The organism is Streptomyces sp. NPDC002574 (genome assembly GCF_042889545.1).
Lineage (GTDB): Bacteria > Actinomycetota > Actinomycetes > Streptomycetales > Streptomycetaceae > Actinacidiphila.
The window spans coordinates 1-226,117 of sequence record NZ_JBIARB010000007.1 but is presented as its reverse complement, the minus strand read 5'-3'; the positions used below and the strand labels follow the sequence as shown (position 1 = coordinate 226,117).

Sequence of the window (226,117 nt, the reverse complement as noted above, 5' to 3'; positions counted from 1 at the left end):
AGGAGAGCTTGGTGTTCTCCAGGAGCGGGGTGTCCACCCAGCACAGGTAGCCCTTGACACCCTCGTCGATGGTGGTGAAGCGGCAGCTGCTGGGGCTCTTGGTCACCTTGGCGCCCGCGGGCACGCCGACCGTGAAGCCGAGCGGCTCACCGCCCGAGCGCAGCGCGCTGATCCAGGCGGGGCCGTCGTTGCGGAACCCGATGTCCGCCGTCACCGTGTCGCCCACCCCGCCCCGGGCGGTGGCGCCGGTCAGCACGAGGTCGTAGGTGTTGTGGCTGGGCAGGTCCAGCTCGGTGTAGCGCGAGTAGTCACCGGCCGGGGCGCCCGGGACCTCCTTGAGGGTCAGCGGCGCGCCGGTGCCGGGCGTGTAGTCGTCCCCCGTCAGCAGGGCCTTCGCCTTCTGCGCGCTGACCGCGGAGAAGCCGTAGCCGAGGACGTCGCCGAGCGCGAAGCCGGCCGTCTTCACCTTCAGCGGCCCGGCCAGGGTGTAGGCCGTGCCGGGCTTGTAGACGCCGTCGAAGGTGCAGATCGCGTCCGTGCCCTGGTGCAGCAGCGACCCGTCGGTGGTCTGCTTGTAGGCGCAGTTGCCGAAGCTCTCGGGGAAGCTGAGCCCGCGTGAGCCGTGGAAGCGCAGCACGGCGCCGTCGGCGGACATCCCGCCGGCGTTGCGGAACCCGACCGGGGCGTCGTAGGTGTCGCCCGCGGCGAAGCCCTTGGGCTCGCTCAGGTTGTGGCCCAGGAGTTCGGGGCCGCCGACGAGCACGTCGATGGTGAGCGGCGTGAAGTCGACGCCCTCGCCCTCACCGGTGACCTTGATGGAGCCGAAGTCACCGGCCTCGCTCTGGCTGTTGAGGTCCAGCCGGATGCCGCCGAGGCGGTTGTTCAGCTCGCCGGCGTTGATGGTGTTGCCCTCGCAGACGGCGGTCAGACCGCTCGCGGCGCAGGGCAGCTTGACGGCCGCGACACCGGCGAGGGCCGTGGCGTCGATCCTGATCTTGTACTCGCCCTCGTGGACGACGGGGATCACGCCGTCGTCGCCCGGCTCGTCGTCGCCGGGCGCCGCGAGGCGCAGGGTGACCTGCGGCTCGCTCGGGTCGTCGTTGTCGCCCTGGAGCGAGAGATCGACGCGGTTCGCGCCGGTGATGCTGACCGGCAGCGGGGCGCCGTCGGCGGCGACGGCGGGCGCGGCGGCTCCGAACCCGGCGGCCAGGACAGCGACCGCCGCGAGCGCGCGCGCTGCCCGGGGGACGGAACTGCGGACGGAACGTCTCATCAACGCTTCCTTGTCGGGTCTCGGTGTCTGTCGCGTGCGCCGTCCTGGGCACACGTCCTTCAGACCTGCCGGAAACCGGCTTCGTTGTACATGGGCACGTCACAGAAACATCACAGGTCGCGGTGCGATTGCCGTGACCCGTGACCCGTGACCCGTGACCCGTGACCCGTGACCCCTGACCCGTGATCCGCGACCGGAGCAGGGAAAGCGGAAGGGCCCCACATCGTGGAGCCCCTTCGTGCCGGCCTGCCGGTGCGTCAGCGGATCACGAAGTCCGCGGTGGCGGGCGTCCCGCTCGTGCCGGTCCCGTGGCGGTCGACGGACCAGACCTCCGGCGTGCAGGGCCCGTTGCAGGGCGGCTGCCGGCCGAGCGTGCCGGTCCCGCCGTTGATCCTCTGCGGACCGGAGAAGCCGCAGGAGCCGCTGAACTCACAGTTGCAGCCGCTGAGCCTGCGGTTCTGGTCCGCGGCGGCGGGCTTCACGTCCACGACGAACGCGCCGGGACGCGGGCCGCCCAGCCTGGTGAGGGCGAGCCGCGGCGGGTTCGGGCGGGTCGTCCGGACCGGGGTCTCCCGGTCGACGGCAATGGTGGTGGAGGGCGCGCCCTCACGGCCGTCGCCGTCGAGCGAAGCGCCCCCGGCACGCGCACGAACGCGCGCCGGGGCGAGTGACGACGCCCTACGCCGGCGCCGCCAGCAGCGGGCGCGCCCGCTCCCGCAGCTCCGCGACCCGCGGCTCGTTGCCGTACGGCTCCAGCCGGTGCAGCAGGTCCCGCACGTACTCGGTGGTACGGGCCGAGGAGATCCGCCCGGCGACCTCGACCGCCTTGACGCCGGCCGCGCAGGCCGCGTCCAGGTTGCCGGACTCCAGCTCCGCGACGGCCGAGACGACCAGCCGCAGCCCGTGCGAGCGCACGAACTCCTCGGTGGGCCGGGCGAGCGCCGTCTCCGTGAACCGCCGCACCTGGCCGGGCACCTTGAGGTCGCGGTAGCACTCTGCGGCGTCCGCTGCGAGCCGGTCGTAGGAGTAGAAGCCGAGCCAGGCCGGGTCCGCGTCGCCGTCGCGGGCGCGGTCGAGCCAGGACTCGGCGGCGGCCAGCGCGGCCGCGCAGGCGTGGCTCTCCCCGGCCTTGGCGTGGGCGCGGGCCTCGACCAGGTGGAAGAACGACATCGTGCGCGCCGTGGCCAGCCCGCGGTTGCGTTCCAGGGCCGCCTGGGCGAGGTCGACACCCTCGTCGGCGAAGCCGCGGTAGGTGGCCTGCAGCGACATGGACGCCAGGACGTAGCCCCCGAGGGGGACGTCGGCCGCGGCGCGGGCGAGCCGCAGCGCCTGGATGTAGTACCGCTGCGCGGCCTCCTGCTGCCCGGTGTCGAAGGCCATCCACCCCGCCAGCCGGGTGAGTTCGGCGGTGGCGCCGAACAGCGACCGGCCGACGTCGTCGGAGTACGAGCCGAGCAGCAGCGGCGCCGCCTCGACCCGCAGGCACTCCGAGACCATGCCCGAACGCCAGTCGCCGCCCCCGTACTTGGAGTCCCAGCGGCGCGCGTCCTCCGCGGCCTCGCGGAGTTTGCCGACGTCGGAGTGGCCGACGTGGTGCATGCCCGGGGCCGGGTCCTCGCGGGCGACGCGGGCGTCGGCCGGGGTTATCAGCCAGCGGGAGGCGGGCGTGACGTACGCGCTGACCGCGAACGACCCGGCCAGGCTCTGCCAGATGCCGCCGCCGCCCGGGCCGCGCCGGCCGGGGTCGAGCTTCCACAGGTCGGTCGCGGACTTCACCGCCTCCCCGATGTCGCGCGGGAAGGCGAGGCCCACCTCGGGCGCGGGGTCGGCGTCGGCCAGGCCGATCTCGTGCAGCGGCACGGGACGGCCGAGCTTGCTGCCGATGGCGGCCGCGATGAGGTGCGGGGCGGCGCCCTGCGGGACCATGCCCTTGGCCACCCAGCGGGCGACCGAGGTCTTGTCGTACCGCAGGGTCAAACCGCGTTGGGCGCCCAGGTCGTTGACCCGGCGGGCGAGTCCCGCGTTGCTGATGCCGGCCAGGGCGAGAAGGGTGCCGAGTTTCTCGTTGGGCCCTCGGGGTTCTTTGGTCATGACCACTACCACCTCTCGCCGTAAGCGCGAGGGCCGTGTACGCCTGCCACGCCTGTCACACCCTCTCGACGCACCACAACGGCTGCCCCGGCGTCTCTTGTGGAGACGAGCGGGGACCGCCGCCGCCCGAGGGCATGCGCCGGACCCCGAGCCGCCGGGACCTTCGCTTCTCGGGTGAACCCAGGGTAGTTCTCCGCATCCCGACCGTTAAGAGCTGTTGTCCCGGATGGCGAGATTCCTGCCCTGAATGCGGCCTCGCGACTCCTGCTGGTGGCGCGTGCTACCGGCGTATGCGGCCGTGCGCCCATCCGCGCGCTCTGTGCCGATTCGTACGGTGGCGCTTCCATGGTGCCGTGGGTCGGCCCGCGGCTCTCATTTGCGGCTATGGGGGGCAGCAGCGGGCCAGGGGGCTCCGCCACCACAATCCCCGCGGGTGGCGGACCGGTCCGGGGGGCGTGCCACGCCTCCCGGACCGCGCCGCCCACATGGCGCACAACGGACGAATGCGGGCCGGTGGGACATTGGCCTGAAAATGACGTTTCAAGTCCGTCGATGCACGCGAAGTGCCTTTGATCAGCGGGGAGTTGGGTCTAAACGGCCCCTCGCCGGACCGTGCGTCGCACGGGGCCCGGCGCTCGACCATGCCCTCATGCGCCTCCTTTCGCGCCGCTCCGTGGCAGCATGTTCCCCGGACGGAGCGGCAGTTCGGCCTGCCGCGGGGGCCAGTTGTCCACGAAGAGGCCCCCCTGGTCCACAACCTGTGGAGGCGGGCGATGCGGTGGCTGGTGGGCTGGAGCAACGCCGCAGTGGGCCAGGTCCCCGGGGCGCGCGGCCGCACGCTGCTTCCGGTGGGCGCCCAACTCCTGTGGAGTGACCCCGATCCGCTGTGGGCCGTGGGCGACTGGCGCGCCGACGAGGTGCGCCTGGTGCACGCCGAGAACGGCTCCGTCGCCCGGCTGGCCGTGCTGGGCCGTTGCGCCGCCTCCGACGCCGACCTGCGGGTCGGGCTCTTCGCGGCGCGCGGCGGCGCGCTGCGCCATCTGACGACCTGGGCCGGCAGCTACACGTGTGTCCTGCAGATAGGGCGCCGGATCACCGTGCTCGGCGATCTCGCCGGCGCCCGGCCGGTGTTCCACACGCGGTGGGCGCGCGGCACCGCGTACGCCACGGCCGCGCTTCCGCTGGCCGACCTGACCGAGGCCGCGCTCGACGTGACGTACCTGGCGGCACTGCTCGCCTGCCCGGACTCCCCCGAGGCGCTGGGCGACGGCACGCCGTACGCGGGCGTGCGCCGGGTGCCGCCGGGGCACGCGCTGATCCTGCGGGAGGCGGTGCCCGAGGTGAGCGGTTACGAGCCGACGGCCTCGCTGGCGGTGGCCGGGACTCCCGCCGCCCATGTGCCGCCGGAGCGCGCGATCGCCGGTGTACGGGACGCCCTGGTGGACGCGGTGCGCGCCCGGCTGACGCAGCCCCGCTTCGTACCGGAGCCCGGGGAGGAACCGGCGCCCGGCGTGGGCTCCGACCTGTCCGGCGGCAGCGCCTCCTCCACGCTCGCCCTGCTGGCGGCGGGACTGCCCGGTATGCCCGGCACACCGCTGGGGCACGGCGCGGCGGCCGGCCAGCGGCTGCTCGCGGTGACCTTCAACGACCTCACCGCGGGCGGCGGTCCGGCCCGCGAGGCCGAACTGGAGCGGGCCCGCGCCCTGGCCGCCGACCCGCGCCTGCACCATGTGGTCGTGCCCGGTGGCGCGCGGGCGCTGCCCTACGCCGACCTCGAGGCCGTCCCCCTGACCGACGAGCCCGGGCCCTCCCTGGTGGCCGCCGGACGGCACCGGCTGCGCCTCGCGGCGGGCGGCGCCGACCACCTCGTCGGGCACGGCGCCCGCCAGGTGCTGGACGCGCACCCGGCGCGCCTGGCCGACCTGCTGCTGGACCGGCGCCGCCGCAGCCTGCTGAGACCCGTCACGGCCCTCGCCCGCGCCGACGGGCCCGCGGGCCGCTCGGTGTTCGTACCGTTCACTGTCTACCGCGCGGCACGGCGGCTGGCCCGCACGAGTTATCAACAGGGTGTGCAGAACGCGGCCGCGCAACTGATGGCGCGCCGCTTCGACGAGCACGCCGGCCCCCTCCAGGCCTCCCTGGCGGCGCTCGCCTGGTGCCGTCCGGGCCCGGCGGCACGCTGGCTCACCGGCGAGGCGCTGGCTGAAGTATCGGTTCGCCTGCAGGAGGCGGCGGCCCGTCCCCGTACCGCGGTCGAACGCCCCGGTGAGCGCCGCGCGCAGGCCGCGCTCGCCCGGCACGCCGCCGACCACCGCGTCTTCGAGCAGGCCGCGGAGGTGCGCAGCCAGCGGATCCACGCCCCCTTTCTCGACAACCAGGTCGTCCGCGCCTGCCGCGCGCTCCCCGAGACCCTGCGCGTCCAGCCCGGTGCCCGCGCCACGGTGCTGCGCTCGGTCCTGGAGGGCGCGGGCATCCGCGACCTCCCCCCGGGCTGGGGCGCCAACTCCCAGGTCTCCGCGGCCGCCGCCGCCCGCACCGGCCTGCGCGCCTCCGTCGACGGCCTCCTCGACCTCTTCGACGCCCCGCTGCTCGCGGACGCCGGCCTCGTCGAGGCGCGTGTCGTCCGCGCCGCCCTGCGCGCGGCCGCCGGCGGGGAACCCGTCGCCACCGACGGCCTCGCCGAACTGGTCGCCACCGAGGTGTGGTTGCGACGCCTCCTCGCCCGCCGCGGCTCCTGCTGGACCGGCACCGACGCCCCCGCGCAGCGCGCCGTGGCGGGCGGCGTGCACCGCCTCACGATCTGAGCCCGGCCTCGGCCTCGCGGCGTCCGGCTACCGGCCGGGAAGCGACCGGGGGAGCCCGAACGAGGGCAGCACGCTGTTCTCGAACCGGGTCATGGCACAGACCCGTCCACCGGCGAGGGTGAGCACGATGAGGCCGGTTCCGTGGCGGGCGCCGTCAGGGGCGCGCAGGTACGCCCCGAACGCCGGCTGGCCGTTGGCCCGCGTCGGGACGAGCTCGAACCTGCGGCTCGCGCCGAAGAGGCGGCTCATGAAGCCGATCACGACCTCCCGGCCCTCGTACTCGAACGGCATCGGTGGCATCGACATGAAGACGTCGTCCGTCAACAGGCCTACCAGGGCGTCGAGATCGGCGTCCTCGTACGCCTGGACGAACCTCGCCACGATGGCGTCCTCGGCCGGTGAGCCGCAGGCGGCGGCCGCCTCACGGCCGGCCGACGCCGACCGCCGGCGCTCCAGGCCGACACGGGCTCGCTTCAGCGCGCTGTTGACCGAGTCGACGGTCGAGTCCAGCATCCCCGCGACCTCGTTCGCGTGGAATCCGAGGACGTCACGCAGGATGAGGACGGCGATCTGGCGCGGTGGGAGCACCTGCAGGGCGGTCACGAAGGCCAAGGAGACGGATTCGGTCCGCTCGTAGCGGGCCTCGGGGCCCAGTGGCACGTCGCCGACGCCCCCCAACAGGCTGTCGGGAAACGGCTCGAGCCAAACGACCTCGCCGAGCCGGGTGGGGCGCGGCTGCTCGACGTGGGGCACGTCCCACTCCTTGGGAGGCCGTCGGCTCGCCGCACGGCGCGCGTTGAGACATCGGTTGGTGGCGATGCGGTAGAGCCAGGTGCGCAGGGAGGCACGCTCCTCGAACCCGGCGAGGCCCTGCCAGGCCGCCAGCAGGGTGTCCTGGAGTACCTCTTCGGCATCCTGGAAGGAACCGAGCATCCGGTAGCAGTGCACCTGCAGCTCCCGGTGGTACGGCTCGGTCAGTTCGCGGAACGCGTCGCCGTCCCCGGCCCGCGCCTTCGCGATCAGTTCTGCTGTCACGACCCTCACCGTCACGCCACCCTCTTCCCGCTCGTTGTCGCCCGCCCACCGGGATACGGACACCGGCGGGCCCGCGAACTGGGCGGCCGGCGGGCGCCCGTTTTCCGGGCGGCGCGGTGTCTGCATCGTCGTCGGATTCACCCGGGCACAGAGGGGAACCAGAAAATGATCCTGCAGGACAAGGTCGCGGTGGTCTACGGAGCCGGCGGCGCGATCGGCGGCGCCGTCGCACGGGCCTTCGCGGACGAGGGGGCCAGGGTCTTCCTCACCGGACGCCTCCAGGCACCCGTCGACGTCGTCGCGAAGGACATCGTCACCTCCGGCGGATCCGCCGAGGCGGCCGAGGTCGACGCCCTCGACGAGCAGGCCGTGGACAGGCACCTGAGGTCCGTGATCGGCACGGCGGGCCGCGTCGACATCTCCTTCAACGCGGTCGGCATTCCGGACACGGGGATTCTGGGTGTACCCCTGACCGAGATGGACGCCGCGCTTTTCGCCCTTCCGATCACCGCCTACACCACGTCGTACTTCCTGACCGCACGCCTGGCGGCACGGCACATGATCCCGAACGCGTCGGGGGTGATCATGACCGTCACCGCACTTCCGGCGCGAATGGGCTCCCCGTTGAACGGGGGATACGGTCCGGCGCAGGCCGCGAAGGAGGCGCTCACGCGCGACCTGTCGTACGAACTCGCCCCTCAGGGCATTCGCGTGGTCGGCCTGAGGCCCCACGGCATCCCCGAGACCGGCACGATGGCGGAGGTCTTCGACGTCAAGGCCAAAGGCGTCATGACGTGGGAGCAGTTCCAGGGCCACTTGGCGGGCGGCACCCACCCGCGGCGGGTCATGACGCTCGAAGAGGTGGCCGGCACGGCAGCCTTCATGGCGTCCGACAAGGCGAGCGGGATGACGGGGACCATCGTCAACCTGACCATGGGCGGCCTGGACGACTAGCGTCTTCGGTGCAAGGGCGCACCGCATGACACCTCGTGACGCCGAGGCGGGCCCTGCACACGGGATATGACGCAACGTCACACGCGGGAGCGACCCCTGGCGCCCGCCATGACCACCCCGCTTTGGCGTCGCAGGAGGAATCCGGGAAACTCTCCTCATGCGCATCCCTTCCGTCACGGCGGTCGTCCTCGCCGGGCTGGCGGCCCTGGTGGCCCTCGGCCCGGTCGCGTACGCCACCAAGGAGAGCGGTGACGGGAAGGGCACGGTCGCCGTCTACGACGAGGCACTGGGTGCGGTCCGGGGCGACAAGGCCACGGTGTGCACCTTCCACATACGCGGCGAGGGCTTCGGGCCTGGGCAGGCGGTCAACTGGTCCGTGGGCCGCGCCAAGGGCGGCCCGGCGATGAACGGCACCTTTGTGACGGGGGACGAGGGGACGGGCAGTTCGGCCCGCATTGTGCTCGCCAACGGCGGCTACCGGCTGACATGGCTGGGAGACGGCGCGAAGCCGCGCAGCTTCACGGTGGCGTGTGCGGCGATGACGCAGACGCCCGCACCGGCGGCGCCGGCCTCGCCGGTGCCCTCGTACACCCCGGTGCCCGCCGCTTCGACGGCCGTGGTGCTGCCGGGCCAGGGGCCGTTGTCTGCGGCCTCGGGCACCTTGGGGGAGGCGTCGGGGACGGCGGGCGCGGTCGGGGCGGCGCTGGCCGCGGCCGCCCTGTGCGGGACCGGGGCCGCGGCGGTGCTGCTGCGCAGGCGGCGCCCGGCGCGCAGGGTCAGCCGGCACCGCAGGGCGGCGGGCTGAGACCGCCGGAGGCGGGGCTGTCGGTGCCGTGCCCGACAATGGTGGAGCCGTAGGACACCGAGGAGCACCACAGGACGGACGGGCACGATGGCGGTATGGGACGACGTGGTCGGCCAGGACCGGGTGACGGAGCAGCTTGCCGCCGCCGCGCGTGACGCCGACGCCTTTGTGACGGCCGCCGCCGCGGGCACCGCCTTGCCGTCCGCGTCGAAGATGACCCACGCCTGGCTGTTCACGGGCCCGCCCGGCGCGGGCCGCGACACGGCGGCACGCGCCTTCGCCGCCGCGCTGCAGTGCGTGAGCCCGGACCGGGCCCTGGGCGGCGCTCCGGGCTGCGGCTTCTGCGACGGGTGCCACACCACGCTGATCGGCACCCATGCCGACGTCGAGGTGGTGCGCACCGATCTGCTCTCCATCGGCGTCAAGGACACCCGTGACCTCGTCCGCCGCTCCATCCTGTCCCCGGCGTCCGGCCGCTGGCAGGTCATCGTCCTGGAGGACGCCGACCGCCTGACCGAGGGCGCCGGCAATGTGCTGCTGAAGGCCGTCGAGGAGCCCGCGCCGCGCACGGTGTGGCTGCTGTGCGCGCCCTCCATCGAGGACGTCCTGCCGACGATCCGCTCCCGCTGCCGTCACCTGGTGCTGCGCACCCCGCCCGTCCAGGCGGTCGCCGATGCGCTCGTACGCCGTGACGGCATCGACCCGCAGGTCGCCGAGGCCGTCGCCCGCGCCACCCAGGGCCACATGGACCGGGCGCGCCGGCTGGCCACCGACGAGCAGGCCAGGGCGCGGCGGGCGGCCGTGCTGAAGCTGCCGCTGCGCGTGGACGACGTCGGCGGCTGCCTCAAGGCCGCGCAGGAACTCGTGGACGCGGCGACGGAGGACGCCAAGCAGCTGTCGGAGGAGCTCGACGGCAAGGAGACCGAGGAGTTGCGCACCGCGCTCGGCGCCTCCGCGGGGGCGGGCAGCCGTATGCCGCGCGGCACGGCGGGCGTGATGAAGGACCTCGCCGATCGCCAGAAGCGCCGCTCCACCCGGACCCAGCGCGACACCCTCGACCTCGCCCTCACCGACCTGGCGGGCTTCTACCGGGACGTGCTGGCGGTGCAGGTCGGCACGTCCGTGGCCATCGCGAACCTCGAGGCGCGGGACGCCGTGGAGCGCATCGCGTCCGGCTCCCGCCCGGAGAACTCGCTGCGCCGCATCGAGGCCGTCCTGGCCTGCCGCGACGCGCTCGACCGGAACGTGGCGCCGCTGCTGGCGGTCGAGGCGATGACGCTGGCGCTGCGGGCCGGCTGACCGCACCGCCGTCGCGGACGCCCTCCCAGGGCCGCCGACCTGCTCATTTGTGCGGCGGACGGGTGATCGTTTGCGTTCCGCCGCGTCGTCGCCCGGTGCCGCGCGGGCCCTTGCCCCAGGCTGGCGTCCGGTGCCCCCGCTCCCTGTCCCCGCGGGGGTGAGCGAAGCGAGCGGGGGCGCGCCCCTGCCTCCGGCGTGGGTGCCCGTCCGCGCCCGGAGGGCTGTGGGGGACCTGCGCGAGGTGGTGTGCCGTACGTGCCCATGGTGGCCGAGGTCGTCCTTCTGTACGCGTTGCCGGCGCTGGCCGGCGCCGCCGCACTGCTGCTCGCCCGTTCGGCGCTGCGGCACTGGTGGGAGCAGCGCGCGGGCCGCGTCTACGAGCTGCCCGTCGCCTACGGCGGCGCGGCGCTGCGGGCGGGCGGGGCGGTCCTGGCCCTCGGTGCCGCGTTCCTGACGGCGGCCTTCCCGCCGCTCGCGGGCCTCGCGCCGGACGGGGCCCGGGACGTGGTCGTCGCGGCGGCCCCGGCGCCGCCCGCACCCGAGGACGTCCGGCCCGGGCAGCCCCCGGAGCCGGAGGAGGACGACGCCCCGCCGCGCACCCTGGGACATCCCTCCGGCGGCACGCTGGAGGAACTGGAGGACGGCACGCGCGTCTGGCTGCCGCCGCAGTACGACTTCCCGAACTCCGCCGGGCTGTACTTCCCCCTGGTCGTCGCCCACCTCGACCCCGCCGACCCGGACCTGTTCGCCGGGTTCGCCGCCCAGTCGCTGCGCGGCCTCGCCGATCCCGTCGTCGTCGTGCTGCCCGCCCGCTGCGGCGGCGGGGCGGTGGAGCTGCCGGACGCGGTGGGCCGGCTCTACCGCGTCCTGCCGGGCCGGACCGCCCGCGCGGTGCTCGGCGTGGGCCAGGACGCGGCGTGCGTGGTGCGCGGGCAGTTGGGGCACCCCTCCCGGTACGCGGCCGCGATCGGCGTCTCCGGCGCCTACGAACCGGATGGCCCCCAGGACCTGGAGAGCGGCCCCGCCCGTTCCCCCTCACGGCCGTACGGCGGCGACGCGTACCCGGACCGCGCCGCGGCGCGCCCGCAGCTGCTGCTCGCCGTCCCCTCGGGCGAGGAGAGCGCCCGCAGCTCCGCCCTCGCCCTGCGGGACCGGATGCGCGGGGTGCCCGCCGAAGTGCGGGTACTGGACAACATCACCCCCCGGCGCAGGCTCTTCGCGCTGGTCGCGGGATACGTCACCGAGAAGCTGGACGGGCCCGGACGGCCGTGACCGTATTCGGACTCTGTCGCGGAATCACCCGTATGAGGGCTGTGGATAACGGTTCGCCCGCGGCCGTGCGGATACGCTCGCAAATACCACCACGAGGAACCGAGGCTCTGATGGACACCCCGCGCCTGCTCCGTACTTCCGGCACCGTCCTCGCGGTCGCCGGGTTCCTGTTGTCCGCCTGTACGACCGGGGGGACGAGCCATTCCTCCGCGGCCACGTCGGCCGCGGAATCGCTCAGTGCCCTGCCCGCGGACATCCCGCAGGATCTACGGCCGTACTACGAGCAGAAGATCAGCTGGCAGGCGTGCAAGGACATGCCCGGCATGCAGTGCGGCACGATGAAGGCGCCGCTCGACTACAAGCATCCTTCGGGCGGCACGGACCTCAACCTGGCCGTCGCCCGCAAGAAGGCCGCGGGTCCCAGCAAGCGCCTCGGCTCCCTGCTGGTCAACCCGGGCGGCCCCGGCGGCTCGGCCATCGACTACCTGCAGTACGCCGCCTTCGGCTACCCCTCGGCCGTCACCGCGCGGTACGACATGGCCGCCATGGACCCGCGGGGCGTCGCCCGCAGCGAGCCGATCGTGTGCCTGCCCGACAAGCAGATGGACACCTACTCGGCCACCGACGTCACCCCCGACAACAAGGGCGAGGTCGACAAGCTCGTCGCCGCGGACAAGACCTTCGCCAACGGCTGCAAGCAGCGCTCCGGCAAGCTGCTGGAACACGTGACCACCGTCGACGCCGCCCGCGACATGGACATCTTCCGCTCGCTGCTCGGCGACGCGAAGCTGAACTACGTCGGCAAGTCCTACGGCACCTTCCTCGGCGCCACCTACGCCGGCCTGTTCCCCCAGCGCGTCGGCCGATTCGTCCTGGACGGTGCCATCGACCCGTCCGTCTCCGCCCTGGAGAGCAGCCGCGCCCAGGCCGGCGGGTTCGAGGTCGCCTTCGACGCCTTCGCCAAGGACTGCATCGGCCGGCACGACTGCCCGCTCGGCACCAAGAGCACCGCCGACGCCGGCCGACGCCTGGACGCCGTCTTCCGCTCCCTGGACGCCAAGCCGCTGCCCACCGGCTCCAGCCGCAAGCTGACCGAGGCGCTCGGCACCACCGGCGTGATCTCCGCGATGTACGACGAGAGCATGTGGCCCACCCTGCGCACCGGGCTCGCCAAGGCCGCCAAGGGTGACGGCAGCGTTCTGCTCCGCCTGTCCGACTCGTACTACGAGCGCGACAACCAGGGCCACTACTCGAACCTCATGTACGCCAACGCCGCGGTGAACTGCACCGATCTCCCGCCGGCCCTCACCGGCCCGCCCGCCGCCGATCAGGCGGTCTCCACCTTCCGCGAGGCCTCCTCGCACTTCGGCGACAACCTCGCGTGGTCCAGCCTCATCTGCGCCTACTGGCCCGTCCACCCCACCGGCCACCCCCAGCGCATCGAGGCCCGCGGCGCCGCCCCCATCCTCGTGGTCGGCACCACCCGCGACCCCGCGACCCCCTACGGCTGGGCGAAGTCCCTCGCCGAGCAGCTCGACTCCGGCGTCCTGCTGACCTACAAGGGCGACGGCCACACCGCCTACGCCCGCGGCAACGACTGCATCGACAAGGCCGTCAACACCTACCTCCTCAAGGGCACCCCGCCCGCCGCCGGCAAGACCTGCTGACCGGGCCCACCGGGAGGCCCCGACCCTGGTCAGGGCCTCCCTCAGAACTGTGTAGACTTGTGCCCGCTGCCGATGCGAAGCTGTCTCGGCAGCTTGCCGCCTTAGCTCAGTTGGCCAGAGCAACGCACTCGTAATGCGTAGGTCTCGGGTTCGAATCCCGAAGGCGGCTCCATCTTGAAGGGCCCAGGTCACATTCGTGACCTGGGCCCTTGTGTTTGCGTAGACAATCCCGGCGATGGGGCGCCCCTTCCGCGGCTCCCATGGCGCCACCACTGGACCCCGGCTGCGCGACCCGATGGCTTCCCGGCCCCCGCCCACGACGCGGAACGTGCCGAAGTCGACGTGGGGTCCAGGCCGGCGCGGTGCCGGGCGCTCGGCGCGGTCAGCCCCGGCCGGCGGGTCGGGGTCACCTCGGCACGGCTCGCCCCGGCCTCGCATCGGGGTGGATCCCCAGCCGTGCGACGCGGTCGCGGGGCGCCAGGACAGGGGTCTGTCCCCGGTTCGAAGGGACCGGGCCGGGTGGTGTCCTGCAGGCATCACCCGTCGCCGCGAGGAGCTCCGATGACATCCCTGTCCGTGGCGGACCTCAAGCCCGGCAGGAGAGACGACCGCGCCGAGCCGGTCGTCCGCAACGCGAGTATCCGCAGCGGTATCCCGAGAAAGGCCGAACGGCCATGACCAGCCCGATACCCGTCCTCTTCATCCACGGCCTGTGGCTGCACAGCGCGTCCTGGCAGCCGTGGATCGACCTGTTCGGCAACGAGGGCTACGCCCCGTCCGCGCCCGGCTGGCCCGGCGACCCCGACACCGTGGAGGAGGCACGGCAGAACCCCGAGAGCATCGCCGACCACGGCATCGACGACGTCGTCGAGCACTACGCGTCGATCATCCGCGGCCTGGAGACGCCGCCGATCCTCATCGGGCACTCCTTCGGCGGCATGATCGCCCAGAAGCTGCTCGGCCAGGACCTGGCCGCGGCCGCGGTGGCGATCGACGCGGCTCAGATCAAGGGGGTCCTGCCGCTGCCGCTGTCGGCGCTGCGGTCGACGCTGCCGGTGTTCAAGAACCCGGCGAACAAGCATCGCGCCGTGTCCCTGACCGCCGAGCAGTTCCGCTTCGCGTTCGGCAACGCCGTGAGCGAGGAGGAGTCGGACGCGCTGTTCGAGCAGTGGACCATTCCCGCGCCGGGCAAGCCGCTGTTCGAGGCCGCCGCGGCGAACTTCAATCCCCATTCGCCGGCCAAGGTCGACACCGAGAACTCCGGGCGCGGTCCGCTGCTGCTGATGTCCGGTGGCAAGGACCACACCGTCCCGGAGACCGTCACCCGCGCCACGCTCAAGCAGTACCGGCACTCCGAGGCGGTCACCGAGTTCATGACGTTCCCCGACCGCGGGCACTCGCTGACCATCGACGGCGGCTGGCGCGAGGTCGCGGACGAGGCACTGGCGTGGCTGCGGCGGCAGAGCCTGGGGACCGCGCGGTGACCGCTCCTTCGTTCGACCTCGGCCTGGCGGGGCAGCGAGCGGTGGTCACCGGCGCCGGTCGGGGCATCGGCCTGGCGATCACCGAGGGCCTGCTGGCGGCCGGGGCCCGAGTAGTCGCCGGGACCAGGAACCGGACGGAGGCACTCGACGGCCTGATCGAGCAGGGGGCCGAACTCACCGTCGTGGAGGTCGACCTGGCCACTCCCGAGGGCCCGGGCACGCTCGTTGCCGCCGCGGTCGAGTTGTACGGCGGGGTCGATGTCCTGGTGAACAACGTCGGCGCGGTACGGCCGCGCGTCGACGGCTTCCTTGCCACGACCGACGCCGACTGGGACTGGACGTTCGCGGTCAACCTCATGGCCGCGGTACGAACCACCCGCAGCGCGCTGCCGCACCTCATCGACACCGGGGACGGCCGGATCGTCACGGTCTCCTCCGTCAACGCCCGGCTTCCCGATCCGCTGGTCATCGACTACGGCGCCGCCAAGGCCGCTCTGTCCAGCTTCTGCAAGGCGCTGTCCAAGCAGGTGGGTCCCCAGGGCGTACGCGTCAACTCGGTGAGCCCGGGCCCGGTCGAGACACAGCTGTGGCGAGGCGCGGAGGGGGTGGCCGCGGCCGTTGGCGCCGGCCTGGGCATCGATCCGCGCACCGTCGCCGACACCGCCGCGGCCGAGGCGGTCACCGGGCGCTTCACCCTGCCCTCCGAAGTGGCCGACCTGGTCGTGTTCCTGGCCGGCCGGCGTTCGGGCAACGTCACCGGTGCCGATTTCCTCATCGACGGCGGCATGACCGACGCCCTCTGATCCCGGGGCAGTGCCGCCGGACACCCCGGCTCACCGTCACCCACCATCGATCTTGGAGCCCGAGTGAGATTCCACCTGCCCGGAAACCGCCGCCTGCTCGGCGTGGCCCTCGCCATGGCCGTCGCCCTGGGAGTGACCACGATCACCGCGACCGTGGCTCCCGCATCGGCGTCGTCCGCCGGCGAGCGGATGCCCACGGGGTTCAGCGAGCACAAGACACGCGTCGCCGGCATCGGCCTGCACTACGTCATCGGCGGCCGCGGACCGACGCTGCTGCTCGTCCACGGCTACCCGCAGACCTGGTACGAGTGGCACGACATCATGCCGGTCCTCGCCGAGCACTACACGGTCATCGCCCCCGATCTGCCCGGTGCCGGACAGAGCGACGCCCCGCCCTCCGGCTACGACAAGAAGACGATGGCCGCCGAACTGCACGCGCTGCTGATGTCGCTCGGCAGGGGCGGTGACGTGCGGATCGTCGGCCACGACATCGGCACGATGGTCGCCTACTCCTACGCCGCCCAATACCCGGCCACCGTCAAGAAGCTGGTCCTCAGTGAGGCGCCGATCCTGGACCTGGGCATCTACACGATCCCCTCGCTGACCGAACACGGCCCGGGTGTCTGGAACTTCGGGTTCTTCAACCTGACCGACGGGCTGCCGGAGAACATGATCAAGGGTCGCGAGGTCGCGTGGACCGCCGGCTTCATCGGCGGGTTCGAAGGCGTCCCGGGCGCGGTGAGCCCAGCCGACATCCGGGTGTTCGCCCACTACTTGCGTGACCCCGCCCACTTGGCGGCGAGCCTGGACTGGTTCCGCGTGTTCCCGCAGGACATCCGCGACAACGCGCAGTTCCGGAAGACCCCTCTCCCGATGCCCGTGCTCGCCATCGGCGCCTCGGGCAGCCTCGGCGACGCCGAGGGCGAGCAGGTCGCGTCGTACGCCTCCGACGTCACCGGGGTGACCGTCCCGGACTCCGGTCACTGGATCTACGAAGAACACCCCGAGGAGCTGACCGCCATGCTGCTCGGCTTCCTCGGCCGGCCCTGAAGCGCCCTGCTTCTGGAGGAGCGATCATGATCAAGAGCTTCCCCGCCTTCGAGCCCACGCCCGACCGCGAGCCGTTCTGGTTCCTCGGCGGGCGGGCCAGGATCCTGCTCCCGGGCCCCGCGACCGGCAACGCGCTGAGCCTGATGGAGTTCTCGGACCCGATAGGCCACGCGCCGCCGCACCACGTGCACGAGAACGAGGAAGAGCTCTGGTTCGTCCTCGACGGCGAGGTGTCGTTCTTCGTCGGTGACGAGCGCCACGACCTGATCGCCGGGCAGGTCGCCCACGGCCCGCGCGGCGTGCCGCACAGCTACCTGGTCCGCTCCGAGGGCGCGCGGATCGCCGTCGTCTTCAGCCCGGCCTGCATCGAGGAGTGGTTCAGGGCCAACGGGACCCCGGTCGGCGAGGCCGGGGACCTCCCGCCGGCCTTCGACCTGGCGGCCGTCGTGGGCTCGGCCGCGGCTTTCAGCCTGCGCGTCACCGGGCCGCCGCCGACGCTGTGATGTTCCACCGGACACCGCCGACCGAAGGAAGTTGACATGACGTACACCAAGCCCGTGCCGTCCGGACGCGCGGCCCTGCTGCGGCGCAAGAGCGTAGTGGTCCCCGCGATGGTGGCCGCGGCCCTGCTCGCCATTCCAGCGAGCTCGGAGGCCGTGCCGAACTCCTCCGCCCCGGCGCCCGCCGCCGCCGCGCACGCGGCCAGACCGACGATCGTCCTGGTGCACGGCGCCTTCGCCGACTCCTCCAGTTGGAACGGAGTGGTGGACCGGCTGGAGCGCGAGGGCTACTCCGTCGTCGGCCTGGCGAACCCGCTGCGCGACCTGGCCGGCGACGCGGCCTACGTGTCCAGCGTCCTCGACACCATCCCCGGCCCGGTCGTCCTGGTCGGCCACTCCTACGGAGGCGCGGTCATCACCGACGCCGCCGCGGGCCACGCCAACGTCAAGGCCCTGGTCTACATCGCGGCCTTCGCGCCCGATCAGGGCGAGAGCAGCCTGGGGATCACGAGTGAGTACCCGGGCAGCCGGCTGCCGTCGTCCCTCGTGGTGCGGCCGTTCCCCGGCGGCGGCCAGGACGCGTACATCGACCCCGCCGCCTTCAAGAAGGTCTTCGCGGCGGATGTGCCGACCGGTGAGGCCCGCCTGATGGCGGCGGGGCAACGTCCGGTCGCGCTCGCCGCGTTGGCCGCACCCAGCAGCGCACCGGCCTGGCGGACCATCCCGTCGTGGTACCTGGTCGCCGGCGCCGATCAGGCCATCCCGCCGGCCGCCGAGCGGGCCATGGCCCAGCGCGCCCATTCCCACACCGTGACCGTACCGGGCGCGTCGCACGCGGTGTCGGTCTCCCACCCCAAGGCCGTCGCGGACCTGGTCGTGGCGGCCGCCCGGGCCACCTCCTGACCGGTGACCACCGATCGGCGGACCACGCGGCGACGCGTGGTCCCGCCGTCCGCGCTCGGAAGGTCCGTCGCCGGGAAGGTCCGTCGCCGGGAGGGGGCGTCGCCGGGAGGGGGCGTCGGCCGACCGCGTCAACCGACCGAAGGAGGCCTCGGCGAGGACCGGTCGCCGTGGTGGGTCAGCGCGGCGGCCAGCTGATTGCGGGAGGCGATACCCAGCTTGGGGAACATGCGGTACAGGTGCGAGCTGACCGTCCGGTGCGACAGGAACAGACGCTGTCCTATCTCGCGGTTGGACAACCCCTGCGCGGCAAGCTCGGCGATCTGGGTTTCCTGCGGCGAGAGCAGCTCGCGCGGGTTCGACGTCGGCTGCCAGCCGCGTTCGCCCGTCGCACGGAGCTCCTGGTCGGCAAGGCGCGCCCACGTGCGGGCACCCACGGTGTCGAACGTGGCCCTCGCCGCCCGCAGCGGTTCGCGGGACTCGACGACGCGTCGCTGCCGGCGCAACCACGAGCCGTGAGCCAGCTCGATACGGGCGCGATGCCACGGCAGTTGGGAACCCGCGCCGTCCAGGGCGGCCTGGAAGAGCGGCTCGGCCGACGCGCGGTCGGCCAGCACCGCCCTCGAGTACTCCAGGGCGATGGCCGACCCGGTGGAGGGCGTGGCACCCACGATCCGTTCCATGGAGGTCAGTACGGATCTCGCCTCGGCCCGGCGATTGGTGCGGACGGCGGCGTCCGCCAAGTAGCTGAGCGTCCACACCTGCTGCATCCGCTGGAAGGCGGGGTCGGTGGGCACGAACACGCGGCGGAGCTCGCCGTACGCCTGCTCGTGACGGTTCGCGCCCAACTCCGCGATGCCCCGGGCGAGCTGCACGCCGGCCAGCAGGGACGACGCGGCGTTCGGGGTCCGCAGCGCCACGTGCTCGGCTTCCGCGAGCAGGTCGTGGCGCGGGTCCGGGCCCCCGCCCACCGCACCGATCAGCGCCACCGCGATGCGTGCGGTGGCGGCCCACAGCGACTGACCCGTCTCGTCCGCGAGTCGCATGGCCTCGTCCGCCGAGCGGGCCGCGTCGAAGAGCCCGAGGTAGGCCTCGGCCCACGCCCGTATCGCGAGTGCCTCGGCCAGCAGACTCATGCGGCCCTGCGCACGGAGCTCCTGGACGGGTGTGGACAGGAAGGTGACGGCATGGCGGAAATCGCCCGTGCAGAACGCCGCGATGCCCAGCAGGCCGGCCAGATCCGGGCGCCCGTCGGCGTCCGCCGGCCACCGCGCGAGCTGCTCGGCGACCATCGCGCTCTGCTCGTGGGACCCGGAGAGCGCGTGGATGGCCAGCAGCCGCGGGTCGCGGGCCGGCAGGTTCACCTGCTGGGCGGTCCGGACGATCTCGTGCCGCACCGCAGGACCGGGATCGCGCCACCACACCCTCCGGGCCGCACCGACCAGCAGCTGCATGGCGAGGTCGACGTCCTGTTCGCCGATGGCGTGCTGTGCCAGGCCCACCAAGTGGCGCACTTCCGCGGGCTCACCCGTGGAGCCGTCGTGGAAGACGCCCTCGAGCCACGCCAGCCGCGACCGGTCCCGGCGCCGCAGCGTCATCCCCGTGACCTGAGCCTTGATCTGCTCGACGTAGCTGAACCGGCCGAGTTGGTAACCCAGTTCCGCGGTACTGAGCAGACGCGCGGCCTGTGACTGCGGGTCCGGGCTCAGCGCGGCCGCGCGCTCGAGCCATGCGGCGGCCGAGGCGACCGCGCCACGGCGCTGGGCGTTGACGGCCGCCCGTTCCAACTCGGCCGCGATCTGTTCGTCACGTCCTGGCACCGAGGAGGCCCGGTGCCATACCGCGCGGTCCGGATGACCGGCCAGGACGTGCGCGAGTGCCGCGTGCGCCTGACGGCGTACGGCCAGCGGCATGCCCTGCCGAAGGGCCGAACCGACCAGCGGGTGGGCGATGCGGTACCGCTCGCCGACCACGGTCAGGAGCCCGTGGTCGAAGGCGGGCTGCGCCGTCGCGAGGTCGACCGGCGAACCGAAGAGGATCCCCGCGGCCGCGAGGACGTCGTCGAGGTCGTCACCGTCGTCCACCGCGGCGACGGTCAGCACTGCGCCCACGGCTCCGTCGAGCTGCCCGGCACGCGTGGCGAACGCCCGTTCCAGACGTGTGGTCATGGGCAGGTCCTCGTCGAACTCGGTCCACGCGTACCGCCCCGACCCCAGCGCGCCGGCGAACTCGAGCAGGGCGAGCGGATTGCCGCGGGCCTGCCGCAGCACACGATCGCGAACGGCCGAGGACAGCTGCGGCGCCCGCGTGTCCAGCAGCTCCGCCGATGCGGCGTCGTCGATGCCGTTCAGTTCCGTCCACTCGATCGTGTGGGCATCGGTGAACGACAGGGACTCGGGTCGCGACGTGCACAGCACGATCACCCGCTCACTGGCGATCCGGCGGCTGACAAAGGCCAGCACGTCGATCGACGGCTGGTCCATCCAGTGGAGATCGTCGAGGCTCACGAGGACCGGCCGTCGTCCCGCCGCGTCGACGAGCAGCTCCAGAACGGCCAGGGACGTGAAGAACGGTTCCACCTCGACCGAATCGCTCATGGCGAAGCAGACGAGGAGCGCGTCGCGCTGCTGGGCCGGCAGCCGGTCGACCCGGGGCAGCAGGGGACGCAGCAGCTGATGGAGGGCGGCGAACGGGAGGTGCGTCTCCGACTGACTGCCCCGCGCGGTGAGCACTGTGAACCCGGCGGACCTCGCGTGCTCCACGACCTCCGCCTGCAGCGCGCTCTTGCCCACCCCGGGCTCTCCGAACAGCCCGATCGCGAGCCCTCCGGAACCGACCGTTTCCAGGCGTCCGAACAGGGATCGCAGCTCGTCGTCGCGCCCGACGAGACGCCGGTCGTTGGTCGTGCTCACGGAATCGATCATCCGGTCGACAGCGGCGCCTGTCCACCTGCGACCGGATCGTGGGCTCGGGCACGCGACCGATGCGATGGAGCGGTTCACGTCCCCAGAGGCCCTGGCCGGAACTAGCCGGTCGTTGAGGGACCGCCTTCGCATCCTGTGCGGTCGAGTGCGGCGGCGATGTGCCTCCGCGAGGTGATGCCGAGCTTGCGGAACACCTTGTTCAGATGGAACTCGACCGTCGAGGTCGTGATGAACAGCTGGGACGCGATCTCGGCGTTGGTGAGCCCCGAAGCGGCCAGCAGCGCCACGTGCCGCTCCTGGGGCGTGAGGTCGAACGTGGTCTCGGGGACGCGTCTGCGTGCTGTCTCCCCTGTCGCGAGCAGCTCGATCCGGGCTCGTTCGGCGAACAGGGACGCGCCCCAGGCGTCGAAGGACTCGTACGCGGCCCGTAGATGGGTCCTGGCCTCGGACCGGCGTTTGCGTCGACGGAGCCACTCGCCGAACAGCAGCCGCGACCGGGCGAGCTCCGCGGCCAGGGGCGCACGGCCCAGGAGGTCGATCGACTCCCGATACCACTTCTCGGCATCGGCACCCTCGTCCATCAGGGCCCTGCATCGGGCCAGCAGCCCCAGTGCCCACGGTGTTCCGGCAAGCTGCGCGCGGTGTTCGAGCCGCTTGAGCGCACGGCCCGCCGTGCGCCGGTCGCCCGCGCGGACGGCGGCCTCGACGAGGAGCGGCAGCACGAGATTGCCCTGCGACGGGACGTCTTCCTCGTAGACGGGCAGCGCGTGGCGCAGCGCCTCGTCGTAGCGGCCCATGCCCAGATCGAGAACGCAGAGGGCGTGGAGCGCCAGCTGGCGCAGCATGCCCAGTCCGTACGTCGTGGCGGCGGCGTCCATCGTCGCGACCACCGCGCGGACATCGCTCTCCCTGCCCATCCACGCGTACAGCAGGGCCCTGTTGAGATCTCCCTGAGTCGTCAGTCCGATAGCCGTGGCGTAGTCGTCGGCCTCGGCGAAGAGCGCGTCGGCCGCGGTCAGCCGTCCGTTCCATATCTCGGTGTACGCCAAGACCGACAGGGACAGGCTGAGGCCGTACAGCGCTCCCTGGCTGCGGCACGCGGCCGCGAGCCGGCCGACGATCTCGACGAAGGCCTCGATGTCCCACACGTCGTCCGCCGCGAGTCCCACGATGACGCTGAACGGGCTGGCCGCGTCGTGGAGTTCGGTCGCCGCACGGAGTTCGGCCAAGGCGGCCCGGATCGTCGGCACGCTGCTCTCGTAACCGTAGGCCGTACGGAGAGCCAGGCCTCTGACCAACCCGTCCGGGCTCCACGCCGGGGCCTCCTGGTCGGGCGAGGCGGCGACCGCGGCCTTGGCCACGTCCGCCAGGGTCGTGCGGTGGATCGGGTCCCGGGCGATGACGGCGGCGTGCATGGCCTCGTAGAGCAGCTCCCATGTCATACGGGGATCCGCGTCGCCGAGCTCGGCCAGGGCGTCGAGCATCATGGCCGGGACGCGGTCGTTGCGGGTGTGGAAAAGCTCTGCCGAGGCACGGATCCGGAGCGCACGGGCGCGGTCGGAGGGCTGGTGGAGGGCGGGTACGGCGAGGTCGAGCAGGGGGTGCACCGCGGCGTGGTCTCCGGAGGCCAGGTGGGCCCCGGCCGCGGCGAGGTAGCGCTCGGCCCGTTTGGCCGGATCGGTGGTGAGTTCGGCGGCTTTGGACAGGAACAACGCCTGGGCGGAATAGCCACCTCTGGCCCGGGCCCAGTCGGAGGCGGCGTCCAGGTCCGCGGCCGCCGCGTCGTCGGCGCCGAGGACCGCCTCGGCTCGGTGCCAGGCGCGCCGGTCGGGAACACGGTCCGGGTCGCTGGCCGTCTCGAGGGCGGCGTGGATCCGGCGCCGGTCGTCCCCGGAGGCCGCCGCGTAGACCGAGGACCGGATGAGCGGATGCCGGAACCCGATGCCGGCCGTCTGGTCCAGGATTCCGGCCTCGACGGCCGCGGACGCGGCCTTGGCGGGCAGGCCCAGCACCCCCGCCGCATGCCAGACCGCCGCCATGTCGTCGGTCGGCGCCGCGGCGATGAGGAGGAGCAGCGTCCGGGTGTCCGTCGGCAGCGCGGCCACGGACTGCCGGAAATGCTCCTCCAGCAGCGCGTTCACCGGCAGCGGCTCGGGCAGCGGCGCGACCCCCGCCAGCTGCTCGGCGCCCAGATGCGCGGCCAGTTCGACGAGCGCCAGCGGATTTCCCCCGGTGCCGGCCACGATCCGGTCCGCGACCGCCTGGTCCAGGTGCCCGGCAACGGCGAGGGCCAGCAGCTCACGGGCATCGGCGGCGGGCAGCCCGCCGACACGCAGGGAAGGCAGGGCAGCGAACAGACCGCGGTCGCCGAGGTCGTCCCTGGCCGCGAAGATCAGGCCCAGTGAGTCGGCGTGGAGCCGCCGGGCGACGAAGGCCAGCGTCCCGGCCGACTCCGGATCGAGCCAGTGGACGTCGTCGATCAGGCACAGCATCGGCAGCTCCGACGCCGCGGCGGACAGCAGGGTCAAGGTCGCCAGACCGACGAGGTGCCGGTCCGAGTGCGATGCGTCGGTCAGGCCGAACGCCGCGTTCAACGCGTCCTGTTGCCTGGTGGGAAGCCGGTCGATGTGGTGGAGGTGCGGCCGCAGGAGCCGGTGCAGCGCGCCGTAGCCGTGGAGCTGCTCGGCTTCGACGCCCACCAGTCTCGTCAGCCTGACATCGGTGGCTTGGGCCGCGGCGTGTTCCAGCAGCCGCGTCTTGCCGATCCCGGCCTCGCCCACGAGCACCAGGGCGCCGCTGAGTCCCTCCCGCACCGCTTCGAGCAGTTCGCCGATCGCTTCTCGTTCGGCGAAGCGGCCCACCATCGGCCGCGTCGTCCCGTAACGAGCTCCGCGCCACACCATGGGAATCCCCCGTCATCGAGCCCCTGACGTGAGAAGACGCTAGGCGTGCGGGGGTGACGCAATCGAGCGTCACATGACGGTGGTTCGCGGCGGACCGGGGGCTTCCGCCGAAGCGCGATACCCGCGGTGACCGGCGATACGGACGGGGTGAGCGTCAGGGCCCCTCGGCGGGCGGGCGGCGTGGTGGCCGGCCGCGGTGCCGAGGGGCCCTGCGTGCAGCGGTGGTTCAGTGATCGCGCGCGGCGATCGCCGCTGCGGGTGTCAGGCCGTGGCGACGGTGACGTCGGCCGCGTTCACGTACACGTAGCGGTGGTTGAACTGCACCGTGTAGTACTGCTTCGCGCCGGTGACGACGCCCTGGCGGCTCGGGAAGAAGTCCTGGCCGTTGACCGGGGGCTGGTCCGCCACGTAGGCCTGGCCCACCGGGATGCCGTAGTTGGGCGCCGCGAGCGGGTTCTGCGCGTCGGGGCCCCAGCCGGCCGGGACCTCGGACGGGTCGGGGAAGGCCGTGCCGTAGACCGGCGCGGTCGTGGTGCCGGCCGCGGTGAGGATCTTCACGCCCGTGGTCGGGATGGTGTTCGCGCCCTGGGGGTTGTCGATCCAGCCCTTCTGGCCGTCGAACCAGATGGCCGTCCAGTCACCCTGCTGGTCGGCGACGACGAACTGCTGGCCGGCCTGGACCGTGGTGCTCCAGTCGCTGACGTCGTCGGTGCCGCTCGTCGCGGTCGGGTGCACGTTCGCGTCCAGGATGAGCGGGGAGTCCTCGCTGGGGCCCTGGTGGACGAAGAGCGAGCTCGCCGGGACCGTCTTCGGGGTGCACACGGGGGTGCTGCCCGTCGGGTCGTCGGCCGGGCAGACGGTGAAGGTCTGCAGGTTCTTGGTGAAGGTGGGCGCGATGGTCACCACGCTGCCGACCGGGCCGACACCGCTGGTCCCGTCGTCGAACGGGGCGCCGATCTTCTTCATGAAGCGGGTCCAGTCCCACTCGTTGCCCTGGTCCCAGTGCATGCCGGCCAGGTCGGCGGTCTTGCCGCCGGGCACGTTGTCGTGGGCCAGGATGTGCTGGCGGTCCAGGGGGATGCCGTACCGGTCGGCCAGGTACTTCACCAGCTTGGCCGTCTGCTGGTAGGCGACGTCGGTGTACCACTGCGCGCCGAAGGCGGAGAAGCCCTCGTGCTCGATCTGGATCGCGTGCAGGTTGCTGTCGTAGTTGTTGTCACCGAAGGCGACGTCCTTGTCCGACACCATCTGGGTGACCGCGCCGTCCGAGGACCGCATCACGTAGTGCGCGGCGGCCGCGTTCGGCCCCTGGAAGGTCTGGATGGTCGAGTCGTAGGAGCCCTCGGTGGTGTGCAGGACGATCTGCGTGATCTTGATGCCGTTGGCGGGCCGGTTGGAGACCTGGACACCCGTCGACGACGCCTGGACGAACTGGCAGTCCATCGACTTGGGGCACTCGGCCGGCGTGTTCGGACCGGCCTTGGCCAGCTTGAGTTTGTCCAGCTGCCCGGTGGCCGGGGTGGCGGACGGGTCGGCCTGGACGGTGACCCGCTGACCGTCCGACGTCGTCTGGCGGACGCCGCCGCGGATCGAGGCGAAGACGTCCGAGACGAAGGACTGCGCGGCCTTCTCGTTCGGCATCTGGCTGTACTTGGCGACCGCTCCGGCCCAGTCGGAGGCGTTGTCCGGGGTCTGGCCGGTCAACTGCTTCTGGTACGACGCCAGCAGGGCGGCGCCGCCGCGGAGGTTGTCCCGCCGGTTGTGGCGCAGGTCGTCGGCGGGGATGCCGGTGAGCTTCGCGGCGGTGAGGAGGGTGTGCAGCTCGGGGTGCTTGGTCGCCGAGGTGAGGTCCGAGGTGCCGGGTATGCCCGAGGCGCCCTTCCGCAGCATCTCCGGCGTGGCGTCGGTGAGGTTCATGAATCCCCACCCGGCGTTGTTGCTGTAGCCGGAGTGGGACTGGAGCCCGGACTCCTGGCGGGCCACGCCGAGGAGCACGGAGACCGGCACGTGGTACTCGGCGGCGGCCGCCTCGAAGTCCGCCTGGGTGGCCGACTGGTGCTGGGCCGGGGCGGACTGACCCGCCAGGGCGGTCGAGGGCAGGAGCGTGAAGGCACCCACGGCCAGAGCTCCGCCGGCGACGACGGCCGGAAGCACGCGCTTCCTAGTTCGCTTGTGCAAGGCATTCCTTCCGATACTGCTTCTACTGCTGTGTGATGCGCAGCACGCACGGCGCGGGACCGGCAGGTGTCCGATCCGTGATCCCCTGCCACGTACGGTCACGCCCGCGGTGTCGGCGCGGCCGACCGGGCGGAGTCCGCCCGGATGCGGGTGCACCGGCGTGGACGGGGGAGGTGCGCACCGGAGTTCTGTTGTGCCCGCCGAACCCGACATCGATGTCATGACGACCCGTCGACGTCGATCGATCAGCGGCATGCCGAGCATTCAATCACACGCTTCGTTGGTACTGACATCGATTCCTCGATGTGGACCGCGAGGCCGCGGCCACCCCGTACGGACCGGGTGTGAGTTCGGTAACTCGCCGGGATTCCCAGCCTTTTGATCCCGGAATCCAGCGCTCCGTCAAGCTACCGGCTGGTCACAACGTTTCACAACATCTCCAGATGTTGTCGTGCCCGGGTGAAGCGGAGGCGTCCGGCGGGTGCCCCGGACGGGACGCCGACAGGACCCCGCCCGGAGGGTCGAGCGGGCGAGCGGATAAGAAGACCGGATGACCCGGATACCGTGCCGGCGGCGCTGATGCCGTCCCTCGATGCCGCCCAGTGGGCGGTGGCCCTGCTCGCGCTCTTCCTCGTCGGGTACTCCAAGACCGGGGTGTCCGGGGCGGGGACGGTGGGGGTCGCGCTGTTCGCGCTCGTGCTGCCGGCGAAGCTGTCGACCGGGGTGCTGCTGCCGCTGCTGCTGGTCGGCGACGTGGTGGCGGTGGCGTCGTACCGGCGGCACGCCGACTGGAGCCGGCTGGTGCGGTTGTTCCCGTGGGTGGTCGTGGGCGTACTGCTGGGGGCGGCGGTGGTGCGCCGGGTGGACGACGCGCGGATGCGGGAGCTGATCGGCGCGCTGCTCCTGCTGATGCTCGCGGTGCACTGGTGGAGCCGGCGCCGCGGCCCGGACGACCGGGTGGTGCACCACCGGGCCGTCGCGGCGGGGGCCGGGGTGCTGGCCGGGTTCGCGACGATGACGGCGAACGCGGCGGGACCGATCATGGCGCTGTACTTCCTGGCCGTCGGGCTGCCGATGCTGGGGTTCCTCGGCACCAGCGCCTGGTTCTTCCTGCTGCTCAACGCCTTCAAGGTGCCGTTCAGTGTCGGCCTCGGCCTGATCACGCCGGACACGCTGGCCTTCGGAGCGCTCACCGCGCCCGCCGTCCTCGCCGGGGCCGCGGCCGGCCGCGCGACGATCAGCCGGATCAGCCCGAAGGTCTTCGAACGCGTCACGGTCGTGCTCACCCTGCTGGCGGCCGTGCGCCTGGTCACGCTCTGACACCCGGGTGGCCTCGCGCCGTACGCGCTGTCCCTCCGCTGACACATGGCCTTCCCCCGTCCGTACTCGTTGTCACGGCAACGGCCGGTCGCACGCCGCACGAGCGGGCGCGTCCGGGACACCAGACGAGAGAAGGCGCGCATGAACGTCAGTGCACACATCGAGGCCGTCTACGCGGAGGTCTGCCGGCGCAACGCCGGCGAGCCCGAGTTCCACCAGGCGGTGGGGGAGGTGCTGCACTCGCTGGCGCCGGCACTTCAGGCGCACCCGGAGTACCTGGAGGCACGGATCGCGGAGCGGGTGTGCGAGCCGGAACGGCAGGTGATCTTCCGGGTGCCGTGGGTGGACGACGAGGGCCGGCCGCAGGTCAACCGGGGCTTCCGGGTGGAGTTCAGCAGCGCCCTCGGGCCGTACAAGGGGGGCTTGCGCTTCCACCCCAGCGTCAACCTGGGCATTGTGAAGTTCCTGGGCTTCGAGCAGATCTTCAAGAACGCGCTCACGGGCCTGGCGATCGGCGGTGGCAAGGGCGGTTCGGACTTCGACCCCAAGGGCCGCTCCGAGGGCGAGATCATGCGCTTCTGCCAGTCGTTCATGACCGAGCTCTACCGTCACCTGGGCGAGCACACCGACGTCCCCGCCGGGGACATCGGCGTCGGCGGGCGGGAGATCGGCTACCTCTTCGGCCAGTACAAGCGGATCACCAACCGCTTCGAGGCCGGCGTCCTGACCGGCAAGGGCATCGGCTGGGGCGGTTCGCAGGCGCGCACCGAGGCCACCGGGTACGGTGCGGTGTTCTTCGCCAAGGAGATGCTGGCGACCCGCGGCGAGGGCTTCGAGGGCCGCAAGGTCGTCGTCTCCGGTTCGGGCAACGTCGCGGTGTACGCGATCGAGAAGGTGCGCTCACTCGGCGGCATGGTGGTGGCCTGCTCCGACTCCTCGGGCTACGTCGTCGACGAGGACGGCATCGACCTGGAGTTGCTGAAGGGCATCAAGGAGGTGCGCCGCGGCCGGCTCTCCTCGTACGCGGAGGCGAAGCCGAAGGCGCGCTGGTCGGAGCGCGGTTCGGTCTTCGAGGTGCCCTGCGACGTGGCCCTGCCGTGCGCGACGCAGAACGAACTGGCCGGGCAGGACGCCGGCACGCTGGTCAAGAACGGGGTCGTGGCCGTCGCCGAGGGCGCGAACATGCCGTGCACGCCCGAGGCGATCGAGACCTTCCGCGAGGCGGGGGTGCTCTTCGGCCCCGGCAAGGCCGCCAACGCCGGCGGTGTGGCCACCTCCGCGCTGGAGATGCAGCAGAACGCCTCCCGTGACGTGTGGACCTTCGCGCAGACCGAGGCCCGGCTCGCCTCGGTCATGCAGTCCGTGCACGCCGAGTGCCGTGCCACCGCCGAGACGTACGGCGGCAGCGGGGACGACTACGTGCTGGGCGCCAACATCGAGGGCTTCCTGCGGGTGGCCGAGGCGATGACCGCGCAGGGCGTCGTCTGACGATGGGCCGGAACACGAAGGCCCGCCGTCGTGGCGGGCCTTCGCGTGCGTGCGGGGCCGGGACTCAGGAGGCGCCCATCTCCCGGGCGAAGGAGCCGGGGTCGGTGTCGTGGCCGCGGACGGCCGGGTGGAAGTGCCACTCGCCCGAGCCGGCCCGGACGAACTCGCCGAGTGCCGCGGCGGTGGAGCCCGCGACCTCGGAGAAGTCGGACGCCGCGAGGTCGGCGTAGCCCTCGACGACCCGCACGCGGGTGCCCGCGACGTCGCCGAAGGTGATCCGGCCGTCGCGCTGCTGGATGGCTATGCCGACGACGACGCGGCCGAACGCCGGGGACAGCCGGTCGAATTCGAGGGTCATGACCTCGTCGTCGCCCAGGCCCTTGCCGTTCTTGCTGTCGCGGTTGAGCGTGATCGTGCCGTCCGGCGAGCGGCTGTCGAAGTGCACGAGGTACGCCGGATCGCCGTGCGGGGACGTGGCGAGGTAGGTGGCGGCGACGATGTCGAGGTCGTGGGCGGGGGTGCCGAGCGGGCTGGGGTCCCATTTGAGGCGGACCTCGACCTTGCTGACGCCCTTGTTGAGGGTGCTCACTGCTGTTCCTCCGTCGGTACGGGTGAATCGGCGGGCGGGGACGCCGAGTTCGAGTCTCCGACGGAACGCCCCCCGTTCACAAGATCACCAGGTCGGGGGCGCGGGCACGGCGGCGAGTTCAGGCCGTCGTCAGAGAAAGTGACGAGTCGTCAGGAGGTGGCCGCGGTCTGCGCGCGGGTCAGGCCGCCGCGAGGGACTGCTCGGCCCAGATGGTCTTTCCGGTGGGGGCGTGGCGGGTGCCCCAGCGGTCGGTGAGCTGGGCGACCAGCAGCAGACCCCGGCCGCCCTCGTCGGACAGCCGGGCCCGCCGCATGTGCGGGGTGGTGCCGCTGCCGTCGGAGACCTCGCAGATCAGGGAGCGGCGGTCGCGGATCAGCCGCAGCTGGATGGGCGGCCCGCCGTACCGGATGGCGTTGGTGACCAGCTCGCTCACGACCAGTTCGGTGGTGAACGCCAGCTCGTCCAGTCCCCACGAGGCCAGCCGTTCGCCCACCCGCTGCCGGGCCTCCGCGACGAAGACGGGGTCGCTCGGCAGGTCCCAGGAGGCGACGTGGTTCGCGTCCAGGGCCCGGGTCCGGGCCACCAGCAGGGCGATGTCGTCGATCCGCCGTTCACCGATCGCCTCGCCGCCGCGCATCGCCGCCAGGACCCGGTCGCACAGGTCCTCCAGGGAACCGGCGGGGGCGGCGAGCGCCCGGCGCAGCTGCTCCAGGCGCTGGTCGACGTCGCGGCCGCGGGAGGTCAGCAGGCCGTTGGTGAACAGGGCGAGCACCCCGCCCTCGGGAACGGTGATCTCGGCGGCCTCGAACGGCAGGCTGCCGAGCCCCAGCGGTGGCCCGGCGGGCAGGTCGACCACGGTCACGGTGCCGTCCAGGAGCGCCAGCAGCGGGGCGGGGTGGCCGGCGCGGGCGAGGGAGCACACCCGGGAGACCGGGTCGTAGACCGCGTACAGGCAGGTGGCGCCCACGTCGCCGGGGATGTCGGCCGTCGCCTCGCGGGCCTCGGCGTTCACCGGGCACTCCTCGGTCTCCCGCTCGTACGCCGCGTGGGTCACGATGTCGTCCAGGTGGGTGAGCAGCTCCTCCGGCGGCAGGTCGATGTCGGCGAGGGTGCGCACGGCCGTCCGCAGCCCGCTCATGGTCGCCGAGGCCCCGATGCCGTGCCCGACGACGTCGCCCACGACCAGGCCCACCCGCGCGCCGGGCAGCGGGATCACGTCGAACCAGTCGCCGCCCGCCTCGCCGCCGGCCGGCAGGTAGCGGGCGGCGGCCTCCACGGCGCTGAGCCGGGGCGGGCCCTGCGGGAGCAGGCTGTGCTGCAGTGCGAGGGCGATGCCGCGCTCGCGGGCGTAGCGCCGGGCGTTGTCCACGTAGACCGCGGCCCGGGTGACCAGGTCGTCGGTGATCGCCAGGTGGCTCGCGCGGAACCGTTCCGGGCTGCCGCCGTGGCGGACCAGGGTGACCGCGCCGAGCGTGGCGCCCCGGGCCCTTACCGGCGCCGCGATGAGCGAGTGCGCCCCGTACTTGCGGACCAGTGCGGCGCGCGGCGGGTCCTGCTCCAGCCACTCGGTGATCTCGGGGTCCGCGAAGGAGCGCATCACGGGCCGGCCGGTGACCATGCACTCGGTGATGGGCGAGGTGACGGGGTGGAGGTGCATGCCGCCGGGCGAGAGCACCGTCTCGGGGACGGACCGGTGCGCCGCCCGGCGCAGCGCGACCGGACCCGACAGCACGGCCGGGGGCTGCTCGCCCCGGAACACCTCGTCCAGCAGGTCGACGCTGACGAAGTCGGCGAGCCGGGGCACGATGACCTCCGCCAGCTCCTGCGCCGTGCCCTGCACCTCCAGGCTCGCCCCGATCCGGGTCCTGGCCTCGGCGAGCAGCGCCAGCAGTTCCCGGGACTCGGTCTCCTGGGTGTGGTCGAAGGCGACCAGGCCCACCGCGCGCACCCGTCCGCCGACGTCCTTCAGCGGGTAGATGTCCACACCCCACACGTGCGCCTTGGTCTCGCCGGGCACCCGCGACGCGTAGTGCTCCATGTAGTCGGCCACGCCGGTCGCGGCCACCTTCCGGATGCGCTGCTCGTTCTCCTCGAAGGCCGGACCGTGCAGGAACTCGGTCAGCCGCAGCCCGCGCAGCTCCGCCTCGGCACGGCCGGTGGCCCGTTCCAGGCCCTGGTTGACGCGCAGCACCCGGGCGTCGTTGTCGAAGACCATCAGGGCGTCGGGGTTCTGCTCGAACATCCACCGCATGAGGGTGGCGTCCGCGTACGGGCCGAGGTCCGGGGGTGCCTGCTCCGGCTCGTCCTCGGGCAGGGCCAGGAACAGGAAGCCCGCCCAGTGCTCGCCGTCCAGCAGCGGCACGACGCGGGCCCGGCCGTCCGCGGGCAGAGCGGTACCCCCGCCGACGAGATCGTCCAGAGGTGCGCCGACCGCCTCCCGCGGTGTGTATCCGAACAGGCGCTGGGCCCCGGCGCTCCAGGACGTCACGCGGCCGTCGACGTCCGTCACGGCGATGGCGGCCGACGCGTCGAGGCGCGAGCCCGCCGGTCCGGGGGGAAGCGGGCCCGCCGGCGTACCGGGTCTGTCCATGGCGTATACCTGGCCCTCTGCCGCATAAGCGGGCACTGTCCACCATTGCCCGTGGGCGGTGCGATGGCAAGGCGAGCGGAACGATCTTCGTCCCCGAGGCAACCGAACAGGTGCCCCACCCGGTTGGGCGGGTGTGAGGCCGGAATCAGGGACAGGAATGCGATGGCGAGGACAGCACGGTGAGGGACGCGGGGCCGGACTTCGAGGAGTTCGTCACCGCGCGCGGGCCGAGGCTGCTCCGGGTCGCCTGGCTGCTGACGGGGGACGCGCACCTCGCGGAGGACCTGCTGCAGACGGTGCTGGCGAAGGTCTGGCCCAAATGGCGCGGGATAGCCGGCGAGAACCCCGAGGCGTACGTGCGCAAGGCGCTGGTCAACACGCATTCGTCGTGGTGGCAGCGGCGCTGGCGGGGCGAGGTGCCGCACGGCGAGGTGCCGGCCGGGGCGTCGGTGAGGGACGCTTTCGCCTCCGTCGACCTGGAGCAGTCGCTGGCGGCGGTCGTACGGCGGCTGCCGCCGCGGCAGCGGGCCGTGGTGGTCCTGCGCTACTTCGAGGACCTGAGCGTGGAGGAGACCGCCGCGGTGCTGGGCTGCCGGCCCGGCACGGTCAAGAGCCAGGCGGCCAAGGCGCTGAGCATGCTGCGCACGGAACTGGCGGCGGTGCCCGGCCTGAGGGAAGGGGGTGAGCGGCATGCGCAACGGGACTTCGCGTGATCGCGAGCAGGAACCGGGCGGCGAGGACGAGTGGGAGCTGAGTGTGCTCCTGGAGCGGACCGTGCCGCAGCCCCTCGCCCCCACCGACCGGATGGCCCAGGTCAGGCGCCGGGTCCAGCGGCGCAGGCGGCGCCGGATGGCGGCGCTGTCCACGGCCGCGGTGGCGGCCGTCGGCGTCGGGGTGCTCACGGTGACGGGCCTGACCGGGAGCGGTGCCGGCCCGCACCGGCAGACGGTCGCGACGCCCGCCGCCGCGGGGACCGCGACGTCCACGTCCGCGGCCACGCTCCCGCCCACGTCCTCATCGATGCCGTCGGCCGGCACCGGCACCGGCGAGGACGCGTACACGACCGTCCGGCTCACGGACCTGTACGGGCTGACGCTCCGGCTGCCGCGCGGCTGGAAGGGCTTCACCACCCTCGACAAGGACGCGATGATGATCGGCTTCGTGTCGCAGCAGCCCATGCAGCAGCAGTCCTCCTGCAAGACCACCCTCGACCTGGGGTACTCGGCCTGCCCGCCGGTCGGGAAATTGGGCAAGGGCGCGGCGCTCATCTACGTGCACAAGCTGATGTACACGAAGGAGGACGGCAAGACCGGCTTCGACGTCCTGGAACCGAGCGCGCCCAGCAAGGGCTGCCAGGTCCTCGACGGCGACGCCGAGATGCAGGCGTGGGGCGGAATCCCCACGAAGAAGGACCGGCCGCTGATGCTCAACGTCAGCGTCTGCCTGCGCGAGCCGTCGCAGGACACCATCACGGCGGTCCGCGTGGCCTTCGAGACCGCGCGGTTCCCGCAGGGCTGATCGCCTCGGCCGTCCGGCCCTTCACTCCCCCCACCTCGTTCACCCCGAAAGGCCTTGCCATGCCCAACCGCGTGCCGCGCGGCGGTGCCCGCTCCGCGATATCCCTGCTCGCCGCTGTCGCGGCCGTCGCCGCCGGAGCGGGACTGCTCGCCGGCTGCGGGACGCCGACCACCGCGGTCTCGCCGGCCGCGCTGCCCGTCGCGGCCTCCGCCAAGCCCGACGCGCCGTCCGCGAGCCCGACGCCCACGCCGGTCGACACCACCCTGCCGGGTCTCGGCCCGCGCACCCTGGCGGCCCTCCCGGCCGGCGCCCGCCAGGTCGTCGTGGTGACCGGCGCTGGCAAGAACTCCTCCGTCTCCCATGTCGTGGTCCACGAACGCCGGGCCGACGGCAGCTGGAGCGACGGCCCCACCTGGTCCGGCCACAACGCCCGCGACGGCTGGACCACCCACCACCGCGTCGGCGACCTGCGCTCCCCCGCGGGCGTCTACGGACTCACCGACGCGGGCGGCCTGCTCCCCGACCCGGGCAGCAGGCTGCCCTACGACCACTCGACGGGCTTCTTCATCTCCGGCACCGGCTTCAAGGGCGAGTCGCTGGCCGGTTCGTTCGACTACGTGGTCGCCATCAACTACAACCGGCAGCCCGGCACCACACCCCGCGACTGGACCCGCCCCCTGGGCGCCTCCCGCGGCGGCGGCATCTGGTTCCACGTCGACCACGGCGGCCCGACCCAGGCCTGTGTGAGCCTGCCCCGTCCCGACATGCGCGAACTGCTGCGCACCCTGGACCCGGCCCTGCACCCCGTCGTCGTCATGGGCGACACCGGCTGGCTCAGCCGCTGAGCCGCGCCGCGTGCCCGGCCTCGTCCTCCCGGACGGGGCTCGGGCCGGACGTCCGCACGTCCCACCGCGTGTCCGGGGCCGGCTCCCTGCCCAGCGTCCCCGCCGCCAGCGCCGCCTCGATCCGGGCCCGCACCTCCGCCTCGTCCGCCGGCTCCGCCGCGAACAGCACCCGCAGCCGCACGCCCCCGTCCTCCCCGGGCGACACCGCCGTGTGATGCGCCGCCAGCGGGCACGGCCCCTCGTGCTCCCAGTCACCGCACAACGCCACGGTGATCGCGCCCCCGGGCGCCCTCTCGTCCCCACCGGGCCCCAGAACCACGACCGCCTCATGGGCGAATGCCTTGCGCACGGGCCCAGTATGGGCCGCGGGCGTCCCCCGCGTCGGAGCGCCCCGGCATCTGCCCCTCCCCGCAAGTGCCTTCCCGGTGCTACGGTTGAAACGAGCACGGCTGTGCGCCCCTTGGTGGCGCCGGTGCTTCTCCCGTAGGACCGCCCCACCGCGTGACCGCCTGTCGACGGCGTCCGCGTACGCGTTCCCGCTCGCGTTCTCTCCGGGCCGACCGGCCCCTTCTGCTTCCGCGCCTGTCGCGGCGGTTCATGCCGCCGTGTGCGCGATCCCTTCCACGTGAGGAATCCACATGACCACATCCATCACCACCCCATCTCCCCGGGCTTCCGCGGCGGCTCCGTCCGACGGCGAACGGCAGACCCCCGTCGCCGGGGTCCTCGACATCGACGGGGGGCGGGGGTTCCTGCGCGTCGGCGGCTACGCGCAGGGGCCGCACGACCTGGCCGTGCCGCCGGAGCGGATCAGGCGGTACGGGCTGCGCAAGGGCGACGCCGTCGAGGGGGCCGCCGCCGGGAGCGGGCGGGGGCGGGCGCTCGTGCGGGTCGACCGGGTCGGCGGGCTGCCGGCCGAGGCGGCGCGCGGGCGGCGGCACTTCGCGGACCTGACGCCGCTGCACCCCTCGGAGCGGCTGCGCCTGGAGTCGCCCAAGGGCGGCCTGGCGACACGGGTCCTGGACCTGCTGGCGCCCGTCGGCAAGGGGCAGCGCGGGCTGATCGTGGCGCCGCCGAAGACGGGGAAGACCATGCTGCTGCGCGCCGTCGCGGACGCGGTCGCCGACAACCACCCGGAGTGCCACCTGATGGTGGTGCTGCTGGACGAGCGGCCCGAGGAGGTCACCGAGACGCGGCGGTCGGTGCGGGGCGAGGTGATCGCCTCGACCTTCGACCGCACTCCTCGGCAGCACATCGCGGTGGCGGAGCTGGCGGTCGAGCGGGCCAAGCGGCTGGTCGAGAGCGGCCGGGACGTCGTGGTCCTGCTGGATTCGGTGACCCGGCTGTGCCGGGCGCACAACAACGCCGCGTCGTCGGGCGGCCGGACCCTGAGCGGTGGCGTGGACGCCGCCGCGCTGACCGGTCCCAAGCGGCTGTTCGGGGCGGCGCGGGCGGCCGAGGAAGGGGGCTCGCTGACGATCCTGGCGACGGCGCTGGTCGAGACCGGATCGCGGGCGGACGACTACTTCTTCGAGGAGCTGAAGGGCACCGGCAACATGGAGCTGCGTCTGGACCGCGCCCTGGCCGACCGGCGGGTCTTCCCGGCGGTCGACGTCCACCCCTCCGGGACCCGGCGCGAGGAACTGCTCCTCTCCCCGGCCGAGTTGGCCGCCTCCCACGGGCTGCGGCGCGCGTTGCGCGGCGGCACCGGTTCCTTCGAGACGCTCCTCGCACGGCTGCGGGAGACGCCCGACAACGCCGCGTTCCTGCGGCAGATCCGCGGCACGGTGCCGGCGGCCTGACGGCGGCGCATCATGGTGCGGTGACCGAACCCCGACGTGTGGAAGCGCGGCGCGCCGCCGGGACGCGGACGGCGCCGCCGGGCCTCGTCTGGTACGCCTCGTACGGCTCCAACACCCACATGACACGCCTGAACAGCTATCTGGCGGGCGGTTCCCCGCCCGGGGGCGGCCGGGAGTACCCGGGCTGCCGGGACGCGCGGCCGCCGTTGCGGTCGCTGCCGCTGGAGCTGCCGGGGCGGCTGTACTTCGCGACGCGGTCGCCCGTGTGGTCGGGCGGCCGGGCCTTCTACGACGACGGCGCGCCGGACGGCGTGGTCCGGGCGCGGGCCCATCTGGTGTCGGCCGGTCAGTTCGCCGACATCGCGGCGCAGGAGATGTACCGCGCGCCGGGACGGGACCTGGACCTGGCGCCGGTGCTGGAGACCGGCCGGGCACACCTCGGCGACGGACGGTACGAGACGCTGCTGTACCCGGGTGAGGTGGACGGGCACCCGGTGCTCACGTTCACCGCGCCCTGGTCGCGGCGGGACGTCGCGCCCGTGCGGCCGTCGGGACCCTATCTGCGGCACATCGCCGAGGGGCTCTTCGAGTCCGGGGCGTGGGACCTGCCCGGGATCGCGGTCTACCTCGCGGAATGCACGGGCGGCGCATGGACGGCCGGGGAGATCGAGGCGCTGCTGCGACGGTGACGAGGGGCGGGGCAGGGCGGGGCCGATGGATTCCGCCGGCGCGCACGGTCCTAACCGGTGAACGCCCGCCGCAGGAGGTCGCCCATGGTCCAGCCCGTGCCCAGGTCCGACGACGGACCGCCCGTCCTCGTGCTGCCCGCGACGGTGGCCCGGGAGGCGGTCCCGGGCCTGTGCGAGCAGTTGCGGTGCCTGCTCGCGGTACCTGCGGGCACCGCCGCGGCCGCCGGGCCCGCCACGGTGATCTGCGACGTGAGCGGCCTCACCGCCGACCCGGACATGGCGCTGATCGACGCGCTGGCCCGGCTGCAGCTCACCGCCCGCCGTCAGGGCGCCCGTGTCGTCCTGCGCGGTGCCGGGCGCCCGTTGCGGCAGCTGATCGCCCTGGTGGGGCTCGCCGGGACGCTAGGGCCGGCCGGCCTCCAGATGCGCGGGCAGACCGAAGAGCGGGAAGAGCCGCTGGGTGTCGAGGAAGGAGTTGAGCCCGGTGATACGGCCCTGTGAGATCTCGAGGACCTGCAGGGCCCACGGCTCGTGCCCGCCGTCCGCGCTCGGCCGGTACTGGGCGAAGCCGGGCATGCCGTTGGCCGCGACGGGCAGCAGCCGCGAGCCGCGGCAGCCGATGCCGTGCCCGGCCATCCAGGCCCTGATCTCCGCCGGACCGAGCAGCCACAGCTCGTAGGGCGGCATGGACAGCGTGGCGTCCTCGTGCAGCAGCGAGGTCAGGGCGTCCAGGTCGTAGGACTCGAAGGCGGCCACATAACGGGCGAGCAGCGCGCGCTGCTCCTCGTCGAGGGGTGCGGCCGGGTCGCCCGCGGCGGGCGCGGCCGTGGCGAGGGTGGCGCGGGCGCGCTGGAGGGCGCTGTTGACGGAGGCGACGGTGGTGTCGAGCAGTTCGGCGACCTCGGCGGCCTTCCAGGCCAGCACCTCGCGCAGGATGAGCACGGCCCGCTGCCGCGGGGCGAGGTGCTGCAGCGCGGCGACGAAGGCCAGCCGTACGGACTCGCGCCGGTCGGCGAGGTCGGCCGGGTCGCCGTTCTCCGGCAGGACGCGCCCGTCGGGGGCCGGCGAGATCCAGGCGGCGTCCGGGAGCGCGCCGGGCAGCGGCCCCTCGGCGCTGCCGGGGGAGGCCAGGTCCATCGGCCGGGCCCGGCGCCCGGTGCCGCCGAGGGCGTCCAGGCACACGTTGGTGGCGATGCGGTACAGCCACGACCGCAGACTGGAGCGGCCCTCGAAGCGGTCGTACGCGCGCCAGGCCCGGACCATCGTCTCCTGGACGGCGTCCTCGGCCTCGAAGAGGGAGCCGAGCATGCGGTAGCAGTAGCCGGTCAGCTCGGTGCGGTGGCGCTCCAGCTCCGTCGCCACGTCCGGTGGTGCAGCAAGGTCGCTCATGGGGCTTCTCCGCCTTCCGTCGGTCCGGGAACGCCCACGAGTCCACTTCAGCACACCCCACTGACAGTGGTCCCCGGCTTCGCGGATCCCGCCCCCGACCCGCCCGATCCGGCCCCGTCCCGCCGTGGCCGGCCCCGTCCCGCCGTGGCCCGCTCAGCCCGCGGCGGCGTCCGGGACATCGGGGACGTCGGGGAGTTCCTGCTCCGCCCAGATGAGCTTGCCGTCGCCGGTGTAGCGGGTGCCCCAGCGCCGGGTGAGCTGGGCGACCAGGAACAGGCCGCGGCCGGACTCGTCGGTGGTGCGGGCGTGGCGCAGCCGCGGCACGGTGTTGCTGCCGTCGTAGACCTCGCAGATCAGCACCGCGTGCCGGATGAGCCGCAGGCGGACCGGCCCGGACGCGTGCCGGATGGCGTTGGTGACCAGTTCGCTCACCACCAGTTCGGTGGTCGGCGCCGCCTCCCCCAGCCCCCAGGCGGCGAGCTGACGGACCGCCAGTCCGCGGGCGCAGCTGACCACTTCGGGGTCGCAGGGCAGGTCCCAGGTGGCCACCTGGTCGGGCCCGAGGGTCAGCGTACGGGCGAGGAGCAGGGCGACGTCGTCCTCGGGCGGACCGGTGAGCAGCGAGCCGGTGATGGACGCGCACAGGTCCTCCAGCGGCAGTCCTGGCCGGTCGAGGGCGTGGGCGAGCTTGTCGAGGCCGATGTCGGGGTCCTCGCCGAAGGCCTTGAAGAGCCCGTTGGTGTACAGCGCGAGGACGGTGCCCTCCGGCAGGCTCAGCTCCGCCGACTCGAAGGGCATCGCGCCCAGGCCCAGGGGCGGCCCGGGGGGCAGTTCGGGGAAGGTGACCGTGCCGTCGGGCGTCATCATCGCCGGCGGCGGGTGGCCGGCGCGGGCCGCCGTCAGCCGGGCGGTCACCGGGTCGTAGACGGCGTACAGGCAGGTCGCGCCGAGCACGGCGGTGGCCACCGCGTCGTCGCTGTCCTGCTCGGTGAGCCGGATGACCAGGTCGTCCAGGTGGGCCAGGAGCTCCTCGGGCGGCAGGTCCATGTCGGCGAGGGTGTGCACGGCCGTGCGCAGCCGCCCCATGGTCGCCGCGGCGGTGAGGCCGTGCCCGACCACGTCCCCCACGACGAGCGCCACCCGCGCCCCGGAGAGCGGGATGACGTCGAACCAGTCACCCCCGACGCCGTCCTGGACGTCGGTGGGCAGATAGCGGGAGGCGACCTCCACGGCGGTGCCGCCGGTGAGCGTGTGGGGCAGCAGACTGCGCTGCAGCGCGAGGGCGGCCTCGTGTTCGCGGGTCCAGCGGCGGGCGTTGTCCACGCACACCGATGCGCGCGCCGCCAGTTCCTCGGCCAGCAGCAGGTCGTCCCGCTCGAAGGGGTCGGGCCGCCCGGCGCGGAAGAAGGCGACCACGCCCAGGACGTTGCCGCGCGCCCGCAGCGGCACCCACATCGCCGTGCCCATCCCGTACTCGCGGATCTTGGCGAGCCGGGCCGCGTCCGCGGTCAGCCAGGTCGCGCGGTCCACGTCGAAGTCGCGGCGCAGCAGGGACCGGGACTCGGTCATGCAGCGCACGTACGGCGAGTCCTCCGGCGCCCGGATCGGCTCCCCGATCCGGGCCACGGCCTCCGGGACGCCCTTGCGCACCGAGCTCAGCCCGGCGCGGCGCAGGGCGGTGGCCCGCAGCGAGCGGCCGCGCGGCGGCTCGTCGCCGCGCAGTACGCCCTCCAGCAGGTCGACGGTGACGAAGTCGGCGAGCCGGGGCACCGCCACGTCGGCCAGTTCCTGCGCGGTCTGGCGGATGTCGAGGGTGGTGCCGACGCAGGCACCCGCCAGATTGAGCAGGGCGAGGCGCTCGCGGGCCTTCCAGCGGCCGGTGACGTCCATGGCCATGTAGCAGACGCCCATCACGCGGCCGTCGGCGTCCTCCAGGCGGAAGAAGGAGGTCGAGTACGCGTGCTCCTGGTGGGGCGCGGCCAGGGTCCAGCCCCGGTACTCGAAGTCGATCACCGGCCGGCCGGTGTCCAGCACGTTCCGCATGACCTTCTCGAGGGCCGCGGTGTCGATGCCGGGCAGGGCGTCCTCCATGCGGCCGCCGATGCGCTGCTCGCCGGGGACGCCGCTGAAGCGCTCCAGCGTCTCGTTCATCCACACGTAGCGCAGTTCCGGGGTGAGGACGGCCATGCCGAGCGGCGAGCGGGTCAGGAAGGCCTCCAGGACGGTGCCGCTGACCGCCCACGAGGGGCTGCGGGCCAGGTCGATGCCGGACAGCAGCCAGCGTTCGCGGCCGTCGGAGTCGGACAGCGCGGAGACCCGTACGCCCAGTTCCAGCCGCCGTCCGTCGCGGTGGCGGGCGGCCACCAGACCGCCCCAGGCGTCGCGGATCCGGCACTGGTCGGCGATCTCCGTGGCACCGTCGGCGTGCTGCGGGGAAGCGAGCAGCGTCTCGGCCGGGCGGCCCATCACCTCGGCCGCGGACCAGCCCAGCAGGCGTTCCGCCGCGGGCGTCCAGGCGACCACCGTGCCGTCGGCGTCGATCACCATGGACGCGGCGAACCCCATGTCGAACGGCGCCATCGCCGGGTCCGGCGCACCTTCCTTCGGGGTGACCATCACGGTGCCCCATTTCTGCGGGAACGTGACTTTCATGCTAGGTCTTCGCGGCGGGCGGGGCCTGCCGGGGGCGCCCCCGGCAGGCCCCGGACCCGGGCGGCGCGAGCCGGTGCGCCGCGGCGAGCGTACGCAGGGGTGGTCGGGGAGCGGAGACCGGGCGGGCGGGGTGACGTAGGCCGAGTGGTCGCCGTGCCCGTCGCTCACCCGGACGACGTAATGATCACGCATGGCGTTGACGGCCGCCGTGCAGCGCCAGGGGTTCGCATCCCACTGATTCCAGCCGGGCGCAAGTCCCCATCACTCTTACGGATGAAGCAGGTGGACGCCCGCGTGGCGCGCCCGGCGGCGGCGCGGACGCGTGGGATGGGCGGCGTCGGCCTGATCCTTGCGTCCGCGCGCGGGGGCGGGGCGGCCTTCGGCGGCCGGCTCGCCGCGACCGGATCTTCGGGCCCGCGGGTCCCTGGGCCGGTGCCGCCGGGCCGCGGCCGGCTGCCCGGGCGGCTCCCTCGCGGCCCGTCGCCCGTCCACCGGGCCGCCGTCGCCGCAGGCACGCGACCTGCGGAAGTACAGGTCACGGGGGGATTGCGGCCGCCCACCGGGCGCGCCCGGGCCGCCCGCGCCGGTCCGGCCCCGGGTTCCTTCCGGCCGGTACGGCGGCGCCGCCGGATCCCTCGCCCGGCGGGGCCGGTGGCCGGGTGTGGCGTGATCGCTGCGGAGGGTTTGCGTACGCGCTTCCGAGCCGGTATCGATACGTCAACCGGCATGTGTCATAGGCATCATGACGGGGCATCGGCCACGATCGGAAGTGGCTATGCTACTTGCGGCTCAGCGTGTTGTAGCAATTACGCCTGGTCACGGCACTTGTGGTGATGTGTCCGGCGCTTGCGCACCGCCTATGCCGAATCCGTGCTCGTGCTCGTGCTGTCGTCCCTGTCAAGCGATCACCTGAGGATGCTGATGGTTCGTGCTGGATCGTCCCCCGGAGACCGCCGGCCTGCCGCCACGTCCGCGTGGTTATTGCCGGCCGTCATAGTCGCGGCGGTCACGGCCGTCGCCGTATGGACCGTCCCGGCGGGGGCGAGGGAGGCGGTCTTCTGGTGCGGTGTGACCGCCACCGTCGCCGTCGCCGTGCTGGCGGTCGAAGTCGCCCGCCGTGGAGCCCTCAATGAGGAGCTGCGCGAGCAAGCCGCGCGGCAGTACGCCGAATTGCAGTACCGGCTCTCCCAGCAGGAGGCCGAGACACTGCGGCTGGCCCGCGAGCAGGTGCCCGCGGCGATGGCCCGCCTGCAGCGCGGCGACTTCATGGAGGACGTGCTCAAGGACATCGAGACCCGGCCCGAGGGTCTCACCCCCGAATTCCTGGGCGCGCACCAGGCGCTGATCCGCGCCACGCTCGGAGCGGTCTCCGCGGAGGAGGACATCCGCGAGTCCTCGCAGCGCGCGTTCGTCAACATCGCCCGCCGCGTGCAGGCCATCGTCCACCAGCAGGCCAGCGACCTGCGGAACATGGAGGACCGGCACGGGCAGAGCCCCGAGGTCTTCGGCGACCTGCTCAAGCTCGACCACGGCACCGCGCTGATCGGCCGTCTCGCGGACAGCATCGCGGTCCTCGGCGGTGCCCGTCCCGGCCGCCAGTGGAGCAAGGCCGTACCGCTGTTCAGCGTGCTGCGCGGAGCCATGTCGCGGATCATCGACTACCAGCGCGTCGAGCTGCACTCGGTCTCCGAGGTGGCGATCATCGGCCCCGCCGTGGAACCGCTGATCCACGCGGCCGCGGAGCTGCTGGACAACGCCACCCGCTACTCCCCGCCCCAGACCCGGGTGCACGTGACCGCGGTCGAGGTGCAGTCCGGTATCGCGATCGAGATCGAGGACGGCGGCGTCAGCCTCAGTGAGGAGGCCCGGCAGCGGGCCGAGCAGATGCTCGCCGAGGCCCAGGCGGGCATCGACCTCAACGGCCTGGGCGAGACCCCGCGGCTCGGCCTCGCGGTCGTCGGCCGGCTCTCGAAGGCGTACGGCTTCCAGGTCTCCCTGCGGACGTCGGCGTACGGCGGTGTCCGCGCGGTGCTGGTGGTACCGCAGGACCTGATCACGACGATGACCAACGCGACGGGGCTGGCCCACGGCATCGGTGCCGCGTCCGGTCCGCGTCCGGTGCCGGCCCCACGCCCCGGGAGTTCGAGGACCGTTCCGGAGACCCGCCCGGCCACCGGTCCCCGCCGGTCGGAGACGGTCGAGACCGGAACCGTGTCGGCCGAGATGGCGGACGAGATCCCCGTGGTGCACGAGCGCACCGTGAACGGACTGCCGCAACGCCGTCGGCGTGCAACTCCCCCGGCTCCGGGCGCTCGCACAGGGTCCGAGTCCTCCGCCGGTTCCGTCACCGCTTCCCATGCCAAGCCGTCGGCCGATGAGCCGGTGCAGCCGGGCATGTGGCTGGCCGCCTTCCAGAGCGGCGTGTCCGGCGAGACGCCGCCTGCCGCTCCCGTCAAGAGTGACGAGTCGTTAGATAAGGGTGAGTAGCCGTGATTCAGCAGCGGGCCAACATGGACTGGATGCTCAAGGACCTGGCGACCAGCGTTCCGCAGACCCGCCATGTGGTGGTTCTCTCGGCGGACGGCTTGCGCATGGCCCAGTGGGGGGCGGACACGGACACGGCCGACCGGCTCGCCGCCGCCTGCGCGGGACTGCAGAGCCTGGCGGCGGCCGTCGCCACGGAGTTCCCGCACGGTGACGGGCGCATGCGCCTGGTCGTCATCGAGATGTCGGGCGGCTTCTTCTACCTGATGGCGGCCGGGGCGGGGGCGTATCTCGCGGTGCTGGCGGACGAGGGCGTCGACGCGGGGCTGATGGGGCAGCGCATGCGTGACCTCGTCGCCCGCATCGGCGAGCACCTCAGCAGCCCTCCGCGTAGTGACGGGCAGGCAGGATGAGCGAAGCGGACCAGGGATGGGAGGAAGGAAGTCCCGAGCGGCTCTACGTGATCACCCGGGGCCGCAGCGGGACGTCCGGCGGTTCCGCCCTCGACCTGGTCACGCTCGTCCGGTCGCGGACCGGGCCACCACCGGGGATGCCCCCCGAGCAGGCGGCGATCGTGCGGCTGTGCAGCTCGCCGCTCTCGGTCGCGGAGATCTCCGCCTACCTGGGCCTGCCGGTGAGTGTGGTCACGGTGCTCCTGCTCGACCTCCTGGCCGAGAAGCGGGTCGAGGCGCGTTCGCCGATCCCCCCCGCGCAACTTCCCGATGTCGCTCTTATCGAGGCGGTGATACATGGACTTGAGAAGCTCTGACCCGCAGGTGGTCCCGGGACCGCGAAGCGAGGACGTACTCCCGGAATCCGCCGCCGCCGCGGTCAAGATAGTGATCGTCGGGGGCTTCGGGGTCGGCAAGACGACCCTGGTCGGCTCGGTCAGCGAGATCCGTCCGCTGACCACCGAGGAGACCATGACCCAGGCGGGTGTCGGCGTGGACGACATCGCCGGGGTCGAACGCAAGACGGCGACCACCGTCGCGATGGACTTCGGCCGGATCAGCATCAACCGGGAACTGGTGCTCTACCTCTTCGGCACACCGGGCCAGCAGCGTTTCTGGTTCCTGTGGAACGGCCTGTTCGAGGGGGCACTGGGCGCGGTGGTGCTGGTGGACACCCGCCGGCTGGAGGTCAGCTTCGACGTGATCGGGCGGCTGGAGGAGCGCGGAGTGCCCTTCGTCGTCGCGATCAACACGTTCCCCGAGGCGCCCCGCCATCCGGTCGACGACCTGCGGGCCGCGCTCGACCTGCCCGCGCACGTACCGATCGTCGACTGCGACGCCCGCAAGCGGGAGTCCAGCCGCGATGTCCTGATGACCTTGATGCGATACCTGCACTCCCTTGCCGTCACCACAGGGGCATCGTGACCGCTCGACACCCGGAATGCCCGGCCTCCGCTTCTGCCGCAGCCGGCCTTCCCGACCCGCGCGCCGAGGCGCTCGTGGTGGTGGGTTCTCACGGAATGGCTGAGGCGCCAGGGGATCGTCTCATTCTGTGACCCGCGCACGGCGGGCGCACGGGCGAATGCGCCCGTGCGCCCGCCGTGCGCTTGTCCGTGCTCGGTGCGTCCATGTCCCCTGGTCGTGACCGGCTCATGCGCCCGGCGCACAGGAAGCGCACGCCCCGCGCAAGGAGGGGGTGCGCCAACTGCCGTTCGCATGGCGAGATTTCGCGCCTTGACGGGGTGGCGATATGCCGGGGTAATGGTCGCTGAAACTGATCCACTCGTACTCCGCTCGGCCACGTGCCGTGCGGATTTTCGTGGTGGTCAGTGCGCGGACAACTGAGAGGTGATCGTCAGTGGGGCCTGACCTGGTAGTTCCACCGATCTACTCTCCCCTCAAGCCGGCGATCCACCCGCACCACGCGGCGATCGACGCACGGGCGGCGGCCTGGGCGGAGCAGTTCCGGATCGGCTCCGACGAACTGCGCGGCCGGCTGGTGAAACACGACATCGGGACCTTCGCCGCACGCGTCCTGCCCGAGGGCAGGGAGGAAGTCGTGGCCATCGCCGCGGACTTCATCATCTGGCTCTTCGGCGTGGACGACGGCTACTGCGAGGAGGGCGAACTCGGCACCCGTCCCGGCGAACTCATGGGAGCGCTCTCCCGGCTGCTCCGCATCGCCCAGAACCCCGAAGTCCCCATGCTGGCGGAGGACCCGCTGGCACAGGGGCTGCGCGACCTCCGGTACCGGATGGACCTGTACGGCACGCCGGGGCAGGTCGCCCGCTGGATCGACGCCCTGCGGGAGTACTTCTCCTCGGTCGTCTGGGAGGCGTCGTTCCGGAGCGCGGGAACCGTGCCCGACCTCAACGACTACACCCTGATGCGGATCTACGACGGCGCAACGTCCGTCATGATGCCGCTCCTGGAAATGGGGCAGGGCTACGAACTCCAGCCGCACGAGCGTGACCTCACGGCCGTACGGGCGGCGGCGGAGATGGCGTACTTCATCATCTGCTGGGACAACGACGTCTTCTCGCACCACAAGGAGGCGCGGGCCGGCGGCTTCTACCTCAACGCCGTCCGCGTGCTGGAAGTCGAGCACGACATCCCGCGGGACCAGGCGTTGGGCATGGCCATCGCCCAGCGCGACCGCGTGATGAATCTCTTCCTGCGCACCTCCGAGTACCTCCAGACCTACGGCAGCCCGCAACTGCGCCAATTCCTCGACAGCCTGGGTCACTTCATCCGGGGGGCCGAGGACTGGGGTGTCAGCTCGATCCGTTACACCACACCCGATGATCCGGCGAACCTCCCCTCGACCTTCCGTGACACCCCGAGCGACGACAGCCCGGAGCCCCTGGACATCCCCGCGATCTCCTGGTGGTGGGACGTGCTGCCGGACCAGGACGAGTCCCGTCCGTCACAGGGAGTCGCACAGACATCCCTCGACTCCTTCCTACACCCGATTGCACAGCGCACGGCGTAGGTTCCACAAGAGAAGAGGAGTTCTCGGGGTGAACGCCGAATTGCGCTCTGTCCCGCGCGCCCCGGGGCGACACCGAGGGCGATAGCACAGAAGCTTGTGGCCCGCCGGGTGTCCGTCAGGCCCTCTTAGGATCTGCGCATGGAGCTGACATTCGTGGATGTACGGCCCGGTGATCCGGACATGACGGCAGAAGTGGGTCCACTCATACGGACGTTGAGGCCCGCTCTGACCGCCGACGGTTTCGCCGCCTTCGCCGGTGAGGCGCATACGCAGGGGCTGGTCTTCACCGCCGCACGCGACAACCTGGGGCGGTACCTCGCCGTCGCGACGCACCGTGTGCTCGCCACCAGCCGGGGCCGCACTCTCTTCGTGGACGACCTGGTGACCGCCCTCGACGCGCGCCGGGCCGGCGTGGGCGCCCGGCTGCTGGAGGAACTGGAGATCAGAGCCCGGAAGGTGGGCTGCGAACGCGTCGAGCTGGACTCGGGCGTGACCAACCACGGTGCGCACCGCTTCTACCACACGTGCCGGATGGCGATCACGGCCCTCCACTTCGCCCGCGACCTGTCCTGAACGTGCCCCGGGCCGTCCCGTGCGCCACGGGACGGCCCCGGGCGCCCCGGCGGGCCGATACGGTGGCGCGAGGAGTCGGCCGGCGAGCGCGGGGCCGGGAGGCGATGATGGCGCAGCAGGCGCGCGCGGTGCAGACCCGTCGCAGGATCGTGGAGGCGGCGGCCGGGGTCTTCGACGAGTACGGCTACGAGCGGGCCGCGGTCTCGGAGATCCTGCGGCGCGCGGAGGTCACCAAGGGCGCGCTGTACTTCCACTTCACGTCGAAGGAAGCGCTGGCACAGGCGGTCATGGACGAGCAGACCGCGCCTGCGGTGCCGCCGGTCCGGGACTCACCGCTGCAGACCCTCATCGACGTCACGCAGCACCTGGCGTACCTGCTGCGCACGGACTCCCTCGTGCGGGCCGGCGCCCGGCTGGCCGTCGAGGGCGTCTTCTACGGCGGTCCGCACCCGTGGGGGGAGTGGGTGGTGATCGCCGGCGGCCTGCTGGCGGAGGCCAAGGAACGCGGCGAGGTGCTGCCGCACGTGGTTCCCGAGGAGAGCGCGGAGGTCGTCGTCGCGGCCTTCACCGGGGTGCAGCTGGTCTCCGAGGCGAGCACCGGGCGGGCCGATCTCGCCGAGCGCGTGGCCCGGATGTGGCAGCACTTCCTGCCCTCGATCGCGCCGCCCGCCACGGTCGGCCGGATGCGCGCCGAGGGCGGCGCCGACCGGGCCGGGCCGGGCTGAGAGCGCGGGGCGGCCGCGCGTCCGCGCCGGGTCAGGCGCGGGCCTCCAGGAGCCAGCCGCGGGTGCGGTCCGGGGCCTGGGGGGCGACGGCCTCGATGGAGGCCTTGAGGTCGGCGAGGGTCTGGCCGGCCAGTTCCCGGCGCCAGGCGAGGTCCGCGCGGGACATGGTCTGGTGCACCAGGCACGGCTGGCGGAAGTCGTCACCGAGCATCCGGCCGTGGCCGGGGGTCCGCTTGCGGATGTCGGTGCACTGGAAGGCCGGGTCGCGCCCCTCGATGGCCGTGACCACGTCCAGGACGGTGATCTCCTCCGGCAGCCGGGCGAGCCGGAAGCCGCCGCGCGGTCCGGGGGTGGAGGAGACGATGCCCTCGCGGGCCAGTGCCTGGAGCTGTTTGTTGAGGTACGCCGTGGGCAGTTCGTAGAAGGCGGCGAGCCGGGCCGCCGTGACGGCCTCCTCGGGACCGGCCCAGGCCAGGTTGAGGCAGCAGTGCAGTGCCCACTCCACGCCCTCGTTCATCCGCATGTTCTCGATGCTACATGTCCAGAACCCTCGATCGCGGATATCTGGAATCCAGGATTCCGGAAACTCGGCGGACCCCGCTCACAGATCGCCGGTGAAGGCCAGCAGCGTCGGCGTCCCCCAGGGGGCACCGGCCGACGCGTTGGGGGTGGCCTGGGCGATGAGCCACTTCTTCACGACCTCGAACGGCGCGTCCCCGTATGTGTCCTTGTAGAGCGCGGCGATCCCGGTCACATGGGGGGCGGCCATCGACGTGCCGCTCATCAGGGCGTACGACCCGTCGGGCCAGGCGGAGGCGATGTCCACGCCGGGCGCCGTGAGGTTGACGCAGCTGCCGAAGTTGCTGAAGGAGGCCAGGTGGTCCGCCCGGTCGGTGGCGGCCACGGTGAACGCCTCGGTCGCGCTGGCGGGCGAGATGACGCAGGAGTTGATGTCGTCGTTGCCCGCCGCGACCACCGGGAAGACCCCGGCACGGGCCAGGCCGTCCAGGGCGTCGTTCATCGCGGGCGAGTACATGCCGCCCAGCGAAACGTTCGCCACGGCGGGCTTCACCGCGTTCCGCGCCAGCCAGTTGATGCCCGCGATGATCCCCGAGTTGGGTCCCGCGGCGTCGCAGTCCAGGACCCGGACGGAGACCAGGTGGACCGCGCGGGCGATGCCGGCGTGCGCGCCGCCGACCGTGCCCGCGACGTGCGTGCCGTGACCGGCGCAGTCCTCGCCGTCCAGGCCGTCGCCCACCTCGTCGATGCCGGGCGTCGCGCGGCCGCCGAACTCCTCGTGCGCGAAGTCGATGCCGCTGTCGATGATGTACGCCGTCACCTTGGAGCCGGTGGCCCGAACGGTGAAACCGTGTGTGCGGGGGGTGCGGTGGGAGATGCGCTCCAGGCCCCAGAAGATGCCGGGCGCGGCGAGTTCGGCGTCCGTGGCCCCCGGACCGTCCGTCCCGTGCCCGTCGTGCGCGCCCGGGCGCGGGAGCAGCCGTCGCGGCGAGCCGGGCCGGTCCTCCGGGGCGAGGGTGACCTTGGTGTCCTGCTCGACCTTGCGGACCTGGGGCAGCGCGCGCACCTGCGCCAACTGCGGCTCGGTCAGCGGCGCGGAGAAGCCGACCATCGCGTCCTGGTAGAGGTGGTGCGGGGTGATCCCGGCGTCGCGCGCGACGCCCGCGGGGTCGCTGCCGGGGACCAGGGTCACGATGTACTCGCCGGGGATGGCGGTGGGCGCGCTCGCGCCCAGCAGCGGGGCGAGGGCGGGCAGCGGGGCCGGCGCCCGCACGGGTGCGGCGGCCGCCATGGGCAGCACGCACACGACGCTGACGGCGCTCACGCACGCGGCGGTCATGGTCAACGTCCGGCGCAGGGACACACGCATGCGTGAACTCCTCGGTCGTCAGGGGGGCCGCGTGAGCCGTCGGGCCGTCAGCCGGCCCGTTCTCCCACCCTGTCAGCCAAGATCGCACCGGTGCGCGCCCGGCTACGCCATCCGTGCCGGGGTCCCAGCAGCAGTCCCATGGCGATCCAGACGTACGCGCTGCCGCCGATGAGCGAGCCCACGCCGCCCTGGCCGGGCTCGTCCAGCCACAGCCACACGATGCTGCTGCACAGGATCACGTACGCGCCGGCCGCCACCGCGATCCGGGCCCGGGTCCGCACCCGCAGCGCCTCACCGGCCAGTACGGCCAGCGCCGGGATCATCCACACCAGATGGTGCACCCAGGTCACCGGGCTGATCAGGCAGGCCGTGACACCGGTCAGGGCCACGCCGTTGGTGACGTCGGCGCGCCGCACCTTGTACGCCCACACCGCCAGCACGGCCACCACCGCGACCGCCCACACCCACTCCGGCGCGTCGAGCCGGGCCAGGGTGCCGCGCAGCGACTGGTTGCCGGCGTACGAGAGCGAGCCGACGCGGTCCGTGTCCCACATCGCCTGCGTCCAGAACGTCCGGGACGCACCCGGCGCGGCCAGCGCGGCGAACAGGGTCGCCCCGGCCGCCGTGACCGCCGCGGTGATCCCGGCCCGGCGGTGCCCGGCGAGCAGCAGCCAGCCGATGAACAGTGCGGGGGTCAGTTTGATGGCGGCGGCCAGGCCCGTGGCGTACCCGGCCCAACGGCTGCCGCGGCGCAGGAGTTCGGCGTCGAGCAGCACCAGCGCGAGCAGCGCGAGGTTGACCTGACCGAAGGTGAAGGTGTCCCGGACCGGTTCGAGCAGCGACAGCAGGCAGCCCGCCAGCACCATCGCGTACCAGTACGGCCAGCCCTGGCGGCGGATCAGCGGTCCTGCCGTCCACTGCAGCACCAGCAGCCCGGCGGCGATGTTGAGGGTGGCGGCCAGCACCACGGTGGTCGGCCAGTCCACCCAGGCCATCGGCAGCATGCACAGCGCGGCGAACGGCGGGTAGGTGAAGCCGTAGACGGTGCCGGGCCGCAGGTAGTCGTAGAGCGCGCCGCCGTCGTGCACCCAGGAGTTGACCGCCCCGTGGTAGACGGCGACGTCGAACCAGTGCCGGTGCAGCGGCACCGTCACCAGGAAGACGAGGGTCGCGGTCACCGCCACGACCGCGCTCACGACGCGTCGCGTACCGGGCGATCCGAGGGAGCCGAGTGCGCGGAGGGAACGGGCCATGGAGGTCCTGACGTTCATGAGGCCGGGGCCGGCGCCGGGCGGGTCGGCCGGAGCAGCCGCACGAGATGGAGCAGGACGATCGGCAGCAGGGCCGCGGCGGCTCCCGCGGTCGCCAGCACCACTTGGTGCACGGTGGCCGGGAAGCCGTTCGGGAGCACCGCCAGGGCCAGGACCGCGCTGCCCACGGCGGCCGCCCTGCGCACCCGGCCGTCGGGGGCGGCCACGGCGAGCGGCACGAGCCCCCACAGCAGGTACCAGGGGCGTATCGCGGGGCCGAGCAGGGCCACCGCGAGCAGGCTCAGGCCGAGCGCGTACACCGGGCCCAGCCGCCTGCGGAACAGCCACACCGCGCCGATCGCCAGCGCCACGGCGACCAGGCTCAGCACCCGCCAGGTGTGCGGGGTGCCTATGAAGCGGGCCATCATGTTGACCAGCGACCAGTTGGAGGCGGAGGCGGGCGTGGTCAGGGCGCCTATCCATCCGTACCCCACGCCGGTCACCGCCGTGATGCCGACCGTCGTCGCCCCGGCGACCACCGCGACGCCGGCGCCCGCGCGGGCCAATCGCCAGCGACCTTCCATGTGTTCCGCCCACAGCGTCGCCACGACCAGCAGTCCCAGCGCCGCCGGGGCCTTCACCAGCGCGGCCAGTGTCACCAGCACCGTCGCGATCACCGGCCGGCGCGCCAGTGCGGCGCCGAGACCGGCGCCCAGCAGGCCGAGCATCACCGCGTCGTTGTGCGCGCCGGCCACGAGGTGGAGCAGGACGAGGGGGTTGAGCGCCCCCAGCCACACCGCCTGCGCGGGGTCCGCGCCGCAGCGCCGGGCCAGCCGCGGCAACTGCGTCGCCAGCAGCGCCACTCCGAGCAGCGCCAGCGCCCGCATCCCGGTTATCCCGGCGTGCGCGCTCAGTCGCGCGAGTGCCAGGAAGGCGGGACCGTACGGTGCCGGGGTGTCCCGCCAGATCGCCGGCACCTCGGCCGCCGCCGCACCGCCGAGCACGCTCGGCCCGTACGTGTAGGCGTCGATGCCCTTGCTGACCATCGCGCCCTGCGCCAGGTAGCTGTAGACGTCCCTGCTGAACAACGGCGGTGCGAGCAGCAGCGGCGCGGCCCACACGGCGAACGTCGTCAGCAGGCTCCGTATCGTCGGCGGCTGCGGCCCGCGCACCAGCCGGCCCAGCTGCCACCACGCCGCGATCAGCAGCCCGAGCCCGAAGTAGGCCACCAGCAGCCCGATCGCCGCCTCGCCCCGCGGCAGCGCGATTCCGTCCCGAACGGGCAGCGCCCCTGCGGCCCTTCCGCCGACGGCCAGCGCGACCGTCCCGGCGAGTCCGAGGGCCATGGTGCGAGTCACTACCGCACGATCGCATCGCCGGGTGACCGCGGAACGACGCGCGGGCGACGGGCGAGTGACCGATCATCCCGCGAGCAGCCGCGCGGCGGCCTCCACGATGCCGGTGAGCACGTCCTCCCGCGCCCGCGGTGGCGCCTGCGGGCCGTGGTCCACCTCGTCGAGCTCCTCCGCCCACCGCAGCAGCTCCACCAGTTCGCCGGGACTGTCCGACTCCACGGCCGCGTCACGGATCAGCCGGACCCCGTCGGCGGGGGCGAGCGTGCCGTGGGTGATCAGCCCGGCCCAGTACCGCGCCGTCTCCCGGCGGGCGGCGGCGACGTCTTCGGGGAGCAGCGGCAGCAGGCCGAGCTCCTCCAGGACACGGTCGAACAACGCGTCCGCCTCGTGGGTCTCGTTGCGGCCCAGTCCCGCGAGCATCCGCGGCGAGGGGCTGTCCGCGCCCGCGAGCAGCGCGTCGAGTCCCGCCCGCACCCATTCCCCGCGGTCCGTGCCCGGCCACCTGTACGCGCGGTCCGCCGCGAGCATCCGGATGCGGCTGATCGCCTCGCTCCTCGTCATGCGCCCCCCACGGTCGTCCGGCCCGCACCGAACGTGGCGCGGCGTCAGCCGAGGCGGCCCGCGGCCTCGGCGATGATCGACGCGACGCGGGCGGGCTGCTCGACGAGGACGCCGTGGCCCGCCCGGGGGACGGGCACGAGGGTGATGGTGGGGCAGGCGTCCAGGTCGCGGCGTTCGCCGTCGGTGAGGCCGATGTCGTCGGCTTCGCCGCGGACGACCCAGACGGGCAGGGCGGTGGCGCAGAGCCGGGGGACGAGGGAGCCGTGCCGGTCCAGGTGGTCGTAGTAGTGGCGCAGCGCGCGGTGGCAGAAGGCCGGGTCGTTGTCGGCCAGGACCGCGGCGAGGGTGTCGCGGCGTCCGGGCGGCAGGCCGTCGCGCACGGCCCTGGGGAAGAGCCGCAGCGCGACCGCCCAGGCCGCGCCGCCCAGTCCCGGGACGCGGCCGAGCCGGTCCAGGAGCGCGAACTCCCGGGCCTCGTCGTCCCGCGAGAAACTGGGGGAGAGCAGCACGAGCGGGCCCGCGAAGGCGCCGGTGACCGCCATCTCGATGGCCACCGTGGAGCCGAGGCCCTGCCCGACGACCAGGTCGCAGTCCCGCTCGGCGGCGAGCCGGCCGAGCAGCCGGGCGTAGTTCTCCACCGAGACGTCCTCCGGCGCCGGGGTGCGCCCGAAGCCGGGGAGGGTGACGGCGGTCATGCCGAGGCGCGCGTCCGCGATCGCCGGTTCGGCCATGACGTCGGCGTAGAACTCGGCGGTGCACATGCCGCCGGGCAGCAGCAGCGCGCGGTGCCGGGCGTCGGCCGGTCCGGCGGTCCGGATGTCCCAGTCCGCGGGGCGCGTCTCGGTGCTCACGGGGCCCCACCCTGGTGCCGCCGCCCTGGTCGCGCGACCACCGTGCTCCGTACGCGGCGTGTCGCCGGGATGCGATCCTGGACGGCGTGCGGGACGTGACGACGGTGGTACGGGAGGCGTTCGCCGGCGCCGTGGGGGCGGCCGGCGAGGACGCCGAGTTCGCCATGGACGCCGGGGCGTCCGCGCTGGCGGCGGCGGGCTGGGAGCAGGCCGGTCCGGCGGTGGTGGCCGCGGCGGACGATCTGCTGAGCGGCTGCCGGGCCCGCGGCTGGGGGGACCCGGACCTGGTGCGGATGGCCCGCAGGGAACTGGGCCCCGAGCACGTGCGGCTCGCGGAGCGGCTGCTCGCCGCGGACGGCGTGCCGCGCCCGGAGGCGGCCGCCCTGCTGACGGCGTACGCCCGCGCGGAGCGGATGGACCGCTTCGGGGCGGCGACCGCCGTGCTGGAACTCGTCCGGCTGCTCGGCCGGCTCCCCCGGATCACCCCTCTGACCGCCGCGCCGCCGCGTGCGGCCGCGGGGGGCGGCGCGGGCTCCAAGCTGGGGCGCATCCGGGCGCTGCTGGCGAAGGCCGAGTCGACCCCGTACCCGGAGGAGGCCGAGGCGCTCAGCGCCAAGGCGCAGCATCTGATGGCCCGCTACAGCGTCGACGAGGCCCTGGTCGCGGGGACCGCCCCCGGCGACGGGCCGGGCGCGCGGCGCGTCGGTGTGGACCGGCCGTACGAGGCCCCCAAGGCGCTGCTCCTGGACGCGGTCGCGGCGGCGAACCGCTGCCGGGCGGTGTGGTCGGCGGAGTTCGGCTTCTCGACGGTGGTCGGCTACGAGGCCGATCTGGAGGCCGTGGAGGTGCTCTACACCTCGCTGCTCGTCCAGGCCGAGGCCGCGATGCTCCGCGGCGGCGCGCCGGCGGCGGGCGGCACGGCACGTCCCAAGGGCCGCAAGAACCTGTCCCGGAACTTCCGCGAGTCCTTCCTCATCGCCTACGCCGGCCGGATCGGGGACCGTCTCGCCACGGCCACCCGGGACGCCACCCGCGAGGCCGGCGAGGAGAGCGGCGCGGCCGCCGAGGTGCTGCCCGTGCTCGCGGCCCGCGAGGTCGCGGTGGGCCGGGCGGCCGACGAGATGTTCCCGCAGACCCGCTCGCAGCGGCTCAAGGGCCGCGACCGCGAGGGCTGGGAGCACGGCACGGCCGCCGCGGACGGCGCCCGGTTGTAGCGGGTCGAAAACCCGCCCGCGCGTCGCCGGGAAGGGGCCCGCGGCGACCCCTCACGGGCGCGCGGACGGCCGTGCGCACCCGGCCCCGAGGAAGCCGTCGCCCACGACCGGGGCAGCCCCGCACACACCCGCACGGACGATCGCCGAACCCGCCCTGAGCTGGGTTTCCGCGCCCCACGCGCCTAGGCTGCGGGCGTCGCGGAAGGGAATGTGATGGATCGTCATATCCGTACGGTCGAGGACGTGCTGGAACTGCTGGACGACCTGTTCGCGCCCGAGGCCGACCGCTGGACGGACGGCGCGGCCGACTGGTGGGACGGCTTCTACGCCGACCGCTCCAGGCCGGTGCCGTTCTTCGTGCCGAAGCCGGACGAGAACCTGGTCTCCTACCTCGACCGGGGCCTGCTCGCCCCCGGCGGCCGGGCCCTCGACCTCGGCTGCGGCCCCGGCCGCAACGCCCTGCACCTGGCGGCCCGGGGCTTCGCCGTGGACGCCGTCGACCTCTCGCCCGCGGCCGTCGCCTGGGGCGAGGACCGGGCCCGCGACACCGGTACGCGGGGCGTGCGCTTCCACCGCGGCGACGCCTTCGCCCTGAGCGCGGCCGGCGGCCCGCTGGAGGGCCCGTACGACCTGGTCCTCGACTCGGGCTGCTTCCACCACCTGCCGCCGCACCGACGCGTCAGCTACCTCGCCCTGCTCGACCGGGTCCTCGCCCCCGGCGGTCACCTCGCCCTCACCTGCTTCGCCGCCGGCGGCATGGGCTCGGAGCTGCCGGACGCCGACTTCTACCGGCAGGCCCGCCTGCACGGCGGGCTCGCCTACACCCCCGAGTCCCTGCGCGCGATCTTCTCCGGGCTCACCGAGGTCGAACTGCGCCGCATGCGCGCCGAGCCGCCCGGCTCCCCGCACTTCGGCGAGCCCTTCCTGTGGACCGCGCTGTTCCGCCTCGAGCGCGCCGGCTAGAACAGCCAGCGCGTCTGGCTGTACGTCGTCCCCCGTCCGTAGGCGAAGGCCGTCTTCGGCTCGACCTCGTAGACGAGCGCCTCGTTGCCGCTCTCCCCGCGGAACAGCTCGTCCCGCACCTCGAAGCGCCACTCCTCGCCGTACTTGGCCTCGTACACCGCGGCGATCCGGCGCAGCTGCGTGTCACTGCGCACCCGCGCCGCCTCGCCCTCGACGACCACGTCCAGGCCCTCGCGCAGCGCGTTGTTGCCGGTGGTGATCACCACCTTGGCGTTGCGGACGATGTTGCGCGCCTTGCGCTCGTCGGCACCGGTGCTGAAGTGCAGGGCGTCCTCGTGCCAGACCCCGATGACCGGGGTGACGTGCGGACGCCCGTCGGGACGCACGGTGGTCAGCCAGTAGATCTCGGCATCGGCCAGGAAGCGGCGCGCCTGGCTCCAGGTCGTCGGGTCGGCGCCGTCACTGCTGTAGCGGGCGTCGAGCTCGGCCTCGGGTTCCTTTTCTGCTGCCATGACTCCACTGATACTCCATCAAGCCGCGCGGAGCGCGTACGCGCGGTCGACGGACTCCGCCAGGTCGGCCACGGCCGGGTCCTCGGTGGTGCCGGCCAGGGCGTGCGCGCGGTCGGCGAGTTCGGCCAGCCCCGGGGCGCCGGGCAGCTGCTCGTCACCGGTGGAGTACGTCCGCAGCGCGTCGGCGAAGTACGCGGCCACCGCGTCCACCCGCAGCCGCGGCGAGGTGGCGGTGTCCCACAGCGCACCGGCCAGCCGGTCCGCCTCGATCGTCGCCGACTCCTCGTGCGGGGCTCGGCTCGCGGGGTCCAGCCAGCGCACGGTCGCGGTGGCGACGTGACCCCGGGCGCCGGGCCTGAGCCGCACGGTGTACAGCGCGGTCACGGTGTGCCCCGGGCCGACCTCGCCGCCGTCCACCGCGTCGTCGCGGAAGTCCTCGTCGGCCACGGCCCGGTCCTCGAAGCCGATGAGGCGGTACTGCTCCACCGTCTGCTGGTCGAAGGCGACCTGGGCCTTGGCGTCGCGGGCGCGCAGCTCCACATTGGCCGGCAGCTGGTCCACGAAGAGCGCGCGGGCCTCGCGCTCGGTGGACACGTACGAGGTGTGGCCGTCGCCCTTGTCGGCCAGCTCCTCCATCAGCGCGTCGCCGTACTCACTGCCGACACCGACCCCGTACAGCGTCACGCCGTGCTCCCTGCGGGCCCGGTCGATCCGCTCCAGCAGGGCCTCCGGCTCCGTCTCGCCGGTGTTCGCCAGCGCGTCCGAGAGCAGCACGACCCGGTTCGTGACGCCCGCACGGGCGCCCTCCAGGGCCACGTCGTAACCGGCGCGCAGACCCGCCTCCAGATTGGTGGACTGCTCCGGCCGCAGCCCGTCGACCACCTCCCGCGCGTGCGCGCGGGCGCCGTCGGCGCCCAGCCGCGTCATCGGCAGCGCCACCCGGGCCCGCTCGCTGAACGTGACCACGGACAGCGAGTCGTCCCCGCGCAGCTCCCCGACCGCCGAACGCAGCGCCTTCTGCACCAGGTCCAGCCGGCCCGGCTCCGCCATCGAACCGGAGACGTCCACGACGAAGGTCAGCGCGGCGGGCTTGCGTGCCGCCTTGTCGGCGGCGCGCGTCGCCAGCCCGATCCTCAGCAGCGACCAGCGCGAACCGGCCCCGGCGGTGCGGGCGCCGTCCGCGGTGACGGAGAAGCCGTCGCCGTCCGGGCTCGGGTAGTCCTGGCGGAAGCTGTTGACGAACTCCTCGTACCGCACGGCCGACGGGTCCGGCAGCTGCCCGTTGCCCAGCTGCCGCGTGGCGTAGCCGTACGACGCGGTGTCCACGTCCAGCGCGAACGTTGACAACTCGTCCCCAGCGGGCGCGCGTTCGCCGTCCGGCGCCTGCGTGCCCTGCGCGACGCGCGTGGGGCCGGGAGCGGGGCGGGGCCCCGCGTCGTGGCTGCTCCCGCGCGGGCCGACGGCGCCGCATCCCGCGAGGGTCGCTGTCGCGACGGCCACCGCGACTGCCGCTGTGACCGCCTCCGTGACCGCTCTTGCCGTGCGCCTCATGTGGGTCCCCTCCCCGTCCGGCTTCTGTGACTGTGACGTACGGGGCCTTCCCAGGGGGGCTTCGGTGGCGTTGCGGATCCGTCTCGTTCACGCAACGCGCCGCGGCGGCCTTTTCCCTGCCCTCCCGCCCTCCCCCAACCTTCGGCCCGGGGTGCGCCCCCAGCGGGGGCACCCCGCCACACCCCTCCCCGGCCGGTTCGGGCGACTGACGGCCGGGGGGGTGCTGTCGGCGGTGACGGCTGCGCACCTGGGCAGCGGCGCGCCAACGGATGACCCGAGCACGGTGCCGCACTTATCCCCCGCCGGGGATCAGGCGCGACAACCTACGGAGGGGGCGGGGGTGGAGGGGTGGGTGTTCTGGACTGTGGAGCATATTTGGGTGCGGCACCCGGGGCGATCGATGTAAAGCACCAGAGGCACCTAAATGTGCTGTCCAGAATGGCCAGCCCCGGAGGCCCCGACCCCGGCCCCCACGAAACGCGCGCCGGGGTCCCCTGACTTCACAGGGCACACGGGCGGGAGGGCGGGGAAAAAACCCCGCACAGCCAGCGCAGCGCGTTGGTAGACAGCGCGTCAACAAGCTGCCATCGTGAGGCCGCACAACGACCGCGAAGGGCGGCGAGCATGGCGCAGCGCTGGGTCACGGCCTCCGACGGGGTGCGTCTGGCGGTGTACGAGCAGGGCGACCCCGCCGGGACCACCGTCCTGTGCGTGCACGGGTTTCCCGACGACCACGGGGTGTGGGACGGCGTCGCGACGCGCCTGGCCGCACGCGGGTTCCACGTCGTGACGTACGACGTGCGCGGCTCGGGCGCGTCCGGCGCGCCGCGCCGCAATCGCGCGTACCGGCTGCCGCAACTCGCCGCCGACACCACCGCCGTGGCGGACGCGGTGAGCCCGGACGCGCCGGTGCACCTGCTGACGCACGACTGGGGCTCCGTACAGAGCTGGCACACCGTCAGCACGCCCGAACTCGCGCACCGCTACGCCTCGATGACGTCGATCTCGGGCCCCGACCTGGACCACACCGGCCGCTGGTACCGGGCCCAGGTGCGCCGTCCCACCCCCGCGCGGCTGCGGAAGCTCGTGCGGCAGTCGCTGGCCTCGCAGTACGTGGGCTTCTTCCATCTGCCCGGGGTCGCCGAACTGGCCTGTCGCAGCGGCTTCCTGGACGGAGTCGTCACGAGGCTGCGCCGCCTGGAGACCGGTGGGCCCCCGGAGGGGTACGGGCCGGGGTCGGCCGCCCGCAACCGGGCCGGGCTGAGGCTGTACCGGGCCAATGTGCTGCCCCGCATGTTCCGCCCGCGGGTGCGGCACGCCGGCCTGCCGGCGCAGGTGCTGGCCCCGTCCAAGGACGTGTTCGTGCTGCCGCCGTGGCAGACGGAGATCACCGACTGGGCGCCCCGTGCCGAGATCCACCATGTGGACGGCGGCCACTGGCTGCCCAGCCACCGCCCGGGCCTCGTCGCCGAGTTCGTGGAGCGGCTGGTCGGGCGCGCGGAGAAGGAGAGGGCCGCCGCATGACCGCCGAGCCCGAGCACATCGTCGTCAAGCCCCGTGACGTGCGATGCGGGATCCGGCTCGGCCGGGGCGGGGCGGTCCTCCCCGTCCCGGCCGACCGGTCCGCGCTGTCCGTGCTCAGTGCCGCGCGTCCGGACACGGCGTACTCCTGCCGTCATGGCTTCTACGGCACGTGCCGGCGGGGCGTCCTGTCCGGCGGGGACAGCGTGCGCCACCACGGGAGCGCGGCGGCCCGCCGTACGCGGGACGCGATGCTCGTGTGCGTCTCCCGCGCCGAGGCGGGCGCGGGCCTGGTCCTGGACGTGTGACGGGGATTCAGGCCGACAGCGGGTCCATCGGCATGGGCAGGACCTCGCCCTCCATCATCGCGCCGAGCCCGCGCACCGCGCAGACGTCCGGCCGGTCCGCGATCGTCACGGGCATCCCGGTGGCCTGACGGAGCATCATGTCCAGGCCCGGCAGCAGGGCACTGCCCCCGGCGAGCATGATGCCGCGGTCGGTGAGGTCGGCGACCAGATCGGGCGGGCACCGCCGCAGGACCGTGCCGATGCCGTCGACGAGGGCCGCCATCGGCATGCGGATGGCCCGGCGGACGCTCTCGATGTCGACGGTGACCGTGCGGGCGATGCCGCTGGCCACGTCCCGGCCCTGGACCTCCGTGCTCGGCGCGGTGGGCCCCGGCGCGGACAGGATCTCGTGCAGCGGCCGCACCGACTGGGTGGGCAGCACCAGTTCGTGCGCGTTGCGCACGTGCTGCACCACCACGTGGTCGATCGCGTCGCCGCCGACCGGGATGGTCTCGGCCGCGACGATGGCGCCCAGCGACAGGACGGCGATCTGGGTCGTGCCGGCCCCGCTGAGCATGATCATCGTCGCCTCGGGCTGCTCGACCGGCAGCCCGCAGCCGACCGCCGCGGCGATCACGGAGTCGACGAGTTCGACCCGCCGCGAGCCGAGCCCGTACAGCGTCTCGATGGCCGCCCGCTGGGCCAGCGGCTTGCTGCTGTTGGGGGTGCACACGGCGGCGCGCAGCATCGGCTTGCGCCGCCACGCCTTGCGCAACCGGCCGCCGAGCAGGTGCCGGAGCATGCGCTGGGCCATGTCGATGTCGACGACCATGCCGGCCTGGATGGGGCGGACGACGCGGATGTGGTCGGGGGTGCGCCCGGTCATCTGCTCGGCCAGCGATCCGACGGCGATGAGGGCCCCGCTGTGGGCGTTGACGGCGGCCACGCTGGGCTCGTCCACGACGAGTCCCTGTCCTTTGATGTAGACGCGGGTCCGTGAGGCGCCGAGATCGACGGCTACGGAACAACGGCGCAACTGCGCGAGGCTGACGGTCACGGCAGGTCCTCCCCGAGGGAGCCGGTTCCCGGGACCGCCCCGGTGGCAGTCCCGTATGATCATCGTGACGGTATTGCCCCGATTTCGCCCGTAGTGTTGCGCCGCCCGGAGGACGCGTCCCTCCTGCGGCCTAGCGCACGATGCGTGCCGCGAGGACCGCGATGTCGTCCTCGGCGGGCTCGGAGACCAACAGGGACAGGATCCGGTCGACCAGGCCGCCCAGATCCCCGTCCGGGTGCAACCGCAACCGGGCGAGCCGTTCGAGGGACACGTCGATGTCCTCGCCGCGCCGCTCGACCAGGCCGTCGGTGTAGAGCAGCAGCACGTCGCCGCGCCCGCACCGGCCGGAGACGATCTCGTAGCCGCCGTGCCCGGTGCCCAGCGGAGGGCCGACCGGTACCTCGATGAGCTCCACTGAGCCGTCCGGGCGGATCAGGGCGGGCGGCAGGTGCCCGGCGCTGGAGTAGGCGCACTTGCCGCGGGTCGGGTCCACCAGCGCCAGCAGGCAGCTGGCCGGGCGTCCCGACTCCGTCTCGGAGATCAGGGTGTCCAGCCGGCGCAGGATGCGGTGCGGCGGCAGGTCGGCACTGGCCACGAAGCGCAGCATCGAGCGGTACTGGCTCATGTCGACGGAGGCCTCCACCCCGTGCCCCATGACGTCGCCCATGGCCAGCAGGGTGCGTCCGAAGGACAGCCGTACGGTGTCGTACCAGTCGCCGCCCACCAGGGCGCTGCTGCCGGCCGGCTGGTAGCGGAAGGCGGCCTCGACGGTGGGGTGCGGGGAGCCCGGCTCGGACATCAGCGCGCGCTGCAGTTCGAGGGTGATGCCGTGCTCGTGGGTGTAGCGGCGGGCGTTGTCCAGGCTGATCGCGGCGCGGCCCACCACGTCCTGGGCGATCTCCACGTCCCGGTCGGTGAAGCCCGGCGACTCCCCGCCGCGGACCATCGTCACCGTCCCGATGGGGTGCCCGCGCGCGGTCAGCGGCACGACCAGCGCGGAGTGGATGCCGACCGCGCGGTAGGCGGCGATCCGCTCGCGGCCCCTCGTGGAGCGCGCGACCGTCCCGTCGCCGCACAGGTCCTCCAGCACCGGGCGGCCCGACTGCAGACAGCGCGGGATCGTCGATCCCTCCTGGTAGTCCAGGTACTGCCCGGGCTCGCCGAAGATCGTCACCTCGTCGCGCAGATTGGGCAGCGCCGCCATCGCCGCGCGCCGCAGCCGCAGCTGACCGCGGCTGTGCGAGGCGGTGCCCTCGGGGGGCAGGACGTCGACGCTGGCGATGTCGGCGAGCAGCGGGACGAGGAAACGGGCCAGCTCGGAGCAGGTGGCCTCCATCTCCAGCGTGGTGCCGATCAGGGTGGCCGCCCGGTCCAGCAGGGCCAGCCGCTCGCGGGCCCGCTCCAGTTCGTGCTGCTCGTGCCGGGAGGTGCTGACCTCCAGCGTGATGCCGACCAGGCCGACCGCCGTGCCGTCCGGACCGCTCAGGCGGTGGTACGCGCCCTGCCAGTAGCGCCGGGTCAGTCCCGAGGGCGCCCGGGTGTGGCCGCTGGAGGGCACCTCGCGCGACTTGCCGTCGGCCAGGACCTGCTGCATCGCCTCCTCGCCCGCGTCGTCGAGGTCGGGCAGCACCTCGGTGATCGTGCGGCCCACGTGCGCCTCGGCGGGGATGCCGTTCATCCGGGCCAGGGCGGGATTGACGTAGACGTAGCGCAACTGCGGGTCGAGGATGCCCACGCCCGCCGGTGTGCCGTCCAGCACCTGCCGCAGGACCTCGTGGCCCAGTGGCGACCAGCTGCCGGGCTCACTGCGACCGTTCACCCGGGTCATCCTCCCGTCCGCCGAGTGCGCCCGTACCCATGATCTGGCGGTCGGCCGTTCGGCGCACGCCCGGATGCGATCACCCCGGCGGGTGGCTATGGGGCCCGGCGGGGCGTGTCGGCGGAGCGCCGCGGGCGGCCGGCCGCACGATCGGGCCGATGCGATGCAAGGCGGTGGCCGCTGTGCTGTGCCTGCTGCTGGCGGTGCCCCTCGCGCTGCGGGGGACGGCCGCGGCGACGACAGCGACAGCGGCGACGGACCGGCCCGCGGACAGTCCCGGTGTGCACCGGCTGTACGCGGAGGCCGAACGCGCCGTGGAGCGGTACCAGGCGGTGGAGCTGGCGACCGAGCGCAAGCGTGCCGAACTGCGCGGGCTGCGGGCGACGACCCGGGGTGAGCGGCGCCGGCTGCGGCTGCTGCGGGACCGGGTCGGGGCCATGGCCCGTACGGAGTACCGCAACGCGGGACTGAGCCCGTCGGCGCGGCTGCTGCTGTCGGGGAGCCCGGACCGCCTGCTGGAGGACGTGACCCTGGTCCGCCAGGGCGAGCACGCCGAGGCCGCGCTGCTGACCGCGCACCGGGTCGCGCAGCGCCGGCTGGCCGAGGACGCGGCGGCGCTGACCGCCGCGCTGGAGGCGCTGGACCGCCAGGCGCGGCGGCAGGCCGAACTCCGGCGGAGCATCCAGGAGAAGCTGGTGCGCGCCGGCGCCGGGCTCGCCGCCCGTGACCTCGGCCTGCTGGGCGGCGACGTCCCCGACCGCTGCCCGCACACCGACCCCGACGACGTCCCGGTCCCGGCCGCCGCCCGCCGCGGCCTTCCGCACTGGGTGAGCCCGGTGGCGCACTACCGGCTGTCCGCCGGTTTCGACGACGCCGGGTCCCACTGGGCGCACCGGCACACCGGCCAGGACTTCGCCGTCCCCTCCGGCACCCCGGTCCGCGCGGTCGGCGACGGCACCGTGGTGGCGGCCGGTTGCGGCGACGGCTTCGGCAACCAGATCGTCGTCCGGCACGACGACGGCTACTGCACGCACTACGCCCACCTGTCCGTCATCGAGACCGCGCCGGGCCGCCGGGTGCGCGCCGGGCAGCCCATCGGGCTGTCCGGCAGTTCGGGCAACTCCACCGGCCCCCACCTCCACTTCGAGGTCCGCGTCACCCCGCAGATGGGCTCAGCCGTCCCCCCGCTCCCCTGGCTGGCCCGGCACGGGGTGCGCGTGCCCGGCCCGGGGGACTGAGGCTCGGTCCCGGGCCCCCACCCCTCACAGCGGTCACACAGGTCCGTTACTGTTCGGCCTCCGGCGTGCGATCTTGCCGCCGCCGGTTCTTCTGACCTGTGGGGGGTCCTGCATGCGCATATCGCGCGCACACCGGCCTGCCGTCATCCGCAGCGCGGCCGTACTCCTTCTCGCCGGCGGCCTCGCGGTGGGACCGTTGGCCGCCGCGCCCGCCTTCGCCGACGGGGAGACCGTCCGCGGCCTGTCCACCGGCGACGACGGCACGCTCGCCGTCGGTCTCGACACCAGTGAGGCACTGTGGGTCAAGGTGAGCGTCCGGGAGTCCGCCGCGGCGGACGCCGCGGTGCTCGCCTCGACCGACGACCTGACCTACTCCTGGCAGCGCGGCTGGTCCACCGTCGAGCCGCTCGCCCTGCCCGAGGGCAAGGCCTACGGCGACTATCCGGTGGACGTCGACTACCGCCTGCCCGGCGGCACCGTCCAGCACTGGACCGGTGCCGAGCACGGTACGGCGGGCCGGTTCGTCTACCGGTTGCACACCGGGGTCGGCAAGCTCGGCTACGACCGTGACACCACCGACTTCGACCACCGGACGGCGGTGCTCAGCGGCACCGTCACGACCTTCGACCCGGCGACCGGCACGACCGGTCCGTCCGCGCCCGGCACGCAGGTGCGGGTGAACTGGACCGCCCGTGTCGGGGCGGACTTCAAGTCCGGCTCGGCGACGGCGACCTCCGGCGCCGACGGCACCTTCTCGGTCGGCGTCACGCCCGGCGGTGCGGTCACCGCCGGCAGCGCCGTCGCCCTCGGCAGGGCCGACACCGACCCGGCGGCCGCGGTCGCGCTGCCCGAACTGCCCGCCCGCGCGGTCGAGTACCGGATCAGCGGCGACCCGTCGGCCAAGCGGGTCCACAAGGGCAGCACCTTCACGATGCGGGGTACCGTCCAGCGGCTGACCGACCAGGGGTGGAAGCCCTTCGCCGGTGCCCCGCTGGTCACCACCCCGCAGCCGGCGGACGTGTACCGCTACACCGTGCCCGGCCTGATGGGCACGGGCACCGCGGACGCCTCGGGGAACTTCGCGTTCCCGGTGACGGCGACCAAGAGCACCTGGCACTACACCTACGTCAGGCCGTCGGAGTACCTGGCCGACTACGCGGACGCCGAGCACCTCGTCAACGTGCCCACGGCCGGTACCTATTCGGGCGTGAGCATGTCGCTGGACGCCTACGGGAAGGTCACCGCCAAGGGCATCCTGGCGGGCTCCTGCTGGGGCGCCCAGGTCTGGCTGCAGTACTCCAAGGACGGCAGGACCGGCTGGAAGTCCCTCACGTCGGTCCAGGCGAGCGACAACGGCACCGGCAAGTGCTCCTTCTCGATGGGCGCCTGGGGCTACACGGACGGCTACTACCGCGTCTACCACTCCGAGTCGGACGGGATGCTCGCGGTGGCGTCGGGCACCAAGCGCCTGCACCGCACGGTGACCCGGATCGTGTCCTTCGACATGACGCCGAACAGCCCCCGTCTCGGCGGGGCGTTGAAGGCCAAGGGCACGCTGCAGTACCTGTCGGGCGGCAAGTGGAGGGCGTACAAGGGCGGGAAGATCGTGATCGTCCTCAAGCCCAAGGGCGAGAGCTCCTGGTACTGGACCGTGAAGGGGAAGACCGACGCGGCCGGCCACTTCAGCCTCAGCACCAAGGCGTACGCCGACGCCACGTGGGGCGCGTACCTGGAGGCGGACTCCACGCACTTCTCCAGCGAGTCGAAGACGGAGTACATCAATGCCCGTTGATTCCCGGCGCGTTCTCGCGCTGATCGCCTCGGTGGCCGCGCTCTCCGGCGGGCTCGCCGTCGCTCCCGCCCTCGCCGCCGACGCCGGGCCGCTCGGCATCGGCGTGGCGCGGACGGCCGACACCCAGCGCGGGTCCTTCACCGTGCCGGTGTGGACCGACGCCCCCGGTGGCTCGGTCACCTCGGTCACGGCGACCGTGCGCGACGGTGACGCGGTCGTCGTGGACGGCCTGCGGCTCGCCGGTTCCGGTGAGCAGTGGTCCGTGCCCTCCGACGCCGTGCTGAAGCTGACCGAGGACGGCGGCGTCATGCCGCACCTCGGCCGGTACGCCATCGACATCACCGCCACCGACGACCAGGGCGACACCGCCGTCCGCACGGGTGCCGGCTCCCTGGACTTCACCCTGAGGCCCGTCCTCACCACCGCTCTGACCCGGACGCTGCTCGACAAGGACCACCGCACGGCGGGCGTCACCGGCACGCTCCTCGGTGTGCAGCCCGGCAGCGGGGACGAGGTGCCCCTCGAGGGCGCCACGGTCGGCGTGACCCGCACCTACTACTCCGTGGACGGACGCCCGGACAGCACCGGGCAGGCCGTCACCGGGGCGGACGGCTCCTTCGTCTCACCGGAGTTCCCCGTCGTCACGTGGGCAGGGCTGTCCGCGGCGTTCTCCGCGGACGACGCGCAGGTGCACGGCACCGCCCAGGCGGCCGCCGGGAACCCGCAGATGCAGCAGACGAACGTGGTCGTCACCGCCAAGGCCGACCGCACCCGCGCGGTGTCCGGCCAGGCGGTGACCATCAGCGGCAGCGTCAAGGACACCGCGGGCACCCCCGTCGCCGGGGCGTCCGTGCGACTGGCGCTCGGCGCGGCGCAGCCGGTCACGGTCGTCACCGGCGCCACGGGCTCCTTCAGCGGCAAGGTGATCGCGGCCCGCGCGCAGAACGACTGGGGCGGCTGGTCCGCCGCCGAGGACGACCCCTACCTGAGCGCCTCCGCGGCCGCCAGTGGCCCGATCGTCCTGCCGGCGGACTCCGTCTTCACCGAGGTGACCTCGAGGATCGGCGCCGACGTCAAGGTGACCGTGTCGGCCCGGCTGTTCGCGGCCTACGACCGGGTGTCGAGCATCTACGAGCCCCAGTTCGTCCACCTCGAGTACTCCAAGGACGGCAAGTCGGGCTGGAAGGACATCGGCACCGGGTACGCGCAGAACAACGGCGGCACGGTCACGATCAGCAAGTGGGGCTACCTCGACGGTTACTACCGCCTGCACCACTACACCTCGGACCAGTTCGCCGAGTCCGCCAGCCGGCCCGTCCGGCTGACCCGCACCAACACGCGGCTGTACTCGATGAAGGCGTCCTCCACCAAGGTCAAGAAGGGCGCCGCCGTCACGTTCACCGGCACTTTGAAGGAGTACGTGTCCGGCACGTGGCGGCCGTACAGGAGCGGGCACGTCGAGCTGTTCTTCCAGAAGAAGGGCTCGACGAAGTGGACGTACATCTCGTCGGGCACCACGAACTCGACGGGCAGGGCCACCCTCAAGGGCAAGCCGGCCTCGGACGGAAAGTGGCTGATCCAGTACTTCGGTGACGCGAAGCACTTCGACAGCGACGGGACCGCGGTCTTCGTCGACGTGCGGTAACGCGCGCAGGCACGCACCACGACGAGGGCAGGGACCGACCGGGCGACCGGTCAGTTCCTGCCCTCGTGCCGTGCCGCCTCCGCGCGCAGTGACCGGCCCAGCTCGTGCGCCTCGCGGCGGTCCTCCGCGGTCGCGTCCGTGACGTCCAGGAAGATCTGGTCCAGCTCGGGGAACTCCTCGGCGAGCGTGCTCTTGATCCGGACCGCGGCCTCCTCGACCGTCTCGCTGTCGATGCCCTCGGTCAGGTCGACCCGGACGGCCAGCAGCACCGAGTCGACGCCGAGCCGCATCGTCAGCAGCGCGGTCACCGTGTCGATCTCCGGCTGCCGCGTCAGCAGTTCGTGCGCCCGCTGCCGCAGCCGCGGGTCGGCGGCCTCGCCGATGAGGGTGTCGCGGCAGTCCTTGCCCAGCCGGTAGGCCACGAACATCAGCAGTACGGCGATGGCCAGGGACGCCCAGGCCTCCCACTGCCGCCCGCCGGTGGCCCAGTGCAGCCCCACACCCGCCAGGGCCAGCAGGACGCCGAGGACGGCCGCGCTGTCCTCGCCGATCACCGTGCGCAAGGTGGGGTCCTCGCCCTCGCGCAGCTCGGTGCGGAAGGAGCGGCCGTGCTCCCGCGCCCCGCCCCGTACCTGGAGCAGCGCCTTGACCAGGGACGATCCCTCGGCGATGAGGGAGATCACGAGCACGGCGGTGGCGATCAGAAAGGCCTTGAGGGTGTGCGGCTCGTGCTCGTGGAAGGCGGTGATGCCCTGGTAGAAGGAGAAGCAGCCGCCCATGACGAAGATGCCGACGGCGGCGAGCAGCGACCAGAAGTACCGCTCCTTCCCGTAGCCGAAGGGGTGCTGCGCGTCGGGCCTGCGCCGGCTGCGGCGCAGCGCGGCGAGCAGGAAGATCTCGTTGAGGGTGTCGGCGACCGAGTGCGCCGCTTCCGACAGCAGCGCCGGCGATGTGCTGATCAGGCCTCCGACCGCCTTCGCCACGGCGATCACCAGGTTCGCGGCGAGAGCGACGAATACGGTGCCCTTGGTCTGAGTGTCCTTGCCCATGGGATGCGTCTGCCCGGGGCGGGGCGGCTCAGTGGTGGAAGGCCGTGGGTGCCTGGCCGGGCGGGTGCAGGGGGTGCTCCTGTTCGCGCAGCTGGGGCAGGTAGCGCTCCAGGTCGGCGAGGAAGAGGTCCGCGAGGTCCTCGGAGAATCCGTTGCGGACGACGATCCTCAGCACCGCCAGGTCCTCGCGGTCGGCGGGGAAGGTGTAGGCGGGCACCTGCCAGCCGCGCTCGCGCATCCGCCGGGAGACGTCGAAGACGTCGTACGCGGTGACGTGGTCGGCGGTGGTGAGGGCGAACACCGGCAGCTGGTCGCCCCGGGTGATCAGCCGGAAGTCGCCGTACTCCTCGATCCGTGAGGCCAGGTACGTGGCCACGTCGCGGGCGGTCTGCTGGACGACGCGGTAGCCGTCGCGGCCGAGTCGCAGGAAGGTGTAGTACTGCGCGGCGACCTGCGATCCGGGCCGGGAGAAGTTCAGGGCGAAGGTCGGCATGTCGCCGCCGAGGTAGTTGACCCGGAAGACCAGCTCCTCGGGCAGCGCCTCGGTGTCCCGCCACAGCGCCCAGCCCACGCCCGGGTAGACCAGCCCGTACTTGTGGCCGGAGGTGTTGATCGACGCCACCCGCGGCAGCCGGAAGTCCCAGACCAGGTCCTCGTCGAGGAAGGGCGCGATCATGCCGCCGGAGGCCCCGTCGACATGGACGGGGATGTCGAGGCCGGTGCGCTCCTGGAGGCCGTCCAGGGCGGCGCAGATCTCGGCCACCGGTTCGTAGGAGCCGTCGAAGGTGGACCCGAGGACGGCGACGACGCCGATGGTGTTCTCGTCGCACCGTGCCAGGGCGGATGCGGCGTCCAGGTGCAGCCGGTCGCCCTCGACGGGCACCGTGCGCGCCTCGATCTCCCAGAAGTTGCAGAACTTCTCCCAGCAGACCTGCACGTTGACGCCCATGACCAGGTTGGGGCGGGCCTGCGCCGGATAGCGGTCGCCCTGGCGCTTCATCCAGCGGCGCTTGAGCGCCATCCCGGCGAGCATGCAGGCCTCGGAGGAGCCGGTGGTGGAGCAGCCGACGGCCTTCTCCGGGTCGGGCGCGTTCCACAGGTTGGCGAGCATCGACACGCAGCGCCGCTCCAGTTCGGCGGTGCGCGGGTACTCGTCCTTGTCGATCATGTTCTTGTCGAAGCACTCGGCCATCAGCACCTGGGCCTCGCGCTCCATCCAGGTGGTGACGAAGGTGGCCAGGTTGAGCCGGGCGTTCCCGTCGAGCATCAGCTCGTCGTGGACCAGCTGGTACGCCGTCGCGGGCGGCATCGGGCCGTCCGGGAGCTGGTGCTTGGGCGGCGCGGTGCGCATGCCCGTGACCGGATCGGCCCCCGCGTAGAAGGGGTTGACGGCGAGTTTCGGCAGACCCTCGGCACCCTTGTGCAGCGACATAGCGCTCACACTAAGCGCGATGCGGCACCTCGGCAGGTCGAGCCGTCAGACCGAGGAGGCCATCGACAGCTTCGCCGCGAAGCCCAGGAACAGCGCCGCCGCGCCCGAGGTCAGCCCGGCCGCGAGCCGCCTGCGACGGCGGAACTGGGCGGCCAGGTAGGTGCCCCCGAATATCAGCAGGGTCAGGTAGCTGAAGCTGAAGACCTGGGCGATCGCGCCCAGCGCCAGGAAGGACAGCGCCGGATGGGCGTAGCCGGGGTCGACGAACTGCACGAAGAAGGAGATGAAGAACAGGATCGCCTTCGGGTTGAGCAGGCTGATCACCAGCGCCCGCCGGAACGGCTGCTCGGTCTGCGCGGGCCCCTCGGCCACGACGGCGGCCGCCGGCACCGGCTCCGGCTCGGCGTCGCCGGGACGCGCCCGCCACATCCCCCAGGCGGCCCGCGCCATGCCGAACGCGATCCACGCCAGGTAGCCGGCGCCCGCGTACTTCACGATGCCGAAGAGCACGGGGTTGGCGGTGAGCAGGCCCGCCACCCCGGCCGCCGAGGCGGTCATCAGCACCGTGTCGCCGAGGAAGACGCCCAGCGCCGCGCGGTAGGCGGTACGGACCCCGCGCCGCGCCGCGACGGAGAGGGTGTAGAGGGAGTTGGGCCCCGGCAGCAGCACGATCAGTACGGTGCCCAGCACGTAGGTCGACAGGTCGGTGATACCCAGCATGGGCACCAATATGGCACTTGCACCTCACGTGGCGTGAGGCCGGAGGGTGTGGTCATGAACACGAGCACGGGCTGGTCGGTCGGGCAGGTGGCGGGTTTCGCCGGCGTGACCGTCCGTACGCTGCACCATTACGACGAGATCGGGCTGCTCTCGCCCAGCGACCGCAGCCACGCGGGCCACCGCCGCTACGGCGACGCCGACCTCGACCGGCTGCAGCAGATCCTCTTCTACCGGGAGCTCGGCTTTCCCCTGGACCAGGTGGCGGTCCTCCTCGACGACCCGGCCGCGGACCCGCGGGAGCACCTGCGGCGGCAGCACGAGCTGCTGACCGAGCGGATCGGGAAGCTGACGGAGATGGCCGACGCCGTCCAACGAGCCATGGAGGCACGCACGATGGGCATCAACCTCACGCCCGAGGAGAAGTTCGAGGTCTTCGGCGACTACGACCCCGACCAGCACGCCGAGGAGACCAGGCAGCGCTGGGGCGACACCGCGGCGTACGAGCAGTCGCAGCGCCGCGCCGCCTCGTACACCAAGGAGGACTGGCTGCGGATCAAGGCCGAGCAGGACGACTGGGGCAGCAGGCTCGTGGCGCTCCGCGCGTCCGGTGCCCCGGCCGACGGCGAGGCGGCGATGGACCTCGCCGAGGAGCACCGGCGGTTCATCGTGGACCACTACTACGACTGCACGTACGAGATCCACACCGGTCTCGCCGCGATGTACCTGGCCGACCCGCGCTTCAACGCCTTCTACGAGGCGATCGCGCCGGGCACCGCCCAGTACGTGCACGACGCGATCGTCGCCAACGCTAGGCGGGCTCAGGGGTGATGACCGCCGCCGTGCCGTAGGCGCACACCTCGGTGCCGACGTCGGCTGCCTCGCTGACGTCGAAGCGCATCGTCAGCACGGCGTTCGCGCCGCGCGCCCGCGCCTGCTCGACCAGCCGCTCCATCGCCTGGGTGCGGGTCTGCGCCAGGGTCTTGGTGAGCCCCTTCAGCTCCCCGCCGACCAGGGACTTCAGGCCCGCGCCGATCTGGCTGCCCAGATGGCGGGAGCGGACGGTGAGGCCGAAGACCTCGCCGATCACCCGCTCCACCCGGAAGCCGGGGACGTCGTTCGTGGTGACCACCAGGACGTCGGACCCCTGCCGCTGTCCGCCGCCGTACTCGTCGATATCCATGGGGGCATCGTGCGCGGCGATCGCCGTCCCGCGCGGGACGCACGCCGGGCCGCCGGGGAAATGCCGTACTTCCCGCGGGTTCCCCCCGAAGGGGAGGATTCCGCGGTGACGGGTGATGTGCGGTGGTGCACGGTGAAACGCGTGGGGTGGCCGTGGCCGAGCGTTCGCCCACGGGGGACGGTTCGGTCCCGACCGCGTTGATACTTTTGGCGCGTGACGACTATCGCCCTGGGCCCGCAATGGCTCGACCCCGATTACCTCATCTCGTCCGCGGGCCTCATCGGCCTGCTGGCGATCGTGTTCGCCGAGTCGGGTCTGCTCATCGGGTTCTTCCTGCCCGGTGACTCCCTGCTGTTCACCGGTGGCCTGCTGGTGGCCGGCGGCAAGCTGGACTGGCCGATCTGGGCCGTCTGCCTGCTCGTCGTGCTCGCCGCCATCGCCGGTGACCAGGTCGGCTACCTCTTCGGCCGCAAGGTCGGCCCCTCGCTCTTCCGCCGCCCGAACTCCAAGCTGTTCAAGCAGGAGAACATCGAGAAGGCGCACGAGTTCTTCGAGAAGTACGGCGCGAAGTCGATCGTCCTGGCCCGTTTCGTGCCGATCGTGCGGACGTTCACGCCCATCGTGGCCGGTGTCAGCCGGATGAACTACCGCACCTTCGTCACCTACAACGTCATCGGCGGCACCCTGTGGGGCGCGGGGGTGACGCTGCTCGGCTACTGGCTCGGGCAGATCGCGTTCGTGCGCGAGCACATCGAGCTGATGCTGGTCGCGATCGTCCTGGTCTCGGTCGTTCCGATCGCCATCGAGTTCCTGCGGGCCCGCTCCGCGGCGAAGAAGGCCCCGCCGCGGCCGGAGTCCCCGGCCGACGGCGCCGGCCCGATGCAGCCGCCCGTCCAGAGCCCCACCGCCTCCGGCGGCGGGCGCCACCGTGCGAACCGGCGTTAACGTCCGGGGTTAATGGGCAGTCGAACCGCTGTGCCTGGGGGAGGGTGGCGACACCCTCCCCCTGCCACGCCCGGCGCGGAATCACGTCGAGGACCGAGAGGAGGACCGCGGTGGCGTACCCGGAGGAGCCCGAGCAGCCGACCGGCGGCTCGGAATTCACCCCGCCGCTCGGGGTCGAGCTGCCCAAGCCGGAGCCGCGGGGGTCCGCCTTCACGCGCCCCAGGACCTCCCCGCAGCTGTCGCACCCGGCGTTCACGCCCCCCGAGGGCATCCCGGTGGTCAGCCTCTCCAAGGAGGCCCCCTGGCCGGACCGCATGCGGACGATGCTGCGCATGCCGCTCGGCGAGCGCCCGGCGCCGGAGCAGCCCGCCGCGCAGCCGGAGGCCGGCACCGGGCCCGCCGTGCCGCGCGTGCTCGACCTGACGCTGCGCATCGGGGAGCTGCTCCTCGCCGGCGGCGAGGGCGCGGAGGACGTCGAGGCCGCGATGCTCGGCGTGGCCCACGCGTACGGGCTCGGCCGGGTCGAGCCGTCCGTGACCTTCACGCTGCTGAGCATCTCCTACCAGCCCTCGCTGGTGGACCCGCCAGCCACCGCCAACCGCACGGTGCGCCGCCGGGCCACCGACTACACGCGCCTCGCGGCCGTCTTCCGGCTGATCAACGACATCACCGCCGCCGACCTGACCCTCGAGGACGCCTACCGCCGTCTCGCGCTGATCCGGCGCAACCGCCACCCCTACCCCGGCTGGCTGCTGACCGGGGCCGCGGGGCTGCTCGCGGGCGCGGCGAGCCTGCTGGTGGGCGGCGGCGGCCCGGTGGTCTTCGCGGTCGCTGCGCTCGGGGCCATGCTGGGCGACCGGCTGGCCTGGCTGTGCGCGGGACGCGGGCTGCCGGAGTTCTACCAGTTCGTCGCGGCGGCCATGCCGGCCGCCGCGCTGGGCGTGCTCATCGCCCGCTTCGGCCATGTGCTGCCCGGCACGAGCACGCTGCAGGCCTCCTCCGTCATCACCGGTGGCCTGTTCGCCCTGATCCCGGGGCGGGCCCTGGTGGCAGCCGTGCAGGACGGCCTGACCGGCTTCTACATCACCGCCTCGGCCCGGCTGCTGGAGGTGATGTACCTCTTCACCGGCATCGTCATCGGCGTCACCCTGATCCTGTACGCCGGGGTCAGCCTGGGCGCACAGCTCGACCCGGACCAGGCGCTGCGCGCGTACGAGAACCCGCCGCTGCAACTGGTGGCGGCGATGGTGCTGAGCCTGGCCTTCGCGGTGCTGCTGCAGTGCGAGCGCGGGGTGCTGGCGCTGGCCGCGCTCAACGGCGGCGTGGCGTGGACGGTCTACGCGGCGCTGCACCAGGAGTCCCTCGGCATCGGGATGTCGCCGGTGGCCGCGACCGCCGTCGCCGCCGGGCTGGTGGGCCTGTTCGGGCAGATGCTCTCCCGCTACCGCTTCGCCTCCGCGCTGCCGTACGTGACGGCCGCGATCGGGCCGCTGCTGCCCGGCTCGGCGACGTACTACGGACTGCTCGGACTCACCCGGGGCCATTTGGACCAGGGGTTCGCCTCGCTCACCAAAGCCGCCGCGCTGGCGCTCGCCGTGGCCATCGGAGTGAACCTCGGCGGCGAGATCGCGCGGCTCTTCCTGAGGCTGCCCGGCGGCGCTGACCAGGCACGACGCCGTGCGGCGGCGAAGCGCACGCGCGGATTCTGAGCCCTGCTGCCCCCCGGACGGCCGTTCCTGATGATGCGTCGGGAAATCTGATGTTAACTGTCCGTATCGTGGTCGTAGTTGAGTAATCATTCCCAGGCGTTTCACTGCGTACATGGGTGTCCGATCCGGGGCAAAACCGAACTTTCGGAGGCGAGGAGCCTTGGCTGACGAGCTGTTGAGCCCGCTGGATCTCGCCTTCTGGAATCTCGACTCACCCGGCCATCCCATGTACCTGGGCGCCGTCGCCGTCTTCGAGCGCGACCCGGAGCACCCGGTCGACGCCGAGGGCCTCGCGGCCCTGATCACCGCGCGCGCCGAGAACGCCCCGCGCATGCGCCAGCGCGTGCGCGACGTCTGGTACGGCGTCGGCGGCGCCGCCTGGGCCCCCGACGAGCACTTCGACGTCCGGCGGCATGTGCACGCCGTCCGGCGCGCCGACACCTCGGCGGCCGTCGCGGAACTGATGTCCCGTCCGATGGACCGCGAGCACCCGCCGTGGGAGGTGTACGTCATCGAGGGCGCGCCCGACGCGCCCTTCTCCGTGCTCGTCAAACTGCACCACGCGCTGGCCGACGGCCTGCGCGCGGTGGAGTTCGGGGCGGTCCTGCTCGACCAGGGCGTACGCCCGGCGGCCCCGGCCACCCCCGCGCCGCGCGCCGCGGCGGCCACGTCGCCGCCCGCGCCCCGGCAGCCGGCCGGTCTCCACCTGCCCGCGCTCCCGGGGCTGCCCGGCCTGCCGGGTCTTCCCGGTCTCTCCGGGCTCCCCGACCCGCGGCAGATGGTCGCCTCCCTGCCGTCGCGGGTGCGCGAGGCGGGCCGGGCGCTGGGCATCGGCTCGGCGGTGCTGCGTGCCTCCCTCGACCCCGGTGGCCCGGCCGCGCTCGGCGCCGCCCCCCGGCACGGCGGCGCGCCGCGCCGCTTCGCCGGCGCCTCGCTCGAGGTGGACGACATGCACCGGGTCCGCAAGACCAGCGGCGGCACCGTCAACGACGTCGTCATGGCCGTCGTCGCCGGCGCCCTGCGGCGCTGGATGGAGGCGCGCGGCGACGACCCGGACGGCCCCGGCCCGCGCGCGCTGATCCCGGTGGCGCGCCGCCGCCGCAAGGGCGTGCGCGGCGGCCGGGGCAACCGCATCTCCGGCTACCTGCTGCGGCTGCCGGTCGGCGAGGCCGACCCGCTGGCCCGGCTGCGCGGTGTGCGCGAGGGCATGGACCGCAACAAGGCCGCCGGGCCGGACACCGGCCCCGGGGCGGTGGCGCTGCTCGCCGACAGCGTGCCGCCGCTCGCGCACCGCTTCGCGGCGCCGCTGCTGGCCGCCTCCGCGCGCCTGCTGTTCGACGTGCTGGTCACCAACGTGCCGATGCTCGACGTGCCGCTGACGCTGGGCGGCTGCCGGATGACCGAACTCCATCCGATCGCCCCGCTCGCCCGCGGCCAGTCGCTGGCCGTGGCCATCTCGACCTACCGGGGCCGGGTCCACATCGGGCTCTTCGCGGATGCCACCGCCGTGCCCGACGCGGACGCGCTGGCCACCGCGCTGCACGGCTCCCTGGCGGAACTGCTGGCGGCCTGCGGGGAGGGCGAGGAGGCTGCGCGGCGCCCCTGAGCACGCACGAGGGCGGCGCGCCCCGGAAGGGAGCGCGCCGCCCTCGGCGGTGGCACGGCGTCAGTGGCCGCCGTGCTCCTTCAGGCGCTTGTAGGACGCCTCGATCTCGGCCTCGGCCTCGGCGCGGCCGACCCAGTTGGCGCCCTCGACGGACTTGCCGGGCTCCAGGTCCTTGTAGACCTCGAAGAAGTGCTGGATCTCCAGGCGGTCGAACTCCGAGACGTGGTGGATGTCCCGCAGGTGCTCCACGCGCGGGTCGGACGCCGGCACGCACAGCAGCTTGTCGTCGCCGCCGGCCTCGTCCGTCATGCGGAACATGCCGATCGTGCGGCAGCGCACGAGGACGCCCGGGAAGGTCGGCTCGTCCAGCAGGACGAGGGCGTCCAGGGGGTCGCCGTCCTCGCCGAGGGTGTTCTCCACGAAGCCGTAGTCCGCCGGGTAGACCGTCGAGGTGAACAGGTGCCTGTCCAGGCGGATACGACCGGTCTCGTGGTCCACTTCGTACTTGTTCCGGGAACCCTTCGGGATCTCGATCGTGACGTCGAACTCGAGCACAGCCTGTCCTCCATGATCAGCACATACTTCTGGTGATTAAGTGTCTCCCACGCTTGTGTGTGGTCGCGAAAGGGGCTGGTCCGGGGTGCCCGTCTCAAAGAACTGGCAGGTGGTGGCGGGGTCGACCGCCGCCGGCCTCGCCGTGGCGCTGACAGCGGTGGCCCTCGCGGGACCGTGGGAGTCAGGCCAGCGTACGGCCGAACGGGTGAGGGCCGCCTCCCGGGAGGAAAGGCCGGTCGGGGCCGGCGGGGCGGGGAGGCCGCCCAGCAGGCCCGCCGGGGGCCGCAAGGGGGCCTCCGCGCCCGTCCCTGCGCCCCAGGTGCTCGCCGCCGCCGTGGGCACGCAGGGAGCCGTGCCGCCGGCCGACAGCGGCCTCGCCGGCCGGCTCGCACCGCTGCTCAAGGACCGGGCGCTCGGGCCGCTGACCACCGGGGCGGTCGTCGACGCGGCCACCGGCGAGGGCGTCTGGGGGCACCGGGAGGGCACCGCGGCGGTGCCCGCCTCCACCACGAAGATCGCCACGGCGGTCGCCGCGCTGTCGCTGCTCGGACCCGACCACCGGCTCACCACCGGTGTCGTCGCGGACGGCGACGACCGCGTCGTCCTGGTGGGCGGCGGCGATCCCACCCTCACGGCCCGCAAGTCCGCCGGGGGCGGCTACGCCGCGGCCTCGCTGCGCGCCCTCGCCGACGGCACCGCCCGCGCCCTCAAGGCCCGCGGCACGCGCACCGTGCGGCTGTCGTACGACACGTCGCTCTACAGCGGGCCCACGGTTCATCCCATCGGGCACAACGACAACATCGCCCCGGTCGACGCCCTCATGACGGACGAGGGCCGGGCCGACGGCAAGAGCTGGAAGGGCCCGGTGGCCCGGGTCTGGGACCCCGCGGCCAAGGCGGCGACCACCTTCGCGGGAATGCTCCGCGACCGGGGCGTGAAGGTCACCGGCGCGGTGGACCGGCGCTCGGCCCCCGAGGGGGGCGCCGCCGACCGGCTGGCGGTGGTGCGCTCGGCGCCGCTGTCCGACCTGGTCGAGCGGATGCTCACCAACAGCGACAACGACATCGCCGAGGCCCTGGCCCGGCACACCGCCCTCGCCGCCGGTCTGCCCGGCTCCTTCAGCGGCGGCGCCCAGGGCATCTCCTCCGCCCTGCGCGAGCTGGGCGTCCCGCTCAAGGGTGCCCGTTTCACCGACGGCAGCGGCCTGAACCGCGCCGACCGGCTCACCGCCGACCAGCTCGCCCGGCTCCTGGTGCTGGCCGGCGACCCCGAGTACCCCGAGCTGCGGCCCACCCTGACGGGCCTGCCGATCGCCCACTTCACCGGCTCGCTGAAGGAACGCTTCACCGCGGGCGACGCCGGCGGCGGCATGGGCGTCATCCGCGCCAAGACCGGCACCCTCACCGGGGTCAACGCGCTGGCCGGCACCGTGGTGAACGCCGACGGGCGGCTCGTCACCTTCGCCTTCCTCAGCAACGGCACCACCAGCCCCGCCTCGGCGATGCGCGCCCTGGACCGGCTCGCCGCCGCGGTGGCCCGATGACGTTGCCGCGGTTGACCCGACACCCCGCGAACGCTCCCGAGCACGGGGGACAGCACGTACCGTGAAGGAATGACGAGCATCGGTGGTGCGGAGATGGTCGACTGGAATCTCGCGGTGGCGACCGCGACCCGCTTCGTGCGGCCCGGACCCGAGGTCAGCCGGGACGAGGCGCGCGCGGTGGTCGCGGAGCTGCGGGGGTACGCCAAGGAGTCGGAGGCCCACGTACGGGCGTTCACGCGGATGTTCGGGGACCAGGAGCCCGCGGACGCCGGGACGCCCGTGCTGATCGTGGACCGCCCAGGATGGATCAAGGCCAACGTGGCCGGCTTCCGCGAGGTGCTGAAGCCGCTGCTGGACAAGATGCAGGCCCGCAAGCCGGGCGGCCCCGGCGGCGCCGTGCTCGGCACCGTCGGCGGCAAGGTGACCGGGGTCGAGGTCGGGATGCTGCTGAGCTTCCTGGCCTCGCGCGTCCTCGGCCAGTACGAGACGTTCGCCCCGGCGTCCCGCGACATGCCGGCCGGCCCGGCGGTGCCGGGACCGGGCGAGCCGCGGACCGGCCGGCTGCTGCTGGTGGCCCCCAACATCGTCCACGTGGAGCGCGAACTCGACGTGGACCCGCACGACTTCAGGCTCTGGGTGTGCCTGCACGAGGAGACCCACCGCACGCAGTTCACGGCCGTCCCGTGGCTGCGCGACCACATCGAGCAGGAGGTCCAGGCCTTCCTCGGCGAGACCGAGATTGACCCCTCCACGCTGATCGAGCGGCTGCGCGAGGCGTTCCAGTCCTTCTCCGGCGGTCGTCCCGAGGCGGAGGAGGAGGCGGTCGACGCCGGGCCGGAGGAGGGCCGCAGCCTGATCGACCTCGTGCAGACCCCGAACCAGCGGGAGATCCTGGGCCGGCTGACGGCGGTGATGTCGCTGCTGGAGGGGCACGCCGACTACGTGATGGACGGCGTCGGCCCCGACGTGGTGCCGTCGGTGGCCGAGATCCGGGAGAAGTTCCAGGTCCGCCGGCAGAGCGGCGCGGGGCGGCTGGACCAGGCGCTGCGCAGGCTGCTGGGGCTGGACGCCAAGCTGCGCCAGTACCGGGACGGCGAGCGTTTCGTGCGGGCCGTGGTCGACCAGGCGGGCATGGACGGCTTCAACCGGATCTGGACCTCGCCCAACACGCTGCCGACGAAGCTGGAGATCGCCAAACCGGCGGACTGGGTGGCGCGGGTGCACCGCAGGACCGAGACCTGACCCGCGGGGGCCGTTCCCGCCCCGGCGCACCCCCTCCCCACCCGTTACCCCACCCCGTCCCCAGCCGTTGTTCCAGCCGCCCTTTGCTCGTCTTTTCGCCTGTTCCTTTCACCCGTCCGAGGGACCGTCGGCGCAGCGTAAGCGTGCAATGCTCGGGTATTGCACGCTGTCTGTCACCATCTAGCTACCCTGCGTCACTCCACCGTCTCCACTGCCTCCACTGCTCCGCCAGTGCTCTTCAGGAGGGAAACCGGACATGGGTCCCCACCCCGCGGTCGCGGCGATACGCCTCGCGGTCCGCCGCGTACTCCAGGACGTCCTGACCGACCACGCGGGCGGTAGCCCGCTGGTGCTCGCCGCCTGCAGCGGCGGCGCCGATTCCATGGCACTCGCCACCGCGCTCGCCTTCGAGGCCCCCAAACTCGGCGTGCGCGCCGGCGGTGTGACCGTCGACCACGGCCTCCAGGACGGCTCGGACGTCCGCGCCGTGGACGTGGCCGCCCGCCTGCGCGGCCTGGGCCTGGACCCGGTGGACGCGGTCGCCGTGACCGTGGGCCGCCAGGGCGGCCCCGAGGCCGCCGCCCGTGACGCCCGCTACGCGGCCCTCGACGCCGCCGCGGAGCGCGCCGGCGCGTCCGCGGTGCTGCTCGGCCATACCCGCGACGACCAGGCCGAGACGGTGCTGCTGGGGCTGGCCCGCGGCTCGGGCATCCGGTCGCTGTCCGGCATGCCGTCGGTCAACGGCCGCTACCGCCGCCCGTTCCTGCTGCTGGACCGCGACACGGTCCGCAAGGCCTGCCTGGCGCAGGGCATCGACGTGTGGGAGGACCCGCACAACCACGACCCGGCCTACACCCGCTCCCGCGTCCGCCACGAGGCGCTGCCCGTGCTGGAGAAGTCCCTCGGCAAGGGCGTGGTCGAGGCGCTGGCGCGTACCGCCCAGCTCTCCCGCGACGACGCGGACGCACTGGACCAGTGGGCCGCCGAGGCGGAACGGTCCGCCTCCGACGCCGAGGGCGGCCTGGACATCTCCCGCCTGCTCGTGCTCCCCCCCGCCGTCCGCCGCCGGGTGCTGCGCCGCGCGGCCCTCGCCGCGGGTTCCCCCGCCGGTTCGCTCTTCGCCCGCCACATCGAGGAGACCGACCGCCTGCTCACCGCCTGGCGCGGCCAGAAGCCGCTCAACCTGCCGGGCGGAGTCGCCGTCGGGCGGCGCAATGGCAGACTGTTCTTCCAGGCCTTGTAGACCGAGCCGGAAGTTGTACGGGTGAACGAGAACGACATGGGCACCGACCTCGAGAAGGTGCTCATCTCCAAGCAAGAGATCGACGCCAAGCTGGCTGAGCTGGCGGCGAAGATCGACCGGGACTACCAAGGCAAGGACCTGCTCATCGTCGGCGTCCTCAAGGGCGCGGTGATGGTCATGGCGGATCTCGCCCGCACCCTGTCCTCCAACGTCACGATGGACTGGATGGCCGTGTCCTCGTACGGCGCCGGGACCAAGTCCTCCGGCGTGGTGCGCATCCTCAAGGACCTGGACACCGACATCGCGGGCCGTGACGTCCTGATCGTCGAGGACATCATCGACTCCGGCCTGACCCTGTCCTGGCTGATCAGCAACCTCGGCTCGCGCCGTCCGGCCTCGCTGGAGGTCTGCACGCTGCTGCGGAAGCCCGATGCCGCCAAGGTCAAGATCGATGTCAAGTACGTCGGATTCGACATCCCGAACGAGTTCGTGGTCGGCTATGGCCTCGACTTCGCGGAGAAGTACCGGAACCTGCCGTTCATCGGCACTCTTGCGCCGCACGTGTACGGCGGCTGAGGCCTGCGGGAACCCTCACGCCCTCCGCGGCGTTGGAGGGTGGTAACGCTGTTTGTTAACGGTCTCCGGCGACTTCGGGTGACAATGCTGGGGTACCGTCCGAAGGTCGGTTCATACACCGGATGCACCGGCGGCTCTCCGGCCGCTGTGCCTCACTGTGGCAGGAGGGACGGGGCGTGATCGCCCCGCATGGATGGACGTGAAGCGCTATTTCCGTGGGCCAGTCATGTGGATCGTGCTGGCTGTCCTCGCCGTGGTCGTATTGATGCAGGTCGTCGGCTCGTCCGGCGGCTACAAGACGGTGGACACCGGCCAGGTCATCGCGGCGATCGACACGAATCAGGCCAAGTCGGCAGAGCTGACCACTGGTGACGAGAGCACCATCAAGGTCCAGCTGAAGGACGGCGCCAAGGTCAACGGCAAGGACCTCGGCTCCTCGAAGATCAAGGCGAGCTATATCGGCGACCAGGGCGTCGACATCGCGAAGACGCTGCAGACGAAATCGGAGAACGGCCAGCTCCCGCAGGGATACACGGTCGCTCCCTCGAAGCAGAACGCCTTCGTCGGCATCCTGCTCTCGCTGCTGCCCTTCGTGCTGATCGTCGTCGTGTTCCTGTTCCTGATGAACCAGATGCAGGGCGGCGGCTCCCGGGTCATGAACTTCGGGAAGTCCAAGGCCAAGCTGATCACCAAGGACACCCCGAAGACCACCTTCTCCGACGTCGCAGGCGCGGACGAGGCGGTCGAGGAGCTCCAGGAGATCAAGGAGTTCCTCCAGGAGCCGGCCAAGTTCCAGGCCGTGGGCGCCAAGATTCCCAAGGGTGTGCTGCTGTACGGCCCGCCCGGAACCGGCAAGACGCTGCTCGCGCGTGCCGTCGCGGGCGAGGCGGGTGTGCCGTTCTACTCGATCTCCGGTTCCGACTTCGTCGAGATGTTCGTCGGTGTCGGTGCCTCCCGGGTCCGTGACCTGTTCGAGCAGGCCAAGGCGAACGCCCCGGCCATCGTCTTCGTCGACGAGATCGACGCCGTCGGCCGGCACCGCGGTGCGGGCCTCGGCGGCGGGCACGACGAGCGCGAGCAGACGCTGAACCAGCTGCTGGTCGAGATGGACGGGTTCGACGTGAAGGGCGGCGTCATCCTGATCGCCGCCACCAACCGCCCCGACATCCTGGACCCGGCGCTGCTGCGTCCCGGCCGCTTCGACCGGCAGATCGCCGTCGACCGTCCGGACCTGCAGGGCCGCCTGGAGATCCTCCAGGTCCACCAGAAGGGCAAGCCGGTCGCGCCGGACGTCGACCTCAAGGCCGTCGCCCGCCGCACCCCCGGCTTCACCGGTGCGGACCTCGCCAACGTCCTCAACGAGGCGGCGCTGCTCACCGCGCGCAGCGACAAGAAGCTGGTCGACAACTCGATGCTGGACGAGGCCATCGACCGCGTCGTGGCCGGCCCGCAGAAGCGCACCCGGATCATGTCCGAGAAGGAGAAGAAGATCACCGCGTACCACGAGGGCGGACACGCCCTGGTCGCGGCGGCTTCTCCGAACAGCGACCCGGTCCACAAGATCACGATCCTGTCGCGCGGCCGTGCCCTGGGCTACACCATGGTGCTGCCGGACGAGGACAAGTACTCCACCACGCGCAACGAGATGCTCGACCGGCTGGCCATGACCATGGGCGGCCGCGCGGCGGAGGAGCTCGTCTTCCACGACCCGACCACCGGTGCCGCGGACGACATCGAGAAGGCCACCACGACGGCACGTGCGATGGTCACCCAGTACGGCATGACCGAGCGCCTGGGCGCGATCAAGTTCGGGACGAGTGACGGCGAGCCGTTCCTCGGCCGGGAGATGTCCCACCAGCGCGACTACTCGGAAGAGGTCGCCGGGCTGGTCGACGAAGAGGTCAAGAAGCTCATCGAGACCGCGCACAACGAGGCGTGGGAGATCCTGGTCGAGAACCGCGACGTCCTCGACAACCTCGTTCTGGCCCTCCTCGAGAAGGAGACGCTGAACAAGGAGGAGATCGCCGAGGTCTTCAAGCAGATCGTCAAGCGCCCGCCGCGGCCGGCCTGGACGGGTTCCTCGCGGCGTACGCCGTCGACCCGCCCGCCCGTGCTCTCGCCCAAGGAGCTCGCCCTGACCAACGGCACCCAGCCGTCGGCCAACGGAACGGCCACCGCGGCCGGCTCCCTGAGCAAGTCCGCCGAGAGCGTCGAGCTCCCGGAGGACCCCGGCACCGAGGGCTGACGCCCCCGGCGTGGCAACGCTCACGCTCACCGGAATGTCCGCCGTGCCCCCCAGGTTTCCTATCCTGGGGGGCGCGGCTTTTCCGCGTGGTACGGCGTACGAGGAACGAGGCACACATGACCGACCCGGTGACCCTTGAGGGCGAGCTGAGCCCCATCGGCGAGTTCGACGAGAAGCGTGCCGAGAACGCGATCCGCGAACTGCTCATCGCCGTGGGCGAGGACCCCGACCGGGAGGGCCTGCGCGACACCCCGGCACGGGTGGCCCGGTCGTACCGGGAGATCTTCGCCGGGCTCTACCAGGAGCCGGAGGATGTGCTGACGACCACCTTCGACCTCGGCCACGACGAGATGGTGCTGGTCAAGGACATCGAGGTGCTCTCCAGCTGTGAGCACCACCTGGTCCCGTTCGTGGGCGTCGCGCACGTCGGTTACATCCCGTCGGCGGACGGCAAGATCACCGGGCTGTCCAAGCTGGCGCGGCTGGTGGACGTCTTCGCCCGCCGTCCGCAGGTGCAGGAGCGGCTGACCACGCAGATCGCCGAGTCCCTGATGCGGATACTCGAACCGCGCGGTGTGATCGTGGTCATCGAGTGCGAGCACATGTGCATGACGATGCGCGGGGTCCGCAAGCCCGGCGCCAAGACCCTCACCTCGGCGGTGCGCGGGCAGCTGCGCGACCCGGCCACGCGGGCCGAGGCCATGAGCATGATCATGTCGCGATGAGCTGATCGCCGGCGGTGTCCGGCGAGGGTCCCCGGAAAGGTTCGGTATCCGGGGGGACACGGTTGTGCCACCGACGGAACCCTCGGGCGGGTGTTCACGTCCTACTGGGCGCACATCTTCGTACGCGAGTCGGGCGTACGGGACTTTTCCGCATCGCTGGAGCTTGGTGGGCCATGTCTGTCGTCGCAGAGGAAGACCCCGGCGCACGGGTTTCCCGGGGAGCAGAGCGGAGGCTTCCCGCGGTGCTGCCCGCCGCGGCGTCACCTCGTGCGGTGGGGACGGCGTGCGCGCTGGTCGGGCTGATGGACCTGGCGGCCGGGATCTTCCCCCGGTTCCGCTACAGCCGGATGCACGTGCTGGCCGGGGTCGTCCCCGGGACCGTCACGTCGGTGGCCGCCGCGGCGGCCGTGGTGACCGGCATCCTCATGCTGATGCTGGCGCACGCCCTCAAGCGGGGGAAGAAGCGCGCCTGGCGGGCCGCGGTGGTGCTGTTGCCGATCGGCGGGGTGGCGCAGCTGCTGCACCGTCACTCGCTGGGCGGCGCGGTCCTGTCGGCGGTGCTGCTGGCCCTGCTGATCCGCTACCGGGCCGAGTTCTCGGCGCTCGGCGATCCGCGCACGCGATGGCGGGCGGTGGCGGCGTTCGCGGGACTGAGCGGGCTCAGCGTGCTGCTGGGACTGCTCATCGTCAGCGCGCACCCGGCGGCCGAGAGGGGCGACCCGACGGTGGCGCAGCGGTTCACCGAGGTGGTGTACGGGCTGCTCGGCTTCGACGGGCCGGTCGGCTACGCCAGCGACCAGGCGGCCGACGTCGTCGCGTACTCCCTGGGCGGGCTCGGCTTCCTGATTGCCGCGACCACCGCGTACCTGGCACTGCGTCCCGCCCACCCGGTCGCCGAACTGACGGCGGAGGACGAGGAGCGGCTGCGCTGCCTGCTGGCCCGGCACGGCGCCCGGGACTCGCTCGGGCACTTCGCGCTGCGCCGGGACAAGAGCGTGGTGTTCTCCCCGAGCGGCAAGGCGGCGGTCTGCTACCGCGTCGTGTCCGGGGTGATGCTGGCCAGTGGTGATCCGATCGGCGACGTGGAGGCCTGGCCGGGCGCGATACACCGGTTCATGGCGGAGGCCCGCGCGCACGCGTGGATCCCGGCGGTGATGGGCTGCAGCGAGACCGGCGGCGAGGTGTGGACCCGGGAGACCGGGCTGGACGCGCTGGAGCTGGGCGACGAGGCGATCGTGGAGACGGCGGCGTTCTCGCTGTCCGGGCGGGCCATGCGCAACGTACGGCAGATGGTCAAGCGGATCGAGCGGGCCGGCTACGCGTGCAAGGTGCGCCGGGTGGGCGAGGTGGACGAGGGCGAGCGCGAGGTGATCCGCCGTGCGGCCGACGCGTGGCGGGGCACCGAGACCGAGCGCGGCTTCTCGATGGCGCTGGGCCGGATCGGCGACCCGTCCGACGCGGAGTGCGTGGTGGCGACCGCCCACGACGCGGACGGCGCACTGCGGGCGGTGCTGCACTTCGTGCCCTGGGGCAGCGACGGGATGTCGCTGGACCTCATGCGGCGCGACCGGGCCGCCGACCCCGGTCTGAACGAGCTGCTGATCGTCGCGGCGCTGCAACGGGCTCCGGAACTCGGGGTGAAGCGGGTCTCGCTGAACTTCGCGATGTTCCGCTCGGCGCTGGCCCGCGGGGAGCGGCTGGGCGCCGGGCCGGTGCTGCGCACCTGGCGCGGGCTGCTGGTCTTCCTGTCGCGCTGGTTCCAGATCGAGTCGCTGTACAAGTTCAACGCGAAGTTCCAGCCCGAGTGGCTGCCCCGCTTCTTGGTCTTCCGCGCCACCAAGGACCTGCCCCGGATCGGCCTGGCCGCGATGCAGGCCGAGGGCTTCGTCACCCTGGCCCTGCCCGCCTGGGCCTCCCGGCGTCTTCGGTGACCGGTGTCCGGGCCGCCACATAGGCTGACCTCATGGGTACGATGCGCGGCCAGGTGGCCGGATTGCCGTCCTGGGACCGGTGCGCGGTCATGGGCGTGGTGAACGTCACGCCGGACTCGTTCTCCGACGGCGGCGAGTGGTTCGACCCGGAGCTGGCCGTGAAGCACGGGCTGGACCTGGTGGCGGCCGGTGCCGACCTGGTGGACGTCGGCGGCGAGTCGACCCGCCCGGGCGCGGCGCGCGTGGACGAGTCGGAGGAACTGCGCCGGGTGATCCCGGTGGTCCGTGAACTGGCCAGGGCCGGGGTCGTGGTGAGCGTCGACACGATGCGTGCCGCGGTCGCGGAGAAGGCGGTCGGGGCGGGCGCGGCGCTGGTCAACGACGTCAGCGGCGGCCTCGCCGATCCGGCGATGATCCCGGTCGTGGCGGCGTCGGGCGCCCCCTTCGTCGTGATGCACTGGCGCGGCCAGAGCATCGACATGAACAACCGCGCGGTCTACGCGGACGTGGTCGGCGAGGTCACCGACGAGCTGCGGCGCAGCTTCGACGCCGCGGTGTCCGGCGGCATCGACCCGGAGCGGATCGTCCTCGATCCCGGTCTGGGCTTCGCCAAGGACGCCGAGCACGACCTCGCGCTGATCGCGCACATGGAGGACCTGCGGACGCTGGGCCGCCCGCTGCTGATCGCGGCCTCGCGCAAGCGGTTCCTCGGCAGGGTCCTCGCCGGAGAGGGCGGCGATCCGCCGCCGGCGCGCGAGCGGGACGCCGCGACGGCCGCGGTGACCGCGATCGCCGCGAGCCGCGGGGCGTGGGCGGTGCGGGTGCACGAGGTGCACGACAGTGCGGACGCGGTCCGTGTGGCGCGGGCGATCGAAGGGGCGCGATGAGCGAGCGGTGGCAGTGGGGTCGGGGCGGGCGACGGGGTCGTCCCGTGGCGCGGGGGGTGTCGCGGTGACGCCGCGCACGGCCGAGGCGGCCCAGGTCGAGCAGGCGAACCAGGCGTTCTACGACGCCGTGGAGCGCTCGGACCTGGACGCGCTGGAGGAGCTGGTGCTGACCGGCCCGCTGGCGGAGACGGTGTCGGTGGTGCACCCGGGGTGGCCGGTGCTGCGCGGCCGCCGCGAGGTGATGCGCTCGTACGCGCTGATCATGGCGAACACCGAGTACATCCAGTTCTTCCTCACGGACGTGGAGGTCGCGGTCGACGGGGACACCGCGCTCGTGACGTGCACCGAGAACATCCTCACCGGCGGCCCCGCCGAGGAGGAGGGCGAGATGGGCTCGCTGGTGGGCGGTCTGGTGGTGGCCACGAATGTGTTCCGGCGCACACCGGAGGGGTGGCGGCTGTGGGTGCACCACGGTTCCCCGGTCATGGCCGGTGCCGGTGAGGACGACGAGGAGGACGGGGACGGCGCGGACGGCGGCGAGGGCGCGGCCTGAACACCCCGGTGGGTGCCACCCGTTCGTGCCAATGGGACGACGGGTGCGGAGTAGGGGCCTCCGCTACGGGGTAAGCGCGGGTCGTTCGGGCCCCCGCTGCCCCGGTACTGGGGGCTGTCGGCGGTCGCAGGTAGATTCGAGTAAGGGCGTACTGTTGCGTCCTGCCCCCTCGTCCAATTCGTCCATCCGTTCGACGACCAGTGGGAGTGCATCGTGGACCGAGTCGCGCTGCGTGGCCTGAGAGCCCGTGGGCACCACGGCGTGTTCGAGCACGAGCGCCGCGAGGGCCAGGACTTCGTCGTGGACCTCGTCCTCGGGCTGGACACCGCGCCGGCCGCGGCCACGGACGACCTGACCAGGACCGTGCACTACGGGATCGTCGCCGAGGAGGTCGCGGCCGTCGTGCAGGGCGAGCCGGTGGACCTCATCGAGACCCTCGCCCAGCGGATCGCCGACCAGTGCCTCGAGCACGAGCTGGTGGAGGAGGTGGAGGTGACCGTGCACAAGCCGCAGGCCCCGATCACCGTTCCCTTTGACGACGTGACCGTATCGATCATCCGGAGGCGCCCGTGAGCTACGACCCCACCGTGCAGCCCGTCCCGGCCTCCGTTGTCGCGCAGGTCGACGCGGCGGACTCCACGCTGCAGAACCCCAAGTACGCCGTGATCTCCCTGGGGAGCAACCTCGGCAACCGCCTGGACACCCTCCAGGGCGCGGTGGACGCGTTGGAGGACACTCCGGGCGTCCGCGTGAAGAAGGTCTCGCCGGTGTACGAGACCGAGCCCTGGGGCGTCGAACCGGGCTCCCAGCCGAACTACTTCAACGCCGTGGTCCTGATCAAGACCACCCTGCCGCCGTCCTCGCTGCTGGAGCGCGGCCGGGCCATCGAGGACGCCTTCGCCAGGACCCGCACCGAGCGGTGGGGAGCCCGGACGATCGACGTCGACATCGTCGCCTACCAGGGCGTGGTGTCCGACGACCCGGAGCTCACGCTGCCGCACCCGCGGGCGCACCAGCGGGCGTTCGTGCTCGCGCCGTGGCACGACATCGACCCCGCGGCGGAACTGCCGGGCGCGGGCACGGTGGCCGGGCTGCTGGCCGGTGTGGGGCGGGAGGCGGTCTGGTCCCGCGGTGACGTGGAACTCAGGCTGCCCGAGTAATCGTTGACGACTTCGTCGTTGTGTCCGTCGATGTGGGGAGCGAGTACTCGGTGAAGGCGCTGCGTATCAGGACCCTGGTCGGTCTCTTCGTCGTGGCCGGGGTCCTTTCCTGGGCCGGCGCCAAGCTCTGGGACTCGGTGGGCACGCTGCCCAGCGTGCCGGTGGCCGCCCCCATCGTGCTGGCGTTGATCGCGGTCGTGCTGGCCGCGACCGCGCTGTCGCTGCGGTCCCGGCTGCGGGCCCAGCGTGAGCGGCGCCCCGGCGCCAAGGGAGTGGACCCGCTGCTGGCCGCCCGCGCGGTCGTCTTCGGCCAGGCGAGCGCGCTGGTGGCGGCTCTGGTCGCGGGTATGTACGGCGGCGCGGTCGTGTTCCTGATCATGTACGAGCTCGACAACGAGCCCCGCCGCAACCAGGCGATCTACGGTGGCGCGGCGGTGATCGCGGGTGTCGCGGTGTGCGCCGCCGCGCTGTTCATGGAGCGGGTCTGCCGGCTCCCCGAGGACGAGGACGACCACCGCAACGGGGTCATAGGGGGCCGCGCGTAGCGGTCCCCCCCCGCACGGGGGTCAGTAGCCGCGCCGGACGTTCTCGGCGGCGGCGTCCTGCCGCCGCCTCGCGCGGCGCCGGCGCTCGGCGGCCAGTTCGCCCACGGCGTCGCCCACGGCGGCGAGTACGGTCGCCGTCCCCGGGTCGGCGACCGGCGGCGTAGCGTCACGCAGCCCCACGGCCGCCCCGAGACCGGCCAGTACGGGTTCCGCCGCCGCCCAGCGCTGCGCCGCGCGGCGTCGGGCCGGGGTGTCGGCGGGCACGATCGAGGTCGTCCGCAGGACCACCCAGCGGCGCTGCCGCCTCTCCTCCAGCTCGCCGTCCGCCTCCAGCGCGGCCAGGTAGGCCGGGGTCAGGTCCCGGCCCCGGCGCCACAGCCAGTCGGCGACCGTCTCGTACGGCGCCTGGCGGTTGAGCGCCGCCGCGGCACGGTCCAGCAGCGGGTCCGCCAGGGGGGACCGCTCGCCGGGCACGAGACGGTCGTCCGCCAGCGTCACGGCCCCGGCGGTCATGAGGTCGACGGCTTCGGCCCCGGCGAGCGCGAGCGACAGATCGCCCTGCTCGACGGAGCGGCCGATGGCCGGCTCCGAGGCGGTGATCAGCAAGTCCCGCGGTGTGCTCATCTCACGGCTCCCCGTCGGGACGCCGTCCGGCGGCCCTCCCGCCGATTGTCACGCGGCCGCCGCCCGCCCGCCAGTGATCTCCGGGGGCCGAGGCCGGTCCGGCAGGCCCGTGTGGAGCGGAGGAGGACGGCCGGCGTGTGGCCGGGGAACACCTCACGTCCAAGGGCCCGCCGCGGTGCTGGGCGGGGTCGGAATTCGTCCGCGCAGGGCATCGGGGCCACGCATGGTATCGGTGCGGATGCCCTCCGTATTTGTCGTTGTATGTTCAGTGAGAAATCGGATGGCGGAGCCCCATGCGACTCACGGGCACGCTAAGTTCCTTGGCATGCCACGTGGACGCCACCGCCATTCCCAACCGCTGCACAGGCTGCTGCCGCCCGTGACGGTCGCCGGTTCCGCCGCGGCTCTCGCGCTCGGCGGGCTGGCGATCGGTGATCCGGCGCTGCTCCGTGTCCTCGTGTTCGCGGCGGCGGCGTCCGCCGGTACCGGTGCTTTCCTGCTGCGCAGTTGGGACCGTTCGGCCGGCAAGCAGGTCGCCGATCTCAAGACTGCCCGCGTGCGCGACGAGTGGCGCGCCGACGAGCGCATCGCGGAGCTGGAGGTCGACCTCGAGGACTCCCGCGATCTGCGCGGCAAGCTGGAGAACAAGCTGCGCGGCAAGCGCGCCGAACTGGCCCGGCTGCGCACCGAGCACGCCGATCTGCTGCGCCGCTACGCCACCGCCGAGTCCGAGCGCGCCCGCGCCCTGGAGGACGGCCGTGTGCTGGCCCGCCAGGCCGCCGGTTCCGCGCTGCCGGTGCCGGCGAACGCGCTCGGCCCCACCGCCTATCTGCGGGCCGCCGCGGCGCTCAAGGACCTCTCGCGCAACGCCGCCCGCCAGCAGGCCGCCGCCACCGTCGAGGAGGCCCGCCGCCGCGACGTGGCGGACTCCGACGAGCAGCACGGCCGGCACGCCGCCTCGGACGGTGCCGTGGCCACCACCGGCGTCCTGGAGCGTCCCGCGGGCAACCCGGCGCTGCCGGTGCGGCAGCCCAAGGCGCTGCCGGCCGTCGCCGCGGCCGTCCTTCCGTACGCCAAGCCGCACAAGCAGGCCTCCCGGGCCCAGGGCGGGTTCGACTTCTTCGGTACGGCCAAGAACGCCAAGGGCCAGCCGAAGGAGCTGCCGCCGGGCGCGGAGGGGGCCGCGGAGGCGGACCTCGCCGACGTCGTCGGGGACGAGGCGCTCGCGTTGCAGTCCGGCGCCGAGGTCATCGACCTCACCGCGCACGACGAGACCGAGCAGCTCGACCTCAGCGAGCTGCGCGCCCAGTCCTCGTAGTCGTTGCGGTCGTCGTAGGTGCCGCTGCCCCTGCCGGGGGCTACTTGTCGATGTCGCCCACGACGAAGAACATCGAGCCCAGGATCGCCACCATGTCCGCGACCAGGGTGCCCGGCAGCAGCACGGCCAGTGCCTGGATGTTGTTGTAGGACGCCGAGCGCAGCTTCAGCCGGTACGGCGTCTTCTCGCCCTTGGACACCAAGTAGTAGCCGTTGAGCCCGAGCGGGTTCTCCGTCCAGGCGTAGGTGTGGCCCTCCGGGGCCTTGAGCACCTTGGGCAGCCGCTGGTTCACCGGGCCCGGGGGCAGTTCGGCCAGCCGGTCCAGGCAGGCGTCTGCGAGGTCCAGGGCGTTGTACGTCTGGTGCAGCAGCATCTCGAAGCGGGCCAGGCAGTCGCCCTCGGAGCGGGTCGCCACCTTCAGGGTGTCCTGGAGCTCCCCGTAGGCCAGGTACGGCTCGTCGCGCCGCAGGTCGAAGTCGACGCCCGAGGCGCGCGCGATCGGGCCGCTGACGCCGTAAGCGTGGACGTCCCGCGCGGGCAGCACCCCGACGCCGCGGGTGCGGCCGCGGAAGATCTCGTTGCCCAGCACCAGGTCGTCGAACGTCCCCATGCGGGAGCGCACCTGCGCCACGGCGGCGCGCGCGCGTCCGTACCAGCCGTTCGGCAGGTCCTCCTTGAGGCCGCCGACGCGGTTGAACATGTAGTGCATACGGCCGCCGGAGACCTCCTCCATGACCGCCTGGAGGTCCTCGCGCTCGCGGAACGCGTAGAAGATCGGTGTGATGCCGCCCAGTTCCAGCGGGTACGAGCCGAGGAACATCAGGTGGTTGAGCACCCGGTTCAGCTCGGCGAGCAGGGTGCGGGTCCACACCGCGCGCTCCGGCACCTCCATGCCGAGCATGCGCTCCACGGCCAGGACGACGCCCAGTTCGTTCGAGAAGGCGGAGAGCCAGTCGTGGCGGTTGGCCAGCATGATGATCTGGCGGTAGTCGCGGGCCTCGAAGAGCTTCTCCGCGCCCCGGTGCATGTAGCCGACGATCGGCTCGGCCTCGCTGATCCGCTCTCCGTCCAGCTTCAGCCGCAACCGCAGCACGCCGTGCGTCGAGGGGTGCTGCGGGCCGATGTTCAGCACCATGTCCGTGCCTTCGGCGGCGCCGCCGATCCCGATCGTGGTCTCCGTCATGCGCCTAGTTTCCCACCCGTCCGGGCCGTCCGTGCGGCCCGGTTGGGCGCGACGGGCAGGCTGAGCCAGAGGAAGCCGCCGAGGCCGGTGGGGGCGGTGAGCTCGGCGGCCTGGCCGGCGGCGGCCAGGGCGCGGACGTACCCGGCGGGATCGGTGGACGCCAGGGAGAGCGGGGGGCGGCCGCCCGTGACGCCGAGGGCGTGCAGGGCGTCGCGCTGGGTGGTGAGGGTGGCACCGTCGGCGCCCGCGGCGGCGCAGGCGTCCATGGCCACGTGCGCGGTGACGTCGCTGGAGCCGTCGGGCACGGCGGGGGAGATCTCGCGGCCCTCGCGGAAGGCGGTGAGCGTCCCGTACGGCGGCCGGGCGCCGGCCACGTGCCCGTAGTCGACCGCGACGGCGAGTCCCGCGTCGAGGCCGGCCGTCGCGTCGGCCCAGGCGGAATCCCGCCACCGGCCGATTTCCGCCCGGGTCCCCTCCTCCGCACCCGTCAGCGGCCACCAGCGGTCGAGCCATGCGGCGTCCGCGCCGGCCACCGGGTCGCCCAGCCGCTCGGCCCCGTCGCGGGCGCGTACCAGGACGTACCGGGCGACGCCCTCCGCGTCCGTCTGCGCGACGTCGACCGGCACGTTGTCCAGCCATTCGTTGGCGAAGAGCAGCCCGCGCACCCCCCGCGGCGGCTCCGCGCACCACACCACGCGCTCGTCCAGCCCCGGCGGACGCGGCGCCTTCTCGACCGCCCAGACCCGCAGCCGCGGCGGCTCGTCAAAGGCCTCCAGGACCGCCCTGACCAGCTCTCCGGCGCCCGCGCCGATGTCGACGAACGCGAGCTCCGGCGGGTGCCCGAGGCCGGCGTCGACGCGCCGCAGCAGCTCCGCGACGGCGCCGGCGAAGAGCGGCGAGGCGTGCACGGAGGTGCGGAAGTGGGCGGCCGGGCGCTCGCGCCGGAAGAAGCCGGCGGGCCCGTACAGCGCCCGCTCGGTGGCCTCCCGCCACCCCGTCCACTCGTTCGCGTCCGGGGGCCCGTCCCCGGTTGTGTCTTCGGTCACGGCTCCACCGTATGGGCCCATCTCGGAGGGTTCGCGATCCGTGGTCGCTCTTCGCGGACCGGTAGGGTACCCGGGGCAGGGATGTGTCCGCCCGCGACAGCCGCGGATGAATCGATCATGAACATTGGCCATCCGGAGAGCACACCCCCTTATGCCGGGCCTCCCGGCACTGATAGGTGCTGTGCAAGCGATAGGCAGTGGAAGGTGAAGAGCGGATGACGGCCGGCAACAACGGCGCCCCCGAGCCCGGGAACGACGACCCCTTCGGGTATCTGTACCGGCAGGACGGCGAGGACGCGGGTCAGACGTCCGTCGCGCAGCCGGGTGTGCCCCGCACGTCGTACAACCAGGTCCAGCGGGTCGGCGAGCGCCGCCAGCAGCAGCCCCCCGCCTACGGCTACCCGCAGCAGCAACAGCAGCAGCAGTCCGGTTACGGTCAGCAGCCCTCGCAGCAGCCCGGTTACGGACAGCAGCAGCCGGGATACGGTCAGCAGCCGCAGGCGACCCAGGCCATGCCGCAGCCCGCTCCCGCCGGTCCCGGCGGCGGGCGCCGTGCGGCGGCATCCCGCTCCACCGGGCCCAACAGCAAGGGCCTGCTGATCGGCGCCGTCGCCGTGGTCGCGGCCGTCGCGATCGGCATCGGCGTCGCCATGGCCAACGGCTCCGGCGGCGACGCGCAGGCGGGGAACTCCCCGTCGCCGACCGCCTCTTCGGGCACCGGCGGCGACGAGCCGTCCGCCGACGCCAGCCAGGACGGCGGCGGCGAGCTGCCGGGCAAGACGGACGCGGCGAGCCTGCCCCTGTCCGGCGGCGCGGCCATCGCGACGGACGTGCCCGGGGCCAAGTCCGCCGGCGGCAAGTACGTCGCCGGGATGGAGACCGTGGGGGCGGCCGTCACATGGAAGTTCAACGCGCCCGAGGACGGCGCGTACACCCTGTTCGTCGACTACACCGTTCCCGGCGCGGACGGCACGGCGACGATAACGGTCAACGGCTCGAAGCAGGCACGGCCGATCAGCCTGTCGAACTGGTCGCACGCCAAGGCGGGTGACTACGAGCACGCCTGGACCAACTCCTTCAGCTACATCGCGCTGAAGAAGGGGGAGAACACGGTGAGCCTGTCCTGCGAGGCGGGCAACACGTGCAACTTCTACCTCGACCAGGTGTCGCTGGAGCAGGGCGAGCACAAGAGCTGACGCGCCGGGGGCCGCGTGACGGGCGGGACTTTTGACACACGCCCTAGCGCGGCTCCTCCTCCGCGTGCGTGACCTCGATCCGCGCGAGCAGGTCCGCGTACGTCCCGCGGTCGAACTCGCCCGCCACCGGCGCGGCCACGGTCGCCGCCGAGAGCGCCACGGCGCGGGCGAGCCGGCGGGGCCAGTCCAGGCCCTCGACGAGACCGGACAGCAGGCCGGCGACGGCGGAGTCGCCCGCGCCGGCCGGGTTGCCGGTGACGGGCGCCGGCGGACGGGCCCGCAGCACGGAGCCGTCCTCGGTGAGGACCAGGAGGCCGTCCGGGCCCAGTGAGGCGGCCACCGCGCGGGCCCCGCGGCGCCGGGCGTCGCGGGCGGCACGCAGCGGTTCCAACGCGCCGGTGAGACCGGCCAGTTCGCCGGCGTTGGGCTTGACCAGGTCGGGCCGGGCGGCCAGTCCGCGCCGCAGCGGTTCGCCGCTGGTGTCGAGCAGGACGGGTATGCCCGCGCCGCGCGCGTCCCGCACGAGGTCGGCGTAGCAGCCGACGGGCAGTCCCGGCGGCAGGCTGCCGCACAGCGCGACGGCCCGCGCGCCGTCGTCCAGGAGCTTGCGGTAGACCCCCAGGAAGGCCGTCCACTCCTCCGAAGTGATCGTCGGACCGGGCTCGTTGAACATGGTCGTGTCGCCGCCCGACCCGTCCACGACGCCGACCGTGCGCCGGGTGGTCCCGGAGATCGGCACGAGGGCGTCGGTCACGCCGTCCACGTCGGCCAGTTGGTCCCGCAGCCGGTCGCCGGCCGGGCCGCCCGCGAACCCGGTCGCCACGGCCTCGTGGCCGAGCGCGGCGAGGACACGGGCGACGTTCAGGCCCTTGCCGCCGGGGCGTTCGGCGGTCTCCGACACCCGGTGGGTGGTGTGAGGACGCAGCCGGGGGACGCGGTAGGTCACGTCGAGGGCGGCGTTCAGCGTGACGGTGACGATCACCGCGTGATCCCTTCGAACAACGGGTGCGATGGGAAGGGATCATGCCAAAGGAACGGTCGCGGGCACAGACCCCGCCCGCGGGGCCGCCCGCCGGTCCGTTCGCGTGCGCGGGCGACGCAGCCCGGCGGGCATGCCAAGCTTGGCCGGGTGGTGGTGCGTTTCCAGATCCTCGGGCCGGTCCGTGCCTGGCGGGACGGAGCCGAGGTGAAACTGGGCCCTCCGAAGCAGCGGGCCCTGTTCGCGCTGCTGCTGGCCCAGAGCGGGCAACCGGTGCCCCTGCACGCGATCCTGGACGCCCTGTGGGGGCAGGAGCCCCCGGCGACCGCGGTCAACGTCGTCCACCGGCACGTGGGTGCGCTGCGCCGGCTGCTCGAACCCGACCTGCCGTCGGGGACCGCCTCGCGCCGTCTGGTGCGGGACGCGGGCGGCTACCGCCTGGAGGTGCAGCCGGACGAGCTGGACCTGCTGCGGTTCCGGTCGCTGCGCACACGGGCGCAGCAGGTGGCGCTGCAGGGTGACCGGGTGCGGGCCACCGGGTTCCTGGTCGAGGCGCTGGGGATGTGGCGCGGTCCGACGGCGTCGGGCATCGCACAGGAGGTGCGGGCGCACCCCGTCTTCGCGGCGGTGGACAACGAGCACCTGCTCGCCGTGAAGGAGGCCGCCGGGTACGCCCCGGCGGCGGGCTCCGAGCTGACCGAGCGGGTGCTCGTCACCCTGCGCCAGGCCGCCGCCCACCACCCGCTGGACGAGGTGCTGCAGGCCCGGCTCATCGAGATGCTGGCCGCCACCGGGCACCAGGCGGAGGCGCTGGAGGTCTATCAGGGAGTACGGGCCCGGATCGCCGACGAGCTCGGCCTCGACCCCGGTCCCGAGCTGCGGGAGGCACAGCACAAGGTGCTGGACGGCACGGCCGTGGTCCGGCCGGCGCCGCACGACCCGGTGCCCGTCGTCGACGGAGTCCCTGCGGACGCCGCGGCCCCCGCGGCCGACGTCCCGGGCGGTACCGAGCTGCTGCGCCCGGCGCAGCTGCCCCGGGACCTCGCGGCCTTCTCCGGGCGGCGCGCGGAGCTGGAGCTGTCCCGGACGCTGCTCCCCGTCCCCGGGGACCCGGCGCAGGCCGTGGTGATCAGCGGCATGGCGGGGGTGGGCAAGACCACCCTGGCCGTGCACTGGGCCCATCAGGTCGCCGACCGGTTCCCGGACGGCCAGCTCTACCTCGACCTGCGCGGATTCCACCTCACGGGTGCGGTCATGGGCACCGCCGAGGCGCTGCGTGCCCTGCTCGACGCCTTCGGGATACCCGTCGGCCGCATCCCCGCGGGGCTGGAGGCGCAGGCCGCGTTCTACCGCGGCCTGCTGGCCGGCCGCCGGGTCCTGGTCGTACTGGACAACGCCCGCGACTCCGAGCAGGTCCGCCCGCTGCTGCCGTCCGCGCCCGGCTGCCTGGCCGTCGTGACCAGCCGCCACCAGCTCCAGGGGCTGGTGGCCGCCGAGGGCGCGCGCTCCCTCACCCTGGACCTGCTCGGCGACGGCGACGCGCTGGAACTGCTGGCCCTGCGGCTGGGCGCCGAACGGGTCGCCCGCGAACCGGCGGCGGCCGCGGAGATCGTCGCGCTGTGCGGACGGCTGCCGCTGGCGCTGGCCATCGTCAGCGCCCGTGCGGCCCTGAACCCGGGTTTCCCGCTGTCCGCCATCGCCGAGGAGCTGCGGGAGAGCCACGGCAGCCTCGACGCCTTCACCGGCGAGCCGCCGCTCGGCGACGCGCGCTGCGTCTTCTCCTGGTCGTACCACGCGCTGAGCCCGGAGGCGGCCCGGCTGTTCCGGCTGCTGGCCGTGCACCCCGGGCCCGACTGGTCGGTGGCCGCCGCGGCGAGCCTGGCGGCCCGGCGTCCCGGGCAGACGCGCACCCTGCTCGCGGAGCTGGTCCGGGCGCACCTGCTCTTCGAGAACGTGCCGGGCCGGTTCTCCTGCCACGGGCTGCTGCGGGCGTACGCGACGGAGCTGGCCGGCGAGCACGACGACCCGGCGGAGGCGGCCGCGGCCTGTGCCCGGCTGCTCGACCACTACCTGCACAGCGCGCACGCCGCCGACGCCGCGCTCGCCCCGCACCGCGAACGGATCGCGCTGCGCCGCCCGGCCGCCCACACCCTCCCCGAGCGCTTCACCGACCGGCGCGCCGCGGCCGACTGGCTCGACGCCGAACGGTCCGTGCTGCTGGCCGTCATCGAGCGTGACGGCCGGCACGGGGACGGGGCGCACAGCTGGCGGCTGGCCGTGCTCGTGGAGCTGTACCTGGACCGCAACGGCCGGTGGCAGGAGCAGCGGACCGCCCAGACCACGGCGACCACGGCCGCGCAGCGTCAGGGCGACGTCCTCGGCCAGGCGCACGCCCACCGGGCGCTCGGCTTCGCGCTCGGGCGGCTCGAACGGTGGGAGAGCGCGCGCGAGCACCTGCTGCGCGCCCTGCGGTTGTTCGGGGAGGTCGGCGAACCCTGCGGCCAGGCCCGGGTCCACCGCTACTGGGCCTTCCTGTCCAACCGGCACGGGCGGCACGCCGACGCGCTGCGCCACTACGCCCTCGCCGGCGATCTGTACCGCTCCGGTGGCCAGCTCAACGGCGAGGCCAGTGTGCACAACGAGGTCGGCTGGACGTACATGTTGCTCGGCGAGTACGACAAGGCCGTGGAGGAGTGCCGCCGTTCGCTGGCCATCCACCAGGAGACCGGCGACCACAACGGCGAGGCCGCCGCGTGGGACAGCCTGGGCTGCGCCTACCACCGGCTGCACAAACACGAGGAGGCGCTGGACTGCTTCCGGCGGGCGCTGGGGATGTACCGGGAGATCCGGGACGCGTACTTGGAGGCCGACACCCTCGTCCACATCTCCGACACCCAGCTCGCCGCGGGTGCCACCGCCGGCGCGGCCCACGCGCTGCGGCAGGCGCTGGCCATTCTGGACGGCATGGGCCATCCCGACGCCGAGGGGGTCCGCGGAAAATTGCGCGACATCGAACTGAACCCACAGGTGCCACGGGTCCGTGTATAGCGGCGTAGCTCCGGCCCGGAGCGGACGTCTGGTGGACCTGAGGAAGTGCGATGAACAAGAACGCGCGGAACGCCCTGTTCCTGACCGGTACGGCCCTGGCGCTGACGGCTGTCACGGCCTGCGGACAGCAGACCGGTACCGGTGCCGCCCCGGCGTCGGTGCAGCAGCCGGTGGTGAACGCGGTGTCCGGCTATCCCGGCGCGGACGGCACGGAGTCGACCCCGCCGGTGACGGAGGCGGCGTCCGGACTGGCGGTGCGCACCGACGCCAAGCTCAAGACGATCGTCGTGGACGGCAAGGGCATGACCGTCTACGTCTTCAACAAGGACACCGAGCCGGGCACTTCGAGCTGCGAGGGCGAGTGCGCGGCGCAGTGGCCGCCGGTCCCCGCGGACGACACGCAGACGGCGAAGGGCCTGAACCAGGACCTGCTCGGCTCCATCACCCGCACCGACGGCTCCAAGCAGCTCACCCTCGCGGGCAAGCCGCTGTACTACTTCGCCAAGGACAGCCTGCCCGGTGACACCAACGGCCAGGGCGTCAAGGGCGTGTGGTACGCCGCGGAGCCCGACGGCTGGAAGGCCGGTGTGGAGCGCCCGGCCCTCGGCGTGCTGAACGACCCGAAGCTCGGGAAGATCCTTCAGGACAAGAACGGCCGGACGCTGTACCTGTTCACCAAGGACAAGCCGTGGCCGATGAAGACCGCGTGCGACGCGACCTGCCTGCAGAAGTGGACGCCCACCGCCCCGGTCACCGCCGCCGACGCCAAGGCCGCGGGCCTGCAGTCCACGGCACTGTTCACCTTCAACACGCCGAACGGCACGCAGCAGGAGGCCTTCAACTGCTGGCCCGGCTACACCTTCAAGGGCGACAGCCAGCCCGGCGACACCAATGGCCAGAACGTCAAGGGCGTGTGGTTCGCGATCAAGCAGGACATCACCGTCGACCGCGGCAAGACCGTCCCGGCGGCCAAGGGCTGACCGCCCCGGCCCGGGCGGCGCACCCGCGCCGGCCGGGGGCCGTGCCGACGGCCCGCCCGGGGGCAGCGATGCCCCGGCGGGCCGTCGCCGCGTTCCGGTCCGCGCGGTGGCGGAGCCGGCCGTCAGAATCGCGTCAGATTTTCGGCATCGGGGCCTGCCTACGATCGCGCCACGCGCTGCTTCCGCCAGGAACATCGCCGAAGCAGGCACGAACCGTCGTGCCCGTCGGCCGGCGGGCCCCACACCCGGTCCGGCCTGCGCCCGCCCCGCCCCGTCCTTCGGCGATCCGCGCACCGGCCCCGCCGTGCGGCGGCGCCGGCGCGAGAGCCGGGAGCGCTGACGGGGAACGAGCTGTGCCTTCCGGGACCGACCATGACTTTCGCCGCTGCTCCGGGTGTCCGCCCTGCGGCACGCTCCGGACATCTGCTGACCCTTCTGGTGGCCGACCACGGCAAACCGCTGCTCGCCTACGCGGAACGCCTGCTGCGTGACCGCCACATGGCGGAGGACGTCGTCCAGGAGACCCTGATCCGCGCCTGGCACCACACCGACCGGCTGTACGGCAACGAGGGCTCCGTCCGGGGCTGGCTGCTCACCGTGGCCCGCAACCTGGCCATCGACCGCATCCGCAGCGCCCGCTCCCGTCACGAGACGGTCGGCGCGGACCACCACGACGTGCTCCAGCCCGACCACGCCGACGCCGTCCTGGCCTCGGTCGACACGCGGGCCCTGCTGCGGCACCTGTCGCACGAGCACCGCGAGGTGCTCGTGCACACGTACCTGTTCGGCAGGACCGTCCAGGAGACGGCCCGGATCCTCGGCGTCCCGGCGGGCACGGTGAAGTCCCGGCAGCACTACGCGCTCAGCCATCTGCGCAGCCGGGTCGGCGCCGCGGCGCGGTGACCGCGGCGTCCACGCCGTTCCCGCCGGGACAGTTCACGCCGGGACCGTGAGCCGGACACCGAGCACGGGGATGTCCACGGCGCCGTCCGCGCCGGCCTGCCAGCGCCAGTGGGCGCCGCCGACCTCGCCGCAGACCAGCCCGGTCCAGCCGGCCCCGCCGGGACCGCACAGCGCGGCCAGATCCGCGGCCTCCGGCCCGGTGGGCGTGCCGGCCATGACCACCAGCCCCGTGACCGGCCGGCGGGCGGCGGCGCCGCGCACCGTGCCGCGGGCCTCGGGCGCCGACTGCCCCGGGAACGCCGGGGCGTGTTCCTCCGCCCCGATGCGGACGACCTGCCGGAGGCCGGACGGCAGGGTCAGCGGCGTGGCGTCCTCGCTGCCGCGCAGGACGGTCACCGGGGTGCCGGGTCGGCTGCGGGCGACCTCTTCGAGCAGGCCGTGCACCACGTCGCGGGCGACGGCGCGGTCGCCCGTGACGCTGAGGACCCCGTCGAGCCGGCTGAGGTCGTAGAAGACCGGCTCCCCGTCCGCGTCGACGCCGACGCGCACCAGACAGGCCCGGTCGTCCGGGACCCGGGACGCCCCGGGGTCGGTCGTGCGCCGCCACCGCGTGCCCTCCGGTCCGTCCAGTGCCGTCCAGGGGGCACCCGGGGTGTCGCCCGGGGCCAGCCACGCGGTCACCCCGGCGCTGTCCACGCGCAGGGCGTGCACCGGCCGCCCGGGGGTGTCCCCGGGGCCGGACAGGTCGGCGGCGGCCGCGTAGGCGCGGCGCACGGAGCCCGCGTCGGCGGCGAAGTGCCGGCCGACCGTACGGCGCAGCGCCAGCCGGCGCCGCCGGGCGACGGGGTCGCCGAGCCGGCGCACCGCGCGGCCCGCCGCGGCCCACGCGGCACCCACCCGGCGCCTGCCGACGATGCCCGCGGTCACCAGGGCGAGCAGTACCGCGCCCAGCACCGCGATCGCGGCCGGCAGCGGAATGGTGAACGCGGCACCGCCGCCGGTGCCCGTCCCCGTGTCCGTCCCCGTGCCCGCGCCGCTGTCGGTCGCGGCCGGGGGCGCGGAGTCGTTCTGGGCGGCGGTGTCCCGGGCCAGCTGGACATCGGGGCCCGAGGCGTCCTGCGGCAGGCGCAGGATCCAGCCGGGGTGCAGCTGCTCGTCCGGGCCCGTGAGGGCGGAGCCGTCGGTCTGCGCCTGCCCGCGGTTGAGGTCGAAGATCTCGGCGGCGCGCGCGGGGTCGCCCAGGGTGCTCGCCGCGACGGACGCGAGGGTCGCCGGGGCGCCCCCGGTCGTGGCGGCGTCCTGGACCACGAACACCTTCACCAGCTGGTCGTCCGCGCTCGCCGGGGCGGCGCTCGCGGCGAACAGCGCCCAGAGCGCCAGCAGCACCGCGGCCGCGGCGCGGCGCAGCGCCGTCCCATGGGCGGGTGCGGTCGTCGCGGCCGCCGGCCGGTGCCGCCCTGAGGCGCTGACGCCGTCTCTCATCGTCTCCACCAAGTTCTCGTGTGCGTGCCGGTCCCCGGTCCCCGGCTCCGTCACCCCCTACACGGAGCGCCGCGGGAAAAAGGTTCGAAGGAGATCTGAACCAAGTCCCGGTGGGCGCCGTGTGGCAAGCGACAACGCACACGGACCTGGGAGGGACACGGATGGGACGCCGGCACGCGAGCGACGAGGACTTCCGCCTCGTGGGGCTCGACCGGGACCCGACGCCGGGTGATCCCGAACTGATCCGGGGGGTCGTCAAGCGGTACCAGGACGTCGGTGACGCGGCCGAGAAGGCGCTGAACATCCTCAAGAAGGACGGCACCATCTCCCGCGGCCGCGGCTCGGCCATGGACCAGCTCAAGGAGAAGATCGGCGACGACCTTCCCGACAAGCTGAACAAGACGGCCACCTCGTACCACGACGCGGCCCGCGCCTACAGCGACTACATACCCCGCCTCCAGGACGCGCAGGACACCTTCGACCGCGCCGTCGACCAGGCCCGCTCGGCCGCGGCCAAGGCGGGCCAGACCCCGAAGACGCTCGGCGAGAACCCCACCGACCAGGAGAAGTCTCAGGCCCGCGCCGTCCAGGACGAGATCGACGCGGGCAACAACGAGCTCGGCGCGGCCAAGGGGCTGGCCCAGCAGGCCAAGCAGATGCGGGAGTCCGCCCAGAGCACCTGCGCCGAGGTCCTGGACCGCGCGGCGGCGGAGGCGATCCCCGAGCGCAACGTCTTCCAGAAGATCGCCGACTTCTTCAAGGACTTCCCGTTCGTCCAGATCCTGCTGGCCGCGCTGATCGCCGTGGTGGCCGTGTTCTTCCCGGTGGTGGGTGCGCTGCTCGGCGGGGCGTTGTTCGTCTTCAACCAAGTGGTGGCGAGTCAGACGGGCGGCATCAAGGCCGGTGACTTCGTCGCCGGACTGATCGGCATCATCCCCGGTGCCTCCCTGTTCAAGCTCGGCAGCAAGGCGGTCCAGGCGATCGCACCCGGTGTGGTCGCCGCGATCAAGAACTCGGGGACCATCGCCAAGGTCTCGGGGACGATCACCAAGGTCGGCGACTCCGTCACCGGCAACAAGGCGATCGGCGCGGTGCTGGCCAACCCGGTGGGCAAGACGACCGTGGACATCACCGGCAAGTTCCTGACCAACTCGGCGCTGGAGGCGGCCGCCAAGGCCGCCAACCACGACAAGATCACCGCGGCCGGCGTCTTCGGCGGTGCCGCCGCGGGCGCGGTCGCCGGAGCGGCCTTCAAGGGCGGCATCGGCAAGATCGGTTCCGCGCGCGGCAACGCGCCGGTCCCGCCCGGGGGCGGCGGCCGGTTCGGCGACACCACCGATCCCGCGCTGGGCGACTCGATCGGCAAGCGGGCCTCGGACCAGGTCGGGGGCTTCGTCGAGGAGGGTGCGACCCTCGGTACGAAGATCGGTGTCGGGGTCGCCCAGGGCGGCGACCCCAACGAGGTCGCGGCCGGGGAGATCGCCAACTCCGCGCCCAAGCTGGGTGCGGGACCGGTCGGTGTCGCGGGGCTGGGCCGCAAGATCGACGGCGTCGCCGACGGCATCCCGATCAAGGGTTCCACCGGCCCGGGCACGGGCACCGCCACGCCGGCTCCTCCCGCTCCCCCCGCGGCTCCTCCCGCGGCGCCGACGCTGGATCCGGGGAACACGCCCCCGGCCGCGCCGCATTCGCCGACGACCCCGAATGCGCCGACGGTGCCCAACTCCCCGACCACGGCCACCCCGCCGGCTTCCCCGACCACCCCGGCCGCGCCGAACTCGCCCACGGCGCCGACCACTCCGACCACCACGACCACCCCGGACTCCCCGGCCGCAGGGCGTCCGCCGCTGACCCCGCTGGACATCCCGCCGCAGGGCCCGCAGGGCCCGGCGAGCCCCCCGGGCGCGGCCACCTCCCCGTCCGGCTCGGACTCCGGCAGCGACGGCTTCACCACCGCGCCGACGAGCCCCGCCGGTGACGGCTTCACCACCGCGCCGACCAGCCCCGCCGGTGACGGCGGCAGCGGTGGCGACGGCGGCGGCCGGACGACGGGTACCCAGGGCGGCTAGCGCCGTCCGGACCCGCACCTCCACAGATCTCCGTCCCCTGGAGGGACGGATTGTTCACCCGATCACGCAAGGAGTACTGACATGCCCGACTACCGCGTCAACTCGGACGAGACCGCCTCCACCTCGCAGGCGCTGCTCAACGACTTCTCGCAGCTGCAGGACAAGCTGAGCGAGGTCAAGGGCAAGATCTCCAACCTGCTCGCCAACGGCTACAGCACCCCGGCGGCCCAGCAGAAGTTCTCGCCGTTCTTCGACGAGTTCGCCAAGGGCTTCGACCAGGTCAACCAGGGTCTGCAGGGCATCGGACAGTACGTCCGCTCCGTCGGCGACGCCTTCTCCCAGACCGACGACCAGCTCGGCTCCAACCTCGGCTGAGGCCGGTGCCCTCGTCGCCCCGTCCTGCCCCTTCGTGAGAAAGACGATGCATCGTGCGTTTGAACGTCAGCGTCCGTGACCCCCGGGTCGAGGGGGTGTCCACCACCGTCGTCGTCGAGACCGAGCCGACCGCGCGGGCCGGCCGTCTCGCGGCGGAGCTCGCGCGGGCCGTCGACCACGAAGGGGCCGGCGGGGCGGGGGCGGGGGATCCCGCCCTCTTCATCGGTGCCGGGGAGATCGACCCGGAGGCCACCCTGCAGGCCGCCGGGGTGCGGGACGGCATGGAGCTCGGGCTCGGTTCGGCGCTGCCGGCGGAGCCCGAGCCGGAGGGCCGCACCGAGATCCGGCTGGTGTCGGGGCGGGGCGCGGGCACGGTCTTCCGGCTGGTGCCCGGCGAGTACGACCTCGGCAGCGACCCCGGCTGCCGCATCCGGCTGGCCGAGGACGCCCCGGCGTTCGCGGCCCGGATCCGGGTGCGGCTCGACGGCGGCGCGGAACTGCTGTCCGGCGCCGACGCGTTGCTCGACGGCGGGCCGATGGAGCCCGGTACGGCCTGGCGCGAGGGCAGCCAGCTGGCCATCGGCGACACCCTGCTGGAACTGGCCTCGCGCGAGGCGGCCACCGCGCCGCTGACCCCGGCCGCGGACGGCCTGGGCCTGGAGTTCAACCGGCCGCCGCGCTTCCTGCCCGCACCCGCGGGCGGCAAGTTCCGGCTGCCGACGCCTCCCGTCCGGCCCGACAAGCGGCCCGTGCCGCTGCTGCCGATCCTGCTGCTGCCCGCCGGCAGTGCCGCGATCGCCATCTTCGTCACCAAGAGCTGGGTCTTCGTCTTCATCGCCCTGCTCTCGCCGCTCGCCGCGCTGTTCACCCAGTTCGGCGGGCGCAAGCAGGCGATGCTGAAGTACCTGGAGAAGAAGGAGGAGTACGAGGGCACGCTGCGACGGCTGCGGGCGGACATCGAGTCCACCGTCCTGGAGGAGCAGCGCGGTCTGCGGTTGTCCCTGCCCGATCCGGCGTCCCTGCTGCAGATGGCCGTGCGGCCGTCCGAGCGGCTGTGGGAACGCCGTTGGCAGGACCCCGACTTCCTCTCCGTCCGGGTGGGGACGGCGGATCTCCCCTCCTCGCTGAGCGTCGAGGACCCCACGCAGGACGAGCACCGGCGGTTCACCGTGCCGCCGCTCAGCCAGGTGCCGGTCTCCGTGCCGCTGCGCCGGGTGGGGGTGGCGGGACTCGCCGGCCCCGGCGCGGAGCGGCTGGCCGGCTGGATGGCGGCCCAGGCCGCCGCGCTGCACAGTCCGGCGGACCTGCGGATCGTGGTACTCGCCGGGGCGGACGGGGAGGCGGCGTGGTCGTGGACCCGCTGGCTGCCGCACGCGCAGGCGCAGGGCGAGGACGCCTACGCGCTGGTGGGCAGCACCACCGACTCGCTGGCCCGGCGGATCGGTGAGCTCGGCCAGATCGTCACCTCGCGCATGGCGGCGGGACCGGATCTGGTCCGCGGCGGCGTCAACGGCTACCCCGACATCCTGGTCGTGCTGGAGCAGGCGCGCAGGGCCCGTTCGCTGCCCGGCGTGATCGCCCTGCTGCGCGACGGGCCGTCGGTGGGCGTCCACACCCTGTGCATCGACCGCGAGGAGCGGCTGCTGCCCGAGGAGTGCGGCGCGGTGGTCGTCACCGGGGGTGCCTCCCAGGGCGTCTCGCGGGTGCGCACCGGTACGGGCTCCGCCCTGGAGGGTGTGCGCACCGACTCGCCGGAGCCGGCCTGGTACGAGCGCTTCGGACGGGCGCTGGCGCCGCTGCGCGGCGTGGGTGACAGCGACGAGAGCGCCCTGCCCGGATCGGTGCGGCTGCTGGACCTGCTGGGCATCGAACCGCCCACCGCCGAGGCGGTGGTGGCCGGCTGGTCGCTCGGCGGCCGCAGCACGCGGGCGATCCTCGGCACCGGTTACGACGGGGACTTCTCCGTCGACCTGGTCCGCGACGGGCCGCACGCGCTGATCGCGGGCACCACCGGTTCGGGCAAGTCCGAGCTGCTGCAGACCCTGGTCGCCACGCTCGCGGTCGTGAACCGGCCGGACGAGATGACCTTCGTGCTCATCGACTACAAGGGCGGCAGCGCCTTCGCCGAGTGCGCCGACCTGCCGCACACCGTCGGCCTGGTCACCGACCTCGACACGCACCTGGTGGAACGCGCCCTGGTCTCGCTGGGCGCCGAACTGCGCCGCCGGGAGACCCAGTTGGCGCGGGCCGGGGCCAAGGACATCGAGGACTACCTCGACAAGCGGTCCCGCGGCGGCGACGTGCTGCCGCCGCTGCCCCGGCTGCTGCTGGTCGTCGACGAGTTCGCGTCCATGGTGCGCGAACTGCCCGACTTCATCTCGGGCCTGGTCAACATCGCCCAGCGCGGTCGCTCGCTGGGCATCCACATGGTGCTGGCGACCCAGCGTCCCGGCGGCGCGGTCACCCCGGACATCCGGGCCAACACCAATCTGCGGATCGCGCTGCGCACCACCGACACCACCGAGAGCCGCGACATCATCGACGCTCCCGACTCCGGTGACATCTCGCCCGCCAACCCCGGACGCGCCTACGCGCGCCTCGGACCGTCCGCCTTGCTGCCGTTCCAGTCCGGGCGCGTCGGCGGCCGGCGGCCCGGCGGTGCGGTCGCCGAAGGAACGGACGTGCCGGTGCGGGCCCACGCGGTGACCTGGCGGGAGCTCGGCGGCCCGCTGCCCACCGGTCGTTCCCGCGGCGGCGGTTCGGGCCTGGCGCAGTCCGAGGCGGTCACCGACCTCGCGGTCCTCACCGCGGCCGTCGCCCAGGCCGCGCGCCTTGCCGACGTGCCCCGGCAGCCCAGCCCCTGGCTGCCGGCGCTGCCGGAGGTGCTGGAGTGGACGGCGCCGCCCGAGCCCAAGCCGGCCGGCGAGCGGGAGGCCGAACTGCCGCCCGTCGCCTACGGCATGGTGGACCTGCCCGCGCGGCAGACCCGCGCGGCGCTGGAGTTCGACATCGACCGGGCGGGCCATCTGCACCTGATCGGCTCGCCCCGCAGCGGCCGCTCCCAGTCGCTGCGCACGCTCGCCGCGGCGCTGGCACAGGCGCACGGCGCGGACGACGTCCACCTGTACGGCATCGACTGCGGCAACGGCGCCCTCAACGCGCTGACCGCGCTCCCGCACTGCGGCGCGGTCGTCGACCGCAACCAGGTCGAGCGCATGGGCCGGCTGCTGGACCGGCTGAACGCCGAACTCACCGCCCGGCAGGGCGTGCTCGGCACCCGTGGTGCCGCGGACCTCGCCGAACTGCGCCGCAGCCAGGCCGCGGGGGAGCGGCTCCCGCACATCGTGGTGCTGGTCGACCGCTTCGAGGTCTACGAGCGCGAGTTCACCGCGTACGACAACGGCAGCCTCATGGAGCGCATGATCAGGCTGCTGCGGGACGGCGCGGGCGTGGGCATCCACGTCGTGCTCGCGGGCGACCGGGTACTGGGTTCCAGCCGGTTCTCCGGGACGACCGAGGACAAGATCGTCCTCAAGCTCAACGACCGCCAGGACTACTCGTCGGTCGGCGTCCCGTCCAAGTCGGCGCCGAGCGACCCGGCCCCCGGGCGCGGCATCCGCACCCTGGACCTCGCGGAGGCCCAGATCGCGGTACTGACCGGCGACCTGTCCGGCGCGGCGCAGGGGCAGTTCCTCACCGATCTCGGCACGGCGCTCACCGGGCGCGAGGCCGGTGTGCCGCGGGAACGCCGTCCGCTGCGCCTGGACGTCCTGCCGGACCGGATCGCCTACCGCGACGCGCTGCCCCTGCACACGCGGCGCGGCCCGATGCGCCCGCTGGTCGCGGTCGGCGGCGACACCCTCACCTCGCTGGGCCCGGACCTCGCCGACGTCCCCACGTTCGTCGTGGCCGGACCCCCGCGGACCGGCCGCAGCACGGTGCTGCTCACCGCGGCGCACTCGCTGCTGGCGGAGGGCACGGGACTGGTCCTGCTGGCGCCGCGCCGCTCACCGCTGCGCGACCTGGAGGGCAGGGCCGGGGTGGCCGCCGTGATCACCGACTCCCAGGTGACGGTCGAGGAGTTCCGGCGGGTGCTCGGGGCCATCCCGCAGGACAACGCGGTGGTCGTCGTGGACGACGCCGAACTGTTCATGGGCTCCGACATCGACGCCGACCTGGCGCTGCTCGCCCGCGGTGGCGCGGGCAACGGCTGGGGCGTGCTGGCGGCGGGCAACGCCGAGTCGCTGGCGCTGAGCCTGGCGGGCTGGATGGGCCAGGTGAAGCGGAACCGCACCGGCATGCTGCTGTCGCCGCAGGGCCTGGCCGACGGCGAGGTCATCGGCGTCAAGCTGACCCGCGGCGTGGTCGGCCAGGCACCGCAGCACGGCCGCGGCCTGATCCACCTCGGCGACGGGTCGCTGCGGGCGGTGCAGGTGCCGCTGTCCGGTAGCGAGGACTGACCTGCGGCACCGCGGTACGCGGAAGGGCGGCCGGGACGCCATGTCCCGGCCGCCGTTCGCGCACGGGCGCCTCAGGAGGCGACGGGCACCAGCGGCTCGCCCTCCTCGGTCAGGAAGCGGAAGGTGCCGGTGACGGCGTCGAAGAGGTCGTACACCTCGTTCTTCAGCGGCAGGTTGGGGCTGGCCAGGGTGACGACGAGGAAGTCGTCGACGCGTCCGGGGACCGGCATCATCGTGTGCATCGTCAGCAGCTCGACGTCGATGTCGCCGGTCAGCCGGGTGGTCTCGGTGCCGGTCACCCGGGGCACCGTGCCCACGTGGGGCACCTTCACGGAGGTGATCACCCGGTCCTTGGGCGCCGTCCCGTTCGCGGAGGAGACCCCCAGCTGCGCGGAGAGCACCGGGAGTGTCAGCTCCGATCCCTCGGGCGTGGTGACGGCGAAGACCATGCCGTAGGCCATGAACAGGTCGTCGCCGTAGAGGGTCGCGGTGCCGGTGGCCAGCAGCGCCCCGTGCCGCCGCGCGGCCCGGCTGACCTCCCGCCCCTGCCGGAACATGTCGTTGATCCGGGCCTTCTCGCGGGGGTCGTCGGTGGTGGCGAGCGCCTTGGCGCGGGTCCTGGACAGCTCCTCCCCGCTCAGGTCGATGGTGTCCCACAGGTCGGGGACGTCGAGCAGGAAACGGTGCGCGGTGCTCACGTGCCACTCTTTCCGTCGTCGAGGTTCGCAGCGGCGTCCTGGTCGGTCTTGTCGAAGGAGTCGAGGATGCTCCCGATGGCGTCCCGGATGCCCTTGACCTGCTTCTGCAGCTGCTTCTTGCCGTCCTCCCACTTGTTCTCGAAGTGCTGTGCCGAGCCGTGGGAGAGCTCGGGTCCGAAGGCCGCGTCGAAGTCGAACGTGTGGTGCCCGATGTCGATGAAGTCGTGGACGAAGTCCAGCATCTGCTGGGCCTCGCGCAGTTCGTCCCCCGGTATGTTGATGTCCTGGGCCATGTCGTTCCCCTCGTGCTCCGCCGCTTCCGGCCTCACGGGTCACACGGGCGGGACCGCCCGCGGAGTTCAATCGGCTTCCGGCGGGCACCCGTGAAGGCGCGTGAAGGCGCGTGAAGCCCCGCGAGGACCCGCGAAAGACGGGTGAACCCTTCCGGGCGCGGCCTCGTGTACCGGGGGTGACCTCTCTTCACCACTTCTCCGGCGCCGCCCCGCGCGGTCCCGTACGCCGCGCGGTCGTCGCCACGGCGGTCGTCCTGTGCGGCGTGGCGGGCCTGGCCGGGTGCGGCAAGACCATCACCATCGGCGACGCCGGTGCCCCGGCGGCCCCGGCCGCCTCCGCGCCGGCGGCGCCCCCCGCCGCGTCGCAGCCCGCGGGCAACACCGCGCTGCAGGTCGTCGACCGCACGGCCGCCCAGGCCGGGCTGACCGGCAACGGCGGGACCGTCGTGGGGGCGGCCGTGCAGGAGACCCCGCCGCGCTGGGTGCAGCTGTCCGCGGTCACCTCGCCGCCGGTGACGGCGCCGCACCTGATCAACATCAACCAGGCCGCGCTGTACCGCTTCGACCCGGACAGCGCCGACCCGTCGCAGTCGCACTGCAACGACGCCTGCGCCGTCCAGTGGCCCGCGGTCACCATCCAGCAGGGCGGCAACGTCTACCTGGCGGGCGTGGACCGCGACCAGGTGGGCGCCATTCGCCGCCAGGACGGTCAGGTGCAGCTGACGGTCGGCGGCATGCCGGTCTACCGCTTCGCCGGGGACACCAAGCCCGGTGACCTCAACGGCCAGGGCGTCGGCGGGACATGGTTCGCCGTGGGGCCGAAGGGCGAGAAGGCGGGGCAGTGAAGGCCCGCCCCCTGTGACAGGGCGGGCCTCCGGCACCGGACAGCGACGGCCGGAGGTCCGCCCGTTCCACGACGGTTACGGCTCGACGACCCACTCACCCCGGCGCATGACGCCGACCAGGTCGTACGCCTCGTCCAGCACCACCAGGTCCGCGTCCTTGCCGGGCTCCAGCGAGCCGACGCGGTCGTACGCGCCCAGCAGCCGCGCCGGGTTGGCGCTCAGCGCGCGTACGGCGTCGGTGACCGGGAGCCCGTCCACCGTGACGGCCCGCTTGAAGGCGGTGTCCAGGGTCAGGGTGGACCCGGCGATGGATCCGCCCTCGACGAGCCGGGCGACGCCGTCGGTGACCTCGACCTCCATGGGGCCGAGCAGGTAGCGGCCGTCGCCGAAGCCTGCCGCGTCCATGGCATCGGTGATGAAGGCCACCCGGTCGGCTCCCGCGCTGCGGAAGGCCAGTTCGAGGACGGCCGGGTGCAGGTGGACGCCGTCGTTGATCAGCTCGACGGTGACCCGCTCGTCCTCCAGCAGCGCGGCGATGGGGCCGGGCGTGCGGTGCAGCAGGGTGGGCATCGCGTTGAACAGGTGCGTGGCGACGGTGGCGCCGGCCTCGATGGCCTCCAAGGTCGCCTCGTACGCCGCGTCGGTGTGGCCGACGGCGGCGATGACGCCGTTCTCGGCCAGCAGCCGTACGGAGTCCAGCCCGCCCGGTAGTTCCGGCGCGAGGGTCACCATCTTCGCCGTCCCGCGGGCGGCGTCGACGAGCTTGCGCACGTCCGAGGGGTGCGGGTCGCGCAGCAGCGACGGCTTGTGGGCGCCGCAGCGGTGCGGCGAGATGAAGGGCCCCTCGAAGTGGATGCCCGCCAGGTCGCCCTGCTCGACCAGCTCGGACAGCAGCGCGGCCTGCCGGGCGAGGTCGTCCAGCTCGCCGGTGACCGTGGAGGCGACCATGGTGGTGGTGCCGTGCCGGCGGTGGGTGTCGACGCCGGTGAGGACGTCCTCCGCGCGGGCGGCCGAGAAGGACGCGCCGCCGCCGCCGTGCACGTGGATGTCCACGAAGCCGGGGACGATCCAGTGCCCGGACAGATCACGGGCGGCCGCGGGCCGGCGCGGGTCGTCCGCGACGATCGAGCGGCCCTCGACGGTGATCCGGCCGCCGTCGACGACACCCTCCGGCAGCACCACGCGGGCACCGGTCAGCACGGTTGGTTCCGCAGTCAAGCGGTCACCTCCAGGGAGAGAAGATCCCAGGCCAGCAGCCCTGCGCCCAGGCATCCGGCGGTGTCCCCTAGGGCCGCCGGCACGATGAGGGGGAGTTTCTGGAACGTCAGCCGCTCCTCGACGGCCGCGCGCAGCGGCGCGAAGAGCGTCTCGCCGGCCTCGGCCAGTCCGCCGCCGACGATCAGCGTCTCCGGTGTGAGCAGGGTGATCCCGGTGACCAGGCCGTCCGCGAGGGCGGCGACCACCTCGTGCCACACGGCGACGGCGCGCGGGTCGCCCGCGGCGACGGCGGTGGCGCACTCGGCGGCCTCGGCGCCGAAGGCGCGGGCCACGCCGGCGGCGGAGGCGATGGTCTCCAGGCAGCCGTGCTGGCCGCAGCCGCACGCCGCGCCTCCGGGACGGACGACGATGTGCCCGAGCTCGGTGGCCTCGACCCGCCCCTCGATGCCGATGGCGCCGGCGATGCCGGTGCCCAGGGCGACGAAGAGGAAGCGCTCGGCGCCGCGCCCGGTGCCGAGCCGGCCCTCGGCCACACCCCCGGAGCGCACGTCGTGGCCGAGGGCCACCGGCGTGCCGTCCAGACGGCGGGAGAGCAGGTCGCGCAGCGGCAGGTCGCGCCAGCCGAGGTTGGCCGAGAACACCGCGACGCCCGCCCGCTCGTCGACCAGTCCGGGCACGGCCACGCCTGCCGCGGCGGCCGGCTCGCCGAAGGCGTCGGTTCCGTACGCCCGAAGGTCCGCCGCGAAGTCGAGCACGGAGGCGACGACGGCCTCGGTACCGCGGTCCCGGCCGGTCGCCCGGCGGGCCTCGTGGAGCAGCGTGCCGTCCGCCGCGACCAGAGCGGCCTTCATGCCGGTGCCGCCCACATCGAGGGCGATGACGTGTCTCACGGAGAACAGTCTCCCGTGAGACAGCGCAAAAGGTCTAGTCCACTCGGCGAAAGAGATCCCGTTCGGCCGCCCGCCAGGCATCCTGGCGGTGCCGCACAAGGGAAAGCCCGTGTGGTGCAGACCTCATATGTTCCTCGCCACGGGGCTATCGTGGCGAGGTGACCCTCACCGACCAGGACCGTGCCGTCCTCGACATCGCCGGCCGCGCGTGGGCGGGCCCGGGCGCGAAGGAACGGGCGATACGGGAGCGGCTCGGGATCTCGCCGACGCGGTTCTACCAGCTCCTGAACGCGCTGCTGGACGATCCCGAGGCACTCGCGCACGCGCCCGTCACCGTCAACCGCCTCCGCCGCACCCGCGACACCCACCGCACCACCCGCTAGGTTCCCGGCGCCGTGCGCCGTTCCCCCGGGGCGGTCGCGGTGGGTGTCCGCGGTGTGTCCCCCGCCCTAGTCCTGGGCCCGGCGGCCCATCCCGGTGCGGGAGCGCGTGACCAGGGCGGCGAGCAGCGTCGCCCCCAGCGGGACCAGGATCAGCAGCATGCCGATCGTGGGCCATGGCACCACCACGGGCACGTCGACCTGCGCGAAGGCGCCGTCGTGGCCCTGGGCCAGCGCGCGTTCGGCGATCTGCCGCTGCTGCTGCCGGTCGACGCCCCGCAGCGCGACGGCGGGCAGGATGCCCGCGGCCGTCCCGAGCAGCACGCCCATCGCCGCGACGACCCCGCACTGGAAGCCGGAGAGCGTGCGCCGCACCCGGCCCGGGGCTCCCACCGCGGCCAGGGTCATGAGGTCCGCCTCGGCGTCGGCCTGGGCCAGACCCGTGGCGACACCCGCGGCACCGATCGTCACCAGGCCCGCGAAGAGCGTCAGCGCGGCCAGTACGGCGCCGTACCTGCCGGTGTACCCGTGTTCCAGGTAGACGTCGGACTTGACGCCCAGCTTGGCGATGTCCTGTGCCAGCGCCTGCTGTTCGGCGTCGCTCGGCATCCGCGCGGTGGTGAAGAGCGAGCCCAGCGGCACGGTCCGCAGGCCCGCGGACGCGGCGGCCCGCTCCGGCACCACTGCCGTCACCCCGTACGACCGGGCGGTGCTCAGCCGTGCCGGCAGTGTGGTGTCCGTGCTCGCCTGCTTCGACGCGTCCGGGGTCAGACGGAGTACGAGGGAGCCGTGATCGTCGTAGGCACGGTCGAACAGCACCGTCCTCCCGTCGGCGAGCGCCTGCCGCGCCGCGGGGTCGTGGATCCCCAGCGCCTCCAGCACCCGCGGCCCGCCGACCAGGATGCCTCCCTGCGTCCAGATCGCCGGTTCGACGCTGTCGTACCGGCACCGCCAGTCCTTCGCGAAGGACCGCACCTGGGCCGGGGTGAAGGTCCCTGTGGAGCCTTCGGCGTCGAGCGGGCACCGGTTGGCGTCGGGCAGCACCGGCATGACGTTCCCGCAGCCCGCCTGCACGGTGGCCACGTCGCAGATCCGTGTTCCGGCCAGCAGCCGGGACACGTCCGCCTGCAGCCGGACCGGGATGCGCCGGGACACGCTCTGCCGCACCGCCGCGACGCCCCGGCCGCCGTCCGAGGGGAGGCCGACCGCGAGCACTCCGCGCGGCGCCCTGGCGACGTACGCGTCGCGGTTCTGCTGCTCCTGGCTCGCCGCGTACGTGGCGACCGCGACGGTACCGGCCACCGCCGCGAGCACCGCGGCCACCGCGGGCGCGGTGCGGCCGCGGTGGCGCACCGCGTCCCGCAGAGCCAGCCGCGGGACGAGCGGCAGCCACCGGCCGAGCCTGCCGAAGCCTCCGACCAGCAGGGGGGTGAGGGCCACCAGCCCCAGTTCGGCGACGGCGGAGCCGCCGGCCACCACGTAGGCGTTGCCGCTGCGCACCGATCCCTGGACCGCGATCAACGCGCCCAGGCAGACCGCCACCAGACCGGCCGAGGGCAGCGCCCGCCCGGCCCGCCGCGTTCCGCGCCGCCCGGTGAGCGAGGCGAGCACGCTCTGCCGGGAGGCGGTGACCGCGGGCACGAACGCGGCGAGCAGCCCGGTGACCACCGCGAGCGCGGCGATGCCCAGCAGTTCCGCCGGCCGCAGCGCGATCCCGCCGAACCGGCTGCCGGTGTACTCCTCCAGCCTCGTCCGCAGCAGCAGCGTCAGCGCGATGCCGACGACCGTGCCGGCGACCGCCGCCGCGGCCCCGGTCACCAGGCCGCCGGAGAGCACGATCGCCCGGATGTGCCGGCGGTCGCCGCCGTTGGCGCCGACCAGTCCGAGTTGGCGCCGCGACCGCCGGGCGCCGACCGCGAACGCGGGGCCGGCCAGCAGGCAGACCTCCAGCAGGGCCATGCCCGCGACGGTCGCCGCGGCGGCCGGCCCCGCGTGGTCGGTGACCGGAACCGGCTGGACGTAGCTGGGGAGACGGTAGAGCGGTACCTCGGAGTCGGCGGGCGGGTCGAGCGCCACCGCCCGCGAATGGACCAGCACGCCACCGGTGTTGGCGCGCTGCACCATGTCCCAGGTGAAGCCGCCCGGGACCGTGATCAGGTATGACGACCGCGGCTCCCCCATGTCCGAGCCGGCCGCTTTGCGGGCGGCGAGGTACCGGTCGATGAAGGCGCCGGGACGGAAGTCCAGTTGGGCGGTGTCCAGTCTGCTCGGCAGGTCGTAGGCGCCGACGATGCGGTAGGCCCGGTCCAGCCCGTGGGCCCGGACCTCGGATCCGACGTGCAGTCCGCTGCGCGTCAGGAACGCGTCGGTCGCGATCACCTCGTCGGGCGAGGCGGCGAAGCGGCCCCGGGTCAGGTCCGTGATCCCGGCGGCGACGGGGTCGGCCGCGTCCAGTTCCCTGACCTCGGTGTCCATGATCCCGGACGCGGTCCTGACCTCGGCGTAGGAGGCCGTGTCGGGGACGGCCCGGAATCCCGCGGGCGCCGCCGTCCTGGGGTCGACGGCGGGCGGGGCCGTCCCCGCGGAACCGGCGTCGGCGGAGTCCGTCGCCGGCTCGTTCTGCCGCGCCGGCGCGAAGGTGTCGCCCCGGGGCGACTGCAGGATCGCCTGGGGGCCCTGGCCGGCGTCCTCCAGCCGCGCGTCCGCGGCCCCGATGTCGCGGGTGATCGTCTGCTGCGGCGTCAGCTGGGAGCTGCGGATGGTCACGTCGGCGGCGCTGACGCCGACGACCGGTACGGCGATCATCGCCAGCACCATCAGGCTGCGGCCCTTGGCCCGCCAGGCGTCGCGGCGGGCGATCCGGACGGCGACCCGCCAGCCGTGGAACCGCGCGGTCACTGGGCGGTCCCCCCGGCCAGGAGCGATGCCGCGTCAGAGCGCAGCGTGATGTCCACCACCGAGCCGTCGCGCACGAGGACCACCCGGTCCGCCCAGCCGGCGAAGCGCGACTCGTGGGTGACCAGCACGCAGGCCGCTCCCGCGTCGCACCGGCTCCGCAGCAGCGCCAGCACCGCCTCACCGGTCTCCGAGTCCAGCGCGCCGGTCGGTTCGTCGGCGAGGACCAGCCGCCGGTCCCCCACCAGGGCCCTGGCGACGGCGACCCGCTGCTGCTGGCCGCCTGACATCTCGTCCGGGAAGCGGTCGGCGAGCTGCTCCAGGCCCATCTCCGCCAGCAGCGCGAGCGCTTCACGGCGGGCCGAACGGCTGCCGACGCCGTCCAGTTCACGGGGGAGCGCGACGTTCTCCGCGGCGGTGAGCGCGGGTATCAGGTTGTAGTCCTGGAAGACGTAGCCGATGCTGCGCCGGCGCAGTGCCGCGACCTGCTTGCGGCTCGCGGCGGTCAGGTCGGTCCCCTCGACGACCACCCGTCCGGACGTCGGCACGTCCAGCCCCCCGGCCAGGGTCAGCAGCGAGGACTTGCCCGACCCCGACGGGCCCATGACGGCGACGAGTTCACCCGGGTACACCGCCAGGTCGATGCCGCGCAGTGCCCGCACCTCGGTGGTCCCGGAGCCGTGCACCCGGGTCAGCGCCTCCAGGAGCAGCACGGGCGGCGGTGTCGGTGGCGTGGACGGTGTGTTCTGGCTGGACATGAGCTGGTCTCTTCCCCGGTGGTGTGCGGCATGGAGGGGGCACCTCCTGGGCGGCCCCCAGGTCGCTTCACGGTGCGATCGGCATGCGATGGCCATGAGCCCATGGCGTTGCGAAACGGCAACGGATCCCCCGCTCTCCCCACCCGCGCGGGTCCCCCTGCGGGGGTGCGCCACCGGCGGCGTCCGCCCGTCCGCGTCGCCCCCACCGCTCCTCCGGGGCGGTGGCGGGCACGCCCGTGCGTCCGGACCGTCCGGGGCAACGGGCGGGTGGGCGGGGGACCGCCCGCCGCAGGCGCAGCGGCGCCGCACCCGGCAACGGCGAGCAGCCCCACGCAGCGGCGGCCGGCCCCCCGCCCCCGGAAAGCCCCCCGGGAAGGTTCCGTACGCCCGCCTTGCCACCCGCGCCGCTGGGTATGGTCGGGGCATGACCCTCAGGGACCGCAGGGACGAACTGCCCGAGCCGACGACGCCCGAGGGCGGGGACGGCCTGACCGCACTGCTCGCGGAGCCCCGCAGGGCCGTCGTGGCGCTGGACTTCGACGGGACGCTGGCCCCGATCGTGCCGGATCCGGACAGCGCCCGGGCGCACCCGGAGGCGGCGCGGGTGCTGGCCCGCCTCGCGCCGCGCATCGGGTCGGTGGTGGTCGTGACCGGCCGTCCCGCGGGGGTCGCCGTGCGGTACGGCGGCTTCGCCGGGGTGCCGGGGCTGGAGCACCTGGTGGTGCTCGGTCACTACGGCGCCGAACGGTGGGACGCCCGCTCCGGCGAGGTGCGGGCGCCCGGTGCGCACGCGGGGGTGGACGCGCTGCGCGCGGAACTGCCCGGGGTGCTGGACGGGATCGGCGCGTGGCACGGCACGTGGGTGGAGGACAAGGGCCGCGCCGTGGCGGTGCACACGCGCCGTACGGAGGACCCGCAGGCCGCGTTCGAGGCGCTGCGCGGGCCGCTGGGGGATCTGGCGGAGCGGCACGGGCTGATCGTGGAGCCGGGCCGGATGGTGCTGGAGCTGCGTCCGCCGGGGATGGACAAGGGCGTGGCGCTGGGCGACTACCTGCGCGAGGTCGGCGCCGGGCCGGTGCTGTACGCGGGCGACGACCTGGGCGATCTGGCGGCGTTCGGCGCGGTGGAGAAGCGCCGCGCGGACGGTCTGCCGGGTGTGCTGGTGTGCAGCGGCAGCGCGGAGGTGGCGGAGCTGGCCGCGCGCGCGGATCTGGTGGTGGACGGGCCGGAGGGCGTGGTGCGTCTGCTGGACGCCCTCGCGGCCGTGCTCGAAGGGCTGGAGGGTCTCGAAGGCCGTCTCGAAGGCCCCGGAGGTCAGGACACCCAGGACCGCGTCAGCGACTGAACGGCCGAGCCGTCGAGGTCGGCGAGCTTGACGCCGGTGAAGGCGCGCGCGGTCGCGGAGGTCTGCACCCGGAACGGCGGCTGCTCGGCGCCGAGGAGGCCGACGATGGGCGCGGCGGCGTCCTCGACGCCCTGCGCGGCGTCGAAGGCCTGCGTGGTGCGGTCGAGGTAGTGCTTCACGGCGTCCGCGTACGGACCGGCCGCGGCGACGTACGCGGGGATGTCGATGCCGACGTTGGCGACGAACTCGCTGGCCACCGCGCCCGGTTCGACGACGCTGACGGTGACGCCGACGGAGGCCGCGACCGGCGCGAGCGACTCCATGAAGCCCTCGACCGCGAACTTCGCCGCGCAGTACGCCTCGTTGAAGGGCTGGCCGACGACCCCGCCCACGCTCGTGACGGTGATGAGGCGGCCGCCGGACTCCCGCAGGTGCGGCATCGCGGCCTTGGTGACCTCGACGACGCCGAAGAAGTTGACCTCCATCGTGGCGCGGACGTCCGCGACGGTCCCGAGCTCGATCGTGTTGACGTGCCCGGCCCCGGCGTTGTTGACGACCGCGTCGAGCCGCCCGAACTCGGCCACGACGTCCTCGACGCACGCCGCGACCAGCAGGGCGTCGGTGACGTCCAGCCGCTTGATGTGCACGCGCTCGTCGACACCGGCCTTGAGCGCGGCCTCGCGGAGCGCGTCGGCCCTGCCGGGGTCGCGCATGGTGGCGACGACGGTCCAGCCGTCGCGGGCGGCGGCCACGGCGGCGGCCAGGCCGATGCCGGTGGAGGTGCCGGTGATGAGGACGGTCCCTCGGGACGTGGCGTTGGCAGGCATGGGGCGGGTTCCGATCGTCGGTGCGTGCTCGACTGTTCTGTGCGTGTACACACACCATAACCATTGCGTGCGTGTACACACAACACCGCCCCGCCCGGTAAGGTGACCGCATGGCGCGCAACGACATCACCCTGGGGGAGCTCTCCGACCGCGACCATGCCTTCTACGGTCTGGTGTGGGCCGGCACCACCCTCACCGGCCGCGTGGACCAGGCGCTGCTGCGCGCCCACGACCTGCCGATGTCCTGGTTCGAGGTCATGCTGTGGCTGCGCGGCCAGAGCGAGCCGGTGGCCGCCTCCGACCTCGGGGCGAGGACGCTGCTCAGCCGCAGCCAGGTCTCCCGCGTCCTGGACGCGCTCCAGGCGCGCGGTCTGATCGTCCGCGTGCCCTCGCCGACCGACGCCCGCTCCACCGGGGTCCGGCTGACCGAGGCGGGCCGGGAGGCCTTCGACGCGGCGGACGCCACGCGCCGCGCGACGCTGGCGGACGGTTTCGACGACCGCCTGGACGAGGCCGACATACGGGCGCTCAACGCCATCTGGGCCAAGCTCAAGGGGCAGGGGAAGGCCTCAGACCCGGCCTGACCGGCCGCCCTCGGCGTCGTGCACGATCAGGGCGATCTGCACCCGGTTGTTGAGGCCGAGCTTGCTCAGGACGCGGGAGACGTGCGTCTTGACCGTGGGCACGCTCATGTGGAGCCCCGCCGCGATCTCCGCGTTCGACCGGCCCTCCCCGACGGCCAGCGCCACCTCGCGCTCCCGCTCGCCCAGCGAGGCCAGTTGCCGGCGGGCCCGCGTGCCCGCGCTCCGCTCCGCCGCCGCCCCGCCGGACACCTGCGCGATCAACTGCCGTGTCACCGCGGGCGACAGCACCGGCTCGCCCGCCGCCACCTTCCGTACCGCCTCGACGATCTCCCGCGGCGCGGTGTCCTTGAGCACAAAGCCCGCGGCCCCCGCCCGCAGCGCGCGCAGCACGTGCTCGTCGGTGTGGAACGTGGTCAGCACGATGACCTCCGGCGCCCCCGGCCGGGCCCGCAGTGCCTCCGTGGCGGCGAGGCCGTCCAGCGACGGCATGCGGATGTCCATCAGCACCACGTCGGGGGTGTGCGCCTCGACCAGCGCGGCGACCTCCGCCCCGTCGCCCGCCTCGGCCACCACCTCGATGTCCGGGGCCCCGCCCAGCATCAGGCGCAGCCCGGCGCGGACCAGGGGATCGTCGTCGACGAGCATCAGGCGCAGCACGGTCACGCCGCCCACCGTAGCCAGTCCGCCCGTCATCCCGCCCACGGCAGCCAGGCGCGGACGCGGAAGCCGCTGCCGGCCGGGCCGTGTTCGAGCCGGCCACCGGCGAGGGCGGCGCGTTCGGTGAGGCCGAGGAGGCCCTGCCCGGCGCCGGGAACGGCCCGGGAGCGCGGGGCACCGGGGGGTGCCGCGTCCGGTGCCGGGTTGCTGACCTCCACCGTCAGCCCGCGGGCCGGACCGCCGGTGACGCGTACGGTCACCTCCGCGCCGGGTGCGTGCTTGCGGGCGTTGGTCAGCCCCTCCTGCACGATGCGGTAGACCGTGCGCCCGGTGGCTGCCCCGCCCTCCTCGGCCGGGCAGTCCGTCTCCAGGACGACCCGCATCCCGGCCTCCCGCGCCTCGGCCACCAGTCGGGGTACATCGGTGAGCGTGGGCTGCGGCCGCGCGCCCGTGCCGGCCGGGGCAGACCCCTCCGGTTCGCGCAGGACGCCGATGATCCCGCGCAGGTCCTCCAGCGCCTCGTGCGCGGCGTCGCGGATCACACCGGCGGCCCGTTCGATCTCGGCGGGCGGCGCTCCCGGGTGGAACTCCAGCGCCCCCGCGTGGACGCTCAGCAGCGTCAGCCGGTGCGCCAGTACGTCGTGCATCTCGCGGGCGATCTCCTCGCGGGCCTGCCGTCGCCCCCGTTCGGCGTGGGAGGCGAGCAACTGCCGCCGGGAGCGCACGTACATCCCCCAGCCGATCGCCCCGGCCATGATCGCGAAGAAGGTGAGCGCGGAGCCGGTCTCCGGCAGGTCCGGGTCGGGCCCGTGGGCGAGGAACACCGGCAGCGGCGCGAAGGCCAGCGCCGCGATCCACGCCGTGGTCCGCAGCGGCCGGTACGCCGCCACGGTGAAGACGGCCACCGCCGTCGGCCCGCCCACCAGGTGCGCGAACCACCCGGTCACCAGCAGCGCCACCGCCAGGTGCACCGGCCACCGCCGGCGTAGGAACAGCGCGGCGCAGGCGACCGCGCTCACCGCCTGCTCCACGACCCCGGTCCCGGCACCGGTCCCGCCCGCGGACAGCACGGAGAAGGCCGCCGCGCCGAGGAAGACCGCGATGTCGGCGCCGATGCCCTTCGGTATGCGTCGCATGCCCCGAATCTACGGACCGCGGGCGCCGCGACCACCACCGGCGCCGGAAGTCGGGACCTTCGGACGACAGGAGGGGTCCGATCGGATACTTAGGACGACAGCCCGGCCGCGGCGCCGCTTCCTAGCCTCGGGGCATGAAGGGTCTTCGCGGGTTCATCGGCTTCATCGGGTTCATCCTGCTCTCCCAGGGCGTCGGCGGCATCGTGTACGAACTCACCGGCGGCTGGTTCCGCGTGTGGGCGCTGACCCAGCGGATCGGTTTCCTGGACGGCTACCGGATCTACGTGTGTGTCGTGCTGGTCGCATTGGGCCTGGCGGTGTGCGTGGCGGCAGACTCGGTGGGCAAGGCGAAGAGCGAGTAGTCCGCCCACCCCCGAGGAGCCTGTCCTGAGCACGTCGTACGCGGAGGCGCTGTCCGCCCTGCTGCTGGTGGTGGTGCTGGTCTGCGCCGTGGTGCGTCCCTGGGGGTGGCCCGAGGCGGTGGTCGCCGTCCCGGCGGCGGGGATCGTCATCGGGGCCGGGGCGATCTCCCTGGAGCACGCGGGGGAGGAGGCCGCCCGGCTGGGCCCGGTGATCGGCTTCCTTGCGGCCGTACTGGTGCTGGCCCAACTCTGCGACGAGGAAGGACTGTTCCGCTACTGCGGGGCGTGGATGGCGCGCACGGCGGCGGGCCGTCCGCGCCGGCTGCTGGCCCAGGTGTTCGTCGTCGCCTCGGTGATCACGGCGGTGCTCAGCCTGGACGCGACCGTGGTGCTGCTGACGCCCGTGGTCTTCGCGACCGCCGCGCGGCTCGGCGCGCGGGCCAAGCCGCACGTGTACGCCTGCACGCACCTGTCGAACACCGCGTCGCTGCTGCTGCCCGTCTCCAACCTCACCAATCTGCTTGCCTTCGCCTCCAGCGGGCTGTCCTTCGCCCGGTTCGCCGCGCTGATGACGCTGCCCTGGCTGGTGGCGATCGGCGTGGAGTACGTGGTGCTGCGGCGCTGGTTCGCCGCAGACTTGGACGCCGCCGCCGCCGCTGCTGCCGCCGATGCCGGGGCCGGGGACGAACCCGAGGTACCGATGTTCGCCCTGGTGACGGTGGTCTGCACGCTCGCCGGCTTCGTCGCCACCTCCGCGTTCGGGCTGAATCCGGCGTGGGCGGCGCTGGCCGGCGCGCTGGCGCTGGCGGTGCGCGCGCTGCTGCGGCGCCGGACCACGGTCCGTGCGATCGGCCGGTCGGCGGCCGTGCCCTTCCTGGCGTTCGTGCTCGCGCTCGGCGTCGTGGTGCGCGCGGTCGTGGACAACGGGCTCGCCTCGGTGCTCGCGCACGTCGTCCCCGACGGCACGGGCCTGCTCGCGCTGCTGGGACTCGCGGCCCTGGCGGCGCTGCTGGCCAACGTCATCAACAACCTGCCCGCGGTGCTGGTGCTGCTGCCGCTGGCGGCGCCGGGCGGTCCGGGCGGGGTGCTCGCCGTCCTGCTCGGGGTGAACATCGGCCCCAACCTGACCTACGCCGGGTCGCTGGCCACCCTGTTGTGGCGCCGCATCGTGCACGCGCACGACGCGGCGGTGGATCTGCGGGAGTTCACGCTCCTGGGGCTGCTCGTCGTGCCCGCTGCGCTGGTGCTGTCGGTGGTGGCACTGTGGGTGTCACTGCCGGTCTTCGGAGGCTGAGTCGGAAGGGGGACCGCGGTGACCGTCGTCGTCTGGACCGTCGAGGGGACCTGGCCCGCGTCGGTGGACGCCGCCCGCGCCCACGCGCGGGAGGGTGCCGAGATCGTGCTGCTGCACGTCAGCGGCCAGGACGTGCCGGACGCCGCCCACGGCGCGTTCGCGGGTCTGCTGGGCCGCGGGCACGGAGCGCAGCACGGCTGGGGCCGGGACCCGGGCACGCGGATGGAGGGGCAGGCCACCGTCTCGGGCCGGGAGTTGCTGGAGGCGGCCGCTGTGCGGCTGGGCAGGCCGTGCGTCCTGCGCGAGCTGACCGGCCGGGTCGAACGGGAGGTGGTGGCCGCGGCCGAGGGCGCCGAACTGCTGGTCCTCGCGCGGGACGGCGACCGGCGCCACCTGGGCCCGCACAGCCTGGGCCCCGCCGCGCGCTTCGTCGTGGACCACGCCCCCTGCCCGGTCCTGCTGGTCTGGCCGGAACCGGCCCCCGACCTCACCACGATCCCCCCGCCCCCGCCCCCGCAGGCATAGTGCGGGGGCGGGCTACGCACCCGCCCCGCGGACGTGTACCCCGTCAGGCGGCGCTGCCCGCCGCTGCTACCCACCGGACGGGCTGGCCCGTCACGCGCGCGATCATGTCGAAACCGCGCATCTCGTCGCGGATACGTTCGTCGGCCCTGGAATGGGCGCTGCGGAGGGCTTCCACTTCGACGGCACCGCACACGGCGAGGAGCCCGGCGTTGTGCAGCGGCTGGACCATGGCTCGGACTGGCGGCCTCGGAAAACGGGCGAGGGCGGAGGTGTCGATCAGGAAGCGGTCGGTCATGCGTCTCCGCGTGGGTCGTCCGCGCCGTCAACGGGACCGGTCAGATCGGGCAGCCCGCCCTCGGCCAGCCACTCCAGAAACGACGCGCGCTTGCGGCGCTTGACCGCGTCCTCGAGGGCCGCGTTGACGGTGGCGACCTTCGTGGTCGTGCCGAAGATCTCGGCCGCCTCGGCGAGCATCCGGTCGTCGACGTCGAGGACGATACGGGCCATCTCGACCTCCGGTGTGACGGTGGGGCGGTGTGACGGTGGGGCGCTGTCGGACGCTACCGGGCCTCCCCGGGGGCGCCCGTGCCCGCGCGAATATTCCCGGAGGGCCGCGGCCGGGGGATGTCGACGTCTCCCCGTCACTCCGCGCTCATGGCACGGTCGGCCTCCGGCCACAATCCGACGGGTGCCATAAACCTTGGGCGGACACTCGCATTCCGTTTGTCATCTGACGTATGCCCAGCTAGCGCCCCCTCTGAGTAGCGTCGATGGCGTTTGGGACCATCGACCCGGGAAGGGCGACCTATGTGCACTCATGGTGACACTCCGTCACACGAGCAGGCCGGGCACAGCCGGCGCGGTTTTCTGCGCAACGCGGCGCTGGCCGGCGCCGGAGCGGCGGCCGTGGGCGTCGGCGGGGCCGCGCTCGGCGCGACGCCCGCGTCCGCCACGGAGGCCGGGAACGCCGCGGACGCGGCCAGGCACGGCGGCAAGTCCGGTACGTGGAACCCCGACCCGACCGCGCTCCAGTTCACGCTCGCGATCATGCCGGACACCCAGTTCCTGTACTGGGGCAGCCAGGACAGCGTGAACCGGACTCCGCAGGAGGAGTCGTTCCGCTACATCATCAACAACAGCGGGAACCCCGACAACAACATCGTGTTCATGGCGCACCTCGGCGACATGACGCAGGACGCCGACCCGTCCTCGTTCGAGCAGGTCGACAAGGCGTTCGCGCTGCTGGACCAGCACGGCGCCGCGTACAGCGTGCTGGCGGGCAACCACGACGTGTCGGGTGACGACAGCCGTGGCGACACCCCGTACCTGCAGACGATGGGCCCGCAGCGGTTCCGGCACTCGAAGACCTTCGCGGGTGCGGACGAGACCGGCTACAACACCGCGCACATCTTCCAGGCCGCCGGCCGCTCGTGGCTGCTGCTGGCGCTGGACTGGCGGACCACCGACCAGGGTTACGCGTGGGCCAACAAGGTCATCAAGGCCCACCCGAAGATGCCGGTGATCGTCACGTCGCACGACATCGTCGCCTCTCCGTACGATGACAACGTTTTCCCCTACGAGTCGGGCGACCCCGAGAACAACGCCGTGATCGTGGGCAACGGTCAGGTGATGTGGGACAAGCTGATCAAGGAGAACGACCAGGTCTTCCTGACCCTCAACGGCCACTACTGGCCGCCCGGGCGCATGACCCAGAAGAACGCCTCCGGCAACGACGTGCACATGCACATCACGAACTACCAGAACCGGTACTTCGGCGGCGGCGGCATGATCCGGCTGTACCACTTCGACCTGGTCCGCAACACGATCGACGTCGAGACCATCAACCCCTGGATCCTGGCCCAGGACCCGGAGTCCCGCACCGAGCTGGCCGCCGAGATCGCCCAGGTCACCGGCCCGGTCGACAACTTCTCGATGCCGATCGACTTCGACGAGCGGTTCGCGAGCTTCATCCCGGTCCCGGTCCGGCCCGCCCGCCCGGCGAGCAAGGAGCTGGTGAAGGGCACGCTGGCGTACTGGCGCTTCGACGGGCAGGGCGCGCCCGGCACCGCGCTCACCGCGGGCCAGACGATCCGCGACCTGTCCGGCAAGGGCAACGACCTGACGGTGGTGACCCTGCCGGGCACCGCCGCCGACGCGCTGACCTGGTCCGCCGACCACCACCCGGACCAGCCCGCGCACGCCAGCCTGAAGTTCGCCGGTGGCAGGAACCCGGTCAACGGCTCGTACCTGACCACCGGGCCGAAGGCCCCGCTGAACACCGAGACGTTCAGGAGCGGCTACACGATCGAGTCGTTCGTCATGATGCCGCTGGACTGGGACTCCGGCAGGAACGGCAACGCGTCGTTCCTCAGCCGCCGGGGTTCGGCAGGCGCCGCGGGCAAGCACGGCAAGAACACCGACCCGAACGAGCCGCTGGCCCAGTTCAACATCACGAACAACGGCCGCGAGCCGCAGTTCAACCACTACCCGACGAACACCACCTACCCGACGACCAACTGGGGTCACGGCCTGGTGGAGCTCAAGTGGTGGCACCTGGCGGTCGTCAACGACGGCCGCTACACCCGGCTGTACGTCGACGGCGCCCCCGTCGTCGACAACCCGAACCGCATCTCGCAGGGCCTCACCTCCCTCGGGCTGCCCTGGCTGGTGGGCGGCCACGAGTACGCGGGCGCCGTCGACGTCGTCTTCCACGGCAACGTCGGTGACATCCGCATAGTGAACCGTCCGCTGTCCCACGACGAGTTCCTGACCGCCGAGTAAGCCGGCCGGTCACCGCTCCCGCCTCCGGCCCACCGGCCGGGGGCGGGAGTGCTCAGGCCCGCACGGCCGGACCGGCGACCGCCAGCGCGGCCCGCACCCGTTCCGCGCCGCGCGGCCCTGCCGGCGAGGGCGCGGGCAACGGCACGGCCCCCGTGCAGGGCGCGCACACCCCGGTGGCCTGTCCGCGCGGCAACGGATCGCCGCAGCCCGCGCATTCGGGCAGCGGCGCGGCCGGGGCCGCCGGATCGGCGCGGGTGCGCGGCGCGGGGAGCTTGTCGCGCAGGCGGCGGGCGATGAAGCCGGCGGGGGAGTGCACGGCGGACGGCAGCCCGGCGGTGACGGCGGTGCGCAGTTCCACCTCGCTCGCGCCGTTCGCCAGCCAGCGCGCTGCCAGCGGCGCCAGTTGGGCCGCCTCGGCGACGCCGAGCGCGAGCCTGGCCTCCATCCGCCCCACCCGGTGCAGCACGGCCGCCGCGCGGGCGACCAGGGGCGCGGCGGGGTGGGGGGTGTCGTCCTCTTGGGTGTTCTTCCCCTTGGGGGATGCGCCGACGGCCCGTCCGGCCGGTGCGCCGACGGTCGGCACCCGGTCACCCGGCGGTGCGAAGGCCGCCTCGATCTCCTCCGCCGTCCGCAACGCGACGTTGGAGACGAGCACATGCGTCGTCCAACGGCCGGTGCGCGGGCACTGGTTGCGCCGGGTGTGGACGTAGCCCTCGGCTTCCAGTTGCTGCCGGGCCCGGCGCAGGGCGATGCGCCCCTCGGGCATCTTCTCGCCGATGGTCTGCAGGGTCTCCCGCGATTCCTCGGGCAGGGAGAGCGCCCATTGCAGCAGTCGTACGGCCGTTCCGTTCAGCCGCGGATGGCGGATGAGGTCGTTCGGCGTCTGGGAGAAGAAACGGGTCGGCGGGATAGCATGGCGCATCATTTACGGGGCTCCTTGGGAGATAAGCCTCGGAGGTGTAGGCCCCCGGCCGGTGTTGGCGCACCACTGGGGGCCGCTTCATGCGGCAAGCACGAAGCGTGATCGGGCGGTTACTCTACAGGTGCGGCGCCGGTGCACGCGACGAACGCCCGCCAGTGCCCGCGCCCCGGGGGCTGGAAGTCGCGTCGACCGGGGCTGGTGATGGGGGGATCGGCGTGCGACGTCGATGGGTGAGGGTGCTGGCCGTCACGGTCGTTGTGCTGGCCGTGCTGTTCACGACCGCGGACCGGGTGGCCGTGCACTTCGCGGACAAGGAGGTTCTCCGGCTCGCGGAGGCGAAGTACGGCTACGCGAACACCACGGACGGCCACATGAGCGTGACGATCCAGGGCTTCCCGTTCGTGACCCAGGCGATCGACGGCGACTTCCGCCATGTCTCACTGACCGCGGAGAACTTCTACGTCGACACCGCGGACAACCGGCAGGGCGGCTACCTGGACATCGCCCGTCTCCTGATCGACCTGCGCGGCGTGAGCGTGACCTCACTGACCGCGCGCAGCGCCCAAGCCGATGTCGCCACCGGCACCCTGACTTTGTCGTACAAGGACCTGTCCGGCGTGGTGACCCGGCTGGCCGGGGCCGGCGGCCCCCTGCAGGTCTCGCGGGCCCCGGGGTCGAACGGTCAGGCGGCACGCCTCCGGGTCTCCGGAACGGCCGGCGGGACACCGCTGAACAGCACGGCAACGCTCCTCGCGCAGGGCTCGGAGCTCACCCTGACCGTTCCCGGCGCGGCACGCGCCGCCTGCGTGTGGAACGTCGGTCTCCCGGTGGGCCTCGGCTTCACCCAGGCGCGCGCCACCGCGGACGGCGTCGAGATCAGCCTCGTCGGTCATCAGGTGACGCTCGGCTCGTCCCGCTTCGACGCGTGAAGTGCGCCCAGGTCCGGGGCGGTTACTCCACCGGTACGGCGGCGGCGTACGCGACGAACGCCGACCACTGCTCGGCCGTGAACGCGAGCGCGGGCCCCGCGGGGTCCTTGGAGTCCCGGACGTGGACAGTGGCCGGGCCGACGGCGACCTCGACGCAATCGCCACCCTCACTGCCGCTGTAGCTGCTCTTGAACCATGCGAGTTCGGCCGTCATAGCTCCCCTGCAATCTGCTCGATCACCTTCGCGGAGTCCCCGACGCTGAGGGCCTGCGACCGGATCATCGCATAGCGCTGGTTGAGTTTGCTGACCTCGTCGCGCTCGCTCACCAGCACGCTGCGGCCCTGGACTTTGAGATAGGCGAGCAGCCGCAGATCGGGGGTCTCCAGCAGGGTCATGGGCCCGTCGAAACCGGCGTGTGCCTCGTGGGAGAGCGGCATGACCTGGACGGTGACATTCCGCAGCGCGCCCGCTTCCAGCAGGCGTTCCAGCTGGCGCCGGTTGACCTCACGGCCGCCCACCGGGCGGCGCAGCACCCACTCCTCGACGACGAAGGCGAGCTGCGGCGCCGGGGCCCGGGTCAGCAGCGACTGCCGGGCCAGCCGGGCCCGCACCCGGCGTTCGATCTCGTCCGCCTCCAGGGTCGGGCAGTAGGCGCCGAGCACGACACGGGCGTAGTCCTCGGTCTGCAGCAGGCCGTTGACCACCTGCGTGTCGTATTTGTAGAGGCAGACCGCGGTACGCTCCAGCTCCGCGTACTCCTCGAACCACGACGGGAACCCGCCGCGCTCCAGATGCCGCGCCGCGGCCCGCAGCACCCCGCCCGCGTCGCCGAGCAGCGCCTCCGCGCTCTCCACGAAGGCCGGCGGCGGCATCCGTTCGCCCCGCTCGACCTTGACCACCAGGGACTTCGAGTAGCCGACGTGCGCGGCCAGTTCGTCCGTCGTCAGCCCCCGCGCCTCGCGCAGCGACCGCGCGACCGAGCCGAACATCCGCATGCTGGCCGAGCCCTCGCCCTTCGTCGCCGACACGGCGCCACCTCCCCGATACACAGCGCGTACACACCGGCCCGGCCGCCCCGACACAGCTGACCCGGGGTCAGGTCGTCCCTGGTCAGGCTAGCCGCGGCACGGAACCGTTGACTCCATGACGCAGGAATCCCCACCCGGAACGGCGATGCGCGTCATCGCCGAGCCCGCCCGCATCGCCGCCGTGCGCACCGCCGTGCGCGAACAGCTCCGCGCCTGGGGCCGCGAGGACCTCGCGCACGCCGCCGCGCTGTGCGTCACGGAGATACTCGCCAACGTCCACCGCCACGCCGGCTCCCCCGAGTGCGAACTGACCCTGCACGACCTCGCCGACGAGGGCGTGCGGGCCACGGTCAGCGACCGCTCGCACCGGCTGCCCGTCCCCGCCCCGCTGCCGCTCGACTGGTCGGCGGAACGCGGCCGCGGCATGCACCTGATCGCGACGGCCGCCCACCGCTGGGGCGCCCGCCCGACGCCCACCGGCAAGCAGGTCTGGGTGGTGCTGCGGTGAGGCCCGCCACCTGGACCTGGCTGGACGACACCGCCTTCGGGCCGGTGGCCTTCCTGCTGCTGGCCCATCCGCGCGGGCACGGCGCGGCCCGGCTCGCCGCACTGCTGGGCCTGACCGAGCCCGGACGGCGGCTGCCCGACCTGGGCGAGCGGATCACCGTGGCCGCCCCCGGCCGGGCCGTCGTGCACGGCGACGGGGGCGGGTGCCTGCTCGAAGTCGCCGTCGGGGAGCGGTGGTCCGCCTTCGTGGCGGACGGCGGCCCGGTCGCCCTGGTCGTCGGACTCGAACCGCTCGCCCGCCGGGCCCCGCTCGCGGAGGTGGAGCGCTACCTCGCCACCGGCGCGCTGACCGCCCGCATCCGGCTGGGGATCAGCCGGCGACGGGAGGCCGGTCAGCCGCGCACCGGGGGCTGACCGGCCCGGTCGGCGATCCCCACCTCGATCACCGCCGTCCGGGTCGTCCCCAGGAACGCCAGGGTGGACGGGTCGAAGACCCACGTCGTGCCGTGCCGAGACCCCAGGAAGGCCAGCCCCACCCCGCGGCGGCCCGCGCCGTCCGCGGCGCCGTCCACCACGACCATGCCGGGCAGCCGGGACGCGGCGCGGTACAGCGCGGAGTTGAGATCGGGGACCAGGAGGGACTCGGGCAGCATCGCCCCGATCGACTCGAAGACCGCCTCCTCGTGCGTCGGCCCCTGACCGGCGGTCCGCGCGTACAGCGTGCGCAGCAGCAGAACCGGATCGGTGGGCAGGGCCGTGAGCTCGCGGTAGGTCGTGCCGTTCGGGTCGGCGTCCAGGGTCATGTCGATGTGGCCGCTGGCGCGGCCGTCCGCGGGGATCGCCCGGATCCGGGCGAGGCCCTTGCGGCGGCCGTCCACGGCGTGCCAGTCCTCGCGCTGGGCGAGGTCGCCGGCGCCGCCCGGCAGGAAGTCGGCGAAGTACCGCTTGGCGCCGCGGACTTCGGTGTAGACGTACTGGTCGTCGCGGACCGCGGCGGCCGGCCGTGAGTCCGCCGCCCGCGCGATCCGGGTGAGCAGCACCTCGGCCCGGTGGCTCTGGGCGGCGGTGACCGCGGGGCCGTCGTCCAGCACCCCGCTCGCGTCGACCCCGGCCAGCACCGCCAGCGCCACTGCCGCGGGGACGCCCGCGACGAGCAGCCGGCGCCGCATGCGCGAGCCCAGCGGCCGGGGTGCCGGCGCCTGCTCCCGGGCGATCTCGTGGAGCAGATGCTCCTTGAGCATCCGCTCGCGGGCCGCCGGGAGGACCGGGTCGCCCGGCGGCGGCAGCAGTTCCGCCAGATCGGCGTGCTCGTTCACCACCGGGTCTCCCTCCCGACGTGCTCCCCCGGTGCCCGACGCCTCCCGGCGGCGGCCCGGCCCCGCGCCAACTCGTCCTCCGTCAGCCGCCGCAGCCGCTCCCGGGCCCGGGACAGCCGCGAGCGGACCGTACCCACCTTGATGCCCAGCGCCTCGGCGGCCGCGGCGGAGTCCAGCCCCGCCCACACGCACAGCGCGAACACCTCGCGCTCGGGCCTGCGCAGCTGCTCCAGCGCCCGGCGGGCGGCACCGAGCTGTTCCGCGTCCGCGAGCCGGTCGGCCAGCTCGTCCGCGAAGTCCGGCACCGCGTCGCGCAACGGCAGCCGCGCCAGCGCCCCCTGGTGACGGCGCGCGGCGCGGGCGGTGTTGCGCATCACGTTCGTCGCGATGCCCAGCAGCCAGGGCTGCAGGCCGTCGCCGTCCACGCGCACCCGCTCCCGCGTCCGCCAGGCCTCCAGGAACGTGAGCGACACGATGTCCTCGGCCGTCGCCCAGTTGCCGAGCACGCGCACGGCGTGCCGGTGGACCACTCCCGCGTGGTCGTCGAAGAGCTGGGCGAACGCGGCCGGGTCCCCGGCCCGCACCCGGGCTCGCAGTGAAAGCTCCACGTCATGTCCTGTCCGGCCGCCGCCCCGCGTCGCGGTGACGTGTGTCACCCGGAAGAACGTGCCGCCGGCCCCAGTCTCTCAACGCCGCCGCCGGGAAACCGCCGCGCGGATCAGTCCAGGGCGCGCAGCTGGTCCAGGAACCACTGCTGCGGCGGCAGCGCGGTGGCCGCCGCGGCCAGCCGCTTGGTCGCCTCGGCGCGCTCCCCGTGGGAGACCGAGAGCGCCTGGTGCAGCGCGCGGGCGGTGGCCAGGATGTCGTAGGGGTTGACCACGAAGGCGTCGTCGCCGAGCTCCTCGTAGGCGCCCGCCTCACGGGACAGCACCAGGGCGACGCCGTCGTCGGTGACGACCGGGATCTCCTTGGCCACCAGGTTCATGCCGTCGCGGATCGGGTTGACCAGGGCCACGTCGGCCAGCCGGTACGCCGCGAGCGAGCGCGCGAAGTCGTCCTTGACGTGCAGGACCACCGGCTCCCAGCCCGGGGTGCCGAACTCCTCGTTGATCTCCTCCGCCAGGTCCGAGACCTCGTCGGTGTACTCGCGGTAGATCGCCAGGTCGGTGCGCGAGGGATAGGCGAACGCGACGTGCACCACGCGGCCCAGCCACTCGGGGTGGTCGCGCAGCAGCTGCGCGTACGACAGGAGGCCGCGCACGATGTTCTTCGACAGCTCGGTGCGGTCCACCCGCACGATGACCTTGCGGTCCGGGCCGCCCACGGCCTCCCGGAGTACCGCCAGGCGCTCCTCCACGTCCGGGCGGTGCGCACGCTCCCGCAGGAACTCCGCGTCCGCACCCAGCCCGTGCACCCCGATCCGGGTGGTGCGGCCCTGGTACGTCACCGTCAGCGCGCCGTCGTCCCGGCCCACCGTCGCGCCGAGCACGTCGGCGCAGCACGCGGCGAACGCCTCCGCCCAGCGCCGGGTCAGGAACGCCGCCCGGTCCGCGCCCAGGACACCGGTCAGCACCTCGGCCGCCACGTCGTCCGGCAGCAGCCGGTAGTACTCCGGCGGTGCCCACGGCGTGTGCGAGAAGTGGCCGATCCGCAGGTCGGGGCGGCGCGAGCGGAGCAACTGCGGCACCAGCGTCAGGTGGTAGTCCTGCACCAGGACGGCCGCGCCCTCCCCGGCCTCCTCCGCCAGCGCGTCGGCGAAGGCGCTGTTGTACGCCACGTACGCCGCCCACTGCTCGCGGAAGTCCTCGTCGAAGACGGGCTCCAGCGGCGTCTGGAAGAGCAGGTGGTGGACGAACCACAGCACGGAGTTCGCGATCCCGTTGTACGCGGACGCGAACGTGTCCGCCGGGATGTCCAGCATCCGTACCCGCTGGTCACCGGTGTCCTCCGCGGACAGCCGCCCGCCTCCGTCCGGGGTCCGCAGCACGGCCGCGCGATCACCGTCACCGAGCGCGGCGCACACCCACACGGCGTCCGTGTCCGGCCCGATCGCGCTCAGCCCCGACACGAGCCCGCCGCCTCCGCGGCGCGACTCCAGCCTCCCGTCCTCCCGGAGGCTGTACGAGACGGGCCCGCGATTGGACGCCACCAGAACCCGCGCGCCATGCGATGCGACCATGCCGCCAGCCTAGCCACGCATCCCCACCCGCAAACGTGTGCGCTACGCCACCCGGGGGTCCCCCCCTCCGGGTGCGCGGGGAACTGCGCGCCCAGCCACGACGCTCACCCCCTCAGCGGCGCGGGGAACTGCGCGCTCAGCCAGGGCGTGCGGCCACGGTGGGCACAGCCGTCACCCCTCAGGGGCGCGGGGAACTGCGCGCTCAGCCACAACGCACGGGCACTGAAGCCCCCCGCAGCGTCACGCAACCTGGCGGCGCCGCACGTACTCCGGGATCGAGATCATGGGCGGCCGCTCCTCCGTCGTCACCTCGTGCACCCGCGGCGCGAACCCCTCCGCGGTCCGCTCGAACTGCGTGAGGACGGGCCGCACCAGATGCCCCCGCGCCAGCCGCGTCTGCGCCGTGCGGTAGATCGTCGCGGCCATGCGACCCAGCGCCTGCCCGTCCTGGTGCCGATGGTGCCGCACCCCGACGTCGACCTGCGCGAGCGCGTCGAGCCCGACCGTGTTGAGCGCGTCGATGAGGATCCCCAGCTCGACGCCGTACCCCACCGGGAACGGCAGTCGCTCCAGCAGCGACCGGCGCGCCGCGTACTCGCCGCCGAGCGGCTGCACGAAGCCCGCGAGCTGCGGCCAGTGCAGGTTGAGCAGCGGCCGCGCGACCAGTTCCGTGACCCTTCCGCCGCCGCCCGGGTCCACCGTGCCCCCGGTCTCCAGCGGCCGGTCGTACATCGCCTTGACCAGCTGGACGTTTCCGTCCGTGAGCAGCGGCCCGACGATCCCGGAGACGAAGCGCGCGTCGAACTCGCGCAGGTCGGCGTCGACGAAGCAGACGATCTCGCCGCGCGTCGCGAGCAGCGAGCGCCACAGCACCTCGCCCTTGCCGGGCACGGCCGGCAGCCGCGGCAGGATCGCGTCGCGGTGCACCACCGTCGCGCCCGCCTCCGCCGCGACCGCGGCGGTCCGGTCCGTGGACCCCGAGTCCAGCACGACGAGCTCGTCGACCAGCGGCACGGCCTCGGACATCAGCTCGCGCCGGATCTCCGTGACGATCGCCCCGACCGTGGCCTCCTCGTCGAGCGCGGGCAGCACCACGCTCACCGTCCCGCGCGGGCCCGCGGCCCGCTTCGCCGCGAGGAGCTGGCCCAACGGGCGGTGCGCGGCGGTCCAGGACCGCCGCCGCAGCCAGCCGGCTACCTCGTCCAGCACTGCGTCGCTCCGTTTCTGCCCGTTTTCGGCCCGTCTCGAAGGACGGACGGCCTGTGACCAGGTTCGAGGTCGTCGGTTACAGTCTTCAACACGAGGCATGACCATCGTATGTCCGCGGTGATCGCGCCCCGTACGACAAATGCACGGGCCCTGGGCCCGGTGCCATACCGCTCATCCAGAGGGGCAGAGGGAACGGCCCGTTGAAGCCCCGGCAACCCTCCCGCCGACCGCGAGGTCCAGGTGGGGAAGGTGCCAATTCCGTCTCGTGGCGAGATTCGCCGTGAGGAAGATGAGGAGAAAGGGCCTCGCCTGACATGGCTGCGCAGACTGTTGTCACCGACGTCGCGTCCACGGATTCCCCCTTCGGACCCGCTTCCGCGTTGTCCTGCCGCGAGTGCGGCGAACGCTTCCCGCTGAGCCCGGTCTTCGCCTGCGAGGTCTGTTTCGGGCCGCTCGAAGTGGCCTACGACCTCCCCGCCGGCGATGCCGAGACGCTCCGCAAGCGGATCGAGTCCGGACCGAACAACATCTGGCGCTACGCGCCGCTGCTGCCCGTCCCCGCCGACGTGGCGTCCAAGCCCAACCTGAACCCGGGCTTCACCAAGCTGGTCAAGGCCGACAACCTCGCCCGCGAACTGGGCATCACCGGCGGCCTGCACATCAAGGACGACTCCGGCAACCCCACGCACTCCTTCAAGGACCGCGTCGTCGCCATCGCCCTGGAGGCCGCCCGCACCTTCGGCCTCACCACGCTGTCCTGCTCCTCCACCGGCAACCTCGCGGGCGCGGTCGGCGCCGCGGCGGCCCGCGCCGGCTTCCGGTCCTGCGTCTTCATCCCGCACGACCTGGAGGAGGGCAAGGTCGTCATGGCCGCCGTCTACGGCGGCGAACTGGTCGGCATCGAGGGCAACTACGACGACGTCAACCGCTTCTGCAGCGAGCTGATCGGCGACCCGATCGGCGAGGGCTGGGGCTTCGTCAACGTCAACCTCCGTCCCTACTACGGCGAGGGCTCCAAGACGCTCGCGTACGAGATCTGCGAGCAGCTCGGCTGGCGCCTGCCGGACAACCTGGTCATCCCGATCGCCTCCGGCTCCCAGCTGACGAAGATCGACAAGGGGCTGCAGGAGCTGATCAAGCTCGGCCTGGTGGAGGACAAGCCGTACCGCATCTACGGCGCCCAGGCCGAGGGTTGCTCCCCGGTCTCCACCGCCTACAAGGCCGGGCAGGACGTCGTGCGCCCGCAGAAGCCCCGCACCATCGCCAAGTCGCTCGCCATCGGCAACCCCGCGGACGGCCCCTATGTGCTGGACATCGCCCGGCGCACCGGCGGCGCGGTCGAGGACGTCACCGACGAGCAGATCGTGGACGCCATCAAGCTGCTCGCCCGCACCGAGGGCATCTTCGCGGAGACGGCGGGCGGCGTGACCGTCGGCGTCCTGAAGAAGCTGATCGAGAGCGGGCAGTTGGACCCGGCCGCCGAGACGGTCGTGCTCAACACCGGTGACGGGCTCAAGACCCTGGACGCCGTCGCCGCGACCTCCCGCCCCACGGCCACCATCCGCCCGAGCCTCGACGCGTTCCGCGCCGCCGGCCTGGCCGGCTGACCCCGACCGCCGATCGCCGACCGTCCCGATACGAAGGTGAACCCCGCATCATGAGCGCGAACGTCCGCATCCCCACCATCCTCCGCCCCTACACCGGCGGCCGGGCCGAGGTCCCCGCCGCCGGCGGCACACTGGCCGAGGTCATCGAGTCGCTGGAGAAGGACCACCCCGGCATCTCGGCGCGCGTCCTGGACGACACGGGCAAGCTGCGCCGCTTCGTGAACGTCTACGTCAACGACGACGACGTCCGCTTCTCGGAGGGCCTGCAGACCGTGGTGGCCGAGGGCGCGTCCGTCTCGATCATCCCGGCGGTCGCCGGGGGCTGTTGAGCCGCGAGCGCCGCGGGACGACCAGGGGTGCCGGGAGTTGCTCCCGGCACCCCTGTGTGCGTGAGAGGTAGTTGAAGGGCTGTACAGTTGCTCTGGAGGCTCGCAACTCCCTGCAACGCTCTGCGTGAAGCGTCTTCCCGGGGCGTCCTTGTCGACGATTTATCGCCAAATTCCCGCGATGATTGTCGTGTTGGCGACATATGTCCCGCCCGAGTTGCCCCGGATTATTGGCCGTTCGAGCCGTTCTTCCCTTTCTCCGTGCCCGGATTTCTCGTCCGATTGACCTGTTGCAGACAGCGTCCGTGCAGATACATTCAGCCGCGGTCGACGCGTTCCGGCGCACGCCCCCTTGGCTGTAGGGGGTGAGGTCTGACCCGGGTCCGCGAGGTGCGGGTCTGTGAAGGGCCAGCAATAGGGGAGTTAGGAATGGCTCAGGGCACCGTCAAGTGGTTCAACGCGGAGAAGGGTTACGGCTTCATCGCGGTCGACGGTGGTGCGGACGTCTTCGTGCACTACAGCGCGATACAGATGGACGGCTACCGCACCCTCGAGGAAGGTCAGCGGGTCGAGTTCGAGATCTCGCAGGGCCAGAAGGGGCCGCAGGCGGACATGGTCCGCCTTGCCGCCGGCTGACGCCGCGCATCGGCCACGGAGCGCCGCGTACGAACGCGCTCGAACGTCACTGTCAAGGCCCGCCCCCTCCACAGGGGCGGGCCTTCGCGCGTTCCCCGGGCGCCGGCGGTCGCCGGGGGGATCTTCGGCGGGCCGCGGGCGACCGGCCGAGCAGCTTGCACTCTCCTAGGGCGAGTGCTAATCATTGGCGTTAGCACTCTGACGTTGAGAGTGACAAAGGACCGAGTGGGTGAGGCCCGTTCGACCGCCGGAAAGGAACCGGCGGGAGGCAGGCCGTCCGTCGCGGGCGCCGGCGCGGTCCTGGAGTAATCCTTCCCCGCAGCCGTGTGCCGCGGGGGGACCCCAAGTCCGGGAGGACCACTTCACATGGCCAAGATCATCGCGTTCGACGAGGAGGCACGGCGCGGTCTCGAGCGCGGGATGAACCAGCTCGCCGACGCCGTCAAGGTCACCCTCGGCCCCAAGGGCCGCAACGTCGTCCTCGAGAAGAAGTGGGGCGCCCCCACGATCACCAACGATGGTGTGTCCATCGCCAAGGAGATCGAGCTCGAGGACCCGTACGAGAAGATCGGCGCCGAGCTGGTCAAGGAGGTCGCGAAGAAGACGGACGACGTCGCCGGTGACGGCACGACGACCGCGACCGTCCTCGCCCAGGCGCTGGTCCGCGAGGGCCTGCGCAACGTGGCCGCGGGTGCCAACCCGATGGCCCTGAAGCGTGGCATCGAGGCGGCCGTCGAGGCCGTTTCCGCCGCCCTGCTCGAGCAGGCGAAGGACGTGGAGACCAAGGAGCAGATCGCCTCCACCGCCTCCATCTCCGCCGCTGACCCCCAGATCGGCGAGCTCATCGCCGAGGCGATGGACAAGGTCGGCAAGGAAGGCGTCATCACCGTCGAGGAGTCCCAGACCTTCGGTCTGGAGCTGGAGCTCACCGAGGGTATGCGCTTCGACAAGGGCTACATCTCGGCGTACTTCGCCACCGACCTGGAGCGTATGGAGACCGTCTTCGACGACCCGTACATCCTGATCGTCAACTCCAAGATCTCCGCGGTCAAGGACCTGCTCCCGCTGCTGGAGAAGGTCATGCAGGGCGGCAAGCCGCTGCTGATCATCGCCGAGGACGTGGACGGCGAGGCCCTGTCGACCCTGGTGGTCAACAAGATCCGCGGCACCTTCAAGTCCGTCGCCGTCAAGGCCCCGGGCTTCGGCGACCGCCGCAAGGCCATGCTCCAGGACATCGCCATCCTCACCGGTGGCACCGTGGTGTCCGAGGAGGTCGGCCTCAAGCTGGAGAACGCCGGTCTGGAGCTGCTGGGCCGCGCCCGCAAGGTCGTCGTCACCAAGGACGAGACCACCATCGTGGACGGCTCCGGCGACGCCGACCAGATCCAGGGCCGGGTCAACCAGATCCGTGCCGAGATCGAGAACAGCGACTCGGACTACGACCGCGAGAAGCTCCAGGAGCGCCTCGCCAAGCTGGCCGGCGGCGTGGCCGTCATCAAGGCCGGCGCGGCCACCGAGGTCGAGCTCAAGGAGCGCAAGCACCGCATCGAGGACGCGGTGCGCAACGCCAAGGCCGCCGTCGAGGAGGGCATCGTCGCCGGTGGTGGCGTGGCTCTGCTCCAGGCGTCCAACGTCTTCGAGAAGCTCGAGCTCGACGGCGACGAGGCCACCGGTGCGGCGATCGTGAAGCTGGCCCTGGAGGCCCCGCTGAAGCAGATCGCGGTCAACGCCGGCCTCGAGGGCGGCGTCGTGGTGGAGAAGGTCCGCAACCTCACCCCGGGTCACGGCCTCAACGCCGCGACCGGCGAGTACGTCGACCTGATCGCCGAGGGCATCATCGACCCGGCCAAGGTGACGCGCTCCGCGCTGCAGAACGCGGCTTCCATCGCCGCGCTCTTCCTCACCACCGAGGCCGTCATCGCCGACAAGCCGGAGAAGGCCGCGGCCCCGGCCGGCGGCGGCATGCCGGGCGGTGACATGGACTTCTGATCCCGCGAGGGTTCAGCGGTACACGATCGAGGGCGGCACCCCGTGCGGGGTGCCGCCCTCGGGCGTTCCCGGGCGCCGGGCCCGGCTGCGTGACGCCGCGAACTAGCCCACGGCGACCGGCGCGTCGAGCAGATCGCGCCAGGTCCGCACGGCCTCCGCGGCGACAGGGCCCGCCCAGCCGCCGGGGCGGACCGCGCCGCCGACGTGGAAGGCGTCGATGCCCGCGGCGAGCAGCCGGGGCAGGTGCTCGGCGCGCAGGCCGCCGCCGACCATCAACTGCGGATCACCGGGCACGCCCTCGGCGGCCTCCGCGACCAGGACGTCCAGGCCGGCGTCGACGCCGCGGGCCGATCCCGCCGTGAGGTACGTGTCGTGCCCGGGCAGTCCGCGCAGCGCCGCGCGCAGCGTGGTGCGGTCCGCGCAGTGGTCGATGGCACGGTGGAACGTCCAGCGCGCGCCCGGGCCCACGGCGTCGGCCAGCAGCCGCACCGCCCGCAGGTCGGGCCCGCCGCCGGCGTCCAGGAAGCCGAACACGAACTCGTCGGCCCCCTCCGTGCGCAGGGCGGCCGCCGCAGCGCACAGCGCGTCGACCTCCCGGGCGTCGCCGGCCGCGAAGTCGGCCCGGCCGCGCAGCATCACGCGCACCGGTACGTCCACCGCGGCGCGCACGGCCGCGAAGACCTCCCGGCGCGGAGTGAGGCCGTCGGCGGACATGTCGGTGACCAGTTCGAGGCGGTCCGCGCCCCCCGTCTGGGCCGCGCGTGCGTCGTCGACGTCGAGCGCGATCACTTCGAAAATTGGTCTAGACATATATTCAGGATCCCACATGCCTCCGCCGGCCCGCGACCCCCGTACTCCACAATGGCCGGATGGCCGCCACCGATCCCGAGCTGCTGACGCACTGGAGCGCGCTGCTGCGCCGCTGCCAGACCGAGTCCGTCGACCCGAGGCCCTACGGCGAGGACCTGCTCGCCCGCTGGGCCGAACCACAGCGCCGCTACCACACCACCGACCACCTGGCCGCGGTGCTCGTCCACGTCGACTCCCTGGCCGAGTACGCCGAGGACATCGACGCGGTGCTGCTCGCCGCATGGTTCCACGACGCCGTCTACCGCCCCGACCGCTCGGAGAACGAGGAGCGCAGCGCCCGCCTCGCCGAACGCGCGCTCCCCGAGGCGGGCGTCCCCGACACCATCACCGCCGAGGTCGTGCGCCTCGTCCGGCTCACCGTCACCCACCACCCCGGCGACGGCGACCGCAACGGCCAGGTGCTGTGCGACGCCGACCTCGCGGTCCTGGCCGGCGACCCCGTCGCGTACGCCGCCTACGCCGCCGCCGTCCGCGACGAGTACGGCTTCGTCCCCGACGACGCCTTCCGGGCCGGACGCGCCGGTGTGCTGCGCCAGCTCCTCGCGCTGCCGCGGCTGTTCCGCACCACCATCGGCTACGAGCGGTGGGAGGACACCGCCCGCCGCAACCTCACCACCGAACTGGAACTCCTGCTCTCCGCCGATGACTCCGCGCCGCGGGACCGGTCTGCCCCTTGAGACGTGCCGTTCACCGCACCCACCGGAAGGCAGAACCGCCATGACCGATGACACCGCACTGCGCTCCGCCGTCACCGCCGCGTACCTCTCCCTCGCCGACCTCCTCGACGGAGCGGGCGGAGCGGGCAAGGAGCAGTGGGACACCCCCTCGCTCTGCGAGGGCTGGCGGGTGCGCGAGGTCGTCGCCCACATGACCATGGCGGCGCGCTACACGGAGGACGAGTTCATGGCCGAACTGCGCGCCTGCGACTACGACTTCACCCGGCTGTCCGACGCAGTCGCCGCCCGTGACGCCGCGCTGCCGGAGGACGTGCTCGTCGCCGGGCTGCGCTCGCAGGTCATGCACCACTGGACCCCGCCGGGAGGCGGGGTCCGCGGCGCCCTCAACCATGTGGTGATCCACGGCCTCGACATCACCGTGCCGCTCGGCGCGGATCCCACCGCCGCGGAGCCGGCCGTCACCGCCGTCCTGAACGATCTGACGTACGGCGGCGGCCACGCCCACTTCGGCGTGGCGATCGAGGGCCGCGCGCTGCGGGCCACCGACCTGGACTGGTCGTACGGCTCCGGCCCCGCCCTGAGCGGCGGGGCCGGCGACCTGGCGTCCGCGCTGTGCGGACGCACGCTCCCCGCCGGGCGCCTCGCGGGCGACCCGCTCTGAGCGGCGCGGCGGCGGACCGGTCAGGATTCGAGAAGCCCCGGCCGCCGGGTCGCGGCTAGCGTGGCTTGCAGAGCGACGGCGACACCGCCGCCGCCCCGGCAGGACCACCACCTCAGGAGTGACCCACCATGAGCGGATCTTCCACCCAGGGCATCAAGACCGTGCTGCACCCCGTCTCCGACCTCACGAAGGCCAAGGAGGTGTACGCCGCCCTGCTCGGCATGGCGCCGCAGCACGACGGCGAGTACTACGTCGGTTTCGAGGCCGAGGGCCAGCACATCGGCCTGGTGCCGAACGGCGGGCCGCAGGGCATGACCTCGCCGGTGACCTACTGGCACGTGGCGGACATCGAGGCGAAGCTCGCCGAGGTGGCGGCCGCGGGCGGCACCGTGAAGGAGCCGGTGCACGACGTGGGCGGCGGCCGCCTGGTGGCCACCTTCACCGACCCCGACGGCAACGTCCTCGGGCTGCTCCAGGACCACTGAGCGACGGCCGCCGGCCGGAAGCGGGGACAGGGCGGCCCGACGTACTGTTCGATGCCGGTGGGACACCCGACCCGAGGACCAGAGGGAGAGACACGATGAGCACGGACACGAGGACGGACTCGCGGTCGGCCGCGCCGCACGGTGCCGACAGCCATGATCTGATCCGCGTGCTCGGCGCGCGTGTGAACAACCTCAAGGACGTCAGCGTCGAGATCCCGAAGCGCCGGCTGACGGTGTTCACCGGCGTCTCCGGCTCGGGCAAGAGCTCGCTGGTCTTCGGCACGGTCGCCGCGGAGTCGCAGCGCCTGATCAACGAGACCTACAGCTCGTTCGTGCAGGGCTTCATGCCGACGCTGGCCCGGCCCGAGGTCGACGTCCTCGAAGGGCTGACGACCGCGATCATCGTCGACCAGCAGCGGCTGGGCGCCGACCCCCGCTCCACGGTCGGCACCGCCACCGACGCCAACGCGATGCTGCGGATCCTCTTCAGCCGGCTCGGGCAGCCGCACATCGGCTCGCCCAACGCGTTCTCCTTCAACGTCGCCTCGGTCCGCGCCAGCGGTGCGATCACCGTCGAGCGCGGCGCCAAGAAGACGGTGAAGGCGACCTTCAACCGCCTCGGCGGCATGTGCCCGCGCTGCGAGGGCTGCGGCACGGTCACCGACATCGACCTGACCCAGCTCTACGACGACAGCAAGTCGCTCAGCGAGGGCGCGCTCACCGTCCCCGGCTACAGCATGGACGGCTGGTACGGCCGGATCTTCAAGGGCAGCGGCTTCTTCGACCCGGACAAGCCGATCCGCAAGTACACCAAGAAGGAGCTCCACGACCTCCTCCACAAGGAGCCGACCAAGATCAAGGTCGAGGGGATCAACCTGACGTACGAGGGGCTGATCCCGAAGATCCAGAAGTCGATGCTCTCCAAGGACGTCGACGCGCTGCAGCCGCACGTCCGGGCGTTCGTGGAGCGGGCGATGACGTTCACCGTCTGCCCCGAGTGCGACGGCACCCGGCTGAGCGAGTCGGCCCGGTCCTCGAAGATCGCCGGTATCAGCATCGCCGACGCCTGCGCGATGCAGGTCAGCGACCTCGCCGAGTGGGTCAGGGCACTGGACGAACCGTCCGTCGCGCCCCTGCTCGCGGCCCTGGTGGACACCTTCGACTCGTTCGCCGAGATCGGTCTCGGCTACCTCTCGCTGGACCGGCCCTCGGGCACGCTGTCGGGCGGCGAGGCGCAGCGCGTCAAGATGATCCGCCACCTCGGCTCCTCGCTCACCGACGTCACGTACGTCTTCGACGAGCCCACCGTCGGCCTGCACCCGCACGACATCCAGCGCATGAACGGCCTGCTGCTGCGGCTGCGGGACAAGGGCAACACCGTCCTCGTCGTGGAGCACAAGCCCGAGGTGATCGCGATCGCCGACCACGTCGTCGACCTCGGCCCCGGCGCCGGCACGGCGGGCGGCACCGTCTGCTTCGAGGGCACGGTCGACGGGCTGCGGACGGCCGGCACGGTCACCGGCCGGCACTTCGACGACCGGGCCAGGCTCAAGGGGAGCGTGCGCAAGCCCACCGGCACGCTGGCGATCCGCGGCGCGACGGCCCACAACCTGCAGGGCGTCGACGTCGACATCCCGCTCGGCGTGCTGGCCGTGGTCACCGGCGTCGCCGGCTCCGGCAAGAGCTCGCTCGTGCACGGGTCGATCCCGCCGGGTGAGGGGGTCGTCTCGGTCGACCAGGGCGCGATCCGCGGCTCGCGGCGCAGCAACCCGGCGACGTACACCGGGCTGCTCGAACCGATCCGCAAGGCGTTCGCCAAGGCCAACGGCGTGAAGCCGGCGCTGTTCAGCGCCAACTCCGAGGGCGCCTGCCCGGTCTGCAACGGCGCCGGAGTCATCTACACCGACCTCGCGATGATGGCGGGCGTCGCCACGACCTGTGAGGAGTGCGAGGGCAAGCGGTTCCAGGCGGCGGTGCTGGAGTACCACCTCGGCGGCCGCGACATCAGCGAGGTGCTCGCGATGTCGGTGACCGAGGCGGAGGAGTTCTTCGGCGCGGGCGACGCCCGCATCCCGGCCGCGCACGCCATCCTCGGGCGGCTCACCGACGTCGGCCTCGGCTACCTCAGCCTCGGCCAGCCGCTCACCACGCTGTCCGGCGGTGAGCGCCAGCGCCTCAAGCTGGCCACGCACATGGCCGACAAGGGCGGCGTCTACATCCTCGACGAGCCGACCGCCGGCCTGCACCTCGCCGACGTCGAGCAACTGCTCGGTCTGCTCGACCGGCTCGTCGACTCCGGCAAGTCGGTCATCGTGGTCGAGCACCATCAGGCGGTCATGGCGCACGCCGACTGGATCATCGACCTCGGCCCGGGCGCCGGCCACGACGGCGGCCGCATCGTCTTCGAGGGCACCCCCGCCGACCTCGTCGCCGCCCGCACCACCCTCACCGCAACCCACCTCGCCGCCTACGTCAACGCCTGACCCCCCGCCCCCTCGGCGACGCGGGGAACCGACGCACCGGCACGGGGCCCGCAACATCGGGCCCCTCCAGGGGCGCGGGGAACTGCGCGGCCAGCCCCGACGAACCCGCACGCAAAAGAACCTACGCACCCGCGTCCGAAGGACGCCGCCGCTTGGGCTTGCGCAGCCCCGCCTCCGTCAGCCTGCGCAGCAACTCCTTGCTGCCGACCTCGACCGCCCCCGCGGCCACCGCGGACGCGTACCGCTCGCTGGGTACGTCGTAGTGGTCCCCGTCGAACGCCCGCCGCGGCGATCCGATCGCCTCGGCGAACGCGTGCAGCTCCTCGTAGGACACGTCGCTGACCAGGTGCGACCACAGCCTGTCGTGCCCCGCCCAGGTCGGCGGGTCGATGTAGAGGGTCACGGTCAGCGGGCCCCGCCCAGCGCTGCGGCCAGCGAGCCGACCGGGGCCACGGCCTCGCCCAGCGATTCGCAGACCCAGTGCGGGTCGGGCCCCAGCTCGGGCTCGACGTCCAGGGCGTGCGGGTCCGCGCAGCGCGGGCACAGCGGCCACCGGCCCATCCGTTCCAGCAGGGCGTCCTTGACGTCCTGCGCGACCAGGCCCGCGACGAACGCGGCACCGTCCGGCCACTGCTCCACCCACCACCGGCGCTGCGCGACGGTGTCCTCGACGAGGGAGACGATCCCGGCGTCGGTCACATCGGTGGCGGTGAGGTCGGCGAGGATGAGCGCGCGGGCACTGTGCAGCGCGGCTTCCAGTTCGGCGGGGGCACCGGAGGCGCCGGGGGCGCCGGCGGAGCCGGGGACGTCGGAATCCATGCCCCTTATTGTCGCCCAGAGGCCGCCCGGACGTCCTTGACGCCGTCCGGTCCTGAAAATAGCTTTCACAGTGTGGCCGAGAAGATGAAAGAAACCTTCAACACCGGGGGACTGGCCGCCAAGGTCCGGACCCTGGCCCCCTCCATGACCCGCTCGATGCAGCGCGTCGCGGAGGCCGTCGCCGCCGACCCGGCGGGCTGCTCCCGGCTCACCGTCACCGCGCTGGCCGTCCGCACCGGGACCAGCGAGGCCACCGTCGTCCGCACGGCACGGCTGCTCGGCTACCCCGGCTACCGCGATCTGCGCCTCGCCCTGGCCGCCTTCGCCGCCCGCGAGGAGGCCGGCGGCCGGCCCGCCGTCACGCCGGACATCGCCGTCGGCGACCCGCTCTCCGACGTCGTGGCCAAGCTCGCGGAGGACGAGCAGCGCTGCCTCGCCGACACCGCCGCGCAACTGGACGTGTCCCAGCTGGAGGCCGCGGTCGGCGCGCTGGCCGCCGCCCGCCGCATCGACGTCTACGGGATAGGGGCCTCCAGCCTGGTCGCCCAGGACCTGGTGCAGAAGCTGCTGCGGATCGGCCTCATCGCGCACGCCCTCAGCGACCCCCACCTCGCCGTCACCAACGCCGTGCAGCTCCGGCAGGGCGACGTGGCCGTGGCCGTCACGCACTCCGGGCACACCCACGACGTCGTCGAACCGCTGCGTGCCGCCTTCGACCGGGGCGCCACCACGATCGCGATCACCGGTCGCGCCGACGGCACGGCCAGCCAGTACGCCGATCACGTGCTCCTCACCTCCAGCGGCCGGGAGAGCGAGTTCCGCCCGGCCGCGATGTCCAGCCGCACCAGTCAACTGCTGGTCGTGGACTGCCTGTTCATCGGCGTCGCACAACGCACCTACGACACCGCGGGACCGGCCCTGGCCGCCTCGTACGAAGCCCTGGCCCATCGCCACAGCCCCCGAAGGAACCACCCGTCATGACGCACGCCGAGCTCCGCCGCGAACTCGACCGGTTGACCACCGAGGCCTTCCGCCCCGACCTCGCCGACATCGACCGGCTCGCGACCCTCGACATCGCCCGCCTGATGAACACCGAGGACGGCACCGTCCCGGCCGCCGTCGCCGCCCAGCTCCCCGCCATCGCCGCCGCGATCGACGGCATCGCCGCCCGGATGGCCCGCGGCGGCCGCCTCGTGTACGCGGGCGCGGGCACCGCCGGACGTCTCGGCGTGCTGGACGCCAGCGAGTGCCCGCCGACCTTCAACACCACGCCCGGCCAGGTCACCGGGCTCATCGCGGGCGGCCCGCGCGCGATCTCCGACGCCGTCGAGGGCGCCGAGGACAGCCGTGAGACGGCCGCCGCCGACCTCGACGCGTTCGGCCTCGGCCCGGACGACGCGGTCGTCGGCGTCTCCGCCTCCGGCCGCACCCCCTACGCCATCGGCGCCGTCGAGCACGCCCGCACCCGTGGCGCCCTGACGATCGGCCTGTCCTGCAACGCCGGCTCCCCGCTCGCCGCCGCCGCCGAGCACGGCATCGAGGTCGTCACGGGCCCGGAGTTCCTCACCGGCTCCACCCGGCTCAAGGCGGGCACCGCCCAGAAACTCGTCCTCAACATGCTCTCGACCATCACGATGATCAGGCTGGGCAAGACCTACGGGAACCTGATGGTCGACGTCCGGGCCTCCAACGAGAAGCTGCGCGCCCGGTCCCGCAGCATCGTGGCCCAGGCCACCGGCGCCCCCGACGACGAGATCGAGGCGGCCCTCACCGCCACCGGCGGCGAGGTGAAGCACGCCGTCCTCGTCCTGCTCGCCGGGGTCGACGCGGCGACGGCCGCCCGCCTCCTGACGGACGCGGACGGCCACCTGCGGGCGGCCCTCCTCGCGGCGGCGTCTTCGCGGTAGCGCCGCTCGGATCTACCGCAGCGCCTCCGGCAGCGGCGCGGAGTGCAGGACGGCGAGGCCGGAGACGGCCCGGGTGAGGGAGACGTACAGGCGGCGCAGGCCCGTGCGCTCGTCGGGCTCGCCGTCGACGACGGCGGCGGGCTCGTCGAGGACGACGTAGTCGTACTCCAGGCCCTTGGCCAGGGAGGCCGGGACGAGGGTGAGCCGGACGTCCGGGGTGGTCTCCTCACCGGGGGACAGGTACGGCAGTCCGGCCGCCGCCAGCGCCTCGGCCAGCACCGGGATCCGGGCGTCCGCGGCGATGAGGCCCGTGGACCCCTCGCGTTCCAGGGCCTCGCGGCAGGCGGTGACCACGGTGCCGGTCAGCGCTTCCACGGGCACCTCCGTGACGGAGAAGGCGCCGGGGTTGTCGCGGACGGACGTGGCCTCGGTCAGCCCGGGCGCGATGGCGGGCAGCAGCCGGGAGGCGTAGGCGATGACCTCCAGCGGCACGCGGAAGCCCTGGGTCAGCTCCTCGACCTGGGAGCCCGGTTTGCCGAGGTGCGTCAGTGCCTCCTCCCAGGTGGCGGTGGCCCAGGGCGTCGTGCCCTGCGCCAGATCGCCCAGGACCGTGGCGGAACCGGTGGAGCAGCGCCGCCCGACCGCCCGGTACTGCATGGGGGACAGGTCCTGGGCCTCGTCAATGACGACGTGGCCGAGCGAACCGGTGCGCTGCACCAGGTCGTTGGCCTCGTCGATCAGCACGGTGTCGGCCGCCGACCACTTCGCGGAGGCGACACCCCGCGCCGGCTTCTCCCAGAGGATCTCCTTCTGCTCCTCCTCCGTGAGCAGGCCCTCCGCGCACCGCGCCAGGAACTCCGGCTCGGACAGCAGCCGCAGCACGGTCTTCGCCGGGTCCACCGGCGGCCAGACCTCCTTCACGGCCGCCTTGACCGCCGCGTTGCGGGCCACCGCGTCCTGCACGCGGTCGTCCGGCGCCTCGCCGGCCGCCTCCATCTGCACCAGCACGGCGTGCGCGATCCGCTGCGGCAGGGCCTCGCGGGCGGCGCCGTAGCGGATGTCGCGGTCCATCAGCTCACGGACCAGCTCCTCCAGCGCGTAGGCGGGGACCCGCCAGCGCCGCGAGCCGCGCACCACGACGACGGGCTCGGTGGGCATCCGGATGCCCGAGCGGACCGCGCGGCGCAGCACCTCCGCCATGCGCGCGTCGCCCTTCACCCCGGCGGCGGCCGCGCCGTCGGTGCCCCTGACGGGGACGTGCGCGACCAGGTCGTCGACGGTGGCCTGCTTGACGCTGAGCTCGCCGAGCGCGGGCAGCACCTGCTCGATGTAGTGCAGGAAGGACGCGTTCGGGCCGATGACGAGCGTGCCCGTGCGGGCCAGCCGTTCGCGGTGCGCGTACAGCAGGTACGCCACCCGGTGCAGGCCGACGGCGGTCTTCCCGGTGCCGGGCGCGCCCTGCACGCAGACCGTGCCGCCGATCCCGGCGCGGACGATCTCGTCCTGCTCCGGCTGGATCGTGGCGACGATGTCCCGCATCGGTCCGACGCGGGGCCGCTCGATCTCCTGCTGGAGCAGTTTGCTGGAGGTCTGCGCCTCGCTGGGGTCGGTGAGGTGCTCGTCCTCGTACGCGGTCAGGTCGCCGGCGGTGTAGCCGAAGCGGCGGCGCAGCGCGACGTCCTGCGGGTCCTTGCGCGAGGCGCGGTAGAAGGGCTGGGAGACCGGCGCCCGCCAGTCGATGACCATCGGGTCGCCGTCGGCGTCGTGGACATGGCGGCGGCCGATGTAGAAGCGGTGCTCGGCCTCCTCGCCGTCCTCGTCCGCTGCGTCGTCCTTGGTGCCGTCCAGGTAGTCGAGACGGCCGAAGAAGAGCGGGGTGTGGGCGAGGTCCGCGAGGGCCTTGATGCGCGCGTCGATCTCCGCCTGGAGCACCTCGGCGTTCACCCAGTTGGCGGTGACGTCCTTGATGTCGAGTGCCTCGACATCGGCGCGCATGGCACGCAGGGCGGTGCGGGACGCGGCGAGGTGCGCGCGTTCGCGGTCGAGCGGATTGTCGGTCGTGAGGGATTGTTCCCCGGGCACGGGTTGCCTCCGGCGGCACGTAGGGCATGGCTCAGCGGGCCCCGGACCGGCGCGCGCGGGGGCGCGGGGGCGGGGCGCTGTCCTGATACGAATGCGAGTAACACCACGACCCGGCCGGTTTCCGTCCGGCCGGCGGCACCGTCCCCAGAGGGGCGGGCGGCAAGAGGAGGGATCTTACGCCGCCGGGACGGAGGGCGCGAGTGGATTTCCCGCCGCACCGGGGCACAGCTCTCCCCAAAGCATCACTTGTGCGTACATTGGGGGCATGGCACGAGCCCGCACATCCCGCGTCCGGGGCAGCACCGCCCTGACGGCGGACGCGGCGCACCGCCCGCCGCGCTACCTGCTCGGCAACGCGCTGCGTGCCGCCAAGGTCTACGTGACGAGCGCGGTCCGCATCGTCCTGCTCGGCCCCGACGGCACGCGCTACTGACCGGCGTCCGTCAGAGCAGCTCGTCCGCGTCCACGATGCGGTACGCGTACCCCTGCTCGGCCAGGAAGCGCTGCCGGTGGGCCGCGAAGTCCTGGTCGATGGTGTCGCGCGCGACCACCGAGTAGAAGCGGGCCTCGTGACCGTCCGCCTTCGGCCGCAGCACACGGCCGAGGCGCTGCGCCTCCTCCTGGCGGGAGCCGAAGGTGCCCGAGACCTGGATGGCGACCGTCGCCTCCGGCAGGTCGATGGAGAAGTTGGCGACCTTCGAGACCACCAGCACCGAGATCTCGCCCTGCCGGAAGGCCTCGAAGAGCTTCTCGCGCTGCGTGTTGGTCGTCTCGCCCTTGATGACCGGGGCGTTCAGGTGCTCGCCCAGCTCGTCCAGCTGGTCGATGTACTGCCCGATGACCAGCGTCTGCTCGCCCTGGTGCTTGGCCACCAGCGCCTCGGTGACCTTGCGCTTCGTCGCGGTGGTGGCGCAGTAGCGGTACTTCTCCTCGGCCTCGGCGGTGGCGTACGCCAGGCGCTCGGAGTCGGTGAGGTTGACCCGCACCTCCACGCAGTCCGCGGGCGCGATGTAGCCCTGCGCCTCGATCTCCTTCCACGGCGCGTCGAAGCGCTTGGGGCCGATCAGCGAGAAGACGTCCGACTCCCGGCCGTCCTCGCGCACCAGCGTCGCGGTCAGACCGAGCCGGCGGCGGGCCTGCAGATCGGCGGTGAACTTGAAGACCGGCGCGGGCAGCAGGTGCACCTCGTCGTAGACGATCAGGCCCCAGTCCCGCGAGTCGAAGAGCTCCAGGTGCGGGTAGACGCCCTTCCGCCGGGTCGTCAGCACCTGGTACGTCGCGATGGTGACCGGGCGGATCTCCTTGCGGGTGCCGCTGTACTCGCCGATCTCCTCCTCGGTCAGCGAGGTCCGCTTCACCAGCTCGTGCTTCCACTGCCGGGCCGAGACGGTGTTCGTCACCAGGATCAGCGTCGTGGCCTTCGCCTCGGCCATCGCGCCCGCCCCGACCAGCGTCTTCCCGGCGCCGCAGGGCAGCACGACCACGCCCGAGCCGCCGTGCCAGAAGCCCTCGACGGCCTGCTTCTGGTACGGGCGCAGCGCCCAGCCGTTCTCCGCCAGGTCGATCGGGTGCGCCTCGCCGTCCACGTACCCGGCCAGGTCCTCGGCCGGCCAGCCCAGCTTCAGCAGCACCTGCTTGATCTGGCCGCGCTCGGAGGGGTGCACGACCACGGTGTCCGGGTCGATCCGGGCGCCCACCAGAGGGGCCACCTTCTTCGAGCGCAGGATCTCCTCCAGCACCGGCCGGTCCGTGGAGGACAGCACCAGGCCGTGCGCGGGGTGCTTGCTCAGCGTCAGCCGGCCGTAGCGGTCCATGGTCTCGGCGATGTCCACGAGCAGCGCGTGCGGCACGGGGTAGCGCGAGAACTTCACCAGCGCGTCCACCACCTGCTCCGCGTCGTGCCCGGCGGCCCGAGCGTTCCACAGGCCGAGCGGCGTCAGGCGGTAGGTGTGGATGTGCTCCGGCGCACGCTCCAGCTCGGCGAACGGGGCGATGGCCCGGCGGCACTCGTCGGCCAGCTCGTGGTCGACCTCCAGGAGCAGGGTCTTGTCGCTCTGGACGATCAGACAGGACACACAAACCTCCGCATAGGGGCGGGCCGGGGCCGGGACCGGTGCCGGGCTGAACTACCCATGGTCCCTCATCGCCCCGCCTTAACGCTCCCGTCCCCGTTTTCCATGCCCCGGCGGCCTCCGGCCGCCCCGACCGCGGTTCGCCGGCGCGGGTGCGCGGGGTCGCGGCGGGCGTCCTGTCCGGCGGACTGCGGGGGCCGGCCGTGCTGGGCGTGTTCGGGTGGGGTGGGTCACGGGCCCGCGGCGTGCGGCGGCTGCGCCGGGCCGCCGCCGGGCGTGTGCGCCGCGGGGGCGCCGGTGATCGGGGACAACGGGTTGCGGCGTGCGGCGTGCGGCGTGCGACGTGCGGCGGTGCGCGGGCGGTCGGGGGCGCCGGGTGCCGCGTGCGGTGCGCACGGCCCCATGGTGGGGTGGCGGCGGCGCAAGCGCGGCTGGGTGAGCGTCCCGTCCTGCGGAGTGCGGGGCCGGCTGTGGCGCGGCCGAGAGCGGCCGGTGGTGGCACGGGCTCACGGAGCCGCCTGCGGGCGGCGTGCGGGTGCCGCCGTCGGGTCGCGGCGAACGTCCCGTCCCTGCGCACTGCGGCGCCGGCCGTGCCGGGGGACGGGCGTGCAGCGGGTGCGGGGACCGCAGTGCTGCGGCGCGGCGCCACCCGCGGGCCACGGGCCGGGCCCGGCAGGGCTACGCCAAGTCGTCGGCGAGTTCGGAGACGCCCGTGATGCGGTGCAGGGCGAACGTGCGGACCTCGTCCGCGGTGTGGTCGTAGGCGGTGACGAAGCCGCCCTCGACGCGGAGGGGGCCGATGACGCGCTGGCTGGCCGCGCCGTCCGCGTTGACGTAGCCGATCCAGACGGATTCGCCGGTGAGCACCGCGGCCTGCATCGTGGCCAGGGTCTCCGCCGCGGCCGTGCGGGGCAGTCCGCGGTCGCCGCCCGCGGCGGGGCGCGGCACGCTCTCCCGGCGCACGGCCGTGGAGGCGCGGTCGCCGGCCCTGATCGCCTTCACCGCGGCCGTGAGCAGCGTGCCGTCCGGGACCGGAGGGCCGTCGGTCACGGGGACGGGGGCGCTCCGCGGCGGCGTCCTGCGGGCGTCGGCGCGGGTGATCAGCACGTCCCCCTCGGCGGACTCCGCGGCCGGGGCCAGCCCCATCGCCCGCAGGCGTTCCAGCAGGGTGGCCGGATCGGCCTGGGCGGCCAGCACGGTCGGCGCGAGGCGGCGCAGCCCGAGGCCCGCGGCCCGGCGGTCCGCCAGCACCTCGCTGAGCAGCGCGTCGTCGTCGCAGCGCAGGTACGCCGAGGCCGCGCCCACCCGCAGCCGCCCGTGGCGGCGGGCCACGTCGTCGACGAGGTAGCTGAGCGGCTGCGGCACGGGGGTGCGCGAGTGCGCCGCCAGGAAGGCGTGCAGCTCGGCCGCCGTGCGCCCGGCGTCCAGGGCGCGCCGTACGGATTCGGGCGTGAAGCGGTAGACGGTCGCGCCGCCCTTGGACTCGATGTCGGCCAGCACGTGCAGCGTCTCCGCCAGGTGCGGCTGCAGCGGGCCCGGCGCGACGGCGGTCAGGTCGGCCTGCAGCAGTACGTGGTCCAGCGGCTCGGGCAGCAGCGGCCGCAGCAGCGCGGCGGCCCGCGCGGCCCGGTCGCCGACCGCGGACAGCAGCGCCCGGCCGTGGGCCGCCAGCGCGCCGCGCCCCGTCACTCCCAGCAGCTCGGCCTCCGAGGCCGTCCACCGCACGAGGTCGGCGCGCAGCCCGTCCATCGACGTGCCGCCGCGCAGCGGACGCTCCCAGCGCTGTCGCGCCAGCAGGGCGTCGGGCGTGGCGGAGGCGCCGGCCGGCAGCGCGGCGAGGAAGTCCAGCACCTGGCGGCGGATCTCGGGCGCGAGCGAGCGGTCCAGGTCGGGGCCGAGCGCGGCCAGGGCACGGCCCTTGGCGTCCCGGGTGCCCACCACGCCGGAGGTGCGGGTGGCCGTCAGCCAGGCCGTCACGAGCGCGGCCCAGCGCAGCTCGGCCGGCAGCAGCAGCCACTCGTCGTACTCGGGCGTGGGCGCGTACGCCTCGTCCAGCTCGCCGTCCGCGGCGATCAGGCCCGCGGCGTAGGCGAGTTCCAGCCAGAACGCGGCGCCCGGCTCCGTCGCGTCCAGGGCGGTCGCCACCCGCTTCAGGTCGCGCACGCTCAGCCCGCCCGCGCGCAGCATCTGCGGGCCGCCGGTCTCCCACTGCTTGACCAGTTCCTCGACCGTGCGGATGGCGGTGAACGCCTGGCCGGCGGCGGTCGCGTCCACAGCCTGTGGATCGTGCGCCCGCGGTTCCACCGCCGGCGGCACCGGTTCGGGCGTGCGGTGCGCACGCCCGTCCCGCAGATGCAGGGCAACCTCGCGGGGGAGGACGACATTGCGGGCACCGGCCGGCAGCAACAGCCCCCGTTCCAGCAGCCACCGCACGGGCGCGGGCGGGGTGCCGACGTCCGCGACCTCGCCGTACGGCGGACCCCACGTCAGCCTGCCCAGCACCGCGACGGCCTCCGCCGGCGCGGCCGCCAGCAGCGCCGTCATCCGCGGCCGGTCCGCGAACAGCGCGGTCAGCGCGTCCACCGCGCTCACCGGGTCGTGGGTCGGCGGCAGCCCGGCGGTCCCCAGGATCTGCTGCAGGCGCCCCGGCGACATCCCCGACGTCGCCTCCGCCACGCTCGGGCCCAGCCCGGTCGGCGAAAGGCTCCCCGCGGCGGGCGCCAGGATGTCCCGTGCGGTCCGCACCAGGCGCAGCCGGTCGTCCCCGCTCCACAGCAGCGCCTGGGTCCGCAGCGTCTCCAGCGCCCCCGGCAGCGCGTCGGCCGCTTCCGGTCCCATCAGCGACAGCAGCGTTTCGAGCGGCGCGCCGTCCGGTGCGATCGCGAGCGCCTCCGCCACCTGGAGGGTGAAGCGGTCCAGGCGCTCCAGCGCCCGCACCACCGATGCCCGTGTCCCGGCGCGGGTCGCCAGCTGCGACAGGTCGTTCGGCACGGGACTCAGCAGGTCCGGACGCGCCCGGAGCAGCGCGGACAACGCCCCGTCGCCCCGGGCGCGGAGATCCTCCGCCAGCGTGCGCGGCGCTGCCGCGGGCCCATCGGTGGTCATCTCACCCACATTAGCCGCGCCGCCCCCGTGCGTAATCCCCCAGCCCGTCCCGGCGGCCCTCCCTGACGCGGTCCATATCCCCTCCGCGCGCCTCCAGGGAGTCCGCTGCGCGCGGCGGGGGGTGAAAACGGCAGACCAGGGCGGGTGTTGGAGGGCGAGGCGGTAGTTTCGGGGGCATGGGTGCGGAGGGCGACCGGTTGGTGCTGGATTACCTGAGCAGGGTGGGGGACCTGGCGCAGACGGCGCTGCCCGCGAACCGCCGGGCGGAACTGGTGGCGCGGCTGCGGGAGGACATCGACCGGGAACGCGGGCGGAGCGACAGTTCCGCGGCGGTGCGGCGGATCCTGAAGCGGCTCGGGCCGCCGGACGAGGTGGTACGGGACGCCGCCGCGCTGCCGCACCAGCGCCGTGACCCGTCGAAGCCGGAACCGCAGCCGCAGCCGCAGCGGTCGTCGGAGCCCCGCCCCGCCGCGGAGCCGGACTGGTGGCGGCTGGCGGAGGCGCGGCAGCCGGCGTTGCGGCCGGTGGTGCCGGGGGACGAACTGGCGGGGCTGCCCGGGATGACGGGCGGGGTGACGATCCCGATGACACCCCCCGAGCCCGAACGCGAGCCGGAGGACGACCAGGACCAGGAGCAGGAGGAGCAGGAGGGGGAGGAACCGGCGGAGTCCGACCGGGCCGGGGCGCCGCGGAGGCGGGCGTGGCGGCCGTCGGCCGTACTGGAGACGGTGGCCGCGCTGCTGCTGCTCGCCGGGGCGGTCCTCGGTTCCTGGATCGCGCTGCTCGCCGGGTGGGCGATCGCGTACTCCTCGCGCCGGCTGTCCCGCCGCGCGGCCCGGTTCGCCGCACTGGGCCTGCCGGGGGCGGTGGCGGCGGGGGCCCTCGTGTGGCTGTGGGGGCGGTCCGCCGGCCGCTGGGGCGAGCCGATCGCGCAGGGGCACATGAGGGACGCGATCGGCGAGGTGTTCCCCGTCGTGGTGCGGGTCGCCGCCGTGGCCTCGGCGCTGTTCCTGCTGTGGCGGGGCCACCGGGCGACCCGTTCCGGCCGGTAGCCGCTGGTTAGGGTGGCTGCTATGCCCATAACCGTCGGCTTCGACCTCGACATGACCCTGATCGACTCCCGCCCCGGCATCCAGGCCGCCTTCGACCGCCTCTCCGGGGAGACCGGTGTCGCCATCGACTCCGCGCTCGCCGTCACCCGCCTCGGGCCGCCGCTGGAGCTGGAGCTGGCCCACTGGTTCCCCGCCGAGGACGTCCCGGCGGTGGCCGACCGCTACCGCGCGCTGTACCCCGAGTACGCCATCGGGCTCACCCCCGCCCTGCCCGGCGCCCGGGAGGCCGTGGCCGCCGTGCGGGCGGGCGGCGGGCGGGTCGTCGTGGTCACCGCGAAGCACGAGCCGAACGCCCGGCTGCACCTGGACCACCTCGGCATCGCCGTCGACGCGGTGCGCGGCTCACTGTGGGCCGAGGCGAAGGCCGAGGCCCTCACCGAGTACGGGGCGACCGTCTACGTCGGTGACCACGTCGGCGACGTCATGGGAGCCCGTACGGCGGGTGCGCTGTCCGTGGCCGTCCCCACCGGGCCGGTCGGCGCGGACGAACTGCGCGCCGCCGGCGCGGACGTCGTCCTGGCCGATCTGACGGAGTTCCCCGCCTGGTTCGCCGGCTACGTCCCGGGCGTCGTGGCCTGACGGCTCTGGGCGCGGGCCGACCGCAGCAGTCCGGCCAGCGCCAGGGCGAAGCCCACGCCCATCAGCATGGACACCAGGTAGGCGGCGGTCGGCAGCGGGTCCGAGCCGAGCAGGAGAGGTGCCACGGTGGCGAGTGTGGCCAGCGCCCCGACGGCGAAGACCACGCCGCCGACCCGCACCAGCACATCGCCCGGTTTCCGGGTTTCGTTACTCACCGCACCAGGGTAGATCGCGGGAGGAAGACGCAGCGCACCGGCCGGATGACGACCACCGGGGAGAGAAGCCGACGACGTCTTGTCACACGCCCCGGGGCCATTAGCCTTGGGGCAGCGGGTCTGCGAAGGGACCCGCTGTCTTGCTATCCAAGTGCTTTTTTCCTTCTACAGCGAGGACGAGGTCGGACGTGCCTACCGGCAAGGTGAAGTGGTTCAACAGCGAGAAGGGCTTCGGCTTCCTCTCCCGCGACGACGGCGGTGACGTCTTCGTCCACTCCTCCGTGCTGCCGGACGGGGTCGCCGTGCTCAAGCCCGGCCAGCGCGTGGAGTTCGGGGTGGTCGCCGGACAGCGTGGCGACCAGGCCCTCTCGGTGGTCCTGCTCGACCCCGCGCCCTCCGTGGCCGCCGCCCAGCGCCGCAAGCCGGACGAACTGGCCCCGATCGTCCAGGACCTCACGACCCTGCTGGAGGACGTCGCCCGCTCGCTGCAGCGCGGCCGGTACCCGGACAAGGAGCACGGCCACAAGATCGCGTCCGTGCTGAGGGTCGTCGCCGACCAGCTCGACGTCTGACCGGAGCGCCGGGCCGGACGGCCGTCCGGCCGACCGGCAGCGGGCGTCAGAAGTCCAGCGCGCCGGGGCCGAGGGGCGGTACCAGTCCCTCGGCCGCCGCCCGGGTGAGCAGGCCGCGGATCGCCGCGTAGCCGTCCTCGCCGAGGGCCGAGGTGAACTCGTTGACGTAGAGCCCGATGTGCTGGTCCGCCACCTTCGGGTCCATCTCCTGCGCGTGCTCCATGACGTAGGAGCGGGAGGCGTCCGGGTCGTCCCAGGCCATGTGCACGGAGGTGTGCACCGCGTCGGCGAGTTCGCGCAGCCGGTCCCCGCCCAGCGAGCGCTTGGCGATGATCGCGCCCAGCGGGATCGGCAGGCCGGTGGTCTGCTCCCAGTGCTCACCCATGTCGGCGAGCTTGTGCAGGCCGTAGTCCTGATAGGTGAAGCGCGCCTCGTGGATGACCAGGCCCGCGTCCACCCGGCCGTCGCGCACCGCCGGCATGATCTCGTGGAACGGCAGGACGACGATCTCGCCCACGCCGCCCGGCACTTCGGCCGCGGCCCAGAGCCGGAAGAGCAGGTACGCCGTCGAGCGCTCGCTCGGCACCGCGACCGTGCGCCCGCTGAGGTCGGCGCCCTTGCCGGAGCCCTCCTCCGCGGTCAGCACCAGCGGGCCGCAGCCCCGGCCGAGCGCGCCGCCGCCGGGCAGCAGCGTGTACTCGTCGAGGACGTACGGCAGCACGGCGTAGGACACCTTGAGCACGTCGAGTTCGCCGCGCTCGGCCATGCCGTTGGTGATGTCGATGTCCGCGAACGTCACGTCCACGGCCGGCGCGTCCGGCACGAGGCCGTGCGCGAGGGCGTGGAAGACGAACGTGTCGTTGGGGCAGGGCGAATAGGCGATGCGCAGCGCGGCGGGTTCACTCATGTCGGTTCTCCAACGTCCAGCAGGTCCGGCTGCTTCCGGAGGAGCGTGAACGCCTCCGTCAGCGCGTCGAGCGCGTCGGGCACCCGCCAGGACGCGCGGTCGCGCGGCCCGACCGGATTGGCGACGGTGCGGATCTCCAGCACCGGCACCCGGTGCGCCATGGCCGCCTCGGCGACCCCGAAGCCCTCCATGGCCTCGCCCACCGCGCCGGGGTGTCGCTTGGTCAGCTCGGCGGCCCGTTCGGCGGAACCGGTCACGGTGGAGACGGTCAGCAGCGGCCCGTACTCGGCGCCGAGCGCCTCCGCGACGCGCCGCGACAGTTCCGGCGGCGGCTGGTGGACGGAGGTGCCGTACCCCAGTTCCGCGACCGGGATGAAGCCCTCCGGTGCCTCGGCGCCGAGGTCGGCCGCCACGATCGAGTCGGCGACCAGGGTCGAACCGATCCGCGCGACGGGCTCGAACCCGCCGGCGATGCCGGCCGAGACCACCAGGTCGTACGGGGCGCTGGCCAGCGCCGCGGCCGTGCCGGCGGCAGCGGCCGCCGGACCCACGCCCGCGGCCAGCACCGTGGCCAACGGGGTGCGCAGGGCCATCCGCCGGCCGGGCAGCGGGTGCTCGGAGGGACGGCTGCCGAGGGCGCGTACGACCGCGTCCCGTTCCGCCGCTACGGCGGTGACGACCAGAAGGCGGGGAGTCATCCGCGGCGCGCCGGTCAGTCCGCCATCTTCAGCTTGAACTGCCAGACGCCCAGGTACTGCTGGGTGCCGGCGGTCTCGATGACGTTCAGCGTGATCTGGTCGGCGGTCTGCCCGGTCTGGGCGTCCGAGAACAGCGTCTCCGCGTCGAAGGACCGGTAGGTCACGTCCTTCAGCAGCCCGGACTTGCCGGAGGTGCCGCTCGCGACGATCCAGCCCTTCTCGCCGATCGCCGGGTCGACACCGACCCGCACCTTGTCACCGGCGTGCACCGTGAGCGTCTTCTTCGGCGTGCCGTTCAGGCAGGCCAGGAAGACCTTCTCCGTCAGCTTGTCACCATCGGCGTAACAGTCGGCGGTTGCCTCGGTGGTCACGGTATCGCCGCCGACGGTGACGGTCGCCAGGGGCGTCGGCTTCTCGCAGGCGGAAAGGGCGAGAAGCCCGAGGGACACGGCACCGAGGGCGGCGGCACGGCGGCGAATGCTCATGGGGGTGAGGCTACCGGGCGGCCGCGTCCGCGCTGCGCGGGGGTCGCCTCGTGTCCCCGCCACCTCGGGTTTCCCCCGCCCCGCTGCCGCCCGGTCTGCCGCGGCACGCGGCCGCCGCGGGAAAACGCCGGGCCCTTTACACCGTCCGGGGGCGCGTCGCCCGGCCGCGCGAGGCGGAGACCAGGCCGCGGACGGAGAAGGAGAAGCCGACCGCGACCAGGCAGGCGGCCACGGACATCCCGAGGGTGCCGTTGAGGGGGAGCACGATGCCGATGGCACCGCCGATCACCCACGCCAGCTGCAGGGCGGTCTCGGACCGGGCGAAGGCCGAGGTGCGCACCTCCTCGGGCACGTCGCGCTGGATCATCGCGTCCAGGGAGAGCTTGCTCAGCGCCTGGGCGACCCCGGCCGCCGCCGCGACCAGCGCGATCGTCAGCACCCCGTACCGGGCCGCCGCCACGCACGTCGCCGTCAGCGCGCCGATCAGCGCGAACATGATCATCCGCTCCGGGCCGCGGTCCCGCAGCCACGAGCCCAGCGCCGTGCCGAAGGCGTTGCCCACGCCCGCGCAGACGGCGGCGACCCCCAGCGAGACCGGGCCGGACAGGCCGCCCAGCGGGTGGTCGCGCAGCAGGAACGCGAGGAAGAGCGTCAGGAAGCCGGACAGCGCGCGCAGCGCCGCGTTCGCCTGCAGGGCGTGCAGCACGGGACCGCCGACGCTGCCCAGGCCCGGCCGCCGCCCCCTGCCCGGCCGCCGGCCCTCCTTCTCCAAGGAGGGCCCGCCGGCCCTGGCCGCCGCGCCCGCCGTGAGCTCCGCGCGCGCCTCGCCCTTGGCGGAATCGACCTTGTGGGGGAGCGAGAAGGACAGCAGCGTGCCGCAGGCGAAGACCACGAAGGCCCCGTACAGCGGCGCGCCCGGCCCCAGCAGATGCAGCAGACCGCCGATGGGCGCGGCGGCGGCCGTGGCCAGCAGCCCCGCCAGCGTCACCCGCGAGTTCGCCTTCACCAGCGTCGTCCGGGCCGGCAGCAGACGCGGCACGACCGCGCTGCGCACCACCCCGTACGCCTTCGAGGCGACCAGCACCCCCAGCGCGGCCGGGTACAGCTCCAGCCCCGCCGTCGCCACCACGCTCGCCATCGTCCAGGCGAGGATCGCCCGTACGAGCATCGACACCGCCATCGCCGCGCGCCGCCCGTGCGGCACCCGGTCCAGCAGCGGGCCGATCACCGGCGCCAGCAGGGCGAACGGCGCCATCGTCACCAGCAGGTACAGGGCGACCCGTCCGCGGGCCTCGCCCGTCGGCACCGAGAAAAAGATCGTGCTGGCGAGCGCGACCGTGATCAGCATGTCGCCCGCGCTGTTCACCGCGTGCAACTCGATCAGCTTCGCCAGACCCGACTCGCCCGCGCCTCCGGCATGTGTGTGACGCCGGACGCGGCGCACCACGGCGCCCGACGTACGCTGCGTGGCACGCGCGACAGCGGTCCCCGCCCTGCGGACCGGACCGGGGCCGGACGTCACTGTGCGTGCCACGCTGGCCAGTCTGCCCTACCGGGCGGCTTTCCGAACGGGGTGCGCACCGATAGCGTGCGATCGCGCAGAATGGAGTCAACAGGTGCGCCCGGGTTCGTTCGGGCCGGCAGCGTTGAAGCGGTCCTCGGGTCCGCTCCGCCACCGCCCGCCCGATGCTTGGCGGCGCACGCGTGAAACGGCGTAGGAGAGAATCGATTCTTGTGAGTGCTGCGATGCGAAGCCGTACCCCTGACCGCGTGTGCGCCGAGGCGGTCGACGTCGCCTTCGGGGCGGCCGTCGAGGCCTTCGGCCCCGAAGCGGTCGGCGACCACCTCGGAGCGGTGGCCGAGGGCGAGCGTGTCGTCACGCACCTCTTCGACTGCCGCGAGGCGGGCTACCGGGGCTGGCGGTGGGCGGTCACCCTCACCCGCGCCTCCCGGGCCAAGGCCGTCACCCTCGACGAGACCGTGCTGCTGCCCGGCCCGGACGCCGTCCTCGCCCCCGAATGGGTGCCCTGGAGCGAGCGCCTGCGCCCCGGCGACCTCGGCCCCGGCGACCTCCTCCCCACCGACGCGGAGGACCTGCGCCTCGAACCCGGCTTCTCCGGCGAGGACGTCCCACCGCCGAACTCCCCCATCTCCGAGGAGATGGCCGAGCTCGTCGAGGCCGAGGACGCCGAGGTCTCCGCCGGCCCGCCGGCGCAGCTGCCGATGGCGCCCACCGTCGGGACGATCGCCGCGGTCGCGGAGGAGATCGGCATGGGCCGCCCGCGCGTGCTCTCCCGCTACGGGCTGCACGTCGCCGCGGACCGCTGGGAGGACGAGTACGGGCCCAAGGCGCCCATGGCGCAGTCCGCCCCCGCCCAGTGCGTCTCCTGCGGCTTCCTCGTCCCCCTCGCGGGCTCCCTCCGGCAGGCCTTCGGCGTCTGCGCCAACGAGTTCGCGCCCGCCGACGGCCGCGTCGTCTCCCTCGGGTACGGGTGCGGTGCGCACTCCGAGGCCGCGATCATGCCCAAGACGCCGCGTCCGGCGCCGCCCGTGCTGGACGAGACGGCGGTGGAGCCGTTGCCGCTTCACCCTGACCGGCAGGGGTCCGTCGAGGACACCACTCCCCAGGAGGAGCTGGGCCACAGCTAGACGCTGCGCTTGCTGTGCGGGGAGGTTTTTTCCCCGCCCGCCCTCCCGGGTGCCCCGTGAAGTCAGTTACCCCGGCGCCCGTGTGGGGTGGGCCGGGTTCGGGGCCTCCGGGGCTGCACGTCCTGGACTGGCATATTTACGCGCCTTTCCAGCACCTGCTCATCCCATCCCCGCCCGGACAGTGCGCACAAATATGCCGCACCGTCCAGAACATCCACCCCTACGGCCCCGCCCCCTCCGTTGTTTGTCGCGCCTGATCCCCGGTGGGGGTGTTGGCGGTGACGGCTGGGCACCTGGACGGCGTCGCGCCAATGGGTGGCCCGTGCACGGTGCCGTCTCTACCCCTCTCCGGGGATCAGGCGCATGACGAAACCGAGGGGGCGGGGGAGGTGGGGGCACCCCCGGCCGGAGGCTGGGGGAGGTGGGCGTTCTGGACTGTGGAGCATATTTGGGTGCATGACCCGGGGTGATCAGTGGAGGCACCGGAGGCACCTAAATGTGCTGTCCAGAATGGCCGGCCCGGAGGCCCCGAACCCGGCCCACCCACCACGCGCGCCGGGGCGCCCTGACTTCACAGGGCACCCGGGAGGGCGGGCGGGAAAGGCGGGGCGTCCGCGGCGGCCGAGCCACGGTAGCGTCGGGCGCACAGACTTCGTGAGGGAAGAGGCGACGTGAGCGGGACCGCGATGGACCGGGGCGCAGATCCGTTCGGGACGGGGCGGCTGCGGCGGGCGGTGCTGGACGCGTGGGCCGCGTCGCCCGCCCGGTTCCGTGAGGACGCGAACGCGGAGGAGGACCTCGCGCTCGGCGGCTACCGGGACCGCCTCGTCGTGGAGCTCGCCCAGAACGCCGCGGACGCCGCGATCCGCGCCGGCGTGCCGGGCCGCCTGCGGCTGACGCTGCGGGAAGGCGTGCTCGCCGCCGCCAACACCGGTGCGCATCTGGACGCCGTCGGGGTGGAGTCCCTGTCGACGCTGCGCGCCAGCGCGAAGCGCGAGCCCGGCGACGCCGGCGCGGTCGTGGGACGTTTCGGCGTCGGTTTCTCCGCCGTGCTCGCGGTCTCCGACGAGCCCGCGATCCTCAGCCGCTCCGGCGGCGTGCGGTGGTCGCTGGCCGAGGCCAGGGACCTGGCGAACGAGACCGGCGGCCGTTCTCCGGGACTCACCGACGAGCTGCGCCGCCGCGACGGCCACGTGCCGGTGCTGCGCCTGCCGCTGCCCGCCGAGGGCACCGCGCCGGACGGCTACGACACCGTCGTGGTGCTGCCGCTGCGCGACGGCGCGGCCGCCGACCTGGCAGGCCGCCTGCTCGCCTCGATCGACGACGCGCTGCTGCTGACCCTCCCGGGTCTCGCCGAGGTCGTCGTGGAGACACCGGAGGGCCTGCGCACGCTGACCCGCCGCACGGACGACGGCCTCACCGTGATCGAGGACAGCGCGAACGGCACGACCCGTTGGCGCACCGTGACCGACGCCGGCGACCTGGACCCGGCGCTGCTGGCCGACCGGCCGGTCGAGGAGCGGCTGCGCCCGGTGTGGTCGGTGACCTGGGCCGTGCCCGTGGGTGCCGAGGGGGAGCCGGAGCGCCCGCGCACCGCGCCGTTCGTGCACGCGCCGACGCCCACGGACGAGCCGCTGGGCCTGCCCGCGCTGCTGATCGCCTCGCTCCCGCTGGACCCGACCCGGCGGCACGCCGCGCCGGGCCCGCTGACCGCGTTCCTGGTGGGCCGGGCCGCCGAGGCGCTGGTGCGGCTGCTGGCCGACTGGCGGCCGGTCGGTGCGGGCATCGTGGACCTCGTACCCGGTCCGCTCGGCAAGGGAGAGCTGGACGCGGAGCTGCGCCGCCGGGTCCTGGAGCTGCTGCCGCGTACCGCGTTTCTGCCGCGCGCGGCGGACGTTCCGGCCGGCCCGGACGAGGAGGACGCCCTGCCGGCCGCGCTGCGCCCGGTGGAGGCCGAGGTCGTCGAGGGCGCGGGTGCGGAGACCGTCCGCGTGCTGGCCGAGGTCTTCCCGACGCTGCTGCCCCCCGGCCTGGAGCGCCGCCCCGAGCTGCGCGTACTCGGTGTGGCGCGGCTGCCGCTGGGCGACGCCATCGACCGCCTCGGCGGTGTGGAGCGCCCCGCGCCCTGGTGGCGGCGGCTCTACGACTCGCTGGCCGGCACCGACCCGGACCGCCTCAGTGGTCTGCCGGTGCCGCTGGCGGACGGGCGTACGGTCGTCGGCCCGCGCCAGGTGCTGCTGCCGCTGCCCGAGATGGACAGCGTGTACGGGGACGGGGACCAGGCCGCGGCCGGCACCGCCCTGCCCGCGGCATCAGAACTGGCCCGGCTGGGCCTGAAGGTGGCCGACCCGGACGCCACGCACCCGCTGCTGGAGAAGCTCGGCGCCACCCCGGCGACCCCTCGTGCCGTTCTGACGACCCCCCAGGTGCGGGCCGCGGTGGCCGGTTCCCTGGAGGCCGACGAGGTCTGGGACGACAACGCCCTGGACCCCGAGGAGTTGGCCGAGGTCGTCCTCGGCCTCGTCCGCGCCGCGAACCTCGCCCCCGGTGACGAGCCGTGGCTGGCGGCGTTCGCCCTCACCGACGACGAGGGCGAACTGGCCCCCGCCGGCGAGCTCGTCCTGCCCGGGAGCCTCTTCGAGCAGGTCATCCGGGAGGGTGAACTCGGCGCCGTGGACGGCGACCTGGCCTCCCGTTGGGGCGAGCAGCCGCTGACCGCGGTCGGTGTGCTGGCCACCTTCGCCCTGGTCCGCGCCACCGACGTGGTGCTCGACCCGGACGAGCTGGAGCCCCGGGAGAGCGACTGGGCCGAGCCGGACGACGCCGGTCTGCTCGACGCGGTCGACGTGTGGTGCGAGGACGTCCTCGACCAGCTGCCGGACACCGATGTGCCGCCGGTCGCCACCGAGATCGTCGCCGTCCGCGACCTCGACCTCGTCGACGACGACGCCTGGCCGCAGGCGCTCGCCATGCTCTCCGTTCCGCCGCTGCGCGACGCGATCACCCAGCCGGTGCGGGTGCTGCTGCCCGACGGCACGACGGAGTCGGTGAGCCCGTACACCGCGTGGTGGCTGCGCGACCATCCGGTCCTGGACGGGCGGCGCCCGGTCGGCCTGCGTGCCACGGGCAGCGACCCGCTGCTCGCCGGGCTCTACGACGAGGCCGAGGCCGGCGCCGTCGACGACCAGGTGCTGCGCGCCCTCGGTGTGCGCACCTCCGCCGCGGCCCTGCTCGACGAACCCGGCGGCGCGGCCGAACTGCTCGCCCGGCTCGTCGACCCGCGCCGCGCCGTCACCCCGGCCCAGCTGCACCGGCTCTACTCGGAGCTGGCGGCCCTCGACCCCGAGCAGGTGACGCTGCCCGACGACCTGCGCGCGGTGGTGGACAGCCGGTACCCGGAGATCGTCGAGGCCGCCGACGCGCTCGTGGCCGACGCCCCCGACCTGCTGCCGCTCGCCACGGGCCGCCCGCTGCTGCCCGTGCCGCCGGCGCGTGCCGCCGCCCTCGCCGAACTGTTCCAGGTGCGCCGGCTCAGCGAGGCCTTCGCCGCCCCCGTCGTCTCCGAGGGCGAGCCCCACGACGTCGCCGGGGCGGTGCGCGAGCTGCTGCCCGGCGCGCCCCTGACCTACATCGAGCACGAGGAGCTCCTCGTCGAGGGCCCCGACGGAGCCCGCGTCGAACTCGACTGGCGCTGGATCGACGGCACCCTGCACGCCGCCACTCTGGAAGGCGTCGCCGCCGGTCTGTCCTGGGCGGCCGGTGCCTGGCAGCGCCGCTTCGAGGTCGCCGCGCTGCTGGAGGACGGGTCCCGCACGGAGGAGCTGGCCCGCGACCGCTGGTTCGACTGAGTCGGGGCCACCCGGTTTCCTCGCGCCGAATCGGACGTGTATACGATGCGACCGCCATTCTCGGCGCTCATTCGGGGCCAGGCCCCTCGTTCCACAGTGTGGGGACACATGCGTATACGTACCGCCGCGGTCGTGCTCGGCACGGCTGCGGCCCTTTCCGTTCTGGCTGTTCCGGCGGCCACCGCCGACACCGCCAAGGCGGCCACGATCGGCAAGGTCGTGATCAACGGCGGCAAGCCCATCGTGCTGGGCACCGGCAACCAGACCTTCACGGCCTCCCTCACGGCGAGCGACGACTCCGGGATCGATCTCGCCGGTGTCGCCTTCCTGCACAACGCCGCGGGCGACGAGCTCGACTCCTCGGACGCCGACCCGGTGTGCAAGGCCGTGAACAGCACGACCTCGACCTGCACCGTCACGTTCAACGTCAACGCCAAGCGCGACCTCGGCAACAACACCGCGGGCGGCACCTGGTACGCCTACGGCGTGGTGATCCCGAAGGACGCCGACGACGCGGGCAAGGGGGTCGTCACCAAGGACAAGGTCGCCACCACCAAGGTGCTGCGCGCCACGCGGCTGACGGTCAACGCCGCCCCGGAGCCGGTCAAGAAGGGCCAGACCCTCACGATCACCGGTGCGCTGACCCGCGCCGACTGGAAGACGGCGAAGTACTCCGCCTTCGTCGGCCAGAGGGCCGTGCTCCAGTTCCGCAAGACGGGCACCACGAATTTCGTGAACGTCAAGACCGTCACGACGAGCACGACGGGCGCGCTGAAGACCACGGTCAAGGCCGCGGCGGACGGCTACTGGCGCTACGTCTACACCGGCAACACCACCACCGTCGCGGTCTCCGCCGCCGCGGACTACGTGGACGTCAAGTAAGCACCGCACCACGCACCACGGCAGCCGGACTCCCGCCCCGCGGGGTCCGGCTGCCGCATGTGCGGGCGGCGCCCGGCGTACATGAACGGCGGGTGCCGCCGCGCGACAGCTCCGGTGACGATGTCGGCGTCCTGCAACAGCAGGTCGACGAGCGGGCGGCGGTCCGGCGGTAACCCTCGGCACGGCGGGAGAGCGCGTGCACATTGGTCACGACGGCAACGTCACCCGCCGGGGGGACACGCGGCGGGACCGTATCGATGTGGGGGTAATCATGCGCACGACGCGTACTCGTTCCACCGCGGCCGCCGTGAGCGGCGTCCTGGCCCTGTCGGCGCTCGCGGTGCCGGCCGCGCAGGCGGCTTCGGCGGCGCCGAAGGACATCGTGGCCGGTGACACCAGGATCACCAACCTGGTGATCAACAACGGCAAGCCCATCGTCCTCGGCGGCAACGGCCGGGCCTCGGTGACGGTGCGGCTGACCGCCTCCGACCCCAACGGCATCAGCGACGCCGGCGGCATCCTCTACCACGGTGCGGACGTCAACCACCACGACGGGGGCGGGGTCGTGCTGCCGATCTGCGGCAAGCACACCGCAGCCACCTACACCTGTGTGCTGACCGACGTCATCGACCCGGGCAAGAACGCCCTCGCCGGCACCTGGAAGATGTGGGCCTACGCCAACGGCCTCAACGACGGCCACTACATCCAGAAGGACCCCGCCAAGACCTTCAAGGTGCTGCGGGCCAGCCACCTGACGGTCAACGCCGCGCCCGAGCCGGTGAAGAAGGGCGGGACGATCACCGTCACCGGCGCCCTGACCCTCGCGAACTGGCAGACCCACAAGTACGCCGGCTACGGCAAGCAGAAGGTCGTGCTCCAGTTCCGCAAGGCGGGCACGCCCAACTTCGTGAGCGTCAGGACCATCACGGCGAGCAGCACGGGCGCGCTGCGGACCACGGTCAAGGCCGCGGCGGACGGCTACTGGCGCTACGCCTACGCCGGCTCCTCCACCACCGGTTCGTCGTTCGCCTCCGCGGACTACGTCGACGTCAAGTGAGGACGGGGCGCCGGGTGTTCCGGCGGGCGCCTCAGACGTCCGCCCGGGACACCCGGCGCCACACCACTTCCAGCACCGCCGACGCCGCGACCGCCACGGCGACGGCCGTCCAGGGGCCCTGGGTGCCGACCAGGCGCAGGGCGAAGAACTCCTGGAGCCAGGGGACGACCAGGACGACGAGGAAGGCCGCGCCCATGGCGAGCACCAGGACGATCCGCCACCAGGTGTAGGGGCGGGCGACGATCGCCAGCACCCACATGGCGATGAGGAACAGCGTCAGCGTGGCCGCGCTGGTCTCGGCGTCGAGCGCGTCCGCCCCCTGGTAGTGGTGGCGGGCCAGCATGTACGTCACGAAGGTGGCGACGCCCGCGATCACCCCGGCGGGCAGCGAGTACCGCATCACCCGCCGCACGAACTGCGGCTTGGCCCGCTCCTTGTTGGGGGCCAGGGCCAGGAAGAAGGCGGGCACGCCGATGGTCAGGGTGGACAGCAGCGTCAGGTGCCGGGGCAGGAACGGGTACGGCGCGTGCCAGATGACCACCAGCAGGGCGAGCAGCACCGAGTAGACGGTCTTGGTGAGGAACAGCGTCGCGACGCGCGTGATGTTGCCGATGACGCGGCGGCCCTCGGCGACGACCGAGGGCAGGGTCGCGAAGCTGTTGTTCAGCAGCACGATCTGCGCGACGGCCCGGGTGGCCTCCGAGCCGGACCCCATGGCGACGCCGATGTCGGCGTCCTTGAGCGCGAGCACGTCGTTGACCCCGTCACCGGTCATCGCGACGTTGTGGCCGCGGGACTGGAGCGCAGCCACCATGTCCCGCTTCTGCTGCGGCGTGACGCGCCCGAAGACCGTGCCGCGGTCGAGGACGGCCGCCATCTCGCCGCGGTCGGCCGGCAGGCTGCGGGCGTCCACCGGGGCGTGGGCGCCGGGCAGGCCCAGCTGGCCCGCGACCGCGCCGACGGAGACCGCGTTGTCGCCGGAGATGACCTTGGCCTGCACCTGCTGATCTGCGAAGTAGCGCAGCGTGTCCCCCGCGTCGGGGCGCAGCCGCTGCTCCAGCACGACCAGCGCGGCCGGGGTCACGGAGGCGGTGACCGCGGCGTCGGCCAGCCCCTTGCGGGCCCGGGCGAGCAGCAGGACGCGCAGTCCCCGGGCGTTGAGGTCGTCGATCTCGGCGAGGGCGCGGTCGCCGCCGGGGAGCAGGACGTCGGGGGCGCCGAGCAGCCAGGTGCTGCTGTCGCCGTCCGGCCCGGTGAACGCGGCGCCGCTGTACTTGCGGGCGGAGGAGAACGGCAGCGCCTCCGTGACGTGCCAGCCGTCGTCCGGGGCGGGGAAGGCCTCGGCGACGGCGGCGAGCGTGGGGTTGGGCCGCGGGTCGGAGGCGCTGACCGCGCCGAGCACCTGCCGCACGTAGGGCTCGGGGAGGCCGTCGAGCATGCGCAGTTCGGAGACGTCCATGCCGCCCTCGGTGAGCGTGCCGGTCTTGTCCAGGCACACCACGTCGACCCGGGCGAGCCCCTCGATCGCGGGCAGTTCCTGCACCAGGCACTGCTTGCGGCCCAGCCGGACCACCCCGATCGCGAAGGCCACCGAGGTCAGCAGCACGAGTCCCTCGGGGACCATCGGCACGATGCCGCCGACCATGCGGCGGACGGCCTCGCGCCAGTCGTTGCCCTCCAGCACCAGCTGGCTGACGATGAGGCCGATCGCGGTCGGGACCATCATCCAGGTCACGTACTTCAGGATCTGGCTGATGCCGCTGCGCAGTTCGGAGTGGACGAGGGTGAAGCGGCTGGCCTCCTCGGCCAGTTGCGCGGCGTACGCCTCACGGCCGACCTTGGTGGCGGTGAACGCGCCGCCGCCGGCGACGACGAAGCTGCCGGACATCACCGGGTCGCCGGGGTGCTTGACCACCGGGTCGGCCTCACCGGTGAGCAGGGACTCGTCGATCTCCAGGTTGTCGGCCTCGGCGACCTCGCCGTCGACCACCACCTTGTCGCCGGGCCCGAGCTCCACCAGGTCGCCGAGGACGATCCCGGAGGTGGGGACCCGCGTCGCGACGCCGTCCCTGCGGACCACCGGTTTGGCCTCGCCGATGACGGCCAGGCCGTCCAGGGTCTTCTTGGCGCGCCATTCCTGGAAGATCCCGATGCCGGTGTTGGCGATGATCACGAAGCCGAAGAGCCCGTCCTGGATCGGGCCGACCACCAGGATGATCAGGAAGAGCACGCCGATGATGGCGTTGAAGCGGGTGAAGATGTTCGACCGCACGATGTCGGCCAGCGAGCGCGAGGACGTCGCGGGGACGTCGTTGACCTCGCCCCGCGCCACCCGCTCCGCGACCTCGGCACCCGTCAGCCCCCGCAGCGCCGGCGGCACGGCGCCCGCCGTGTCCCACGCCTGAGTCCCCATGCGGTCCGTCATGAGTTCGACGGTACGTGTCGATCGCCGCGGACGCGTCGTGAGCCCGGGCGTCTCCGGGATGTCCCGGGGTGGGTGTCCACCCGGGTCGGAGGTCAGGCGTGCTCGGCGTGCTCCGGCTCACCGGCCTGCTCGGCGGCCCTGGACCGGGCGATCGCGTCGCGGCGGGCGCGGACGTACCAGAGGCCGATCAGGCCGAGACCGCCGCCGGCCAGGCAGGTCCAGATGATCCACGCGTGCCCGTGGTCCGCGTACCAGCCGTAGAAGGGCAGCTGCACGACGAAGAGCGCGAACCAGACGACGGTGCCGATGGTGACGGTCGCGACATCGTTGGCCTCCAGCGGCGCCGGTGCCTCGCGCAACGGTGTCGCCGTGCCCTCGGTCGGCCGGTCCGTGCCGGAGGTGCCGGCCGTGTTGTCGGGGTTGCCGGGCTCGCTGCTGCTCATACCGCACAGCCTACTCATGCCCCCTGGGGGGTCTACGCGCGGAGATAGCGTTTGGTCCGTTCATATGTTCATACTGAATCCATCTGTGGATGACGTGATTCATTCGTAGGAACATCCAAGCAAGCCGCTTCCCCCCGCTCCGCCCCTCCCCCCGCAAGGACCCGCATGTCCCCGTCGACCACCGCAAAGGTCGTGTCCAGTTCCCCGCCCCCGCCCCCGGCGGCCGCCCATGGCGCGCTCGACCGGTACTTCCGCATCTCCGAGCGGGGGTCCTCGATCCCCCGCGAGATCCGCGGCGGACTGGCCACCTTCTTCGCGATGGCCTACATCATCGTCCTGAACCCGATCATCCTGAGTTCGGGCGTGGACAAGTACGGCCACCACCTCGACAACGGCCAGCTCGTCACGGCCACCGTCCTGACCGCCGCGTTCACCACGCTGCTGATGGGTGTCATCGGCAACGTGCCGATCGCGCTCGCGGCCGGCCTCGGCGTGAACACCATCGTCGCGCTCCAGCTCGCGCCCCGGATGAGCTGGCCGGACGCCATGGGCATGGTCGTCCTCGCGGGCCTGGCGATCATGGTGCTGGTCGCCACCGGCCTGCGGGAGCGGGTCATGAGCGCGGTCCCGCTGGGGCTGCGCAAGGCGATCGCCATCGGCATCGGACTGTTCATCGTGCTGATCGGCCTGGTCGACTCCGGCTTCGTCTCCCGCATCCCGGACGTCGCGCACACCACCGTGCCGCTGCAGCTCGGCGGGAACGGGCACCTGCTCGGCTGGCCGGTGCTGATCTTCATCCTCGGCGTGCTGGTCACGCTGGCGCTGCTCGCCCGCAAGGTCCCCGGCGCGATCCTCATCAGCATCGTGGCGATGACCGTGCTCGCGCTGATCGTGGACGCGGTCGCGGACGTCAAGCCGGGCGCGTGGGGCCTGACCGTGCCGCAGTGGCCGGGAAATCCCGTCTCGACCCCGGACTTCGGGCTGCTCGGCAAGGTGAGCCTGTTCGGCGGCTTCGGCGAGGTGGGCATCGTCACGGGCCTGCTCTTCGTCTTCACCGTGCTGCTGAGCTGCTTCTTCGACGCGATGGGCACCATCCTCGGCGTCAGCGACGAGGCGCACCTGCTGGACGAGAAGGGCGATCTGCCCGGGATGAGCAAGGTGCTGATGGTCGACGGCATCGCGACCGCCGCCGGTGGTCTGACCTCCTGCTCGGCCAACACCTGCTACGCGGAGTCCACGGCCGGCGCCGGTGAGGGCGCGCGCACCGGGCTCGCGTCGGTCGTCACCGGTCTGCTCTTCGTGGTGGCGCTGTTCCTCACGCCGCTGGCCACCATGGTCCCGGCCCAGGCGGCGACCCCCGCGCTGGTGGCGGTGGGCTTCCTGATCATGGCGGGCGGTGTCCGGGACATCGACTGGAGCGACTTCACGATCGCCGTCCCGGCGTTCCTGACGATGCTGCTGATGCCCTTCACCTACTCGATCACCAATGGCATCGGCATCGGCTTCATCACCTTCTGCCTGCTGCGGCTGGCGACGGGGCGCGGCCGTGAGGTGCCGCCGGCGCTGTACGTGGTGGCGGGCGTCTTCGTCTTCTACTACCTGATGCCGGCGCTGGGGCTGGCGTAGCCCTCCGCGTAGAACTGCTCGGTCTCGTCGACGGAGGCCTTGAGCCGCTCGTCGAAGTCGTCGCGAATGAGCGTCCGGACTATGTAGTCCTGGACGCTCATTCCGCGTTTCGCGGCGTGAGCCTGGAGACGGTCCAGCAGGTCCCCGTCTATACGCATGCTGAGCACTCTCGAAGCCATGGGGCCAGGGTCCGGGTCAATCGGTCGTGCGTGCGTCGATTTCGGGTCGGAACTCACCCGGATGGGTGAGTTCGCTCACGAATGCGTTTGGCACGGGTACCGCGTTTTCCTTAGCATTGCTAATGAGCTAATCTAAGTAACGTGACTGAACTGTCCGAGGACGACCGCACAGCGGTGAACACGCTGCGCGCCGCCGTGATGCGGCTGTCCCGTCGACTGCGCCACCAGAGGGTCGACGAGTCGCTGAGCCCCACGGAGATGGCGGTGCTGGGCACCCTGGCCCGCTGCGGCTCCGCCACGCCCGGGGAACTGGCCCGCAAGGAGCACGTCCAGCCGCCGTCGATGACCCGCATCGTCGCCATGCTCGAGTCCAAGGGGCTGGTCCGCAGGGACCCGCACCCGGACGACCGCCGCCAGGTCGTCGTCCGGCAGACCGAGGCGGCCGAGGCGATGCTCGAGGAGAGCCGCGTCAAACGGAACGCCTTCCTCGCGCAGCTCATGGAGGGGCTCGACGACGACGAGCGTGCGGTGCTGCGGGCCGCGGCCCCCGTCCTGGAGAAGCTCGCTCACTCCGACACCAACCCTCGATGAGGAGGCGAAACCCGATTGAGTTCGGCAGCCGCATCTGACGCCGCACCCGAACCGACCACCCCCGACCCCGCGCCGGGTGGGCCGTCCGCCGACGCGGCGCCGCCGGACCGGGCGGCCGAACCGTCCGAACCGGCTGAACCCGTCGAACCGGGCGAGGCCGCCGACCCCGCCGACCTGGCGAACCCGGCGGGCGCCGACACCGCCGCGGGCGCCGCCGAGGCGTCCCGCGTCGCCGGCCCGCCGGACCCCTCCCGCAGGGGGACCTTCAGCTCGCTGCGCAACCGCAACTACCGGCTGTTCGCCTCGGGCGCGCTGATCTCCAACACCGGGACGTGGATGTCCCGGATCGCGCAGGACTGGCTCGTGCTGAGCCTGACCGGCTCCTCCTTCGCGGTGGGCATCACCACCGCGCTGCAGTTCCTGCCGATGCTGCTGTTCGGGCTCTACGGTGGCGTGATCGCGGACCGCTACCCCAAGCGCCGGATCCTGCTGGGCACCCAGGTGACCATGGGCGCGCTCGGCCTGCTGCTGGCGGCGCTCACCCTGTCCGGCTCGGTGCAGGTGTGGCACGTCTACGCGATCGCCTTCGGCCTCGGCATGGTGACCGTGGTCGACAACCCGACGCGGCAGGCCTTCGTGGTGGAGATGGTCGGCCCGGCCGACGTGCGCAACGCCGTCTCGCTGAACTCCGCGAACTTCCAGAGCGCCCGGCTCATCGGCCCGGCCGTCGCCGGTGTGCTGATCACCGCGGTCGGCAGCGGATGGGCCTTCCTCTTCAACGGCCTGTCCTTCCTGGCGCCGCTCACCGGTCTGCTGCTGATGCGCGACTCCGACCTGTACGCCGTGCCCACCGCCCCGCGCGGCAAGGGCCAGCTGCGCGAGGGCCTGCGCTACGTGGCCGGACGGCCCGAGCTGATCTGGCCCATCGTGCTGGTCGGCTTCATCGGCACCTTCGCGTACAACTTCCCGATCTGGCTGACCGCCTTCGCCGACCACGTCTTCCACGGCGACGCCGGGATGTACGGCCTGTTCAACTCCGTGCTCGCGGTCGGCTCCGTCATCGGCGCGCTGCTGGCCGCCCGCCGCGGCAGCACCCGGCTGCGGTTGCTGGTGGGTGCCGCGTTCGCCTTCGGCGCGCTGGAGATGGTGGCGGCGCTGGCGCCCACGTACTGGGTGTTCCTGGTGCTCATGCTGCCGATCGGCATGTTCGGGCTGACGTTCAACACCACCGCCAACGCCAGTGTGCAGCTCGCCACGGACCCGGCGATGCGCGGCCGCGTCATGAGCCTGTTCATGATGGTCTTCGTCGGCGGCACCCCCCTCGGCGGGCCGCTCGTCGGGTGGGTCACGGACCAGTTCGGCGCCCGGATCGGCTTCCTGTCCGGGGGCCTGGTCGCGGCCCTGGCGGCGCTCTCCGTGGGCCTGTTCCTCGCCCGGCTGGGCGGGCTCCGGCTCAAGATCGACCTGCACCGCGGCAAGGACCACAAGCTCATCGAGCTCGTACCGAAGGAGTCAGCGCAGCAACCCCAGCCCTGGTCGACGGCCTCCGCGTCGTAGCGCTCACGGGCCCCGTCGCCGCGGCCTCGTTCGGTGTCCCGCTGACCTGGTGGCCGTGGCCTCGCCGTTCCGAGTGAACGCCCGAGCCCGGCCGCCGATGCCGCCCTACCGGCACACCCCGGGCGGCTCCCGGCGACGTGAACGTGGGCACGTGGCTCCGGGGCCGCCCGAGGTGGGCTGCGTCCGGGGTGGGGCGACACCCCACCTGGCGATGCCTTCCAGCCTGGACGCCGACCGCAGCGAGGCGCGGCCGTGGTCCGGGCCGGCGGATCCCAGGGCCGCGGGGCCGACGGCGACGGTGCCGCTCACCACCCGGCCGCGGTCGGCCTCCTCAGGGCCGGAGCCGCACGGCAGGCCGAAAGGGCCGCGGGCACGCTCAGCTGCCGTTGTGTTCGCCGCGCATCCGGTCCAGGGTGTCCACGGCCCGCTCGTAGGTGCGCCGCCGGCTCACGGCGGCCGGAACGCCTCGGGAGAGCCGCGTGGGCACCGCGCTGCCGTCGGTGCAGACGATCCACAGCACCTCGACGCCCGTCCACGCCGAACTCATCACATCGGCGCGCGGACGGCTCTCGAAGCCGGCGATCCGCGACCAGGGCACGACCACCTCGCGGGTGCCGAGCACCCGCACGCCCTCCCCCGAGACGAACACCCCGGAGGACGTGAGCCGCCACATGAAGCGACCGAGGCGGAGGAGGCCGTACCCGGCCGGCGGGAGCAGGAGCACGCCCAGGACGACGCTCACCGCACCGCCGGAGCGGACGATGCCGCCCGCGAGGATCGCGAGTGGCATCACCAGCCGAACCAGTACGAAGGCACGCGCCACGGGCCGCGTCGGATTCCCGTAGAGCCGTACCCAACTGCTGGTTGTCATGACTACATCCAATTCCACAGGGTGGAGAGGTGCCGGACAGGGTGGTGCCGGTGAACTGGTACCGGCGCTCCGCCGGGATCGGCAGATCGCACCGAGCCCGACGAACTCGACACCACGCGGTTCTGAGCCGCGGAGTGCCCGCCGCCGCGCGACGGTCGCACGGTCACAGCCCGTCGGCCAGGACCTCCGCGAGGTGCCGGGCGCGTACGCCCGCGAGCTGGTCGATCTGGGTGCGGCAGGAGAAGCCGTCGGCGAGGACGGCGGTGCCGGGGCGGGCGGCGCGCAGGGCGGGGAGGAGCTGCTCCTCGGCGCAGGCGACGGAGATGTCGTAGTGGCCGCGTTCGAAGCCGAAGTTGCCCGCGAGACCACAGCAGCCGGCGGAGAGTTCGCCGGTCAGTCCGGCGCGGGCGCGCAGCCGGCGGTCGGGGGCGTCGCCGAGCACGGCGTGCTGGTGGCAGTGCGTCTGACCGGCGACGGGCGCGCCGAGCCGGGGCGGGGTCCAGCCGGGGGCGAACTCCTCCAGGGTCTCGGCGAAGGTGCGCACGGAGGAGGCCAGCGCGCGGGCGTCGTCGGTGCCCAGGAGTTCCGGCAGGTCGGTGCGGAGCGCGGCCGCGCAGCTGGGCTCCAGGACGACCACCGGCAGTCCGGCGTCGAGGACCGGCCGCATCCGGTCCACCGTGCGCCGCATGACGGTGCGGGCCTGGTCGAGCTGGCCGGTGGAGACCCAGGTCAGACCGCAGCAGACGGCCCGCGGCGGGAGGACCGGCCGCAGCCCCGCGGCCTCCAGTACCCGCACCGCGGCCCGGCCGGTCCCCGGGGACAGGCGGTCGGTGAAGGTGTCGGGCCACAGGACGAGGTCGCCCGGGGCCGGGGTGCCCGGCCGTCCGCGCGTCCGCCGCCACCAGCGCGTGAAGGACTCCTCCGCCAGCCGTGGCAGCGCCCGTTCCGGCGCGATGCCCGCCGCCCGCCGGGCCAGTGCCGCGGCCGGGCGGATCCGGGCGAGCGCGTTGAGCCCGCCCGCGAAGGGGCCCGCCGCGCGCAGCCACACCGGCAGCCGGCCCATCGCGTAGTGCGCGGCGGGCCGCGGCCGCCCCCGGTAGTGGTGGTGCAGGAACTCGGCCTTGTACGTGGCCATGTCGACGCCCACCGGGCAGTCGCTGCGGCAGCCCTTGCAGGACAGGCACAGGTCCAGCGCGTCCAGGACCTCCGTCGAGCGCCAGCCGTCCGTGACGACCTCGCCCGCCAGCATCTCGTGCAGCAGCCGGGCCCGGCCGCGCGTGGAGTGGCGCTCCTCGCCCGTCGCGCGGAACGAGGGGCACATCACCCCCGCGTCCCGCGGCGCGGCGTCGCGGCACTTGGCGACGCCGACGCAGCGGCGCACGGCCGCCCCGAAGTCCCCGCCGTCGTCCGGGTATCCGAAGGCCACCTCGACGGGCTCCTTGGGCAGCACGGCGAAGCGCAGGCCGGTGTCCAGTGGTTCGGGCCGCACCAGCATGCCGGGGTTGAGTCCGCCCTCCGGGTCGAGCAGGTCCTTGAACCGGCCGAACAGGCCGACCAGTTCGGGCCCGTACATGAGCGGCAGCAGCTCCGCGCGCGCCTTGCCGTCGCCGTGCTCCCCGGACAGCGAGCCGCCGTGCGCCACCACGAGGCCCGCCACGTCCTGCGAGAAGCGGCGGAACCGGGCCACGCCCGCGTCCCGCACCAGGTCGAAGTCGATGCGTACGTGGATGCAGCCGTCGCCGAAGTGCCCGTACGGGGCGCCGCGCAGCCCGTGCCCGGCCAGCAGGGCGCGGAAGTCGCGCAGATAGGCACCCAGCCGGGCGGGCGGGACGGCGCAGTCCTCCCAGCCGGGCCACGCCTCGGTGCTCGCCCCCGACGCGGACCGGATGCGGGTGGCGGTGCCGGCCGCGTCCTCCCGCAGTCCCCACAGGGCGCGCTGCGCGGCGGGATCGGTGACCACGACGGAACCGGCCGCGCCGTCGGCGCCCGCCAGCCGGCACAGCGCCTGCGCCTCCCCGACGCCCGGCATCTCCACGAACAGCCAGGCCGCGCCCGCGGGCAGCAGCTCCGCCCGGCTCCTGGTGGCGCTGTCCACCAGGTCGGCGGCCATCCCCTCGACCGTGAGCGGCCCGTACGGCAGGAGGCCGGGCGCCGCGTCGGCGGCGGCGCCCTCGTCCGGGTAACCCAGGACGACCAGCACCCGCACCGGCGGCGCGGATACCAGGCGCACCTCCGCCTCGGTGACCACCGCGAGCGTGCCCTCGCTGCCGGTCAGGGCGCGGGCCAGGTCGCGGCCCCGCTCGGGGAGCAGCGCGTCCAGGGCGTAGCCGGAGATGCGGCGGGGCAGGTCCTGCGGGTAGCCGGTGCGCAGCAGCGCCAGATGGGCGTCGGTGAAGGCCCGCACGTCCGCCCGGAGCGGGTCGCGGGTGCGCAGCGCGTCGCCGCCGTAGGTGAGCGCCTCCAGCCCGCGCACGTTGTCCGCCGTGGTGCCCCAGGCCACCGAGTGCGCGCCGCAGGCGTTGTTGCCGATCATGCCGCCGAGGGTGCAGCGGCTGTGCGTGGACGGGTCGGGGCCGAAGGTCAGCCCGTGGCCGGCCGCCGCCCGCCGCAGGTCGTCCAGGACGACGCCGGGCTGGACCCGGGCCGTCAACGCGTGCGGGTCCAGGGACACGATCCGGTGCATGTGCCGGGTGAAGTCCAGGACCACCCCGGTGCCCGTCGCCTGCCCCGCGATCGACGTGCCGCCGCCGCGCGGCACCACCGGCACGCCGTGCTCGCGGCACACCGCGAGCGCCGCCGCCACGTCCTCGGCGTCGCGCGGCGCCACCACGGCCACCGGGACGCGCCGGTAGTTGGACGCGTCCATCGTGGTCAGCGCCCTGCTCTGGGCGTCGAACGCGACCTCGCCCCGCACGTCCCGTTCCAGCGCCCGGCGCAGATCCTCCGTCATGTCCCCAGCCTGCCCCACCCCGGCTCATGTCTCACCGCGTGGACTACTCCCCGAAACCGCCTCGTAACGCACTACGCTGCGAACGTGGCCGAGATCCAGATCCCCGCTGACATCAAGCCCGCCGACGGACGTTTCGGTTCGGGCCCCTCCAAGGTGCGGCCGGAGGCGCTCGACGCGCTGGCCGCGACCGGCACCTCGCTGCTGGGCACCTCTCACCGGCAGGCGCCGGTGAAGAACCTGGTCGGCCAGGTGCGCGACGGCATCAGGCAGTTGTTCTCCCTCCCCGAGGGCTACGAGGTGGTGCTCGGCAACGGCGGTTCCACCGCGTTCTGGGACGTCGCCACCCACGGCCTGATCGAGCGCAAGTCCCAGCACCTGAGCTTCGGCGAGTTCTCCTCGAAGTTCGCCAAGGCCGCCGAGCTCGCGCCCTGGCTGGACAAGCCGACCGTGATCGCCACCGACCCGGGCTCCCACCCGGACGCGGTCGCCGAGGCCGGAGTGGACGTCTACGCCCTCACCCACAACGAGACCTCCACCGGTGTCGCGATGCCGCTGCGGCGCGTCGCGGGCGCCGACGACGGCGCGCTGGTCCTGGTGGACGCCACCTCCGGCGCGGGCGGCCTGCCGGTGGACGCCACCGAGACCGACGTCTACTACTTCGCCCCGCAGAAGTCCTTCGCCGCCGACGGCGGCCTGTGGCTCGCGCTGTTCTCCCCGGCCGCGCTGGAGCGCGTGGAGCGGATCGCCGCCTCCGGCCGCCACATCCCGGCGTTCTTCGACCTGCCGACCGCGATCGACAACTCGAAGAAGAACCAGACGTACAACACCCCCGCGCTGGCGACCCTCTTCCTCCTGAACGAGCAGCTGGAGTGGATCAACGGCCAGGGCGGTCTGGAGTGGGCCGTCTCCCGCACCGCCGACTCCTCCTCGCGCCTGTACACCTGGGCCGAGAAGTCCGAGCACGCCACGCCGTTCGTCACCGACCCGGCCAAGCGCTCCCAGGTCGTCGGCACGATCGACTTCGCCGACGCCATCGACGCCGCCGCCATCGCCAAGGTGCTGCGCGCCAACGGCGTCGTGGACACCGAGCCGTACCGCAAGCTCGGCCGCAACCAGCTGCGCGTCGCGATGTTCCCGGCCGTCGACCCGGCCGACGTGGAGGCGCTGACCGCCTGCGTCGACTACGTCGCCGAGCGGCTCTGACCCCAGCCGTACGCGAAGCCGGTGGGCGCGGGCGCCCACCGGCTTCCGCGCGCTCAGGCCGAGCGGCCGCCCCGGCGCAGCAGCCGGCGGGCCGCCACGACGACCGCGGCCAGCGCGGCGATGGTCAGGGCGCCGATCGTGAACTGCCCCATCGACCGCTGCCCGCCGCCGTCGCCGGGTGCCTGCGCCCCGCCGCCCGTGGCGGACGACGAACCGGACGGCGAGGCACCGGCCCCGCGGACGTCGTCGGGACGCTCGTCCCCGGTCAGAGGGACCCGGTAGACCTCGCTGTCCTGGCCCTCGCTGCCGTACATCAGGGCGCGCCCGTCGGTGGTGAAGGTCACGGACTCGCCCTGCCGCTGCAGCGGTACGTGCATCTGGCCGATCTCGTGCGGGACGCCGTCCGCCCAGCGGTACATCAGGGCGCCGAAGTAGCCGCGCAGCACCAGGCGGCTGCCGTCGGGGGAGAAGGCGCCGTCGGTGATCCACAGCGGGATGTCGGTGGTGCGCCGGAAGATGTTCGTGCCGGAGGCGCTCATCCGCGCCGGGCCCTCGTAGAGCGCGCCGCCGTCCTCGTTCTTGCTGGCGATCCAGATCCGGCCGGTGCGCGGGTCGACCATCATCGCCTCCGCGTTCCGCGGCCCGGCGTCGTACTTCACGACGTACTGGGTGGCCCGCACGGTCTGGTCGGCCAGGTGCTTGGGCTCCGGGAAGCGGTAGATCCACACGTACGGCCAGGTGCCGCCGAGGTTGTCGCCGATGTCGCCGACGTAGATGTCGCCGTCCGGGCCGATGGAGATCGCCTCGACGTCGCGCGGTCTGCCGATGCCGCGCAGGGTCACGGTGGCGACGGTCTTCCCGGTCGCGGAGTCCACGGCGTAGACGTACGGGCCGTCGTCGCTGTCGTTGTGCGTCCAGTAGACGCCCTTGTGGAGCCGGCTGGCGGCCAGGCCGCTCGACTCGGTGATCCGCGGGTCCGTCATGGTGAAGGCCAGGGACTCGCCGTCGTCGGCGGCCGCGGTGCCGGCGAGGCCGGGAACACCGAGGAGCGGGACCGAGACGAGTGCGGTCGCCGCGGCCGCGGCGAGCAGAGGACGCATGCGCATGCGCCCAGCCTGCCAGGTGAGAGGCTCAGCCGAAGTCGAGAGCGCGGGTCCGGCCGCGCTTGAGTTCGAAGAAGGCGGGGTACCCGGCCGGCAGCCGCACCCCGTCGAAGACCCGCAGGGCCTCCTCGCCGCGCGGTACGGGGGTCAGCACCGGCCCGAAGAAGGCGACCCCGTCGATGTGGATCGTGGGGGTGCCCACCTCCTCGCCGACCGGGTCCATGCCCTCGTGGTGGCTCTTGCGCAGTTCCTCGTCGTACGCGGTGCTGTCCGCGGCCTCCGCGAGCGTCCGCGGCAGCCCCGCCCCGGCCGGCGCCTCGCGCAGCAGAGCGTCCGAGACCGGTCGGTCCTGGACGTGCAGCCGGGTCCCCAGCGCCGTGTACAGGCCGCGCAGCACCTCCCCGCCGTGCTCCCGCGCCGCGGCGACGCACACCCGCACGGGGCCCCAGCCGGTGCTCAGCAGCCGCTCGTGGCCCTCGTTGAGCACGGACAGGCTCATCACGTGGAAACGCAGGTCGAGGTCGCGCTGCCGCTCGACCTCCAGGATCCAGCGCGAGGTGATCCGGGCGAAGGGGCAGACGGGGTCGAACCAGAAGTCCACGGAGTTCGTCACGGCCCCGACCCTGGAAGGGGAACGGCCCCCTCGGCAGGGCCGCTTCGGCCGCGGGGAGATGGGCCACTTCCGGCCCGGGCGGGAGTGTCTATCATCTCGTCATGTCCCGACGGTCCCGCGCTCCCCTCACCTCCCGCACCCCGCTCACCTCGTGGATGTTCGTCGGCGACTCCATGACCATCGGCAGCACCGGCGACCTCACGTGGCGCTACCGCATGTGGCGGCACCTGAGCGCGCTCGGCGAGCCCTTCGCGATCGTCGGCCCGCGCACCGCGCTGTACGACACGGCGGCCGACGCCGCGGTCTCCCACGCCTACGGCGACCCCGCCTTCCCGCAGGAGGCGCGCCGCCACCTGGCCGGCTGGGGCGAGGGCTGGCTGCACATGGCGCCGCTGATCGAGGACGCGGTGCGCGAGCACCGGGCGGACGTGCTGCTGGTCTCCCTCGGGCTGATAGACCTCGGCTTCTACACCGACCCCGCGCAGACCGAGGACAACCTTCGGCTGTTCGTCGAGCGGGCGCGGGCCGCCAACCCCCGTGTCGCCGCAGTGCTGTTGCCGGTCATCCCCAACACCCGGTGCGCGCAGGACCCCGGATTCGCCGCGCACTGCGAGGAGTTCAACACCCGCACCGTCAAGGCCGTCGCCGATCTGGCCACGCCGGCGTCGCCGCTGCTGCTGGCCTCCCGCCCGGCCGGCTGGGACCTCGCCCGGCACACCTACGACGGCACCCACCCCAACGCCGCGGGCGAGCACCTGCTCGCCGCCGCCTTCGCCGACGCGATGCACCAGGCGTGGGGCACCGGGGCGCCCTACCGGGCCGCCGGGGCGGCCTCTGCGGCCTCGGGGAACGGCGCTTGATTCGAGCGCACTCGAAGAGCTTGGCTTGTGCCCCATGGAGTACACACAGCTCGGACGCACCGGACTCAAGGTCAGCCGGCTCGTACTGGGAACGATGAACTTCGGCCCGCAGACGGACGAGGCCGACAGCCACGCGATCATGGACGCCGCACTGGACGCCGGCGTCAACTTCTTCGACACCGCCAACGTCTACGGCTGGGGCGAGAACAAGGGCCGCACCGAGGAGATCATCGGCACCTGGTTCGCCAAGGGCGGCGGCCGCCGTGAGAAGACGGTCCTCGCGACCAAGGTGTACGGCAACATGGGCGCCGACGGCACGCCCTGGCCCAACGACGACAAGCTCTCCGCGCTCAACATCCGCCGCGCGTGCGAGGCGAGCCTGAAGCGGCTGGGCACCGACCACATCGACGTCTACCAGTTCCACCACGTCGACCGTGCGACGCCGTGGGAGGAGATCTGGCAGGCCGTCGACGTCCTCGTGCAGCAGGGCAAGGTGCTCTACGCCGGGTCGTCGAACTTCGCCGGCTGGCACATCACCCGCGCCAACGAGGCTGCCGCGCGCCGCGGTTCGCTCGGCCTGGTCAGCGAGCAGTGCCTGTACAACCTGGCCGAGCGGCGCGCCGAGATGGAGGTCATCCCGGCGGCCCAGGCCTACGGCCTGGGCGTCATCCCCTGGTCGCCGCTCAACGGCGGCCTGCTGGGCGGCGCCCTGCGCAAGGAGCGCGAGGGCGGCGGCTCCCGCTCGACCTCCGGGCGCGCCGCCGACTCGCTGAAGGACGGCGCGGTGCGCGCCCAGGTGCAGTCGTACGAGGACCTGGTCGACAAGGCGGGCCTGCAGCCCGGCGACGTCGCCCTGGCCTGGCTGCTGACCCGGCCCGGCGTGACCGGACCGATCGTCGGCCCGCGCACCCGCGAGCAGCTCGACTCCGCTCTGCGCGCGGTCGAACTGGAGCTGTCGGAGGACCTGTTGACGGACCTGGACGGTGTCTTCCCCGGCACCGGTCCGTCCCCGGAGGCCTTCGCCTGGTGAGCCAGGCCCGCGGCGCGGGCGGCCCCGGTGCGGACGCTGTCCGTGCCGGGGCCGCCCCGTCCGGCGCAGCCGCCCGGTCCGGTCGCAGATTCACCCGGTCGGGCGCACGATGAGGGTATGACGACAGCCAAACAGATCATGCATCCAGGCGCCCGTGCGATCCCGGCGACCGAGAGCCTCGACCGGGCCGCGCAGCTCATGCGCGAACTCCACGTCGGTGCGCTCCCCGTCCACGGATCGGACGACCGGATGATGGGCATCATCACGGACCGCGACATCGTCGTGAAGTGCGTGGCGGCCGGCCGTGATCCGTCGAAGGTCACCTGTGGGGACCTCTGCGAGGGCACCCCGCGATGGATCGACGCCGAGGCGGACGTCAACGACGTGCTGAGCGAGATGGAGACCCACCGCATCAAGCGGCTGCCGGTCGTCGAGAACAAGAAGCTCATCGGGATGATCACCGAGGCCGACCTGGCCCGTCACCTCACCGACGAGCAGATCGCCGAGTTCGTCGCGAACGTCTACGCCGAGACCTGATCCGCACCGGGCCCGGCCCGGGCGGTACCCGTCGTCAGCGGACCAGCGCGCTCACGACCACCACGACCACCAGCAGGGCGAGGGCGGCGGTCATCACTCGGGTTCGGGTCTTCGGGTTCACACACCGAGGTTAACCCCAGCGGTTCAGTGCCCCAGCGGGCAGGTCCGCAGTCGCTCGTAGCGGGGCTGGGCGCCCGGCACCCCAGGTGCGGGCGGATGGCTCCGCACGAGAGCGATGGCGTCGGCCGTCCACACGGTGCCCCGGAAGGCGCCGAGCGCGTCGGTGAAGGGCCGCAGGCCCACCCGGCCGCGGTGGCCGCGCTGGCGGGCGAGGGTCAGATGGGCGTGGAAGCGGCCGTGCTCGTCCTCGTAGTGGACGCCGGCCCGCCGCGCGGCCGCCTGGGCGGCCTCCGCCAGGTGTGCTGTGCTCCGGCCGTCCCGGGCGTTCTGCCCGTCCGGCCCCGTCTCGTCCAGCCCCGCCCACAGGGTGCGGTCCCCGAAGCGGCCACCCCCGGCCAGGCCGGCGCGGTACGGCCGATGGCGCCGGGCCGCCCGGTCCAGGCGCTCGACGAGCCCGGGGAGCAGCTCCTCGCCGACCTCGCCGAGGAACGCCAGCGTCACGTGCCACCCGGCCCGTTCCGTCCACCTCAGCCCGTCGGCGTCCGGCAGGGCGCGCAGCGCGTCGACCGCGTCACCGAGCTCCGCCAGCGCCGCCCTGGGGGGCACGACCGCCACGAACAGCCTCATGCTCCCCAGGGTGCCGCCATGCGGGCTAGTCCGCGATGTCGCCGTAACCCTCGACGTCGCGCGGGTCGCGGGCGCCAGGGCCCACGTAGCGGGCCGACGGGCGCACCAGACGCCCGGTGCGCTTCTGCTCCAGGATGTGCGCCGACCAGCCGGCGGTGCGGGCGCAGCTGAACATCGACGTGAACATGTGCGCCGGGACCTCGGCGAAGTCGAGCATGATCGCCGCCCAGAACTCCACGTTCGTCGCCAGCACGCGGTCGGGGCGCCGCGCGTGCAGCTCCTCCAGCGCGGCCTTCTCCAGCGCCTCGGCGATCTCGAAGCGGGGCGCGCCCAGCTCCCGGGCGGTGCGCCGCAGCACCCGCGCACGGGGGTCCTCGGCCCGGTAGACGCGGTGGCCGAAGCCCATCAGTCGCTCGCCCTTGTCGAGGGCCTGCTTGACGTACGCCGTCGCGTCGCCGGTGCGCTCGATCTCCTCGATCATGCCCAGCACCCGCGAGGGCGCGCCGCCGTGCAGCGGGCCGGACATCGCGCCCACCGCGCCCGACAGGGCGGCGGCCACGTCGGCGCCGGTCGAGGCGATGACCCGGGCGGTGAAGGTGGAGGCGTTCATGCCGTGCTCGGCGGCGGACGTCCAGTAGGCGTCGACGGCCTTGACGTGCTTGGGGTCGGGCTCGCCGCGCCAGCGGATCATGAAGCGCTCGACGACCGTCTCCGCCTTGTCGATCTCGCTCTGCGGCACCATCGGCAGCCCCTGGCCGCGCGCGGACTGCGCCACGTAGGACAGCGCCATGACCGCGGCCCGCGCCAGGTCCTCGCGCGCCTGCTCGGCGTCGATGTCCAGCAGCGGCTTCAGGCCCCAGACCGGCGCCAGCATCGCCAGCGCCGACTGCACGTCGACGCGGATGTCACCGGAGTGCACGGGGATCGGGAAGGGCTCGGCCGGCGGCAGTCCGGGGTTGAAGGCGCCGTCGACCAGCAGGCCCCACACGTTTCCGAAGGAGACGTGGCCCACGAGGTCCTCGATGTCCACGCCTCGGTAGCGGAGAGCGCCGCCTTCCTTGTCGGGTTCGGCGATCTCCGTTTCGAAGGCGACGACTCCCTCGAGTCCGGGTACGAAGTCGGACATCAGGCGGCTCCTCTTGATGCGGTCGACGATCGGCGTGCGCGGTGCTTGTGGCACGGGGTGGCACGGGGTGCCCGAACGATATCTCCGGGTGTCCACCGGCGCTGAGAGCTGGCGGATACCCGGCCTGTAAGTCTGTCCCCTCCCACTGACGGCGTGAAGCGTGAGGTGGGGCACATAGTTTGCGGCACACCGTGCCGCGGGGGCGGGCGTCGTACTGCAAGATGTGCGGGTGCAGCACCTCCACCACGATCCCGCCGCCATGCGCAAGCAGTACCGCGCCCGCGGACTGGCCGAGACCGAGCTGGCCGCCGACCCGTACACGCAGTTCGCGCGCTGGTTCGCCGACGCCGTGAACGGCGGCATCGACGAGCCCAACGCCATGGTCGTCTCCACCGCGGACGCCGAAGGGCGGCCGAGTTCCCGGACCGTCCTGCTGAAGAGCTACGACCACCGCGGCTTCGTCTTCTTCACCAACTATCGGTCCAGGAAGGGCCGCGAGCTCGGCGAGCGGCCGTACGCCTCGCTCCTCTTCCCCTGGCACCCGATCGCCCGGCAGGTCATCGTCGGCGGCCGGGTGGAGCGGGTGACCCGGGAGGAGACCGGGGCGTACTTCCGCACCCGGCCGCACGGTTCCCGGATCGGGGCCTGGGCCAGCGAGCAGTCCTCGGTGGTCGGTTCGCGGGAGGAACTGGAGCGCCGGTACGCGGAGCTGGCCGAGCGCTGGCCCGAGGAGGCGGAGGTGCCGGTGCCGCCGCACTGGGGCGGCTTCCGGGTGATCGCGCGGACCGTGGAGTTCTGGCAGGGCCGGGAGAACCGGCTCCACGACCGCCTGCTGTACGAGGCGGACGGCGCTGAGGGCGACTGGACGGTGCGGCGGCTGGCCCCGTAGGCCCCGCCCGGGCCCGGAGACGCAGGCGACCCGCGGGCTGCTCCCTGGACGGAGGCCGTCCAGGCATCGGCCGGACGAATCCGACGAGCCCGCGGGTCGGGTGACTGCGATGGATTGGCCCGCGTCGCGCATCGCGCGCAGGCGAGGAGCGCGGTGCTAGCCCGCAGCCACCTCACGCGTCCGATGGGAACTCATTCTCCGGACCACCTCCCTTCGTGTGTGCCCGCCACTTTAAGAAGCGGTCCGTCGCGCCACAACCCATTTTTTTGCGTCCCCCGTCCCCCTTTAATGCACCCGCCGCCGGTGCGCACCGATTTCGGCGAACTGGCTGTGTCCTGGGTCACATCCGGGTTGAATGTTCCGACGTGCAGTCATTCGATGCGACGCCGCAGCTGCTCGCCGCGCTCCTCGACGGCATGGAGGCCGGACTCTGTGCCTTCGACCGCGACGGAGTGATCACGCACTGGAACACCGAGGCCGTGCGCATCCTGGGGTGGACGCCCGAGGAGGCCGTCGGCCGCAAGGGCTTCGCCGGCTGGGCGGCGCGCACGGCCGACGCCGAGGAGGTCCGCTCCCGGCTGCTCGCCGTGATGGACGCCGCCGGGCGGCAGGTGCACGAGTTCGCCCTGCTGACCAAGGACGGCCGCCGGGTGCTGGTGCGCACCCAGTCCGCCGCCGTGCAGGGCGCCGACGGCCGCCCGGCCGGGGTCTACTGCGCGTTCTCCGAGGTGCACGCCCAGATCGACCTGGAGCGCTCGATCGCCCTGAGCGAGGCGCTGTTCGACGACGCCTCCTCCGGTGTCGTCCTGGTCGACGCGGACCTGCGCCCCGTCGTCGTCAACGCGTACGCCGCCCGGGTGCTGCACACCAGCCGGGACGCGCTGCTGGGGCGGCCGCTCGGCGACTTCCTCGACCAGGGCGTGGAGGAACTGGAGTCCGCGATGCAGCACGTGCTCGCGGAGGGCGCCCCTCCGGTGCCGTCCGAGCTGTGGGTCGGCCTGCGCGAGGAGGGCGGCACCCGCTGCTGCTGGCGCAGCAGCTTCGTGCGGCTCGGCTCGCCGCTCGGCGAGGAGCCGGTGCCGCTGGGGGTGGGCTGGCTCTTCCACGACATCACCGACGCCAAGGTCGCCGAGCGGGAGGCGGCGGTGCTGCGCTTCCGCAGCAACCAGCTGCAGCGGGCGGCCCGGGCGGTCGCCGAGTGCCGGGAGCCGATGGAGGCGGCCACCTGCTACGTGGACTTCGCGCTCGCGGGCTTCGCCGAGAACGCGCTGCTGGACGTGCTCACCGCGGACGGGACGCGGCTGGTGCGCGCCGCCGCCACGCCCTCCGGCGGCTCCGGGCCCTGCCTGCCCGTCGCCGGTGGCATCCCCGTGCGCTACGGAGAGGGCCATCCCGCGCTCCAGGCGGTGGCCCGCACCGGGGCCGTCCGCGCCTCCTTCGGCGCCCTCGCGGGGTCGGAACCCGCCTCCCGCGCCCAGATCGACGCGTGGTCCGCCGCCCGCCGCTGGCCCGACGGCACGGTGCACGGGCTGTGCGCCGTGCTGCGCAGCCGCGGCCGCACCCTGGGCACGCTCACCTTCCTGCGCGGCATGGGGCGGCGCCCCTTCGACCGCGTGGACGCGGCCTTCGCGGAGGACGTGGCGCTGCGGGTGGCCGCGGCCCTGGACCTGGCGCCGCGGGAGCGGTAGGCCCGGGGCCCGGACGGGGACGTGCGCTCAGTGACGGTAGAAGATCCGGTCCCGGTACTCGTCGAAGACCGCGGCGTTCCACTCGTGGCCGCCGTCCACGTTGCCCGAGCGCAGCATCGGAGGGGTGGTCCCGCGCTCCGCGAGCCGCTGCGCCGCCGTCGCGACGACCGCCTGCATCAGCGCGCTGGTGACCACGGTGGAGGCGGGCCCGAAGGGTGCCGGGATGCCCTCGTCGGACAGCTCCGCGTCGCCGAGGGCGATCTTGCTGTCGAGGACGATGTCGCAGTGGTCCTTCAGGAACGTCCCGCTGGAGTGCCGCGACCGGGTCTCCTTCGCGTACGCGACCGAGGTGACGCCGATGACCTTGACCCCCATCGCCCGCGCGTCCCGGGCCATCTCCACGGGCAGGGCGTTGCGGCCGGACAGGGAGATGATCACCAGCACGTCGCCCGCGCGCAGCGGCGAGGTCCGCAGCACGACCCCGGCGAGGCCGTCGACCTGTTCGAGGGCGCTGCCGAGCGTGGCCGGGACGACGTCCACGCCGACCGCGCCGGGCACCGCGAGCAGGTTGACCAGCGCGAGCCCTCCGGCGCGGTAGACGACGTCCTGGGCGGCGAGCGAGGAGTGGCCGGCCCCGAAGGCGAAGACCCGCCCCCCGCCGGCCACGGCGTCCGCGACGGCGCCGGCGGCCGCCTCGATTCCCTCGGACTCCTCGTCCCTCACGCGCCGCAGGAGTGCGATGGCGGCGTCGAAATATGTGGCGGCCAGATCGGTCATGCCGGCAACCGTGGTGCGCGCGGCGTCCGCCTGTCAACCGCAGGGGACCGGTTGTCGGTCCGATGCGTCAGAATTGAGGCCAGGGCCACGCACGAGCCACCGAGGGGCACGCATGTCCGGACTCATCGACACGACGGAGATGTATCTCCGCACCATCCTGGAGCTGGAAGAGGAAGGCGTGGTCCCCATGCGCGCCCGAATCGCCGAGCGGCTGGACCAGAGCGGTCCGACCGTGAGCCAGACCGTCGCACGCATGGAGCGCGACGGTCTGGTGCACGTGGCCGGCGACCGGCATCTGGAGCTGACCTCGGAGGGCCGCCGCATCGCCACCCGCGTGATGCGCAAGCACCGGCTCGCCGAGTGCCTGCTGGTCGACGTGATCGGCCTGGAGTGGGAGCACGTGCACGCGGAAGCCTGCCGCTGGGAGCACGTGATGAGCGAGGCCGTCGAGCGGCGCGTCCTGGAGCTGCTGCGGCACCCGACGGAGTCGCCGTACGGGAACCCGATCCCGGGCCTGGAGGAGCTGGGCGACAAGGACGGCGCGGACCCGTTCCTGGACGAGGGCATGGTCAGCCTGAGCGAGCTGGAGAGCGGGCTCTCCGGCGCGAGCGTGGTCGTGCGGCGGATCGGCGAGCCCATCCAGAACGACGCGCAGTTGATGTACACGCTGCGGCGGGCCGGCGTGCAGCCCGGCGCGGTGGTGTCCGTGACCCCCTCGGCGGGCGGTGTGCTGGTCGGCAGCGGCGGCGAGGCCGCGGAGCTGAGCAGCGAGACCGCCTCGCACGTGTTCGTCGCCAAGCGGTAGGCGTTCGGGCGCTCCGGCGCTCCGGTGGGCCGCCGTGGTGGAAGGGACTCCGGCGCCTCCCCGTGCGCCGGAATCCCGTCCTCCCCCCGTTCCCCCCGGTTCCCCCTGGTCCCCGTGGAGGCCACCCGGATCCCCGAGCTGTCCGGGTGGCTCCCCGCTGCCCGTCTTCCCCGCCGGGCCGCGTCCCGCTGAAGTCCTCCCCTCGGCGCGCGCCGACAATCCTTGAGCGCTGTCACTCGAAAGAGCGGTGTTGCGCGTGTGAAGGCGCTTCTCGAACAGAGATTCGATAGCCTGGGGTCCTGAGAACGTCACGCACCAGGGGGCGCCACATGGCCAGGCGTAGGGAAATCACCGGAGCGGACGGCCTTCCGCTCACCGCGTGGGAGCACGCCGGTGGGCCCGGAGCGGCCTCCGGCCCCGCCGTACTGCTGCTGCACGGGCTGATGGGCCGTGCCTCGCAGTGGGCCGGGACCGCCCGGCGGCTCGTCGGCCGCCACCGCGTCGTCGCGCTGGACCAGCGCGGGCACGGCGGCAGCCCCAAGCCCGAGGGGCCGTACTCGCGGGAGGCGTACGTCGGCGACGCCGCCGCCGCGATCGAGCAGCTGGGGCTCGGCCCGGCCGTCGTCATCGGGCATTCGATGGGCGCCCTCACCGCGTGGCAGCTCGCCGCCCGCCGGCCGTCCCTGGTGGACGCCGTGGTGCTGTGCGACATGCGCGCGGCCGCCGTCGGGGAGGCCGATCAGCGCTCCTGGGAGGACTGGTTCCGGGCCTGGCCGGTGCCCTTCGCGAGCCTGGACGCGGTGCGCCGGTGGTTCGGCGAGGAGGACCCCTGGACGGAGGGCCGCCGTCCGGCCCGCGGGGAGTTCTTCGCCGAGGTGATGGAGCGGACGGGCGACGGCTGGCGCCCGGTGTTCGACCGGCGCCACATGCTGCGCTCCCGTGAGCCCTGGGTCCACGACGCCCACTGGGATGAACTGGCCCAGGTCTCCTGCCCCGCCCTGGTGGTGCGCGGCCTGGACGGCGATCTCGGCCGCGCGGAGGCCCAGGAGATGGTCCGCGTCCTGCCCCGGGGCGTGTACGCGGAGATCCCCGACGCCGGGCACCTGGTCCCCTGGGACCAGCCCGAGGCCTGGTGCGCGGCGATCGAGGGCTTCCTCGCGGACGTCGCGGAGGCGCCGGTGTGCCGCGCGGGCTGACGCCGCGCGGCAGGGGTCAGGCGAAGACGACCGTGCGGTGGCCGTTGAGCAGTACGCGGTGCTCGCTGTGCCACTTCACGGCTCGCGCCAGCGCCTGGCACTCCACGTCCCGGCCGACGGCGACCAGTTGATCGGGCGTCAGGTCGTGACCGACCCGCTCGACCTCCTGCTCGATGATCGGCCCCTCGTCGAGGTCCGCCGTCACGTAGTGCGCCGTGGCGCCGATGAGCTTCACGCCGCGGGCGTGGGCCTGGTGGTAGGGGCGGGCGCCCTTGAAGCTCGGCAGGAAGGAGTGGTGGATGTTGATGATCCGCCCGGACAGCTCCTTGCACAGGTGGTCCGAGAGGACCTGCATGTAGCGGGCGAGGACGACCAGCTCCACGCCTTCCTTCTCCACCAGCGCCAGCAGCTGGGCCTCGGCCTCGGCCTTGGACTCCTTGGTCACCGGGATGTGGTGGAAGGGGATGCCGTAGGAGCCGACCAGCTCCGCGAAGTCGGTGTGGTTGGACACGACGGCGGCGATCTCGACCGGCAGCGCGCCGATACTGGTGCGGAAGAGCAGGTCGTTGAGGCAGTGCCCGTACTTGCTGACCAGCAGCACGATCCGCATCCGCTCGCCGGACGGCGTGATCTGCCAGTCCATGCCGTAGGCGTCCGCGACGGCGGCGAAGCTGGCCCGCAGCTTGTCCGCGCCGACCGGGTGGTCCGACGTGAAGTGCACCCTCATGAAGAACAGTCCCGTGTCCCGGTCACCGAACTGCTGGCTGTCCTCGATGTTGCACCCGGTCATGAAGAGGTAGCTCGACACGGCGTGCACGATGCCCGGCTTGTCGGGGCAGGACAGCGTGAGGATGTACTGCTCGGACGGCTGCTGCGACTCGTCGACGGCGTTCACGGGCCTAGCCTCGCACACGCGGTGCCGGCTGATCCAAGACGTCCACGGGCCGGTCCCCGGGCAGATCCGTCAGGCGGTCCGCATGTAGATCTTGAGGACGTCCAGTGAACGCGGCGGCGCGTCCGGGTCCTCGCCGTCCGCGGTCGCCAGGCGGACGTGCGCCTCGCGGGCCGCGCGGACCGCCTCGGGCCAGGCGTGGTGCTCCAGGTAGGCCGAGATCGGCGCGTCGGCGCCCACCTGGTGCAGGATCTTCAGGACCCGCAGCACGGCGACGTCGACGAGCGCCGCCTCCTGTGAGTCGCGGAAGACCGTTCCGACGTACTTCTCGGCGGACCAGTTGTCGAGCCAGGTGTCCTCGACCAGGCGGTACACGGCGTCCGTCACGTCCCCGAAGCCGGGCCGGCCGGCCAGCCAGGTCTCCTGGTGGAAGACCGGGTCGCTGATCATGTGCAGCGCGGAGCGCACATTGGCGCGCCAGCGCCACCACGGCATGTCGTTGAGCGGCATGTCCCCCATCGTGGAGGAGCGGACACGCCGGCGGGAAGACTTCTCGGCACTCTGCACAGTGCACGATCGTACGTGCTCCAGATAGGAGCACATTATTTTCACCCTCCCGTTGGCCTGCGTTCCCTTGCGTTCACCCTGGAGTTGTGGAACGAGCGGAATCGTCCCGTTCCATGAGTGATTGGCGTTCGCGAACGGCCGTTCCCCTTGTCAGTGCGGCGGCCGGCGTCGCTCTGCTGGTCGGCTGCGGCGTGCTCCCGGGGGGGACTGGGGGTTCGACCGGACCTGTCGTCGTGATGACGTGGGCCCCACAAGGAACCAATGCGACCAACATGCCGGGTATGCCGGCCATGGCGAGCACCTTCGCCAAGTACGTCAACGCCAAGGGCGGTATCGGCGGACGTGAGCTGAAGGTCATCAACTGCAACGAGCACAACACCTCGCTGGGCGCGCAGGATTGCGCGCAGCGTGCCGCGGACGAGGGCGCGGTCGCCGTCGTCGGTTCGTACAGCCAGTACGGCGCGGCGTTCACCTCCACGCTGGAGGCCGAGGGCATCCCCTACATCGGCGGCTACGGCGTCACGCAGGACGAGTTCGAGAGCCCGCTGTCGTACCCGATCAACGGCGGTCTGACCACGCTGATGGCCGGCAACGGCCGTCAGCTGGCCGGCAAGTGCGACAAGGTGAGCCTGGTCCGCCCCGACACGGCGGCCGGCGATCTGTTCGCCCGTTTCCTGGACACGGGCCTGCAGGACGCCGGGCGCACGAAGGCGACGGACCTGCGCGCCAAGGAGGACTCCACCGACTACAACGAGATCGCCCGGCAGGCGGTCGGTGACAACCAGGCCGACGAGTGCGTCAGCGCGGCCCTCGGTGACAAGACGGCCACCTTCTTCGACGCCTTCCGCCGCACCACCACCCACAACCCGCTGACCGGCAAGGACGAGGAGCCGAAGGCCCTGATCGCCTCCGTGCTCGGCAGCGTGCAGCAGTCCACGCTCGACAGCACCGGCGGTGCGAGCAGCCCGCTGGAGGGCGCGTACGTCACCGGCTGGTACCCGCCGGCCTCCGACGCGCGCTGGGCGACGATGCGCGAGGCGATCAGCAAGTACGCGTTCGGCAACAACGACATCGACCCCGACGACCCCGGCGTGCAGACCACGTGGATCGCCTACACGGCCTTCGCCGAGGTCGTCGACGAGATGGGCAACGACGCGCCGGTCACCGCCGCCACGGTGAAGCAGGCGCTGGACAAGGCGCACGGGATCTCCACCGGCGGGCTCACCCCGCCGCTGGGATGGCGTGAGCAGGACGCCGCCTCGATCATCGACCAGCCGCGCATGGTCAACGGCAAGGTGACCTACCAGAAGGTCGTCAAGGGCCAGTTGGTCGCCGTGAGCAAGGGCTTCGTCGACATGACGAAGACGCTGGAGAACGCCCCCCGCGACTGAGCCGGCAACCGGCCCCGCACGTCGCCGGCACCGCCGGACCGCCGGTACCGCATCGCAGAAAGCCCCGGAGCCGTGTGCTCCGGGGCTTTTCGCGCGGGCGGCCGCGCCCGGTCAGATCTGGGTGTACTGGTGCTCGGTGAGGTCGTACTTCTTGGCGATGGAGTTCCACAGGCCGACGGCCGTCTTCTTGGCGTGCGTGGCGTTGCCGCTCTCGTTGTTGCCGGCGGCGGTCTGCGGAGTGTTGCGGGCCTTGCCGTGCTTGCACATCCGCTTGCCCTGCTTCACCTGGTCGGCCCAGGCCGCGTAGTGGTTGTCGGCGGCGGCCGAGGCCGTCCACGCCTTGTTGAGGGCGTCCACCAGCTCCTGGTGACGGGGCAGTTGGTCCACCGGGAGGGTCTTCAGCCGCGCCATGAGATCACCGCGCTGCTTGGCCGCCGCCCGCAGGTCGCCGGCCGCCTGGTCGAGGTCGTCGCAGTTGGTGATGTTCGCCACCGCGTTGATGACGGACGTGCGGCTGCCGCCGCTCTGCCGCAGCAGCTGGTCCAGCTGCTTGGCCTGGTTCTCCGCCGCGCTCGCGCCGCCCCCGGAGCCGTTGGGCGCCGCGGAGCTCCCGGACGCGTCGGGGGACTGGCTCGAACTCGCCGCCGGGGTGCCGTCGTCCCCGCCGCTCATGAGTGCGCCGGCGAGGAGGCCGGCTATCGCGCAGCCGCCCACCACGATGCCTATGAGGGCCATCGGGGACAGCTTGCGGCCCCGGCGGGGCTCCTCGTAGCCGTCGTAGGCGTCGTACGAGGGGGCCGGGGGCTGCTGCTGGTAAGCCTGCTGCTGCTGGTAGACCGGCGGCTGGTAGGCGGCCTGCGGCTGAAGGTTCTGCTGCTGCGACGGGCTGTCCTGGCGGTACAGGTGGCCGAAGTCGTCCTGCGGCTCCGGCTGGGGCTCCTGCGGGTAGCCGTACGCCGGTGCTGCCGGGGACTGGGGCTGCGGCAGGTGCTGCGCCTGCTGCGGGGAGAGGTCCTCGTAGCGCGGCAGGTGCTGCGTCGCGTCCGCGGGACCCGGGGCGCCGGACCGGACGTCGAAGGGCGCCGACTGGGACGCCGCCGGGAACGGGGGCAGCAGCTGGGTGGCGTCCGCCTGGCCCTGGAACTGCGGCAGGGGCTGCCCAGCGTCCGGGGACACCGGGGGCTGCGCCTGCGGGTAGGGCGGGAACATCTGCGTCGCGTCGCTGTCCGGCACGGGAGCCTGGTGCCCGTAGTAGGGGTCCTGCTGCACCGGCCGGCCCCACGGCTGCCCGCCGGCCGGCCCGCTGCTCCACGCCGGGGGCAGCTCGGGCTCGGGTGCGCGCCCCTGTGCGGGCAGCACCACGCCCTCGTGCACCTCCGGATACGCCTCGTCACCGCGTCCGCCGTGCATCACCGCTACCTCTGCCTTCTCCGTCGACACGGAATCGTCGGCTCACGCTACCGGGTCGGCTTCGCAAGGCACCACGCCGCGGGGGGCCACGAGGACCCCGACGGGCGCCTCGGCGCAGAACAAGGTGCCCGCGGTGGTGGGTTGATGTCGTTCGCATAACAATTCGGATTCGCCCTCCGGTCATCCGGAGGGCGAACCGCCGTTACGCCGCCGCCTCCTGCTCCTCCAGGCGGGCGTCGAACTCCCGGACCGCCGACTCCGCCGCGTACGGCTGGAGGCGCGTCCGCAGGTCCTCCAGGTACTCCGCCCCGCGGTTGGAACGCAGCGTGGACAGCAGTTCCACGGCCTGTGCCCCGGTGTGGCAGGCCTGTTCGACCTCGCGCTGCTGCACCTGCGCCTGGGCCAGCACCAGGAGCCCGATCGCGCGCCGGCGGGCCTTCTCGGGCCCCAGGGCGGACAGCGCCTCCTCGGCGCGGCGCGCGGCCTGCGGCGCCTGGTTGAGGTCGCGGTGGCAGTGCGCCAGCTCGTCGGCGAGGTAGGCCTGGTTGAAGTGGGCGATCCAGTCCGGGTCGTCCTCCGGGGCCGAGCGCTCCAGCGCCTCCACGGCCTGCCCGGCCACCGCGCCGCAGGCCCGCGCGTCGCCCATCAGCGCGTGGCCGCGTGCCTCCGCGGCGTAGAACATGGCCTGCGCCGTCGCGGTGACCTGGCCGCGGGCGCCCTCCTGCGCGGCGCGGGCGAGTTGGGCGATCTCGCGCGGATTGCCGAGCTGCGCGGCGAGGTGGCTCATCCCGGCCGCCAGCACGTAGCCCCCGTACGCGCGGTCGCCGGCCGCCTGGGCCAGCCGCAGCGCCTGGATGTAGTAGCGCTGGGCGAGTCCCGGCTGCCCGGTGTCGACCGCCATGTAGCCGGCGAGCTCCGTCAACCGCGCGACGGCGGAGAAGAGCTGACGCCCCGTCGCCTCGCGGTAGGAGCCCGCGAGGAGTCCGGAGACCACGCTGTTGAGGTAGTGCACCACCACCGGGCGCACGTGTCCGCTGCCGAAGCGGTGGTCGAGTTCGTTCAGCGCCCGGGTCGTGGCCCGTACGGCCTCCACGTCGGACATGCCGACCCGCGGGCCGCCGGTGCGCGCGACCTGCGTGTCGGCCCGGGTGATCAGCCAGTCACGGCTCGGCTCGACCAGCGCGGAGGCGGCCACGGAGGAGCCGGTCAGGAAGTCGCGGCGGCCGACGTCGCTGCGCCACAGCTCGCAGACCTGCTCGATCGCGCCCAGGACGGTGGGCGAGAAGTGCAGCCCGACACCGGTCGCGAGGTTCTTGCCGTTGGCCATGCCGATCTCGTCGATCGTCACGGTGCGGCCCAGCTTGCGGCCGATCGCCTCGGCGATGATCGCCGGGGCCCGGCCCCTGGGCTGCTGGCCGCGTAGCCAGCGGGCCACCGAGGTCTTGTCGTAGCGCAGGTCGAGGCCGTGCTCCGCCCCGCACATATTGACCCGGCGGGCCAATCCGGCGTTGGAACAGCCGGCTTCCTGGATCAGTGCCTGCAGCCTTTCGTTGGGCTGACGTGCGACGAGCGGTCGTGCGGCCATGGGCTCCCCCTCATAGCTGCCGCTTGTGCGGGACCTCAAGATCCCTTGCTTGAAGATCCCTTCCCGGTACGCGCCTCTCGGATTCGCCGCAAACGCCATAATTTGCGGCGGGATGCATGCCTACACACCCAAGAGTGATTACCCGGATCATGTACGACCCTCTACCGCGCGCCCCCGTGCGTGCACCCGTGCGCCCGTCATGACCCGCGAAGTGGACTCGTCACCGCCCGTAACCCGTGCTCAGCGCCGCAGTTGTGATGGTCGTGGAAGACACCGTGGACGACACCCTCACAGCCCCCCGGCAGACCGCCGGCCAACTCCTCGACACCGCGGTCCGTTACGCGGAGGAGCGGCACTGGGATGTGCTCCCCGGAGCCTGGCTCACCGACGGGACCGGTCCGGCCGCGGGTTCCGGCGGCCGGCGCACCCCGTACTGCTCGTGCGGCGCGCCCCGCTGCCCGGCGCCCGGCGCGCACCCGCTCACGGCCGACTGGATCGGGCAGGCGAGCGGGAGCGCCGCGGCCGTGCGCCGGATGTGGCTGGCCCAGCCGGACGCCTCGATCCTGCTGCCGACCGGCCGCACCTTCGACGCCATCGACGTCCCCGAGGTCGCCGGCTGCCTCGCGCTCGCCCGGATGGAGCGGATGGAGCTGCCGCTGGGCCCGGTGATCGGCACCCCGGACCGGCGGCTGATCTTCTTCGTGCTCCCCGGCGCCGGGGCGAAGGTGCCCGATCTGCTGCGGCGGCTCGGCTGGTCGCCGTCCTCGCTCGACCTGGTCGTGCGCGGCGAGGGCGACTGGATCCCGGCCCCGCCCACCCGGCTGGCGGGCGGCCAGACCGTCCAGTGGGCCCGCAAGCCCACCGCGGTCAACCGCTGGCTGCCCGACACCGAGGAACTGCTCAGCCCCCTCGCCTACGCGTGCGGGCGGACCAGGTAGCCGCCGCACTGTCGGCGCGGCGGCATAGGCTGGCCGGATGCCGAACGAACCCGCCACGCCGCCCGCCGTGCGCGTCCAGGGACTCTGGAAGCGCTTCGGGCAGCAGATCGCCGTCGCCGGGATCGACCTGACGCTGCCCGCCGGTCACTTCGTCGGGCTCGTCGGTCCCAATGGCGCGGGCAAGACGACGACGTTGTCCATGGTCACCGGGCTGCTGCGGCCGGACGACGGCACGGTCGACGTCGCCGGCGCCGACGTCTGGCGCGACCCGGTCGCCGTGAAGTCCCGTATCGGTGTGCTGCCGGAGGGGCTGCGGCTCTTCGAGCGGCTCACCGGGCGCGAGCTGCTCGCGTACACCGGGCGGCTGCGCGGCATCCCGGGAGCCGAGACCGACCGCAGGGCGGCCCAGCTGCTGGACGTCCTGGACCTGGCCGGGTCCGCGAACAAGCTGGTCGTCGACTACTCGACCGGCATGCGCAAGAAGATCGGGCTCGCGGCGGCGCTGCTGCACAACCCCGAAGTGCTCTTCCTGGACGAGCCGTTCGAGGGCGTCGACCCGGTCTCCGCCCAGGTGATCCGCGGCGTCCTGGAGCGTTACACCGCCTCGGGCGCGACGGTCGTCTTCTCCTCCCACGTCATGGAACTGGTGGAGAGCCTGTGCGACTGGGTCGCCGTGATGGCGTCCGGCCGGATCGTCGCGCAGGGGCGGCTCGCGGACGTCCGCGGGCAGGCGGCGACGCTGCAGGACGCCTTCCTCACGCTCGTGGGGGCGCACGACCGCGCGGAGGGCCGCGAACTGGACTGGCTCGGCGGAGGCGGGACCGGTGCGGCCGGGACCGGCGGCACCGGCGGCACCGGCAAGGCCGGCGGCCGGGGAGCGGGACGGCCGTGACGGGGACCTTCGTACGGCTCAAACTGTCCGTCATCCGCAACGGACTGAGGCAGTCGACCGGCCGCACGGTGGGCTGGATCGTCGGCACGCTCGTCGCCCTGGTGTACGCGCTCGGCCTCTCCGCGGGCCTGGTCGTCCTGCACGGGAACGACTACGCGCAGGCGGCGGCCGTCGGCGCCGGGACCGTCCTCGCCGTCGCCTGGGCGGCGATGCCGCTGTTCGTCTTCGGCGGCGACGACACCCTCGACCCCACCCGGCTGGCGATGCTGCCGCTGCGCCCCCGCCCGCTGATCGTCGCGCTGCTGGTCTCCTCCCTGGTGGGTGTCGGACCGCTGCTGACGGTGCTGGTGGCGACCGGCGCCGCGGTGGCCGTGGCCCACGGGGCGGCGTCGGTGGCGGCGGCGATCGTCGCCGTGCCCCTCGTGGTGGTGCTGTGCGTAACCCTGTCGCGGGCCGTCGCGGCCGCCAACACCCGGCTGCTCACCAGCCGCAGGGGGCGCGACTTGGCGCTGCTGAGCGGCGTGCTCGTCGCCGTCGGCGCGCAGTTGGTCAACCTCGGCGCCAACGCCCTCGCCTCCGGCAAGGGTCTGGAGCGGCTGGAGGGCGTCACCTCCGTGCTGCGCTGGCTGCCGCCCGCCTCGGCCCTCGACGCGGTGCACGCGGCCGGTACGGGGGCGTACGGGCTCGCCGCCGTCCAACTCCTGTGGACCGCGGCCGTGCTGGCCGGCGTCCTGATCTGGTGGCACCACAGCCTGGACCGGCTGATGACCCGTCCCGACTCCTCCACCCTCCAGGCGTCCGGGCCGGCGCGCGTACGCAGCACGCGCAGGCTGTTCCCAGAGGGCCGCACGGGGACGGTCATGGAGCGCCAGTTCCGCTACGCCTGGCGCGACCCGCGCACCAAGGCCGCGTGGGCCACCGCGCTGGCCGTGGGACTGCTGCTGCCGGTGGTCTCGGCCGTGCAGCACGGCAGCGTGTACTCCGCGTGCTGGGCCGCCGGCCTGCTCGGCCTGCAGATGTACAACCAGTTCGGCATGGACGGCTCCGCCTTCTGGACCGTCGCGGCGACGATCTCCTCCCGCGAGGACGCCTACGCGGAACTGCGGGCCCGCGCGCTGGCGATCGCGGTCGTGGCCGTCCCGTACGTCGCCGTGGTCACGGTCGGGGCGGCGCTGCTCCTGCACCGCCTCGACGCGGCGCCGGAGACGCTCGGGCTCTCCTTCGCCCTGCTCGGCGCGCTGATCGCCACGGGCGCGTGGGCCAGCGTCCGCTTCCCCTACTCCATGCCCCGGGAGAACCGCTTCGGCAGCTCCGCCGCTCCGGGACAGGGCAGCCTGGTCTGGCTCAGCCTCGTCGGCGGCGCGGGCATGGGGACCGTGCTCACGCTCCCGGTGCTCGGGCTGCTGATCTGGCTGCACGTCGCCGACCGCCACGGCGCGCTGTGGCTCGTCCTGCCCGTCGGCTGCGTCTACGGTGCGGTGCTCGCGGCCGCGGGTGTGCGGGCGGCTGCGCCGCGCATGCACAGGCGGTTGCCGGAGATTCTGGCGGCGGTCAGCAAGTAGCGCTGCGCTGCGCCAGGCCGGTCCGGGGTGGTCCGGGCTGCGGTGGTGTGTTCTGTGCGGGTGGGGTGTGGCTGGTCGCGCGGTTTCCCGCGCCCCTGGGGTGTCTGAGGCGCGTCGTTGGGTGCGGGTGCGTGCGGGCTGGTCGCGCGGTTCCCCCGCGCCCCTTGGGGGGTGTCAGAGGCGGGAGAGGGAGGCGGTGGCGAGGAGGATGTCGCGGATGGCGTCGGGGTCGCCGCCGCGGCCCGCGGCGATGCGGGTGGGGGGCAGGTGGCCGGCGGCGAGCTGGCAGAAGTCGATCTGGTCGACGGCCAGTTCCGCGACGACGTTGTCAGGCGAGCCGAGGGCGCCCGGCGAGTCGAGGCAGATGTACCAGTGCCCGCCGCCCGTGCCCTCGACGTGCAGGTCGAGCGTGCGGCCGGGGGTGCCCGCGCGCACCAGACGTGCGGGGGAGTCCGCGAGCCCGGCCTGGCGCAGGCCCGCGAGCGCCAGCGGCAGCATGCGCGCGGCGAGGTCGATCATGCTGTTGAGGTGCGCCGGCGCGGGCGGCCCGTACTCGGGGTAGTCCAGCGCCTGGGCGATGTCCTCGGCGTGGATCCAGCACTCGAAGGCACGGTCGATGAGGGCGTCCCGCATGGGCACCACGATGTCCGTGAAGTCGACGGGCAGGCCGCCGGTACCGGTGCCCGCGAAGGACAGGGTGCGCACGATGTCCCGGGTCTGGGTGCGCCACTTGTTGCGCACGAAGCCGCGCGTGTGGTGGCGGCAGCGCTCCCCGGCCAGTTCGGTGCGCTCCAGCCGGGTGCGGGGCGCCCCGGGGCCGAGCGGGTCGTCGAGGCCGAGCGCGGTGGCGACGACGCCGTCCACCGAGCCGAGGTGGGCCAGCACCCCGCAGAGCGTCAGTTCGCGCTCGCCGCCGGCCCAGACGAGCTGGACCGGCAGGTCCCACTCGTGCTCGCCGAGGTCGGACAGGAGCGCGTCGAGCCGTGCGGTCTCCGCGTCGTAGGGCGCGGCCCACGGGGGGACGGGGATGCGCGCGGGGCGGCGTCCGAGGCAGCCCTCCAGGACGCGGGCGCGCAGCAGGGGGTCGAGGTCCAGGGACTCCTCCTGGTGGAGGAGTTCGACGGCCCGGCGCAGCCGCAGTGCCTCGTCCGCGCACGGCGCGCACGAGGTGAGGTGCTCGTCCACGGCGAGCGACTCGTCGCGCGAACAGGCGGACAGCGCCCAGGCACCCAGGAGGGAGCGGAGCACGCGGTGGTCGTACCGGGGCTGTTCGGGCTGCATGGTCACGCTTTCCGGGAGCGGGCCGTCCTCGGCGGCACCGCGGGGCGTCGGCACACGGGGCGGGGTGGTCCCGTGCGGGGAGTTGTCGCCGTCCTCGGCGGGTCCGGTCACAGGGCACGCCCCTCGGGGGCGGGGTCCTGCATGGCGGTGGAGAGCAGCTGCAGCCCGAGCCGCAGCCGGCGGCGGGCCTCGTCGTCGGTGACGCCGAGGTCGACGGCGGCCTCGCGGTAGTCCATGCGGCGGCGGTAGGCGAGGTCGAGCGCCTGGCGCAGGGGCTCGGGCATGGAGGTCACGATGTAGTCGGCGCGGGCGGCGGTGTTCGCCTCCCTGAGCCGGTTCTCGACCTCCTCCGGGGTGCCCTCGCCGTGGTTCTCGGACAGCCGCAGGCGGTGGACGGCCTGCTTCTGGGTGAGCCCGGCGACCCAGGAGCGCAGCGAACCCTGCTTGGGGTCGTAGGCGTCCGGGTTCTCCCAGATGTAGCCGAAGACCTCACGGGTGATCTGCGCGGCGGTCTCCTCGTCGTCCATCACACGGTGGGCGAGGCTGTGCACGAGGGAGGCGAAGCGGTCGTACAGCTCTCCGAGGGCTGCTTCCTCGCCGCGGGCGAGGCGTTGCTGCATCTTGCGGTCCCAGCGGGTTGGTGCGGATGCCGCCATGCGTCGTCCCCCCTCTTCGCCTTTGTCGCCGTCGCCCGACTCCGGTCGTCCTGCCTCGCATCGAATGTATCCGCCCGGTGCTGTCGTGTACGCCGCCTTGGGGCAAGCTTCTGCCGAAACTGATCAATTCTGGTAATGCGTTATCCGGGTGTGACCGAAAGATTGCGAGGAAGCGGCGTGGGCAGGGCATAGGGTCAACAGAATCGGTGACGTGAGAAGGGCCAGACAGTGGCGTTGAAGGTGACGCACGACGAACGGGACGGCTGGACGATCCTGACCGTTTCCGGCGAATTGGACCTCGTGACCGCCCCCGCCGTACGGCAGCACGTGCACGACGCCGTCGCCGACGGACGGCACAGCCTCGTACTGGACCTGGCCGGTGTGGACTTCTGCGACTCCAGCGGGGTCGGCGTGCTCATCGCCGCCCGCCGCCTGATGCGCTCCTGCGCGGGGCGGCTGCGGCTGATCCTGCCCTCCGACGTGCGGGGGAACGGCGCCGCGCACGTCAACAAGGTGCTGGCCGCGCTGGGAGTGCGGCGGCTGTTCGAGGTGTTCCCCGACATCGAGGCGGCGACCGACGACGAGGCGGGGCCGCTGTCGGCCTGACGCGCCGGCCGCCCCGCCCGCCCCCCTGCGGGAGGTCCTACGAGTCCGCGGGTGCCGGGCCCAGCGTCGTGGTGCCGATCGCCGCGCGGTGGCCGAGCCCCGTGCGGTAGGCGTCCAGCGCGGCCTCGACGCGTCCGGCGCGCCGCAGCAGATCGCCCAGCAGCCGGCAGATGTCCGCCAGGTCCCCGGCGGCGCCCGCGCGTTCCAGCAGGGCCAGGGCGGAGACGTAGTGCTCCTCCGCGGCCTCCGGGTCGCCGCGCTCCTCGGCCAGCAGCCCCAGCAACCGGTGCGCACCGCCCGCGTGGACCGCGCCGCGCCAGGGGCCGAGCTGGTCCAGCAGCCGGGTCAGCAGCTCCTCGGCCTCGGTGGGCTTGCCGCGCCGGCGCAGCACGTCGGCGAGCTCGACCTCGACCTGCACGGTGAACAGCACCGAGCGTCCGGCCGCCAGCATGTCGCGGGCGGTGCGCAGTTCGCGCTCGGCCTGCTCCAGATCGCCGTCCTGGGAGTGGACGTAGCCGCGCATCCAGTGGCAGTGCGCCAGATCCGTGTGCAGTTCCAGGCGCTGGAAGATCTCCTGGGCCTTGGCGAGGGAGGCCTCGGCCTCGCCGGTGCGTCCCGCGACGATCAGGGTGCGGGCGATGCTGCGGTGCATCAGCGCGACGAGGGCCGGGTCGGCGGCGTCGGGCGCGAGGTTGAGGGCCTGCTCCGCGGCGTGCGCGGCGCGGGCGTAGGCCCCCAGGTCGGTGTACGGGCCGATCGCCGCGACGTGCAGCATCAACAGCGCGTCGGGGTCGGGACGTCCGCCTGCGGACACCGCCTCCGTCTCCAACCGTGCGATGCCCTCCTCCAGCAGGTGGGAGGCGTACCGCACCTCGCCGGCCAGCAGGTGCGAGACCGCCCGGCCGCGCAGCGCGGTGGCCCGGCGCGCCGGGACCGTGGCGGGGTCGGCGTCGAAGAGGCGCCCGGCGTTCTCGAAGTGGGCCCGGGCCTCCATGAGTTCGCCCGCGTCGAGGGCGGCCTCGCCAAGGCGCAGCCGCACCTGAGGATCGTCCAGATCCTCCTCCAGGACATCCTGCGTGCGGTCCCGGTCGTCCTGTGCGCCCACCGTGCCCCATTCCCTCCGGATCTCTTGCGGAGGAGGGTACGCGGCTTTGCGCCGACCATGCCTCACGCTTTCGTAAAGCACGTCGGCGGCCGGTGCGCGAACGCCTCGCGCGGCGGCCCGCGGCTGCCCACCCGGGTGCGGGCCGGAGGTGCATCCGGGCGGGAAACGGGCAGGGGTTCCGGAGCGCGGGGCGGTCCGTCGCGGACGGTGAGGCGGCACACGCGGAGCGTCCGGCCAATCGTGCACTTTGCGAAATTTAGTGAGGTGTGCCGGATTTGTCCGAGATAAGTGGTGACCAGTGTCGATATCGTGTTGTGTCCGAGGTGTGACTCGTCACGCCATGGAGTCGGGGGTCGCCTCGGGTACGCTCCATCGGGTGCGTGTGGTGCAGGAGCGCGACGTGAGCGGTCGGAGCACGGTCCAAGGGCCGGGCAGGCGGCCGATGTCGGGCTGTGCGTATTCGCCCCGTAATGAGCCCCGCACAGTATGCAGCACCCCTCCCCCTTCGCGCTGGAATATGCCCGAAGCGCTTGTTGGGGTGACTGTCGGTCAATCATGCTGTGTGGCGAAGGGGTCACGCTTGGTGACCTCGCCGAGGCGCGAGGCGATGTGTCCGCCGGTTCGGATGGTGTGAGCAGTGCAGATGCTCCAGGTTCAGCTAGAGGTAGGTCCCGACCCGGCCGAGGTGGGCCGGGCCCGCAGTTGGGCGCGGTCGCGTCTGGCCGGCTCCGGCATAGGGGCCGACGAGCCCGTCGCGGAGACGTTGATCCTGCTGATCTCCGAGCTGGTCACCAACGCGGTGGTCCACACGGGCTGCCCCGCGGTGCTGCGGATGCTCTTCCGGTCCTCCGGCGCCTCGCAGGGCCAGGAGCGCGACACCGTACGGGTCGAGGTGGAGGACACCAGTGACGCCCCGCCGCGACCGCGGCACGCGGACAAGGACGAGACGGGCGGGCGCGGCTTGGAACTCGTGGACGGCCTGGCGGACCGCTGGGGCTGGCAGCGCGAGGGTGCGGGCAAGCAGATCTGGTGCGAGATCGACCGCTGCGCACGGGGCCAGGCGATCGTGCCGACGCAGGCGACCGGCGGCCTGATCGGCCGCCCGGCGTTCTGAGGACCGCGACCGCACGTCCGTGGTTCCCCCGGCGGCGCCCCCGCCCTCTGCGCGCGCAGGGGCCTCAGCCGGTCGCGGTGTCCCGGAAGGTGCGCCGGTAGGCGGTCGGTGAGACGCCGAGCGCCGCCTGCAGGTGCTGCCGCATCGAGGCCGCGGTGCCGAACCCCGCGTCGCGGGCGACCTGGTCGACCGAGAGGCCGCTGGACTCCAGCAGGTGCCGGGCCCGTTCGACGCGCTGCTGCACCAGCCACTGACCGGGACTGATGCCGACCTCCTCGCGGAACCTGCGGGTGAAGGTGCGCACGCTCATGGACTCCTTCCCGGCCAGCTCCCGCAGCGTCAGCGGATGGTCCAGACGGCTCAGCGCCCACGCCCGCGCGGTCGCCGTCGTGGCCAACTGCGGTTCCGGGACGGGCCGCTGGACGTACTGGGCCTGGCCGCCCTCGCGGTGCGGCGGCACGACGGTGCGCCGGGCGCTGGCGTTGGCGACGGCGGAGCCGTGGTCCCGGCGCAGGAGGTACAGGCACAGGTCGATGCCGGAGGCGACACCCGCCGAGGTCAGGATGTGCCCGTTGTCGACGTACAGGACGTCCGGCTCCACCCGCACCCGGGGGTAGAGGCGCTGGAAGTGCTCGGTGCTGGACCAGTGCGTGGTGGCGCGCAGTCCGTCGAGGTAGCCGGCCGCGGCGAGGAAGTACGAGCCGGTGCAGATGGAGACCAGCCGGGCGCCGGGGCGGATGCGGGCGAAGGCCGCCGCGAGGCCGGGGGAGAGCCGGCCGTCGGAGTGGGCGCTGTCGTGCTCGTGCGCCGCCGGGACGATGACGGTGTCGGCCTCCTCCAGGATCTCCGGACCGTGGTGGACGGCGATCTCGACGTCGGCTTCGGCGCGCACGAGGCCGGGACCGCCCGGGGTGCAGGTGCGCACCTCGTACAGGTCCGTACCGTCCGGGGTCCGTGCCCCGCCGAAGATGCGGTGGGGGATGCCGAGTTCGAACGGGATCACCCCGTGCTGCACCAGGACGGCGACGCGGTGCGGCTTCACGAGGGTGGTCGATCCCGCGGCGGGTTCCGCGGCGGGTTCTTCGGAGGGTTCTGCTGCGGTCTCCAAGGGCGCGGCCATGGCCCGATCCTCGCACATCATGGCCATCCGGCCACTCGTTGCGGGAGAACCGGTGCCGGATGCTCGTCTGGTGACGCAGACTCCGGAGCTTCCCGCCCAGCCCCTGAGGGATCTCGCCCTCCCCGCCCCCCGTCCACCGCGCGGGCCCCGTGTGCACCGCGCCTGGTACGTCGCCGTCGCCGGCTTCGTCACGCTCGTCGGCGCGGCGGGCTTCGCCTCCCTGCCCGGCCTGCTGATCGAGCCGCTGCACAGCGAGTTCGGCTGGTCGCGCGGCATGATCGGGTTCGCGGTGTCGGTGAACCTGGCGCTGTACGGCCTCACGGCGCCGTTCGCCGCCGCGCTGATGGACCGGTTCGGCATGCGGCGGGTGGTCGTCGCCGCGCTTCTCACGATCGCCACCGGCGCGGGCCTGACCGTCTTCATGCGGCAGAGCTGGCAGTTGGTCCTGCTGTGGGGCGTGCTCGTCGGACTGGGCAGCGGCTCCATGGCGCTGGCCTTCGCCACCACCGTCACCAACCGCTGGTTCGACAAGCGCCGCGGCCTGGTCACCGGCATCCTGACGGCGGCGGGCGCGGCCGGCCAACTGGTCTTCCTGCCGGGGCTGTCGGTGATCGTCGAGCACGCGGGCTGGCGCTCCGCCACGCTCACCGTCGCCGGTGCCGCGCTGCTGGTCGCGCCCTTCGTCTGGCTCCTGCTGCGCGACCACCCGGCCGACGTCGGGCTCGCCCCCTACGGCGCCGCGCAGTTCGTGCCCAAGCCGCCCCCGGTGACCGGCGCGGCCGTCCGCGCCCTGAGGGCGCTGGCCGGCGCCGCGAAGGGCGGGCCGTTCTGGCTGCTCGCGGGCACTTTCGCGATCTGCGGGGCGTCGACGAACGGGCTGGTCAAGACCCACTTCGTCCCCGCCGCCCACGACCACGGCATGCCGGTGACGGCCGCCGCGTCGCTGCTCGCCGTCATCGGCGTCTTCGACATCGTGGGCACGGTCGCCTCCGGCTGGTTCACCGACCGCTTCAGCCCGCGGCGCCTGCTGGCCACGTACTACGGGCTGCGCGGGCTGTCGCTGATGTTCCTGCCGGTGCTCATGGCCGGCACCGTGCACCCGCCCATGGTGCTGTTCATCGTCTTCTACGGACTCGACTGGGTCGCCACGGTCCCGCCGACCATCGCCCTGTGCCGTGAGTTCTACGGTGCCGACAGCGCCATCGTGTTCGGCTGGGTCCTCGCCTCCCACCAACTCGGCGCCGCCCTGGTGGCCTTCCTCGGCGGCGCGGCCCGCGACGCCTTCGGCACGTACGACCTGGTCTGGTACGCCTCCGGGGCGCTGTGCGCCATCGCCGCGCTCATGGCGCTGGTGATCCGCCGGGGTGCCCCGCGGACGCCCCTGGCGGCCTCACTGGCCGCCTGAGGGCCCCGCTCGGCCCCCGGGAGGGGGCGGCCAAGTGGTCGTCCCCTCCCGGGCGCAGCGTGATGCGCATGGGGTGGGGGAGACCATCCGGGAGACTTTCCGGAAGTCCGTGGGACGACGCCGGGAGGGCGGCCGCCGTCACGGCCTACTGCGCGGTGGGGGCGGTGGCGCTGACGGTCCAGACCGTCGCCGCCCCGGCACTGGAGTCGTTCTACGGGCCGTCCGGCGGCGGGCTCCTGGTGTGCCTGTTCCCGGTCCTCCTCGTCGCCCTCTGGGGCGGTGGTGTGGCCGCCTCCCTGCTGCACGCCCTGCCCGCCGCCGCTCTCGGCCACGCCCTGTCGCGCCGTGCCGGGCTGCCGCGTGCGCTGTGCTGCCTGGTGGCCGAGGCGGTGCTCGCCGCCGTACTCGCCGCGTCGGCCCCATCGTTGGGCCTGCCGTACCTGACGGTATGGTGCTGGATCGCCGGCGCCGGCGCCGCCCCCGTGCTGGCCGCCTCGTTCTACGCCGTTGGCCCGAACCCGCAAGGGAAGACCGGATGGCCGCGCCAGAAGCAGGTGGCCTTCCAGATCTCCGTCGTCGGCGTCGCGCTGGTCGGAGTCGTCTTCGCGGGCGGCCTGGTGGCGTACGGGACGGGCCTGGTGAAGGAGTACGAGCCGCCGGTCCTGGACTCGGGGGCCGACTACGCGGGCACCTGGCGCGACGAGTTCGACGGCGTCATCCGCTTCTCGGCGGACGGGACCTTCACCGCGCGGGGCATCCGCGAGTACGACGCGGACGCGTCGGGCCTGTACAGCTACTACGTCGGCCGTTCCGGCCCCGGGACGTGGCGGTACGTCGAGGAGGGCGGGGGCGGGGTGCCCGGCGGCCTCACGCTCGCCTTCGGTGACGGCGGCCCCGAGATGGGCCAGTGGTCGTCGCGGGGCACCGAGGCCCGGCCGGTGCTCTACCAGGAGCTGGGCGATCCGGATCGCGCGATCCGGTACCTGCTCAGGAAGGACCCCGCCCCGTGACCCCGGCAGCGGGTGGGCCGGCGGGTGCCGTGGAAGGCGGGCCGGCCGGCTGAGGGGGAGAGGGCCGGCCGGTCCGCCGGAACGGGGGTGGTGCCGGGACCGCGCCGGTACGGACGGCGCGGTGGCTGCGATCGGTGTGCGCGGTGTGCGCGGGCGCCGTGGCGCCCACACCTCTTCGATACCCACCGTGGCGGCACGACTACCGTCTGGCAACGGATTTGGCGATCCGTCGTGCGTCGATGGCCATTTCGCGGAGGTTGCCGCTGATCGGGTTGGTGAAGCCGGTGAAGTACAGGCCGGGCGCGTTTTCGGGGCTGCGACCGCCGTGCACCGAGGGCCGCCCGCGGTCGTCGAGCACGCCGAGGTGGCCGACCAGCGGTTCCAGGCCCCGCCGGTAGCCGGTCGCCGCGATGACGGCCTCCGGGGTGAGCCGCGTGCCGTCCGCGAGCAGGACCTCGCGGCCGTCGAAGCCCTCGACGGCGGCCACCGGTTCGACCTTGCCCGCCTGCACGGCGGCGATGAGGCCGACGTCCTGGACCGGAATGGCGCCCTCGCGCACCCGGGAGTACAGGCCGGTCTGCGGCCGCGGCATCCCGTGGGCCGACAGGTCGGGAACCGAGAGCCGCTCGACGTAGGGCGCGACGCCGTCCACCAGCCGCGTCGGCAGGCGGCGCACCATGATGCCGGTGCGCTGCGCGGGCCACCCGGCTGTGGAGCGGCGCATGATGTGCGGAGGGGTGCGCACCGCCAGGCGGACGCGGGCCGCCCCGGCCTCGACCAGGTCGACGGCGATCTCGGCGCCGGTGTTGCCGACGCCGACGACGAGCACGTCCCGGCCCGCATAGGCCGTGCCGTTGCGGTAGTCGGACGCGTGCAGCAACTCGCCGTCGAAGGTGTCGAGGCCGGGCCAGTCCGGAAGGTGCGGGGTGTGGTTGAAGCCGGTGGCGACCACGATGCTGCGGGCGGTCAGCTTGCGGCCGCCGGTGGCCGGGAGCGCCCAGCCGGCCGCGGGGCCCTCCGTGCGCTCGATGCGGGACACCTCGATCCCGGTGGCGACGTCGAGGTCGTGGAACTGCGCGTACTGCTCCAGGTAGCGCACCACGTCGTCGCGGCCCACCCAGCGGCCGTAGGACCGCGGGATGGCCAGGCCCGGCAGCGCGGACAGCCGTCTGGTGGTGTGCAGGCGCAGCCGTTCGTAGTGGCCGCGCCAGGACGCGCCCACGGCGCCGGAGCGTTCGACGACCAGGGTGCGCACGCCGCGGTGCCGCAGTGAGGCCGCCACGGCCAGCCCGCCGGGCCCGGCGCCGATGACGATGGCGTCCGGTGCGGCCGCGCCCGGTATCGGGGCGACGGCGGAGGCGGAGGTGTCGGTCATGTCGTACTCCTGTGGCTGGCCGGGGGGCGAGGTCACTCCGGAAGGTAGCGCGCTTCACCGTCGGCGCCTTGCGGAGGAGTGCCCGTATCCGGCCAATTGGTGCTGCGGCGGGGGGTACTTCGGGTATCCGGCGGGTCGGTCGGGCAGGAGCACGGGCCCCGCGTACGGCCTCCCGCGGCGGTTGGTTGAATATGGCCGTGCAGGAACCCGTGCTGGTACCCGTCGAGTTGCAGGCGCACGGCCTGCTGCTCAGACCGTGGGAGGACACCCCGGGAGATTTCGCCGCCGCTCTGCGGGGTCTGAGCGACCCGGACTTCCGGCGCTGGAACTCCGCGGTCGTGCCCCGGCCGGACGAGAGCGGCGCGCGCGACTTCCTGCGCCGGCGGCGCGAGGGATGGGGCGCGGGCGACCTCGCCTCCTTCGCGGTGACCGAGGACGGCTCCGTGCTCGGGCAGGCCGCCATCGGCATGATCGACCGGCCGATGCGCACCGCCCGCGTCAGTTACTGGCTGCTCCCCGAGGCGCGCGGCCGCGGGGTCGCCTCCCGGGCCCTGGAGACGGTCACCCGCTGGTCCTTCCGCGACCTGGGCCTGCACCGCCTGGAACTCGGCCACGCGGTCGGCAACGAGCCCTCCTGCGCCGTCGCCGGTCGTTGCGGCTACCCCCTGGAGGGCGTTCTGCGGGGGGCGATGGTCGACATCTCCGGCCGCCTGCGCGACGTCCACCTGCACAGCCGCCTGGCGACGGACCCCCTGCCGGCCGCCGGGGCCTGAGGCGCCCGCGGGCCGCGCGGACCGGCGCGCCCCTCGCTCGACCGAACGGGTGCCCCCGCCGGAACCGCCGGAACCGCCGGGGCCGGGAGAAAAGGAAACGCGGGCGCCGTTCCGGCAACCTCCCCCGAGGACCGGTCGGCGCCCGCGTCTTTGCAGGCAGGACTATGTGGCAAGGACATAAGAAGGCCGTGAGCGGCGGGAATCAGCGCGTCGGCTTCTTGCCCGTCACTCCCAGATGTACGAGCAGCGCCAGATTCGGCTTCAACTCGGCCTGTTTGACGCCCCAGCTCTGGAAGCCCTTCTGGTGTCCGGCGACCGCGGCGAGCATGGCCACCAGGGAACCGGCGACGGCCGCCGGAGTGACGTCCTTGTCGACCCGGCCCTTGCTCTGGAGCTCCTTGACCGAATCCGAAAGGGAGTTGGTGAGGGGGTTGAGGATCTTCATGCGGATCTTGTAGAACCGCTTGTCCCCTTCGGCCGCACCCAGATCCACGACCCGCAGGATGGCGTCGTGCTTGCGCCAGAAGGAGAGGAAGCCCTCGACGAGTTCCTCCGCCGCGGTGGCACCGGCCTTGCCGACCCAGGAGCGACCGGCCACGAGGTCCGTCAACGCGGCGCCCTCCTTGGCCATCTCCTCGGCAAGCTCGAGCACGGCGCCCTCGACGTCGGGGAAGTATTGGTAGAACGTTGCGGGGGAGGTACCCGCCATCCGGGCGACGTCGATGACCTTGACGTCCCGGTACGGCGACGTGCTGAGCATTTCGCTGAGGCAGTCGAGCAGCTTCTGCCGCGTCGCCTGACCCCGACGTCCTGCCACACGGCCGTCGACGGTGCGAACTTGTCCTGTCATGCCGTCAGTTTACGGGCTGGTGATCAGCGCGCGATTCGGTGCCTGCAAATGGGGAAGGCCATGTGTTCGATTTTTCCTCGGGCGGGGTTGAGGATCGGCCGATAACGTGTCAAGTCAGACACTCCGTCGATCCATGCGAATCACCGCGCGAATCACGACACGAATCGAGGACCAGATGGCCGGATACGCCGACGGCGTGCCCTGCTGGGCGGACGCCATGCTCAACGACCTGGAGGCGGGAAAACGCTTCTACGGTGAGCTGCTCGGCTGGACCTTCGGGGCGACGGATCCGGAGTGGTCCTCCTACACCCAGGCCTACGGTCCGGGCGGGAAGAACGTCGCCGCGCTGTCGCCCAAGCCCGACGGCCGCATGCCGACGGTCTGGAACCTCTACCTCGCCTCGTCCGACATCCAGGACACCGCCCGCAGGATCCGCGACGCGGGCGGTCAACTCATCATGGAACCCATGGCCGTTGGGCCCTTCGGCTCCATGCTGACCGCGGCCGACCCGACCGGGGCGGTCTTCGGCGGCTGGCAGGCCGGCACGCACGCGGGCTTCGAGACGACCGACCGGCCCGGCTCCTACATCTGGGCCGAGATCTTCACCCGTGACGCGGCGACGACCGACGCCTTCTACGAGGAGGTCTTCGGGTACCGCGGCAAGGAGATCTTCGAGAAGGCCGAGGCCGCCGCGAAGGCCGGCACCGCGGCCGCCGGGAACGCCGCGGACGGCCCGGGCACCGATTTCCGGATCCTCGTCCCCGCCGGCCAGGACGTCGCCGTCGCCAACGCCGTGCTCGGCCGCTTCCGGATGAGCGGGCGGTACCCCGACGAGATGCCCCCGCACATCCTCGTCTATTTCGCCGTCGAGGACGCCGACCGGGCCGCGGAGACCGTCGTACGGCTCGGCGGCCGCGTCACACGCGGGCCGCTGGACTCCCCTTTCGGCCGGTTTCTGCTGGTGAGCGACGACCAGGGGGCCCAATTCGGGCTCATCGACCCCACCACGACGGTCGGTGAGAAGCCGTCCTGACATACGGCCGATCCGCAAGCGAATCTCAGGTAATCGCGTGTCGACACCGCCCCGGGTTCGCAACTGATACTCATCCCAGGAAGAATCAGGGAACGGACCCCGGGACGGGGGGAACCCACGGGGAGGTGGCAGGGCAGTGGTGCAGCAGCTGACGCAGCACGATCCGAGACGGATCGGCCCTTTCGAGGTGCTGGGCCGGCTGGGCGCGGGTGGCATGGGCCTGGTCTACCTCGCCCGCTCGGCGTCCGGTCGGCGCGTGGCGATCAAGACCGTACGCGCAGAGCTCGCCGAGGACCAGCTGTTCCGCGTGCGCTTCGCCCGTGAGGTCGAGGCCGCCCGCGCGGTCAGCGGTTTCTACACGGCCGCGGTGGTCGACGCCGACCCCAGGGCCGCCGTGCCCTGGCTGGCCACGGCGTTCGTGCCCGCGCCGTCCCTCGAGGAGATCGTCAACGAGTCCGGGCCGCTGCCCGTCCAGGCCGTGCGGTGGCTGGCGGCCGGTATCGCGGAGGCGCTGCAGTCCATCCACGGGGCGGGCCTGGTCCACCGCGACATGAAGCCGTCCAACGTGCTGGTGGTCGAGGACGGCCCGCGCGTGATCGACTTCGGCATCGCGAGCGGGGTGTCCAACACCCGGCTGACGATGACGAACGTGGCCGTGGGCACACCCGCGTACATGTCGCCCGAGCAGGCGAAGGACTCGCGCAGCGTGACCGGCGCGAGCGACGTGTTCTCGCTCGGCTCCACGCTGGTCTTCGCGGCCACCGGGCACGCGCCCTTCCACGGCGCCAACCCCGTCGAGACGGTCTTCATGCTGCTGCGGGAGGGCCCGGACCTGGCGGGGCTCCCGTCGGACCTGCGGCCGCTGATCGAGGCCTGCATGCGGATGGAGGCCGAGCGCCGGCCCAGCCCGGCGGACCTTCAGGCGCAGCTGGCGCCGCACCTGTTCTCCTCCGCCGGCGACGACACCGGTACCGCCTCCGCCTGGTTGCCGCCCGCGGCGGTCGGCCTCATAGAGGAACGGCGCAGCGGCGGCCGGGCCGGCGGTCCTGGCGGCCTCGGCGCGCCCGCGGTGCCCCCGATGCCGCCCAAGCCGCCCGCGGCCCCCGTGCAGCCCCCCAGGGCCCCCGTGGAGGCCCCCGGCGGCCCGGTGCAGCTCGCGGGCTCCGCGCCGATAGGGCCCGGGATGCGGGTCGCGGAGCGCAGGAGCCAGACCGCCGCGGCACCCGCGGGCGACGGGCTCGGCTGGTCCGGCCGCGGCGGTGCCGCGGGCGCCCCGGCGGCCGTGCCCGGTCAGGGCCAGGGCGGCGGGGCGCAGCCGCCCGCCGGACCGCACGGGGAGTGGCGCCCGTGGCGTTTTCGCATGTCCAACGACGTGTGGGGGACGCCCGTCGTCTCCGGGGGCCGGCTCTACGTCACCTCCTTCGAGGTGCACGCCCTCGACGTCGCCACCGGGCGGCGGCAGTTCAAGACCCGTGACGTGGCCTGGACGATGGCCGTCTCCGAGGGCCGCATCCACGGCTCCGACGGACCGAGCCTGTACGCCCTGGACGCCGCCGACGGCACCGAGCGGTGGCGTACGGGGGTCGACGGCTGGATCTACTCGCTGCGGGCCGAGGCGGGCAGCGTCGTCACCGGCACGCGCGGCGGCGGCGTCCAGGTCTGGGACGCGGCGAGCGGGCGGCTGCGCTGGGAGCGCGGCGGCGCGCAGACGGAGTTCGAGACCCCCGAGTCGGGGCCGAGCATCACCGGCGGCGTCGTCTACTTCCACGGCGGCGGCCGGCTGCACGCGCTGGACGTGACGACCGGCGCCGAGCGCTGGTCGTACCCGACCGGCGACGGCGGCGCCATGCCGACCCGTCCGGTCGTCGAGGACGGCTCGGTGTTCGCGACCGCGGGCAACCGCGTGCTGGCGCTCGACGCCCGCAGCGGCGCCGAGCGGTGGCGCTTCGACGCCCCCGCGGTGATGTTCGGGCCGCCCGCGTACGTCCCGGGCCCCGGCGTCTCCGGCGGCGGCGTCTACGTCGCCGACTACCTCGGCACCGTCTACGCCCTCGACCCCGCCGACGGGCGGGACCGCTGGCGGGTCGCCACCGAGCAGCGGCAGAGCGTCGAGCCCGTGCTGGTGGCCGGTGGCTCCGTCATGCTCGGCGCGGGCAGCGCGCTCTACACGCTCGACGCGGTCTCCGGCACCCCGAAGTGGCGCTTCGCCGCGCAGGGGGAGATCGTCGGCTCGCCCGTCGTCGCCGACGGGCGCGTCCACTTCGGTTCCAAGGACCACTGCCTCTACACCGTCGACGCCGGCGGCGGGCAGTTGCGCTGGAAGCTGGAGACGGGCGGCGAGATCACCGGCTCCCCGGTCGTCGCCGACGGAGTCGTCTACGCCAGCAGCAAGGACCGTTGCGTCTACGCCCTCAACGCGGTCAAGGGCACGGAAGCGGCCACCCGCCGCGCCTGAGCCCCGTGCGGTCTCGGGCGGTTCGCCCGCCGGCCGCGCGGCGCCCGCGCCCGCCCCGGTTCGCGTACGGGTGAGCGGCCGTCGCTGCCTCACACGGAAGGGGCGGGCGACGGCCGCCGTTACGCAACTTACGCCTCACTTGCCACAGGCGCCACGCGGGGGGTCCACGAGCAGGACCTGCCGGGTCACCGGCCCGCGGACGCCGATGCGCTGGGCGTGCGCCGCACTTCTCGGTGTCGAATGCCCGATCCGCCCGTTACGTACGGGCGGTGGGGAGCGTTGCCCTTTTCGGCTTCTCCTGGGCGCGCCCGCTCTGCCGCGGGCACACGGACGCGTCCCGCACCAACGAAGGGACAGCGTCATGGCGACACCCCGGCAGTACGAGCACGAGCAGGCCACGGTCGGCCAGGGGCAGCAGGCCCCCGTCGTGCTCCCGCAGCGCAGGGCCGCCGCCCTTGACCCCGCGCCGGTGATCGACGCGGGCCGCCTCGCACGGCTCCCCCGCGGACTCGGCGACCAACTGCGTCGCACGCACAACATCTGACGCGTCGGCGCGCTTGACCGCCGCCCACGGCGCGGGAGTTGTCCGCCGGGAGACGCGGATGTCCCTCCCGCCGGAGCAGGAGGGACATCGGTGCCGGCCGGCCGAGGTCAGCTGGAGTGCCAGTTGTCCGGTGCGACGACGGTCTGGTGCCAAGCGTCCGGGCTGTCCGCGGCGGCGGCCGGGACCGCCGCGGCGAGGAATCCGGCCGCGACGGCGGCGAGGACGACGACGGCCTTGCGTACGAGCTTCACGATGCCTCCGGGAAGAGGCCGGGCGCGCGGCCCGGCGGTCACGTGCGTACGGGCGGTACCGGTGGAGAAGTCGAGCCGCCGGCCGCGGCGGGGCGATCCCGGTCGGGAAGACGCCTCCGGTCGGTGCGGCCGATGACAAAGGCCGACTGCGGCGCCCCCTCCACGCCGCAGTCGGCCCGTCGTGCGTGTGCTGTTCCCCCACCGGATGACGCTCCCCCCCAGGTGCGTCATCCGGTCGTGTCCCCCCGTGTCCCCCGTGGTGCCCCCGTTCCCCCCCCCGTCGGCTCCCCGCTCCCCCCGAAGCGCGGAAGCCGGGAGATCAGGTCTGGTGCCAGTTGTCCGGCTTGACGACGGTGCCGTCGTCCTTGACGGTCACCTCTTCGGTGGTCTCCTCCTCGGTAGGAGTGACCTCGGGCTCCTCGACGGCGCCGGCCTCGGGCGTGGTCTCGCTCATGCTGTCTCCTCCTGCGAACTGGGCTGACGCGAAGCCCGCCTGGCAACGACCCCCGTGCGCCACCAGGCGGGCGGCTTCGCACTGATGGAATCGTGGCAGGAGGCGATAATCAACTGATAAACGGAATTGTTGACGTCCTGTGCCTGGGGTGTTGCGCGGTCCGGACGTCAGACGGCGACCGCGGCCGGGGCGGCGGGGCCCCCGAGCAACTGCCGGACGGACTCCGCCTCGGGTGCCCCCAGGGCCGTGAACTCCGCGAGGGCGTCCCGCCAGCAGGCACGGGCCCGGTCGGGCTGCCCCATGCCGTCGAGGGACCTGCCCAGGACGGTGAGCGCGTGCGCCCGCCGCCAGGTGCCGCCCGTCTCGCGCAGGAGATTGAGCGACTGCTCGGCCAGGGAGGCCGCCTGCCGGTGCCCACGGGAGGCGAGTTGGACCTCCGCCATCCGGAAGAGCGTCATCCCCTCCCACAACTGCTGCCGTGCCTCACGGAATATGGGGAGCGCCTCGGTGAGGCACGCGTACGCCTCTTCCTCGCGGTGCGCGGCGGTGAGGGCGATGCCCAGGGCGTACAGGCCGTTGCCGAGGCGGAATCCCGCCCGCAGCCCGCGATAGATCGACAGCGCCTCCTCGGCCGCGGCGACGGCGGCCGGGACGTCGCCGAGTTCGTTCCTGACCCGGGAGAGATTGCTCAGGGCCGCGGCTTCGCCGTGCCGGTTGGCGTCGGCGCGGAAGCCGTCGAGGGCGTGCTGGTAATGGCCGGCCGCCTCCTCGAAACGCCGACCGTAGGCGGCGATCATGCCCCGGAGTATGGACGCGTAACTGCACGTCAGCGGATCGTCGCAGGCGACGCTGAGGACGAGGGCGCGCTGGGCCTCCCGGTCGGCGTCGGCGAAGTGGCCTGCCAGGCCGAGGAGCTGGCCGAGGAGGACGCGCGCCCGCGCCTCCACGAGCTCCTCGCCGCAGGCGCTCGCCGTGGTGACCAGGGCGCGCGTGGACTGCTCGAATTGGCGCGCGTAGACACCGGACTCCATCAGGTCCTGGGCGGTGAAGAGTAGGTCCACGGCCCGCCGCATCGGGCCCTCGCAGCCGTCGCCCGCGGCCTGCTGGACGGCGGCGAGCAGGCTGGGCGCCTCGGTGAAGAGCCAGTCGAGACCCTCCTCGCGGGACGCGAAGACCAGGCCGGGGCGGCCGACCGGGCTGAGGTGGTCCAGGACGCGGTCGCCGGGGTTCTCCAGCTCGTAGGTGCGGGCGGCCGACGCGAGGTAGAAGTCGAGCAGCCGCGACAGGGCCGCGCAGCGGGCGTCCTCGCCCTCGTGGCGTTCGGCGCAGTCGCGGGCGTACAGGCGCAGGAGGTCGTGGTAGCGGTAGCGGGCGGGTCCTGCCGACTCGATGAGGCTGATGTCGACCAGGGCCTCCAGCAGTTCCTCCGCGTCGTAGACGTCCATGTCCAGGACGGCCGCCCCCGCCTCCAGCGAGATGTCCGGGCCGTCGGCGAGGGCCAGCAGCCGGAAGGCGCGGGCCTGTTGCGGGGTGAGCTGGCCGTAGCCGAGTTCGAAGGTGGCCTTGACGGCGAGGTCGCCGGCCTTGAGCTCGTCCAGGCGGCGGCGTTCGTCGCTGAGCTTGCGGGCGAGGAAGGCGACGGTCCAGGTGCGCCGGGTGGCCAGGCGGGAGGCGGCGATGCGGATGGCGAGCGGCAGGAAGCCGCAGGCGGCGACGACGTCGAGAGCGGCCTGGCGTTCGCCGGCGACGCGCTCCTCGCCCACGATGCGGGTGAAGAGCTGCAGCGCCTCCTCGGGGCTCATGACGTCGAGGTCGACCAAGTGCGCCCCCGCCAGGTCGACCATCCGGGCCCGGCTGGTGATCAGGGCGGCGCAGCCGGGCGTGCCGGGCAGCAGGTGGCGGATCTGGGCGGCGTCGTGGGCGTTGTCCAGCAGGGCCAGTACGCGCCGGCCGGCGAGGGTGGAGCGGTAGAGCGCGGCCCGGTCGGCCAGGGACTCCGGGATGGTGGCGTCGGTGACGCCGAGGGAGCGCAGGAAGGAGGCGAGCACCGTCTCCGGCTCGGTGGGACGGGGGCCGGTGCCCTGCAGGTCGACGTAGAGCTGCCCGTCGGGGAAGGCCCCCGCGACGGCGTGCGCGACGTGGACGGCGAGCGTGGTCTTGCCGACACCGCCGATGCCGGCGACGGCCGAGACCGCCATGACGCCGCCCTCGGCGGAGGCGGCGGCCAGGCGGTCGCCGAGCTCGCGGACGAAGGCGGCACGACCGGTGAAGTCGGCGACGGTGGCGGGGAGCTGGGCCGGGCGCACCGGCTCGGCGGCCGACTCGGCCTGCGGCACGGGCGGCGGCAGCAGCGCCGGGTCGGCCTCCAGGATGCGCTGGTGGAGGTCGGTGAGCTCGGTGCCGGGATCGACGCCCAGCTCGTCGCCGAGCAGTCTTCGGGTGTCGGCGAAGACGCCCAGCGCCTCGGCCTGCCGCCCGCCGCGGTACAGCGCCAGCATCAGCAGGGCGCGCAGCCGCTCGCGCAGCGGGTGCTCCGCGGACAGCACGGTCAGCTCGGAGACGGCCTCGGCGTGGCAGCCCGCCTGGAGGTCCAGGTCGAGGCAGGTCTCGGTGATCTGCAGCCGCCATTCCAGCAGCCGGACGCGCTGCGTCTCCGCGTACGGGCCGGGCAGCCCCGCCAGCGGCTCGCCGTCGAACAGGGCCAGCGCGGAGCGCAGTTCGTCGCGGGCCGAGGACAGGTCAGCGGCGGCGCGGGCCTTCTCCGCCGCGGAGCAGTGCTGCTCGGCGCGGACGAGGTCGAAGTCGTCGCCGGGTCGCAGGAGGTAGCCGCCGTCGACGGTGGCCAGGGCGTCCGCGCCGAGGGCCTTGCGGAGTCGGAAGGCGTAACTGCGCAGCGCGGCCAGGGCGGTGGGCGGGGGCTCCTCGCCCCACAGGGCGTCCACCAGCTCCTGCGCGGTCGCGGTGCGGCCGCCGCGCAGCAGCAAGGCGCCGAGGAGCGCCCTTTGCTGGGGTGGCCCGGCGGGGACGGGCTGCCCGCCGCGCCAGGCCCGCACCGGGCCGAGGACCGCGAAGCGCAGCGCTCCGCCAGGGTCCGTACCGCTTCCCATGCCTGCCCCCAGGTGCCGACTGCCGTTCGCGAACAGCGCGTATATCGATCGTTCATCGCGAACCGGAACAGTGTCCGCAGACGACAGTTCCGGTCTTTCGGATCTGCCGACTGTGCCAGTTTGCCGTGCCAACCTGTTCGCGGTCACCTATGGGTGACTTTCGGGGGGCGCGCTTTGAGGGGTTACGGGGAATGTTCGCGGTCTTTTCGCATGATCTGTGCTCATATGCCTTTGGTGTGACCACTGTTCGTCAGAGGGGGGTGAAGGGCCGCCGATGTGCTCACGATGCGGACGGGAGCCGGTGAGCGGTGCCCGGGCCGGGATCGGTGGCCCCGTGGTGAGCGTGTACCGCCTGCCGGGCCCCGCACTGCGCCGCCGCGCGCTGCGGCAACCGGGCGGCCGCCCCTATGTGCCGTACGACTGCGACTTCGCCGGCCTCGACCGGCGGGCCCGCGCGGTCGCCGCGGGCCTGGGCCGCCTGCTGCCGCCCGGCAGCCGCGTGCTGCTGGACTACCCGCAGGGCGTGGACCTGGCGGGTGCCTTCTACGGCTGTCTGTACGCGGGCATGGCCGCGGTGCCGCTGGTCGCGGGGGGCCCGGACGGGCCGGGGACCGTCGCCGAGGCCGTCGAGCGGTGCCGTCCCGCGGCGGTGCTCACCGGCGGCGACGCGTGGACCGCCCTGGCGGTCGACCGCACCCGCACCCAGGTCGTCGAGGCCGACGGCCGCCGCATGGCGGGGGAGCCGGTGCCGCGACTGGCGGAGGAATGGCGGCCGGTGGGGGTGCTGCGCACCGCGCCCGCGTACGAGCGGTACGTCGCCGACGGGCTCGGCGGGGGACGGATCGAACCCGCGCTGCGCCACGGCGACCTCGCGGACGTGGTCGGCGAGCTGGCCGCCGCGGCCGGCACGGGCACCACGGAGGACAGCCTCGGCTGGATCGCCTCCGTCCACGGTGTGGAGGACGCGGTCTGGCGCATGCTGCTGCCCGTGCACGCCCTCCGCCGCCCCAGGCCGCTCGGGCCCGCCTGACGCCCGCCGGGTCCACCCCGCCCCGCTCCACCGCCGCCGTCCCGGCTGTGGGGCGGGGCGCCGGAGTGTGCGGGCGGGAGTTCGCCCGCTGTTCGCCCGGCGGTCGAGACGTGCCGAGCGGCCGCCTGATGGGCTGGACGCGCACAGCGGGAGGAGCGCGGCCGATGGGTCTGATCACCGAGTTGTGGCTGGCCGGCGAGGTCCCGGCGCACGACGGCCTGTACCGGGCGGACGGCACGGCGCTCGGCGTGCACATCGACGGCCCGCGGCTGTCGGCGTTCCGCGTCGGCGAGCCCTTCGACCTGGCGGCGCTGCTGGCCGGGGACCCGGAGCTCGTCACCTCGGCCGATCCCCACCCGCGGGGCACCGCCGAACTCCCGGACGGCACCGGGTACGTGTGCTGCGGCGACGGCGCACACGGCTCGCAGGGCTTCTTCGCCCGGCTGGACTCCGACGGCAACCTGCTGTGGGTCGTCGCGCTCGGGCGGTCCAACCCCTTCGTCCGCGCCGAGGCCGCGGGGCCGCACGCCACCTTCACCAACAACCTCGGCCACGCCCTCACCGTGGACCTCACGGCCCCGGCGTTCGCGCCGCGTTGACACCGAAGCGGGTGCCATGTCCCGGATACGGCATACGCGCCGTTTTCGCGGCACTGCGGGATTCCGGCCACCCAAAGGCCAACATCAGCTCACGGGTCCGAAATTGACGATTCGATTCCGGCCGCTACCATGCTGGCGCATGACGGTGCGGAAGGCGCGACGGCGACCTCGATCGATCTTCAGAGCCCTCCCCCGTCCCCTGCCGGGATGGCGGACCATCCGGGGCCGGGTGGCGGTCGTCCTCGCCGTTCCGACGTGCCTGCTACTCGCCTTCGTCGGGCTCGCCGTCGAACTGCGCGCCGAGGACTACGGCGACGCCAGCACCACCCGCTCCGAGATCGAACTGTCGCTGCGGCTGCGGTCCCTCGTCCACCAGCTGCAGCTGGAACGCGGCCTGACCAACGGCCTGCTGGGCGGTGAGACCCGGTACGGCAAGCAACTCGTCGCCACCCGCAAGCTCGTCGACGTCCAGCTGCACGACCTGCGCGACCAGCCCGCCGTCGAGGACGTGATCCAGACGCGCCTGGGCCGGCTCGCCGGAACGCGCGCCGACGTCGACTCCGACATCGCCGGCCGGGACGCGACGATCACCTTCTACACCTACGCCATCACGGGCCTGAACGCCGTCGACCCGGCGGCCGGCACCGCCACCCGCGGCGACCGGCAGCTGCGCGACGGCGTCGCCGCGCTCCAGGCGCTGGCCCAGGCCAAGGAGGCGCTCGCCAACGAGCGCAGCTCGCTCAACGGCGTCTTCGCCTACGGCGCCTTCCGGCGCGCCGAGTACCTGGAGTTCATCCAGGAGCGCGCCGAGCGGCTGGCCGCCATCGGCCGCTTCCGGCAGGTCGCCACGGCGGACCAGCGCCTCCTGCTGGACCAGGCCTTCGGCACCACCGCCGCCAACGACACCTTCACGTACGAGCAGCTGGCCGAGCGCGGTGTCGACGGCTCGCGCCTCAACGTCGACTCCCGGGCGTGGTGGAAGGGCACCGGCACCCTCAACGACGACCTGTACACGGTGCAGCTCCAGGTCGGTGCCGACGTCACGGACCGTACCCGGGCGCTCAGCGACGAGGCGGCCGGCTCGCTCGCCCTGTACGTCGTCATGGGCGTGCTCATCCTCGGCATCGTCAGCGCCGCCGCGGCGCTCGCCTCCCGTTCCATCACCCGTCCGCTGGCCGCCCTGGCCGGCGGGGCGGACGACATCGCCCGCAGGCGGCTCCCCGAGGCGGTCTCGCGCATCCAGCAGGCCCGTTCCGCGGGCGCCTCCCCGCCGGAACCCGCAGAACCCGCGGGCGTCCTGGTGCGGCACGGCGCGGCCGAGATCGCCGAGGTCGCCACCGCCCTGGGCAATGTCGAGCGCACCGCCCTCGACCTCGCCGCGGAACAGGCCCGGCTGCGCGCCAACACCACCGAGTCGCTGGCCAACCTGGGCCGCCGCAACCAGGGCCTCATCCGCCGCCAGCTGGGTCTGATCACCAAGCTGGAGAGCCGGGAGCTCGACCCGGACGAACTCGCCGAGCTCTTCGAGCTGGACCACCTGGCCACCCGCATGCGCCGCAACGCCGAGAGCCTGCTGGTCCTCACCGGTCAGCACACCGCCCGGCCGATCGCCCGCCCGGCGACCGCGCTGGAGGTCGTCCGGTCGGCGGTCGCCCAGGTCGAGCAGTACCGGCGGGTGATGGTCGCCCAGGTCGAACGGGGCAGCCTGCGCGGCCATGTGGTCACCGACGTCGCCCACCTGCTGGCCGAACTCATCGAGAACGGGCTGACGTTCTCCCCGCCCGAGGAGTCCGTGGACGTGCACGGCTGGCGCGACGAGGTGGCGGGGGAGTACTGCTTCGCGGTCGTCGACCACGGGGTCGGCATGAGCGCCGCGGACCTGCGGCGGTCCAACGCGCTGCTCGTCGACAGCGGGGACGAGATCTTCCTGTCGGCCCCGACCCGTTTCCTCGGCCACCATGTCGTCGGCCGGCTCGCCCGCCGCCAGGACATCGAGGTGCGGCTCTTCGACACGCCCGAAGGGGGCGTGTCCGCCCTGGTGATCCTGCCCCCCAGACTGCTCGCCCCCGACGAGGAGGAACCGGCGCCACCGGCACCGAAGCCGGGGATCTCGGTGCTCCTGAACGCCTTCCGGGCGGGGGTCGCCCGCGCCGAGACCGGTTCCCCCTCCGCACCCGCCTACGAGGCCGCCCCCCGCCCGGCCTCGTACAGAACCAAAGAAGGAACGCCATCGTGACCACCGCCGTCCAGAGCTTCGGCTGGCTCATATCCGACTTCGTACGGACCACCGACGGTGTCACCGACGCCGTCGCGGTCTCCTCCGACGGCCTGCTGATGGCGGCCTCCGAACGGCTGACCCGCGACCGCGCGGACCATTTGGCCGCCGTCGTCTCGGGCATCACCTCGCTCGCGCAGAACGCGGCCTCCACGCACGGCTTCCACGGCATGAAGCTGGTCATGATCGAGATGCTGGGCGGCTTCATGATGGTCGGCCGCATCCGTGACGGCAGCTGCCTCGGCGTCCTGGCCGCCGAGGGCTGCGACGTCGGCCTCGTCGGCTACGAGATGTCCGTGCTCGCCGACCGCGCCGGTGAGCTGCTCACCCCCGCCCTCGTCACGGAGCTCCGCAACGCCCCGGTCGGCGCCACCGGCTGACCCGTCGTACCAGCCGTGCGGCGGCTTCCCCGCGCCGCGCGCAGGGCCTAGGGTCGCCCCACACACGGGAGGTGCGACGACGCCATGCGGATCGCCACGACGATCTTCCTGACCGACCATTCCGTCCCCGCCGTCCGGCTCGCCCGGGAGCTGGAGGAGCGCGGCTTCGACGGGCTGTACCTGCCGGAGCACACCCACATCCCGGTCAGCCGGCGCACCCCGGCGCCGATGGGCGACCCCCTGCCGCCGGAGTACGGCCGCACGCTGGACCCTTTCGTTGGCCTCGCCGCGGCGGCGGCCGTCACCCAGCGGCTGCGGCTCGGCACCGGGATCACGCTGGTCGCCCAGCACGACCCCATCGTTCTGGCCAAACAGGTCGCGAGCCTGGACTTCCTGTCCGGCGGGCGGTTCACCCTGGGTGTCGGCTTCGGCTGGAACGTGGAGGAGGCCGCCGACCACGGCGTGGACTGGCCCCGCCGCCGGGACCTCGTGCGCGACCGGATGGCGGCGATGCGGGCCCTGTGGGCGCCCGAACCCACCGCCTACCAGGGCGCGTACACGAGCGTCGAGGCCAGCCACGCCTGGCCCAAGCCGGTCTCCGGCCCCCGTCCGCGCACCCTGGTGGGGGGCGCCGCCGGGCCCGGGCTCTTCCGGCACATCACCGAGTACGCGGACGGCTGGCTGCCCATCGGCGGCGGCGGGCTCAAGGAGAACCTGCCGGGGCTGCGCCGCGCCTGGGCCGAAGCGGGCCGCGACCCGGCCGGTCCCCAGGTCGTGCCGTACGCGGTCCGCCCGAACCCCGGCAAGCTCGCCCACTACCGCGATCTGGGCCTGGAGGAGGTCGTGCTGCAGCTGCCCTCCGCGGGGACCGCGGACGTACTGCGCACGCTGGACGACTACGCGCGCTATCTCTGAGATCTCACAGCACGTCGAGAGCTCACAGCACGTCGGCCAGTTCCTGCAGCAGCCGCCGCTTGGTGCGCGCCCCGACCGCGGACCAGACCGGTTCGCCGTCGCGGAAGACCATCAGCGTCGGCACCGACAGCACGCCGTAGGCGCTCTGTGCCTGCGGGTTGTGGTCCACGTCCACCTGGACCACCTTCAGCCGGCCCTCCTCCTCCCGGGCGAGCTCGCGCAGCACGGGCTCGATCTGACGGCACGGCGGGCACCAGTCGGCGCCGAACTCCACCAGTACCGGCACGCCGGCCCCCAGCACCTCGGCGGCGAATGTCGCGTCGGACGCCTCGGCCAGGTGCCCGGGGTCCGGGTCCGTTCGGGTCTCGGTCATCACGTACTCCCCTCACAGGTGAACTGACAGCGCGGTTCGGGAGCCGTCGCCGACTCGGCCCGGGCCAGCTGCTCGGCGATCCGGTCCCGCGCCTCGGTGAGCCGGGCGAGGCCGTCGTCCAGCTCCGCGAGCTTGCGCCGGTAGACCTCGAGGGACGCCGGGCACGCGTCCCCCTCGGGGTGACCGGCGCGCAGGCAGTCCACGAAGGGGCGGGTGTCCTCCAGTTCGAAGCCGAAGTCCCGCAGGAACTGGATCTGCCGCAGCAGTCTCAGGTCCGCCTCGTCGTAGGCCCGGTAGCCGTTGCCGGCCCGCCGGGCCCGCAGCAGTCCGAGCGATTCGTAGTACCGCAGGGCGCGCGGTGTGGTGCCGGCCCGTTCGGCGAGTTCTCCGATCCGCATGCCCCGACGGTAGACCCTGACGTCGACGTCAAGGCCAGCGCGGAAATTCCCGTCCGGCCGCAATCGCCCCGGTGATCTACCCGACAGCGCCCGCTGACGGAGGGCGCACCTATGCTCGGAGAATGACGCACACCCCGCCCACCGCCAACAGCATGCGCCGTGCGCTCAAGCGTGCCCGTGACGGCGTCGCCCTCGACACCGCGGAGGCCGCGGTGCTCCTCCAGGCCCGGGGGGACGACCTGGCCGATCTGATGGAGAGCGCCGCCCGGGTGCGGGACGCGGGGCTGGAGGCGGCGGGGCGTCCCGGCGTCATCACCTATTCCAAGAGCGTGTTCATCCCGTTGACGCGGTTGTGCCGGGACAAGTGCCACTACTGCACCTTCGTCACGGTGCCCGGCAAGCTGCGCCGCGCGGGCCACGGGATGTTCATGTCCCCCGACGAGGTGCTGGAGATCGCCCGCCGCGGCGCCGAACTCGGTTGCAAGGAAGCCCTGATCACCCTCGGGGACAAGCCCGAGGACCGCTGGCCGGAAGCGCGCGAGTGGCTGGACGCGCACGGCTACGACGACACGCTGGCCTACGTCCGTGCCATGTCGATCCGGATCCTGGAGGAGACCGGGCTGCTGCCGCACCTCAACCCCGGGGTCATGAGCTGGACGGACTTCCAGCGGCTGAAGCCGGTCGCGCCGTCGATGGGCATGATGCTGGAGACCACGGCGACCCGGCTGTGGTCCGAGCCGGGCGGTCCGCACTACGGCTCGCCCGACAAGGAACCGGCGGTGCGGCTGCGGGTCCTGGAGGACGCCGGGCGCAGCTCGGTGCCGTTCACCAGCGGGCTGCTGATCGGCATCGGTGAGACGTACGAGGAGCGCGCCGAGTCGCTGTTCGCGCTGCGCCGGGTCGCGCGCTCGTACCACGGCATCCAGGAGCTGATCATCCAGAACTTCCGCGCCAAGCCGGACACGGCGATGCGCGGGATGCCGGACGCGGAGCTGGACGACCTGGTCGCCACGGTCGCGGTCGCCCGGCACATCATGGGGCCGGCTGCCTGTCTGCAGGCGCCGCCGAACCTGGTGGACGCGGAGTACGCCCGGCTGATCGGCGCCGGTATCGACGACTGGGGCGGGGTCTCCCCGCTGACGCCGGACCACGTCAACCCCGAGCGCCCGTGGCCGCGGATCGACGAGCTCGCCGAGCACTCGGCGGCGGCCGGCTTCGCCCTGCGGGAACGGCTGTGCGTCTACCCGGAGTTCGTCACCCGGGGCGAGCCGTGGCTGGATCCGCGGCTGCTGCCGCACGTCGCCGCGCTGGCCGATCCGGGCACCGGGCTGGCCCGCGAGGACGCGGTGGTGCGGGGCCGTCCGTGGCAGGAGCCCGACGAGGCCTTCACCGCCACCGGGCGCACCGACCTGCACCGCACCATCGACACCGAGGGCCGCACCGGCGACCGCCGCGACGACTTCGACGAGGTGTACGGCGACTGGGAGGCGCTGCGCGAGCAGGCCGCGCCGGGATTCGTCCCGGACCGCATCGAGGCCGACGTCCGCACCGCGCTCTCCGTCGCCGCCGACGACCCGACCAAGCTCACCGACGCCGAGGCGTTGGCGTTGTTCCATGCCGATGGTGCGGCGTTGGACGCGTTGGCGCGGATCGCGGACGACGTGCGGCGGGACACGGTGGGCGACGAGGTG

At 73.3% G+C, this 226,117-nt stretch carries 200 protein-coding genes, 1 tRNA gene, 1 pseudogene and 1 riboswitch (1 of these 203 cut by a window edge); of the genes and pseudogenes, 116 read left to right on the top strand and 86 right to left on the bottom strand.

What is annotated here, in order from left to right; translation table 11 throughout:
* The 3 genes from ACFYXS_RS18470 to ACFYXS_RS18460 form a co-directional block, all read right to left on the bottom strand.
* Positions 1-1,273 carry the 5' portion of a hypothetical protein gene (locus ACFYXS_RS18470; protein ID WP_389249264.1) on the bottom strand. Its footprint begins 392 nt before the window's first position, so the window shows 1,273 of its 1,665 coding nt (coding positions 1-1,273); it begins with the start codon at positions 1,271-1,273; its stop codon lies beyond the left edge, outside the window.
* Between the two features lie 257 nt (positions 1,274-1,530).
* On the bottom strand, positions 1,531-1,761 hold the full coding sequence (locus ACFYXS_RS18465) for a hypothetical protein (RefSeq protein WP_389249262.1): 231 nt from the start codon (positions 1,759-1,761) through the stop codon (positions 1,531-1,533).
* A gap of 190 nt (positions 1,762-1,951) precedes the next feature.
* Positions 1,952-3,364, bottom strand: a complete 1,413-nt coding sequence (locus tag ACFYXS_RS18460; protein WP_389249260.1) for an MFS transporter — start codon at positions 3,362-3,364, stop codon at positions 1,952-1,954.
* Positions 3,365-4,137: 773 nt separating this feature from the next.
* Here ACFYXS_RS18460 and ACFYXS_RS18455 point away from each other — a divergent pair.
* The gene (locus ACFYXS_RS18455) at positions 4,138-6,168 is read left to right on the top strand and encodes an asparagine synthase-related protein (RefSeq protein ID WP_389249258.1); all 2,031 of its coding nucleotides are present in this window, start codon (positions 4,138-4,140) and stop codon (positions 6,166-6,168) included.
* Positions 6,169-6,195: 27 nt separating this feature from the next.
* Here ACFYXS_RS18455 and ACFYXS_RS18450 read toward each other — a convergent pair whose 3' ends face one another.
* Positions 6,196-7,203 carry a sigma-70 family RNA polymerase sigma factor gene (locus ACFYXS_RS18450; protein ID WP_389249256.1) on the bottom strand — a complete coding sequence of 336 codons (1,008 nt, stop codon included), beginning with the start codon at positions 7,201-7,203 and terminating at the stop codon, positions 6,196-6,198.
* Between the two features lie 165 nt (positions 7,204-7,368).
* On the opposite strand from ACFYXS_RS18450, the gene ACFYXS_RS18445 reads away from it, so the two are divergent.
* From ACFYXS_RS18445 to ACFYXS_RS18395, 11 genes are all read left to right on the top strand, one after another.
* On the top strand, positions 7,369-8,157 hold the full coding sequence (locus ACFYXS_RS18445; RefSeq protein WP_389249254.1) for an SDR family NAD(P)-dependent oxidoreductase: 789 nt from the start codon (positions 7,369-7,371) through the stop codon (positions 8,155-8,157).
* A 157-nt stretch (positions 8,158-8,314) separates the two neighbouring features.
* On the top strand, positions 8,315-8,962 hold the full coding sequence (locus tag ACFYXS_RS18440; RefSeq protein WP_389249252.1) for a hypothetical protein: 648 nt from the start codon (positions 8,315-8,317) through the stop codon (positions 8,960-8,962).
* 87 nt (positions 8,963-9,049) lie between these two features.
* Positions 9,050-10,261 carry a DNA polymerase III subunit delta' gene (locus ACFYXS_RS18435; protein WP_389249250.1) on the top strand — a complete coding sequence of 404 codons (1,212 nt, stop codon included), beginning with the start codon at positions 9,050-9,052 and terminating at the stop codon, positions 10,259-10,261.
* A 246-nt stretch (positions 10,262-10,507) separates the two neighbouring features.
* Complete coding sequence (locus tag ACFYXS_RS18430; RefSeq protein WP_389249248.1) at positions 10,508-11,533, top strand: hypothetical protein; 1,026 nt, start codon at positions 10,508-10,510, stop codon at positions 11,531-11,533.
* Between the two features lie 110 nt (positions 11,534-11,643).
* Positions 11,644-13,200: an alpha/beta hydrolase gene (locus ACFYXS_RS18425; protein ID WP_389249246.1), complete on the top strand. Its 1,557-nt coding sequence runs from the start codon at positions 11,644-11,646 to the stop codon at positions 13,198-13,200.
* Positions 13,201-13,295: 95 nt separating this feature from the next.
* A tRNA-Thr gene (locus ACFYXS_RS18420) sits at positions 13,296-13,372 on the top strand.
* A 502-nt stretch (positions 13,373-13,874) separates the two neighbouring features.
* Positions 13,875-14,684, top strand: a complete 810-nt coding sequence (locus ACFYXS_RS18415; RefSeq protein ID WP_389249244.1) for an alpha/beta hydrolase — start codon at positions 13,875-13,877, stop codon at positions 14,682-14,684.
* On the top strand, positions 14,681-15,487 hold the full coding sequence (locus ACFYXS_RS18410) for an SDR family NAD(P)-dependent oxidoreductase (protein ID WP_389249243.1): 807 nt from the start codon (positions 14,681-14,683) through the stop codon (positions 15,485-15,487). The genes ACFYXS_RS18415 and ACFYXS_RS18410 overlap by 4 nt, the downstream gene beginning before the upstream one ends.
* A 63-nt stretch (positions 15,488-15,550) precedes the next feature.
* On the top strand, positions 15,551-16,537 hold the full coding sequence (locus ACFYXS_RS18405; RefSeq protein WP_389249241.1) for an alpha/beta fold hydrolase: 987 nt from the start codon (positions 15,551-15,553) through the stop codon (positions 16,535-16,537).
* A 26-nt stretch (positions 16,538-16,563) separates the two neighbouring features.
* Positions 16,564-17,040: a cupin domain-containing protein gene (locus ACFYXS_RS18400; protein WP_389249239.1), complete on the top strand. Its 477-nt coding sequence runs from the start codon at positions 16,564-16,566 to the stop codon at positions 17,038-17,040.
* Positions 17,041-17,076: 36 nt separating this feature from the next.
* On the top strand, positions 17,077-17,940 hold the full coding sequence (locus tag ACFYXS_RS18395; RefSeq protein WP_389249237.1) for an alpha/beta fold hydrolase: 864 nt from the start codon (positions 17,077-17,079) through the stop codon (positions 17,938-17,940).
* Between the two features lie 128 nt (positions 17,941-18,068).
* Here the strand turns inward: ACFYXS_RS18395 and ACFYXS_RS18390 are convergent, their stop codons facing one another.
* The 3 genes from ACFYXS_RS18390 to ACFYXS_RS18380 form a co-directional block, all read right to left on the bottom strand.
* Positions 18,069-20,849 carry an ATP-binding protein gene (locus ACFYXS_RS18390; RefSeq protein ID WP_389249235.1) on the bottom strand — a complete coding sequence of 927 codons (2,781 nt, stop codon included), beginning with the start codon at positions 20,847-20,849 and terminating at the stop codon, positions 18,069-18,071.
* 113 nt (positions 20,850-20,962) lie between these two features.
* Entirely contained in the window at positions 20,963-23,764 is a 2,802-nt protein-coding gene (locus ACFYXS_RS18385; protein WP_389249233.1) for a LuxR C-terminal-related transcriptional regulator, read from the bottom strand.
* Positions 23,765-24,025: 261 nt separating this feature from the next.
* Positions 24,026-25,918, bottom strand: coding sequence for an N-acetylmuramoyl-L-alanine amidase (locus tag ACFYXS_RS18380; protein ID WP_389249231.1), 1,893 nt, complete (start codon positions 25,916-25,918; stop codon positions 24,026-24,028).
* A 603-nt stretch (positions 25,919-26,521) separates the two neighbouring features.
* Between ACFYXS_RS18380 and ACFYXS_RS18375 the strand changes: the two genes are divergently transcribed.
* Together ACFYXS_RS18375 and gdhA are read left to right on the top strand one after the other, a co-directional pair.
* Positions 26,522-27,262 (top strand): sulfite exporter TauE/SafE family protein, encoded by a 741-nt coding sequence (locus ACFYXS_RS18375; protein ID WP_389249229.1) that lies wholly within the window; start codon positions 26,522-26,524, stop codon positions 27,260-27,262.
* Positions 27,263-27,403: 141 nt separating this feature from the next.
* Positions 27,404-28,750 (top strand): NADP-specific glutamate dehydrogenase, encoded by a 1,347-nt coding sequence (gene gdhA / locus ACFYXS_RS18370; protein ID WP_389249227.1) that lies wholly within the window; start codon positions 27,404-27,406, stop codon positions 28,748-28,750.
* Between the two features lie 64 nt (positions 28,751-28,814).
* On the opposite strand, the gene ACFYXS_RS18365 is transcribed toward gdhA, so the two are convergent.
* Together ACFYXS_RS18365 and ACFYXS_RS18360 are read right to left on the bottom strand one after the other, a co-directional pair.
* The gene (locus ACFYXS_RS18365) at positions 28,815-29,339 is read right to left on the bottom strand and encodes a TerD family protein (protein WP_389249225.1); all 525 of its coding nucleotides are present in this window, start codon (positions 29,337-29,339) and stop codon (positions 28,815-28,817) included.
* A 178-nt stretch (positions 29,340-29,517) separates the two neighbouring features.
* Complete coding sequence (locus ACFYXS_RS18360; protein ID WP_389249223.1) at positions 29,518-31,929, bottom strand: SpoIIE family protein phosphatase; 2,412 nt, start codon at positions 31,927-31,929, stop codon at positions 29,518-29,520.
* 179 nt (positions 31,930-32,108) lie between these two features.
* On the opposite strand from ACFYXS_RS18360, the gene ACFYXS_RS18355 reads away from it, so the two are divergent.
* Genes ACFYXS_RS18355 through ACFYXS_RS18345 form a run of 3 tightly spaced genes read left to right on the top strand, consistent with a single transcriptional unit; the run spans position 32,109 to position 34,292 of the window.
* Entirely contained in the window at positions 32,109-32,642 is a 534-nt protein-coding gene (locus tag ACFYXS_RS18355; RefSeq protein ID WP_389249221.1) for a SigE family RNA polymerase sigma factor, read from the top strand.
* Positions 32,620-33,447, top strand: a complete 828-nt coding sequence (locus tag ACFYXS_RS18350) for a hypothetical protein (RefSeq protein WP_389249219.1) — start codon at positions 32,620-32,622, stop codon at positions 33,445-33,447. Before ACFYXS_RS18355 ends, ACFYXS_RS18350 begins: the two co-directional genes overlap by 23 nt.
* Before the next feature lie 59 nt (positions 33,448-33,506).
* Positions 33,507-34,292, top strand: a complete 786-nt coding sequence (locus ACFYXS_RS18345) for a hypothetical protein (protein ID WP_389249217.1) — start codon at positions 33,507-33,509, stop codon at positions 34,290-34,292.
* On the opposite strand, the gene ACFYXS_RS18340 is transcribed toward ACFYXS_RS18345, so the two are convergent.
* Entirely contained in the window at positions 34,282-34,641 is a 360-nt protein-coding gene (locus ACFYXS_RS18340) for a hypothetical protein (protein WP_389249215.1), read from the bottom strand. The genes ACFYXS_RS18345 and ACFYXS_RS18340 overlap by 11 nt on opposite strands.
* A 289-nt stretch (positions 34,642-34,930) precedes the next feature.
* Between ACFYXS_RS18340 and rho the strand changes: the two genes are divergently transcribed.
* The 3 genes from rho (at position 34,931) to ACFYXS_RS18325 (ending at position 37,284) form a co-directional block, all read left to right on the top strand.
* Entirely contained in the window at positions 34,931-36,094 is a 1,164-nt protein-coding gene (gene rho, locus ACFYXS_RS18335) for a transcription termination factor Rho (RefSeq protein WP_389249213.1), read from the top strand.
* Positions 36,095-36,114: 20 nt separating this feature from the next.
* Entirely contained in the window at positions 36,115-36,783 is a 669-nt protein-coding gene (locus ACFYXS_RS18330; protein WP_389249211.1) for a histone deacetylase, read from the top strand.
* A gap of 84 nt (positions 36,784-36,867) precedes the next feature.
* Positions 36,868-37,284 (top strand): STAS domain-containing protein, encoded by a 417-nt coding sequence (locus ACFYXS_RS18325; RefSeq protein ID WP_389249209.1) that lies wholly within the window; start codon positions 36,868-36,870, stop codon positions 37,282-37,284.
* Here ACFYXS_RS18325 and ACFYXS_RS18320 read toward each other — a convergent pair.
* Together ACFYXS_RS18320 and ACFYXS_RS18315 are read right to left on the bottom strand one after the other, a co-directional pair.
* On the bottom strand, positions 37,186-38,172 hold the full coding sequence (locus tag ACFYXS_RS18320; protein ID WP_389249207.1) for a sigma-70 family RNA polymerase sigma factor: 987 nt from the start codon (positions 38,170-38,172) through the stop codon (positions 37,186-37,188). The genes ACFYXS_RS18325 and ACFYXS_RS18320 overlap by 99 nt on opposite strands.
* Before the next feature lie 153 nt (positions 38,173-38,325).
* Positions 38,326-40,788: a SpoIIE family protein phosphatase gene (locus ACFYXS_RS18315; RefSeq protein WP_389249876.1), complete on the bottom strand. Its 2,463-nt coding sequence runs from the start codon at positions 40,786-40,788 to the stop codon at positions 38,326-38,328.
* Between the two features lie 957 nt (positions 40,789-41,745).
* Here ACFYXS_RS18315 and ACFYXS_RS18310 point away from each other — a divergent pair.
* The 7 genes from ACFYXS_RS18310 to ACFYXS_RS18280 all read left to right on the top strand — a co-directional run bounded on the left by ACFYXS_RS18310 (position 41,746) and on the right by ACFYXS_RS18280 (position 47,549).
* A complete protein-coding gene (locus ACFYXS_RS18310; protein ID WP_389249874.1) occupies positions 41,746-43,311 on the top strand; it encodes a sensor histidine kinase in 1,566 nt (521 codons plus the stop codon).
* A 23-nt stretch (positions 43,312-43,334) separates the two neighbouring features.
* Positions 43,335-43,721 (top strand): roadblock/LC7 domain-containing protein, encoded by a 387-nt coding sequence (locus tag ACFYXS_RS18305; RefSeq protein ID WP_319660405.1) that lies wholly within the window; start codon positions 43,335-43,337, stop codon positions 43,719-43,721.
* Complete coding sequence (locus ACFYXS_RS18300; protein ID WP_319660357.1) at positions 43,718-44,077, top strand: DUF742 domain-containing protein; 360 nt, start codon at positions 43,718-43,720, stop codon at positions 44,075-44,077. Before ACFYXS_RS18305 ends, ACFYXS_RS18300 begins: the two co-directional genes overlap by 4 nt.
* Positions 44,058-44,684, top strand: coding sequence for an ATP/GTP-binding protein (locus tag ACFYXS_RS18295; protein WP_389249204.1), 627 nt, complete (start codon positions 44,058-44,060; stop codon positions 44,682-44,684). Before ACFYXS_RS18300 ends, ACFYXS_RS18295 begins: the two co-directional genes overlap by 20 nt.
* 433 nt (positions 44,685-45,117) lie before the next feature.
* A complete protein-coding gene (locus ACFYXS_RS18290; protein WP_389249202.1) occupies positions 45,118-46,251 on the top strand; it encodes a selina-4(15),7(11)-diene synthase in 1,134 nt (377 codons plus the stop codon).
* A gap of 138 nt (positions 46,252-46,389) precedes the next feature.
* Positions 46,390-46,824 carry a GNAT family N-acetyltransferase gene (locus ACFYXS_RS18285; RefSeq protein WP_389249200.1) on the top strand — a complete coding sequence of 145 codons (435 nt, stop codon included), beginning with the start codon at positions 46,390-46,392 and terminating at the stop codon, positions 46,822-46,824.
* Positions 46,825-46,931: 107 nt separating this feature from the next.
* Positions 46,932-47,549, top strand: a complete 618-nt coding sequence (locus ACFYXS_RS18280; RefSeq protein ID WP_389249198.1) for a ScbR family autoregulator-binding transcription factor — start codon at positions 46,932-46,934, stop codon at positions 47,547-47,549.
* 31 nt (positions 47,550-47,580) lie between these two features.
* On the opposite strand, the gene ACFYXS_RS18275 is transcribed toward ACFYXS_RS18280, so the two are convergent.
* The 6 genes and pseudogenes from ACFYXS_RS18275 to ACFYXS_RS18250 form a co-directional block, all read right to left on the bottom strand.
* A complete protein-coding gene (locus tag ACFYXS_RS18275) occupies positions 47,581-48,072 on the bottom strand; it encodes an RrF2 family transcriptional regulator (protein WP_389249196.1) in 492 nt (163 codons plus the stop codon).
* Positions 48,073-48,150: 78 nt separating this feature from the next.
* The gene (locus ACFYXS_RS18270) at positions 48,151-49,437 is read right to left on the bottom strand and encodes a S8 family peptidase (RefSeq protein WP_389249194.1); all 1,287 of its coding nucleotides are present in this window, start codon (positions 49,435-49,437) and stop codon (positions 48,151-48,153) included.
* Between the two features lie 47 nt (positions 49,438-49,484).
* Positions 49,485-50,633: a glycosyltransferase 87 family protein gene (locus tag ACFYXS_RS18265; protein ID WP_389249192.1), complete on the bottom strand. Its 1,149-nt coding sequence runs from the start codon at positions 50,631-50,633 to the stop codon at positions 49,485-49,487.
* A 71-nt stretch (positions 50,634-50,704) separates the two neighbouring features.
* A pseudogene (gene mptB / locus ACFYXS_RS18260) lies at positions 50,705-52,090 on the bottom strand (polyprenol phosphomannose-dependent alpha 1,6 mannosyltransferase MptB); the annotation flags it as partial.
* Positions 52,091-52,108: 18 nt separating this feature from the next.
* Positions 52,109-52,603: a hypothetical protein gene (locus ACFYXS_RS18255; protein ID WP_389249190.1), complete on the bottom strand. Its 495-nt coding sequence runs from the start codon at positions 52,601-52,603 to the stop codon at positions 52,109-52,111.
* Positions 52,604-52,647: 44 nt separating this feature from the next.
* The gene (locus ACFYXS_RS18250) at positions 52,648-53,454 is read right to left on the bottom strand and encodes an alpha/beta fold hydrolase (protein WP_389249188.1); all 807 of its coding nucleotides are present in this window, start codon (positions 53,452-53,454) and stop codon (positions 52,648-52,650) included.
* 86 nt (positions 53,455-53,540) lie between these two features.
* Between ACFYXS_RS18250 and ACFYXS_RS18245 the strand changes: the two genes are divergently transcribed.
* Both ACFYXS_RS18245 and ACFYXS_RS18240 read left to right on the top strand, forming a co-directional pair.
* The gene (locus ACFYXS_RS18245) at positions 53,541-54,668 is read left to right on the top strand and encodes a DUF2786 domain-containing protein (RefSeq protein WP_389249186.1); all 1,128 of its coding nucleotides are present in this window, start codon (positions 53,541-53,543) and stop codon (positions 54,666-54,668) included.
* A gap of 213 nt (positions 54,669-54,881) precedes the next feature.
* Positions 54,882-55,631: a class I SAM-dependent methyltransferase gene (locus tag ACFYXS_RS18240; RefSeq protein ID WP_389249184.1), complete on the top strand. Its 750-nt coding sequence runs from the start codon at positions 54,882-54,884 to the stop codon at positions 55,629-55,631.
* On the opposite strand, the gene ACFYXS_RS18235 is transcribed toward ACFYXS_RS18240, so the two are convergent.
* Both ACFYXS_RS18235 and ACFYXS_RS18230 read right to left on the bottom strand, forming a co-directional pair.
* Complete coding sequence (locus ACFYXS_RS18235; protein WP_389249181.1) at positions 55,628-56,143, bottom strand: pyridoxamine 5'-phosphate oxidase family protein; 516 nt, start codon at positions 56,141-56,143, stop codon at positions 55,628-55,630. The two genes, ACFYXS_RS18240 and ACFYXS_RS18235, sit on opposite strands and share 4 nt — an antisense overlap.
* An 18-nt stretch (positions 56,144-56,161) precedes the next feature.
* Complete coding sequence (locus tag ACFYXS_RS18230) at positions 56,162-57,694, bottom strand: von Willebrand factor type A domain-containing protein (protein WP_389249179.1); 1,533 nt, start codon at positions 57,692-57,694, stop codon at positions 56,162-56,164.
* A gap of 624 nt (positions 57,695-58,318) precedes the next feature.
* Between ACFYXS_RS18230 and ACFYXS_RS18225 the strand changes: the two genes are divergently transcribed.
* Positions 58,319-59,218 carry an alpha/beta fold hydrolase gene (locus ACFYXS_RS18225; RefSeq protein ID WP_389249177.1) on the top strand — a complete coding sequence of 300 codons (900 nt, stop codon included), beginning with the start codon at positions 58,319-58,321 and terminating at the stop codon, positions 59,216-59,218.
* Positions 59,215-59,523 carry a hypothetical protein gene (locus ACFYXS_RS18220; RefSeq protein ID WP_389249175.1) on the top strand — a complete coding sequence of 103 codons (309 nt, stop codon included), beginning with the start codon at positions 59,215-59,217 and terminating at the stop codon, positions 59,521-59,523. Before ACFYXS_RS18225 ends, ACFYXS_RS18220 begins: the two co-directional genes overlap by 4 nt.
* A gap of 7 nt (positions 59,524-59,530) precedes the next feature.
* Here ACFYXS_RS18220 and ACFYXS_RS18215 read toward each other — a convergent pair whose 3' ends face one another.
* Together ACFYXS_RS18215 and ACFYXS_RS18210 are read right to left on the bottom strand one after the other, a co-directional pair.
* On the bottom strand, positions 59,531-60,559 hold the full coding sequence (locus tag ACFYXS_RS18215) for a rod shape-determining protein (protein ID WP_389249173.1): 1,029 nt from the start codon (positions 60,557-60,559) through the stop codon (positions 59,531-59,533).
* A 130-nt stretch (positions 60,560-60,689) separates the two neighbouring features.
* Entirely contained in the window at positions 60,690-62,378 is a 1,689-nt protein-coding gene (locus ACFYXS_RS18210) for a SpoIIE family protein phosphatase (protein ID WP_389249171.1), read from the bottom strand.
* A gap of 158 nt (positions 62,379-62,536) precedes the next feature.
* Here ACFYXS_RS18210 and ACFYXS_RS18205 point away from each other — a divergent pair, with 158 nt between their 5' ends.
* The 3 genes from ACFYXS_RS18205 to ACFYXS_RS18195 all read left to right on the top strand — a co-directional run bounded on the left by ACFYXS_RS18205 (position 62,537) and on the right by ACFYXS_RS18195 (position 67,053).
* Positions 62,537-63,616, top strand: coding sequence for a M23 family metallopeptidase (locus tag ACFYXS_RS18205; RefSeq protein WP_389249169.1), 1,080 nt, complete (start codon positions 62,537-62,539; stop codon positions 63,614-63,616).
* A gap of 112 nt (positions 63,617-63,728) precedes the next feature.
* Complete coding sequence (locus tag ACFYXS_RS18200) at positions 63,729-65,408, top strand: hypothetical protein (RefSeq protein WP_389249167.1); 1,680 nt, start codon at positions 63,729-63,731, stop codon at positions 65,406-65,408.
* Positions 65,398-67,053: a carboxypeptidase-like regulatory domain-containing protein gene (locus ACFYXS_RS18195; RefSeq protein WP_389249164.1), complete on the top strand. Its 1,656-nt coding sequence runs from the start codon at positions 65,398-65,400 to the stop codon at positions 67,051-67,053. Before ACFYXS_RS18200 ends, ACFYXS_RS18195 begins: the two co-directional genes overlap by 11 nt.
* Positions 67,054-67,103: 50 nt before the next feature.
* Here the strand turns inward: ACFYXS_RS18195 and ACFYXS_RS18190 are convergent, their stop codons facing one another.
* Genes ACFYXS_RS18190 through leuE form a run of 3 tightly spaced genes read right to left on the bottom strand, consistent with a single transcriptional unit; the run spans position 67,104 to position 70,254 of the window.
* Entirely contained in the window at positions 67,104-68,102 is a 999-nt protein-coding gene (locus ACFYXS_RS18190) for a cation diffusion facilitator family transporter (RefSeq protein ID WP_389249162.1), read from the bottom strand.
* 28 nt (positions 68,103-68,130) lie between these two features.
* Positions 68,131-69,534, bottom strand: a complete 1,404-nt coding sequence (locus ACFYXS_RS18185) for a glutamate decarboxylase (protein WP_389249160.1) — start codon at positions 69,532-69,534, stop codon at positions 68,131-68,133.
* Between the two features lie 45 nt (positions 69,535-69,579).
* Positions 69,580-70,254, bottom strand: coding sequence for a leucine efflux protein LeuE (gene leuE, locus ACFYXS_RS18180; protein ID WP_389249157.1), 675 nt, complete (start codon positions 70,252-70,254; stop codon positions 69,580-69,582).
* A 54-nt stretch (positions 70,255-70,308) separates the two neighbouring features.
* Between leuE and ACFYXS_RS18175 the strand changes: the two genes are divergently transcribed.
* Positions 70,309-71,082 carry a MerR family transcriptional regulator gene (locus tag ACFYXS_RS18175; protein WP_389249154.1) on the top strand — a complete coding sequence of 258 codons (774 nt, stop codon included), beginning with the start codon at positions 70,309-70,311 and terminating at the stop codon, positions 71,080-71,082.
* On the opposite strand, the gene ACFYXS_RS18170 is transcribed toward ACFYXS_RS18175, so the two are convergent.
* A complete protein-coding gene (locus tag ACFYXS_RS18170; RefSeq protein ID WP_319660383.1) occupies positions 71,063-71,434 on the bottom strand; it encodes a YbjQ family protein in 372 nt (123 codons plus the stop codon). The genes ACFYXS_RS18175 and ACFYXS_RS18170 overlap by 20 nt on opposite strands.
* Before the next feature lie 213 nt (positions 71,435-71,647).
* Here ACFYXS_RS18170 and ACFYXS_RS18165 point away from each other — a divergent pair, with 213 nt between their 5' ends.
* The 3 genes from ACFYXS_RS18165 to ACFYXS_RS18155 all read left to right on the top strand — a co-directional run bounded on the left by ACFYXS_RS18165 (position 71,648) and on the right by ACFYXS_RS18155 (position 75,694).
* Entirely contained in the window at positions 71,648-72,379 is a 732-nt protein-coding gene (locus ACFYXS_RS18165; RefSeq protein WP_389249152.1) for a DedA family protein, read from the top strand.
* A 110-nt stretch (positions 72,380-72,489) separates the two neighbouring features.
* Complete coding sequence (locus tag ACFYXS_RS18160) at positions 72,490-74,088, top strand: threonine/serine exporter ThrE family protein (RefSeq protein ID WP_389249150.1); 1,599 nt, start codon at positions 72,490-72,492, stop codon at positions 74,086-74,088.
* Between the two features lie 160 nt (positions 74,089-74,248).
* Positions 74,249-75,694, top strand: a complete 1,446-nt coding sequence (locus tag ACFYXS_RS18155) for a wax ester/triacylglycerol synthase family O-acyltransferase (protein ID WP_389249147.1) — start codon at positions 74,249-74,251, stop codon at positions 75,692-75,694.
* Between the two features lie 60 nt (positions 75,695-75,754).
* On the opposite strand, the gene ACFYXS_RS18150 is transcribed toward ACFYXS_RS18155, so the two are convergent.
* Positions 75,755-76,249 (bottom strand): inorganic diphosphatase, encoded by a 495-nt coding sequence (locus ACFYXS_RS18150; RefSeq protein ID WP_389249145.1) that lies wholly within the window; start codon positions 76,247-76,249, stop codon positions 75,755-75,757.
* 334 nt (positions 76,250-76,583) lie between these two features.
* Here ACFYXS_RS18150 and dacB point away from each other — a divergent pair, with 334 nt between their 5' ends.
* From dacB to ACFYXS_RS18090, 12 genes are all read left to right on the top strand, one after another.
* Positions 76,584-77,792: a D-alanyl-D-alanine carboxypeptidase/D-alanyl-D-alanine-endopeptidase gene (gene dacB / locus ACFYXS_RS18145; protein ID WP_389249143.1), complete on the top strand. Its 1,209-nt coding sequence runs from the start codon at positions 76,584-76,586 to the stop codon at positions 77,790-77,792.
* A 69-nt stretch (positions 77,793-77,861) separates the two neighbouring features.
* Complete coding sequence (locus tag ACFYXS_RS18140) at positions 77,862-79,034, top strand: zinc-dependent metalloprotease (RefSeq protein WP_389249141.1); 1,173 nt, start codon at positions 77,862-77,864, stop codon at positions 79,032-79,034.
* Positions 79,035-79,290: 256 nt separating this feature from the next.
* On the top strand, positions 79,291-80,277 hold the full coding sequence (gene tilS, locus ACFYXS_RS18135; protein ID WP_389249139.1) for a tRNA lysidine(34) synthetase TilS: 987 nt from the start codon (positions 79,291-79,293) through the stop codon (positions 80,275-80,277).
* Positions 80,278-80,313: 36 nt separating this feature from the next.
* Complete coding sequence (gene hpt, locus ACFYXS_RS18130; RefSeq protein ID WP_389249871.1) at positions 80,314-80,853, top strand: hypoxanthine phosphoribosyltransferase; 540 nt, start codon at positions 80,314-80,316, stop codon at positions 80,851-80,853.
* Between the two features lie 193 nt (positions 80,854-81,046).
* Positions 81,047-83,098, top strand: a complete 2,052-nt coding sequence (ftsH, locus tag ACFYXS_RS18125; RefSeq protein WP_389249137.1) for an ATP-dependent zinc metalloprotease FtsH — start codon at positions 81,047-81,049, stop codon at positions 83,096-83,098.
* A 116-nt stretch (positions 83,099-83,214) separates the two neighbouring features.
* On the top strand, positions 83,215-83,823 hold the full coding sequence (gene folE, locus ACFYXS_RS18120; protein ID WP_389249135.1) for a GTP cyclohydrolase I FolE: 609 nt from the start codon (positions 83,215-83,217) through the stop codon (positions 83,821-83,823).
* A 173-nt stretch (positions 83,824-83,996) separates the two neighbouring features.
* The gene (locus ACFYXS_RS18115) at positions 83,997-85,754 is read left to right on the top strand and encodes a phosphatidylglycerol lysyltransferase domain-containing protein (RefSeq protein WP_389249133.1); all 1,758 of its coding nucleotides are present in this window, start codon (positions 83,997-83,999) and stop codon (positions 85,752-85,754) included.
* 32 nt (positions 85,755-85,786) lie between these two features.
* Complete coding sequence (gene folP, locus ACFYXS_RS18110; protein WP_389249131.1) at positions 85,787-86,641, top strand: dihydropteroate synthase; 855 nt, start codon at positions 85,787-85,789, stop codon at positions 86,639-86,641.
* A 64-nt stretch (positions 86,642-86,705) separates the two neighbouring features.
* On the top strand, positions 86,706-87,194 hold the full coding sequence (locus ACFYXS_RS18105; protein WP_389249129.1) for a nuclear transport factor 2 family protein: 489 nt from the start codon (positions 86,706-86,708) through the stop codon (positions 87,192-87,194).
* A 213-nt stretch (positions 87,195-87,407) separates the two neighbouring features.
* Positions 87,408-87,767, top strand: a complete 360-nt coding sequence (gene folB / locus ACFYXS_RS18100) for a dihydroneopterin aldolase (protein ID WP_389249127.1) — start codon at positions 87,408-87,410, stop codon at positions 87,765-87,767.
* Positions 87,743-88,354 (top strand): 2-amino-4-hydroxy-6-hydroxymethyldihydropteridine diphosphokinase, encoded by a 612-nt coding sequence (folK, locus tag ACFYXS_RS18095; RefSeq protein ID WP_389249869.1) that lies wholly within the window; start codon positions 87,743-87,745, stop codon positions 88,352-88,354. Before folB ends, folK begins: the two co-directional genes overlap by 25 nt.
* 50 nt (positions 88,355-88,404) lie before the next feature.
* Complete coding sequence (locus ACFYXS_RS18090) at positions 88,405-88,899, top strand: DUF3180 domain-containing protein (protein ID WP_389249867.1); 495 nt, start codon at positions 88,405-88,407, stop codon at positions 88,897-88,899.
* Between the two features lie 21 nt (positions 88,900-88,920).
* Here ACFYXS_RS18090 and ACFYXS_RS18085 read toward each other — a convergent pair whose 3' ends face one another.
* A complete protein-coding gene (locus tag ACFYXS_RS18085; protein WP_389249125.1) occupies positions 88,921-89,523 on the bottom strand; it encodes a GPP34 family phosphoprotein in 603 nt (200 codons plus the stop codon).
* Between the two features lie 325 nt (positions 89,524-89,848).
* Between ACFYXS_RS18085 and ACFYXS_RS18080 the strand changes: the two genes are divergently transcribed.
* Positions 89,849-90,841, top strand: coding sequence for a hypothetical protein (locus tag ACFYXS_RS18080; protein ID WP_389249123.1), 993 nt, complete (start codon positions 89,849-89,851; stop codon positions 90,839-90,841).
* A 40-nt stretch (positions 90,842-90,881) separates the two neighbouring features.
* On the opposite strand, the gene ACFYXS_RS18075 is transcribed toward ACFYXS_RS18080, so the two are convergent.
* Together ACFYXS_RS18075 and ACFYXS_RS18070 are read right to left on the bottom strand one after the other, a co-directional pair.
* Positions 90,882-92,024, bottom strand: coding sequence for an NADH-quinone oxidoreductase subunit D (locus tag ACFYXS_RS18075; protein WP_389249121.1), 1,143 nt, complete (start codon positions 92,022-92,024; stop codon positions 90,882-90,884).
* Complete coding sequence (locus ACFYXS_RS18070) at positions 92,021-93,070, bottom strand: SAM-dependent methyltransferase (RefSeq protein ID WP_389249119.1); 1,050 nt, start codon at positions 93,068-93,070, stop codon at positions 92,021-92,023. The genes ACFYXS_RS18075 and ACFYXS_RS18070 overlap by 4 nt, the downstream gene beginning before the upstream one ends.
* A gap of 215 nt (positions 93,071-93,285) precedes the next feature.
* Here ACFYXS_RS18070 and ACFYXS_RS18065 point away from each other — a divergent pair, with 215 nt between their 5' ends.
* A complete protein-coding gene (locus tag ACFYXS_RS18065) occupies positions 93,286-94,266 on the top strand; it encodes a carbohydrate-binding protein (RefSeq protein WP_389249117.1) in 981 nt (326 codons plus the stop codon).
* A 43-nt stretch (positions 94,267-94,309) separates the two neighbouring features.
* Here ACFYXS_RS18065 and ACFYXS_RS18060 read toward each other — a convergent pair whose 3' ends face one another.
* A complete protein-coding gene (locus ACFYXS_RS18060; RefSeq protein WP_389249115.1) occupies positions 94,310-95,248 on the bottom strand; it encodes a 1-phosphofructokinase family hexose kinase in 939 nt (312 codons plus the stop codon).
* A 147-nt stretch (positions 95,249-95,395) separates the two neighbouring features.
* Between ACFYXS_RS18060 and ACFYXS_RS18055 the strand changes: the two genes are divergently transcribed.
* The 3 genes from ACFYXS_RS18055 to ACFYXS_RS18045 all read left to right on the top strand — a co-directional run bounded on the left by ACFYXS_RS18055 (position 95,396) and on the right by ACFYXS_RS18045 (position 100,176).
* The gene (locus ACFYXS_RS18055) at positions 95,396-98,293 is read left to right on the top strand and encodes a BTAD domain-containing putative transcriptional regulator (RefSeq protein WP_389249113.1); all 2,898 of its coding nucleotides are present in this window, start codon (positions 95,396-95,398) and stop codon (positions 98,291-98,293) included.
* Positions 98,294-98,343: 50 nt separating this feature from the next.
* Entirely contained in the window at positions 98,344-99,273 is a 930-nt protein-coding gene (locus ACFYXS_RS18050; protein ID WP_389249111.1) for an SCO0930 family lipoprotein, read from the top strand.
* A 372-nt stretch (positions 99,274-99,645) separates the two neighbouring features.
* Positions 99,646-100,176, top strand: a complete 531-nt coding sequence (locus ACFYXS_RS18045; protein WP_389249109.1) for a sigma-70 family RNA polymerase sigma factor — start codon at positions 99,646-99,648, stop codon at positions 100,174-100,176.
* Positions 100,177-100,209: 33 nt separating this feature from the next.
* Here the strand turns inward: ACFYXS_RS18045 and ACFYXS_RS18040 are convergent, their stop codons facing one another.
* A complete protein-coding gene (locus ACFYXS_RS18040) occupies positions 100,210-101,667 on the bottom strand; it encodes a hypothetical protein (protein WP_389249107.1) in 1,458 nt (485 codons plus the stop codon).
* 152 nt (positions 101,668-101,819) lie between these two features.
* Between ACFYXS_RS18040 and ACFYXS_RS18035 the strand changes: the two genes are divergently transcribed.
* From ACFYXS_RS18035 to ACFYXS_RS18025, 3 genes are all read left to right on the top strand, one after another.
* Positions 101,820-103,727 (top strand): hypothetical protein, encoded by a 1,908-nt coding sequence (locus ACFYXS_RS18035; RefSeq protein ID WP_389249104.1) that lies wholly within the window; start codon positions 101,820-101,822, stop codon positions 103,725-103,727.
* 81 nt (positions 103,728-103,808) lie between these two features.
* Positions 103,809-104,102: a WXG100 family type VII secretion target gene (locus tag ACFYXS_RS18030; RefSeq protein ID WP_319662927.1), complete on the top strand. Its 294-nt coding sequence runs from the start codon at positions 103,809-103,811 to the stop codon at positions 104,100-104,102.
* Between the two features lie 53 nt (positions 104,103-104,155).
* Positions 104,156-108,562, top strand: coding sequence for an FtsK/SpoIIIE domain-containing protein (locus tag ACFYXS_RS18025; protein ID WP_389249102.1), 4,407 nt, complete (start codon positions 104,156-104,158; stop codon positions 108,560-108,562).
* A gap of 71 nt (positions 108,563-108,633) precedes the next feature.
* On the opposite strand, the gene ACFYXS_RS18020 is transcribed toward ACFYXS_RS18025, so the two are convergent.
* Together ACFYXS_RS18020 and ACFYXS_RS18015 are read right to left on the bottom strand one after the other, a co-directional pair.
* Positions 108,634-109,260, bottom strand: coding sequence for a hypothetical protein (locus tag ACFYXS_RS18020; RefSeq protein WP_389249100.1), 627 nt, complete (start codon positions 109,258-109,260; stop codon positions 108,634-108,636).
* Positions 109,257-109,553 carry a hypothetical protein gene (locus ACFYXS_RS18015; RefSeq protein ID WP_389249098.1) on the bottom strand — a complete coding sequence of 99 codons (297 nt, stop codon included), beginning with the start codon at positions 109,551-109,553 and terminating at the stop codon, positions 109,257-109,259. The genes ACFYXS_RS18020 and ACFYXS_RS18015 overlap by 4 nt, the downstream gene beginning before the upstream one ends.
* A gap of 176 nt (positions 109,554-109,729) precedes the next feature.
* Between ACFYXS_RS18015 and ACFYXS_RS18010 the strand changes: the two genes are divergently transcribed.
* Positions 109,730-110,398 carry a hypothetical protein gene (locus tag ACFYXS_RS18010; protein WP_389249096.1) on the top strand — a complete coding sequence of 223 codons (669 nt, stop codon included), beginning with the start codon at positions 109,730-109,732 and terminating at the stop codon, positions 110,396-110,398.
* 75 nt (positions 110,399-110,473) lie between these two features.
* Here ACFYXS_RS18010 and nagA read toward each other — a convergent pair whose 3' ends face one another.
* Together nagA and ACFYXS_RS18000 are read right to left on the bottom strand one after the other, a co-directional pair.
* Positions 110,474-111,670, bottom strand: coding sequence for an N-acetylglucosamine-6-phosphate deacetylase (gene nagA / locus ACFYXS_RS18005; protein WP_389249094.1), 1,197 nt, complete (start codon positions 111,668-111,670; stop codon positions 110,474-110,476).
* The gene (locus tag ACFYXS_RS18000; protein ID WP_389249092.1) at positions 111,613-112,506 is read right to left on the bottom strand and encodes an ROK family protein; all 894 of its coding nucleotides are present in this window, start codon (positions 112,504-112,506) and stop codon (positions 111,613-111,615) included. The genes nagA and ACFYXS_RS18000 overlap by 58 nt, the downstream gene beginning before the upstream one ends.
* A gap of 125 nt (positions 112,507-112,631) precedes the next feature.
* Between ACFYXS_RS18000 and ACFYXS_RS17995 the strand changes: the two genes are divergently transcribed.
* A complete protein-coding gene (locus ACFYXS_RS17995; RefSeq protein ID WP_389249865.1) occupies positions 112,632-112,889 on the top strand; it encodes a DUF3263 domain-containing protein in 258 nt (85 codons plus the stop codon).
* Positions 112,890-112,955: 66 nt separating this feature from the next.
* Here ACFYXS_RS17995 and ACFYXS_RS17990 read toward each other — a convergent pair whose 3' ends face one another.
* Together ACFYXS_RS17990 and ACFYXS_RS17985 are read right to left on the bottom strand one after the other, a co-directional pair.
* Entirely contained in the window at positions 112,956-115,784 is a 2,829-nt protein-coding gene (locus ACFYXS_RS17990; RefSeq protein ID WP_389249090.1) for an FtsX-like permease family protein, read from the bottom strand.
* The gene (locus tag ACFYXS_RS17985) at positions 115,781-116,539 is read right to left on the bottom strand and encodes an ABC transporter ATP-binding protein (RefSeq protein ID WP_389249088.1); all 759 of its coding nucleotides are present in this window, start codon (positions 116,537-116,539) and stop codon (positions 115,781-115,783) included. Before ACFYXS_RS17985 ends, ACFYXS_RS17990 begins: the two co-directional genes overlap by 4 nt.
* 424 nt (positions 116,540-116,963) lie before the next feature.
* Here ACFYXS_RS17985 and otsB point away from each other — a divergent pair, with 424 nt between their 5' ends.
* A complete protein-coding gene (gene otsB / locus ACFYXS_RS17980; protein WP_389249086.1) occupies positions 116,964-117,884 on the top strand; it encodes a trehalose-phosphatase in 921 nt (306 codons plus the stop codon).
* On the opposite strand, the gene ACFYXS_RS17975 is transcribed toward otsB, so the two are convergent.
* Positions 117,854-118,711: an SDR family NAD(P)-dependent oxidoreductase gene (locus ACFYXS_RS17975; protein WP_389249084.1), complete on the bottom strand. Its 858-nt coding sequence runs from the start codon at positions 118,709-118,711 to the stop codon at positions 117,854-117,856. The genes otsB and ACFYXS_RS17975 overlap by 31 nt on opposite strands.
* A gap of 110 nt (positions 118,712-118,821) precedes the next feature.
* Between ACFYXS_RS17975 and ACFYXS_RS17970 the strand changes: the two genes are divergently transcribed.
* Positions 118,822-119,295 carry a MarR family winged helix-turn-helix transcriptional regulator gene (locus tag ACFYXS_RS17970; protein ID WP_389249082.1) on the top strand — a complete coding sequence of 158 codons (474 nt, stop codon included), beginning with the start codon at positions 118,822-118,824 and terminating at the stop codon, positions 119,293-119,295.
* Here the strand turns inward: ACFYXS_RS17970 and ACFYXS_RS17965 are convergent.
* The gene (locus ACFYXS_RS17965) at positions 119,281-119,988 is read right to left on the bottom strand and encodes a response regulator (protein WP_389249080.1); all 708 of its coding nucleotides are present in this window, start codon (positions 119,986-119,988) and stop codon (positions 119,281-119,283) included. The genes ACFYXS_RS17970 and ACFYXS_RS17965 overlap by 15 nt on opposite strands.
* The gene (locus ACFYXS_RS17960; protein ID WP_389249078.1) at positions 119,985-121,088 is read right to left on the bottom strand and encodes a sensor histidine kinase; all 1,104 of its coding nucleotides are present in this window, start codon (positions 121,086-121,088) and stop codon (positions 119,985-119,987) included. The genes ACFYXS_RS17965 and ACFYXS_RS17960 overlap by 4 nt, the downstream gene beginning before the upstream one ends.
* 134 nt (positions 121,089-121,222) lie before the next feature.
* Between ACFYXS_RS17960 and ACFYXS_RS17955 the strand changes: the two genes are divergently transcribed.
* From ACFYXS_RS17955 to ACFYXS_RS17945, 3 genes are read left to right on the top strand one after another with little or no spacing between them, the layout of a single operon-like run.
* The gene (locus ACFYXS_RS17955; protein ID WP_389249076.1) at positions 121,223-121,450 is read left to right on the top strand and encodes a hypothetical protein; all 228 of its coding nucleotides are present in this window, start codon (positions 121,223-121,225) and stop codon (positions 121,448-121,450) included.
* A gap of 25 nt (positions 121,451-121,475) precedes the next feature.
* The gene (locus ACFYXS_RS17950) at positions 121,476-122,744 is read left to right on the top strand and encodes an SLC13 family permease (RefSeq protein ID WP_389249863.1); all 1,269 of its coding nucleotides are present in this window, start codon (positions 121,476-121,478) and stop codon (positions 122,742-122,744) included.
* 18 nt (positions 122,745-122,762) lie between these two features.
* A complete protein-coding gene (locus ACFYXS_RS17945; protein ID WP_389249074.1) occupies positions 122,763-123,269 on the top strand; it encodes a universal stress protein in 507 nt (168 codons plus the stop codon).
* A gap of 43 nt (positions 123,270-123,312) precedes the next feature.
* On the opposite strand, the gene ACFYXS_RS17940 is transcribed toward ACFYXS_RS17945, so the two are convergent.
* On the bottom strand, positions 123,313-123,564 hold the full coding sequence (locus ACFYXS_RS17940; RefSeq protein ID WP_389249072.1) for a hypothetical protein: 252 nt from the start codon (positions 123,562-123,564) through the stop codon (positions 123,313-123,315).
* Positions 123,561-123,776, bottom strand: a complete 216-nt coding sequence (locus ACFYXS_RS17935) for a type II toxin-antitoxin system VapB family antitoxin (protein WP_389249070.1) — start codon at positions 123,774-123,776, stop codon at positions 123,561-123,563. The genes ACFYXS_RS17940 and ACFYXS_RS17935 overlap by 4 nt, the downstream gene beginning before the upstream one ends.
* A 300-nt stretch (positions 123,777-124,076) precedes the next feature.
* Here ACFYXS_RS17935 and ACFYXS_RS17930 point away from each other — a divergent pair, with 300 nt between their 5' ends.
* Positions 124,077-126,050 carry a LamG-like jellyroll fold domain-containing protein gene (locus ACFYXS_RS17930; protein ID WP_389249068.1) on the top strand — a complete coding sequence of 658 codons (1,974 nt, stop codon included), beginning with the start codon at positions 124,077-124,079 and terminating at the stop codon, positions 126,048-126,050.
* 52 nt (positions 126,051-126,102) lie between these two features.
* Here ACFYXS_RS17930 and ACFYXS_RS17925 read toward each other — a convergent pair whose 3' ends face one another.
* Positions 126,103-126,975, bottom strand: a complete 873-nt coding sequence (locus ACFYXS_RS17925; RefSeq protein WP_389249066.1) for a hypothetical protein — start codon at positions 126,973-126,975, stop codon at positions 126,103-126,105.
* Positions 126,976-127,187: 212 nt separating this feature from the next.
* Here ACFYXS_RS17925 and ACFYXS_RS17920 point away from each other — a divergent pair, with 212 nt between their 5' ends.
* A complete protein-coding gene (locus ACFYXS_RS17920; protein ID WP_389249064.1) occupies positions 127,188-127,901 on the top strand; it encodes a DUF2993 domain-containing protein in 714 nt (237 codons plus the stop codon).
* A gap of 22 nt (positions 127,902-127,923) precedes the next feature.
* Here ACFYXS_RS17920 and ACFYXS_RS17915 read toward each other — a convergent pair whose 3' ends face one another.
* Together ACFYXS_RS17915 and ACFYXS_RS17910 are read right to left on the bottom strand one after the other, a co-directional pair.
* Positions 127,924-128,115, bottom strand: a complete 192-nt coding sequence (locus tag ACFYXS_RS17915) for a DUF397 domain-containing protein (protein WP_389249062.1) — start codon at positions 128,113-128,115, stop codon at positions 127,924-127,926.
* The gene (locus tag ACFYXS_RS17910; protein WP_389249059.1) at positions 128,112-128,930 is read right to left on the bottom strand and encodes a Scr1 family TA system antitoxin-like transcriptional regulator; all 819 of its coding nucleotides are present in this window, start codon (positions 128,928-128,930) and stop codon (positions 128,112-128,114) included. The genes ACFYXS_RS17915 and ACFYXS_RS17910 overlap by 4 nt, the downstream gene beginning before the upstream one ends.
* A 115-nt stretch (positions 128,931-129,045) precedes the next feature.
* Here ACFYXS_RS17910 and ACFYXS_RS17905 point away from each other — a divergent pair, with 115 nt between their 5' ends.
* Together ACFYXS_RS17905 and ACFYXS_RS17900 are read left to right on the top strand one after the other, a co-directional pair.
* Positions 129,046-129,438: an ATP-binding protein gene (locus tag ACFYXS_RS17905; protein WP_389249057.1), complete on the top strand. Its 393-nt coding sequence runs from the start codon at positions 129,046-129,048 to the stop codon at positions 129,436-129,438.
* Entirely contained in the window at positions 129,435-129,851 is a 417-nt protein-coding gene (locus ACFYXS_RS17900) for a hypothetical protein (RefSeq protein ID WP_389249055.1), read from the top strand. Before ACFYXS_RS17905 ends, ACFYXS_RS17900 begins: the two co-directional genes overlap by 4 nt.
* Here ACFYXS_RS17900 and ACFYXS_RS17895 read toward each other — a convergent pair.
* From ACFYXS_RS17895 to ACFYXS_RS17880, 4 genes are all read right to left on the bottom strand, one after another.
* Positions 129,830-130,756 carry a CU044_5270 family protein gene (locus ACFYXS_RS17895; RefSeq protein ID WP_389249053.1) on the bottom strand — a complete coding sequence of 309 codons (927 nt, stop codon included), beginning with the start codon at positions 130,754-130,756 and terminating at the stop codon, positions 129,830-129,832. The genes ACFYXS_RS17900 and ACFYXS_RS17895 overlap by 22 nt on opposite strands.
* Positions 130,750-131,361, bottom strand: coding sequence for an RNA polymerase sigma factor (locus ACFYXS_RS17890; RefSeq protein ID WP_389249050.1), 612 nt, complete (start codon positions 131,359-131,361; stop codon positions 130,750-130,752). The genes ACFYXS_RS17895 and ACFYXS_RS17890 overlap by 7 nt, the downstream gene beginning before the upstream one ends.
* Before the next feature lie 110 nt (positions 131,362-131,471).
* Complete coding sequence (locus ACFYXS_RS17885) at positions 131,472-132,932, bottom strand: trehalose-6-phosphate synthase (protein WP_389249048.1); 1,461 nt, start codon at positions 132,930-132,932, stop codon at positions 131,472-131,474.
* Positions 132,933-133,172: 240 nt separating this feature from the next.
* Complete coding sequence (locus tag ACFYXS_RS17880; RefSeq protein ID WP_389249045.1) at positions 133,173-134,141, bottom strand: glucosyl-3-phosphoglycerate synthase; 969 nt, start codon at positions 134,139-134,141, stop codon at positions 133,173-133,175.
* Between the two features lie 168 nt (positions 134,142-134,309).
* Positions 134,310-134,437, top strand: a riboswitch (SAM riboswitch).
* An 18-nt stretch (positions 134,438-134,455) separates the two neighbouring features.
* Here ACFYXS_RS17880 and thrC point away from each other — a divergent pair.
* From thrC to groL, 4 genes are all read left to right on the top strand, one after another.
* Positions 134,456-135,748 (top strand): threonine synthase, encoded by a 1,293-nt coding sequence (thrC, locus tag ACFYXS_RS17875; RefSeq protein ID WP_389249043.1) that lies wholly within the window; start codon positions 134,456-134,458, stop codon positions 135,746-135,748.
* Positions 135,749-135,798: 50 nt separating this feature from the next.
* Positions 135,799-136,077, top strand: coding sequence for a ubiquitin-like small modifier protein 1 (locus tag ACFYXS_RS17870; RefSeq protein WP_389249041.1), 279 nt, complete (start codon positions 135,799-135,801; stop codon positions 136,075-136,077).
* A gap of 426 nt (positions 136,078-136,503) precedes the next feature.
* Positions 136,504-136,710 carry a cold-shock protein gene (locus ACFYXS_RS17865; protein WP_005486335.1) on the top strand — a complete coding sequence of 69 codons (207 nt, stop codon included), beginning with the start codon at positions 136,504-136,506 and terminating at the stop codon, positions 136,708-136,710.
* Positions 136,711-137,076: 366 nt separating this feature from the next.
* Positions 137,077-138,699 carry a chaperonin GroEL gene (gene groL / locus ACFYXS_RS17860; RefSeq protein WP_389249038.1) on the top strand — a complete coding sequence of 541 codons (1,623 nt, stop codon included), beginning with the start codon at positions 137,077-137,079 and terminating at the stop codon, positions 138,697-138,699.
* Positions 138,700-138,801: 102 nt separating this feature from the next.
* Here the strand turns inward: groL and ACFYXS_RS17855 are convergent, their stop codons facing one another.
* A complete protein-coding gene (locus ACFYXS_RS17855) occupies positions 138,802-139,509 on the bottom strand; it encodes a copper homeostasis protein CutC (protein WP_389249036.1) in 708 nt (235 codons plus the stop codon).
* A gap of 59 nt (positions 139,510-139,568) precedes the next feature.
* Here ACFYXS_RS17855 and ACFYXS_RS17850 point away from each other — a divergent pair, with 59 nt between their 5' ends.
* The 4 genes from ACFYXS_RS17850 to ACFYXS_RS17835 all read left to right on the top strand — a co-directional run bounded on the left by ACFYXS_RS17850 (position 139,569) and on the right by ACFYXS_RS17835 (position 143,875).
* Positions 139,569-140,246 carry a hypothetical protein gene (locus ACFYXS_RS17850; RefSeq protein ID WP_319662959.1) on the top strand — a complete coding sequence of 226 codons (678 nt, stop codon included), beginning with the start codon at positions 139,569-139,571 and terminating at the stop codon, positions 140,244-140,246.
* A 40-nt stretch (positions 140,247-140,286) separates the two neighbouring features.
* Positions 140,287-140,907 carry a maleylpyruvate isomerase family mycothiol-dependent enzyme gene (locus ACFYXS_RS17845; protein ID WP_389249033.1) on the top strand — a complete coding sequence of 207 codons (621 nt, stop codon included), beginning with the start codon at positions 140,287-140,289 and terminating at the stop codon, positions 140,905-140,907.
* Positions 140,908-141,035: 128 nt separating this feature from the next.
* A complete protein-coding gene (locus ACFYXS_RS17840; RefSeq protein ID WP_389249031.1) occupies positions 141,036-141,392 on the top strand; it encodes a VOC family protein in 357 nt (118 codons plus the stop codon).
* A 95-nt stretch (positions 141,393-141,487) separates the two neighbouring features.
* Positions 141,488-143,875, top strand: coding sequence for an ATP-binding cassette domain-containing protein (locus ACFYXS_RS17835; protein WP_389249029.1), 2,388 nt, complete (start codon positions 141,488-141,490; stop codon positions 143,873-143,875).
* A 121-nt stretch (positions 143,876-143,996) separates the two neighbouring features.
* Here the strand turns inward: ACFYXS_RS17835 and ACFYXS_RS17830 are convergent, their stop codons facing one another.
* Together ACFYXS_RS17830 and ACFYXS_RS17825 are read right to left on the bottom strand one after the other, a co-directional pair.
* Positions 143,997-144,278, bottom strand: coding sequence for a DUF4031 domain-containing protein (locus ACFYXS_RS17830; RefSeq protein WP_389249027.1), 282 nt, complete (start codon positions 144,276-144,278; stop codon positions 143,997-143,999).
* Between the two features lie 2 nt (positions 144,279-144,280).
* Positions 144,281-144,694 carry a hypothetical protein gene (locus tag ACFYXS_RS17825; protein ID WP_389249025.1) on the bottom strand — a complete coding sequence of 138 codons (414 nt, stop codon included), beginning with the start codon at positions 144,692-144,694 and terminating at the stop codon, positions 144,281-144,283.
* Positions 144,695-144,778: 84 nt separating this feature from the next.
* Here ACFYXS_RS17825 and ACFYXS_RS17820 point away from each other — a divergent pair, with 84 nt between their 5' ends.
* Positions 144,779-145,675, top strand: a complete 897-nt coding sequence (locus tag ACFYXS_RS17820) for a MurR/RpiR family transcriptional regulator (protein WP_389249861.1) — start codon at positions 144,779-144,781, stop codon at positions 145,673-145,675.
* Positions 145,672-146,601: an N-acetylmuramic acid 6-phosphate etherase gene (gene murQ / locus ACFYXS_RS17815; protein WP_389249023.1), complete on the top strand. Its 930-nt coding sequence runs from the start codon at positions 145,672-145,674 to the stop codon at positions 146,599-146,601. Before ACFYXS_RS17820 ends, murQ begins: the two co-directional genes overlap by 4 nt.
* Before the next feature lie 12 nt (positions 146,602-146,613).
* On the opposite strand, the gene ACFYXS_RS17810 is transcribed toward murQ, so the two are convergent.
* Positions 146,614-148,683, bottom strand: a complete 2,070-nt coding sequence (locus ACFYXS_RS17810; protein ID WP_389249021.1) for a HelD family protein — start codon at positions 148,681-148,683, stop codon at positions 146,614-146,616.
* Between the two features lie 265 nt (positions 148,684-148,948).
* Between ACFYXS_RS17810 and ACFYXS_RS17805 the strand changes: the two genes are divergently transcribed.
* Positions 148,949-149,116 carry a hypothetical protein gene (locus ACFYXS_RS17805; RefSeq protein WP_389249019.1) on the top strand — a complete coding sequence of 56 codons (168 nt, stop codon included), beginning with the start codon at positions 148,949-148,951 and terminating at the stop codon, positions 149,114-149,116.
* Between the two features lie 10 nt (positions 149,117-149,126).
* Here the strand turns inward: ACFYXS_RS17805 and ACFYXS_RS17800 are convergent, their stop codons facing one another.
* Together ACFYXS_RS17800 and ACFYXS_RS17795 are read right to left on the bottom strand one after the other, a co-directional pair.
* A complete protein-coding gene (locus ACFYXS_RS17800; protein ID WP_389249017.1) occupies positions 149,127-150,758 on the bottom strand; it encodes a DNA repair helicase XPB in 1,632 nt (543 codons plus the stop codon).
* A gap of 675 nt (positions 150,759-151,433) precedes the next feature.
* Positions 151,434-153,860 carry a helicase-associated domain-containing protein gene (locus tag ACFYXS_RS17795; RefSeq protein WP_389249015.1) on the bottom strand — a complete coding sequence of 809 codons (2,427 nt, stop codon included), beginning with the start codon at positions 153,858-153,860 and terminating at the stop codon, positions 151,434-151,436.
* A 176-nt stretch (positions 153,861-154,036) separates the two neighbouring features.
* Here ACFYXS_RS17795 and ACFYXS_RS17790 point away from each other — a divergent pair, with 176 nt between their 5' ends.
* Both ACFYXS_RS17790 and ACFYXS_RS17785 read left to right on the top strand, forming a co-directional pair.
* Entirely contained in the window at positions 154,037-154,912 is an 876-nt protein-coding gene (locus ACFYXS_RS17790; protein WP_389249013.1) for an HAAS signaling domain-containing protein, read from the top strand.
* Between the two features lie 21 nt (positions 154,913-154,933).
* Complete coding sequence (locus tag ACFYXS_RS17785; RefSeq protein ID WP_389249011.1) at positions 154,934-155,551, top strand: HAD family hydrolase; 618 nt, start codon at positions 154,934-154,936, stop codon at positions 155,549-155,551.
* On the opposite strand, the gene ACFYXS_RS17780 is transcribed toward ACFYXS_RS17785, so the two are convergent.
* Positions 155,527-155,766, bottom strand: a complete 240-nt coding sequence (locus tag ACFYXS_RS17780; RefSeq protein WP_389249009.1) for a hypothetical protein — start codon at positions 155,764-155,766, stop codon at positions 155,527-155,529. The two genes, ACFYXS_RS17785 and ACFYXS_RS17780, sit on opposite strands and share 25 nt — an antisense overlap.
* A 188-nt stretch (positions 155,767-155,954) precedes the next feature.
* On the opposite strand from ACFYXS_RS17780, the gene ACFYXS_RS17775 reads away from it, so the two are divergent.
* Entirely contained in the window at positions 155,955-156,338 is a 384-nt protein-coding gene (locus ACFYXS_RS17775) for a cold-shock protein (protein ID WP_319662974.1), read from the top strand.
* Positions 156,339-156,384: 46 nt separating this feature from the next.
* Here ACFYXS_RS17775 and ACFYXS_RS17770 read toward each other — a convergent pair whose 3' ends face one another.
* The 4 genes from ACFYXS_RS17770 to ACFYXS_RS17755 all read right to left on the bottom strand — a co-directional run bounded on the left by ACFYXS_RS17770 (position 156,385) and on the right by ACFYXS_RS17755 (position 159,962).
* The gene (locus ACFYXS_RS17770) at positions 156,385-157,245 is read right to left on the bottom strand and encodes a 1,4-dihydroxy-6-naphthoate synthase (protein WP_389249007.1); all 861 of its coding nucleotides are present in this window, start codon (positions 157,243-157,245) and stop codon (positions 156,385-156,387) included.
* Positions 157,242-157,943 carry a futalosine hydrolase gene (locus ACFYXS_RS17765; RefSeq protein WP_389249005.1) on the bottom strand — a complete coding sequence of 234 codons (702 nt, stop codon included), beginning with the start codon at positions 157,941-157,943 and terminating at the stop codon, positions 157,242-157,244. The genes ACFYXS_RS17770 and ACFYXS_RS17765 overlap by 4 nt, the downstream gene beginning before the upstream one ends.
* 14 nt (positions 157,944-157,957) lie before the next feature.
* Positions 157,958-158,428 carry a hypothetical protein gene (locus tag ACFYXS_RS17760; protein WP_389249003.1) on the bottom strand — a complete coding sequence of 157 codons (471 nt, stop codon included), beginning with the start codon at positions 158,426-158,428 and terminating at the stop codon, positions 157,958-157,960.
* Positions 158,429-158,564: 136 nt separating this feature from the next.
* On the bottom strand, positions 158,565-159,962 hold the full coding sequence (locus ACFYXS_RS17755; RefSeq protein WP_389249001.1) for an MFS transporter: 1,398 nt from the start codon (positions 159,960-159,962) through the stop codon (positions 158,565-158,567).
* Positions 159,963-160,174: 212 nt separating this feature from the next.
* Here ACFYXS_RS17755 and ACFYXS_RS17750 point away from each other — a divergent pair, with 212 nt between their 5' ends.
* The 4 genes from ACFYXS_RS17750 to ACFYXS_RS17735 all read left to right on the top strand — a co-directional run bounded on the left by ACFYXS_RS17750 (position 160,175) and on the right by ACFYXS_RS17735 (position 166,864).
* On the top strand, positions 160,175-161,077 hold the full coding sequence (locus ACFYXS_RS17750) for a DUF3027 domain-containing protein (protein WP_389248999.1): 903 nt from the start codon (positions 160,175-160,177) through the stop codon (positions 161,075-161,077).
* A gap of 686 nt (positions 161,078-161,763) precedes the next feature.
* On the top strand, positions 161,764-164,925 hold the full coding sequence (locus ACFYXS_RS17745; RefSeq protein ID WP_389249859.1) for a sacsin N-terminal ATP-binding-like domain-containing protein: 3,162 nt from the start codon (positions 161,764-161,766) through the stop codon (positions 164,923-164,925).
* Positions 164,926-165,033: 108 nt separating this feature from the next.
* Positions 165,034-165,807 carry a calcium-binding protein gene (locus ACFYXS_RS17740; RefSeq protein ID WP_389248997.1) on the top strand — a complete coding sequence of 258 codons (774 nt, stop codon included), beginning with the start codon at positions 165,034-165,036 and terminating at the stop codon, positions 165,805-165,807.
* Between the two features lie 271 nt (positions 165,808-166,078).
* Positions 166,079-166,864: a calcium-binding protein gene (locus ACFYXS_RS17735; protein WP_389248995.1), complete on the top strand. Its 786-nt coding sequence runs from the start codon at positions 166,079-166,081 to the stop codon at positions 166,862-166,864.
* Positions 166,865-166,895: 31 nt separating this feature from the next.
* Here the strand turns inward: ACFYXS_RS17735 and ACFYXS_RS17730 are convergent, their stop codons facing one another.
* Positions 166,896-169,289: an HAD-IC family P-type ATPase gene (locus ACFYXS_RS17730; protein WP_389248993.1), complete on the bottom strand. Its 2,394-nt coding sequence runs from the start codon at positions 169,287-169,289 to the stop codon at positions 166,896-166,898.
* A gap of 92 nt (positions 169,290-169,381) precedes the next feature.
* Positions 169,382-169,648 carry a DUF2530 domain-containing protein gene (locus ACFYXS_RS17725; RefSeq protein WP_389249857.1) on the bottom strand — a complete coding sequence of 89 codons (267 nt, stop codon included), beginning with the start codon at positions 169,646-169,648 and terminating at the stop codon, positions 169,382-169,384.
* Between the two features lie 249 nt (positions 169,649-169,897).
* On the opposite strand from ACFYXS_RS17725, the gene ACFYXS_RS17720 reads away from it, so the two are divergent.
* On the top strand, positions 169,898-171,358 hold the full coding sequence (locus ACFYXS_RS17720) for an NCS2 family permease (protein WP_389248991.1): 1,461 nt from the start codon (positions 169,898-169,900) through the stop codon (positions 171,356-171,358).
* Here the strand turns inward: ACFYXS_RS17720 and ACFYXS_RS17715 are convergent.
* Positions 171,328-171,537 carry a ribbon-helix-helix protein, CopG family gene (locus ACFYXS_RS17715; RefSeq protein WP_319662981.1) on the bottom strand — a complete coding sequence of 70 codons (210 nt, stop codon included), beginning with the start codon at positions 171,535-171,537 and terminating at the stop codon, positions 171,328-171,330. The two genes, ACFYXS_RS17720 and ACFYXS_RS17715, sit on opposite strands and share 31 nt — an antisense overlap.
* A 198-nt stretch (positions 171,538-171,735) precedes the next feature.
* On the opposite strand from ACFYXS_RS17715, the gene ACFYXS_RS17710 reads away from it, so the two are divergent.
* Both ACFYXS_RS17710 and ACFYXS_RS17705 read left to right on the top strand, forming a co-directional pair.
* A complete protein-coding gene (locus ACFYXS_RS17710; protein WP_389249855.1) occupies positions 171,736-172,128 on the top strand; it encodes a MarR family winged helix-turn-helix transcriptional regulator in 393 nt (130 codons plus the stop codon).
* Between the two features lie 174 nt (positions 172,129-172,302).
* Positions 172,303-173,685, top strand: coding sequence for an MFS transporter (locus tag ACFYXS_RS17705; RefSeq protein ID WP_389249853.1), 1,383 nt, complete (start codon positions 172,303-172,305; stop codon positions 173,683-173,685).
* A gap of 376 nt (positions 173,686-174,061) precedes the next feature.
* Here the strand turns inward: ACFYXS_RS17705 and ACFYXS_RS17700 are convergent, their stop codons facing one another.
* Positions 174,062-174,556, bottom strand: a complete 495-nt coding sequence (locus ACFYXS_RS17700) for a hypothetical protein (RefSeq protein WP_389248986.1) — start codon at positions 174,554-174,556, stop codon at positions 174,062-174,064.
* Positions 174,557-174,719: 163 nt separating this feature from the next.
* Positions 174,720-177,506 (bottom strand): FAD-binding and (Fe-S)-binding domain-containing protein, encoded by a 2,787-nt coding sequence (locus tag ACFYXS_RS17695; RefSeq protein ID WP_389248984.1) that lies wholly within the window; start codon positions 177,504-177,506, stop codon positions 174,720-174,722.
* Between the two features lie 84 nt (positions 177,507-177,590).
* On the opposite strand from ACFYXS_RS17695, the gene serC reads away from it, so the two are divergent.
* Positions 177,591-178,709 (top strand): phosphoserine transaminase, encoded by a 1,119-nt coding sequence (serC, locus tag ACFYXS_RS17690; RefSeq protein ID WP_389248982.1) that lies wholly within the window; start codon positions 177,591-177,593, stop codon positions 178,707-178,709.
* A gap of 53 nt (positions 178,710-178,762) precedes the next feature.
* On the opposite strand, the gene ACFYXS_RS17685 is transcribed toward serC, so the two are convergent.
* Together ACFYXS_RS17685 and ACFYXS_RS17680 are read right to left on the bottom strand one after the other, a co-directional pair.
* Positions 178,763-179,809 (bottom strand): hypothetical protein, encoded by a 1,047-nt coding sequence (locus ACFYXS_RS17685; protein ID WP_389249851.1) that lies wholly within the window; start codon positions 179,807-179,809, stop codon positions 178,763-178,765.
* Positions 179,810-179,840: 31 nt separating this feature from the next.
* On the bottom strand, positions 179,841-180,425 hold the full coding sequence (locus tag ACFYXS_RS17680; RefSeq protein ID WP_389248980.1) for a disulfide bond formation protein DsbA: 585 nt from the start codon (positions 180,423-180,425) through the stop codon (positions 179,841-179,843).
* A 155-nt stretch (positions 180,426-180,580) separates the two neighbouring features.
* Here ACFYXS_RS17680 and ACFYXS_RS17675 point away from each other — a divergent pair, with 155 nt between their 5' ends.
* The 3 genes from ACFYXS_RS17675 (at position 180,581) to ACFYXS_RS17665 (ending at position 182,852) form a co-directional block, all read left to right on the top strand.
* Positions 180,581-181,285, top strand: coding sequence for a GDSL-type esterase/lipase family protein (locus ACFYXS_RS17675; protein WP_389249849.1), 705 nt, complete (start codon positions 180,581-180,583; stop codon positions 181,283-181,285).
* Between the two features lie 34 nt (positions 181,286-181,319).
* Positions 181,320-182,315: an aldo/keto reductase gene (locus ACFYXS_RS17670; protein WP_389248978.1), complete on the top strand. Its 996-nt coding sequence runs from the start codon at positions 181,320-181,322 to the stop codon at positions 182,313-182,315.
* A 117-nt stretch (positions 182,316-182,432) separates the two neighbouring features.
* Entirely contained in the window at positions 182,433-182,852 is a 420-nt protein-coding gene (locus ACFYXS_RS17665) for a CBS domain-containing protein (protein ID WP_319662990.1), read from the top strand.
* A 144-nt stretch (positions 182,853-182,996) separates the two neighbouring features.
* Here the strand turns inward: ACFYXS_RS17665 and thpR are convergent, their stop codons facing one another.
* The gene (thpR, locus tag ACFYXS_RS17660) at positions 182,997-183,599 is read right to left on the bottom strand and encodes an RNA 2',3'-cyclic phosphodiesterase (protein WP_389248975.1); all 603 of its coding nucleotides are present in this window, start codon (positions 183,597-183,599) and stop codon (positions 182,997-182,999) included.
* Positions 183,600-183,624: 25 nt separating this feature from the next.
* Positions 183,625-184,725 carry a citrate synthase 2 gene (locus ACFYXS_RS17655; protein ID WP_389248972.1) on the bottom strand — a complete coding sequence of 367 codons (1,101 nt, stop codon included), beginning with the start codon at positions 184,723-184,725 and terminating at the stop codon, positions 183,625-183,627.
* A 259-nt stretch (positions 184,726-184,984) separates the two neighbouring features.
* Between ACFYXS_RS17655 and pdxH the strand changes: the two genes are divergently transcribed.
* Both pdxH and ACFYXS_RS17645 read left to right on the top strand, forming a co-directional pair.
* Positions 184,985-185,614 (top strand): pyridoxamine 5'-phosphate oxidase, encoded by a 630-nt coding sequence (pdxH, locus tag ACFYXS_RS17650; RefSeq protein WP_389249847.1) that lies wholly within the window; start codon positions 184,985-184,987, stop codon positions 185,612-185,614.
* 365 nt (positions 185,615-185,979) lie between these two features.
* Complete coding sequence (locus tag ACFYXS_RS17645) at positions 185,980-187,302, top strand: PAS domain-containing protein (protein ID WP_389248970.1); 1,323 nt, start codon at positions 185,980-185,982, stop codon at positions 187,300-187,302.
* Positions 187,303-187,329: 27 nt separating this feature from the next.
* Here the strand turns inward: ACFYXS_RS17645 and ACFYXS_RS17640 are convergent, their stop codons facing one another.
* Positions 187,330-188,079 (bottom strand): SIS domain-containing protein, encoded by a 750-nt coding sequence (locus tag ACFYXS_RS17640; RefSeq protein WP_389248968.1) that lies wholly within the window; start codon positions 188,077-188,079, stop codon positions 187,330-187,332.
* A gap of 112 nt (positions 188,080-188,191) precedes the next feature.
* Here ACFYXS_RS17640 and ACFYXS_RS17635 point away from each other — a divergent pair, with 112 nt between their 5' ends.
* Positions 188,192-188,884 (top strand): metal-dependent transcriptional regulator, encoded by a 693-nt coding sequence (locus tag ACFYXS_RS17635; RefSeq protein WP_389248966.1) that lies wholly within the window; start codon positions 188,192-188,194, stop codon positions 188,882-188,884.
* Positions 188,885-189,213: 329 nt separating this feature from the next.
* Entirely contained in the window at positions 189,214-190,080 is an 867-nt protein-coding gene (locus ACFYXS_RS17630) for an alpha/beta fold hydrolase (RefSeq protein ID WP_389248964.1), read from the top strand.
* Positions 190,081-190,096: 16 nt separating this feature from the next.
* On the opposite strand, the gene purU is transcribed toward ACFYXS_RS17630, so the two are convergent.
* Positions 190,097-190,975, bottom strand: coding sequence for a formyltetrahydrofolate deformylase (gene purU / locus ACFYXS_RS17625; RefSeq protein WP_389248962.1), 879 nt, complete (start codon positions 190,973-190,975; stop codon positions 190,097-190,099).
* 69 nt (positions 190,976-191,044) lie between these two features.
* Positions 191,045-191,491 (bottom strand): hypothetical protein, encoded by a 447-nt coding sequence (locus ACFYXS_RS17620; protein ID WP_389249845.1) that lies wholly within the window; start codon positions 191,489-191,491, stop codon positions 191,045-191,047.
* A 161-nt stretch (positions 191,492-191,652) separates the two neighbouring features.
* Between ACFYXS_RS17620 and ACFYXS_RS17615 the strand changes: the two genes are divergently transcribed.
* Positions 191,653-192,930 (top strand): ABC transporter substrate-binding protein, encoded by a 1,278-nt coding sequence (locus tag ACFYXS_RS17615; RefSeq protein WP_389248960.1) that lies wholly within the window; start codon positions 191,653-191,655, stop codon positions 192,928-192,930.
* A gap of 111 nt (positions 192,931-193,041) precedes the next feature.
* Here ACFYXS_RS17615 and ACFYXS_RS17610 read toward each other — a convergent pair whose 3' ends face one another.
* Complete coding sequence (locus ACFYXS_RS17610) at positions 193,042-194,340, bottom strand: hypothetical protein (protein WP_389248958.1); 1,299 nt, start codon at positions 194,338-194,340, stop codon at positions 193,042-193,044.
* Between the two features lie 202 nt (positions 194,341-194,542).
* Positions 194,543-195,925 carry a transcriptional regulator gene (locus ACFYXS_RS17605; RefSeq protein ID WP_319663001.1) on the bottom strand — a complete coding sequence of 461 codons (1,383 nt, stop codon included), beginning with the start codon at positions 195,923-195,925 and terminating at the stop codon, positions 194,543-194,545.
* 257 nt (positions 195,926-196,182) lie between these two features.
* On the opposite strand from ACFYXS_RS17605, the gene ACFYXS_RS17600 reads away from it, so the two are divergent.
* The 3 genes from ACFYXS_RS17600 to ACFYXS_RS17590 are packed head-to-tail and all read left to right on the top strand — an operon-like array spanning position 196,183 to position 199,317.
* A complete protein-coding gene (locus ACFYXS_RS17600; protein ID WP_389249843.1) occupies positions 196,183-196,863 on the top strand; it encodes a bifunctional DNA primase/polymerase in 681 nt (226 codons plus the stop codon).
* Between the two features lie 37 nt (positions 196,864-196,900).
* Positions 196,901-197,755, top strand: a complete 855-nt coding sequence (locus ACFYXS_RS17595) for an ABC transporter ATP-binding protein (protein WP_389248956.1) — start codon at positions 196,901-196,903, stop codon at positions 197,753-197,755.
* On the top strand, positions 197,752-199,317 hold the full coding sequence (locus tag ACFYXS_RS17590) for a transporter (protein ID WP_389248954.1): 1,566 nt from the start codon (positions 197,752-197,754) through the stop codon (positions 199,315-199,317). The genes ACFYXS_RS17595 and ACFYXS_RS17590 overlap by 4 nt, the downstream gene beginning before the upstream one ends.
* A gap of 174 nt (positions 199,318-199,491) precedes the next feature.
* On the opposite strand, the gene ACFYXS_RS17585 is transcribed toward ACFYXS_RS17590, so the two are convergent.
* Together ACFYXS_RS17585 and ACFYXS_RS17580 are read right to left on the bottom strand one after the other, a co-directional pair.
* Positions 199,492-200,709 (bottom strand): maleylpyruvate isomerase N-terminal domain-containing protein, encoded by a 1,218-nt coding sequence (locus tag ACFYXS_RS17585; protein WP_389248952.1) that lies wholly within the window; start codon positions 200,707-200,709, stop codon positions 199,492-199,494.
* A complete protein-coding gene (locus ACFYXS_RS17580; protein ID WP_389248950.1) occupies positions 200,706-201,254 on the bottom strand; it encodes a sigma-70 family RNA polymerase sigma factor in 549 nt (182 codons plus the stop codon). The genes ACFYXS_RS17585 and ACFYXS_RS17580 overlap by 4 nt, the downstream gene beginning before the upstream one ends.
* A gap of 228 nt (positions 201,255-201,482) precedes the next feature.
* Between ACFYXS_RS17580 and ACFYXS_RS17575 the strand changes: the two genes are divergently transcribed.
* Positions 201,483-201,860, top strand: coding sequence for an STAS domain-containing protein (locus ACFYXS_RS17575; protein ID WP_389248948.1), 378 nt, complete (start codon positions 201,483-201,485; stop codon positions 201,858-201,860).
* Positions 201,861-201,897: 37 nt separating this feature from the next.
* On the opposite strand, the gene ACFYXS_RS17570 is transcribed toward ACFYXS_RS17575, so the two are convergent.
* Positions 201,898-203,046, bottom strand: a complete 1,149-nt coding sequence (locus ACFYXS_RS17570) for a tetratricopeptide repeat protein (RefSeq protein ID WP_389248946.1) — start codon at positions 203,044-203,046, stop codon at positions 201,898-201,900.
* A gap of 556 nt (positions 203,047-203,602) precedes the next feature.
* Between ACFYXS_RS17570 and ACFYXS_RS17565 the strand changes: the two genes are divergently transcribed.
* Entirely contained in the window at positions 203,603-204,079 is a 477-nt protein-coding gene (locus ACFYXS_RS17565; protein ID WP_389248944.1) for an ATP-binding protein, read from the top strand.
* Between the two features lie 64 nt (positions 204,080-204,143).
* Here ACFYXS_RS17565 and ACFYXS_RS17560 read toward each other — a convergent pair whose 3' ends face one another.
* Positions 204,144-205,199, bottom strand: coding sequence for a GlxA family transcriptional regulator (locus ACFYXS_RS17560; RefSeq protein WP_389248942.1), 1,056 nt, complete (start codon positions 205,197-205,199; stop codon positions 204,144-204,146).
* A 70-nt stretch (positions 205,200-205,269) separates the two neighbouring features.
* Here ACFYXS_RS17560 and ACFYXS_RS17555 point away from each other — a divergent pair, with 70 nt between their 5' ends.
* Together ACFYXS_RS17555 and ACFYXS_RS17550 are read left to right on the top strand one after the other, a co-directional pair.
* Complete coding sequence (locus ACFYXS_RS17555; protein ID WP_389248940.1) at positions 205,270-206,604, top strand: MFS transporter; 1,335 nt, start codon at positions 205,270-205,272, stop codon at positions 206,602-206,604.
* Positions 206,605-206,768: 164 nt separating this feature from the next.
* Positions 206,769-207,614, top strand: a complete 846-nt coding sequence (locus ACFYXS_RS17550; protein ID WP_389248938.1) for a hypothetical protein — start codon at positions 206,769-206,771, stop codon at positions 207,612-207,614.
* Positions 207,615-207,813: 199 nt separating this feature from the next.
* Here the strand turns inward: ACFYXS_RS17550 and ACFYXS_RS17545 are convergent, their stop codons facing one another.
* Positions 207,814-208,989: a flavin-containing monooxygenase gene (locus tag ACFYXS_RS17545; protein WP_389248936.1), complete on the bottom strand. Its 1,176-nt coding sequence runs from the start codon at positions 208,987-208,989 to the stop codon at positions 207,814-207,816.
* A gap of 191 nt (positions 208,990-209,180) precedes the next feature.
* Here ACFYXS_RS17545 and ACFYXS_RS17540 point away from each other — a divergent pair, with 191 nt between their 5' ends.
* A complete protein-coding gene (locus ACFYXS_RS17540; RefSeq protein ID WP_389248934.1) occupies positions 209,181-209,762 on the top strand; it encodes a GNAT family N-acetyltransferase in 582 nt (193 codons plus the stop codon).
* A gap of 202 nt (positions 209,763-209,964) precedes the next feature.
* On the opposite strand, the gene ACFYXS_RS17535 is transcribed toward ACFYXS_RS17540, so the two are convergent.
* The gene (locus ACFYXS_RS17535) at positions 209,965-210,612 is read right to left on the bottom strand and encodes a TetR/AcrR family transcriptional regulator (RefSeq protein ID WP_389248932.1); all 648 of its coding nucleotides are present in this window, start codon (positions 210,610-210,612) and stop codon (positions 209,965-209,967) included.
* A gap of 133 nt (positions 210,613-210,745) precedes the next feature.
* On the opposite strand from ACFYXS_RS17535, the gene ACFYXS_RS17530 reads away from it, so the two are divergent.
* The 3 genes from ACFYXS_RS17530 to ACFYXS_RS17520 all read left to right on the top strand — a co-directional run bounded on the left by ACFYXS_RS17530 (position 210,746) and on the right by ACFYXS_RS17520 (position 214,644).
* Positions 210,746-211,645: a VOC family protein gene (locus ACFYXS_RS17530; RefSeq protein ID WP_389248930.1), complete on the top strand. Its 900-nt coding sequence runs from the start codon at positions 210,746-210,748 to the stop codon at positions 211,643-211,645.
* A 136-nt stretch (positions 211,646-211,781) separates the two neighbouring features.
* Positions 211,782-214,100 (top strand): serine/threonine-protein kinase, encoded by a 2,319-nt coding sequence (locus ACFYXS_RS17525; RefSeq protein ID WP_389248928.1) that lies wholly within the window; start codon positions 211,782-211,784, stop codon positions 214,098-214,100.
* A gap of 361 nt (positions 214,101-214,461) precedes the next feature.
* Positions 214,462-214,644, top strand: a complete 183-nt coding sequence (locus ACFYXS_RS17520) for a hypothetical protein (protein WP_389248926.1) — start codon at positions 214,462-214,464, stop codon at positions 214,642-214,644.
* A gap of 107 nt (positions 214,645-214,751) precedes the next feature.
* On the opposite strand, the gene ACFYXS_RS17515 is transcribed toward ACFYXS_RS17520, so the two are convergent.
* The 3 genes from ACFYXS_RS17515 to ACFYXS_RS17505 form a co-directional block, all read right to left on the bottom strand.
* Positions 214,752-214,895: a hypothetical protein gene (locus ACFYXS_RS17515; protein WP_389248924.1), complete on the bottom strand. Its 144-nt coding sequence runs from the start codon at positions 214,893-214,895 to the stop codon at positions 214,752-214,754.
* A 319-nt stretch (positions 214,896-215,214) separates the two neighbouring features.
* Entirely contained in the window at positions 215,215-215,349 is a 135-nt protein-coding gene (locus ACFYXS_RS17510; protein ID WP_389248922.1) for a hypothetical protein, read from the bottom strand.
* A 167-nt stretch (positions 215,350-215,516) separates the two neighbouring features.
* Positions 215,517-218,456, bottom strand: coding sequence for a BTAD domain-containing putative transcriptional regulator (locus ACFYXS_RS17505; protein ID WP_389248920.1), 2,940 nt, complete (start codon positions 218,454-218,456; stop codon positions 215,517-215,519).
* A 337-nt stretch (positions 218,457-218,793) separates the two neighbouring features.
* Between ACFYXS_RS17505 and ACFYXS_RS17500 the strand changes: the two genes are divergently transcribed.
* The 5 genes from ACFYXS_RS17500 to ACFYXS_RS17480 all read left to right on the top strand — a co-directional run bounded on the left by ACFYXS_RS17500 (position 218,794) and on the right by ACFYXS_RS17480 (position 223,655).
* Positions 218,794-219,486, top strand: a complete 693-nt coding sequence (locus ACFYXS_RS17500) for an AMP-binding protein (protein ID WP_389248918.1) — start codon at positions 218,794-218,796, stop codon at positions 219,484-219,486.
* A gap of 164 nt (positions 219,487-219,650) precedes the next feature.
* The gene (locus ACFYXS_RS17495) at positions 219,651-220,085 is read left to right on the top strand and encodes a hypothetical protein (RefSeq protein WP_389248916.1); all 435 of its coding nucleotides are present in this window, start codon (positions 219,651-219,653) and stop codon (positions 220,083-220,085) included.
* 229 nt (positions 220,086-220,314) lie between these two features.
* Entirely contained in the window at positions 220,315-222,321 is a 2,007-nt protein-coding gene (locus ACFYXS_RS17490; RefSeq protein ID WP_389248914.1) for a nitrate- and nitrite sensing domain-containing protein, read from the top strand.
* Positions 222,318-222,740 carry a roadblock/LC7 domain-containing protein gene (locus tag ACFYXS_RS17485; RefSeq protein WP_389248912.1) on the top strand — a complete coding sequence of 141 codons (423 nt, stop codon included), beginning with the start codon at positions 222,318-222,320 and terminating at the stop codon, positions 222,738-222,740. Before ACFYXS_RS17490 ends, ACFYXS_RS17485 begins: the two co-directional genes overlap by 4 nt.
* Before the next feature lie 84 nt (positions 222,741-222,824).
* Positions 222,825-223,655, top strand: a complete 831-nt coding sequence (locus tag ACFYXS_RS17480; RefSeq protein ID WP_389248910.1) for an LLM class F420-dependent oxidoreductase — start codon at positions 222,825-222,827, stop codon at positions 223,653-223,655.
* Between the two features lie 22 nt (positions 223,656-223,677).
* On the opposite strand, the gene ACFYXS_RS17475 is transcribed toward ACFYXS_RS17480, so the two are convergent.
* Positions 223,678-224,028 carry a thioredoxin family protein gene (locus tag ACFYXS_RS17475; RefSeq protein ID WP_389248908.1) on the bottom strand — a complete coding sequence of 117 codons (351 nt, stop codon included), beginning with the start codon at positions 224,026-224,028 and terminating at the stop codon, positions 223,678-223,680.
* The gene (locus ACFYXS_RS17470) at positions 224,028-224,426 is read right to left on the bottom strand and encodes a MerR family transcriptional regulator (RefSeq protein WP_389248906.1); all 399 of its coding nucleotides are present in this window, start codon (positions 224,424-224,426) and stop codon (positions 224,028-224,030) included. The genes ACFYXS_RS17475 and ACFYXS_RS17470 overlap by 1 nt, the downstream gene beginning before the upstream one ends.
* A gap of 122 nt (positions 224,427-224,548) precedes the next feature.
* Here ACFYXS_RS17470 and cofG point away from each other — a divergent pair.
* Positions 224,549-226,117: 7,8-didemethyl-8-hydroxy-5-deazariboflavin synthase CofG (cofG, locus tag ACFYXS_RS17465; protein WP_389248904.1), on the top strand; the 1,569-nt coding region annotated here is incomplete at its 3' end.

Coding starts and splice junctions, on each gene's coding strand:
- ACFYXS_RS18460 (WP_389249260.1), bottom strand. CDS start 3,364: ATGACCAAAGAACCCCGAGGGCCCAACGAGAAACTCGGCACCCTTCTC.
- ACFYXS_RS18455 (WP_389249258.1), top strand. CDS start 4,138: ATGCGGTGGCTGGTGGGCTGGAGCAACGCCGCAGTGGGCCAGGTCCCC.
- ACFYXS_RS18445 (WP_389249254.1), top strand. CDS start 7,369: ATGATCCTGCAGGACAAGGTCGCGGTGGTCTACGGAGCCGGCGGCGCG.
- ACFYXS_RS18440 (WP_389249252.1), top strand. CDS start 8,315: ATGCGCATCCCTTCCGTCACGGCGGTCGTCCTCGCCGGGCTGGCGGCC.
- ACFYXS_RS18435 (WP_389249250.1), top strand. CDS start 9,050: ATGGCGGTATGGGACGACGTGGTCGGCCAGGACCGGGTGACGGAGCAG.
- ACFYXS_RS18425 (WP_389249246.1), top strand. CDS start 11,644: ATGGACACCCCGCGCCTGCTCCGTACTTCCGGCACCGTCCTCGCGGTC.
- ACFYXS_RS18415 (WP_389249244.1), top strand. CDS start 13,875: ATGACCAGCCCGATACCCGTCCTCTTCATCCACGGCCTGTGGCTGCAC.
- ACFYXS_RS18400 (WP_389249239.1), top strand. CDS start 16,564: ATGATCAAGAGCTTCCCCGCCTTCGAGCCCACGCCCGACCGCGAGCCG.
- ACFYXS_RS18395 (WP_389249237.1), top strand. CDS start 17,077: ATGACGTACACCAAGCCCGTGCCGTCCGGACGCGCGGCCCTGCTGCGG.
- ACFYXS_RS18385 (WP_389249233.1), bottom strand. CDS start 23,764: ATGGTGTGGCGCGGAGCTCGTTACGGGACGACGCGGCCGATGGTGGGC.
- ACFYXS_RS18375 (WP_389249229.1), top strand. CDS start 26,522: ATGCCGTCCCTCGATGCCGCCCAGTGGGCGGTGGCCCTGCTCGCGCTC.
- gdhA (WP_389249227.1), top strand. CDS start 27,404: ATGAACGTCAGTGCACACATCGAGGCCGTCTACGCGGAGGTCTGCCGG.
- ACFYXS_RS18360 (WP_389249223.1), bottom strand. CDS start 31,929: ATGGACAGACCCGGTACGCCGGCGGGCCCGCTTCCCCCCGGACCGGCG.
- ACFYXS_RS18350 (WP_389249219.1), top strand. CDS start 32,620: ATGCGCAACGGGACTTCGCGTGATCGCGAGCAGGAACCGGGCGGCGAG.
- ACFYXS_RS18345 (WP_389249217.1), top strand. CDS start 33,507: ATGCCCAACCGCGTGCCGCGCGGCGGTGCCCGCTCCGCGATATCCCTG.
- rho (WP_389249213.1), top strand. CDS start 34,931: ATGACCACATCCATCACCACCCCATCTCCCCGGGCTTCCGCGGCGGCT.
- ACFYXS_RS18325 (WP_389249209.1), top strand. CDS start 36,868: ATGGTCCAGCCCGTGCCCAGGTCCGACGACGGACCGCCCGTCCTCGTG.
- ACFYXS_RS18320 (WP_389249207.1), bottom strand. CDS start 38,172: ATGAGCGACCTTGCTGCACCACCGGACGTGGCGACGGAGCTGGAGCGC.
- ACFYXS_RS18315 (WP_389249876.1), bottom strand. CDS start 40,788: ATGGTCACCCCGAAGGAAGGTGCGCCGGACCCGGCGATGGCGCCGTTC.
- ACFYXS_RS18310 (WP_389249874.1), top strand. CDS start 41,746: ATGGTTCGTGCTGGATCGTCCCCCGGAGACCGCCGGCCTGCCGCCACG.
- ACFYXS_RS18305 (WP_319660405.1), top strand. CDS start 43,335: ATGGACTGGATGCTCAAGGACCTGGCGACCAGCGTTCCGCAGACCCGC.
- ACFYXS_RS18300 (WP_319660357.1), top strand. CDS start 43,718: ATGAGCGAAGCGGACCAGGGATGGGAGGAAGGAAGTCCCGAGCGGCTC.
- ACFYXS_RS18295 (WP_389249204.1), top strand. CDS start 44,058: ATGGACTTGAGAAGCTCTGACCCGCAGGTGGTCCCGGGACCGCGAAGC.
- ACFYXS_RS18285 (WP_389249200.1), top strand. CDS start 46,390: ATGGAGCTGACATTCGTGGATGTACGGCCCGGTGATCCGGACATGACG.
- ACFYXS_RS18280 (WP_389249198.1), top strand. CDS start 46,932: ATGGCGCAGCAGGCGCGCGCGGTGCAGACCCGTCGCAGGATCGTGGAG.
- ACFYXS_RS18275 (WP_389249196.1), bottom strand. CDS start 48,072: ATGCGGATGAACGAGGGCGTGGAGTGGGCACTGCACTGCTGCCTCAAC.
- ACFYXS_RS18270 (WP_389249194.1), bottom strand. CDS start 49,437: ATGCGTGTGTCCCTGCGCCGGACGTTGACCATGACCGCCGCGTGCGTG.
- ACFYXS_RS18255 (WP_389249190.1), bottom strand. CDS start 52,603: ATGACGAGGAGCGAGGCGATCAGCCGCATCCGGATGCTCGCGGCGGAC.
- ACFYXS_RS18240 (WP_389249184.1), top strand. CDS start 54,882: ATGGATCGTCATATCCGTACGGTCGAGGACGTGCTGGAACTGCTGGAC.
- ACFYXS_RS18235 (WP_389249181.1), bottom strand. CDS start 56,143: ATGGCAGCAGAAAAGGAACCCGAGGCCGAGCTCGACGCCCGCTACAGC.
- ACFYXS_RS18230 (WP_389249179.1), bottom strand. CDS start 57,694: ATGAGGCGCACGGCAAGAGCGGTCACGGAGGCGGTCACAGCGGCAGTC.
- ACFYXS_RS18225 (WP_389249177.1), top strand. CDS start 58,319: ATGGCGCAGCGCTGGGTCACGGCCTCCGACGGGGTGCGTCTGGCGGTG.
- ACFYXS_RS18220 (WP_389249175.1), top strand. CDS start 59,215: ATGACCGCCGAGCCCGAGCACATCGTCGTCAAGCCCCGTGACGTGCGA.
- ACFYXS_RS18205 (WP_389249169.1), top strand. CDS start 62,537: ATGCGATGCAAGGCGGTGGCCGCTGTGCTGTGCCTGCTGCTGGCGGTG.
- ACFYXS_RS18200 (WP_389249167.1), top strand. CDS start 63,729: ATGCGCATATCGCGCGCACACCGGCCTGCCGTCATCCGCAGCGCGGCC.
- ACFYXS_RS18195 (WP_389249164.1), top strand. CDS start 65,398: ATGCCCGTTGATTCCCGGCGCGTTCTCGCGCTGATCGCCTCGGTGGCC.
- ACFYXS_RS18190 (WP_389249162.1), bottom strand. CDS start 68,102: ATGGGCAAGGACACTCAGACCAAGGGCACCGTATTCGTCGCTCTCGCC.
- ACFYXS_RS18185 (WP_389249160.1), bottom strand. CDS start 69,534: ATGTCGCTGCACAAGGGTGCCGAGGGTCTGCCGAAACTCGCCGTCAAC.
- leuE (WP_389249157.1), bottom strand. CDS start 70,254: ATGCTGGGTATCACCGACCTGTCGACCTACGTGCTGGGCACCGTACTG.
- ACFYXS_RS18175 (WP_389249154.1), top strand. CDS start 70,309: ATGAACACGAGCACGGGCTGGTCGGTCGGGCAGGTGGCGGGTTTCGCC.
- ACFYXS_RS18170 (WP_319660383.1), bottom strand. CDS start 71,434: ATGGATATCGACGAGTACGGCGGCGGACAGCGGCAGGGGTCCGACGTC.
- ACFYXS_RS18140 (WP_389249141.1), top strand. CDS start 77,862: ATGACGAGCATCGGTGGTGCGGAGATGGTCGACTGGAATCTCGCGGTG.
- tilS (WP_389249139.1), top strand. CDS start 79,291: ATGGGTCCCCACCCCGCGGTCGCGGCGATACGCCTCGCGGTCCGCCGC.
- hpt (WP_389249871.1), top strand. CDS start 80,314: ATGGGCACCGACCTCGAGAAGGTGCTCATCTCCAAGCAAGAGATCGAC.
- ftsH (WP_389249137.1), top strand. CDS start 81,047: ATGGACGTGAAGCGCTATTTCCGTGGGCCAGTCATGTGGATCGTGCTG.
- folE (WP_389249135.1), top strand. CDS start 83,215: ATGACCGACCCGGTGACCCTTGAGGGCGAGCTGAGCCCCATCGGCGAG.
- ACFYXS_RS18115 (WP_389249133.1), top strand. CDS start 83,997: ATGTCTGTCGTCGCAGAGGAAGACCCCGGCGCACGGGTTTCCCGGGGA.
- folP (WP_389249131.1), top strand. CDS start 85,787: ATGGGTACGATGCGCGGCCAGGTGGCCGGATTGCCGTCCTGGGACCGG.
- ACFYXS_RS18085 (WP_389249125.1), bottom strand. CDS start 89,523: ATGAGCACACCGCGGGACTTGCTGATCACCGCCTCGGAGCCGGCCATC.
- ACFYXS_RS18080 (WP_389249123.1), top strand. CDS start 89,849: ATGCCACGTGGACGCCACCGCCATTCCCAACCGCTGCACAGGCTGCTG.
- ACFYXS_RS18075 (WP_389249121.1), bottom strand. CDS start 92,024: ATGACGGAGACCACGATCGGGATCGGCGGCGCCGCCGAAGGCACGGAC.
- ACFYXS_RS18065 (WP_389249117.1), top strand. CDS start 93,286: ATGACGGCCGGCAACAACGGCGCCCCCGAGCCCGGGAACGACGACCCC.
- ACFYXS_RS18050 (WP_389249111.1), top strand. CDS start 98,344: ATGAACAAGAACGCGCGGAACGCCCTGTTCCTGACCGGTACGGCCCTG.
- ACFYXS_RS18045 (WP_389249109.1), top strand. CDS start 99,646: ATGACTTTCGCCGCTGCTCCGGGTGTCCGCCCTGCGGCACGCTCCGGA.
- ACFYXS_RS18035 (WP_389249104.1), top strand. CDS start 101,820: ATGGGACGCCGGCACGCGAGCGACGAGGACTTCCGCCTCGTGGGGCTC.
- ACFYXS_RS18030 (WP_319662927.1), top strand. CDS start 103,809: ATGCCCGACTACCGCGTCAACTCGGACGAGACCGCCTCCACCTCGCAG.
- ACFYXS_RS18015 (WP_389249098.1), bottom strand. CDS start 109,553: ATGGCCCAGGACATCAACATACCGGGGGACGAACTGCGCGAGGCCCAG.
- nagA (WP_389249094.1), bottom strand. CDS start 111,670: ATGCCTGGGCGCAGGGCTGCTGGCCTGGGATCTTCTCTCCCTGGAGGT.
- ACFYXS_RS17985 (WP_389249088.1), bottom strand. CDS start 116,539: ATGTCCAGCCAGAACACACCGTCCACGCCACCGACACCGCCGCCCGTG.
- otsB (WP_389249086.1), top strand. CDS start 116,964: ATGACCCTCAGGGACCGCAGGGACGAACTGCCCGAGCCGACGACGCCC.
- ACFYXS_RS17975 (WP_389249084.1), bottom strand. CDS start 118,711: ATGCCTGCCAACGCCACGTCCCGAGGGACCGTCCTCATCACCGGCACC.
- ACFYXS_RS17970 (WP_389249082.1), top strand. CDS start 118,822: ATGGCGCGCAACGACATCACCCTGGGGGAGCTCTCCGACCGCGACCAT.
- ACFYXS_RS17965 (WP_389249080.1), bottom strand. CDS start 119,988: ATGACGGGCGGACTGGCTACGGTGGGCGGCGTGACCGTGCTGCGCCTG.
- ACFYXS_RS17960 (WP_389249078.1), bottom strand. CDS start 121,088: ATGCGACGCATACCGAAGGGCATCGGCGCCGACATCGCGGTCTTCCTC.
- ACFYXS_RS17955 (WP_389249076.1), top strand. CDS start 121,223: ATGAAGGGTCTTCGCGGGTTCATCGGCTTCATCGGGTTCATCCTGCTC.
- ACFYXS_RS17940 (WP_389249072.1), bottom strand. CDS start 123,564: ATGACCGACCGCTTCCTGATCGACACCTCCGCCCTCGCCCGTTTTCCG.
- ACFYXS_RS17935 (WP_389249070.1), bottom strand. CDS start 123,776: ATGGCCCGTATCGTCCTCGACGTCGACGACCGGATGCTCGCCGAGGCG.
- ACFYXS_RS17930 (WP_389249068.1), top strand. CDS start 124,077: ATGTGCACTCATGGTGACACTCCGTCACACGAGCAGGCCGGGCACAGC.
- ACFYXS_RS17925 (WP_389249066.1), bottom strand. CDS start 126,975: ATGATGCGCCATGCTATCCCGCCGACCCGTTTCTTCTCCCAGACGCCG.
- ACFYXS_RS17915 (WP_389249062.1), bottom strand. CDS start 128,115: ATGACGGCCGAACTCGCATGGTTCAAGAGCAGCTACAGCGGCAGTGAG.
- ACFYXS_RS17905 (WP_389249057.1), top strand. CDS start 129,046: ATGACGCAGGAATCCCCACCCGGAACGGCGATGCGCGTCATCGCCGAG.
- ACFYXS_RS17885 (WP_389249048.1), bottom strand. CDS start 132,932: ATGGTCGCATCGCATGGCGCGCGGGTTCTGGTGGCGTCCAATCGCGGG.
- thrC (WP_389249043.1), top strand. CDS start 134,456: ATGGCTGCGCAGACTGTTGTCACCGACGTCGCGTCCACGGATTCCCCC.
- ACFYXS_RS17870 (WP_389249041.1), top strand. CDS start 135,799: ATGAGCGCGAACGTCCGCATCCCCACCATCCTCCGCCCCTACACCGGC.
- ACFYXS_RS17865 (WP_005486335.1), top strand. CDS start 136,504: ATGGCTCAGGGCACCGTCAAGTGGTTCAACGCGGAGAAGGGTTACGGC.
- groL (WP_389249038.1), top strand. CDS start 137,077: ATGGCCAAGATCATCGCGTTCGACGAGGAGGCACGGCGCGGTCTCGAG.
- ACFYXS_RS17855 (WP_389249036.1), bottom strand. CDS start 139,509: ATGTCTAGACCAATTTTCGAAGTGATCGCGCTCGACGTCGACGACGCA.
- ACFYXS_RS17850 (WP_319662959.1), top strand. CDS start 139,569: ATGGCCGCCACCGATCCCGAGCTGCTGACGCACTGGAGCGCGCTGCTG.
- ACFYXS_RS17845 (WP_389249033.1), top strand. CDS start 140,287: ATGACCGATGACACCGCACTGCGCTCCGCCGTCACCGCCGCGTACCTC.
- ACFYXS_RS17840 (WP_389249031.1), top strand. CDS start 141,036: ATGAGCGGATCTTCCACCCAGGGCATCAAGACCGTGCTGCACCCCGTC.
- ACFYXS_RS17835 (WP_389249029.1), top strand. CDS start 141,488: ATGAGCACGGACACGAGGACGGACTCGCGGTCGGCCGCGCCGCACGGT.
- ACFYXS_RS17825 (WP_389249025.1), bottom strand. CDS start 144,694: ATGGATTCCGACGTCCCCGGCTCCGCCGGCGCCCCCGGCGCCTCCGGT.
- ACFYXS_RS17820 (WP_389249861.1), top strand. CDS start 144,779: ATGAAAGAAACCTTCAACACCGGGGGACTGGCCGCCAAGGTCCGGACC.
- murQ (WP_389249023.1), top strand. CDS start 145,672: ATGACGCACGCCGAGCTCCGCCGCGAACTCGACCGGTTGACCACCGAG.
- ACFYXS_RS17805 (WP_389249019.1), top strand. CDS start 148,949: ATGGCACGAGCCCGCACATCCCGCGTCCGGGGCAGCACCGCCCTGACG.
- ACFYXS_RS17795 (WP_389249015.1), bottom strand. CDS start 153,860: ATGACCACCGATGGGCCCGCGGCAGCGCCGCGCACGCTGGCGGAGGAT.
- ACFYXS_RS17790 (WP_389249013.1), top strand. CDS start 154,037: ATGGGTGCGGAGGGCGACCGGTTGGTGCTGGATTACCTGAGCAGGGTG.
- ACFYXS_RS17785 (WP_389249011.1), top strand. CDS start 154,934: ATGCCCATAACCGTCGGCTTCGACCTCGACATGACCCTGATCGACTCC.
- ACFYXS_RS17770 (WP_389249007.1), bottom strand. CDS start 157,245: ATGAGTGAACCCGCCGCGCTGCGCATCGCCTATTCGCCCTGCCCCAAC.
- ACFYXS_RS17765 (WP_389249005.1), bottom strand. CDS start 157,943: ATGACTCCCCGCCTTCTGGTCGTCACCGCCGTAGCGGCGGAACGGGAC.
- ACFYXS_RS17760 (WP_389249003.1), bottom strand. CDS start 158,428: ATGAGCATTCGCCGCCGTGCCGCCGCCCTCGGTGCCGTGTCCCTCGGG.
- ACFYXS_RS17750 (WP_389248999.1), top strand. CDS start 160,175: ATGCGAAGCCGTACCCCTGACCGCGTGTGCGCCGAGGCGGTCGACGTC.
- ACFYXS_RS17745 (WP_389249859.1), top strand. CDS start 161,764: ATGGACCGGGGCGCAGATCCGTTCGGGACGGGGCGGCTGCGGCGGGCG.
- ACFYXS_RS17740 (WP_389248997.1), top strand. CDS start 165,034: ATGCGTATACGTACCGCCGCGGTCGTGCTCGGCACGGCTGCGGCCCTT.
- ACFYXS_RS17735 (WP_389248995.1), top strand. CDS start 166,079: ATGCGCACGACGCGTACTCGTTCCACCGCGGCCGCCGTGAGCGGCGTC.
- ACFYXS_RS17730 (WP_389248993.1), bottom strand. CDS start 169,289: ATGACGGACCGCATGGGGACTCAGGCGTGGGACACGGCGGGCGCCGTG.
- ACFYXS_RS17720 (WP_389248991.1), top strand. CDS start 169,898: ATGTCCCCGTCGACCACCGCAAAGGTCGTGTCCAGTTCCCCGCCCCCG.
- ACFYXS_RS17715 (WP_319662981.1), bottom strand. CDS start 171,537: ATGGCTTCGAGAGTGCTCAGCATGCGTATAGACGGGGACCTGCTGGAC.
- ACFYXS_RS17710 (WP_389249855.1), top strand. CDS start 171,736: ATGCGGCTGTCCCGTCGACTGCGCCACCAGAGGGTCGACGAGTCGCTG.
- ACFYXS_RS17700 (WP_389248986.1), bottom strand. CDS start 174,556: ATGACAACCAGCAGTTGGGTACGGCTCTACGGGAATCCGACGCGGCCC.
- ACFYXS_RS17695 (WP_389248984.1), bottom strand. CDS start 177,506: ATGACGGAGGATCTGCGCCGGGCGCTGGAACGGGACGTGCGGGGCGAG.
- ACFYXS_RS17685 (WP_389249851.1), bottom strand. CDS start 179,809: ATGCGTCCTCTGCTCGCCGCGGCCGCGGCGACCGCACTCGTCTCGGTC.
- ACFYXS_RS17675 (WP_389249849.1), top strand. CDS start 180,581: ATGTTCGTCGGCGACTCCATGACCATCGGCAGCACCGGCGACCTCACG.
- ACFYXS_RS17670 (WP_389248978.1), top strand. CDS start 181,320: ATGGAGTACACACAGCTCGGACGCACCGGACTCAAGGTCAGCCGGCTC.
- ACFYXS_RS17665 (WP_319662990.1), top strand. CDS start 182,433: ATGACGACAGCCAAACAGATCATGCATCCAGGCGCCCGTGCGATCCCG.
- thpR (WP_389248975.1), bottom strand. CDS start 183,599: ATGAGGCTGTTCGTGGCGGTCGTGCCCCCCAGGGCGGCGCTGGCGGAG.
- ACFYXS_RS17655 (WP_389248972.1), bottom strand. CDS start 184,725: ATGTCCGACTTCGTACCCGGACTCGAGGGAGTCGTCGCCTTCGAAACG.
- pdxH (WP_389249847.1), top strand. CDS start 184,985: ATGCGCAAGCAGTACCGCGCCCGCGGACTGGCCGAGACCGAGCTGGCC.
- ACFYXS_RS17640 (WP_389248968.1), bottom strand. CDS start 188,079: ATGACCGATCTGGCCGCCACATATTTCGACGCCGCCATCGCACTCCTG.
- ACFYXS_RS17635 (WP_389248966.1), top strand. CDS start 188,192: ATGTCCGGACTCATCGACACGACGGAGATGTATCTCCGCACCATCCTG.
- ACFYXS_RS17630 (WP_389248964.1), top strand. CDS start 189,214: ATGGCCAGGCGTAGGGAAATCACCGGAGCGGACGGCCTTCCGCTCACC.
- ACFYXS_RS17620 (WP_389249845.1), bottom strand. CDS start 191,491: ATGGGGGACATGCCGCTCAACGACATGCCGTGGTGGCGCTGGCGCGCC.
- ACFYXS_RS17615 (WP_389248960.1), top strand. CDS start 191,653: ATGAGTGATTGGCGTTCGCGAACGGCCGTTCCCCTTGTCAGTGCGGCG.
- ACFYXS_RS17610 (WP_389248958.1), bottom strand. CDS start 194,340: ATGCACGGCGGACGCGGTGACGAGGCGTATCCGGAGGTGCACGAGGGC.
- ACFYXS_RS17605 (WP_319663001.1), bottom strand. CDS start 195,925: ATGGCCGCACGACCGCTCGTCGCACGTCAGCCCAACGAAAGGCTGCAG.
- ACFYXS_RS17600 (WP_389249843.1), top strand. CDS start 196,183: ATGGTCGTGGAAGACACCGTGGACGACACCCTCACAGCCCCCCGGCAG.
- ACFYXS_RS17595 (WP_389248956.1), top strand. CDS start 196,901: ATGCCGAACGAACCCGCCACGCCGCCCGCCGTGCGCGTCCAGGGACTC.
- ACFYXS_RS17580 (WP_389248950.1), bottom strand. CDS start 201,254: ATGGCGGCATCCGCACCAACCCGCTGGGACCGCAAGATGCAGCAACGC.
- ACFYXS_RS17560 (WP_389248942.1), bottom strand. CDS start 205,199: ATGGCCGCGCCCTTGGAGACCGCAGCAGAACCCTCCGAAGAACCCGCC.
- ACFYXS_RS17545 (WP_389248936.1), bottom strand. CDS start 208,989: ATGACCGACACCTCCGCCTCCGCCGTCGCCCCGATACCGGGCGCGGCC.
- ACFYXS_RS17540 (WP_389248934.1), top strand. CDS start 209,181: ATGGCCGTGCAGGAACCCGTGCTGGTACCCGTCGAGTTGCAGGCGCAC.
- ACFYXS_RS17535 (WP_389248932.1), bottom strand. CDS start 210,612: ATGACAGGACAAGTTCGCACCGTCGACGGCCGTGTGGCAGGACGTCGG.
- ACFYXS_RS17530 (WP_389248930.1), top strand. CDS start 210,746: ATGCGAATCACCGCGCGAATCACGACACGAATCGAGGACCAGATGGCC.
- ACFYXS_RS17520 (WP_389248926.1), top strand. CDS start 214,462: ATGGCGACACCCCGGCAGTACGAGCACGAGCAGGCCACGGTCGGCCAG.
- ACFYXS_RS17510 (WP_389248922.1), bottom strand. CDS start 215,349: ATGAGCGAGACCACGCCCGAGGCCGGCGCCGTCGAGGAGCCCGAGGTC.
- ACFYXS_RS17505 (WP_389248920.1), bottom strand. CDS start 218,456: ATGGGAAGCGGTACGGACCCTGGCGGAGCGCTGCGCTTCGCGGTCCTC.
- ACFYXS_RS17495 (WP_389248916.1), top strand. CDS start 219,651: ATGGGTCTGATCACCGAGTTGTGGCTGGCCGGCGAGGTCCCGGCGCAC.
- ACFYXS_RS17480 (WP_389248910.1), top strand. CDS start 222,825: ATGCGGATCGCCACGACGATCTTCCTGACCGACCATTCCGTCCCCGCC.
- ACFYXS_RS17475 (WP_389248908.1), bottom strand. CDS start 224,028: ATGACCGAGACCCGAACGGACCCGGACCCCGGGCACCTGGCCGAGGCG.
- ACFYXS_RS17470 (WP_389248906.1), bottom strand. CDS start 224,426: ATGCGGATCGGAGAACTCGCCGAACGGGCCGGCACCACACCGCGCGCC.